This is a genomic window from Mycobacterium deserti (assembly GCF_025345615.1).
In the GTDB taxonomy this organism is placed as follows: domain Bacteria; phylum Actinomycetota; class Actinomycetes; order Mycobacteriales; family Mycobacteriaceae; genus Mycobacterium; species Mycobacterium deserti.
Map to the genome: position 1 here is coordinate 1 of NZ_JAODWD010000003.1, position 226,734 is coordinate 226,734.

The window sequence follows — 226,734 nt, forward strand, 5'->3', positions numbered from 1 at the left end:
GGCTCGACGATGTGATCATCAACGCTGATCAGGATCATGTCGTCTTTGTTCATGCCCGTTCCTCTCGGTGCTTCTCATCGACCGGCCGAAAGACCGGTACCTCGAATCCATCTTCGTCATCGGTCCGAAAGTCGAGTGCGAGTTTCTGGCCGGCGCAGGGTTGTTCGCAGTCGACGAGTAGGGTCATCAACCGAGGTCCCTCCTCGAGGTCGACCATCGCAACGGTGTAGGGCAGATGCGTGTCGAACGGCGGCGCATTCTGGTGAACGACACTCCACGTGTAGAGAGCGGCCCGCCCGGTGGCCGGCGCGAGACGAACGTCTTCGCTCCAGCAGTGGGGGCAGAATGGGCGTGCGTACAACGAGTTACGACCGCATGAGCCGCACGTGTTGATCAGCAGTTTGCGGTCCTGGACCGCCGCCCACCAGATCTCGCTGTCGGTGTCGACGGTCGGCCGGTTCGGTCCGGCGGGTGAGGCCATCACCGGCTCCCGAGGATCATCGTGGCGCTATGGGTGAAAAAGCCGCCCATGGCATGAACGCACGCCAGGCGAGCGCCATCGACCTGCCGGTCACCGCACTCGCCGCGTAATTGCCGCACGGCTTCGACCATCAGGAACATTCCCCGCATACCGGGGTGACACGAGGCAAGGCCGCCACCATCGGTGTTGGTGGGCAGTGCACCGCCAGGACGTAGCGCGCCGGAGCCGATGTAAGACCCGCCTTCACCCTTGGCGCAGAATCCGAGATCCTCCACCGTCAGGAGCACCGTGGAGGTGAATGAATCGTAGAGTTGGCAGACGTCGATGTCGGCTGGGGTGACGCCGGCCTGCGAGAATGCGCGCGGACCCGACTGTGCAGCTGGTGATGTCGTGAAATCAGCCCACTCACTCATGCTCACGTGCGAAGTGGCGTCGGCAGCGCCCAGAATCCAGACGGGGTCCTTCGCGCAGTCTTTGGCGACACGCTCACTGGCGAGCACGACCGCGCCGCCGCCGTCGGTGCGCAGGCAGACATGTTTGGACGTGAACGGATCTGCGAGCATCGGTGCAGCTGCGACGTCGTCGACCGTAATGCGTTCGCGGTCAAAGGCATCTTCGTTCATGACGGCCCATTCATGAGCCGCGACGGCAACCTCGGCCAGTTGCTCCTCGGTGGTCCCGTACTCGATCATGTGGCGCCTGGCCGCCATGGCGTACTTTGCGATCAGCGTGGCGCCGTAGGGTGCCTCATACTGCATGGCACCACCGGTGCTCATTGCCGCCGCCGACGCCCGCACGCGGCGTTTGACATCGGAGCGCGCCGTCGACCCGTAGGTGAGCAGCGCCACGTCCATCTCTCCGGCGGTGATGGCACTTGCGGCGTGCCGAGCCATGACCTCCCACGATGATCCGCCGACATTGGTGCCGTCGACCCAGGACGGCCGCAGTCCGAGATATTCGCTGACCTCGACGGGCGGCAACAATGTTCCGTGGCCGCCGAAGCCGCCGATGTCGTTCTTCGTCAGGCCGGCGTCGGCCACAGCGCGGCGCGCCGCCTGCGCCATGAGCGCGGTCGCTGTCTTGTCCGGCACGCGTCCGCAATCGGAGAGTGCGGCACCCACGATCGCCACCCGGTTTCCGGACATACATCATGGTTACCACACCGAGAATGGCGTTAACGACATAGTGGAATCATCGTTCTCAGTCGGTTACCGTGGGCGGATGCCGGCACCGTTGCGAGACGCCTTACTTGGCGACGGCCTGGTGTTGTGTCTGGCGCTCACCACTGCCCGTACCCCCGAAATCCCTGCGGTCGCGGCGGCGTGCGGCTATGACGCGGTCTACGTCGATCTCGAGCACACCACCTGCTCGCTGGAGACTGCGGGCATGCTCTGTGTGGCAGCGGTCGGCGCCAGCATCGCAGCCCTGGTTCGTGTGCCGTCGAAGGACCCGAGCACGATCGCTCGGGTGCTCGATGCCGGTGCGGTGGGAGTGATTGTGCCGCATGTGAATAACGCGAGCGAAGCCGCAGCCGTGGTCGATGCCGCGCGGTTCCCGCCGCTGGGGCACCGTTCCATCGCCGGCCCCACCGCGGTCAGTGGATACACGCCCCGACCTGCCACGGAACTGACGAGGGTTTTGGAACGGCACACGGTCGTCGCGGTCATGGTCGAGACGCCTGCTGCGGTGGCGGACTGCGACCACATTGCCGCGGTCGATGGTCTCGACATGATCCTCCTGGGTCCGCATGACCTGACGGCCGAGATGGGGATTGCCGGACAGTATGAGAATGCAGATTTCCATTGTGCAGTAGAATCGGTCGCGGCGGCCTGTCGTACCCACGGCGTGGCGCTGGGAGTGGCCGGGATTAAGTCCCTTGACCTGTTGGAACGGTTCGCAAGCCTGGGCTTGCGGTTCATTTCGGCGGGAACCGACCTCGGGATGATGACCGAAGCGGCCACCACCCGCGCGCATGCGCTGCGCCGGCTCGGCGGCCGCTCGGTGCCCGACACCGACGAACACGGGCGGTAGTCGAACCGCGCCACACCACAGGAGGACGGATGCCCACTGCGATCTACACCGAACAAGTGACCGACCCGATGGCGTGGACGGGCGCGGACTTCAGAAGCAAAGAGGACTTCGCGTTCGACCTGTCGTCACGCAATGTTGCCGCGCTGGAATCGATTCTGGCCAAGACCGCACATAAGGACCGCGACGAGATCACTCCCGAGGACGCCCGCCATCGCGACCTCGACGACGATCTCGCACGGCTCTACCAGGACCTGATGTTCGGCAAAGGACTGGCGTGCGTACGCGGTTTCCCCGTCGAAGAACATTCGATCGAGGACCTCGAACGCATCTACTGGGCCTTCTGCACCCACCTCGGCTATCTGGTGTCGAACAACTCGTTCGGACATCGGATGGTGCGAGTCCAGGAGGAAGTGTTGCCCAACGGCGTCCAGCCCGCCCGCGGCACCAAGTCACGCGCGGAGCTTGCGATGCACAACGACGCAGCAGACATCCTGTCGCTGCTCTGCGTGTACCCCGCGGCCGAGGGTGGCGAGAGCCAGTTCGCCAGCGGCCCAGCTGCGCACAACTGGATCCTGCGCGAACGCCCGGACCTGCTGCCGGTGCTGTATCAGGGATTTCCGCATCACCGGCGCAGTGAACAGCCCGACGATCAACCGGACGTGACTCCTTACGATGTACCGGTCTTCTCGCAGATCGACGGCCGGATCTGTATCAACTTCACCTACAGCAGCATCCTGCCCGCGATGCACACACTCGGCCGCGAGTTCACCCCGGAACAGAACGAGGCCGTCGAACTGCTACGTGGCATCCTGGTCGAGCAGCAGGTCGAATTCCGCCTGGAGTCCGGGGAAGCGGCCGTCGCCAACAACTTCGCCATGTGTCACTCGCGGTCGGACTTCGTCAGCAGCACCGATCCGAAGAAGGCGCGATGCTTCCTGCGTGCGTGGATGGAGGTGCCGCGCGCTGATCGCCGGCTGCCCGTCGGCCGCGAGTACTTCCACATGGAGAACAAAGACTTGCGTCTGGGCTACGACGTCGTCGAGGGACGCGACGGCTCGGTCGCTCGCAACGACTATAAGAACGTCGACGCCAAACTGGCCGACATGTTCAAGGCGGCCCAAGCGAAACCGAAGGCGAATCGGTAGTGGCCGTTAGACCTCGGCTGGTCTATGAACGGTGGACTGATCCTGTCGCCGGCGACATGCTCGAGGCAGCCGATGTCGAGGTGTTGCAGCTCGACCTGAAGGCGTCCGCGGACGTCAACTGGGCGGTTCTGCAGTCGGCACACGGCTATCAGGTCGCCACGCGCACCGACGTCGCACCGGTTGCCAACGGCGCACAGTGGTTGGTCGGCCCGGATTTGGTGCAGCGCTGCGAACTACTGCTGGCGGTGTGTTCCGCAGGCGCCGGTTACGACGTTATCGACGTCGAAGCCTGCACAGGCGCCGGGATCGCGGTGTGCAACAACTCCGGTCCCGGCGCCGAGGCCGTGGCCGAACACGCGCTCGGCTTGATGCTGGACCTGGCCAAGAAGATCACCGCGGCTGACCGGGTTATGCGCGCCGGTCCGGTCGGCGATCGGTTGGCGCTGCGGGGCAGTCAGCTGCTCGGTAAAACGCTCGGTGTCGTCGGCCTCGGCGCGATCGGGGGCCGGCTGGTGCAGCTCTGCGCACCCTTCGGGATGGAGGTGCTGGTCTTCGATCCCTATATCGACGATGCGAACGCGCGCGGCCGGGGCGTCACTCTGGTCGGGCTCGACGAGCTCGTCGAGCGGTCGGATTTCATTCAGGTCACCTGCCCGCTGACCGCTGAGACGCGAGGACTGTTCGGCCGCAGGCAGTTTGCGGCGATGAAGCCGTCGGCGTACTTCATCACCACCGCCCGCGGCCCGGTACACGATGAGGCGGCCCTGTACGACGCGTTGGTGAGCGGAGGGATCGCCGGCGCCGGCCTGGACGTGTTCCATGAAGAGCCACCACGACAGGACAATCCGCTGCTGCGGCTCGACAACGTCGTCGCCACCCCGCATGTCGCGGGCATCACCGTCGAGGCGGCCCGCGACATCGCGGTCGCCACGGCGATGCAGTGGCAGGCGATTTTCGCCGGGCAGATGCCACCCCGCCTGCTCAATCCAGAGGTGTGGCCGCGCTACTGCGACCGGTTCCACGACATTCTCGGCATCCGGCCGACCGCCCGCGACACCGCAACTGTGGAGTGAGATGACGAACTACGACACCATCGCCTTCGAGGTCTCCGGCCACACCGCTTGCGTGACCCTGAACCGGCCCGAGGTGCTCAACGCGATCAACGACGAAATGATCGCCGAGCTCGCCGAGGTGTACGCCGAAATCGAACGTTCGCAGGACATCTGGACCGTCATCATCACCGGGGCGGGTCGTGCGCTGTCCGTGGGTGCGGACGTCAACAAGGCGGCCGACCACGACATGGAGAATGCGGCCGGCATCGACAATCAGGGCGAACCCATCCTCAGTTCGATGCGTCAGTGGGACGCCCCGCAGGAGGCGACGCCGCCATGGCTGCAGATGACCAAACCCATCATCTGTGCGGTCAACGGCATCGCGTGTGGTGCAGGCATGGACCTCGTCACGACCGCCGACATCACCCTCGCGTCAGAGCGCGCGACGCTGATGGACCCGCACGTCAGCATCGGCGTGACGTCCGGGCGCGAAGGGGTCAGGTTGGCCCGCATCTTGCCGCTGCCGGTGGCCATGCGGCTGATTTTGATGGGCCGCCACGATCGACTCGACGCACAGCGCGCATACGATCTGGGCGTCTTCACCGAAGTCGTGCCCCACGACACGCTGATGGAGCGCGCATGGGAGATCGCCGAGACCGTGAATTCCAATGCGCCGCTTGCGGTGCGGGGTTCGCGGATGGCAGTGCGTAAGGGGCTGACGCTGCCCATCTACGAAGCCGAACTGCTGGCCGAGAACTACCGCATGAAGGTGGCGCTGACCAAGGACGCGATCGAAGGGCCGCGCGCGTTCCTCGAGAAGCGCAAGCCCGACTGGCAGGCCCGTTAGTTCTCTCGCGAGCAGACACAGAATCGCACTCTTTGCAATCTTTCGTGCGAGTTTGCGTCTCCTCGCGAGACGGCTACACCATTCCGAAGAAGTTCTTTGCGTTGGTGGACAGGACCTTTCGCTTCGTCTCCTCGTCGAGGCCCTCGGTGGCCCTGTTGGCCACGTCCATGCTGTTCGGCCAGTTGGTGTCGTTGTGCGGGTAGTCGGTCTCGAACATGAGCTGGTCAGGGCCGACGAGGTCGAGGATGCGGAAGGCGACCGGGTCGCCGAACGTCGAGAACCACACGCGGCCGGGCACCTGGGTGCTGGGCGGCTCGGTCAGCAGCGGGTGGATGCCGCCCCACGCCCGTCGATCCTCCCAGACCTCATCGACGCGTTGCAGGTAGTAGGGAATCCATCCGGCCTGCGCTTCGGCGAACGCGACCTTGAGTTCAGGGAATTGCTTGAGCTTCGCGGAGAACAACCAGTCGACAAGCGCGATGGTGCAGTTGACCGCCATCAACGCGCTGGTCACGACATGCGGGGCGTCGGGGGAGGACTTCGTGAGCGACGAACTCGACCCGATGTGGAGCATGATGCCGACGTTGTTGCGCTCGCACGCGGCGAAGAACGGGTCCCAGTAACCGCTGTGGATGGACGGCAGGTCGAGCCGAGCGGGCAGCTCCGAGAAGCACACCGCGGGCATGCCCTTGGCCGCGACCCGGTCGACCTCCTTCGCCGCGAGTTCGACATCCCAGAGCGGGATGATGCCGAGCGGGATCAGCCGGCCGTTCGAACCGCCGCCCCACTCGTCGATTTGGAAGTCGTTGTAGGCCTGCACGCACAGCAGGGCGAGGTCCTTGTCCTTGCCGTACAGGAAGCGCTGCCCGCAGAACCGGACCAAGGTGTTCGGGAAGCAGGCCGACGCCTCGATGCCCGCCATGTCCATGTCCGCCAGCCGGTCGGCGGGGCGGTAGCAGCCCGGCCGCATCTCGTCGTAGGTGATCGGATCGGTGGTCAGCTCGTCGATCTCGTAGCCGGCGGCCGCGCTGATGAGCGGGATCGGGATGATCGAGTCCTCATAGTGCCAGATGTCGGCGTCGCGGCCATCGACGTCGTCGACGAATGCGACATCGGACGTCACGCTGGGGTCCATGCGGCCGCGGTGACGGACGATCCGTGGTCCGATGTCGCGGTAGCGCTCGGGCAATCGGCTGGTCCACAAGTCGGCGGGTTCGACCAGGTGGTCGTCCGGCGAGACGATCAGGATGTCGGCGCTCAACGGGGCACTCCTTCGCGAACAGGCTCGGGCGCAATCGCGAAACATTTGTTTCCGCAATCGAGAATCATCGTTTCCAGAATACCGCATCGCGCGTTGCCCGCGTGGCGGGATCGCGGTCGCCGCCGCCCCGTCAAGATGCGCGTGTAGGTAGATGGCGGAAATCGACCGTAGAACGCGTATTCTCGGAGCATCATGACTGCTAAGAAACGCGGCGCGCGCGACTCGGACGCCGATTTGGAACTCGTCGAGGCCGACATCGAGATACCGGGGAGCTGGCAGGAGCGCACCATCGAGCGGCGACTCAGCCAGGCGCGGGCCCGCGCGCTCGCACGCAGCTCCCGGTTCTTGGCGACCGCGCTCGAGTTGGTCGAGGAATCCGGTCGTGCCGACTTCACGATCCAGACCCTCATCGACCGGTCGAACCTCAGTCTGCGCGCGTTTTACCAGCACTTCGCAGGCAAGGAAGAACTGCTGCTGGCGCTTTATGAGAATGCGACCAGTCAATTCATCGAAGCGATCCGCCACGAGGTGGCGGCTGCGGACGGCCCGATGGAACAGCTCGAGGCTTTCTGCCGGGGCTTCCTTTCGCGTGCCGAGTCCTCGGAGGCGATCGGTGGCCGGGTGATGACGATCTACAACCTGAGCCTGGAGATCGAGCGGCCCGCCGATTTCGCCAAGATCTGGGAGCCGCACCAGAAGCTGCTCACCAAGATTCTCACGGCGTGCTCGCGCGCCGGCACGGTCCGAAAGGATCTGACACCCGCGCAGCTGACGACCCTGCTGAATTCGACGTTGATCGCACTCGCTCAGATCGGCGTGTTCCACCTCGGCGTCAAGGGCGCCGAGCTCACCGAGGATCAGCTCTGGGCATGGTGTCTGCAGGCTCTGACGCCGCCGGCGAACGCGCCGCGCAAGGCCGTCACCGCCAAGGGGTCCTCGCGCAACCGCACCACGCGGAAGCCCAAAGACCTAACGGGGTAGGCCCAGTCCGCGCTGGGCGATGATGGTGCGCTGCACTTCGCTGGTGCCGGCGTAGATGGTGGTGCCCAGCGAGAACCTCATGAGGTGTTCGAAGCGGCCGTGCTCCGGTGCGGTGGGCTCGAAGACCGACCGCACCGCGTCCGGCCCGACGAGCTCGACGATGTCCTGGCTCGCTCGGACGAGCGCCTCGGTGGAGAACACCTTCGACATCGGGCCCTCGGCGATCGGAGCCCGGCCGTTCTCGGTCATCCACACGCATCGGCGTTGCAACAGCATGGCTACCTCGAGTTCCAGCGCCACGCGCGCGATCCGCCGTCGCACATCGGGATTCGCGATCCGCGGAGCATCACCGGTGGCTGGTGCGGCCGTGGCCCACGCTTCGGCGTGCTGCAACAGGCGGGCGATGTGTGGTCCCCAGCCGGACGCGTGCTCGTCCTGCAGCGACAGGGCCAGTACCTGCCATCCGGCGTCGACATCGCCGACCCGCCACTCGTCGCCGATGCGGACGTCGCTGTAGAAGGTGATGTTCGTTCGTTCGCCCGACAGGGTCCAGACGGCTTGCGCCTCGAACCCGGCGGAATCCGTCGGTACCAGAAACATCGTGAGACCCTTGTGCTTCGGCTTGTCCGGGCTCGTGCGGGCCAGCAAGAAGATGTAGTCGGCGATGTGACCGTTGGTCGTGAACATCTTCGAGCCGTTGACGACCCACTCGTCGCCGTCGCGCACCGCCCTGGTGGCTGCGGCGGCGACGTCCGACCCACACTCGGGCTCGGTGAAGCCGAGGGCGATCGTGATGTCGCCCGTCATGGCACCGCCGAGGATCCGGTCTTTCATCGCCGGCGTGCCGACGTCGCGGATGATGGCGGCGACCATGCGGGTGGTCTCGGACAGGTACACCGGCGCGTCTGTCCGCATGAGTTCTTCGTTGAGCGCCTGCTCCTCCCACGCATTGCGGTTCTGCCCGCCCAACTCGGCCGGCCAGCTCGGTGCGAAGTAGCCCCGGTCGACCAGACCCTTGGCGAAGTCGTCGTCATGAGCGACGCCGCTGCGGTAGATCCGTTGCTCGACATCGGGGGTCAGGACGTCGGCGAGATGCCGGCGTACGCCGTCGCGGAATGCCTCGGTGGCGGCGTCGGACTGAAAGTGCATGAGCAGGAACCAATCTGTCGGCAGGACCGAGGAACGACCTGCGCGATAATGTTACTCTCAATTTTGAGAGTAACCGTATTCGCATGTGAAGGAGTGGTGTGTGGACCTGAGCCTGTCCGGCGAACAACGACAGCTCGTCGACTCCTTCGCGGCGATGTACGCCCAGGCATCCAGCCCCGAGGAGGTTCGGGCCGCGGAGCCGTCCGGCTTCGATCCGAAGCTGTGGGCGGCCTTGACCGAGACCGGCGCTGTCGAGATGGCAGTCGATGAAGCCGACGGCGGTTGGGGAGCCTCGGTTTTGGAGCTCGCGTTGATCGCCGAGCAGCACGGCCGGGCGCTCGCGTCGGCGCCGATCATCGAGGCTCAGGTGGCCGCCCGTGCCCTGGCCGCATCCGGAGGCGGCGGACTGCTCGAAGGCGCACTTGCCGGCGACAAGATCGTCAGCTTCGCACCCAGGCCCTGCGAAGGCGATGTGTTGACACTCGTACCTGGTGGGGCGGTCGCCGACACCGTCGTGGCGTTGGTCGCCGATCGACTTGTCGCATGTCCGACGACGGCTCGCGGTTGTGTGACCAATCTGGGGTCGTTGCCGCTGGCGGACATCGAGATCGACCACGACGTCACCGTCCTGGCCGAGGGACCGGACGCTCGTCGCCTGCACTCTGCCGCGCTCGACCTGTGGCTCACGCTGACCGCAGCTGCGTTGGCCGGTGCGGCGAGAAGAGCCGTCGAGATCGGCGTCCAGTACGCCAAACAGCGGCACGCGTTCGGGAATCCGATCGGATCGTTTCAGGCGGTGTCACATCCGCTGGCGGACAGCGCCACCGCGGCCGACGGCGCGCAGCTGCTGGCGTTCAAGGCGGCGTGTGCGTTCGCCGACGAGCCGACGCGCGTCACCGAGTTGGCGGCGATGGCGTTCGCGTTCGCCTACGAGACCGCCCGCGACGCGACGAGCCGCAGCCTGCACGTCCACGGCGGCTATGGGTTCGGCATGGAAGGCGACATCCAGTTGTACTACCGACGAGTCCGAGGCTGGGCGATGGTGTACGGCGAACCCGGCGTTGCGCTCGACCGTGTCGCGGATGCGCGCTACGGCGTGGCCGCGGGCTGAACCGGTTCGCGTGCCTCCATCGTCGCGAAGCTCAGCGTGGCGCGGGCGGCCAAGCGGTCCCTGGAGACATCGACCACATCCACCGCGACGACGATGAGACGCTTACCCGCGCGCACCAACGTGGCGGTCGCGCGCGCGGGCCCCTCGAGGACCGGCGCCAGGAAGTGGATCGTCATGTCAGCGGTACCCGCGCCTGCGCCGTTGGTGTACTTGACCGCGAGTCGGCCTGCCGCCACGTCGATAAGGGTGGCGACCAAACCGCCTTGCAGCGCGCCGCGGATGTTGACCAGGTCCGGCCGGTTGTGCAGATCGACGACCACCGAATCGTCGGTATCGGCGACGTCGTAGAACGGCAACTGCCCGAAGAGGTGACCGGGAATCGTCACCTGCATCGGCTGTGGCGTGACACTCACGTGTCGGACCGTACTTTGTCCTTCACCGAGACGACGATCGGGGGAGCGGTGCGCCAATCCGGCACGCCGTTCTCCGGGCCTGCCGTCGCGCGCTTGTCCTCGCGCACACCGACCCAGTGCGAGTGGTTCAACTGGTGCAGCGTGAAGCACGACTGCAACGCGTTGTAGAAGCCCATGTTGTCGACGGACTGATTGACCGACTCCTTGATCAGCAGCGCGGCCATCGTCGGAACCGTGGCGATGCGCCGCGCCATCTCAAGGGTGCGGTCGGCCAACTCGTCGCGCTTGAAGATCTTGCTCACCATGCCGAGGCGGTAGGCCTCCTCGATGTCGATGGCGTCACCGGTCAGCATCAGCTCCTTGGTGCGGCGGGGGCCGAACTCCCACGGGTGACCGAAGTACTCCATGCCGCACATGCCCAGCCGGGTGCCGACCACGTCGGCGAAGCGCACCTCTTCGCTGCCGACGATCAGGTCGCACGCCCAGATCAGCATCAACCCCGCGGAGAACACGTCACCGTGTACCTGCGCGATCGTGATCTTGCGCAGGTTGCGCCAACGCATGTTGTTCTGGAAGAAGTAGTGCCACTCCTGGAGCATGATCTTCTCCGCACCCTCGCGGGTGCCGCCGTTGATCGCTGCCGTCGGATGCTGGCCGGGGCCGGGCGTGAACTCGGCGCGGGCCTGTTTCGAGCCGATGTCGTGACCGGAGGAGAACATCGGTCCCTCGCCCGCGAGGATGACGACGCGCACGGTGTCGTCGGCCTCGGCGGTCGCGAAGGCGTCGTCGAGTTCGACCAGCATCCCGCGGTTCTGCGCGTTGCGTTGTTCGGGACGGTTCAACGAGATCCGTACGATCTGACCGTCGTCGAACGTCTCCCACTTCAGGAATTGGTAATCGGGCACCGGACTCTCCTTCGTCGTCAATTCGGCAATGGTGTTATCAATTAGTGAGAAGGTATGTTCTCACAGGTCGGGTGGGGTCAGCTGGAAAGGGTGCACATGACGGACGGCCAACGTAACCCGAGGGTGATCCTGTGGGGCCCCGGTCAGGTGGGTGTCGGCGCGTTGCGTGCGTTGATCGCCCATCCGGGTTTGGACCTGGTGGGCGTCGTCGTGCACACCGAGGTCAAAGACGGTCGGGACGCCGGCGATCTGTGCGGGATGCCGGCGACGGGGGTCATCGCCTCGCGAGACATCGAAGCCGCGTTGGCACTCGATGCCGATGTGGTCGCCTACTTCGCCTCGGGTGACTATCGATACCGCGAGGCCGCCCAGGACATCGCCCGCTGCCTGCGCGCGGGCAAGAATGTCGTCTGCACGTCGCTGGTGCCGATGTGCTATCCGCCTGCGGCCGACCGCGAGACGGCCGAACTCATCACGTCCGCCTGCCTCGAGGGTGGCACCAGCTTCTTCAACAGCGGCGTGGATCCCGGCTGGGCCAACGATGTCCTCGCGTTGACCATGACGGGGTTCAGCAGCCGTGTCGACACCATCACGATGCTCGAGATCCTGGACTACGGACCGATCAATCAGCCCGACATCATGTTCGACTTCATGGGGTTCGGCCACCCGCCGGACCACCCGGCGCCCCTGTTCGACACCGAGCGTCTCGCCGCGCTGTGGGCACCGACGGTCCATCTGGTCGCCGACGGGGTCGGGCTGCCGTTGGACCGTGTCGTGACGACGATCGAGAAGTGGCTCGCCACCGAGCGATATGAAGTCGCGTCGGGATGGGTCGAGCCGGGCACCATGGGCGGGATGCGGTTCAAACTGGCCGGCATCGTCGACGGCGAGGAACGCGTCGTGCTCGAACACATCACCCGCATGGGCGAAGGGTCGGCGCCGGACTGGCCGCGCCATCCCTCCCCGCACGGCGGCTACCGCGTCATCGTCGACGGCCTGCCGACCTACACGGTGGACATCGAGATGCACGGTCGCGGCAACAACATGCGCGGTCTGACCTACGCGACCGTCATGCGGGAGCTCAACGCCATCCCCGCGGTGATCGCCGCCGCGCCGGGACCGCTGTCGACACTGGATCTGCCGTTGGTCACCGGTCCCGTCCGCGGCGGGACCTGGTGTGGTGTGCTTCCGCAGCGAGTATCCGTATGAGTCGCGAGCAGGTGCCGCAGGTCTCCGACGATCTGTGGACGGTCATGAGCACGGCCACCGCGGTTCGGCGGTATCGCGGCGACCCGGTGCCCGATGACGTCCTGGACAAGTGCCTACGGGCCGCGTCGTGGGCACCCTCGGGCGGCAACGGGCAGCCATGGCGGTTCATAGTCATCCGCAACAAGAAGTTGCGCGACGTCATCACCACCGCGTCTCGGCAGACGTGGGAGGTGATGAAGGACTTCTATCGGTTACCGACGGTCACCGACGGCGACGACGACCCGAAGTCGCGCGTCCTGCGGGCCATGGCCGAACACATGCATGTCGGTGGCGGCGCTCCGGAACTCGTTCTGTTCTGCGTCCAGCCGCAGCGCGGAACCTCCGAGATGCAGCAGGCCGGTTCGATTTTTCCCGCCGTGCAGAACTTTCTGCTTGCGGCGCGCGCGCAGGGACTCGGAGCGGCCATCACGTTGTGGCACGGCCACTGTGAGCCCGAATTGCGCGCGTCGATCGGCATTCCCGACGACTGGAAGATCGCGACCTTGCTGACAGTGGGTTGGCCCAAGGGCAGGCACAAGCCGGTTCGCCGCAAGCCGGTGCACGAGGCAGCGGTGGTGGACATGTGGGATCAGCCGTGGTCGACGCAGCCCTGACGTGGGCGTGGGCCAAACCCGCTGTGGTACTGCATCCCTCGGGCAGGGCCGTCACCTTCGCCGACCTCGATTCGCGCGCCAACCGCCTGGCCCACTATCTGCGCGGAGCGGGTCTGTCGATCGGTGACACGATCGCGATCCTGATGGAGAACAACGAGCACATTCACGCCGCGATGTGGGCCGCGCGACGCAGTGGGTTGTACTACACGATCCTCAACACCCATCTCTCCGCGTCGGAGATCGCGTACATCGTCGGCGACAGCGGCGCGAAGGCCGTCATCTCGTCGCGCGCCATGCGGTCGGTGTGCGAACGCCTCGCCGACACCGTGGCCGGCGGTCTGCCGACCATAGCGCTGATCGCCGACGACGACCTCGAGGGTTGGCGACGTTACCCCGACTGTTTGGCTGCCGAACCGTCGCATCGCATCGCCGATGGGCGCGACGGTCAATTGCTGCAGTACTCGGCCGGCAGCACCGGGCGACCCAAAGGCATCCGTCGACCGCTGACGGCAGCGGGCCGGCAGCGCCTGACGACGCCGGTGTTCGAGGCGCTGGGCGTGACAAGCGATTCCGTCTACCTCAGCCCGGCGCCGACGTACCACACCGCACCGGCGATGTGGACGATGGCGGCGCAGGATGTGGGCGCGACGGTCGTGATGATGGAACGGTTCGACGCGGAGCAAGCGCTCGAATGCATTCAGCGCCATGGTGTCACGCACGCGCAGTTCGTACCGACGATGTTCGTCCAGATGCTGCGCCTACCTGAGGCGACGCGGCGCCGTTTCGACCTATCGACCCTGCAGCGAGTCGTGCACGCCGCCGCGCCGTGTCCTGTTGAGATCAAGCGACAGATGATTGACTGGTGGGGGCCGCTCATCGACGAGTACTACGGATCGTCTGAAGGGGCAGGCATCTCGTTCATCCGTGCCGAAGATTGGCTTGCGCACCCGGGTTCGGTCGGTAGGCCGATCCTGGGAGTGCCGCACATTCTCGACGAGGCCGGACGCGAGCTCGGCCCTGGCGAGGTGGGCGAAATCTTCTACGAAGGCGGCTATTCCTTCGAATACCTCAACGACCCCGCCAAAACGGCAGCGTCGCGCACGCCTGAAGGGTGGGCCACCGTCGGCGACATGGGCTACGTGGATAGCGACGGCTATCTCTATCTCACGGACCGTCGCAACCACATGATCATTTCCGGTGGCGTGAACATCTACCCTCAGGAGGTCGAGAACGAGCTGGTGACTCATCCGCTCGTCGTTGATGCGGCGGTGTTCGGTGTTCCGGATGACCTGATGGGCCAGTCGGTTAAGGCGGTCGTTCAGTTGGCCGACCACAGTTCTGTAGATGAGGGTGTCGCCGAGCAGCTCATCGACTGGTTGCGGCAACGCCTGGCTCACTACAAATGCCCGCGCTCGATCTCCTTCGAGGCTCAACTACCGCGTACCGACGCGGGAAAGCTCTACAAGCAGCGCCTCATCGACAGATACGGTTAACGGGCATCGTTGATGTCGTTCTTCAGCGCCTCTGCGTCGGTCCCGAAGATCGCCTGGACGCTGTTGCCGATTTCGACGACGCCCGCGGCGCCGAGTGCCTTGAGGCGGTCCTGATCGACCTTGGTCGTGTCGGTGACATCAACGCGCAACCGCGTGATGCAGGCGTCGACATTGACCAGATTGTCCCGCCCGCCGAACGCCGCGATCACGTCTTGGGCCTTGGTGGTCGCCGGTGCGGTCACTGTCGCGGCACCGGCGCCGGGCACGGACGTGACGGTCTCGGCGCCCCCACCTGAGTTGGCCGCCTCCTCGGCCTCGTACTCGCCCTCGGGTTCCCGTCCGGGAGTGAGCAGGTTCCACCTCACGATCGCGAACCGGAACAGCAGGTAGTACACGACGAAGAACACCAGACCCATCCCGACGAGCAGTGGGATGTTCTTCGCTGCCGGCGCGGTCCCGTAGAGCAGCAGATCGATCAGCCCGGCGGAGAACGAGAACCCGAGGTGTATGTCGAGCAGGTAGGCCACCGCCAATGACAGCCCCGTCAGCACGGCGTGAATGACGTAGAGCGGGAACGCCACGAACATGAACGCGAACTCAAGGGGTTCGGTGATGCCCGTGACGAAGGCGGTGAGCGCGGCAGCGGCCAGAATGCCGATCGCGACCTTGCGCTGCTTCTTGTTCGCCACGTGGATCATCGCCAGCGCCGCGGCGGGCAGCCCGAACATCAAGATCGGGTAGAACCCGGACGTCAAGATGCCTGCGGTGGGATCGCCGGCGGCGAACCGGGTGAGCTCACCGGTGACGGCCTCCCCGCCGGGGGCCTGATAGTCGCCGTAGAGGAACCACACGTACGAGTTCGGGATGTGGTGCAGCCCAAACGGAATCAACATCCGGTTGGCGAATCCGTAGACGAATGCGCCCAGGGCGCCCGCCCCGCCGATGAACTCGCCAAGGCTCGTCAGCCCCGCATCGAAGATCGGGTAGAAGTAGCTCATCGCGAACGCCAGGAACAGGCACACCAACGACACCACGATCGGCACGAACCGCCTGCCGCCGAAGAATCCGAGGTAGCTGGGCAGCTTGATGGTGTGGTAGCGGTCGAACAGCCATGCAGTGACCAGGCCGCCGACGATCCCGGCGAAGACGCTGTAGTTGATCTGCGCCTGCTCGCCTGCCTTGTCGACCTCACCTGCCAACACGATCGGCGACATGGTCGTGAAGACCGCCTCGACCACCAGGTACCCGACGACGGCGGCCAGGGCGGTCGAACCGTCTGCCTTGCGGGCGAATCCGATCGCGACACCGACGGCGAACAGCAGGGGAAGGTTGGTAAACAGCGCATCACCTGCGGCGCTCATCGCCTTGAAGAACGCGCCGATGACCGGAGCTTCGATCCGGCCGAGCAAATCGGGTTGGCCCAGTCGCAGCAGGATGCCCGCCGCGGGCAGCACCGCGATCGGCAGCATGAGGCTCTTGCCCAGCCGTTGCAATTGCGCGAAGCCTGGAATACGTAGTCCCGTCTTGGACTGTCGCCCTGCGGATTTCGCCGTGTCACTCATTTCGTGCGCCCTCCTGTGCCGCAGCCGTCGCCGAACTCGACGCCAGCGGAAGCTTAGGCGAGAACCCCGAACCCGAGACCCTCTTTCCCAGACGCTCGTATGGTTGATCTGTGACCACGACGTCTGTGATGGCCCCGATTGGAGGGCGCGCGGTCGGCCTTCACGACGTGCCCGACCCGGTGTTCTCGCAAGGCATGGTCGGCTACGGTGCCGCAATCGACCCGCCGCGCGAGGTGATCGACGCGGTGGCACCGGTCAGCGGCACGCTCATGAGACTGATGCCGCACGCGTTCGTCGTCATGACGCCCGAGGGCGTCGGCGTCCTGGTGCACCTCGGTATCGACACGGTCAGGCTGGAAGGCGAGGGCTTCACCACCCACGCCAGTCAGGGAGATGACGTCACGGTGGGCCAAGCCGTCATCAGTTACGACGTTCCGGCGGTCGAGGCCAAGGGGCTCAGTCCGATGGTCCCCGTTGTGGTCATGGACGAACGCGACGCGGACAATATCCGCCTGTCGATCGAAGCGGGCAGCCAGATCAGCTGCGGTGCTGCTCTTTTCGTCGCGACCAAGTAGATGGAAGTCATCGTCGTCTCCGACGCAACCGAAATCGGTGGCATTGCCGCCGACGCGATCAGCGCGCTGCTCGAGCGCAAACCGGATGCGGTCCTCGGGCTGGCCACGGGGTCGTCGCCGGTAGCGGTATACGACGAATTGGCGCGACGCTGCGACGCCGGCCGCGTGTCGTTTCGGCAGGCGCGCGGTTTCATCCTCGACGAGTACGTCGGCCTGCCGGCCGAGCATCCGCAGCGGTACCGCAACGTCATCGACGCCGCGTTCGTGAATCGGGTCGACTTCGGACCCGGCGCGGTCGATGGCCCCGACGGCACAGCGGCCGACCTCCCCGCGGCCTGCGCCGCGTACGAGGACGCGATCCGCGCGGCCGGTGGTGTCAATCTGCAGATCCTGGGCATCGGCACCGACGGCCACATCGCGTTCAACGAACCGGGGTCCTCGCTGGCGTCGCGGACCCGAATCAAGACGCTGACCAGGCAGACGCGCACGGACAACGCCCGCTTCTTCGGCGACGACCTCGACGCTGTGCCCACCCATTGCCTGACCCAGGGACTGGCCACGATCCTGGACGCCCGACACGTCATCCTGTTGGCCACCGGCAGGCACAAGGCCGAGGCGGTCCACCACCTGGTCGAGGGTGCGGTGAGCGCGATGTGGCCTGCGACCATCCTTCAGCACCACCCGCACGTGACAGTGCTCCTCGACGACGCGGCCGCACGCCGGTTGCAGCTCGTCGACTACTACCGCGAGACCTACCGGGCCAAGCCGGACTGGCAGGGCATCTGAATGCTGTTGACCGCCGACACCGTGGTGACCGGGCGAGAAGTGTTGCGCCCCGGGTGGATCGAATGGGCGCACGGCGTCATCGACGCGGTCGGGTCGGGTGCCCCGCCGCGCCCGCCCGCGATGGACCTCGGCGCGGTGACGGTGGTGCCCGGTTTCGTCGATACGCACGTGCATGGTGGGGGAGGGGCGAACTTCTCCGCCGACGACGACACGCAGACCGCCGTGGCGTTGCACCGGCGCCACGGGACCACGACGCTCGTCGCCTCTGTCGTGACCGCCGAGCCGACCGAATTACTGCGCCACGTCGCGAAATTGACCGAAGACGTCCGCGCCGGGTTGATTGCCGGAATCCACCTGGAAGGTCCCTGGCTCTCGACCGTCAGATGCGGAGCTCACCAGCCGGCACTCATGCGCGACCCCGACCCCGCCGAGATCGATCGGGTGCTCGGCACGGCGGGCGGGACCATCCGCATGGTCACGCTCGCGCCGGAACGCGATGGCGCACTAGCCGCCGTGAAGCGGTTGGTCGATGCCGGAGTGGTGGCCGCGGTGGGCCACACCGAAGCGACGTATGCGCAGACGCGCTCGGCGATCGACATGGGCGCCACGGTCGGCACCCACCTGTTCAACGCGATGCGGCCGATCGATCGTCGCGAACCCGGACCGGTGATCGCACTGCTCGAGGACGATCGGGTGACCGTCGAAGTGATCGCCGATGGTGTGCACGTCGATCAGGCGCTGTACCGGCACCTGACCCGCAGCGCGGGCCCGGACCGGGTGTCGCTGATCACCGATGCGATGGCGGCGACAGGGATGTCCGACGGGCTGTATCACCTGGGACCCGTGGCCGTCGAGGTCGCGCACGGGGTGGCGCGGGTCGCGGGTACCGACACCATCGCAGGCAGTACCGCGACCATGGATCGGGTGTTCCGGTTCGCCGTCGCTCACAGCGGACTGGCTCGCGACGAGGCACTGCTGTCCGCCGTGCGCCAGTCGTCGATCAATCCCGCTCGCGCACTGGGCCTGCCTCAGGCCGGGCTCGCCACCGGATCGCCCGCCGATGTGGTGGTGCTGGATTCCGAGCTCGCGGTGACAGGCGTCCTCGCCAAGGGGGCGTGGGTCGTCGAACCGGATGCGAGCGCGCCGGTCTGACGGCTCAGGATCCGGTTGAGCGCGCGAGGCGCCAGCACATCAAGCGCGCCCGGTTCTCCGCACTGGCTCTCGGGTCTGTCGAGTCGGAAGTCAACGCGGACCGACGCGCAGACGTGACGAACTACAGGGTCGCGGCGAACGGTCCGAGTAGCTGGCAGTCGGGAGCCGGCAGGTTGCCGGACCAGCGGCCGCACCCTCGGCCCGTCGACTCGTAGACCGCGCCGGGACGATACGGCGCATAGAACACCTGCGCCGGTTGGGCGCCCCTGCCCTGCGAGCACTGACCTGCCGAATCGACGCCGAGGATCCGCACACACGCCACGCTGGAGTATGGGTCGGCAGGGAAGCCGCAGGCGCCCGGGGCCATCGTGGCCGTCACCACGGGAGCTCCGTCGACGTGGACGATCTGGGGCGGCGACAGCGTGAACGAGCAGGGTGGTGGCGGACCGGCGTGCGCGACACCCGCGCCGACGAGTCCGGTCAGAACCATGGCCGCCCCCACGGCCGCGACGACCCGCATCATGTCTGGATGGTAGACCCCGCGGGCAGCCGCCAGCAGTGAATTCGGACGGCTACGCCTGCGGGTAGGGCGCCCAGCGCTTGTTGAAGCCGGCCCTGCGCAGTTCGAGCTGCGCCGTGCGCTCGCCCGTGGTGACGAAGTAATCCGGCGCCACGAAGTCGTCCAGGTCCTCGAGCTTCACGACACGCTGACCGAGGATCCGCGGGGCGTCGTTGACGTCGGGCCCGAGGTCCTGGAACCGGATCGAGATGGTGCCCTGGTTCAGTCCACCGGTGGATACCCAATTCCTGGCGAGCGGATCGGTCTTGGAGATGACCACCGTATAGGTGCCGTCAGGATTGGGACGGGCCTGCTCGTCGTTGAGGCTGGTCGGCAGGTTCCAATAGTCGTCGGTGATCGTCCAGTCGTTGTACGTCGGAACGATGAAATAGTTCGCGCGGCCCGGATCGATGGTCAACACCAACGCTTCGTCGTCGGCGAGTTCGTAGAAGCCGTTGCTCTGCAACTGGTTCGCGAGGAACTCGGCGTTGCTCGACGGCTGTGGCAGCACGTTGGGCTCCCTGGCGGCCCCGGTGTCGGGGTCGCGGGTGGCCAGCGCCATGTACTCGGCTTGCTCGGACACCCCCCTGACGATCAGGATCAGCGCGGTGAACGTGCCGCGCAGCAGCGGAGGCATGTACGGCAACGGCGGCACCAGGGACACCAGCGTGGTCAGCAACGGGTTGTTGCTCACCACCGAACCCAAGAACGCGAACCCGCCGAGTTGGGCGAACAGGCTGTTGGGCGGGCCGCCGACCCGTTCGATCGACAGGCTCGTCGGCACTTCTTCGTTCCAGTCGCCCAACGTGTTTCGCGCAGCGATGATGGTGGAACCGGGTGTGATCTGCAGGTGGTTTGGCCGGCCGTTCGCCGGTTCGGTGCTGACCGTGATTTCGAAGTTTCCGTCGGCATCCATGACGAAGTTCTCGTCCACCGTGAGGATCGACGACGTCGTCCCGGCCAGTCCTTCGAGCACGCTGAAGCTGGTGTCGGCCGGCATCCCGTCTTCGGTCAGGTCGTGGAAACGTCCCCTGATGACGTACTCCGACGAGCCGCTGACCGCCATGAAGCGGTAGATCGTGTCCGGGTTGTCGTAGAGAATTCGAGACCCGCCGACGTACTGAGCGAACCAGTTGTGCGGTGGGGCCACCTGGGTGACAACTCGCGGAGTCAATGGGTTGAGTAGCTGCTGCTGAAACGCCGCTGCCATCGCGTACTCGTTGACGGCCCGGTCCAACTCGGCGACGTTGGCGGCGTCGGGACCGCCGGGGAACAGCTGGTTCGCGGCCGACAGGAACCCTGCTCGCAGAACGAATTTCATGATCGCCACCGGCAGCGTGTTCACGGTCGCAGTAGCGATGCGTTCAGCCTCGAGTTGTTGCGGAGTAGCGAGCGGGCTGACGGTTTCCTGGGCAGAGACAACACTTTCCGCTTCGCGCCGGGCGGATCCGACCATCGTGAAGAGCGCCGCTGCCGGTGCGGGCACGTCAGGTGTCGCCGGCGAAGACGCGACGGCTGTTGTCGGTGCGGAAAGGGCTGGCTCGACCGTCACCGTCTTGGTGCCGTCCGAGCCGGATTCGAAGAACGCGTCGTCGGCTTTGTCGTCGTCATCTTTCGACGAGTCGCTGTCGGTGTTCTCGTCAGCGGTGATCCGCTTCTGGGGTTCTTCGTCGGCGTCCTTCTCGTCGTCGTCGGCCCTTGTTGCGCCGACCGTGGTCGCGGGCTTGGAGGTGGCAGCAGAGTTCGTCGGGTCGCTGCTCGCTGAACCCGGTGTCGTCGATGACTCCGATCCCGAAGTCGTTCCTGTCGACGCGCTCGTCGACTCCGAACTCGACGACTCCGAACTCGACGACGAGTCCGCTCCCTCGTCGGCGGCAGCGATGGCCGGGGTGTTGGCGATCGCCACTCCGATTCCCAGCGCAACGGCCAGCGCGCCGACTCTGCCGATGAAACGTCCGTAGTTGTCAGGCGCCGTTGCCATGGGAAGTCCTTCCGTTGCGGTGCGGGGACCGCAAACTCCTGCGGGTACCGTAGTCATGTGACTACAGTTGGCGCAAGCACCGATTCGCGGCGGGCCGATGTCCCGCTCGGGCGGGATGAAGTCGTTGCCGCGGTGCTGAAGTCCGCGGCGCACCTGTTCGCCGAACGTGGGCCCGCAGCAACGTCGATCCGCGATATTGCGGCACACTCGAAGGTCAATCACGGACTGATTCACCGTCACTTCGGCAGCAAGGATGCGCTGGTCGGGGCGGTGCTGGACCATCTCGGCGGGCGGCTGGCCGACCTGCTGGCCGCCGATGCGGATGGTGGCGAGGTTGCGGCGGCGGTCGATTGTCAGCTGAGAGTCATCGCCCGGGCGTCGCTCGACGGATATGCGATCGGCGAACTGCAGAGCCGCTTCCCCAACATGGCGATGCTGTTGGATGCGACCCGCCAACGCCAGGCGTCCGACCTGGGTGCGCGATTGGCCGCCGCACACACGATCGCCCTGCAGTTGGGGTGGCGGATGTTCGGTGATTTCCTGCGCGCGTCGACTGGGCTGGAGGGTCTGGACGACCGCACCTTCGCCCGGTCCATCGGCCGGACGGTCGATCTGATTCTCGACGCGAAAGGACCCGACGACTCGTAGGTTCATGTACCGTCTGGTACATGATTACCGAGGGAAGTGTTCGGATCGACGCGCCGGCCGCGGTTGTCTGGAACGTGTTCAGCGACGTGGAGCGCTGGCCCGAGTGGACTGCATCGGTCACGCGGCTCGTCGCTCTCGACGGGCCGGGCCTTGCTGTCGGCAAGCGGTTCGAGATCAAGCAACCTCGAATGCCGAAACTCGTCTGGGAGGTCTCCGACGTGGTGCCCGGCGCGGCCTGGACGTGGGTGCAGCGTTCACCGGGCGGGCTGACCACGGCCCGCCACGACGTGATCCCCGAGTCCGAGGGCCGGACGACCGTGCGCCAAGTGCTCGATCAGCGTGGCCCGGTCGGCACGCTGGTCGGCCTGCTCATGCGGAGGATGACGCAGCGCTACCTCGAATTGGAGTCGGCGGGCCTCAAGGCGCGCAGCGAGCAGCGTCTCAGTGGCCCGTCCACCTGATCGGCGTCGGCGCCAGGAACTGCTCGACGCGGTGGTCGGCGACGTCGCGTCACGGGGGATCGGCGACAGGTCGCTGCGCGACATCGCCGCGGCCGCCGGCACCAGTCATCGAATGCTGCTGCACCATTTCGGGTCCCGCGACGAGCTGCTGCTGGCGATTGTCGAGGAGGTCGAACGCCGCCAGCGAGCACTGATGCATGAGCTGCCTGCGGAACCGCCCGCGGCGATGGCCGCGATGTGGGCCAATCTGCGCCGTCCTGAACTGCGCGCGTTCGAGCGACTCTTCTTCGAGTGCTACGCGCGCGGGGTTCAGGGCGAGGAGCCGTTTGCCCGGATGCTGCCGGGCGCGGTCGACGATTGGCTCGCCGAGGTAGCGCAGGGCGACCGGGCGAGGATGCGGCTCGGGCTGGCCGTGGCGCGCGGCCTGTTGCTCGACCTGGTGGCCACCGAGGACGCCGCCGGAGTCGACGCGGCCGCGCAGGCGTTCATTGCGCTGCTTTCGTGATGGCCAGCACCTCGGCATTGGGCAGGAGCGGCAACAGCCGGGTCTCGGCGAGGATCTTCGATCCGCGGATGCCGCTTCCGATGATCACCTGCTGCTGATCGAGCACCTGATCGTCGATGAGGATCGGCCAGTCCTGGGGCAGCCCGACCGGGGTGATGCCGCCGTACTCCATGCCGGTGAGCGACACCGCAGACTCCATCGGCGCGAACGAGATCTTGCGCGCGCCAACATGTTTGCGGACGACGCCGTTGACATCGGCCCGTGTGGTGGCCAATACCAGGCAGGCGACGTGCCAGCTGCGCTCCGCACGGCGAGCCTCGACGACGACGCAGTTGGCCGAGATGTCCATACCGACGTCGTAGTGTTCGCAGAACGCCGCGGTGTCGGCGAGATCAGGATCGATTTCACTGACCCATAGCCCGTCCTGCGCGTACCGCCGGACCGGTTCTGCGACCAGTTCCGGCGCGTCGGTCAGCGGCGCGAACGTGAGTCGTCCGACCTGCACCCGTCACTCCTCACTGCGGAACCGATCGCCGATGAACTCGATCAACCGTAGATCGTCGGACGTGAAGCGGTCGACTTCCTCACCACCGTCGCAACGCAGCAGCGCAACCGTCACGCTGCGATCCCTTCGGGACAGCACCTCCCACACCGCGCCGGAGTCCTGCCAGCGCTGCAGTTCGGCAACCCGATCGACGTCCATGCTCTCCACGATGGCATGTCGCTGCTGGCCTAGGCTGACCGCCGTGCACGCCGCGTCAGCCGTCGCCGTTGCCGTGATCTTCGTCTGGGTCGGCATGGTGGTCGCAATCTCGTTCCTCGAAGCGCCGCTGAAGTTCCGTGCCCCCGGTGTCACGTTGCAGATCGGACTCGGCATCGGGCGGTTGGTCTTTCGCGCCTTGAACGCCAGCGAGTCGGCGCTGGCGGCCGTGTTGATGGCCTCCTTCGCCGTCGAACCGCCGTCCACGTCGACCGGGATCGCCGCGGGCGCGGCGGTGGTGACGCTGTTGGCGCAGCTGTTCGTAGTGCGGCCGAGCCTTGCTCGTCGCTCGGAGGTGACCCTCGCGGGCGGGGAAGCGCCGCGGTCGCCGGCGCACTGGGTTTATGTCGGGCTGGAGGTCGTCAAGCTCGTCGCACTGCTCGTCACGGGGGTCCTGCTCCTCGGAACGTGAGACGATCACCGCATGCCGGTGGAAAGTCACACGTGACCGTCGTTCTCGCCCTCAAGTGCGCCGATGGTGTGGTGATGGCGTCGGACTCTCAAATCACCGATCCGGTACGTGAATTGAGCTATCCCGCGCAGAAGCTGCACCCACTAGGTAAAACCGCCGCGTGGGGCGGCAGCGGGTCTCGCGCCGTGTTGCACGATCTCGAGCAGGTATTCGGCAACGAGGCGGAGGCGATCGTGGAGGCCCCCGACGTCGGGCGCGCGTTGCAGGACCGCGTCCTGCCGCTGCTCGAGCACCACTACGCGACGTTCATCAAAGACGTTCCGGGCGGCAAGCCCGGAGCGACCCCGTCGACATATGTTCTGGCCGCCGGCTACAGCAACGGGCAGCCGTTCATCGTCGACATCGATCCGCACGGTCTGATCGGTCACCACGAGGTGACCGGCTTCCAAGCGGTGGGCAGTGGCGCGCCGATGGCGCAGCAGGCCCATGCGCTGCTGACGCACTTCCGGATGGCCGAACGCAGCGTCGACTACGGAGTGGTCGCCGCCCTGCGGGTGCTTGACGCGCTGGACGCGTCGTCGCCCAGCGTGGGCGGCCCGATGGACATCTGTCGCATCACCGCGCAGTCGGCGCAACACCTGGACGAGGAGGCGGTGGCGGAGGTGCGTCGCCGCGTCGAACGGTGGGTCGAGCTGGAACGACGGGCGCTCGACGAGCTCTTCGACTAACCGATGAGCCCCCCCGTCGGTCGCGCACAGCGCGTTGCCGATCACGGCTTTGGGCCGTCGCGACTTCGGTAGGCTCGGCGGGCGATGGGCGAGATTGACGAGGCCGCCGCTGGTGTCCTGCCTCGCGAGTTGACCGACCTGCCGCAGGCTGTGCGCGACGTGCCGGCGCCACCGACACCGATCCTGCCCGCGCCGTACAGCATTCGGCTCGCAGATGCGGATGCCGACGCCCAGCTGATCTCGGGGTGGATGAACAGCCCGCACCTGATCGAGGCCTGGCAGTACGCGTGGTCCACGCCGCGTTGGCGACGCTATCTGGGCGCCCAACTGAGCGGCGAGTACTCCCGGCCGCTCATCGGCGAATCAGACGGCACACCGTTTGTGTACGTCGAGCTTTACCGCGCCGCGAAGGATTCGATCGCGCGGTGCTACGACGCCGATCCATACGACGTGGGATTGCACGCGGCCATCGGCGACGAGCGGTTCATTCACCGCGGCATTGCGCCGATCCTGTTGCCACGCTTGATCGACAGCATTTTCACAGTCGAAAGCCGTTGTCGTCGAATCATGTTCGACCCAGACCATCGCAACGCCGATGCCCGTGCGATCTGTGAAGTCGTCGGGAGCATGTTTCTCGGCGAGCATGACATGGCCAACCGCAGGATGGCGCTCTATGCCCTGCCGCGCGACCCCGCCTCCTGACCAACTGGGGCGCGAACGTTCCTTACCGCTCGAAGAATCGCCCCAAATTCGAGCGGTAAGGAACGTTCGGCGGCGAAGTTGTCGTGGCGAGGTTCGCGGGGCTTATCCGGCCAGGTGGGCCAGCGATTGACCGGCCCATACTGCGAGAAGGCCGAGCGCCAGACTGGCGACGATGTTTGCGATGGCCAATCCCTTTCGTCGGCCTTCGCGCAGCTCCAGAGTCTGCAGCATCCACGTCGAGAACGTGGTGTAGGAGCCCAGCAGCGCCACGCCTATCAACAGCGCCGTCGTCGAGTTCGGGGCCAGGCCGTGCAGCAGACCCAGCAGCAGAGCGCCGGTGATGTTGACGACGAAGATGCCCGACGGGAACGCACCTGCCATGCGGTGCGAGATCGCGCGGTCGATGAGAAACCGCAGCACCGCCCCGAGACCGCCGAGCACCGCTATGCCCGCCCACACAGCAACACTCATCGTCGCGCCCATCTCGAGGCGCCGGCCGCAGCGATGAGGCCGACCGTGATGCTGGCCGCGGCGTACGCGGCCGCCAACAGGTAATGCCGGCGTTCGACCATCACCAGCAGTTCAACCTGCAGGGTCGAGAACGTCGTCAGCCCACCGCAGAAGCCGGTGCCCAGCAGCGGCCGCCGGTATGTCGACTCCGGCAACCGCGCAGCGACGTAACCCAGTACGAAGGCGCCGACGATGTTGACCGCGAATGTCGCCCACGGCCAGTGGCCCGGCTGGGGCGCAGCAAGCGTCTGGACTGCGGCGCGGGCAACCGTGCCGATCGCGCCCCCCATGAACACCGCGGCAAGTTCGCGACCGTCGTAGCCGAACACAGGAAGAAGTATGGCCGCTCGACTGCGCTGCGGCGTCAGGCAAGGAGCACAATCGCATCATGGCTGCGAACCAGCGCGCCGGGCAGCCGGCGCAACCTGAGGACCTCATCGATGTCGCGCAGGTCGTGACGGCCTACTACACGAGGCAACCAGACCCCGACAACGTCGACCAACAGGTCGTGTTCGGCACCTCGGGACATCGGGGTTCGAGCTTGGACGCGGCGTTCAACGAAGCCCACATTCTGGCAACCACCCAGGCCATCGCCGAGTACCGCACGAGCCAGGGGACGACCGGGCCGCTGTTCATCGGCCGCGACACGCACGCGCTGTCGGAGCCGGCGTGGGCCTCGGCGCTGGAGGTGCTGGCCGCCAACGACGTTGTGGCGATGGTGGATTCGGCCGACCGCTATACGCCCACACCCGCGGTCAGCCATGCGATCCTGACGTTCAACCGCGGCCGTGACAGCGACCTGGCCGACGGCATCGTCGTCACCCCGTCGCACAATCCGCCGCGCGACGGCGGCTTCAAGTACAACCCACCCAACGGCGGACCCGCCGATACCGACGCCACCGGCGCGATTGCCAAGCGCGCCAACGAGATCCTGCGCGACGGGCTCAAGGGGGTGAAGCGGGTGTCGCTGGCGCGGGCGTTGCAAACGGCGCAGCGCCACGACTATCTCGACGCTTACATCTCGGACCTGCCGAACGTCGTCGATCTGCACGCGATCCGCGCCGAAGGCATCCGCATCGGCGCCGATCCACTCGGCGGTGCCAGCGTGGACTACTGGGCAGCGATCGCCGAACGCCACAATCTGGAGCTGACGGTGGTCAACCCGTTGGTCGACGCCACGTGGCGGTTCATGACGCTGGACACCGACGGCAAGATCCGCATGGACTGCAGCTCACCGAATGCCATGGCTGGGCTCATCCGCAAGCTGGACGGCGCGAACGGGGAGTACCAGATCGCCACCGGCAACGATGCCGACTCCGACCGGCACGGCATCGTCACGCCCGACGGCGGACTGATGAACCCCAACCACTATCTGGCGGTGGCCATCGACTACCTGTTCGCCCACCGGGACGACTGGCCGGGTTCGACCGCGGTGGGCAAGACGGCGGTCAGTTCCTCGATCATCGACCGGGTGGTCGCCGGGCTCGACCGCAAGCTGGTCGAAGTACCGGTCGGCTTCAAGTGGTTCGTCGACGGATTGATCGGCGGCACCATCGGTTTCGGCGGCGAGGAGAGCGCGGGAGCGTCGTTCCTGCGTACCGACGGGTCGGTGTGGACGACCGACAAGGACGGCATCATCCTGGCCTTGCTGGCCTCGGAGATCCTGGCGAAGACCGGCTCGACGCCGTCGCAGCGCTATGAGGCGCTCGCCGAGAAATACGGTGCGCCGACGTATGCCCGCATCGATGCGCCCGCCGACCGCGAACAGAAGGCGCGGCTGGGCAAGCTGTCGCCCGACGAGGTGGCGGCCACCGAGCTGGCGGGCGAGCCGATCACCGCCAAGCTCACGACGGCGCCGGGCAACGGTGCGTCACTGGGCGGACTGAAGGTGACGACGGAGAACGCCTGGTTCGCCGCGCGACCGTCGGGCACCGAGGACGTCTACAAGATCTACGCGGAATCGTTCCGGGGTCCCGAGCATCTGGCCGAGGTGCAGGAAGCGGCCAAGGAAGTGGTGAATAAGGTCATTGCGTGAGCTCTGAAGCGCAGTGTCAGGCCGACACTGACAAACCGAAGCTCCCGCGCGAAGTCTGGCTGCTGGTTTCGGCCAACGTGGTAGTCGCACTGGGGTATGGCGTGGTCGCTCCGGTGCTGCCGCAGTACGCCCGCCACTTCGGGGTGAGCATCAGCGCCGCGACGTTCGTCATCACGGCGTTTGCGATCATGCGGTTGGTCGCCGCGCCGCCGGCCGGGTGGCTGGTGCAGCGGCTGGGGGAGCGCCGTGTCTACATCAGCGGCCTCATCATCGTCGCGTTGTCGACAGCGGCGTGCGCCTTCGCGCACACCTACTGGCAGCTACTGCTGTTTCGTTCTCTCGGCGGTCTCGGCTCGGCCATGTTCACGGTGTCCTCGCTGGGGCTGATGATCCGGATCTCCCCCCCGGACGCGCGCGGCCGCGTCGCCGGGCTGTTCTCGACGGGTTTTCTCGTCGGGTCCGTCGGCGGGCCGGTCCTGGGCAGTCTGACCGCGGGATTCGGCCTGGCAGCGCCGTTCGCGATCTACGGCGCCGCGCTGCTGGTCGCGGCCGCGGTCATCTTCTTCAGCCTGAAGGGCAGCGCCGTCACCGCGCCCGACGACGCGGAGCAGACCTCGGTATCGGTGCGGGAGGTGCTGCGTCACCGGGCCTACCGCGCCGCGCTGTTCTCCAATTTCGCCACGGGATGGGCGGCGTTCGGGCTGCGGATCGCGCTGGTGCCGTTGTTCGTGGTCGAAGGCCTGGGCCGAAGCGCTGGGGTCGCGGGTCTGGCGCTGGCGACGTTCGCGATCGGCAACGTCTCGGTGGTGATTCCCAGCGGCTACCTGTCCGACCGGATCGGGCGGCGCAAGCTCTTGATCGCCGGACTGACGGTCTCGGCGGTGGCGACGATCGCGGTCGGGTTCACCACCTCGCTGCCCGCCTTCCTGATCGCCGCCTACGTCACCGGTGCGGCGACCGGCGTGTTCGTCTCGCCCCAGCAGGCCTCGGTGGCCGACGTCGTCGGAAACAAGTCGCGTGGCGGGACACCAGTGGCCCTGTTCCAGATGATGGCGGACTTCGGTTCGATCTTCGGATCGATGGTCGTCGGCCAGGTGGCCCAACTCGCCTCTTACAGCGCCGCGTTCCTCGTCAGCGGTGTCGTCCTGCTGCTGGCGGCGGTGGGCTGGGCCTTCGCCCCGGAGACCCGCGGCACTGATCCCGTCGGGCACACGCCTGGACGGCCGCTTGGACCCGAAGCGGGCGGCGAAGTGCCCTGATCAGCGATTTTGAACGCCTCCCGTGGGTGGTGTAACTTCGGTGAGCACAACTTCTCGGGGCTATGGCGCAGCTGGTAGCGCACCACACTGGCAGTGTGGGGGTCAGGGGTTCGAGTCCCCTTAGCTCCACCAAGATAAGCACGCAGAACCACGATCGGCCGCTCCGCGACGTTCCATGGTGCGAGATCAGGGACCAGCGGTGGCGGATCCAGAACCCAGCACGATGGTGATCTCGTTGGTGATCGCGGTGATTCGATTGGCCGGGGGATTGGTCCCCACCACGCGGTCCTTCAGTTCCGGTGGGGACGGTAACACCGCTTGCTTGAAGCGCACGAAGCCCGCGTCCGCCAGCACCCGGACCGCCTCGGCGTAGGTCAACGACGACACGTCGGGGACTTCCAGCTGCGCTGAACCCGTTGGCACGTCGGGGCGTTCGTTTCGTGCGGGGCCCGTCGATACGTTGAGCGTGATCTCCTCGCCGGCACTGACCACCGTGTTGGCGTCGGGATCGGTGTTGATGACGAGGCCGGGGGGCACGGTGTAGTCCGCCATCTGCCGGACGCGGGGTTTGAATCCGCGATTCTGCAGAGCGCCGATCGCATCGGCGGAGGCCTGACCGTGCACATCGGGCACCGGCACGTCGCGGGGACCCCTTTCGACGACGTTGATCCCGATCATGCCCACCACGGTGAGCACCGCCAGTACAGCGACCGCGATCAGCCAGCGCCTGATCGACCGGCCTCCGTTCCGCTCGCCGGAAATCGACTGCTGTGCCGGTATCTCTTCGGTCGGTGGGGTCCGCTCGCTCGACCCGGACGCGACCCGCGTTGCGTCGGCGTCGGCGTCCACCACCGTGGAGGCGTAGGGGGTCAGTCCGCGGTGCACGCGAACGAGGTCGTCGCGCATCTCTGCGGCGGTCTGATAGCGATCGTCGGGATTCTTGGCCATCGCCTTGAGCACCACGGCGTCCAGCTCGGGCGTGATCTCGCTGTTGCGCCGTGACGGTACAACTGGCTGCTCTCGGACGTGCTGATAGGCGACCGCCACAGACGATTCACCGACGAACGGCGGTTCACCGGTGGAGATTTCGTACAACACACAGCCCAGCGAGTACACATCGGCACGCGCGTCGACGCGGTCGCCGCGGGCCTGTTCGGGCGAGAGGTACTGGGCGGTGCCGATCACCGCGCCGGTCTGGGTGACGCTCTTGTCGCCGTCGGCGATCGCCTTCGCGATCCCGAAGTCCACCACCTTCACCGAACCGGCTTTGTCGATCATGATGTTGGCCGGCTTGACGTCGCGATGAATGATCCCGCGCTGGTGGCTGAAGTTCAGCGCCTGACACGCATCAGCGACCACCTCGATGGCCCGCCGTGTCCGCATCGGTCCATGGATGCGCACGACATCGCGCAACGTCAGACCGTCGACGTACTCCATCACGATGTAAGGCAGCGGGCCGCTCGCTGTCTCCACCTCGCCAGTGTCATACACCGCCGCGATGGCAGGGTGGTTCAACGAGGCGGCGTTCTGCGCTTCTCGCTGGAACCGCAGATTCAGGCTGGGATCTCGGGCCAGGTCGGCGCGTAGCAGCTTGACCGCGACGTCACGGTGCAACCGCAGATCGCGCGCCAGATAGACGTCGGACATGCCGCCTACGCCGAGGATCTCGCCGACTTCGTACCGACCGGAGAGGCGCCGTGGGGTGGTCACGGGTTCTGCGCCGGGGGTGCAATGCCGATTGGCAACTCCGGGGCCACCTGCTGATCGTGGCACGTTTCGGGCACATCCGACTTCACAGCCGAGATGTCGACCAATTTCGGGGTTAGCCGCGATCAGACGCGCCGCTGGCAGCGAACCCCCGATCGCGGAAACGAAACGCTGACGCCGCGAAACGAACAATCACTGCCACCCCGGTCAATAAATCGGCGCGGCAGGCCCACAAGCCGAACGCCACTCTCTAATCTGCTGACATGCCGGAGCGCGAACCGGCCTGGTTGACGGCCGTCAAGCTGGCGATGTGCTGTGCGATGGCCGGCATCCTGTTGTCCGCCGCGGCCTTCCCGTTCGTCGGCGGCTTCGGCCTGTTCTCCAACCGCGCGTCCGAAATGGTGGCCAACGGGTCGGCTCAGGTGGTCGAGGGCGACGTTCCTCAGGTCTCGACGATGGTCGATGCCGCAGGCAAGCCAATCGCGTGGCTGTACTCCCAGCGCCGGTTCGAAGTGCCCGGCGACCGAATCGCCAACACCATCAAACTGGCGATCGTCTCGATCGAGGACAAGCGGTTCGCCGAGCACAGCGGTGTCGACTGGCAGGGCACGCTGACCGGCCTATCCGGTTACCTGTCGGGGAATCTGTCGACCCGCGGCGGTTCGACCATCGAACAGCAGTACGTGAAGAACTTTCAGCTGCTGGTGATGGCGCAGACGGACGCCGAGAGACGAGCCGCAGTAGAGGTGACGCCGGCCCGCAAGCTGCGGGAGATGCGTATGGCACTGACCCTCGACAAGACGTTCACCAAGGCGGAGATTCTCACTCGGTACCTCAACCTGGTGGGTTTCGGTAATGGCGCGTTCGGGGTGCAGGACGCCGCGCAGACTTATTTCGGCGTCAACGCGTCGAGGCTGAACTGGCAGCAGGCGGCACTGCTGGCCGGCATGGTGCGGTCGCCGACCTCACTGGACCCGTACGTCAATCCGCAGGGCGCGCTCGAGCGCCGAAACCTGGTGTTGAACACCATGATGCAGAACCTCCCCGAGCTCGCTGACGAGTTGCGCGCCGCCAAAGCAGCGCCCCTCGGCGTGTTACCCCAGCCCAAGCAGCTGCCGAGTGGGTGTATCGCCGCCGGCGATCGCGGTTTCTTCTGCGAATACGCGTTGGCGTTTCTGGCGCGTGCCGGAATCAGCAAGGAACAGGTGGCCCGCGGGGGTTATCTGATCCGCACCACGCTCGACCCGAAGGTTCAGAGTTCGGTCAAGCAGGCGATCGACAAGGTCGCCAGTCCCACGCTGGACGGAATCGCCAGCGTGATGAGCGTGATCAAGCCCGGCAAGGAGTCCCATCGCGTCATGGCGATGGCGAGCAACCGGAGATACGGCCTCAACGGTGACGCCGGGGAGACGGTGCAACCGCAACCGTTCTCACTGGTGGGCGACGGGGCGGGTTCCGTCTTCAAGGTCTTCACGACTGCAGCCGCGCTCGAGATGGGCATGGGGATCAACACTCAACTGGCCGTTCCGGGCTCCTTTCAGGGCCGCGGCCTGGGCAGCAGCGATACGCCGGGCTGCCCCAAAGAGACCTGGTGTGTGAAGAACGCCGGAAACTACCGGGGATCGATGAACGTCACCGATGCGTTGGCCACCTCCCCGAACACGGCATTCGCCCGGTTGATTCAGCAGGTCGGTGTCCCGCGCGCAGTCGACATGGCCGTTCGGCTGGGGCTGCGCTCATACGCGGTTCCCGCATCTGCACGGGCATACGACCCAACGAGCAACGAGAGCTTGGCCGGCTACATCAAGCGACTCAACACCGGGTCGTTCACGCTGGGCCCGTTCCAGCTCAACGCACTCGAATTGTCGAATGTTGCGGCGACTTTGGCCTCCGGCGGGGTGTGGTGTCCGCCGAGTCCGATAGACAAGATCATCGACCGCGACGGCAATGAGGTGTCGTTCACCACCGAAAGTTGCGAACAAGCGGTCCCCGAAGGACTGGCCAACACCCTGGCGAACGCCTTGAGCAAGGACGACCGGGGCAGCGGGACGGCGGCCGGGGCGGCAAGCTCCGTGGGCTGGAACCTACCGATGTCGGGAAAAACCGGCACCACAGAATCCCACCGGTCCTCCGGGTTCCTGGGATTCACCAACCACCACGCCGCGGCCGTCTACATCTTCGACGATTCCAGCGCGCCGTCGGAGATCTGTTCGTTCCCGCTGCGCAAGTGCTACAGCGGCGACCTGTTCGGTGGTAACGAGCCTGCGCGCATCTGGTTCGAGGCGATTGAGCCCATCGCCACCGACGACGGCAAGGTTCGCCTGCCGCCGACCGACCCGCGCTACGTCGATGGTGGACCAGGGGGCCAGGTACCCGATGTGACCGGCTTGAATGTCGATACGGCGCGAAAGCGGTTGCGCGAAGCCGGTTTCGAGGTTGCCGAGAAGACGACGCCGGTCAACAGTTCGGCCTCGTACGGCGCGGTCGTGGGCACGACGCCGAGCGGGCGCACGATTCCCGGGTCGGTCATCACGATCAATACGAGCAACGGGTTCACTCCGCGGCCGGCGCCGCCGATCGACGAGCCACCACCGGTCGACCAACCGGCGGAAATCCCCCCGCCGCCGCCGGTGGATCCGATGCTCCTGCAAGTCCCAGGGCTGCCGCCGTTCCCCATGCCGTTCTTCGGGCCACCACCGCCCCCGCCCGGTGCGCCACCGCCGCCGCCACCCGGCTTGCCGCCGCCACCACCTCCGCCCGGGCCACCGCCACCGGGTCTGCCGCCGCCCTAAGGACTCTGCGGCCCATCAATTCCGAGTGCTCACTTCGGGCGAGGCGGTCGGGAGGCGGGCGGCGAAACGGCCGGTGACCCGCTGTCGTAGAGGTTCAGGGCCCGGGCCGCCTCTGTGGCGATCCCGCCTCGCAGGCTCGTCAGGGGTGGGCTGCCTCGCAGATGTATGGAATTCGCAAGGACGATGACGTAGGTGTCGGAGCCCGGATCCAGCCATACCGACGTTCCGGTGAAGCCGGTATGGCCGAAGCTGCCCACGGGAAAGACCATGCCTCTCGGCTGGGACAGGGATGTATCGATATCCCAGCCGAGGCCACGCAGGTTCTGTCCTTGGATCGCCGGGTATTTCGGCGCGAGCAGCGGATCGGCCACGTTCGGTCGGGTGGCGAGGGCCTCCCGGGCCGCCTTATTGGCTGCGTCGAGTTGGCCAGGCGCATTGTCGGGCTGCTGGGGACTTGTCATCATCTGCAGCGTCGCTTGTGTCAACGGGAACTTGCTCGCTCGGCCCGCAAGCCGGTCGAGCAGCGCTTGGGCGTAGATGCTGACATCGCGTGCCGTCGAGAACACCCCGGCGTGCCCAGCCACCCCGCCCATGCGCCGTGCTGTCGTGTCGTGGACAGTGCCGCGAAGAAGGTGATCGAGATCGGGGTTCTTGTCCGGATCGCCCCTGCCCTCCTCGTCACGTGCTGTCGGGGCGATGCGCGACAAGAGATCGATGCGCCAGCCGTCGGCTGGACAACCGACCGGTGCGCGGCCTTCTGTCGCCGGAGCCCGGGCGATCGCGGCACCTCGCAGCGTGTGCGGACCACATGCCTTGTCCGGCGGCAGAAATCGAGTCTCGTCCATCCCGAGAGGCGCGAAGATCCGGCGCTGAGCATAGACGTCCTCGGGCAATCCGGTGATCGTCTCAATCATGGCACCGAGGAGCAGATAATTGATGTCTGAGTATCGGAATCGCTCGCCCGGAGCAGATTCCAACGGTGTGGTGAGCGCACGACGGATACCCTCTGCTTTGTCGGCCCGGTCCAGTCCCCACGGATCTGCGAGGTCGACATCTCCTGTTTCGCCCGACGTGTGCGTCAGCAGCATGCGAACGGTGACCTTTGCCCGCTGCGGATCACCTCCGGTGTTGAAGTCCGGCAGGTACTGCTGCACCGGGTCGTCGAACTCGACTCTGCCTTGTTCGTGCAGCGCCATGATCGCGGTCGCCGTCGCAAGGGGTTTCGTCAACGAGGCGATGTCGAAGATGGTGTCCTCGGTCATCGGTTCTGCGGGCGTCGGTGAACCGTCGAGTCCCGGCTCACCTGCCGCCTTACGCGAGCCGTAGGCCTGGTGGAAGACGAGCTTTCCCTCGTGCCCAATCATCACGACGGCACCCGGCAGCCGTTGTGCCGCAATGGCTTCGCGCACCAGCCGAGAGACGGCAGAGAAGTCAGGTGCTGGTACTTTCGGCGGCGCCGACGCCGCAGTCGGCGGTGGCGTTGCGACAGCGGGGCTTTCCGCTGGGCGGCTTGCGGGAGCAGATGAGCAAGCGGTCATCAGGAGCATTGCGGCAGTCCCGACAGCGAGGGCCTTGCGTGCAAACAAGGTCACTGGCCACCTCCTGCCGCCAGGATACGGGTCGCGAGGCGAGTCGAGACCTGCACCGCTGAAACAAGATCAGAGTTCGCACGCGGCGTCACATCGGATTTCATTCACCCACCGCGGATGTCGTTCGGGTGTTGTTACCATCGCGACGTGGCCGCCCCGTCTGCGCGATCTCGAACTGGCGGACCGCGACCCAGGTCGCGCCGCGAGGTCCTCGGATTCGCCGTCGCGACACCGCTGGCGGTCCTCGGGACAGCGGCCGCCCTGCGCGCGCAGAAGGCATCGGCCGCTCCCTCGCTGAGACTGATCGATTTCACGCACCGACTCGTTCCGCCCGATCAGATCAAGGCGGCAGGCTATGACGGAGCGCTGGTCTATGTGTCCGAACTACGGCCCGGGGCGGACTTCGACTTCAAGCCTGTGACCCGCGAGTATGCCGATGGGCTTCGCGCGGCGGGGTTGCACGTCGTCAGCTGCTACCAGTACGGCAAACCGGGTTGGCCGACGCCATCGGATTACACCCGTGGGTATGAGGGCGGCGTGGCGGACGCTCAGACCGCCATGCGGTTGCACGCTGCTGCCGGCGGTCCGCCTCGGGCGCCGATCTTCTTCAGTGTCGACGAGGACATCGACCTCGATACCTGGAACGACATCGCGGTCGAGTGGTACCGGGGGATCAACTCGGTGCTGGGCGCGAACCGCACCGGTATCTACGGGCACTCACGAGCGTGCGCGTGGGCGATCGACGACGGGGTCGTCGGACCGTCCACCAGCCCGGGGCACTGGTGGGCATGGCAGACCAAGGCCTGGTCGGCCGGTAAGCGCGAACCGCGGGCCGTGCTCTACCAGGCTGTGGTCGTGAGCGGATCCGAGCCGGGTATCGCCATGGGAGGCACACACGTGGACAGCAACGACGTGCTCGCGCCCGATTTCGGTCAGTGGGACCTCGAGAGGACCTGACCACCTGTCGATTGGGCGGCAGCCGTTTTCCCGGTTTTCAGCTACGCGTAATGGGTACGGTTGCCGTCGTGGACGGTCCCCTGGTTGACCGAGTCGCGCAGGAGGATGGGCAAGCCCAGGGGAGCAGCCGGTCCCCGCGACGCGGATGGCAGCGGGCGGCATGGGTGGTCGGCTCACTCATCGGCGTCGCGATGTGCGCGCGCTACATGGTCCAGGCCGCGACCCACCACCTGCTCGACCTATCGGTTTTTCGCGACGCCGGCTACGCGATCGTGAACCACCTGCCGTTGTATTCCGAGCAGTTTCCCAGCGCGTCGGGCTTTCGGTTCATCTACCCGCCATTCGCGGCGATCCTGTTCGGCCCGATGGTCGCCGTGCCGCAGGCTGCGCTGCAGATCGGGTGGAGTGCACTCAACCTGTTCTTGTTGTGGTGGATTCTGCGCACCATCCTCGCCCGGCTGCAGGTCCGGTCGCCCAACTTGGTCGCCATGGCCGCGCTCGGACCGGCGCTGGTGCTCGAGCCGGTCAGGTCGAACTTCGAGTTCGGTCAAGTCAACATAGTGCTGATGGCACTGGTCGTCGCCGACTGCTTGGGTGTGCTCCCGCGCAGGTTTCGGGGGATTGGCATCGGCATCGCGGCCGGCATCAAACTCACCCCGGCGGCATTCGGACTGGTGTTGCTGCTGCGGCGTGACGGCCCCGGTGTGGCACGAGCGATCGCCGCGTTCGCGACGACGGTCCTCATCGGATTCCTGGTCCGACCCCAAGCGTCGATCTACTTCTGGGCGACGGAGTTTTTCCGTACCGATCGCGCCGGCGGTCACGACTTCAGCCGCAACCAGGCACTGACCGGTCTGATCACCCGACTGGGCGCCAACGGCCGTGCCAAGGACGCGCTGTGGGTGCTCGGTGTCGCCGCGGTAATCGCGGCTGCTGTGTTCGCGGGCCGGCGATTCACGCGGTCCGGAATGCATGTCGCCGCGTTCGCCGTCGTCGCCCTGGCTGCCCTGCTCGCAGCGCCGCTGGCGGTCACGCACCACTGGACGTACGTCGTTTTCTTGATACCGCTGTTGATCGCCCGGCAGTACCGGCGCTGGAGACCGCTGCTATTGGCGGCGGCGGTTGTCTTCGTGGCCGGCCCGCATTTCGTACTCCCCAGCGGCGACATCGCAGGGGCCGAGGCGGTCGTTCGCCAGATCGTCGGTAACGCGCAAGCGCTCACCGCTATCGCGCTGTTGATCGGCGCCGTCGTGGCCGCGCGCCGCGCCACCCCTAGCGCGAGACAGCCCCCGTCAGCGCGCACGCTCGACGGGGGGCTTCGGCGGCTCGAAACGGCCGGTGACCCAGGCGACGGGCACGGCGACGGTGGCGATGACGAGACCGGTGAGGACCGCGGCGGTGGTGGTGAACGCCGAAAGCGCGATGCCACCGGCGAAGGAGCCGAACGCGATACCCAGGTTGATCGCCGAGGCGGGCAGTGATTGCGCCAGTTGACCGCCGGGACCGGCCAGCGTGACGACGCGGTACTGCAACGACGGACCCATTCCCATGGCGCAGAGTCCCAGCGCCACAAGCAGTAACGACACGAGGAACGGGTTGCTGCCGAAGAGATGAAGCGCAGCCAATGAACCGGCGGTGGCGATGGACCCGGCCATCAGTGTGCGCCCGGCATTCCGGTCGGCGAACCAGCCCCCGCCGAACGAGCCGACCGCCGCGGCTATGCCGTATGCCAGCAGGAAGGCGCTGACAAGTCCGCCCGAGACGCCGGTGACGTCACGCAAGAACGGCACGATGTAGGTCAGCGCCGCGAACGTCGACCCGAACACCAGCGCGCACAGGACCAGCACCGCGAGCACTCGTGGGGCGAAGGCGAACTTCGCCTGGTTGCCCACACCGCCGCCGGTGTTGGGCACGGACGGAACGAACGCCATCGTGGCGATGAGGGTGATCGCGATGAGCGCGACGATCGCGCAGTAGGAGCCGCGCCAGCCGAGCGACTGGCCGAGAAGGGTGCCCAGCGGCACGCCGACCGCAGCGGACACCGCCACGCCGGAGATGACGACTGCAAGGGCACGACCGGCCCGATCGGGCCGGACCACCGCGATGCCCAGCGCGAACGCTGCGGCGTCGAACAGTCCGGCGAACGCGCCTGTGAATGTCCGTGCCACCAGGGTGAGTTCGTAATTGGTGCTCAGTGCCACGACGCCGTTGCAGGCGATGGCCAACACGAGCGTGCCGCACAGCACCGTTCGCCGGTCCAACCTCATCGTCAGTGCGGTCAGGATCGGACCGCCGATCGCCAGTCCCAACGCGTAGCAGGTCACCAATGTGCCCGCCGAGGAGACCGAGACGCGCAGGTCGTCGGCGACGAGGTCCAATAACCCGACGATGAGCAGTTCGGAACTGCCCATGACGAAGGCACCGACAAAGAGCATTGCCAAGGCGCGCGTGGCGCTGCGAGGGCCGACGGCCGCTTGTTGAGTACTCACGAGATTCCCCTTCTGTTCGGTGGACTTTCTCCACCGACGAAGGCGGCCGCCCGGGATGGACACCGCGGGCGAAAGAACTTCGAGGGGCTGTCAGAGGCTGCGCAGGCGGCCGGACAAGTAGCGGCGCTCGGCGTCGGTCGGCGCGAGTCTGCGGGCTTCCTCGTATGCCGCCTTGGCCTCGGCGGTGCGGCCCGCACGACGAAGCAGATCAGCCCGGGTGGCGGGCAGCAGGTGGTACCCGTCGAGCCGGCCGGACGCCGCGATCTCGTCGACGTGGGCCAACCCGGCCGGGATCCCCTCGGCCATCGCGACCGCGACGGCGCGGTTGAGGTCCACCACCGGCGACGGCGCCAATCGGGCCAACTCGCGGTACAGGGCGGCGATCTGTGGCCAGTCGGTGCTCGCGACGTCGGGTGCGGTCGCGTGGCACGCGGCTATCGCCGCCTGCAGCTGGTACGGCCCGGCCCGGCTCACTGCCAGCGCCTGCTCGAGCGTCTGAACCCCCTCGCGGATCAGCGACTGGTCCCACCGGGAGCGGTCCTGGTGCTCCAGAGTGACGAGCACCCCGTCGTGGGTCCGCGTGGCCCGCCGGGCCTCGTGCAGCAGCATCAGGGCCAGCAGGCCGCCCGGCTCCGGCTCCTGCGGCATCAGCCGAACCAGGACCCGAGTCAGCCGGATCGCCTCGGTCGTCAGCGCCCGCCGTACATCCTGCTCGTCCTGCTCGTCGTAGCCCTCGTTGAAGATCAGGTACAGCACCGCGAGCACGGCGGCGAGTCGCTCCGGCAGGAGTTCGGCGGGCGGGACCCGGTAGGGGATGCCCGCCTCCCGGATCTTGCGCTTGGCGCGCACCAGGCGTTTGGCCATCGCGGGTTCGGCGGTCAGGAACGCACGGGCGATCTCGGCGGTGCTCAGCCCGGCCAGCGTGCGCAGGGTGAGCGCGACCCGGGCCGGGAACGGCAGCGCCGGATGGCAGCAGGTGAAGATGAGCCGCAGGCGCTCGTCCGGGATCTCTTCCACCGGCGGCTCATCCGGGTCGGCGGTCAGCACGGCCAGTTGGCGGAGCTTGGCGGCACCGGCGGTGTCCCGGCGGAGGCGGTCGGTCGCGCGGTTGCGGGCCGTCGTCGTAAGCCAGGCGCCCGGGCGGTGGGGGACGCCGTCGCGCGGCCACGTCGCCAGCGCGGCGGCGAACGCATCCTGCGCGCATTCCTCGGCCAGGTCCCAATCGCCGGTCAACCCGATCAGGGTCGCGACCACCTGGCCCCACTCTTCGCGGTACGCAGCGTCTACGGCAGTGCGGATGTCGTCGGGTTCGGTCACTCCCAGACCCAGACCGGGCGGATCTCGACGCTGCCCCTGCGGGCGTACGGATGGCCGGCGGCGATCTCGATCGCCTCGTCCAGATTCGCGCACTCCACGATCGAGATGCCACCGACGAAGTCCTTGGTCTCGGCGAACGGCCCGTCCGATACCAGGGTTTCGCCGTCGCGGACCCGGACGGTGGTGGCGTCGATCGTCGGCCGCAACCGCTCACCGGCCAATTCGGCGCCGCGTTGTGCCAGATCCGCCTCCCACGCCTGATACACCGGGTCTGCGGCCAACTCCTCGTTGGTCGGCGAATCCGTCTCGTCGTCGCAGATCAGAAGGACGTACTTCATGCGGCCGATTCTGCCTCGACGGGACGGACGGGAGGGGCTTACCGCCGGACGGGTGTCTCGGTGAACTTGACTCGACTCAGCCGCGGTTGCGGGCCAGGTCGATGGCGTACTGATTCACGAAGGTGCCCGCAGGCGGATCACCGCGGTCGCATGATCCGTCGGATTCGCCGGGACGCTTGATCCACAGATAGGCGTCGGCATGCGCGCCTGCGGTGGCCGCGGTGGGCGCAGTGCCCAGTGCTCGCCCGCCGGGGTTGCACCAGTCCAGCGGCGAGTCGGGCGCTGGTCCGGCCCCATTGCGCGACGTGTCGATCACGTAGTGCGAACCGTTTGTCAGCCCCGAAATCGCCTCGCCGTAACCGATTTCATCTTCGGTGGTGAAGAAGTTCGCGGTGTTGAGGCTGAAGCCTCTGGCGCGGTCCACACCGGCCTGGTTGAGTCTGGCAGCCATTTCCTCGGGGCTGTGCCAGCGCAAGTGACCGGCATCGATGTACACGGCCGTGCCCGGGTTTCGGGTCAGCGTGTCGACGGCGTAACGAATCAAGTCGAAACGTTCCTGCCGCTGCTCACCGGACAGGCAGTCGGCCATGGCAAGCGCATCGGGTTCGACGATGACCGCCGCCCGCCTGGGGCCAACGTCGGCGGCGATGCCGTCGATCCAGCTTCGATATTCCGTCGCCGTCGCGAATCCTCCCGCGGCGAAGCTGCCGCAGTCGCGGTGTGGAATTCCATACAGCGTCAGGACTGGGATGGCGCCGGCAGCCTGTGCGTCACCGGTGTACTTCGCGACCGTGGCTGCCGAGGAACCCGGGACGATCCAGTACGCCTGAGGCGTGTTGGCGATGGCGGTCAACTCTGGGCTCGGAGGATCGGCGCTCTGCGCGGCGCGCATGGCGGCCGAAGTGGGGTTGACGTAGAAGGGCGCTCCGGCCAACGGGTTGACCTCGTCGGCCAGGCGCACTGCCGGAGGGGGACCGAGCTGGCCCGGGTCGCCGGCGAGACTCATGCCGGCGACGGCTGCAACCGCCAGGAAGGGGACAAACCATCGAGCGATCGCATTGCCAGCTGAGGACATCACCCCGGAAAAACTAGTGTGACAACGTGGCAAGCGCCAATCACCGTCATCGGTGATGGCTTCCCCGGCCGCTCGTCGATGAGCTCAGTGCGCCCGTGCTTGACGCAGCAGGTGCACGGCCTTCGGTCCGACGCCGTGCAAGGCGAGAAGTTCGTCAAGATCCGCCGGCAGGTCTGCGCTGGCGCGGTAACCGGCGTCGAGCAACGCGCCGGTCGCGGGACGACCGATCTGGACACCGTCGAAGACTGCGCCGCGATCCTCTGCCTCGGTCATGCGCCGAGGATAGGCACCTCGCCGGCGATTGACCACGCGATTGGCGATGCTGTGACATAAGACCAGAAAACAAGCGCTGGAACATATCTCGCGGGGATCTGCGTCCTGACGTAGAGCTCGGCACTCGAACTATCAGTCATGCCTGCGAGCCGCAGAAATCGCTGCGTGTGGATTTCCCCGTAGCGGGGTACTGGGTGTACATGTGTACACTCAATACGGATCACGCACGACGGAGAGGTGGGACCACCTGTGGCTGCGACGCTGCGTGACTTGGTCCGGTGGAGCGTCAAGCCCGCCGAGAATGTCGACACCGCCAGAACCCCGAAGGTCAACGTGCTGCGAGGGTTGGCCGCGCGCGCTACCACGCCTCTGCTGCCCGACGACTACCTCAAACTGCTCAACCCGTTGTGGACCGCACGGGAACTGCGCGGAGAGATCGTCGACGTGCAGAACGAAACGGCGGACTCCGCCACGGTGACGATCAAGCCGGGCTGGGGATTTTCGGCGGACTACAAACCCGGCCAGTACGTCGGTATTGGGTTGCGGGTCGACGGCCGTTGGCATTGGCGGTCGTACTCGCTGACCTCGGTGCCGGTGCGGGATAAGAAGCTCATCACGATCACCGTGAAGGCGACGCCCGAGGGATTTCTGTCCACCCACCTGGTCGACGGCGTCACGCCTGGGACGATCGTTCGACTCGCGGCGCCCAAGGGCGATTTCGCACTGCCCGACCCGCCGCCGGAGAAGCTGTTGTTCGTCAGCGCGGGCAGCGGGATCACCCCGCTGATGGCGATGCTGCGCTCGCTGACCGCACGCGGGCAGAGCCCCGACATCATGCATCTGCACTCCGCGCCCTCAGCGGAAGAGGTCATCTTTCACGACGAGCTTCGCGCCCTGGAAGCCAGCCAGCCCGGCTACAAACTGCACCTGCAGCTCACCAAGGAGGACGGCAAGCTCGATTTCGAGCGCCTCGACGATCTGGTGCCGGACTGGCGGGAGCGGCCTACCTGGGCGTGTGGTCCGACACCCATGCTGGACGCGGTCGAGTCCGTCTGGGACGCCGAGGGATTATCCGATGACCTGCACATGGAGCGGTTCACGATCGCCCGCACGGACAAGGGCGGCGAGGGCGGCACGGTCACCTTCTCGATCTCTGACAAGACCATCGAGATCGATGGTGCGACTTCGCTTTTGGAGGCCGGCGAGAAGGTCGGAATTCAGATGCCGTTCGGCTGCCGAATGGGGATCTGTCAGACCTGCGTTCTGCCCTTGGAAGACGGTCACGTCAGGGACTTCCGGTCCGGCGACGAACACGGTGCGGGCGACCGCATCAACACCTGCGTGTCGACTGCCTCCGGCGACTGCACGCTCAAAATCTAGGGGGATCTGTGGCTATTACCGACATCAAGCGCTACGCGCACCTGACCGCCGAGGACGTCGAGGCGCTGGCGCGGGAGCTGGACGCCATCCGCACAGACATCGAAGAGTCCCGCGGAGAGCAGGACGCCCGCTACATTCGCCGCGCGATCCAATTGCAGCGCGCGCTGGCTGCGGGCGGCAGAGCGGTGCTGTTCTTCAGCGGCAACAAGGTGGCCTGGACCGTGGGCACGGCGATGCTGGGCGTCGCCAAGATCATCGAGAACATGGAACTCGGGCACAACATCATTCACGGCCAATGGGATTGGATGAACGACCCGGAGATTCACTCCACCGAATGGGAGTGGGACACCACCGCTCCCGGCACCCATTGGAAGAAGTCGCACAACTTCATTCATCACAAGTACACCAACGTCGTCGGGCTGGACGACGACATCGGCTACGGCATCATGCGGCTCACCCGTGATCAGCGCTGGGAGCGGTGGATGATCGGCAACCCGATCTACAACCTGCTGCTGGGCACACTGTTCGAGTGGGGTGTCGCGGCCCACGGTCTCGAGACGACGAAGTACCGCAAGGGAGAGAAGTCGCTGGCCGAGGTGCGCAAGGACCTGCGGATCATCGGCAAGAAGGTCGGCAAGCAGGTCGGCAAGGACTACATCGTGTTCCCGGCCTTGTCGGGGCGCAATTGGAAGCACACCCTGCGCGCCAACGCGGTCGCCAACCTGATTCGGAACTACTGGGCCTACATGGTGATCTTCTGCGGGCACTTTCCCGACGGGGCGGAGAAGTTCACGAAAGAGGAGTTCGACAACGAGACGCAGGCCGAATGGTATTTGCGACAGATGCTGGGGTCAGCGAACTTTCATGCCGGCCCGGTGATGGCCTTCATGAGCGGCAACCTGTGCTACCAGATTGAGCACCATCTGTTCCCAGACCTGCCGAGCAACCGTTACGCCGAGATCAGCGAGCGGGTGCGCGCGCTGTGCGACAAGTACGACCTGCCCTACACGACCGGATCGCTGGGCCGCCAGTACATGCAGTCGTTCTGGACGATCGCGAAGCTGGCGCTGCCCGACAAGCTGCTCAAAGCCACCTCCGACAATGCGCCGGAAACGAACTCGGAGCTCAAGTTCCGGATTCGCGACGGCATGCGGGAGAGCTTCGGCATCGATCCCGCCACCGGCAAACGGCGCGGTCTGCGCACCGCGATGCGCGAACTCGAGAACGGGGCTATCGCCACCGCGTGAGGCTGGCCCGCGATGTCATCGCGGCGCAACTGAGGTCGGCTCTGTCGCGACGTCGGTCTCGGGTTCCCTCCGGCGACGAGTCGCCAGCACGCAGCCGATCGAGATCAACACCAGCGCGCCGATATTCCACGCCGTCAGTGGTTCGTTGAGGACGATCACCCCGGCCGTCAGCGCCACTACCGGATTGAGATAGGTGAACACCAGCGCGCGGGCCGCGCCGACCTCGCGGATCAGCGCGAAGAACACGATGAACGCCAGTGCGGTGCAGATGAGCGCCAAGCCGGCTAGCGCCACAAGCACACGGGTGGACGGCAACTCGTCCGGCCATGTCGCCGCGGCCGGCCCCGCATACACCAACGCGGCGAAGGTGAGGCAGACCGCGGTCATCGGCAGCGTCGGGACGTCGGCGAGGCGACGCGCGGCGATCAACGGGGCGATCGCGTAACACAGCGCGACGAGGAGCACCTCGACTATCGGCCAGGTGCTGCCGCCGATATGGGGGCCGGCGAGTACCGCGACCCCTGCTATGCCGACGGCAAGTCCGAGCACCCTTCTCGGACCCAACGTTTCGCCGCCGGTGAGGCGGTCCAATACGGCCGCGAAGATCGGCGCCGCCGCGATGAGCAGTCCGGTCATCGAACTGGTGAGGTGGCGTTCGGCATCCGACAGCAGCCACCATGCCGCGATGATTTCGAAGAACGCGAACCCCAGCAGGGCTGGCCAATGGGTGCGCACGATCGCCCACGTTCGACGCGAGAGCGCCAGCGGAAGCAGGACCGCGGCACCGACGGCGACCCGCGCGAAGACCAGCACGGGCACCGACACACCTTCGACCGCGATCTTGATCAACAGATACGGGATGCCCCAGATGATGCTCATCGCGACGAACAGGATCCATCCGCGCGAGCTCACGTGGTCACATTAGGAGTCGGCACCGACAATTGTCGTGTGAATATCCGCAACGCCGAGGTAGCGGCCGCAGTCGCCGCTGCCGGTATCGACCCGCAGATCACGATCCTCGACGCCGAAGCCAAGACGGCCGCCGCGGCCGCCGCCCAACTCGGGTGCGAGGTCGGCGCGATCGCCAACAGCCTGGTCTTCGACTGTGACGGTGCACCGCTGCTGGTGATGGCCAGCGGCGCCCATCGCGTAGACACCGATGTGCTTGCCGGCGTGCTGGGCGCTTCGTCGATCGGCAAGGCCAGTCCCCGCGTTGTGCGCGACGCGACCGGTCAGGTCATCGGGGGAGTGGCACCGACCGGTCATCCCCGCCGGTTGCGCACCGTCGTCGATCAGACGCTGGCTCGCTATCCGGTGATCTGGACGGCGGCGGGCACTGCCGACTCGGTGATGCCGCTGACCTACGATCAGCTGCTGGCACTCACCGAAGGCGTTGCCGTTCAAGTGCGCTGACGGGTTACTGCGAATGCTTTGTCAGCTCCGCGTACCGGGTGAGGTGGTAGTCGGTGGAGCCGAACTCGTACTGAACGGCGGTCAATCGCTTGAAGTAGTGACCGATCGCCAGTTCCTCGGTCATGCCCATGCCGCCGTGCAACTGCACTGACTGCTGCCCGATGAAGCGCGCGGCCCGTCCGACGGTGGACTTGGCGGCCGATACCGCCCGCGCGCGCACAGTCGGCTCGGCGTCCAACTTCAGCACGGCGAGGTAGACCGCGGCGACCGACTGCTCCAACTCCATGTACATGTCCACCATGCGGTGCTGCAGCACCTGGAAGCTGCCGATGGGCTGGCCGAACTGGTGACGCTGTTTGGCGTATTCGACGGTGTCCGACAACACCTTGCGCATGCCGCCGACGGCCTCGCTGCAGACCGCCGTCGCGCCCTCGTCGCGGGCGCGTTCGATGGACGGCCACGCCTGGCCCTGCTCGCCCAGCAGCGCGTCATCCGCGAGGCGCAAGCCATCGAACGTCATGTCAGCCGCGCGGCGGTCGTCGACGGTGCGGTACGCGTGCATCTCGACGCCGTCGCGCTCGACATCGACAAGGAACAACGAAATTCCGTCAGCGGTGCGCGCTGTCACCAGCAGGTGGGTCGCCAACGGCGCACTGGCCGCCACGATCTTCTCGCCGCGCAGCACCCATCCCTCACCGTCGCGCTCGGCTGTCGTCGACACGTCGCGCCAGTTGTCGCCCGACGACGGCTCCGTCGCCGCCAATGCGACGATTGCGGAGCCTCCGACGATGCGCCCCAACAGTTCCGTCGCTGCGGGGCCACCCGCCCGCTGCAGCAATCCACCTGCCACCACCACAGTGTCCACGTACGGTTCCACCGCCAACGCGTACCCGAGCGCTTCGGCGATGACCATGACTTCGATTGCGCCACCGCCGATTCCGCCGATCTCCTCCGGCAATGCGGCACCGAGGATACCGAGTTCTTCGGCGAAACCGCGCCAGATCTCAGGTTGCCATCCGGGTCCGGTCTTAGCGGCCGCCCGACTCTTCTCCAAGTCGTATCGTGTCGACAGGAACTTGCCGAGCCCATCGCGCAGCAGTTCCTGTTCGTCGCTCAGTTTGAAGTCCATTACAGTCCCAACGCCGCCTTGGCCAGAATGTTGCGCTGAATCTCGTTGCTGCCTGCGTAGATCGAACCGGCTCGATCGTTGAAGTACCGCAGTGGCGCGACCGCCTGCCATGGCTCGCCGCTGACGTATCCGTCCGGTGGCGGTGCGAATTCGGCCACCGGTCCGCCGGGGAAGGTGGCATGAGGCTGGTACACCCGACCGCGCGGGCCGGCCGCCTCCATCGCCAATTCGGTGAGCGTCTGGCTCAATTCGGTCGCCAACACCTTGAGCATCGAGGCCCCCGTGCCGGGGTTCTTGCCTTCGGCGACGGTGGCCAGCACCCGGTATTCGAGAATCTCGAGAACCTCGGTGCGGATCCTGGCATCGGCGAGTCTGCGGGAGAACGCGGCGTCGTCGATCAGGCGACCACCGCTTGGTGCGGGCTGATCGGCTGCAACGGTGGCGATCTCGTCGGCCATCACCTGAAGCGCGGGCGAGGAGGCACCGCCCCCACGTTCGAATTCCAGCAGGTACTTCGCGACCGTCCAGCCGTCGTCGATCTCGCCGAGCACGTTCGACTTGGGCACCCGGACGTCGTCGAAGAACACCTGATTCTGGACTTCCTCCCCTGAGGTCATCACCAGCGGGCGGATCTCGATGCCCGGCGACGCCATGTCGACCAGGACGAACGTAATGCCCTGCTGCTTTTTCTGGGTGCGCGATGTGCGCACCAGGGCGAACATCCAGTTCGCCTCGCGCGCGTGCGTGGTCCAGATCTTGCTTCCGGTGCACACGAGGTCGTCACCGTCGGCGACCGCCGCCATCGACAGCGCCGCCAAGTCCGACCCCGCCTCGGGTTCGGAGTAGCCCTGGCAGAAGAACACCTCGCCGGTCAGGATCCGCGGGAGGAAAAAGTCCTTCTGCTCGTCAGTGCCGAACTTGACCAGCGCGTGCGCCACCATCCGGATGCCCATCGGCGACAGGGACGGGGCGCCCGCGAGCTGGGACTCCCTGCTGAAGATGTAGTGCTGGGTCAGGCTCCAGTCGCAGCCGCCGTACTTGACGGGCCAGGCCGGCGCGGCCCAGCCACGCTCGTGAAGGATCCGCTGCCATTCCATGCTCGCCTCGTGGTCGGCGTACACGCTCGTCATGAGGCGGCCCGCCTGGCGCAGTTCCGGTGTCAGCTTGGCGTCCAAGAAGGCCCGCACCTCTTCGCGGAATGCCAGGTCGGCCTCCGACCACGTGAGGTCCATCGTCGATCCCCTGTCTGCAGAGTTGCCAACAGAGTAAACCTAGTTAGTTATGTGGCGACAGTCGGGCCTGCTGATGGTGCCGATGGGGAGCCGGCGCACAACTGGTGTGTGCCGACTGCCGGCGGACCGGTAATAATCGAGGCATGGAGCGGCGGCGACGAGACAAACAGGCCGGCCAAACACCGATGGCGCTCCTGAAGGAACTGCCCGCCCTCGTCGTTCTCGAACGTTTGCCCGTCCCGGTTCTGGCGATCGCAGAGGACGGCGCGATCCTGTTCGCCAATGCCGCCTTCGCGGACATGCTCGGTTACACGGCAGAGGCGCTCAAGGCGCTGAATTTCCGGGACATCTTTCACACCATGCCGCCCGACGAGCCGGTCGTCTCAGTGGTACGCGCTCACGCCGACCTGATCGTCGAACTGCTGCATCACGACAAGTCGATCGTGCGGGCCAGGATGAGCAAGTCCGCTCTCCTGCGTGGCGATGACCCGGTAGTGCTTGCGACATTCCAAGACTTGACCGAGCGGTTGTGGGTCGAGGAGTTCTAGCCGTCAGGTCTCGGCGGAGGTCGCGGTGTGGCGCATCGTCTCTCGCGCCAGGAACTCGCGAAAATAGGACTGGGACTCCTCGGCAACGACTGCCGGCAGTAGCACATCCCACACATGGGCGATGCGGGGGAGCACGTCGGCTCCCGAAGACGTTGCGCTGGCGAGGACTTCGGCGCCGATCATCGCACTCACGATCACCGCGCTGACAGCCCGCGGATCGAGATCCGAGCGCAGGTCGCCCTCGTCGATCGCGTCCGCCACCCGCCGGGACATCTCGTCGAGCCAGCCGTTGTACGTACGGGCAGCAGCGTCATTGAACTCCGCAAACGCCCGCATGAGCTGTGTCCCACTGCGCGCGACACTGTCGGTGCCGAGCATGTCGGCGACCACGAAAACGCCGTGGATCACACACTCCAGGGCAGGCGCCGAGGACTGGCAGATGTTACGGAAGGCGTCGAACAGATTTGCGCTGCCTTCCTCGATTATTGCGGTGGCCAACGACTCTTTGGACTCGAAGTGGTAGTACAGCGCACCCTTGGTCATCTCTGCGCGCTCGATGATGTCGCCCAAACCGGTAGCGGGGTAACCCATCTCGTTGAACAGATCCACCGCTGAGGTGATGATCCGACGACGGGTGGCCTCGGATCGGGCTTGCCGCACCATTGTCCGAGTACCCTCCGGAAGCTCCTACGGCCCTACCGGGTGGTGATGGCCCTGGACGGGCATCTTAATTCATGGGGTAAGAATCCTCAGAGCGGCGTCGCCTTCTTGACGGCCACGGCCGTGCGCCGCTTGATGAACTCTTGGAGGTAGTCGACTCGGTCCCCGTCGACGAAGCCCGGAAGAATGAGGGCCCACGCCTCCTGCAGGTCGGCCAGGAACCGCTCCGGCTTGGCCAGGTCGCTGGCCTGCCGCAGACCCATGTACATCGACACCAGTAGGCGGGCCACAGCCTCGGGATCATGGCGCTGCGGAATGTCGCCTTCCTCGACCGCCTTTTGGGCGATTGCGGCCAAGGCGGCGACCCAGTCGCCCAGAATGCTCAGCTGCAACCCGTCGGTGCGGCCGATCGACTCGAGCAGGTTCAACCCGGCGCGCGCCGACTCGTCGCCGATGTCGTCGATCGCGATCAGATACGACATGTCGATGAGCGTCTCGAGGCCCGACAGGCGACGCGCCAACAAGCCCTCGACGGCTCCTCGGGCGCCCGCGGCGCACTGCTCGACGATCGCGGCCGCCAGTGCGTGCTTGGAGCGGAAATGGAAATACATGGCGCCCTTGGTGACCTCTGCGTCGGCAAGGATGTCATCGAGGCTCACCCGGCTATACGACCGGTGTGCGAACTGATGCGACGCGGCCCGGAGTATCTGTTGCCGCGTGGTGTCCGATCGTCGATCGATCTGGTCGGTCACAGCGGGACCTCGGAATCTGAAATGTGGCGCCGGACGGAAGGTAATCGTGTTTGCCGTAAATTAATCAATTCCGCGATTCTTTCATCCGCGACACGCGCACGCATAACCAAATCTGGCAGCTCACGCTTTTCCGGGGGCGACACCCTTCGTACTTTCGCGACGTCAAGCCGCGTTGACCGTTCGTAGCTCAAGACTCTAAGTCATTTCGATGGCTCCATTTCATGCGAAAAGTATGTAAGGTACCTCTTGTGATGACTCGCGGTCGGATGCTCGACGGGTGGCAGTCGCTGGCGGCCGACGTTGCTGGCCGGCCCGCGGCACCGGCGAGTCCACTATCGCTGCAGCGGGGGCGGCGATACTCTCATGCTGTTGCCATAGTCCGCGTCGGCAAACCCCCTCGAATCCCAGCGTGGACTGTGGCAACTTCACTTGAACAGCGAGAACAGCACGTTCGCGACCAGCAGTCGACCGTACAAGCAACATAGGGGTAGTTGACGGTGGAATGGGTGGAATGGGACACAGAAGTCGACTTGGTATGCATCGGCTTCGGCGCCGGCGGGTTGGCGAGCGCAATCTCGGTCGTTGATGTCGGCGGCGACGTGTTCCTCGCGCCGTCAGCCGGCGGCGCTGCGCAGCAGCAGATCGGCACGCACCCGTGGCTGGCAGACACGCCCGACGTGGAGACCCAGAATTATCTTGCGGAGCTGTCGGCCGACCTCGGCCCGCTGCGCCGGTCACGCATGGACGTCGACGTGCCCATTCGAGTGGCCCACGACCCGGCCCCGGCCGAGAACACCCGCACGGTGCCGCCGTTCGTCGGCTCCAAGCTGCGGGAGTGGACGGCACGTTGTTTGGCGTCGCCGACCGGATACCTCTATACGCGCCTGTCGAATTGGCAATCGACTCCATTGCAGACCTCAGACGGAGATCTCATCGAGGTCGCCGAACTCGGCACCATGCGAGTCGATCCGGGCAATGTCGGTGGCTCGCTTCTCGAGTGGCTCGCCGTCGAGGCGCGCAAACGCGATATCGAGGAGCGTCGCGACGCGACATTGCAACGCATCGTGTTCGAAGAAGGCATGGCGGTGGGCGCGCTATTCGACACCAATGACGGTCCGCTGGCGATTCGGGCCCGTCACGGTCTGGTTGTCGGGGCCGACTCGTCGAGCGTCCACACCAAGACGCCTCGCCACCTACCGGCGGACGGCACCATGAAGGTGTGCATGGTCGGCCGTTATGCCAGCCGGTTCGGGCGCGTCGAGCTGCTCACCTCGGAGCCCCTCGACCAAGACGTTCCCTCTGTCTGCCGGGTGCCCAATCGGCAACTGCATGCGAACATGCACGAGACGCAGGCCCACTCACACGTGTGGCGTTGCGGAAAAATGCAGGGGTATCCGCCCCTGAGCCAGTAGCGCCGCCATCTCGCCCCCTGGGACCGGGCGTGACAGGAGGAATCCCTGCGCACGATGGCATCCGTGCCGTAACAACGTCAAAGCGGCCGTCTCGGTCTCGACTCCCTCAGCGACCAGTTGCAGGTCGAACGCCTCCGCCAGCGCAATGACGGCGCGCACGATGGCGAGATCGCCCGCGTTGAAACCGAGTTCACGCACGAAGCTCTTGTCGATCTTGAGTGTGTCGACCGGCAGGGATTTCAGGTGAGACAACACGCTGTATCCGGTGCCGAAGTCGTCGATGGCGACTCGTACTCCGACGTTCCTCAGGCCCGCGAGCGTTATCCGCGTCGTCTCGATGTCTTGCACGACAACGCTTTCGGTGATCTCCAGACAGACCGAACCCCCGTCGAGCCCGAATTCCTCGATGATGTCGGCAACTGACTCCACGAAGCCGTCGGTGACCAACTGAACCGGCGAGACGTTGATTCGCAGCACCGCATCGTGTCCGACACCCTGTGCCCGCCAGCGTGCGAACTCCGCACACGCCGAGCGCATCACCCAACGCCCCAGTTCGCCTGCCAGGTTGATCGATTCGGCGACCCCGATGAACGCATCCGGAGACAGCAGACCCCGCGTGGGGTGTTGCCAGCGGACCAGCGCCTCGGCCGCGAGTATCTCACCGGTGCGCATGTCCACCTCGGGGAGGTAGTGCAGTAGCAGCGCACCGTTCTCGATCACGCTCTGCAGGTGGAGTTCGATGTCGTTGCGGAATTCGATGTCCAGCGACATCTCGTCGGAGAACACCGCGATCTTGTTGCCGCCGGAACTCTTGGCGGTGAGCACGGCCTGGTCGGCTCGCCGCAGGAGATCGGACGTGGTGTCGCGACCGGGAAAACCGAGCGCCACCCCGATGCTGACCGTACGGGTCAGCATCTCGCCGTCGATCGCCACGCGTTCGCGCAGGATCGACTGCAGTCGGTAGGCCAGCGCCTCGGCGGTATCGGACTCCATTGGGGCCGCCGGCACGACAACGAACTCGTCACCACCGAGCCGGGCGATCAGGCTCCGGCCGTCAGTGCCTTCCCGCAGGCGTTCGGCGAGAACCCTGATGAACCAGTCGCCTGCGGTGTGACCGAGGTAGTCGTTGATGGCTTTGAGTCGGTCGAGGTCGAAGAACAACGCCGACACAGGTCCGGGCATACCTGGAGCCAACCGCTCATCAAGATGGGCGAGTAGCGCGCGACGGTTGTGCAGGCCGGTCAGGTCGTCGTGCTCGGCGAGGTAACGCAGTTGATCCTCCGCCTCCACGCGCGCCTGAAGCTGGGCGAATAGTGAAGCAATTGCCTTGAGCGCGTTGAGTTCTTCTGCGCGCCAATCCCGATCGCCCCACTTGACGAAGCCCAGCACGCCCGTGGTGACATCGCCCGAGAGAAGCGGCACACACGCCATCGACGTGGGAGGAATATGGCGATTCTCCTGAATTCGGCGCTGGTAGTCCTCGGTAGCCGGTTCCGGGCGGAAGACGGCCGGTTCCTTCAGGTGCTCGGCGAGTGCGAAAACCGGGTCCGCCTCGTCGAAATAGACCACCGCAAGGGGGTCCGGATCCGGCACGTTCGGTCTCAGGGGCCAGTCAGCAACCAATTTTGTCGCGCGGATGTTGTGATCGTTGTGTCGAAGGAAACTGGCATCGACATCGAAGTGCGCGACAAGGTCGGCGAGGACCTTCCTAGCTACGTTGACCGAGGTAGCCGCATTTACCGCCATCAATTGCGTGGCGACGGCGGTGACAACCAGATCCAGGCTGTTGGACGTACTCTTCTCGGACATTGACTCCGAGAATACTGGCACACCGTGCCGCGAGGCGGACCTTGGGCAAACGCTCCGCCGGAAACGCGGGCGGGCGCGCACTGACACCGTCCGATGATCGGTTACCCGGGGGTGCTCCTCGCGCCGTGAAGGCGGCGGCGCCTACTACGCACCGACGGTGGCCCGGCGTGCGACAGCTTGAGGACCAAGACCAGCGACTCGTCGGGTTCGATTGCGCACAGTTGACGGAACCGCCGACGCAGACTGCGGAGTTCGGGCGCGAATCGTGCCGACATGCCCGACAACTCGTCATCCGATATCGCGTGGAGGAACGCCGGTGAAATCGGCTGAACGGCGAAGCCGCGTTGTTGGGCGGCGATCCATACCACCTCGACAGCCGCGCCGCCCCGGGCGAAGTCGAGTAGTGCGCTTCCTTGGACGGTGATCACGCCGATCGCGGAGGCATTGCAGATCTGTTCTCGCACATTGTTTCCGAGTGCGACGCCGGCATCCCAATCCTCGAGATGGGCCATCACCTCAGGGCGCCGAAGGATGTCGAGGACGGCCACATCGGCCGGATCCAATTCCAGGCTGTCGACGTCGATTCCGCAGTCCGCCGGTTCATCGCCCGGCCACCGCAACTCGGCGAACATCTCGCGGTGCAATGCCGGCGTGAGGTAGCGGACCCGGTCGGCCGCCGCGAAGACCTCCGCGACGTCCTGAAGGTCGCCGTCAGCGGTCAGCAGGCGCAGTCGTCCACCTTCGTCAGCTGCTGCGGCCCTCAATGACGCGTCGACTTCATAGCCGATGGCCTGTCGGACACCAGGACGTCGGTTGGTTGTGCGCTCGAGCATCGGCTTGTACAGCTGTTCCAGCGCGTCGTCGTGGCCGCCTCCGAGGCGAATGACCGCGGTCAACTGCGAGTAGGGCTCGTCGGCCAGCCAGTCCACAGAACCAACGGCACGGTGCGCGGCTGCGGCGACTCTGGCGTTGAACACCGCCGCGCCGACGGCTACTGCGCTACCGCGCCGGCCCACGTCCATCAGTGACGTGTATCCAGTGTCGATGCTGATGCGGACCTCATTGTCGGCTGTCTGAATACTCCACGGCTGCATGTTCCCGCCGGATGGGGCACGCGTCGCGGCCGCGGCCACCACTTCGACAAGCCCGCCGGGGTTCGGCGGCTCGTCGGCCACTTCGACTGGCGAACCGTTTATCTCGGTGTGACTGGGTGCAGCCGGCTCTTGCAGAGCGCTGAGGGTCGCCGCGATGTCGATCCGGGCCTGGCCGGACGGGATCGCCTCGCCGACCGCGATCCTGCGCACGGCTTCGGCCATCACGGCGGCACCCAGGACGACGTCTCCCGCCAGCTGGGGCCATGAGGAGAGCGTCTGCCCGACTTCCACGAAAGATGCGGCCAAGCGAGGTGATACACGTTCGGCGTCGAGGTGACGCAGCATGTACGGAATCTTGTCTTTGACTGCCAAACCCGCGAGCTGCGTCGACGTCACGCCGCCGAGGAGTCCATGCAGAATTGGGCGCTCGGGCTCGAGATCGAAGCGCTCGACGTCGACCAGGCCCCGATCGCTGGTACACATCAGGACGGGCAACCGGCGCTGCCGAGCGGCCTCGCGGACCATGACCTTGATGTCCATCGAGTCACATTCCTCGACCACGACGTCCAGCCCGTCGAGGAAGGCGTCCAAGGTGCCGGTGGTCACGCCGGCCGTCATGACCTCGAGGCGGATGTACGGGTCCAGCTCTGCTATCCGGCGCGCCGCCACGATCGCCTTGTTCACTCCGACTTCGAGGACCGTGGCGGGGATCCTGTTGAGATTGGAGAGTTCGAGCTGGTCGAAGTCGGCGAGTCGCAGTTCGCCGCAGAGACCCTGCTGTGCCAGCGCATGCGCGATGACATGACCGACGCTCAACCCCGCGACGCCGATGCGCAGTTCGCCCAGGCGCTCTTGCTCCCCAGGCGTGATGAGGTTTCGGTTGCGGTCCAGGCGCACGGTGCGATACGCCCTCGGCCCCAAGATTCCGACAACGGATTGCCGCCACGGGTAATAAGCCCACCGCGTCGGCTCGTCCAACAGCGATGACGCCGGGCTCGGGCGCAGTTCGCGAAGGCAACGCAACTGTTCCTCGCGACTGTCGACGAGCACGATGCGGGGATCGCCGAGGAGCTGATCCAAGACGGCGTCGTCGGCGGGATCGCCGGGAGACAACAGCACGGCTCGGAAGGGTTCCACTTCGTCGGCTTGGGTCATTGGGTCTCCGGGTGGATTGCTTGGCGCTCGTTCGGCGCGGCGTGGTGCGGCGTCAGGACCGTCGCCGAACGTGGGCGCGGATCGGACCGCCCGCGATCATGCTGAAGTGCAGGGCCACCGGAAAGTCGTCCTCGAGCGAGCGGATCTCCGCCTGACGGACGAGGGTCGCCAAGCCCAAGGTGGCCTCCATCATCGCGAAGTGATCGCCGATGCAGGATCGCGGTCCGCCGCCGAATGGCAAGTACTGCCACCGATCTCGGGTGGCGGAGTTGGCCGCACTGAACCGGTCGGGGTCGAAGGCCAACGGGTTGTCCCACAACGTGGGGTCGCGATGTACCGCCATTCGCCCGATCAACAACATCGTGCCGGCCTTGACGCGATAGCCACCGACATGCAGGTCGCGGCACGCCATGCGGGTCCCTGTCGGCGCTGGTGGACACAGCCGTAGGGCCTCGCGCACAACTTGGACCGTGTACGGCAGTTGGGGGAGGTCGTCTGGCGTCAGCTGCCGAGCCGGCAACTCACCCACTTCCGCGGCCAGCCGGTCCTGGCATTCTGGATTGCGTCCCAGCTGCCACAGTGCGTAGGCCAGGGTGGTTGCGGTGGTCTCATGTCCGGCGAACAGGAAAATGATCAGCTCATCGCAGATCTCGGCGTCGGTCAGCCTTCGGCCGTCTACTGGATCGGTCGCCGCGATCAAGGCGTGGACAAGTGGCGCCTCTCGCTCAGGATCAGCTCGGCACGCATGCAGAATCTCTTCGGTCAGCCGGTGAAGTCGGGCGCTCTCGGACCGCGCGCGTCGGCGGGCGGGTGTGGGCAGCCACCATGGCGCGCGCACCGGTCTCAGAGCGCGACTCATCGCGTACTGCAGCGCTGCCGTGAGCGGTTCGGACACCTCGTGCGCGCGATCGCGGAGATCGACACCGAGTACCGATTGACCCAACGCCCGAATGGTCAACTTGCGCGATTCGGCGTCGAGATCGACTTCGTTGTCGATCCAAGTCTCTGCTACGGATTCGGCGGCCAGTGCCATGTGGCCACCGAATTCGTGAACCCGTTGTTTGGTGAACACCGGTTGTAGAGTCCGTCGGCGCGGCTGCCACAGCTTGTGCGGGAGGTCCGCGAGATTCGACCCGAGCGCGCGACGAAGTTCGACGAAGACGGGCGTGGTCTTGTCGACCGAGTCATCTCTCGGGGACAAGACGTCGCGGATCGCGTCGGGTGACGTTACAAGCACGACCGGCGGCATCAGCCAACGCGGACCGAGGCTGAACCGGGTGACCGGTCCACCCGCCTCTCGCAACTCATCGATGCCTGTGTGAAACGTGCGCACGGCCTGTAGGCGTCGTTTGTGGGGCAGCGGGTTCTTCGGAGGCAGGGGAAGCGACGCGAGATCAGGCTGTGTCTCTTGCCGCATGTACTCCTCCGCTCTGCACCATGGGGTTTTCAGACAGCCGGTAAGCACTGGAGGCATCTGTTGATGGCCCCCGAGGTGAGCCGCTCGACCTCCACCGCGGCGGTAGTCTCGAAGGCAAATATAGTCTCTGCCGGGTGATCGGCCCGGTCGCGCGTTGGGCCTCAGAACGGCTTAGCACTGAAACCCCACCGCAGCGTTGCGGCGTCGCGGGCCGCACGACCACGCAGACGCGCGCCTTCGGTCTTTGGACCAGCACCGTCGTGGCGCGGGCCGTGCGTCCAATAGGCCTGTAGGTAAGGCACGGGTCGGGGGTGGCCACGTTGCAGGTCCGCTAATCCCGCGAGTTCAAAAGCCGACAGAAGCTCCGCCGGGGTGAAGGCCGCTGCCTCGCTCGCGATCGCGTCGTCGCGGAGGATCGCCGGGGAACCAGGATCAACGCAATCGAGCATATCTGCGGTAGTGGAAGGATTCCGTAGACGAGCAAAATCTGTGATCCACACGGCGGCAGCGTTTTTCGCGCGCACGGCAGCGATCTGACGGACCGCGGCTTCGAGGGTGCTGCCGTCCGGCAACTGGTGCAGGGTCCACATGCAGGAGACGCCCTGCCATTCGTGGTCGAGGATGCGGCCGGGCAGCGCGGTGATGTCGGCCTCAACCAGTTCGACGCGGGAGTTCAAGCCCTCGGCGACAAACAGGTCGCGCGCTTTCGCCAGCATATTCGGCGCCAGATCGACGGCTGTCACGCTGATGTCAGGCCGACGGCGCAAGATGGCGCTGATCGCTCGACCCGATCCGACGCCGAGATCGAGCAACCGCCCGTGAGGGGGGATGAGGCGATCGATAGCCCGGGCTCCGAAGTCGTAGATCGCCTGCATTCCCGGGTTCGTCGCGCCGCCCAGGTGGAAAGCGTCGACCGATTCCGGCGCGTTCATCACCATCGGTTCCGGAACGCGTTCACGACCGGCTGGGTAGCGCCGTTCTCGTAGCGCTATGCCCGGTATCCGCCACAGTGGCCTAATCAGCGGCATTCGATCGCGTCCTTTCTGCTCAGGTGCTGCACCTGACTCTCTCACTAGGCGGTCGCTGTGACGAATGCTATTGCGCTGCAACCGATACCGCATTCGATGCGCATCGGCAGTCAGCGCGTCGAGCGCGTTGAGCGCGTCGGGATGGCCGGGCTTTCGGAAGCAGTGCGCCCCGGTGAAGTCCGTGTCGATGGGTTTGCAACTCACACGGTGCTCGCTTGCCGCACTGCGCCATCGCGGAGTGGGTCGAGATGCCGGTTGAGTGCCACGATCTCGGTGAGTGTGGTCGCGGACTGTATCGGTTCAGCATAGTTGGCGAAGGTATTGCGATCCCACCACATAATCTTTGTGCGATATCGATCGTCGGGATACGGCGTTGCGGGGATCCGTGCTGCGACAACGCCGCCAGAGGAAATCCAACGCGCGATCACGTGCGATGCGGCGGTTGCCATCGCGAATTGCGCATTTAACGCCGCCGTCGAATGTAGGGGGACGCGCGCGAGCACGTCGGTCAATGACCGGTTCCGATCGATATCGTCGGTCACCCACGCGGATTTGATCTCCACCACACCGAATGGCAGCCGGTCGGTAATCATTTTGTGCACTGCCGGCAGGCCAGGTTGTCCAGCCCATTCGACCAGGGCATGGGATTCCTGGGCACTTGTCAACGGGCCTTTCGCCCGGACTCCGCCGACGACGCGCCCCGCGCTGTCGATCGCCACCCAGAACAGGCTGGTGTCGTCGCCATGGCGGATCGCCGCCACATCGAGCACCCGCTCAACGCCGTGCTTGCGATAGCTACGGGCGGCGCCCCGCAGAAACTCATACCAGAGCTCGCGGTCAATGGCGGGCTGCGACATCACCAGCGTGCATTCCGCGACCTCGTCCCACCAACTGATGCTGTGCGCCAAGCGCATTTCGTCGTATAGCGGGGCGTCGAGCTGAGGAACGGTCATAGTTTTCCCATCCTTCGGGCAACCGGCCGACAAAGGGTGCGCCGGTTCGTTGTCAGGTATCGGAATGCGTTGGTTTGCGAATACCCGACACCCAGTATCTCGCCACACATCACTCGGAATCCAGCTAGCGCCCCGATCTTGTCCTGCAAATCGATTGTGGCGCGTAAATGCCGGTTCCGGGTCAAGATCAGCGATTGTCGTTCGGCTATCACATCTCAGAACAATTAACAGAGGTAAAACATGGTGCGTACGGCCATGGGCGAACTTGGATGCCGACGGCAATACTTTCCGCCGCCGAGGTGCCCTCGGCAAGACGTATTTTTCGCTGCCGCTGTGTCGAGCCAGTTCAATTCCCGCTGTGGGCCTCTGCGGACCCGGATGACCCGTGTGACCACCGTCGACCCCCGCTATGTGACACCCTGATGCAGGTGGGGAGCCAGTACCCCGAGACGGGCAGGGGGAGTTTGCCAGCGAAGGACGTAGGAAGGCTTCTGCTGCGCTGCGACGACCGCCCCGGACTGGTCGCAGCGGTGAGTGCCTTCCTCGCCGGTGCAGGGGCGAACATCGTGTCGCTGGACCAGCATGCCACCGAGCAATCCGGTGGCACGTTCATGCAGCGAACGATCTTCCACCTGCCCGGGCTGACGGCTGCCCGCGACGAGTTGGAGCGCAGTTTCGCCCGGGAGGTGGCGTCGAAGTTCGATATGGACTTCCGGCTGACGGAAGCGGCCAAGCCGAAACGCGTCGCGATCATGGCGTCAAAAGAGGATCACTGCTTATTGGACCTCTTATGGCGTAACCGGCGCGGCGAACTCGACATGTCGGTGGTGATGGTGATTTCCAATCACGCGGACCTCGCCGATCAAGTTCGACCATTCTCGGTGCCTTTTCTTCATGTGCCCTCGACGAAAGAAATTCGTCACGAGGCCGAGCAACGACAACTCGATTTGCTGAAAGGTAATGTCGACGTCGTAGTTCTCGCGCGGTACATGCAGATTCTGACCCCGAATTTCCTCACCGAGGTCGGTTGCCCACTCATCAACATCCACCACTCTTTCCTTCCGGCATTCATCGGCGCCGCCCCGTACCGGCGCGCGAAGGAGCGCGGGGTCAAGCTCGTCGGAGCGACGGCGCACTATGTGACGGAAGATCTCGACGAAGGCCCGATCATCGAACAGGACGTGGTGCGAGTCGACCATCGCCACAATGTCGAGGACCTGGCCAGGCTCGGCTCAGACGTGGAACGCCTCGTGCTGTCGCGTGCGGTGCTGTGGCACTGTGAGGACCGCATCATCCGATTCGGCAACCAGACGGTGATCTTCTGAAGAAGGAGCGGCAGTGAGGACATTCAGCGGGCTTGACGAGTTCAGTGCGGCGCAGGGCAGCCAGCTCGGCCCCACGGAGTGGCTCGAGGTCACTCAGGAGCGCGTCAACCTGTTCGCCGAGGCCACCGACGACCACCAGTGGATTCACGTCGATCCTGAGCGGGCGGCCAGTGGGCCTTTCGGCGGGGCCATCGCGCACGGTCTGCTGACCCTGTCCCTGCTGCCGCGCTTCATGCATCAGCTTTACACCGTCGAGAACATCGCTATGGCGATCAATTACGGCTACAACAAGGTCCGCTTCATCACGCCGGTGAAGGTCGGCGCCAAGGTGCGGGCGCGCGCGGAGATCTCAAAGGTCGACAAACTCGAGGGCGGCGTGCAGGCGACCATGACTACCACGGTCGAGATCGACGGCTCGGACAAGCCCGCGGCCGTCGCCGAGTCGATTGTCCGCTTCCTGGGCTGAGTACCCCGCACTCGCCAGATCAGTACTGGGTCGAGCCCTGATCGACCGAGATCGCCTGTGCAGTCACCAATTTCGACTCGTCACTGGCCAGCCAGCAGACGGCGTCGGCGATGTCTTCCGGTTGGGCGACCCAGGTCGGCAGGAAGGGCGTCAACACGTTCAGTAGCGCGTGGTTGCCGTCGGCCTCTGCCGCCTTGGCGATCGCCTCGACCATGCCGGGGGATCCCATCGGCGTGACGACGGGACCCGGGTGCACGCTGTTGACGCGGATGGAGTGCTTTCCGAGTTCGGCGGCGAATGCTCTGGCCATCCCGGTAACGGCATGCTTGCTGGCGGTGTAGTGAATCATGAACGGCTGGAACTTCACTCCGGCGGCCGAACTGATCAGGATGATCGAGCCGCCACGTCCTCCGTCGATGATCTTCTGTGCGCCGGCCATCACGGTGTTCCAGGTGCCGGTGACGTTGATGTCCATGACGTCGCGGAATTCGTCGGCAGTGATCGCATCCCAGGCCCGGGGAGAGGTGATTCCGGCGTTGGCGATGATGATGTCCAGCCGGCCCAGGGCGGCGACACCGTCGTCGACGGCTCGACGAAGGCCGTCGTGGTCGCGGGTGTCGACGACCGAGGCGACGATGGTCCGCCCCGTCGCCTCTACCAGCCGCACGGTCTCCTTCAGGTCCTCCGGCGTCGCCGAGTCGTACGGGACGCAGGCGGGCAGTTCGCCTGCGATGTCGACCGCGATGACATCTGCGCCCTCGTTCGCCATCCGTACCGCGTGCGCTCGGCCCTGACCTCGTGCGGCCCCGGTGATGAAGGCGACCTTGCCTGCGAGCCGCCCGGTCACGCGCGGGCCTTCTGGGCAGCCTTGACGAGGTTCGACCCGATGATGAGCCGCTGGATTTCGCTCGTGCCCTCGTAGAGGCGTAGCAACCGGACGTCGCGGTAGATCCGCTCCACTGGTACTTCGCGCATGTAGCCGCTACCGCCGTGGATCTGCACCGCGAGATCGGCGACCTTACCGACCATCTCGGTGCAGAAGAGTTTTGCCGCAGACGGGGCGATCCTGCGGTCCTCGCCGGTGACCCACAGTCGCGCGGTGTCGCGCACCAACGCCCGTCCGGCCAGCACGCCGGTCTGCTGGTCGGCGATCATCGCCTGAACCAGCTGAAAGTTACCGATCGGAGTACCGCCCTGCGTTGCTGTCGCCGCGTAGGCAACCGACTCGTCGAGCGCACGCTGGGCCGTCCCCACGGCGACGGCAGCGATGTGAACCCGCCCGCGTGCCAGCGAGATCATCGCGGCCCGGTAGCCGATGTCTTCATCGCCGCCGATCAACGCGGCGCCGGGAACGCGTACGTCGTCGAAGCTAACGTCGGCCGTCCAGGCGCCTTCCTGGCCCATCTTGGCGTCCTTGGAGCCGACCACCACGCCGGGGGCGTCGGCGGGGACCAGGAATACGGCGATCCCGGCGCCCTCATCGTCCGCGGGCCGGGTCCGGGCGAAGACGATGAACAGGTTGGCCGTCGGCGCGTTGGTGATGAAGCGCTTCTGGCCGTTGATGATCCAGTCGTCTCCGTCGCGAACGGCCTTTGTGCGGAGGCCAGAAGGGTTCGACCCGGCGCCCGGTTCGGTCAGCGCGAACGCGGCCACGACGTCGCCGGTGGCAATCGGCTCGAGCCAGCGCGACTTCTGCTCGTCGGTGCCGAAGCCGACGAGGACCTGGCCGGCGATGCCGTTGTTGGTGCCGAACATCGACCGTACGGCCATGGACGTGTAGCCGAGTTCCATCGCCAGCTCGACGTCCTGGGCGAGATTCAGCCCGAGTCCGCCCCATTGCTGCGGGATCGCGTACCCGAACAGGCCCATCTTCTTGGCCTGGTCGCGCAGATCGTCGGGCACCCGGTCGTCGACCAGGATCTCCTGCTCGCGCGGGACGACGGAGGTGCGCACGAAATGCCGGGTCTGTGCCAGGATCTCGCCGAAATCCTCGTCGCTGACTTCTGCGGTGGTCATCGTTCGATGCTCCTCCTCTGCGTGCTCGCAAATCATATATGAAATATGATTCAGGCTTGACGGGGCCCTTCTCGGTCCCTGACCAGCGAAGAGAGGTGCTCGAGTGTCGTTGTTGACCGGTCAGACAGCAGTGGTCACAGGCGGGGCCCAAGGGTTGGGTTACGCGATCGCGGAGAGGTTCGTCGCCGAGGGGGCGCGGGTGGTGCTCGGCGACCTGGATCTCGGCGCGACGGAGGCTGCGGCCAAACAACTCGGCGGCGACCAGGTGGCGGTCGCCGTGCGCTGCGACGTGGTCAAGGGCGACGAGGTCGACGCGTTGACCGCGGCGGCGGTGGAGCGGTTCGGCGGTCTGGACGTCATGGTGAACAACGCGGGCATCACCCGCGACGCGACGCTGCGCAAGATGACCGAGGAACAGTTCGACCAGGTCATCGCCGTCCACCTGAAAGGCACGTGGAACGGGACGAAGGCGGCCGCGGCGATCATGCGGGAGAACAAGCGTGGCGCGATCGTCAACATGTCGTCGATCTCCGGCAAGGTGGGTCTCGTCGGCCAAACCAACTACTCGGCGGCCAAGGCCGGCATCGTCGGCATGACAAAAGCCGCCGCCAAGGAGCTCGCCCATCTCGGCGTACGGGTCAACGCGATCCAACCGGGGTTGATCCGCTCGGCGATGACCGTGGCCATGCCGCAACACATCTGGGATCAGAAGTTGGCCGAGGTGCCAATGGGCAGGGCCGGTGAACCGGCCGAGGTCGCGAAGGTGGCGCTGTTTCTGGCCAGCGATCTGTCGTCGTACATGACGGGAACGGTCCTCGAGGTCACCGGGGGACGGCACATATGAGCCGCGAAGCGGTCATCTGCGAACCGGTGCGCACGCCGATCGGTCGCTACGGCGGCATGTTCACGTCGCTGACCGCGGTGGACCTGGGAATCGCCGCGCTGACGGGGCTGCTCGATCGGACCGGGATCGCGCCAGAGAGTGTGCAGGACGTCATCCTCGGACACTGCTATCCGAGCAGCGAGGCGCCCGCGATCGGACGCGTGGTGGCGTTGGATGCCGGGCTGCCGGTGACGGTTCCGGGCATGCAGGTCGACAGGCGGTGCGGGTCGGGACTTCAGGCGGTCATCCAGGCCTGCCTGCAGGTTGTCAACGGCGACAACGACGTTGTGGTCGCCGGGGGTGCCGAGAGCATGAGCAACGTCGCGTTCTACTCCACCGACATGCGGTGGGGAGGTGCACGAACCGGCGTCAAGGTGCACGACGCTCTGGCCCGCGGCCGCTCCACCGCGGGTGGGCGGCACTACCCGGTGACCGGCGGCATGCTGGAGACCGCCGAGAATCTGCGCCGCCAGTACGGCATCTCGCGGCAGGAGCAGGACGAGCTGGCGGTCAGGTCACATCAGCGTGCCGTCGCCGCACAGAAGGACGGCGTCCTGGCCGAGGAGATCATCCCGGTCGCGGTGCGCACCCGGCAGGGGGAGGATCTCGTCGACACCGACGAGCACCCGCGGGCCGACACCTCGGTTGAGTCACTGGCGAAGCTGAAACCCGTTCTGATAAGCGATGATCCGGACGCCACCGTTACCGCGGGCAATGCCAGCGGTCAGAACGACGCCGCCTCGATGTGCATCGTGACCACCCGGCAGAAGGCGGACGAACTCGGGCTCACGCCGTTGGTCCGGCTGGTGGCATGGGGGTCGGCGGGCGTCGCGCCGAACGTCATGGGGATCGGGCCGGTTCCTGCAACCGAGGTGGCGCTCGCCAAAGCAGGCCTGCAGCTGCGCGACATCGACCTCATCGAACTGAACGAGGCATTCGCCGCACAGGCCCTGGCCGTGATGCGGGAGTGGAGGTTCACCGCAGCCGACCACGACCGGACCAACGTGCACGGTTCGGGTATCTCCCTGGGTCACCCGGTCGGCGCGACAGGCGGCCGGATGCTGGCCACGCTTGCCCGTGAGATGGGCCGGCGCGGCGTGCGCTATGGGCTGGAGACGATGTGCATCGGCGGTGGCCAGGGGTTGGCCGCCGTCTTCGAAAGGGTGGGCGCGTGACCAAGCGAGAAGCGAAGCGGGATCGCGCATGACACGACTGGCGCAGACCCTGGGGCTCTCGGAGTTTCAGACCGAAATCCTCGCCACAGTACGGCGATTCGTCGACAAGGAGATCATCCCCACCGCCCAGGAGTTGGAGCACGCCGACACCTACCCACAGGCCATCGTCGACCAGATGAAAGAGATGGGCCTGTTCGGCCTGATGATTCCGGAGGAGTACGGAGGGTTGGGCGAATCGCTGCTGACCTACGCACTCTGCGTCGAGGAACTCGCCCGCGGCTGGATGAGCGTCTCCGGGGTGATCAACACCCATTTCATCGTCGCGTACATGCTGCGCCAGCACGGCACCGACGCGCAGAAGCAGCGGTACCTGCCGCGAATGGCGATCGGCGAGACGCGCGGCGCGTTCTCGATGTCGGAACCTGAGCTCGGCTCCGACGTCGCGGCGATCCGCAGCCGGGCCGTGCGCAAAGCCGATGGCAGCTACACGCTCGACGGGCAGAAGATGTGGCTGACCAACGGCGGCAGCTCGACGCTCGTCGCGGTGTTGGTGCGCACCGACGAGGGCGCCGACAAGCCACACCGCAACCTGACCGCGTTCCTGATCGAAAAGCCGACGGGATTCGGTGAGGTCGCGCCCGGGCTGACGATTCCCGGCAAGATCGACAAGCTGGGTTACAAAGGGATCGACACCACCGAGCTGATCTTCGACGGGTATGTCGCACAGGCCGACGACGTCCTCGGCGAAGCGCCCGGGCAGGGCTTTTTTCAGATGATGGACGGCATCGAGGTGGGCCGGGTCAATGTGTCCGCGCGAGCGTGTGGCGTCGGTATCCGCGCCTTCGAGTTGGCGGTCCGCTACGCGCAGCAGCGCGAGACCTTCGGCAAGCCGATCGCCGACCATCAGGCCATCGCGTTCCAACTCGCCGAAATGGCAACCAAAGTCGAGGCTGCGCATCTGATGATGGTCAACGCCGCGCGGTTGAAGGACTCGGGCGAACGCAACGACGTCGCGGCGGGGATGGCGAAGTATCTTGCGAGCGAGTTCTGCGCCGAGGTCACGCAGCAGAGTTTCCGGATCCACGGCGGCTACGGCTATTCCAAGGAATACGAGATCGAGCGATTGATGCGCGACGCCCCCTTCCTCCTGATCGGCGAGGGCACGAGCGAGATTCAGAAGAACATCATCAGCAAGCGACTGCTCGCCGACTACCGGATCTGACTGATGACGGTGCCCGAGATCCCGCCGGTCCTCGCCCGGCCGCAGCTCGCCGAGGACGTTGCGCGCATCGTGCGCAAGCGCATCTTCGACGGCAGCTACGCGGCGGGCTCCTACGTGCGCCTTGACCAGCTCGCGGCGGACCTCGGCGTGAGCGTCACCCCGGTGCGCGAGGCGCTCTTCGAACTCAAGGCCGAGGGGTTGCTCGCCCAGCAGCCGCACCGCGGGTTCGTCGTCCTGCCGGTCACCGGCCGCGACCTCACCGACGTCTCCGACGTGCAGGCCTACATCGGGGGTCAGCTCGCGGCACGCGCCGCTGCCAACATCACCGATGAACAGTTGCGCGAACTCCAGCGCATCCAGTCCGACCTCGAGGACGCCTACGCCGTCGACGACGACGAACGGGCGGTCCGGCTCAATCACGAATTCCACCGGGCGATCAATGTGGCCGCCGACTCGCCGAAACTCGCTCAGTTGATGTCGCAGATCACCCGCTATGCGCCCGAGTCGGTGTTCCCGACCATCCCCGGGTGGCCGCAAAAGTCGTGTACACACCACCGCAGGCTGCTCGAGGCACTACAGAGGCGAGACGAAGACCTGGCCCGCACGGCGATGTCGGAGCATCTCGCCGCAGGGGCGGAGCCGCTGATCCACCACCTCACGCAACGCGGTGTGGTCACCTAACCGCGCGAGCTGGGCCCACGCGCGAGCAGACGCAAACCTGCGCATTCGCTGCGGAAATTAGGCAGTTTTACGTCTGCTCGGCCAGCAGAACCTTGAGTGCACGGGCATCGACCTTGCCGGTCGCCTTACGCGGGATCTCGCTATCGGAGTCGACGCGCAGCCACACTGTCGGAACCTTGAACGCGCTCAATCGTTTCCGGACTTCGGCGCGCACGTCGTCGACGGCGCGCTCGGAGACCACCACCGCGCCGACCGCACCCGCCACCTCGGTGACGAACGCGTTGTCGACGCCGGCGATGGTGCGCAGAGCCTGCTCGACCTCGCTGGGGTAGACGGTCGCGCCGCTCACCTTGAACATGTCGTCGGAGCGGCCGTGATAGAACATGAAGCCGTCGGCATCGAGATGGCCGAGGTCGCCGGTGGGGTAATAGCCGTCGGCGGTGAAGAGGTCATAGCGGCCGCGCCGGCATATGCCACGCATGACATGTGGCCCACGGATCTGGATCACGCCGACCTCGCCAGCAGGCAGCGGCGCTCCGCTGTCCTGGTCGACAATCCGGACGTCCATGCCCGCGAACGGTTTACCGCAGCTGCCCCATGCTGAGCGCGGCATGTCGGTGTCGGCGGGATAGCCGCAGTACGGGCCGAACGACTCGGTCATCCCGAACAACTTCGCCCGCGCACCCGGTTGCGCGCGTTGGTCCGGCGGCAGCAGGGCCTCGAGGCTTCCGGGCCGCAACGACGACAGATCCGCTGCGACCGAATCGGTTTGCCGTGCCAACGCCTCGGCCTGATCCGGCCAACCGCGAAACAGCGTGACCCGCTCACGTTCGAGCAGTCGTAGCGTGGACTCGGGCCTGGGGATCTCCTCGGTCACCAACGTCGCGCCGGCCACCAGGGCTGAGAGCACGCCGCTGCCGAAGCCGCCGACCCAGAAGAAGGGCATTGGCAGATACAGCCTTGTGTCGGCACCGATACAACGCGCCGTCAGCCCCGACCGCACCGCGCCCAGCGCGTTGCCGTGGGAGTGAATGACGCCCTTCGGTGGGCCGCTGCTGCCGGAGGTGAACATGATCGCGAGCGTGTCGCTGGGGGTGACCGACGTGGTGATGGCATCGACGTCCACCTCGTTGTCCGGTCGCGGTAGGTGCCGCGAATCCCAGACACCCCGCAGCGCAGGAAGATTCGCACGCTCAGGGGCAACGTCGTCGAGGTAACGGTGACCGCGGAACTCGTCCACCGCGACGAGGTACTGCACTGACGCCACGCGCAGCTGGTCGACGAGCTCGGGGGGTTGCAGCAGCGTGCTCATCGGCACCAGCACGGCGCCGATGCGGGTCAGCGCCACCGAAACCTGCACCCATTGCGCCCGGTTGGGCATGATCAGCCCGACACGGGTGCCCTTGCCCACGCCCGCCGCGACGAAGGCGCCGGCCATCTCCCGGGTCGTGACGTCGAGTTCGCCGTAGGTGATCCGGTGGTCGGGGTCGATTACCATCGGCTTGTCCGGGTCGTTCGCGGCGTGCAGGCGCACGAGTTGGTCGACGGTGTCAGTCATCGAAACACTCCGCCAACCGGGGCAGGTCGATTTTGCCGCTGGACATCACGGGAATCCGGGCAGCCGGGACACGGGCGAAACGCCGCGGAATCTTGTATGACGACAGCTCTTCGGACAGTCGCGTCCGCAACGCCGTCTCGTCGAACGTGCTGCCCTCGTCGAGTTCGAGGACCGCGGCGACCACCTGGCCGCGCTGCGGGTCCGGCAGTCCGATGACGTGGGCGACCATTCCGCCGGTCACCTTCGCGATCGCCTTCTCGACTTCGGCCGGAGCCACGTTGGCGCCCGCGGTCTTGATCATCGCGCCGCGCCGGCCGACGAAGTAGACGAAGCCTTCATTGTCGACGCGCACGAGATCGCCGGTGTGAAACCAATCGTCGGCGTCGAAGCACTCCTCGCGGCTGCGCTTGTAGTAGCGCTCCATCAGGAACGGTCCGCGGACGTACAGCTCGCCGATGCTGCCGACCTCGGCGCGCTCACCGGTGTCGGGATCGACGACCGTGGTGTCGAATCCCGGCGCCGGCTTGCCGAACGAGCCGCGCCGGTGCTCCGGCTGGTCGGTCTCATCCTCGCTGATCGTGATGACGCTGCCGGTCTCCGTCATCCCGAGCATCGTGTGCCGCAACTCCGGGTCGGCGGGCCGCACATCGGGCGCCATGATCGGGTACAGGTTGCCTCGCCGCATAGAGGACAGATCGCGCTGGGGGAGACTGGGATGGTTCGCCAGCGCGGCGATTCCGGCCACGAACCCATTGGTGATCGTCGGCTTCTCGGCCTCGAGCAGGTCGAGCGTCTCGGCGGGGTCCTCGGCGTTGGAACACACCAGGGTGGCGCCGGCGAGCATGGTGGCCAGTATCGAGAACGCGATTCCGCCGATCCAGAAGAACGGTGAGTTGCAGAACAGGCGATCGTCGGGTCCCAGTCCACGAATCACGTTGAGTACCTTCTGGTGCTCGAGCAGTGACGCGTGGGTGTGCAGTACCCCTTTGGGCGCGCTCGTCGAACCGGACGTGTACACGATCGCCAGCGCATCGGAAGCGTCGACGTCGGCCTGTAGCGCGGGCAACACATCGGGGTCGACTGCGTCGCCGGGTTCAGAGTCGAGCAGTACGTGTCGCAGCAGTGGCACCGCCGCGTCGTCGATGCCGGTCAGGCGCAGCGCATAGTCGTGGCCACGGTACGACGCCGTGCCGAGCAGTATTTCGACGTCGGCGTGGGCGAGCTGGGTGGCCATCTCGGGTGCGGTGGCGAACGTCGAGAACGGAATGACGACGGCGCCGATGCGCGCCGCGGCGAGCATCGCGACGATGAACGTCGAACCGTTCGGGTACAGCAGCCCGACGTGTGTGCCTTTACCCGCGCCGAGGGCGACGAGGCCACGAGCGAGATCAGTGGAGCGCCGCTCGGCCTCGACATAGGTGAGACGGTCGGCGTCGCAGATCAACAGGGGATGTGCTCCGCGGCGCCGTGCTTGCTCGCGCAGCACCTGGCCAACCGTTGTCTCACGCATGTTCGACGGCAGCACTGAAGTGACGTCGAACCGCGGCGAGGTCGGCCTTCCCGGACGGTGTCCGCGGAATCTGCTCGACGACCACGATGTCGGTGGGAATCTCGTAGCGCGCCAGGCGCGCCCGCAGGAAGTCGAGCAGGGCGGCCACATCCACGCGCTCCCGGAGTTCGACCATCGCGACGGGTGTCTCGCCGAGTCGCTCGTCGGGCCGGCCGACCACGGCCGCACCCTGCACCGCCGGATGCGCCTCCAGCGTGGTGCGCACATCGTCGGGCATCACCTTGAAGCCGCCGCGGATGATGGCCTGATCTGCCCTGCCGAGGATCCACACGAAGCCATCGGGGTCGATGCGGGCCATGTCGGTGGTGCGGATCCAGTCGCCGGACGGGCCGAGTTGGCCCGGTTTGACTTCGAGCAATCCGGGCTCGTTTGGGCCACGTGGCGACCCGTCGTCGCCGACGACCCGCAGTTGAGCGCCGAGACTGGCCCTACCCACGCTGCCGCGCTTGGCGTGCCAGTACTTCTGATAGTCAGGCAAAGTCCAGCCCGCCACGCCGCCACCGAATTCCGTTGCGGCGTAGGACGTCAAAACCGGGATGCCGAATTTGTCGGTGAATGCGTCCGCGTCGTCGGCAGACAACGGTGCGGTGCCAGACGTCACGGCGCGGATGCTCGCCAGGTCGTCCCGTGTCAGGTGCGAGTGCAGCACGGTGCGCAGCGCGGCGGGCACCAGCGACACCGCCTTCGGCCGATGCCTGCGCACCGCATTGGCCCAGTTGTCCAGTTCGAAGCGGTCCAGCAGCGCGAACGACCGGCCTTCGCAGACACACTGAAGGACACGGAAGACGCCGCCGATGTGCACCAGTGGCGCGTTGACGATCGCAACGCCGCGCCGCAGCTCGGAAGGCGGTGCCGCTGCGCCGAAATCGGTGCCCACCACGCTGCGTGCCAACATGTCGTAACTGAGGTCGACGCGCTTGGGCGGTCCGGTGGTCCCGCTGGTCAGCATGCGCACCGCAACGCCTGGCCGTCCGGTGCCTGCGGGTACCTGTGCGCAGACACGAGGCGGGTCTGCCAGGTTCGAGATCACCGCCGTGGCCGTATCTGGGTCTGGTGTCACCAGACGCATGTCATCGGCGACCCCGATCACCAACGGCAGGCAAAGCGATTCGATGTCTTCCGTGGTCCGGTCGTCCCCGCGCGACGGGTTGATGACGACGACCGTTCCGCCGCCCATCAGCACGCCGAGGACCGTGGCGATGTGAACCGGGGTGTTGCGCAACAGGATGCCGACCTGGCGCTGCGCGGTGATCGCCTCGATACGGTGTGCGGCCTCGGCGAGTTCGCCCCAGGTCGACCACTCCTCGTCGAACTCGACGGCGGGCGCCTCCGGTTGCAGGTCGAGCACGGCGGCGATGCGAAGGCCGAGCGCATGCCCGGTCATCAGCGAATCCTCGGGTCTGCTCTGCCGAGGTCGCCGCCTGCGGCGAGTTCGGCCTGGCCGAGCGGATTTCCCAGCCGCGTGTAGATCAGATTCTGCTCCATGGCGGCGCGGTAGGGCTTGTCCAGCGATTCCCAGATAGCCTTGACCGTGCCTTGTGTCGCGGACGGCGGCTTCGCCGCAATCGCCGTTGCGATCTCATGTGCGCGCGCCCAGAGTCTTTCGGCGGGCACCACTTCGGTCACCAGGCCGATCCGCAGCGCGGTGTCGGCGCCCACGCGTTCGTCATTGCCCATCAATGCGATCCGCAGAGTCTCGCCGAGGCCGATGCGGCGCATCATCCCGATCGGTTCCAGTGCGCAGACCAGTCCGGCGCTGACGTGGGAGTCGAAGAACGTGGCGTCGTCGGAGCAGATGACCACGTCGGATTCGTTGACGAAGTAGAACGCGCCCGCGGTGCACATACCTTGAACGGCGCACACCACGGGCTTCCACATCTTCTGCCACTTCGGGCTGAGATATTCGCCGGGATCCTCGTGATTCCAGACGTTTTCCGGCTGCCCATAGGGCGTCTTGACATCGAGGCCGGCCGAGAACGCCCGCGCGCCGGCGGCGCGCACCACGACCGCGTTGACCGAGTCATCGAGTTTCACCAGCCGCCAGGCCTCGGCCACTTCCTCACACATCGTGCGGTTGAACGCGTTCAGCGACTCCGGCCGGTTCAAGGTGATGGCCGCGACACGGTCGACGGGGTCCACGTCGAGCTGGATGGTGTCGAACGGTCGAGCGCTCATTTGCACTGCCAATTCGGTGCTCGTTTTTCCATGAACGCTTTCGGCCCTTCTTGCGCGTCATCGGTGCGGACCACCCGTTCGCGGAAGGTCTCGGCCAGAATCTCGGCGTCGTGCAGGGGCAGGTCGATGGTCTTGTGGATGGCCAATCGTGTGCCGCGAACCGCCAGGGGGGCATTGGAGTTCACGATGTCAGCGATCTCGTTGGCACGTTCGAGAAGCTTGTCGTGTTCGACGACCTCGCTGATCATGCCGAGCTCGTAGGCACGCTGTGCGCTCATCCGCTCGTGCTTGCCCATCAGTGCCATGCGCAATGCGACGTTGCGGGGCAGCACTCGGGCGAGGCGAACCATCTCGCGAGCCGCGACGAGTCCGATGCTGACATGCGGGTCGAAGAACGTCGCCTTGTCCGAGGCGATGGCGATGTCGCCGGTCGTGACCCAGTCCAGACCTGCGCCGCAACACAATCCGTTGACCGCCGTGAGGACCGGTTTGGCCATCTGCCGAAACGGCGGTGTGCCTTCCTGTGGGGCCTCCCACTGGTCGTACGTCGACAGATAGGGCCGCTCATAGATCACCCTGCCGTCCTCGGGGATCTGGCCGACGTCAGCACCGGTACAGAAGGCGCGTCCGACGCCCGTCACGATCAGGATCCAGATGTTGTCGTCGTTCTCCGCCTCGGTGTAGGCGGCGCGCAGTTCGGTGATCATGGGTGGACTCAGCGCATTGAGCGCCTGCGGCCGATTCAGCGTGATGGTGGCCTTGTGCCCGTCGACCTCGTAGGTGATGTCGTCAAAAGCCATCGGCGGTTCCCTTCGTCATCGACCACCGAATTCCGGTGCGCGTTTCTCGCGGAACGCCGCGAGTCCTTCCTTGAAGTCCCCGGTGCGACACGACAATTCAAGATCAAAGAGTTCCTGTGTCATCGCCTGGGGGAGCGTCGCGTGCTGCCCGTAGTGAATAGCCTGCTTGGCCAGCCCAATGGCCACAGTCGGTCCAGAGGCCAGCCTGGTGACGAGCTCCTCGACGACGTCGTCGAGTTCACTGCCGTCTACACAGCGGTGGATCAATCCCCAGTCCGCCGCGTCGGTACCGGTGACCTTCTCACCCAGCAGCAGCATGCTCTTGGCCCGTGCCAGTCCGACCAACCGGGGCAGCAGCCACGTCGCTCCCGAGTCGGGGCTGAAACCTCGGTCCAGGAACGGCTCCCAGAAGACGGCGTCATCGGCGGCCACCGTGAAGTCGGCGGCGAGGCTGATATTGCAGCCCAGCCCGGCGGCCCAGCCCCGCACGCTGCAGACCACAGGCAAGTGGATGGTGTGAATCAGTTCGATGATGCGGTGAGCGCCGAGGGGGATGCGTCGCACGAGATCGCCCGTGCGGGGACGTTGCGCGGCGTTCGTCGCGATCCAGTCGACACCCGCGCAGAAGTCGGCCTCGGCGCCGCGCAGGTGGATGGCGCGAAGCGAGTCGTCGGTGGCGGCGTCGGTGAGTGCTCCGACGAGTGCCGCGACCATGGGCTGGCTCAGCGAATTGCGCCGTGCCGGGCGGTCCAGCGTGATGCGAAGTACGCCGTCCTTGCGGGACGTCGACACCCTGCCGTCCTCAGTCACCGTTGATTCCGCCATTCCATCACTTTACGGTTAGGCATACAGTATTGCTATCTTGTACAAGTTAGCAAGGAAAGAATCGGGAGAAGTTCGATGGGTAGCGAGGTCCCCCAGTACGGTGAACGACCGCTCCCGCAGACGGTCGCCGCGGCCGGTGCGCTGCGCCGGCTGACAGGACTGCTCCTCTCGCTCGAGCACGAACACCCGACCGTTGACGCGATGGTCAGGCAGATCGCCGCGTGGGAAGAGGAATTGGGCACTGCGGTCGCGGCCGACCTCTCGCCGCGCATCGGACCGGACAGTACCCAGACGCAGCGGGTGTACCTCGATCACGCTTTCGACGTCGGCGCGTACAACCCCTGCTTTCCCGAGTACACCTTCGACCACCTCGACGCCGAGACCGCATCCGGTCGCGTCACGTTTCCGCTCGTGCACGAAGGTCCACCGGGTCTGGTCAACGGTGGCTTCCTTGCGGTGTTCTTCGACTGCGTCACACAACATCAGAGCTGCGCGTCGGGCCGCACCGGCAAAACCCGTTCTCTGACAATCACTTTCCGCAGGCCCACGCCGATTCTGACCGAGCTGGAATTCGACGTCGTGCGGGCGGAGGACGACGGGCGGGTGACGTCGACGGCCAGGTTGCTGCTCGGCGACGAGGTGTTGTGCACGGGCGAATTCAGCACCGCAGCGTCGTCGCCGGACAAGCTCAGTGTCTTTCAGTTCGGCCGGCGTCGGGTCGAGAGCCCGTGACGAGCGTACAGCGCATACGTCAGCCCCGGGTGGCTGAGCTAGTGGCCGCCCAATTACGCGACGACATCCTCTCCGGCCGCATCAAGGAAGGCGATGTGCTGCCGTCTCAAGACACGCTGCTCGCCGAATTCGGAGTCAGCCCACCGGCGTTGCGCGAGGCGATTCACCTGCTGGAGACCGATGGGCTGATCTCTGTTCGCCGCGGGAACATGGGCGGAGCCGTTGTCCACCTGCCGTCGGCCGACCGGACCGCCCACATCATCAGCATGGTGCTGCAGAGTCGCTCGGCGACGCCGGCCGATGTCAGCGGCGCGCTGATGCACCTCGAGCCGATCTGCGCAGGCATGTGCGCGGCTCGCGACGACCGCATGACCGAAGTCGTACCCTACCTGCAGGCTGAGATCACACAGCAGACAGCGCAATTCGACAACACATCGCGGTATGTACCCAACGCGCGACGCTTCCACGAGGCCATCGTCTCGCGATGCGGCAACGAGCCGATGATCCTGCTGATCGGTTCGCTGGAGCTGATCTGGTCAGCTCACGAGTCGTCAGTATGGAGCGACGACGGTGACCCGATGCACGACAAGACCATGCGGGCGGCCCTTCGCGATCACCAGAAGATCGTCGACGCCATCCGAGACGGCAACGAGGCGCGTGCGGTGCGGCTGGCCAAGGACCACCTGTCCGCCGCTCGGCACAACACGCTCGCTGTCGGCGCGGACAAAACCATCGAGGCCAAACTCATATCCAACGCTCAGTGAGGATCCGCCATGACCACCGACGACCGTGTGCTGTTCGACGTCGATCGCGACAGCAGAATCGCCACAATCACTTTGAACAACCCGTCGCAGCGCAACTCCTACGACGCGTCCATGCGCGAGGCCATGGGTCGGCACCTCGATCAGGTGGCCGAGGACGACGACCTGACAGTTGTTCTGTTACGCGGCGCGGAGGGCGTCTTCAGCACCGGGGCGAACATGAACAACGCCTACGGCTGGTATGGCGAGCCCGAGAAAAGTGATGACGCCCCAAGACAGAGCCGACCCAGTCAACGCCGCCGCCTGACCGTCGACCGCAAGTCGTTCGGCTTCTATCACAACTTCATGGGCTTCCCGAAGGTCACGGTGGGGGAGATCAGCGGCTACGCGCTCGGCGGTGGCTTCGAGATGGCGTTGATGACCGACATCTCAGTGATCGGGCGCAACACCAAGATCGGCATGCCCGCGACACGGTTCCTCGGGCCGGCGCTGGGCAGCTTGCACATGTTCTTCCACCGACTCGGCCCCGTGCTGGCGCGGCGGCTGCTGTTGACCGGCGACATCATCGAGGCCGGGGAGGTCGAACACCTCGGTGTCTTCACCGACACCTGCGAGCCGGAGGCGGTGACCGCACGGGCGCGGTACTGGGCAGAGAAGGCCGCGAAGATGCCTGCCGACGGTGTCGTGATCGCCAAAGAGGCGTTCCGTCTCGTCGAACAGAGTCAGGCCTACCAGGGTGAGGAAGTGGCGAGCTACCTGTTCCACGCGTACGGCACGAACCTGCAGTTCGCCCCGGGTGAATTCAACTTCGTCAAGACGCGAGCGCAGCACGGCACCAAAGAGGCGTTCCGGCTGCGCGACGAGCACTTCCACGTCCCGGAGCCGACGTGACCGGGGTCACCTACGCGTGGCGATACAGTGCCTGCTATTTTTGTAACGTCGTTAATGTCGAAAGCCGAGGTCGTAAGCCATGCCAACACCCGTCATCGTCGGTGCCACCAGAACTGCGATCGGTCGCTCGTTCAAGGGCACGCTGGTCAACACCCCGCCCGAGACGCTGATCACCACCGTGCTGCCCGAGGTGGTCCGCAGGTCGGGCCTCGCCCCGGACGCCATCGACGACATCATCTTCGCCGAATCCCATTACGGCGGCGGTGATCTCGCTCGGTACGCGGCGGACGCGACCGGTATGTCTCAGGTGCCCGGCCAGTCGGTGAACCGGCATTGCGCAGGCAGTCTCACTGCGATCGGTAACGCGGCTGCGCAGATCGGCTCTGGCATGGAACGCGCGCTCATCGCAGGCGGTGTGCAGTCGCTGTCGATGACACCGCTGGTCAACTGGCGGATCCCCGGCCCGGAATTGAAGTTCGAAGAGCGGTGGATGCCCCCCACCCACGTCGAGACGCCGGACGCGCCGACCAAGGACATGTCGATCACCGTGGGCTGGAACACCGCGCAGGCCGTCGGCATCACCCGTGAGGAGATGGATGCCTGGGCGGCGCGCTCACATCAGCGGGCGATCGCGGCCATCGATGCGGGCAAGTTCGTCGACGAGATCGTGCCGTTGAAGGTTGAGCAATTCGACGGATCGGTGACCGATTTCAGCGTCGACGAGCACCCACGCCGCGACACCACGGTCGAGAAACTGGCCGGGCTTAAGGTGCTGCATCCGGAGATCGAAGGATTCTCGATCACCGCCGGCAACAGCAGCGGCACCAACGACGCTTGCGCAGCGGTGGCACTGGTCGACAGTGACTACGCTGTGGCAGAGAAGCTGACAAGGCTGGCCACCGTGAGGGCATGGGGCGCCGCAGGTGTCGCGCCGAAGGACACCGGCCTTGGCGCGGTGAAGGTGATCGGCAAGGTGCTCGACCGCGCCGGGCTCAAGCCGTCCGACGTCGCACTGTGGGAGATCAACGAGGCGTTTGCGTCGGTGCCGATCGCGGCCTGCCGCGAGTACGGCATCGACGAGGAACTGGTGAACTTCTCCGGGAGTGGTTGCAGTCTGGGTCATCCCATCGCCGCGTCGGGTGCGCGCATGGTCACGACGCTGATCTACGAGCTGCAGCGGCGCGGCGGCGGCATCGGGGTGGCGGCGATGTGTGCCGGCGGCGGCCAGGGCGGCGCCGTCGTCATCGAGGTCTAGTCGGGGGTGATTTCGGCGCGCTGACGTTCGCTCAGCGACTTTTAGCGCACCGAAATCGCTATTTTTTGCGCGTGGCGGTCGACTTCTTCGCCGGCTTGGCGTCGATGAGTCGACTCGCGTGGTCGAGGATGCACTCGAGGCCGAACTCGAAATTGTTGTCGTCGGCCGCGCCGATGTGATGACCCTTCTCCGTCACCAACGCCAGCAGCGGAGTGCTGTCGGCGTCGATGGTCATGGTCTCCTCGATATCGCTGGGCCCCTCGTTGGTGGCGCGGTTCTTTTCCCGGAGTCGGTGCAGCACCACCGATCCGCGCACATGCACCGAGACCGCGGAGTAGGTGTCGAACGCGTCGTCCGCCGACAGGCCCGCCTCGACCAGGCTGGCGATCGCCTTCTCGACCTCCTGCACACCGATTTTCGCCGTCTTCGGGCTCAACGCTGAACGGATCAAAATGAGGTCGCACAGAATCGGATTGCCCATGAACGTCTTTCGCATGGTGCGCGCGTGGTTGCGCAACGTCTCACGCCAGTCCTTGGCCTCGATGTAGGGCGTGGCGAAGGCATATTGGCGCAGCGCGCGGTCGGTCATCGCGTTGAGCAGGTCGTCCTTCTTGCGGAAGTACCAGTAGATGCTGGTCACGCCGACGCCGAGATGCTTGCCCAGCAGCGGCATCGACAGGTTGTCGATGCCCACCTGCTCGGCGAGTTCGAATGCGCCCTTGATGATGTCCTCGGGATTGATCGAACCGCGCTCGCGTCGCTGACGCTTCTCGGCGGTCGCCTGCCTTGCCACGAAGGGCACCTCCATCACAATCAGCCGCGCACGGGCCGCCCGCGGACGGGCGGACTCGAATGTTCGCCGCGGCTGCATCTGCACCGTTTGCAGGTCGCCGCGCAGTTCGGTTCCGACGAACTTACCGTGAGCCTCAATGTGTCGCCCACGTCATCTCGCTCTTCTACTGTAAGTCCTATAGTAAGCTTCTCCAGGGCTTGGGGTGCGGCGAAGGGGCCGAGAGTGTCGTGACGACAATATGGATCTGGGGCTGAAAGACGCCGCCGCCGTCGTCGTGGGCGGCGGCAGCGGAATGGGATTCGCGACGGCCAGGTGCCTTGCCGAGGACGGGGCCCGGGTTGCTGTCGTGGGCCGCAGGCCGGCTGTCGTCGACGAGGCCGCCACCGCGCTGACCGAATGCGGAAGCCCCGACGTGCTGGGGCTGGTCGCCGACATCACCGACACTCAGCAGGTCCAGCGGGTCTTCGGCGAGGTGGCCGCGAGGTGGAATGGCGAACTCAACATCCTCATCAACGCCGTCGGTCCCGACGCGGTGGGCACATTCGACGACCTGACCGACGAGCAGTGGCGCTCAGCGTTCGACAGCGGCGTGATGGGCATGGTGCACTGCGTGCGGTCGGCACTTCCCTTGCTGCGCAACGCGAAGTGGGGCCGAATCGTCAACTTCTCCGCACACTCCACGCAGCGCCAGAGCGTCATCCTGCCCGCCTACACCGCGGCCAAGGCGGCGCTGACGAGCATTTCGAAGAACCTGTCCCTACTTCTGGCCAGGGACGAAATCATGGTCAACGTGGTCTCGCCGGGCAGTATCGCCTCAGACGCGTTGCTCGGATGGGCCGAGTCGGTGGGTGTCGACGGCACCGACCCGTATGTATTGATGGCCGCGATCGACGAGCACTTCGGCCACCCCGCACACCTGCCGCGCGCGGGGCTGCCCACCGAAATCGGTCCCGTCGTCGCGTTTCTCGCGTCGCGGCGGAACTCTTACATGACCGGTGCCAACGTCAACGTCGACGGTGGCAGCGACTTCACCTGAGTCTTCAGAGGAGGACGCGAGTGGCGACGGCGAACGACGCGCGCGACTGGGCCCGTAACCACTTGCGCGGCATCGGTGATTCCCTCTACTCGCCGTTCTGCGGTGAGGACGGCGACGACATCGACTGGGAGGCCTATCGGAGGCTGGTGCGCTACTGCGTCGGGGATCTGAACCATCCGCTGCTGTGGTGCACCAGCGGCATCGCCGAGTTCTGGTCACTGACGATGGAGGAGCGGAAACGCTTGCTGGAAGTCGCGATAGAAGAAGGCCGCGCCGCCAACCCTGACGTCGTCGTGCAGGCCTGCACCGCCGCGATGTCGGCGAAGGACTGTCTCGAGCTGACCCGACACGCGCAGCAGGCCGGCGCCGATGTCGTCTACATCCAGACACCGATGATGGAGGCGCACGGAGGTGAGGGCGTGTTGAACTTCTTCCGCTACATCGCCGACCGCACCGACATCGCGTTGGGCATGTTCAACTCGCCGTCGTCGGGCTACGTGCTGACTCCCGCCGAAAGCGCCCGTATCTACCACGAAATTCCCGCGGTCTGCGCGACGAAAGAGGGCGCGTTCCGGCCGATGGCCAGCCGGCTGCTGCACGAACTGGCGCCCGGCCTCGCGGTTTGGGAGTGCGACAAGACGGTGTACCGCGCAGGCTGGCTGCGCGACGGCATCGTGTGCCCGGCCCAACTCGGCACGGCCGGATACCTATTCGAAACCCCGCAGCGCCGGTTGTTCTCCGAATACTGGGACCTGGTCGTCAACGACAAGCTGCTCGAAGCCATGGACTTCGCGCGCGAGTCCGGGCTCGACCAATTCGACATCGACATGGGCTCGTGGTTCACCTGCTATCCCGGCCGACCGGACTACTTCACGCACTGGGGTGGCGCGTTCAAGCACGCCGCATCGGTGCTGGGCCTGCCGATCGGCGACTATCCCCATTCGCGGCCACCGCAGACGAAGCTGCCTGCGGGGGCAAAAGCGCAGATCGAGACGGCCTACCGACGCCTCGGGTTGGTCGGCTCATGAGGTGACGACCTGCTGCCGAAGGTGCTACCGATAGGTGTACAGTAAGTCCATCCGGCTGGCGTGGAGCGTGCAAGGAGGTCCGCCGCAGTGAGTGTCGATGACCGCGTCGTTGCCGACCCGGTCCGCTACGAAGTGCGCGACACGGGCGTCGCTGTTCTGACCCTCAACCGTCCCGAGCGGATGAACGGCTGGGGCGGCGGCCTGGCCACCACTTTCTATGCCCGCCTCGACGATGCCGAGGCCGATCCCGGCGTGCGGGCCGTCGTCGTCACCGGCAGCGGACGGGCATTCTGCGCGGGCGCGGACATGGGTGACCTCACCACGATCAGCGCCGCCACCACCGATGCCGCAGCCGGCACCGACGTCGGAAAGCTCGTCGGCGCGCGTCATCCGCATTTTCTGATGACCATGCGCAAGCCGGTCATCGCCGCGATCAATGGCGCATGCGCCGGCATGGGCCTGACACTGGCTTTGGTATGCGACGTCCGCTTCGCCGCTGCGGGGGCGAAGTTCACCACGTCATTCGCTCGGCGGGGGCTGATCGCGGAGTACGGGATCTCGTGGATTCTGCCGCGGATCGTCGGTGCCGGTGTCGCTTTGGATCTGTTGCTGTCGGCCCGGGTGTTCCTCGCCGACGAAGCGGCGCGACTCGGTCTCGTCAACGACGTCCTGCCGCCCGAGCAGTTGCTCCCGCGAGCGATCGCCTACGCCGAGGACATCGCCGCCAACTGTGCGCCCAGTTCTCTCGCGGTGATCAAGCAACAGGTGTACGCAGACACCATGAGGGATGTGTTCGCCGCAAGCGACCACGCGGAGAAGCTGATGCACGAGTCGATGACGCGACCCGACTTCATCGAGGGCATCACGAGCTTTTTCGAAAAGCGCCCACCCAACTTTCCGCCCCTGAAGGAGGACACGTAGTGACAGCCGAGCGAGTAGCGGAGCAGATTCCAACACTGGACTACAGGGCGATCGACGTCGACAACCACTACTACGAACCGTTGGATTCCTTCACCCGGCACCTGCCCAAGGAGTTCAAACGCCGTGGCGTGCAGATGCTTCAGGACGGCAAGCGCACCTTCGCGGTGATCGGCGACCGGGTCAACCACTTCATCCCGAACCCGACGTTCGACCCGATCATCGAGCCGGGCTGCCTGGATCTGTTGTTCCGCGGCGAGATTCCCGACGGTGTCGACCCGGCGTCGCTGATGAAGGTCGACCGGTTGGCGGATCACCCTGAGTACCAGAACCGCGATGCTCGGGCGAAAATCCTCGACAAGCAGAACCTGGAGACGGTGTTCATGCTGCCGACGTTCGCGTGCGGCGTCGAGGAAGCGCTGAAACACGACATCGAGGCGACGATGGTCTCGGTGCACGCCTTCAACCTCTGGCTCGATGAGGATTGGGGCTTCGATCGGCCCGATCACCGGTTCCTCTCCGCGCCGATCATCTCGCTGGCCGATCCCGACAAAGCCGTCGAAGAGGTCGAGTTCGTGCTCGGCCGGGGCGCCAAGATCGTCTGCGTGCGCCCGGCGCCGGTGCCCGGCGTGGTCAAACCCCGTTCGCTGGGCGACCCGATACATGATCCGGTCTGGGCGCGGCTCGCCGAAGCCGGTGTGCCGGTGGTCTTTCACCTGTCTGACAGCGGCTATCTGGCGATCGCGGCGCTGTGGGGTGGCAAAGGGACGTTCGAGGGATTCGGCAAGAAGGATCCTCTGGACCAGGTGCTCCTCGACGACCGCGCGATCCACGACTCGATGGCCTCGATGATCGTGCACCAGGTGTTCACCCGCCATCCGACGCTGAAGGTCGCCAGCATCGAGAACGGCTCCTACTTCGTCTACCGCCTGATCAAGCGGCTGAAGAAGGCCGCCAACACCGCGCCGTACCACTTCAAAGAGGATCCGGTCGAGCAGTTGCGCAACAACGTCTGGATCGCCCCGTACTACGAGGACGACGTGAAGTCGCTCGCCGAGACCATTGGCGTGAACAAGATCCTGTTCGGCTCGGACTGGCCGCACGGAGAGGGTCTCGCCGACCCGATGGCGTTCACCGCAGACATTCCGCAGTTTCCGGAGTTCAGCGCCGAAGACACCCGAAAGGTCATGCGCGACAACGCTCTCGACCTGCTCGGTGTCCATGTTCCGGTCGCCTGAACATGCGGGGAACGCGAGGAGCATAAGCCATGGCCGAGTGGACGATCGGGGCGGTTCTCGACGCCATCGCCGACAAGGCGCCCGATCGGTTGATGACGGTCTGCGGGGCGCGCCGCAGCACCTTCGGTGAGTCGGCCGACCGCACCCGCCGGCTTGCGAACTACCTCGCCGACCAGGGGTTCGGCGCGCATCGCGAACGCGTCGATCTGAAGAACTGGGAGTGCGGGCAGGATCGCGTAGCGCTGATCATGCACAACGACCTGTATCCCGACATGGTGATCGGCTGCCTCAAGGCGCGCACCGTTCCGGTGAACGTCAACTACAACTACACGCCACGTGAGGTCGCCGAGGTCCTCGACTATCTGAAGCCTCGCGCGGTCATCTACCACCGGTCGTTCGGGGCGAAGTTCGCCGACGTGTTGCCGCCCGCCACCGCGGACCTGATGATCTCGGTCGACGACGACGACGACGGCTCAGACTCCCTGCCCGGATCGATCGACCTCGAAGAGGTTCTGGTGCAGGGTGATACGGATCGCGGGATCGCGGCGAACCCCGACGACGTGATGATGGTGTGCACCGGCGGGACCACCGGACGTCCCAAGGGCGTGATGTGGCGGCAGTCTGACACCTACGTGGTGTCGATGAACGGCGCCGACCACGCGTCCGTTGAGGAGATCCACGCCAAGCTGGGTCCGGTCGGGGCTGCGTGGTTCGCGGTGTCACCGCTGATGCACGCGGCGGGTATGTGGACCGCGTTCGCCGGTCTGCTCAACGGTCTGCCGGTTGTGCTGTACGACCGGACGAGATTCGACCCTCGCGCAGTGCTCGAGACCGCCGAGCGTGAGAAGGTCGGCATGATGACGATGGTCGGCGACGCCTACGCCGCGCCGCTGGTCGAAGAACTGCGACGGGGTTCCTACGATCTGTCGTCGATGTTCGCCATCGGCACCGGGGGAGCGGCCACCAACCCGAAACACCAACGGGCGCTTCTGGACCTGTTGCCGCAGATCATCCTGATCAACGGCTACGGGTCGTCCGAAACGGGCAATGTCGGCTTCGGCCGCAGCCAGCGCGGCGACGAGAAGGACACATTCGAACTGCGCGAGGGCGCGTTGGTGCTGTCCGAGGACTACAGCAGGTTTTTGCGTCCCGGTGAGGACGAGGTGGGCTTCGTCGCGCGGTCCGGCCGCATTCCGCTCGGCTACTTCGACGACGAAGCCGCCACGCGCACGACGTTTCCGGTCGTCGGGGGCCAGCGCGTCGTGATCTCGGGTGACCGAGGTTCGCTGGCGCAGGACGGCACGCTTCGACTGTTCGGACGCGATTCGCTGGTCGTGAACACCGGGGGCGAGAAGGTGTTCGTCGAGGAGGTCGAGGAAGTACTGCGCGCCCACCCGGCCGTCGCCGACGCGCTGGTGGTGGGACGGCCCAGCGAACGGTGGGGGGAGGAACTCGTCGCGCTGGTCGCCGTTCACGACGGTGCCCAAGCCGCGCACGATCCCCTGCACGCCCACTGCACGTCGCAATTGGCGCGGTTCAAGGCGCCGAAGGAGTTCATCTTCGTCGAGGCGGTGCGGCGCCTGGGCAACGGAAAACCCGACTACCGCTGGGCGAAAAGTGCCGCGGCACAGGAGGCGTCGCTGACATGACGGTGAAGGCCATTGACTGCCTGGTCAACGTCCACTTCGGGGAGACCGAACAGCAACCGTCGTGGATGGTCAAGGTCCGCGACGATTACTTCAAAGGCCCGGAGTCGATGTTCGCGCCGGTCGATCTGTCCGAGTTGATCGACGAGATGGACGAGCAGGGCGTCGCCAAGGCGATCCTGATGGACAACCTCACCAAGCCTTCGACAACCGCCCGCAAGTTCGTCGAGACCAAACCCGAGCGGTTCGCACTGGCGATGGGAGGCGTCAATCTGCTGCGGCCGATGCCGTCGCTGCGCGAGTTGACCGCCGTCGTCACCGACCTCCCGGTCGCCTATGCCGTTGTGGGGCCGAGCTTCTGGGGTGACGGGCAGTATCCGCCGAGCGACGCGGTCTACTACCCGCTCTACACCAAGTGCGCAGAACTGGGACTGCCGCTGTGCGTCAACACAGGTATGCCCGGCCCGCCCATCCCGGGTGAGGTGCAGAACCCGATGTACCTCGACCGGGTGTGCGTGCGCTTTCCCGAACTGAAGCTGTGCATGATTCACGGCGCGGATCCGTGGTGGGATATCGCGATCCGGATGTTGATCAAGTACCGCAACCTGCGCCTGATGACGTCGGCGTGGTCGCCGAAGCGGTTGCCGGAAGCCCTGCTGCACTACATGCGGACCCGCGGATCGGACAGAGTGATCTACGCGTCGGACTGGCCGGTGCTCAAGATGCGCCGCGTCGTACCCGAAGCCACGGCGCTTGACTTGCCGGTCGAGGTTCTGGACAACTATCTCTACAACAACGCCCAGGAATTCTTCTTCGGGTCTCAAGGGGAGCGCTGATGGACCGATACGAACTGCGCAGGCTCGACTACAGCCTGTCCGACGATCATCAGGCGCTGCAGGCAGCGTACCGGGACTTCTTCAAGACGCACTGCGCGATCGAGACTGTGCGCGCCGCAGAGGCATCCGGTTTCGACAAGAGTCTCTGGGAACGGCTGTGCGCGATGGGCGCGACGACAATGGCGCTGCCGGAGACGGCGGGCGGTGACGGTGCGACGCTGGTGGATCTGACGCTGGTGGCGGAGGAGATCGGTCGCTCACTGGCTCCCGTGCCGTGGATCGACCACGTCTGCGCCGCGCGTCTGCTGGCCCGGGTGGGTGCGCTCGAACCGGAGATCGTCGGGGGCCAGCAGATCGCGGGGCTGGATCCCCAGCACGACAGTACGTCTGGTGTGCGACTCGTGCCCAGCGGATCGGTCGCCGACCACATCGTCGTGCGCGACGGTGAGGAGATCGTGCGTCTGACCTTCGCGACGCGGCCGGCCAGGGTCGACAACATCGGCAGGCTTCCGATGGCTTGGGTCGACCCGGCCGCCGCGGACAACCGCACGGTGCTGGCCAACGGTCCGGATGCGCTGTCGGAATACCAACGGGCGCTCGATGAGTGGCGGGTACTGATGGGCGCTGCATTGGTCGGCCTCGTCGAGGCGACGATGACGATCGCGGCGGAGTTCGCCAAGTCGCGTTACACCCTCGGCGTGCCGATCTCGACACTTCAGGCCATCTCGCATCCGCTCGCCAACATCGCGATCACGGTGCAGGGCGGCCGCAACCTGGCCCGGCGCGCCGCGTGGTACCTCGACAACGAACCCCACGAGCGGCCGGAACTGGCACCGTCGGCGTTCGTGTTCATGGCCGAGGAGGCCAGCAAGGCCGCGACCATGGCCGTCCACGTGCAAGGCGGACTGGGGGTTTCGGCCGAGGCCGCGGCAACCGCATACCTGGTTCGAGCACGCGGATGGTCCTTGGCCGGAGGCGATCCCGGCGCCAGCGCCAAGTACATCGCCGAGATCGTCGCCGCGCGCGAAAGCGGGGAGGGCAAGTAGATGGATTTCTCACGCGTCGAACTGTCGGACGACGACCAGAGATTCTTGGAGGAGTCGCGCGCCTTCCTGAGCGACCTCGTGACCGAGGATGTGCTGCGTCGCGACCGCGAGACCGGCGACAATTTCGACGAGGGCGTCCACCTCGCGCTCGGGGCAGCGGGTTACTTGGAGCGCGAATGGAGGCCCGAGTCCGACGGTGGCTTCAACCGCGTGCGGCGCCGGATCTGGGAATTGGAGAAGCGGCGGGCCCACGTGCCGTGGGTGACATCCGGAACGACGGCGATGATCGCGCGATCGGTGGAGAAGTTCGGATCGCCGGAATTGAAAGCCGAAGTGATGCCCAAGGTCTACAGCGGGCATGTGCGGTTGTGCCTGGGCTATACCGAGCCCGAAGGCGGCTCCGACGTCGCGACCTGCAAGACCCGCGCTGTGCGCGACGGCGACAGCTGGGTGATCAACGGCTCGAAGATGTTCACCACCGGCGCGCACAACTGCCAGTACGTCTTCCTCATCACCAACACCGACCCGGATGCGCCGAAACACAAGAGCCTTACCATGTTTCTGGTGCCGCTCGACTCACCGGGGATTGAAATCCAGGGCATCAGAACCATCGACGGCGATCGCACGAACATCGTGTACTACAGCGACGTCCGCGTCGACGACAAGTACCGCCTCGGCGGAGTCAACGACGGCTGGACCGTGGTGCGCGAACCGCTCAACGCCGAGCACGGTGCCGTGGAGGCCGCTGTCGACGGGCTTCAGGATGTGGCCATCATGATGCACCAGGCGCTGTTCATGGCCGACGCGGCTGACAAGGCCGCTGCCAAAGTGACACAGGCGGATCCCAACGGCCGACGTCTGATCGACGACGGAGCGGTGGCATATCGCTTGGGCCGCAGTGTCGCTCGGATGGAAGCGTCGTTCTCCACACCGAACATCTTCGGACGCGTCGCGCTGGCACAGACGATGCGCGACATCTCGCCCGATCTGATGGACCTGCTCGGTACGGCGTCGTCGCTACCGCTGGGCACCGACGGTGCCGCCGACGACGGCGCGGCCGAGTACGTCTTCCGGTTCGCGCCGTTGGTCGGCATCTACGGTGGCACCCTCGAGGTGTTCCGCAACATGATCGCGCAGTACGTCCTGGGGCTCGGCAAACCCGCATACGCGGCGCCCGCGAAGAAGGCGTCGTAGGACGTCAGGACCGGATGAACTCAAGCAGGTCGGGATTGATGACGTCGGCGTGCGTGGTGAACGCACCGTGCGGATAGCCGGAATACGTCTTCAAAGTGCCGTTGGGAAGTAGTTTCGCCGACAGCGGCCCTGAGTCGGCGTAGGGCACGATCTGGTCGTCGTCGCCGTGCATCACCAGCACGGGCACCGTGATCTTCTTCAGGTCTTCGGTGAAGTCGGTCTGCGAGAACGCCACGATGCCGTCGTAGTGCGCCTTGGCGCCGCCCATCATGCCCTGGCGCCACCAGTTCTCGATGATGGCCTCAGAGGATTCGACGCCGGGTCGGTTGAATCCGTAGAACGGACCGGAGGGCAGCGCGCGGTAGAACTCCGACCGGCTGGCCGCGAGCTGCGCCTGCAAATCGTCGAATACCTCCTTGGGCAGCCCACCCGGGTTGGCCTCGGTCTTGACCATCAGCGGGGGCACCGCACTGATGAGCACCGCCTTGGCGGCTCGGCCCTCGCCGTGACGGGCCAGGTAGCGCGCCACCTCGCCGCCGCCGGTGGAATGCCCGATGTGCACGGCGTCGTGCAGGTCGAGGTGCTCGACCACCGCTGCCAGGTCATCGGCGTAGTGGTCCATGTCGTGGCCGTCGGCGACTTGCGCGGATCTGCCGTGCCCGCGCCGGTCGTGGGCGACGACGCGGTATCCGTGCTGCAGGAAGAACAGCATTTGGGTGTCCCAGTCGTCGGCCGACAGGGGCCACCCGTGACTGAAAACGATCGGCTGCCCCGTTCCCCAGTCCTTGAAGAAGATGTCGACGCCGTCGCTAGTGGTGATCGTGGGCATGCTGGTCCTTCCGTGCACAAAGCGAGTCCTGCGCACTCTGCCATGTCCATCGTGCGCCTGCCGGGTCGAAAAGTTCACGGTTTCCAGTCGGGCGCGTTAACGCGGCTCTTCGAAAGAGAAAAGTCGCGTCAAATCCGCGGTGAAGGGCGGCGGCGTAGCGGCGCGCGTCAATTCGAGGTCCAGTCCGTAATCGTCGTCACTGTCCGGTTCGAGTAAGTAGCCCGTGATCGTGAGCCGGTACCAGCCGGGTGGAACGGTAACCGCCCGATGCTGGTCGTGGCGCTGATTCCACTCGGTCAGGTAACCTGCGCCGGTCACCAGCAGTTCACCAGTCTGCGTACCTACTACCCAACCGTGCGACGAGCACACTGGATTTCTCCACCGGGGCCGGGACCGGCTGTCGCGCAACACAATCGTGTAATAGCCGATGGACACACCGAGGATTGGGACAGCAATACCCGCGGAGGTGACGCGGTCACCGACCGCTCCCGCGCCGAACATCGCGAACAGATCGCTACCTTCTGCGCCGGGGAGTTCTGCCTCGAGCCGCTGTAGGTCGAGCACGACGAATCCGCCGAGTTCGGGGAAGCATCCGTTCAGCTCCGACCCGGGGTCCGCCACCTGCAGCAGAGTACCGCCGACTCACGGCTGGTCGGTCACCTCGTCAGGATCGTCGCGGCGGCGGTGCCGGGTGCGCCGTAGAGCTGGGCGAACCCGACCTTCGGCTCGCCGGGAACCTGACGGTCGCCGGCCTCGCCGCGTAGTTGTCGCACCAACTCGTGGATCTGCCGCAATCCGGACGCGCCGATGGGTTCACCGTTTGCGATGAGTCCGCCGTCGGTGTTGACCGGCATGGTGCCGGTGATCTCGGTGGCGCCGTCGGCGAGAAGCTTCTCCTGATCGCCGTCGGCGCAGAATCCGCACTCGGCCATGTGAATGACCTCGGCACCGGCGTCGGTGTCCTGCAACTGGATGACGTCGACGTCTTTCGGTGCCACACCGGCCTTTTCGAACGCGGCGCGCGCCGCGTACACCGTCGGTGCGACGTCCTCCTCGACAGGGGCGAAGGTGGTGTTGACCTCGTAGGCGCCGTAGCGGCGCGTACGGACCTCGACCGCCCTCAAGTACACCGGCTTCGACGTGTAGCGATCGGCGATATCGGCACGGCACATCACCACCGCCGCCGCGCCCTCGTCCGGTGCGCAGAACATGTACTGCGTCAGCGGGTAATTGAGCATCGTCGAATTGAGGATCTGGTCTTCTGGAATCGGCTTGCGCCGAAAGGCATTCGGGTTCAGCGCGCCGTTGCGGAAGTTCTTCGCGGCGACCTTGGCCAACGTCTCGTGCGAGATGCCGTGGTCGTGCAGATACTTGTTGGCCTTCATCCCGAAGAACTGTGTGGTCAGATACTGACCGTTCTCGGCGTACCAGCTGGGCATCCCCACCAGGGCAGGGTCCTCGGTGAACGCGCCTCGCGGATGTTTGTCCAGACCGATCGCGATACCGATGTCGTAGTCGCCGAGGCGAATGCCGTCGGCGCACGCCTTTGCGGCGCTGGCCGCCGTCGCGCAGGCGTTGAAGACGTTGGTGAACGGAATGCCCGACAGTCCCACCATTCCCACGATCGCGTCGGGGTTGGCGACCGTCCAGCTGCCACCGGTGGCTGCTTTGATCTCTCGCCACTCGACACCCGCGTCGTCGACGGCGGCGAAGATCGCGTCGACGCCCATCTCCATGGCGGACTTGCCCTCGAACCGGCCGAACGGATGCAATCCAACGCCGATGATGGCGACGTCGTTGGTCATGCGGTGTCCTCCCTCGACACTGGCCGTCGCCCGCAATAGGCTAACTGTAATTATTACAGTATCACCGGTGGTGGCTCCGGCGAGGGGTCAGTGCAGTGTGAATCCCGCATCGAGCGGCCAGGCGGTGCCCGTGATGAAGTGCGCGGCGTCGGATACCAGCCACGCCACGGCGCCGGCGATGTCGGCGGGTTCGAGCAGGGCGATCGGCAGCGCGTTTCTCTGGGCTACGAGCCAGGGGTCCTGCGCGGCGGCCAACGCCATGGTCGTCTCGTTGATGATCATGTCGGTCGCGACGCCGCTCGGGTGGATCGTGTTCACCCGGATCGAATGCGGCGCCAACTGTGCGGCCCAGCCCTGCATCAGCGCGACGAGTCCCCGCTTGGACGCGGCGTATGCCTGCACACCGGCGCGATCGCTGGCCGTCGCCGTGATGCCCTGGGTCGAACTCACAAGCACGATCGACCCGCCCCGGCCGCCTTGCACCAGCGCCGGGATCGCGGCGTCGACGGTGTTCCAGGTGCCGATCAGGTTCACATCGACCACATCGCGAAAGGTCTGACGCGGGTCGTCGCAGTCGGATACGCGAATGATGCCGGCGTTGGCGATCACGATGTCGAGACGCCCGAACTCCTCGAGGCCGTCGGCCACTACCGCGTCTACCGCTGCGGGGTCGCGGACATCGGCCTGCCCGGCGACGATCCGACGGCCCAGACCCTGCACCTGTTTCACCGTGTCCGCGAGATCGTCGGGTGTGGACCCCGGGTAGTCGGTGTTCGCGAAGTCCCTGCAGATGTCGAGGGCCACGATGTCGGCGCCTCCCCTGGCCAGCGTGACGGCGTGCGCTCGTCCCATCCCGCGAGCGGCGCCGGTGACGAAGGCCACCTTGCCCTCCAGTGCGCCCACCGTCACGACTCCGGAAAGTTCACGTCTTTGGTCACCGTTTTCCACTCCTCGATCGACGCCGACATCGCAGACAGCTTGTCGCGCACGGCTTTCAACACATCACGGCCGAGGAGCAGTCGCAGCGGGGGATCGTCGAGCGTCGTGATCATCAGTACCGCTTCGGCCACCTTGCGCGGGTCACCGGGCAGATGGTCGGCGAAGTCCTTGATCAGCGTCTTGCGGGTGCCGACGTTCTCCTCGTAGTCGCCGATCGGTGCCGACGACTCCTTCATCGAGCGCCGTGCCCAGTCGGTGCGGAACGCGCCGGGCTCGATCGCGGTGACCTTGATGCCCAGCGGCTTGACCTCCTGAGCCAACGCCTCGGTGAGTGCTTCCAGCGCGAACTTGGTCGACGAGTAGTACGCGTTAGGCGGATTCGCGACCAGCCCGGTCATCGAGGAGATGTTGATGATGTGGCCCGATTTGCGCGCCCGCATCGACGGCAGCACGGCCTTGATCGTGTCGACGACGCCGAAGTAGTTCGTGTCGAACAGTTTTCGCACTTCGGCGTCGTCGCCCTCTTCCACCGCCGACATGTATCCGTAGCCGGCGTTGTTGACCAGCACGTCGATACCGCCGAAGACGTCGTCGGCGGCTTGGACCGCCGCCGCGATCTGGTCCTTGTCCGTCACGTCCAGTGTCTTGGCGATGGCGCGCTCGCCGAACTCGTCTGCGAGGTCCTGCACGCTCTCGGGGCGCCGAGCCGTCACCACGACACTGTGCCCGGCTTGCAGTGCGGCGTGGGCGATATCGCGTCCGATACCCGTGGAGCAACCGGTGATCAACCAGCGCGCCATGTCAGAAGGTCCCTTCGGGAAGGCGGCGCAGGTAGGCGGTGCGGCGGGCGGCGAGTTCGGCCCTGCGCTCGTCGTCGCTCACACGTTTCAACATGGGCACTTCGGCGTCCAGGTCGGCCAGCTTGACCACCCGGCCACGCGCACCGAGGTCCTCTTTCGGTCCGTCGCCACCGAATTCGGCCATGCGCAGCGTGAGGATGCCCTCGTTGAGGCCATCGGAGTCGATCCAGTTCTGTCGTCCGGGGTCCGTGGCCGAGATGACGTAGGTGTAGGTACCGTCCTCGTTGGCCACCGACTGCGCCTTGTTCAAGCTGCCGATGCGGTCGACGAGTTCCAGTGTCGTGCCCCAGATGTTGCTCAGCGGCACCGTGAAGTACTCGGCGCCACCGTCACTGACCTCGACGACGAATGCCTCGTCGGGTTGCAGGTCGAACCGGCCCATCACGTACACCTGATTGCGCATGGCCCCGACCTTGTCGGCCGACCAGGCGAGATTGAAGTGGTTGGGCGGCATCTTGTAGATACCGTGGCTGAGCTTGCCGGTGAAGTTGGCGAAGTAGGCCATCATGTCTGCGGTGGCGTCGGCCTGCTCGTCAAGTGTGCGCGCCCGCGTGCCCGGTGCGCCGCCGATGCGTTCGACCTCGAGGTTATTGGGGTCGTCGCGGTCCCAGTTCAGCAGCACGTCGCGGATGTAGAACTCGTGCGCCTCGGCGGTGGACTGCACATGGTTGCGCCGGCTACCCGCCGGTTCGGAGTCGACGGTGATGGTGAAGGATCCGTCGGTGTCGACGTCCATGGTCCGCCCGTTCAGCACGCCGACCGTGCCCATGTTCGCATCCCACAGCGTGAAATAGTTCTCGGTCATCCGGTTGGGGCCCACTTTGCCGCGAATCTCGTAGCGCTCGTCGCCGGAGATCGGGATGACGCGGTAGACACTGTCGGGATTGTCTATGCCCCAACGGGACCCGGGAATCCGCCGTCCGCCCACTGGGTGCGCCAACCGGGTGATGCACGTGACCTTCGGGCGTAGTTTGTCCTGATTCGATGACCACACAGCGGCCGAGAACATCACCTCGGCGAACGCGGCGTCGAAGCGCTCCAGCATCGCGTCGGACGGCTTCGCCCGCGACAGCCAGTTCTCGGCGACGGTTCGGTAGGTCGCTTTCACCGTCGGGTGTTCGGTCAGTTCCAGCGCGGCGAGTTCGTGTTCGTGCTGCACCGCGGTGGCCACGGGGTGTTCGGTGTGCTCAGTCACCTGTTCGTCCTTCGTTCGGTGCGACCCGGAACCGGGCGTTGTAGGCGGCGAAGCGGTCGTCGATCTGAGCGCCGCTCAGGCCGTAGGTCTCCAGAGCGTAAGCGGGACGCTGCAATTCGCGGGGTCGCTCGACGAGCCACCGCCGCATCGAGGCCTCCGCGTCGTCTGTCAGGTCCACACCGATCGCGTCGTACACCCTGGCGACCTGACCGATCGGATCGGCGACCGCGGCGGCGAAATCGATGTCGGTCACTCGCTGGGCCTCGTCGGTCCAAGAGTCTCTAATCGCCATCGCCCGGTCGTTGGTCCATCCCATCCGCTGCAGCCACTCGCCACCGACCCGGCGCACATCGACGGTGTCGGCGTGCATGGCGTGCAGAGTGGCATTCAGGCTCGCGCCGGAAGCGATGGTGTCGCGCGGATCACGATGCATGTGGACGATGTGCAGGTCGGGAAATTGCGCCCGCAGCAAGTCGAGATAACCCAGGTGCGCGGGCGACTTCAGCACCCACCGGCTCACGTGCGGGGTCCGCCTTCGCCGGCTCTTCTGCCATTGCAGGAACTTCAGCATGCGATGCAGGTACTGGTAGGCCGGAGTGAAATCTTGTTCGTCGATCCACGACCGGTACTTCGGTAGGTGCGCCCCGGCTTCGGGCACGTGCGACAAGAAGGCGTCGGACAGAAAGACGATCTCTTCCTCGGGTTCGCGCGCATACATCGGATGGATAGCGAACAGGTCCGGCGCCAGCTCACGAGACTTCTGCTCGCGGGCCTCGGCGATGGCGATCCGCGAATCTTCCCCGCAGAATTCATGATCGAGGTGCGGCGCGACCTCGACGACTTCCCACCCGTAGGCACAGTAAAACCGCGGATCGGCCGCCAGCAGGCGCTGCAGAAGAGTGGTTCCGCTGCGCATCATGCCGACGACGACAATCGGCGCCGCGATTCGTTCCTCGGCGATCTCTGGATGGCGCCGGAACCATTCTTGCGCCCGGAGCCGCATGCGCAGGCTGTGCAGGATGCCCGAGCGAAGGATGTAGGTGCCGATGTCGTTCAGCTCGGCGGCGGCGTAGCTGTCCAGCAGGACCGCGAGTGGCTCCTCGAAGGGGACAGGCCCCCAGTCGGTCAGCCCTTCCTTCTCGGCGGCGGCCGACATGAGTCGGGCCATGTCGAAGGCGGGAGTCATGGCGCTTCAGAACTTCAGGTGGTGGCTCACGTCGCCCATCTGGTCGACGAACATCGTGCGGCTGTCGAACCACCACACGCCATCGAGGCGCTGGAAGGTGTCGTGATAGTGACCGGTCACGATCACCTGCAACGGCAGGTCCGGTGTTGCCTGAGTGACGCAGTAGTAGGAGCGACCCCGCGCGGTACCGCCCTCCTCGTCGACAACGAGTTGCACATTGCTGGTGTTGTGCTTGGTCTTCGGGGTGCCGTCCTCGTAGAGGCGAGTGGCCATCTCGTACATCTGCCGCACCCGCGCGGTGCCTTCGAATATCGTCTCCGGTGGGCCGTTCTCGACACCGCAGATGCGTCCGTGGGTGAACAGAGCGGCGACACCGTCGAGGTCGCCGGCGTCCAGGCGCTCGGCGTAGGTGCAGATGAGGTTCTGGATCTCTCGGTCGCTGTCAGTCATCGGCAGTGATCCGAACCGTCACCAGCGACTCCGCCCTTGTCAGAAAGCCCAGCTCATCGGCTTGCATCGCTAACTAACCAGCTGGGTGATGCGGTGTCAACGGGGCCCGGCCGTTTCGAGCACGCAACTGTAATCCTTTCAGTATCGTGGGCGGCGTGGCACCGCTGATCGAGCACAAGCCGACGTTCTGCCGGATATGCGAGCCGCTGTGCGGCATGATCGCGACCGTCGAAGACGGCAACCTCGTCGCGCTGCGACCCGATAAGGACCATCCGCTGTCGTCGGGCTTCGCGTGCCAGAAGGGCATCGCGTTCACCGAAGTGCACAACGACCCGGACCGAGTCACCACGCCGATGCGCCGCGGGCCGAACGGATTCGAACCCGTGAGTTGGGATGCGGCGTTGGCCGACATCGCGGGGCGGCTCACCGCGATTCTGAAGCGCCACGGCTCCGGCGCCATCGGCTGGTACATGGGCAACCCCGGCGCATTCAGTTACGCGCACACGTTCGCGGCGCTGATGTTCATCAAAGGGCTGGGCCGTCACGGCCATTACTTCACCGCGTCCTCGCAGGACACCAACAGCAGGTTGATCGCGAGCCAACTGTTGTACGGGGTGCCGACGTCGGTTCCGATACCGGACCTGACCCGCACCGACCTCCTAGTGATGATGGGCGCCAATCCGATTGTGTCGCACGGCAGTTTCCTGACGGCCCCGCGCATCAAGGATCGGATGCACGACATCGTGAAGCGCGGCGGTCGGGTGGTGGTCGTCGATCCTCGCCGGACTGAAACCGCCACGGCATTCGAATGGTTGGGCATCGTCCCCGACGCGGATTCCTATTTGCTTTTGTCGTTGTTGCAGGTGATGTTCGGCGACGGCTTGGTCGACGCGGCTCAGGTGGACAAGCTCGCCGACGGAATCGATTGGCTGCGGCAGCTGTGTGAACCGTTCACACCGGAGATGACCGCCGCCAAGACCGGCATCGATCCACACAGCGTGCGGACCCTTGCGCATGACCTAGTTCGCACGCCGCGCGCGGCCGTGTACGGCAGGCTGGGCACCTGCGTCGGCCGAAACGGCACGCTCACCACATATCTGATCGACGCCGTCAACCTGGTTGCGGGCAACCTCGACAAGCCTGGCGGCTCAGTCTTCAGCTCGATGCACACCGTCGGCCAGAAGTGGCAGAACACGATGATGGGCGTCGTGATGCGCCGGTCCTATCGGCGGAACCGGTCGCGAATCGGCGGAGTTCGCAGCGCGATCGGTTCTGAGCCCGCCGCGTTCATGGCCAAGGAGATCACCACCCCGGGCGATCGTCAGATCAGGGCGATGTTCGTGTCGGCGGGCAATCCGGTGCTGTCGGTACCCAACGGGGACGAACTCGAGGCCGCGATCGACACCCTCGAGTTGTCGGTGGGCCTCGACTTCTACATCACCGAGACCACCGCGCGGTGCGATTACATCCTTCCGGTCACGACGATGTACGAGCGCGATGACTTCCCGTACACCTTCCAGGCGTTCCAGGCCACGCCGTTTCGTCAGGCCACCGCGGCTGTCGTCGCGCCCGCAGGTGAGGCGCGGGGGGAATGGGACATCGTCGAGGACCTCGCCCGGCGCCTGGCCCCTGCGGTACCGGCATTCGCGGCGTTCACGGCGGTGGGCAGGGCGTTGAGTGTCGTGGGAATCCGCCTCGCGCCGCAATTGATGATGGATGCGCTCATCCGAATGTCGGAGGGCGGCAACCGGTTCGGTATCCGCCGCGACGGACTCACGTTGCGGCGGCTGGCCGAACGGCACCCACACGGCGTCGTGCTGGCCCCTCACATCCGCACCGGCGTGGTGCGTTCGGCGGTCGGATACCTGAACCGGCGCATCCGGCTTGTTCACGCCGACATCGCCGCCGAGGTCGAGATGCTCGGTCGGCGCGAGCATCCTGAGGAGTTCCCGCTGCGGATGATCGGCATGCGTGAGCCGCGCTCGGAGAACTCCTGGATGCACAACTCGCCGCTGCTGATGCGCGGCGAGCGTGGGCACCACGCGCTCATGCACGTCGACGACGCCGCCGAGCGACAGATCGCCGACGGCGACGTGGTGCAGATCAGCTCACCGTACGGCCAGATCATGGTGCCGGTCACGGCGACGAAGGACCTCGTCGCCGGGGTGATCGCCATACCGCACGGGTGGGGCCACAAGGGCACCGGAGAATGGCGGCTGGCCAACCGCGCCGGCGGCGCGAACGTCAACCAACTGACGTCGAGCGCAGTCGGAGACGTCGAGTCACTGTCCGGAATGGCCTGGCTGACAGGCGTGCCGGTCCGCGTGGACAAAACCTGAGCGCCGTTGACCTTTGCGCTCGCGGTGCAACAGGACTAGGCGATGGCGCCGGAATTCTTGAACGCTTCGATGCGGTCCCAGTCCATACCGAGTTCCATCAGCACGATCTCGGTGTGCTCCGACGCCTGCGGGGCGCGCGTCGTCTCCAGCGGTTCGTGATTGAACTGCACTGGTCCGCGAACGACCCGGAACGGCTTACCGCCGTCGGTGGCGTCCACCTCGACGATCATGTCGTTGGCGATCGCCTGATCGTCGGAGCCCAACTCGACCAGGCTCTGGAACGGCGCCCATTGGCCCTTCATGGTCTTGAGGTGCTCTCGCCAGTAGTCGAAGGGCTTGCTGTGAATGGCGTCACGGATGAATTCGACTGCCGCTTGGGCGTTCTCGATCAGCGGCATCACGTCGGAGAACCGCGGGTCGTCGGCGAGATCCGGCAGTCCCAGGTGTTCGAACGCGTCGCGGATGTAGCCGGTCGGGCTGACGATGCACAGGTTGATGGTGCCCCCGTCGGAGGTCAGGTAGTTGCCGAGGAACGGGTTGACCGTCGGACCGACGTTGTCGGGCATCAGCGAGCGCATGGTCTCACCGGTCTCCATGCCTTGGGTGACGCTGGCACCCGCGGCCCACCATGCGGTGCTCAGCAATGACACGTCGAGTTCGACGGCCTCGCCGGTGCGCTCGCGGTGAAACAGCGCCGCCGAAATCCCGCCCGCGATGTTCATCCCGCCGATGGAGTCGCCGAACGCCGGAATGCCCTGCGACAGCGCGCCACCGATTTCCTCGGGTGTAAGGGCGTGGCCGACGCCGCTGCGCGTCCAGAACGCGGTGCCGTCGAACCCGCCGACGTCGCGCTCCGGTCCCTTGTCGCCGTAGGCACTCCCGCGCGCATAGATGATGTTCGGATTGACGGCGCGAATGTGCTCGACGTCGAACTTGTTCTTCTGCCGTTGTGCAGGCATGTAATTCGTCAAAAAGACGTCGGCGGTCCTGGCGATCTCGTAGAGCACCTCCTGGCCGTCGGCTTTCGACACGTCGATGCCGACGCTACGCTTGCCGCGATTGGGATGCTCGATGAGCGGATGCCGATTCGGGTCGAGTTGAAAGCCGCCCATGTTGATGAAGCCGCGTTGGGTGTCGCCGCGCACCGGGTGCTCCACCTTGATCACGTCAGCGCCCCAGTCGGCCAGGATCGCTCCGGCTGCAGGTACGAACGTGAACTGTGCGACTTCGAGGACGCGCACGCCCTCCATCACCTTGATCAAGTGAGTCCTCTCCGTGTCCGCGGCCGTTTGTTGTACTTGTCTACTGTAATAGTTACAGTTGATCGTCCCGCAGAACCCGATTGTACGAGGTGCAGGTGAGCGACGTCGAAGAACGGGCCGAGACCAGTCTCGATGTCGGGAGGCGAGCAGCCGAGCGCGCCGAGTCACGCATGCTGATCGACGGTGAGCTGGTGCCTGCGGCCTCCGGGGCGACGTTCGACAACGTCAGTCCTGCGACCGGTGTGCGCCTGGGCAGCACCGCCGCCGCCGGACTCGACGACATGGACCGCGCCATTGCTGCGGCCCGCCGCGCATTCGAGGAGTCCGATTGGACGACCAACCGCCTGCTGCGTGCGCGGTGTCTCGATGAGCTGCAGGAGGCGATCGAAGCCGAGCAGGACGAGCTGCGCGAGGAGTTGATCGCCGAGGTGGGTTGCCCGGCGATGACCACGCAGTCCGCGCAACTCGATTGGCCGCTCGCCGATGCGCTGCGTTATCCCGCCCGGCTCATGCTCGACTTCGATTGGCGGCGAACACTCGAAGGTGGTGGTCTGTTCGGTGATCGCAATGTGCGCACCGTCGTCAAAGAACCCGTCGGGGTGGTCGCCGCCATCACGCCGTCGAACTTCCCGATCGAGGTCATCCTCAACAAGCTGGGTCCCGCGCTGGCGACGGGCAACACCGTCGTGCTCAAACCCGACCCGAACACGCCGTGGAACGCGACGCGACTGGGCAGGTTGATCGCCGAGCACACCGACATCCCGCCTGGAGTGGTCAATGTCGTCGCCACGCCGTCCAACGACGTCGCGAACATGCTCGGCGTCGACCCGCGTGTCGACATGATCTCCTTCACCGGCTCCACCGCGGTCGGCAAGCATCTGATGCGTCAAGGCGCGGACACCATGAAACGGATGCTCCTCGAATTGGGCGGCAAGTCGGTGTCGATCGTGCTCGACGACGCGAACCCGGCCGCGGTCGTCGGGTCGGCCGTTGGAGTGTGTGTGCATGCCGGGCAAGCGTGCGCGGCCACCACCCGCATGCTCGTTCATCGCTCGCTGTTCGACGAGGCCGTCGCGAACATCACCGCGGCGTATCAGGCCGTGCCCGTTGGTGATCCGGTGAACGCCGACACCTTGGTCGGGCCGGTGATCAGCGCGGCGCAGAAGTCGCGGGTGCTCGACGCGATCGAGCAGGCACGCCGCGACGGCGCCGAGATCACCACCGGTGGCGGGCCGGTCGAGGGACTGCCCGAACATCTGGCCGCCGGGCACTACATCGCCCCCACCGTGATCGTCGGGGTGAGCAACAGCGCCGCGATCGCTGCACAGGAGGTCTTCGGGCCGGTGCTGATCGTGATGCCGTTCGACGACGACGATGAGGCGGTGCGGATCGCCAACGACAGCGCCTACGGGCTGGCGGGCGCGGTCGTGTCGCGGTCGACGGAGCGCGGGATGAGCATCGCGCGCCGCGTGCGTACCGGATCCTTCGGCGTCAACGGCGGAATGTACTACGGCGCGGACGCACCGTTCGGCGGTTACAAGAGCAGCGGCGTCGGCCGACAGTGCGGCGTCGAGGGATTCGAGCAGTATCTGGAGACCAAGTCGATCGCCTATCGGGCGCCTCGGCAAAAGTAGACCGGGCGCCTCACGTCACCGCGTCGAATGTCACCGGGATGGCCGTCGGTGACCGGAACGGTTGACCCCAGATGTGCGGGTCATCGTCGGTGACGAGCTCGAGGTTGACGAGCCGATCCAACAGGCATTCCACCGCGACGCGGGTTTCCATCCGGGCGAGATGCAGGCCCATGCAGGTGTGTTCGCCTGCGGCGAAGGATATGTGCGGCATGCGCTTGCGGAAGATGTCGAACGCCTCGGAACGGTCCCAACGCTTCTCGTCGCGGTTGGCCGACCCGATGCACACGTCGATGACCGAGCCCGCCGGCAGGGTCACGCCTTCAAGTTCGGTCTCCTCGCTCGCGAACCGCTGCACGGTGGTCAGCGGCGTCTCGTAGCGCAGGCCCTCTTCGATCGCGGGCGCGATCAGGTCACGATCGGCTTGGACCGCCGCGAATTGGTCGGGGTGGGTGAGCAAGAGATACAGCAGGTTCCCCGACGACCGATAGGTCGTCTCCAGACCCGCGGGCAGCAGCAGTCGCAGAAAAGAGAAGATCGCTTCGTCGCTGAGCCTCTCGCCGTCGATCTCCGCCGCGACCAGGTCACCGATGATGTCCTCGGTCGGTGCGGACCTGCGCTGCTCGATCTGTTGCAGGAAGTAGTCTTTGAGCGCCGTCGACGCTTCGAAGGCCCGCTTGTACTTCACGTGGTAACTGATCAATTCCACCGCGCGCTTGCGGAACCACGGCAGATCATCGTCGGGCAACCCCAACAATTTCGAGATGACACGGGTCGGGAACTCGAGAGTGAAGTCACGAACCAGATCGGCTTCACCGGCCGTGATGATCTCGTCGATCAGACCGTTGACGACCGGCCGGACGACCTCGGGCTCCCACCGCAGCAGCGACCTCGACTTGAAGGCGGCGGACACCAGATTGCGGTGCTCCCAGTGCTTTTTGCCTTCCATGGCGAGAATGGTCGGGCCGATGAACAATCCGATCGTGCTGTCGTAGATTTGTGAGTTGAACACCTTGCCATCCCGGAACACCCTGTTGACAGCGTCGAATGACACTGCGGCGTAGAGGTGTTCGGGCCGCATGGAGTCCGGCGTCTTGGACCAGTCCATGACGCTGCCGCGAAACACCCCGCCGGTCGCCTCGCGCCGCCGTGCGAACAGGGGATAGGGGTCGCGAAGGAGGTCGGCCGCCTCATCGGTCGTGACGTCCTGAACGGGACTTTCCACCGGTGTCCTCAGCATCCTGCGATGTGTACTGTAAACTTTACAGTAGAGTACACCAGCTGACCGGTTGCGGTGGCCACTTGCGAATGGTGAGGCGATGCGCGAGATCCTCGAGCGGCAACGGCAGGCCTTCCTTGAAGACGGGCCGCCGAGTGTCGCCGATCGCCGCCATCGAATCGATCGACTTCTCGCTCTCGTTCTGGACAATGCCGACGCGTTCGTCGACGCCATGGCCGCCGACTACGGCACGCGACCCAGGGCGGGCTCACGGTTCACTGAGATCCTGGGAATGATTTCGGTCATCGAGCACACCAGAGCGCATGTGCCGCAGTGGATGCGGGCAACCACGCCGATGCGAGCGGCCCGCATATTCGGTCTGCGCGCAGAAGTACAACCGTTCCCGCTCGGAGTGGTCGGCATCATCGGCCCGTGGAACTTCCCGCTGAACCTGGTGGTCCTGCCTGCCTCGGCGGCGTTCGCCGCGGGCAACCGGGTGATGATCAAGATGTCCGAGATCACGCCGCGCACAGCTGAACTGCTGCAGGCGACCGCATCCGAGTACTTCGACGCCACCGAACTGGACGTCGTGACCGGCGGGCCGGAGGTGGCCGCGGCGTTCTCGGCGCTGCCGTTCGATCACCTCTTCTTCACGGGGTCGCCGTCGATCGGGGCGCGCGTGCAGCGCGCGGCCGCGGAGAACTTGGTCCCCGTGACGCTGGAACTCGGTGGCAAGAACCCGGTCGTGGTGGCCCCCGACGCAGACCTGCGGCGGGCGGCGGCCAGAATCGCCCAGGCGCGCATGATCAACGGCGGGCAGGTCTGCGTGTGCCCCGACTACGTATTCGTGCCCGACGGCCGCGTCGACGCGTTCGTCGACACCGCGAAAGGCGTCTGGCACGCCATGTTCCCGTCGATCGTCGCCAACGACGACTACTGCTCGTCAGTGAACGAGGCCAACTTCGACAGGGTCGTCGGACTCGTCGACGATGCGCGTGCCCGCGGTGCCCGCGTCGACTCCGTCGTCCCGGACGGGGAGGCGTGGGCCGACCGCGGTTCGCGCAAGATCGCGCCGACCATCGTGCGCGACGTCGACGAGCGAATGACCATTGCCGCGGAGGAGATCTTCGGTCCCGTTCTGGTCGTGCGGCCGTACAAGGAGCTGACTGAGGCCATCGACTACATCAACGAGCGGCCGGCTCCGCTGGTGGCGTACTGGTACGGTCCAGACGACAAGGACTTCCGGCACTTCGTCCGGCGCACCCGCAGCGGCGGTGTGGCGCGCAACGATTTTGCCGCGCAGATGATTCCATCGGCCGCTCCGTTCGGCGGAGTCGGCCGCAGCGGCATGGGCGCCTACCACGGCAAGGCCGGATTCGACGCGTTCAGCCACCACCGCACGATCGTCGGCACCGATCTGCCGTTTACCATCACCGGCCGCGCGGCACCGCCCTTCACCGCGTCCACGCGCGCGGTGACAGAGCTGGGGCTGCGGATGGCGGCCCGCCGCACACGCCGCAGGCTCAAGCGCCGCTGATGGCCTGTTCCCTGGCCCACCGGTAGTCGGCCTTGCCCGCCGGGCTGCGTTCGATCACCGGGCGGAACACGACCGCCTTCGGAAGTTTGTAACGGGCAATGGAGTTGGCGGCGTGGTCGATGATCTCCTGGGCGTCGGCGCTGGCGCCGTCGGCCAGAGCGACCACTGCGACCACCTCTTGACCCCATCGTTCGCTGGGTCTGCCGGACACCACCACGTCGGCGACCGCGGGATGCGATGCGACCGCCATCTCGACCTCCTCGGCGAAGATCTTCTCCCCACCGGAGTTGATCGTGACCGAGTCGCGGCCGAGGAGTTCGACGGACCCGTCGGCGAGGTGGCGCGCCCGGTCGCCGGGCACCGAGTACCGCACGCCGTCGATCACCGGGAACGTCGCCGCGGTCTTCGTCGCATCACCCTTGTAACCCAGTGGCACATAACCCCGTTGGGCCAGCCAGCCCATACCCTCGTGGCCGGGCTCGAGTAGTGTGCTCAGGTCCTCGGCTGCGACATAGGTGTCCGGGCCCGCGTTGAACTTCCCAGTGGCCACCGCGCCCGACGCCGACATGTGCGTCATCTGCGCGCCGGTCTCCGACGAGCCGACTCCGTCGACGACGATCAAGCCCGGCTTGACATCGATGAGGCGCTGTTTGGCCGTGGGTGTCAGCAGCGCGCCGCCGTTCGCGACCACTGCAAGGGATGAGAGATCGGCGTCGGTGCGTTCGATGGCATCGGCAAGCGGCCGCGCCATCGCGTCACCGACGACCGTCACCGCCATCACCTTCTCGCGTTCGATGGTCTGCACCACGTCGTCGGCGTCGAACCGGCTGGTGACAGCGGAGAACACCACCGACTGACCGGTTGTCATCGCGGTCATCACCGCCCACTGCGCGGCGCCGTGCATCAGTGGCGGAAGGATCATCAACCGCGATTCCGGGGCCTCGGCCACCCGCTTGGCGATGTCTTCGTAGGAGTTGGCGAGTTCACCGGTGTACAGGCTGCGGCCACCGAACGATGTCATGAAGATGTCGTGCTGGCGCCACAGCACCCCCTTCGGCATTCCCGTCGTGCCGCCGGTGTAGAGCACATACAGGTCGTCGGGCGATGGTTCGATCGGCGGCAGCACCGCGGTGCCGGAACCGACGATCGACTCGTAGTCCACGGCGCCGGGCAAGAGGTCGTTACCGGAGTCGTCGGCGATCTGGATGAGGACCGTCAGGTTCGGCAGATCTGCCAGAACCTCGGCGACGCGGGGCGCGAACGCCGCGTGGTAAACGAGTGCGGTGGCGCCGGAATCAGCCAGCAGATACTGCAATTCGGCCTTGACATATCGGTAGTTGACGTTGAACGGCGCGACCCGGGCACGCCACGCGCCCAGCATCGCCTCGACGTACTCGGGACCGTTGTGCGCGTAGATGCCGAGCAGGTCCTGCCCCACCTCGTGGCCGGCAAGTTCAGTGCGCTCGATGTGACAGCCCAGCCCGCGGCTGTGCAGGAACGCCGCGAGTCGGTCGGCGCGCTCGATGATCTGCGCATAAGTGAAGCGTCGCTCACCCTGAATGATGAAGTCACGATCGCCGATCACCCCGGCGACGATGTCGGCGGCGGCTGGGACGGTGAACTGTGTGGTTCCAGACATCGTGCCTCTCAAGGCTGGTGCGGGAGCAACTTGATCATCAGACCGTTGGCCTCGGATAGTACGTTGCCGTCCATGTCGGTCATCGTCGCCCTCACGAACAGCTTGCGGCCCTCGACCGAGTCGATCCACGCCCGAGACGACAACGGCTCGTCGGTGGGCGTGATCCTGCGGTAGTCGACATGCAGGTAGGCCGTACGACTGTCGGGACGGCCGGCAGCCGACACGACCATCCCGAAGTGCCAGTCGTAGAACAGCGGAAGCACTCCGCCGTGCACCGCGCCGTTGCCTCCGACGTGAAAACGGCTGAAGTGCCCACGCATGGTGACCTCGTCGGCGCGGGTCTCGGCCACCTGCCACGGCGGCATGAGCGGATGTCCGTTGCCGGGTAGCTCGAGGACGCGGCCGGCCGGTGCCACACCCGCGCTCGCCCGGTGCTCCTCGAGACGTGTGCACACGTCCTCGATCGCCGCGGCGGCGTCGTTCCACAGCGTCACGCCGGGGTCGGTCGACACGGCGATGTCCTGCAGCCGTCGCATCGCCGACATGAAGCGGCCCATCTCCGGCGGCGCCGATGTCGGCTGGACCCGGGCGAACTCGCGGATGTCGTCGTCGGTGTCGGTCACGGTCGGTTCCAAATCCTGATCAGCTCGTCGGTGGTGGTGATCGTCGCCAGCAGCGACAGCGTGTTGTCGATGATCGCGTCCGCGTAGTCGGCGGGAATGCCCGCCACCGCGTCGCGGGGGACGACGACGCGGTAAGCGGCGTTGACGGCGTCCATCACGAGGTTGGTTATCGCGACGTTGACCGATACGCCAACGGCCACGATCGTCGACACCCCGAGGTTGCGCAGCACGGCGTCGAGGTCGGTGCCGCCCATCGGCCCGATCCCGTGCCACCGTCGCAAGACCACGTCGGAGGGTTCGGGTCCGAGCTCCGGCAGCAGCTCGGCGCCGGGCGTCCCTGGGGCGATCACGACGTTGCCACCGATCGCGAAGATCTTGGCGTTGTGGTTGGCGCCGAGGCCGTCGGGTCGCTTCTGCACCAGGCAGTGCACAACGGTCACACCGGCGCTGCGGGCGAAGGGAAGCAGCCGCCCGATGTTCGGGACGGCTTCCCGCCGTGCCTCTTCGGCCAGCACGGCCAGTCCTGCGTTCGGGCCGACGACGGCGCCCTGACACTCCTGCGTGACGATCGCGGTGTGGCCGGGTGCCGCGATCTCGCTGAGGTCGGGAGTCATACCGATGTGGGCACCTCGTAGAATTGCGTCGCCCACTTACGCATGGCCATATACGGTTTCGCGTCCACCTTCGACAGCGCCGGGTTCTCGATGTACTCCTGATAGCGCCAGATGTTGAGATCCTCCCAGACGGTGCCGAGGTACTGCCGCTCGACCTGATCGCGCACTTCTTGCGGCGGAACGTCGGAGGTGTCGCCGGGCAGTCGGGGCCACCAGATCGAGTAGAACATGTCGGAGTAGCCGTCTTCGACCGGCGTGCAGGCGAAGATCAGCCGGTGGTTCGAGGATCCCTCGAATGCGCTGATCGCGAAGCCGAGGCCGGAGAAATGGCTGTGAATCCGCAGCGCCATCTTATTCGGGTCGTCACTGCGCGCGTCGGGCCAACCCGTCAGGAAGCGCCATTCCTCGTCGACGGCCGCCCAGTCCAGGCACACCGGGGTGACGGTCGCGCCATGGACGTAGTGGAAATGCGCGCTGTCGGGACCGTTTTCGGCGACGATCTGCGGATGCACCGGCTCGTGTTCGGCGCGGCTCGAGAACTCGGGGTACGGCCGGTAGTAGGCGTCCGGCTCGGTGGGGAACTGCGGAAACTTGTCGAACAGGTCCGGCATCTCCCACTGCGGCTCCCTGCCGTCGGGCTGATGCCAGGCGAACACACATCCGTGCTGTTCGACCACCGGGTACACGCGCAGTCGCAACGCCTTGTTGGGCCGCTCCGGTTGATAGGGGATGTAGCGATTGGTCCCGTCGGGTCCCCACCGCCAGCCGTGAAACGGGCACTCGACGCAGTCGCCGACGACCTTGCCGCCATGGCCGATGTGCGCGCCGAGATGGCGGCAATGGCCGGAGAGCAGATGCAGCTCACCCGCCTCATCGCGATAGGCGACCAGGTCCTCGCCGAAGTACCGCAGCGGCCGGACCTCGCCATCGGCGAATTCGGCCGACCAGCCGATCATGAACCACCCGGTGACCTTCCAGGTGAACGGGACCTTCACTCGGCTGCCTCCCTGACGCGTTCGCCGAATGTGACGTCTTGGCGGCTTTTTCGCCGATCTGCCGCCCTGGCGTTACAACGGACAATACTGTAATGGCTACAGTAGCAGCCTATACGTGAGCCGCTCCTGCGCCGGAGAAAGAGTGACGACGTGACCACAGCAGCCTCAGAGCGCTTCGATGCGATTGTCGTCGGGGCGGGCTTTTCCGGCCTCTACGCACTGCACCGGCTCCGCGAGCTCGGCGTGCGCACAGTGGTGTTGGAGAAGGCCGAGAACGTCGGCGGTACTTGGCTGTTCAACAGATACCCGGGTGCGCGCTGTGACATCGAGAGCATCGAATACTCCTACAGCTTCTCTGACGAGATCCAGCAGGATTGGGTGTGGACCGAGACCATGCCCGCTCAGCCCGAGATCGAGGCGTATCTCAACTTCGTCGCCGACCGGCTTGACCTTCGCCGCGACATCCGCTTCGACACGAACGTCGTGTCGATGACGTTCGACGAGGGCGCCGCCGAATGGGTCGTCACAACGGAGGCGGGGGAGTCACTGGTCGCCTCGTACGTGGTCGCCGCGTCCGGAATCCTGTCGGTGCCGCTCGAGCCGGACATCGCCGGCATGGACACCTTCACCGGCACGTCGTTGTTCACCAGTCGCTGGCCGAAAGAGGGCATCGATTTGGCGGACAAGTGCGTCGGCGTGATCGGCACCGGATCGACCGGTGTGCAGCTGATCCCGGTGGTGGCGCGACAGGCAGGCCACCTCACGGTGTTCCAACGATCACCGGCTTACACGCTGCCGTGGAAGGTCCGCGCCTTCGAAGCGGGCGAGCTCGACGAGCTGAAGGCCAACTACGCCGAAATCCGGGCGGCGCAACGTGCGCACGCAGTCGGGGCGGCGAGGCTGAGCGCATTCTCGGTGATGTTCGAGATGATCACGAAGCCGCCGTTGAAATCCGCGTCGCGCGAAGACCAGTTGCGCGCGATCGAGGCAGAGGGTGTCATGGGCGCGCTGAGTTGGGGCGACGTCTTCTTCGATATCGAGGCCAATCGGATGGCGGCCAAACTGTACGGCGAGGCGGTGGCCCGCATCGTGAAAGACCCCGAGACGGCCGCCTCGTTGACGCCGAGCCATCCCTTCGGTTGCAAGCGTCCGATCATCGACCAGGGCTATTACGAGACGTTCAACCGCGACAACGTAACGCTGGTCGATCTGCGCAAGGATCCGATCGTCGGGGTCACCCCGACAGGAATTCAGACGTCGCAGAAACAGCACGAACTCGACGTCATCGTCTACGCCACCGGATTCGACGCAATGACCGGCGCGTTGACCCGCATCGACATCCGTGGCCGCGACAACGCATCACTGGCAGACTTCTGGGCCTCGCAGGGGCCGTACACCTACCTCGGGATCGCTGTCGCGGGGTTTCCCAACCTGTTCATCGTGCAGGCACCCGGAAGCCCGTCGGCCGCAACGAATTTCGTGGCAGCACTGGAGCAGCACGTGGAGTGGATCAGCGACTGTGTCACGTATCTGCGTGACCACGGGTACCGCACTATCGAGGCGTTGCCCGACGCACAGGATGAGTGGATCGAGCACACGACCGCACTCGTCGAGCCCACCGTGCTGGTCCATCCGACGTGTAAGTCCTGGTACAACGGTGGCAATGTCCCCGGCAAGAAACGGATGTACATGGGATACACGGCGGGCATTCCCGAGTACCGGCGACGCTGTGACGAGGTCGCGGCCACCGGCTACCGCGGGTTCAAGCTCGCATGAGACTGGCAGAACGTGCATGGCGCATCGGTAGCGACTTCGCCGGGGTGGTGCCGCGGGCGCACGCGGCGGTCTCGGAGTCCGATGACTGGTCGTTGTCGCTCCGCGGAGCGCGCCAGCTCGGGGAGGTCGTGCTCGACGAGTTGGCCTTGACCGGCTTCACGTTGACGTCGGCGCCACCGAAGCTGGAGCGCTCGGCGGCCTCGTGCGCCGCGGCGGCCGAGGAACTGTCGCGGCTCGGGGTGGCGGGTGCCAATCTCGAGCCGGATCCGTTGCGGGTCAAGTCTGTTCGGCACCGTCGATTCCAACGCCTGCGCTACGAGCAGCTGACCTTCGAGCACGATCCGCACCTCCCGCAGACGCTGGCCGCCGAGGGGTTCGGCGGTTCAGCGACCGCCGTGGTGCACCTGTGCAGGCACGGCGACGAGCGGCGCCCCTGGCTGGTGTGGGTACACGGAGCGGGTCAAGGGCAACCGATCGATCTCTTGTTCTCCCGCGCGCGGCGCCTGCAGGAGGAACTCGGATACAACATCGCGCTGCCGGTGCAGCCGGGCAGTGGGGTCCGGCGCGCGGCGTGGCCGACATATCCGGACATGGACCCCTTGAACAACGCCGCGGGCATGCTGCGCGTCGTCTCCGAGGCTCGGGCGCTGGTGCGGTGGCTGCGCCCGCAGGCGACGGCGCTGGCGGTGTCCGGGGTTTCGATGGGCAGCCCTGTCGCAGGGCTTGTTTCGCATCTGGAAGATGTCGACGCCGTTTCGGTGTACACCCCGATCTTCGGGCTCAACGCCATGATCGCCGCGCACCTGGACCGCTGGGGCCCGTCGGTGCGCGACACCATCGCGCTGTTGCGGTCAGAGGCGGTGGAACAGGTGATGTCGGCCGTCGACTACCAGTCCGTGGTACCGACGCCGCCGCTGCAGCGACGGTTGATCGTCGGCGCATGGCACGACCGGATGGCGATGCGCGAACCCGCCCAGGTGCTCCATGACCGTTGGGGTGGTCAGTTGTACTGGCACCGGGGCAGTCATGTGGGGCATCTGTTCGCCCGCGGTGTGCAGGCGGAATCGGAACGGTTTCTGCGCGCCGTGAGCCGACAGGCGAGCCAACGGTGAGCGCCGGCACGGCGGCGGTGCCAGGCGGCGTTGACGAACTCGACCCGCACTGGCTCACCGAAGCGCTTCGCAGCGAGGCGGGCATCGACACCGCGACAGTGACCCGGATCCACTGTGAGCAGATCGCGATGGACAGCGGCTTCTCGTCGCTGCTGTACCGGCTGCACCTCAGCGGCGACGATGTGCCGTCGACGGTGATCGCGAAGCTGCCAGCGCAGTCCGAGGCCCGCGGTGCCATGGACCTGCTCGGCGGCTACCGGCGTGAGGTGGCCTTCTACCGTGACATCGCCGGGCATGCGCCGATGGACACCCCGCGGGTGTACACCGCCAGGATTGCCGACAACGGCGTCGACTTCGTGCTGCTGCTCGAGGATCTGGCCCAGTGGGACAACGCCGATCATCTGGCCGGACTGTCGATGAACCGGGCGCGGACCTGCATCGAGCAGCTGGCCGGACTGCACGCGTGGTCCGAGAATCGCGCCAGTTCGGTTGCACTCGAACCATTTCCGAGCATCGATACACCGATCGCCCGTGACCTCTTGTTGCCGGCATTCGAGCCCGGATGGCAGATCTACCGCGAGCACACCTCGGCGACGGTGCCCGATGCGATCTCGGCGTTCGCCGAGCGCTTCGCCGAGCGCGCCGTCGAAGCACTGCCCGTCCTGACCGAACGCGACATGTTGCTGCACGGCGACATCAGGGCAGACAACCTGTTCTTCGTGGGCGACCGCATGAAGGTGGTGGACTTCCAGTTCGCCGCGCGCGGTGCAGGCGCCGCCGACGTGGCCTACCTCGTCACCCAGGGCCTGCCCGTCGACGCGCGTGAAGGCCACGACGAGGCGCTGGTCCGCGAATACCTCGACCACGTGGCCAGACACGGCGTCGACGACTACGGATTCGACGACGCGTGGCGGCACTACCGGTTCGCGGCCGTCTACCTCATGGTGCTGCCTGTCATCACACTCAACGGATGGGATGCGCTGCCGGAGCGGTCGAAACGCCTGTGTCTGACACTCACCGACCGGGCGGTCGCCGCGATCGACGCCACCGGCGCCCTGGAGGTGTTCTCATGACGCGGTCCGCGCGCGAGGTGGTCGAGCTGTACAACCTGGTCGTGTGGAACGAGCGCGATTTCGCGCTGGCCGATGAGCTGCTGGGCGAGACGGTCATCCGTCACGAGGTGGGGGAGGCCACGGTGCTCACCCACGAGCAGGCGGTGAATCGAGTCGTCGACCACTGGAACATGTTCGAGTCGATTCGCTTCGACCTGCAAGTGGTGGTCGCGGGTGACGACGGCGAACACGTCGCGATCGTGTACCAGTCACCGATGACGCTGACGGATGGAACCGAAACCACCATCGGCAGCATGGAGATCTTTCGCGTCGTAGATGGCAGGATCACCGAGGTCTGGAATTGCGGCTACAAGCAAGGGGTTTGGCGATGACCACGCGGGTGCTCAACGAGCTCGGCTATTACCTGTTGGCCGGTGCCGGTGGTGAGGGGCCGGCGACCCTGATGGACGAGGCCCGCCGCGGCGAGGAACTCGGTTTCGGCACCGCGTTCATCTCCGAACGGTGGAACGTCAAGGAGGCGTCCTCGCTCGTCGGCGCCGCATGCGCGGTGACCAGTCGGATGCAGATCGCTACCGCGGCAACCAATCACAACACTCGCCATCCCCTGATCACCGGCTCTTGGGCCACCACCATGCACCGATTGTCGGGTGGGCGGTTCACACTGGGCATCGGACGCGGCATCGGCGCGATCTACGGCGCCTTCGGGATCCCTCCGGTGACCACCGCCCAGATGGAGGATTTCGCCGGTGTCATGCGGCGCCTCTGGCAGGGCGAATTGATCTTCAACCACGACGGGCCGATCGGCAAGTACCAGGTCTTGTTCCTCGACCCGGACTTCAAGGAGCACATCCGGCTGGCCATTGTCGCGTTCGGCCCGCAGACACTGGCGCTAGGCGGGCGCGCGTTCGACGACGTCATCCTGCACACGTACTTCACCCCTGAGACGCTCGGGCGAGCGGTCAAGACCGTCAAGGACGCCGCCGAACAGGCCGGCCGCGACCCGGCCAGCGTGCGGGTCTGGTCCTGCTTCGCCACGGTCGGCGACCACTTGCCCGAAGAGCTACGGCTCAAGAAGACCGTCGCCCGGCTGGCGACGTATCTGCAGGGTTACGGAGATCTGTTGGTCAGTACGAACGGGTGGGATCCCGCTGTGCTGCAGCAGTTCCGCGACGACGCAGTGGTGCAGTCGATCGGTGGCGGCATCGACCACAAGGCGACAGCGGAGCAGATCGAACACATTGCCACCCTGATACCGCACGAGTGGCTGGCGCCGGCGGCCACCGGGTCACCGCAGCAGTGCGCCGAGCGGGTGCGCAAGGAGTTCGAGTACGGCGCGGACGCGGTGATCATGCACGGCGCGACGCCCGACGAACTGGAACCGGTCGTCGCCGCCTACCGCGCCACCGAGTGATTTCGGCGCGCAAACGGTCGCTGAGCGAATGTTTGCGCGCCGAAATCGCGGGGGGTTAGGGCGTGATGACGGTGCGAGATACGGGTTCTGCGACGGCCTGACGACTGTAGACGGCCCGCTGTAGCGCCGAGAGCAGCGCATTGCGGGTCTCTTGCGGATGGATGAGGTCGTCGAATCCGAGGTGGCCGGCCGACCGGAACGATGCCTCGACCTCGGCCTTGCGCAGCTTGGCCTCCAGATCCTCGGCGGCGTGCGACGCCTTGCTGAGCGCGGCGGCGCTCATCGCGCCCATGGTCGCGCCCGGATAGGCGAACGTCGCGCTCTGATCGTCGAATCCCAACAGCGACATGACCATCGAGCCGAATCCGTAGGCCTTGCGCAGCGTCACGTGCAGCTTGATCGTCGTCGCGGCGGTCTGGGCGGCGAACATCCGTGCGCCGCTGCGCAGCACGCCACTCTTCTCCGAGCGGCTTCCGGGCAGCATGCCGGGGTTGTCGGCGAGGAACACGATCGGCAGGTGGAACGAGTCGGCCACCGTGATGAAATGCGCTGCCTTGTCGGCGGCGTCGGCGTCGATCGATCCGGCGATCACCTGTGGTTGGTTGGCGACGACCGCTACGGGATACCCGCCCAGATGTGCCAGCGCGCAGATGATCGCGGGTCCGAACTTCGGTTGCACCTCGAACCAGTCCGTGTCGTCGAAGACCACATCGAGCACCCGCCGGATGTCGTAGACGCGCCGGTTGCCGCGCGGGACGATGTCGAGCAATTCGGGCGTCGACCGTGGCTCACTTGCCTGGCCAGCGGGCCGCGACGCCGGGTACGACCAGGCGCTGGCGGGAAAGTACGACAGGTATCGACGGATGTCGTCGAGCACCGACTCGTCGTCGTCGGCGACGTTGTGGATCACGCCGCTGGCGAGCGCGACACCGGGCCCCCCGAGGTCCTCCTTCGAGATGTCCTCGCCTGTGGACTCTTTCACCACCGGCGGGCCTGCGGTGAAGATCGCGCCCTGGCGGCTCATGATCGTCCAGTCGCACACCGGGGCGACAAGCGCGCCATGGCCGGCCGACGGTCCCAGCAGACCCGCGATCGTCGGGATCTTGCCCGAACACCGTGCCTGCGCGAGCAAGTCGGTCGGGGTGCGGCCGTAGTGCTCACCGCTGGGCCGGAATCCGGCACCCTCGAGCAGCATGACGAGCGGGACTTTGTCGCGTAACGCCAACTCCGCCAGCCGGTACCGTTTGGCGTTGCCGCCGGGCCCGATGCTACCGGCCAGGGTGGTGAAGTCTTCGGCGCCGACCATGACGGGCTTGCCGTCGATCTGACCCGAACCTGCGACGATTCCGTCGGCCGCGATGTCACCGCCGACCAGCGTGCCGAATTCCCGGAAGCTGCCTGTGTCGAGGAGGTGTTCGAGACGGGCGCGGGCGTCCAGCTTGCCTTTGCCGTGGTGCTTGGCGAGTCGCTCAGGACCGCCCATCGCCTGCGTGTGCCGGCGTCGACGGGTCAGCTCGTCGAGCGTGTCCGACCAATCCTCGGCTTTGGTCATGCGCACCCTCCTGCCATCCGACGGCATCGTCGCACCCGGCGTGCGTCGTTGACCATACTGAATTGCTTACTGTAGCGTCTACGACCATGGTGAGCGGCGGCGGCCTCAAGGTCGACGGGGCCGTTTCGAGCCGTCTCGCCGACGTTGCCGGCGCCGCGATTTCGCTGGAGCGCCGGGGTTATGACTGCTGCTGGACCGCTGAGGTCAACCACGATCCGTTCCTGCCGCTGGCCCTGGCCGCCGAGCACACGACGCGGATCGAGATCGGGACCAGCATCGCCGTCGCCTTCGCGCGCAACCCGATGACGGTCGCCAATGTCGGGTGGGATCTGCAGGATTACTCGAAGGGCCGGTTCCTCCTGGGGCTCGGATCGCAGGTGCAGGCGCATGTCGAGAAGCGGTTCAGCATGCCCTGGGGGCGCCCAGTGGCTCGGATGCGCGAATTCGTGGTCGCGGTGCGCGAGATCTGGGGCTGCTGGCAGAACGGCACGACGCTGAGTTTCGAGGGCGACTTCTACACCCACCGGCTGATGACGCCGATGTTCACCCCCGAACCCCATCCGTACGGCATGCCCAAGGTGTTCATCGCCGCGGTTGGCGACGCGATGACCGAACTGTGCGGTGAGGTCGCCGACGGAATGTTGGCGCACGCATTCACCACCAAGCGGTACTTCGAGCAAGTCACCATTCCGGCGCTGGCCCGCGGCATGGCAAAATCCGGCCGGGCGCGCAGCGAATTAGCCTTGTCAGCACCGATTTTCGTGGTGACCGGCGACGACGAATCCGCGCTGTCCGCCGCTGCCGCCGGTACCCGCAAGCAGATAGCGTTCTACGGCTCGACTCCCGCGTATCGCAGAGTTCTCGAACTGCACGGCTGGGGCGAACTGCACACCGAACTGCACCGGCTCAGCCGACTGGGGGAGTGGGACACCATGGGCTCGCTGATCGACGACGATGTTCTGGGCGAGTTCGCCGTCGTCGCGCCACTTTCCGAGATCGCCGAGAAGATCAGGGACCGATGCGACGGCGTGATCGACCGCGTGCTGGTGGGCTTTCCACCGTCGGTCACCGAGGAGGCCGTCATCAAGGTGCTTGAACAACTGCGTGAGGAGTGGAGATGAGCACTCGAATCATCGACCAGGCGGCAAACGTGTTCGCCGATCCTTCGGCCTATGCCGACGAGGCGAAGCTACACGCCGCGTTGGCCCATCTGCGCGCCAACGCACCGGTGTCGTGGGTCGACGTACCCGGCTACCGGCCGTTCTGGGCGATCACCAAGCACGCCGACGTCATGGAGATCGAACGCGCCAACACATTGTTCACCAATTCGCCCCGGCCGGTGCTGGCGACGATGGAGGGCGACGATCAGCAGGCCGCCATTGGTGTCAAGACTCTGATCCACATGGACGATCCGGAGCATCGCGCAGTGCGGGCGATCGGGGCCGACTGGTTCCGCCCGAAGGCCATGCGCGCACTGAAGATTCGCATTGATGAGCTGGCAAGGCGCTACGTCGACCAGATGGTGGCGGCCGGACCCGAATGCGACTTCGTTCAAGAGGTTGCGGTGAACTACCCCCTCTACGTCATCATGTCGATGCTGGGCATGCCCGAATCGGACTTCCCGCTGATGCTGAAGTACACGCAGGAACTGTTCGGCAGTGACGATGCCGAAATGCAGCGCAGCGCTTCCCTGGAGGAGTCGATGGCTGTCCTTCTGGAGATGTTCGCCTACTTCAACGACATGACGGCGTCGCGGCGCGCCACCCCTACCGAAGACCTGGCTTCCGCCATCGCGAACGCCACTATCGACGGCGAGCCGCTGTCCGACATCGATACCGTGTCGTACTACCTGATCATTGCGACCGCCGGTCACGACACGACCAGTGCAGTGATCTCCGGCGGCCTGCATGCGCTGATCGAGAACCCCGATCAGCGGGAGCGGTTGCGCGCCAACATGGATCTGATGTCGTTGGCCACCGAGGAGATGATCCGGTGGGTGACACCGGTGAAGGAGTTCATGCGTACGGCACGTGCCGACACCACGATTCGCGGCGTCCCGATCGCCGAAGGCGAGTCGGTGCTGCTGTCATACGCGTCGTCGAATCGTGACGAAGACGTCTTCGGCGATCCGTTCCGCTTCGACGTCGGTCGTAGCCCCAACAAGCACAACGCCTTCGGCTACGGCGTGCACTTCTGTCTCGGTGCGGCGCTGGCGCGGATGGAGGTCAACAGCTTCTTCTCAGAGCTCGTGCCGCGGCTGGAGTCGATCGAGTTGACCGGCGACCCCGAACACATCGCCACCATCTTCGTCGGCGGGCTCAAGCACCTACCGATCCGCTACTCGCTGACGGGTTAGCAGCAGCGCGGATTCGGGCCGGACTCCGTCGTGCTGTGGCGCATCCTCCAGTATTCGCGTTCAGAGATCACCGGCTCATCGGGATGGGTGAGCCGTCGATGCTCGGCGTAACGCCGGTAATGGTTGTCACCCATCAATGTGCCCCAGTACCAACCGATCTGTGCGGCGGTTTGGCGTGCCCTGACGATAAAGCGTCCCATTGCTTCTCCACCTCCCGTTCCACCTTGGTCGGGATGAGTCCGGACGGGGCGAAGATCCGCGACGGCAGTTCCTCGTCCTCGGTCGATGGGGGAGCGGTGCCGCGCAGTGCTCGGATCGCCATGACAACCCCGGCGGCGAACACGATGACCACCAGCACCGCGAACAGAATCGACAGCGAGCCTTGGATGAAGGTGTTGCGCACGATCTTGTCGACGTCGTCGGGCGTCTTGGCCGTCAGGCAGAGCTTGCCGGCTGCCTGCGCGGACTCACAGAGGCTGTGCTGCGTCCAGTAGCCGACCTTCGAGTCGGCGGAGAAGATCTTCTGCCACGACGCGGTCAGCGTCACGACCAGGTCCCACATCAGCGGAATCCCCGGTACCCAGGCCCATTTCAGGTAGCCCTTCTTGATCACGACGACCGTGACGACGGTCAGCGCGATCGCGGCCAGCAACTGATTGGCGATGCCGAACAGCGGGAACAGCGTGTTGATGCCGCCCAACGGATCGGTGACGCCCATGATCAGGATGGAGCCCCAAGCTGCGACGACGAGTACGCTGCAGATCCACGCGCCCACACGCCAACTCGGGTCCTTCAGCTTGCGCAGTGGACCGCCGAGATTGCTCAACCCGTCCGACAACATGAAGCGGGCGACCCGCGTGCCCGCGTCGACAGTCGTCAAGATGAACAACGCCTCGAACATGATCGCGAAGTGGTACCAGAAGGCCTTCAGGGCATCCCCGCCGAAGACGTCGGAGAGCACCTCTGACATTCCGAACGCCAGCGTCGGCGCGCCACCGGTACGGGAGACGATCGAGTCTTCACCCACACTCTCCGCCGCGCCGCTGATCTCCTCCGCGGTGATCGGTGGCCCCGACAGCCCCAGGCCGTTGACGTAGTCCGCGGCGGTCTGCGCCGTGCCTCCCGTCGAACCGGTCGGCGCGTTCATCGCAAAGTACAGATGCTGGTTGAGGATCGCGGCGGTGATGAGCGCCATGATCGCGACGAACGACTCGGTGAGCATGCCGCCGTAGCCGATCAGCCGCATCTGGCTTTCCTTCTCCAGCAGCTTCGGCGTGGTGCCCGACGAGATCAGTGCGTGGAACCCTGACAGCGCGCCGCACGCGATCGTGATGAACAGGAACGGGAACAGCGAACCGGCGAACACGGGTCCGGTGCCGCTGGCGGCGAAGTTCGAAATCGCGGGCGCCTCCATGATGGGTCGGGCGAGCAGGATTCCGAGCGCGAGCAACGCGATGGTGCCGACCTTCATGAACGTCGACAAATAGTCTCGCGGCGCCAGCAGCAACCAGACCGGCAGCACGGAAGCGGCCAGCCCGTAGATGATTATGCACCAGGACAGGGTCACCTTCGACAGCGTGAACCAGTTGGTGCCCCAATCGGTTTCGGCGACCCAGCCGCCCGCGGCGACCGCGAACAGCAGTAGTACGACGCCGATGAGCGAAACCTCGGAGACGCGCCCCGGCCGCAGGAACTGCAGGTAAAGCCCCATGAAGATGGCGATCGGGATGGTCATCGCGATCGAGAACACACCCCAGGGGCTCTCGGCCAGGGCGCCCACCACCACCAGCGCGAGCACCGCCAGCAGGATGACCATGATGGCGAGGACGCCGACGATCGCGGCGGCACCGCCGACCGCGCCGAGTTCGTCGCGCGCCATCTGGCCCAGCGAACGGCCGCGCCGCCGCGTCGAGATCGACAGCACCAAGAAGTCCTGAACGCAGCCGGCGAACACCGCGCCGATGATGATCCAGATGGTGCCGGGCAAAAAGCCCATTTGCATGGCCAGCACCGGGCCGACGAGCGGGCCCGCGCCGGCGATCGCCGCGAAGTGGTGCCCGAACAACACCCGCCGGTCCGTCGGCATGTAGTCCGTGCCGTTCTCGAAAATCTCCGCGGGCGTGGCGTTGTCGTCGCGCGGTTTGACGATGTTCATCTCGATAAGCCGCGCGTAGAACCGGAAGCCGATCACGTATGTGCAAATGGCGGCGATGACGAACCACACTGCGTTGACGGTCTCACCGCGGAAGAACGCGATGACGGCCCAGGCAGTCGCCCCCAGCAGCGCGATGATCGCGAAGACGATCTTGTGTCTGGTGGTGATCGGGGAGCGGTCGATGACCGCTACCGGCGGCAAGTCCTTGTCGGTGCGTATGTACGTGACGTCGCCGTTGACTTCCTCGATCCGGTCGGACGCGGCGGTAGGAGTGGCCATGCTCAGATCCTTCCATCGGCCACTTGGGCCACGTGCCGAAACGGCGGCTTTAGCCGCCGCGCTCGTAGATTGCGCGGACCGTATCGATGGTGTCCGCTTCGGCCGGGCTCTTGTCGTCGCGGTAGCGCACGACTCGGGCGAATCGCAGAGCCATCCCGCCCGGATAGCGCGACGAAGTTTGCACGCCGTCGATCGCGATCTCCACGACCTGCTCGGGCCGGACCTTGATGGCGTAGCCATCGGTGGGGCCGCTGCCCGATGTCGCCGCCGGTGGTTCGTCGGCGAGCTCCATGAATCGCGCTGTCTGCCATTCGAGCATCGCGTCCGTCATGCCCTTGAACGTCTTGCCGAGCATGACGAAGCCGCCCGTCTGCGGATCGCGGGCGCCGAGATGGATATTCGACAGCTTGCCGGTGCGCCGGCCCGAGCCCCACTCGACGCCGAGCACCACGAGGTCCAACGTATGGACGGGCTTGACCTTCAGCCAGCCCGCGCCGCGGCGGCCGGCTTCGTACGTCGCGCTCAGCGACTTCGCCATCACGCCCTCGTGACCGGCGTCGAGCGTGGCGTCCAGGAAGCGTTGTGCCGCTTCGGCATCGTCGGTGATGAGCCGGTCGACGCGGTGAACCTTCGGCACGATGGCGTCGAGCGCCGCGAGCCGCTCGGCAGTGGGCTGGTCGAGCAGGTCGGTGCCGTCAAGATGGAGAAGGTCGAACACGAACACCGACAGCGGATGCGAGGCCCTGGCCGCGGGGATGTCGACGGAGCGGCCGAACCGCGATCCGGTGACCTGGAATCGGTGCGGTCTGCCGTCGGGGCGCAGCGCGATGGCCTCGGCGTCGGCGATCAGTTCGGTGACGGGTAACGCCAACGTTGCCTCGACCACCTCGGGCAGCCGTCCGGTGACGTCGTCGAGGCTGCGCGTGTACACCGATACGGTGTCGCCCGCACGGTGAATCTGTACCCGCGCACCATCGAGCTTGGCTTCGAACGCTGCTGTGCCACTGAGTCGTTCGAGCGCCTCGGCGACACCGGTTGCGGTCTGAGCGAGCATGGGCCCGACGGGCCGGCCGACGGTCAGGGTGAACTCTTCGAGCGCAGCCTGCCCGCCGGTCAACGCCGCGGCCGCGACGGCGGGCAGTGCGCCGCCGAGCATGGCCGCGCGTCGTACGACGGTGGCGGGCACCCCTGCGGCCTTGGCGACCGCGTCGGCCATCACGCCGACGAGCGCGCCCTGCCGCAGCTCACCGCCGAGCAGCCGACGCAAGAAGGTCTGCTCGGATTCGGTGGCCGCGGCGAAGAGCGCCGCGACGAGTTCGGCCCGTCGCGCCTGCGACCCCTTGCCCGCGACGGCGCCGATCTCGCTGAAGCGGGCGTCGACCTCCAGGACGGTCAGCGACGGTTCGGCGGCGGGGCCGGGCAGCGACCGCAACGCCGCCCAGCCGACACCGATCTGGCGCTGCGGGAGCTCACCGGAAAGCCACGACACGACAACCGCCGCCAACGTCGGGTTGTCACCCGCGCGGCGCAGCAGATCAGCGATTCTGGCGATCTTGGCCAGCCGCGCGGACGTCGCACCGACGTCAGCCGATGCCGTAGCAACGTCGATGAGCTGCACCGCCTCAGCCTTGCATGCCGGTCAGACATCTCCGAGGAGGTCGGTGAGCACGGTCGCCTCTGCCCGCAGCGCGGCGGCGCGTTCGGGGTGCCCGGCTGCGGTGAACTGTTCGGCGGCGCTGAGCCGCTCGTCGACCTCGGTTCGCAGCAGGGTTCGAATCTGCTCGTCGGAGAGTTCGCGACGGGCCACTTCGGCGGCGCCCAGACCGACGACGCCGCCCGCGATGGCCTCGCTCGACGGTGCGTCGACGCCGACGCCGTCGGGCGTTTCGGCGTTGTCGATGGCGCTCAGCGCCGACCGCAACGCCGCGACTCGAGTGGTGTCGCGGTCCTTGCGCGCGGTCAGCAGCGCGCCGCGCAGTGTCGTTCGCCAGTTCTGTGCAGCAGTCACGGCACGCCAACCTAGGCGCGAACGTGCGCGTTTTCCGACGCGTCGGCGTCACGTCAGGTCACCGAGAATGACACGCTGTGCCAGCCGGTGGCGCCGTCGGGGACGGGGTCGGCCAACTCCGAGGTCTGCACCGCGCCGGTGTTGTCGGTGGCCCGAACGGTGATCGTGTGCGGCCCTGTGCTTGCGGCCCGCCACGGGAAGCTCCACAGCCGCCAGGTGTCGTTGGAGTAGCTCGCGCCGAGGTCGGCGCGCTGCCAGTCGCCCTGCGAGTCCGGGCTGTCGATGCGCACCTCGACCGAGCGCACGCCGCGGTTCTGCGCCCACGCCACACCGCCGAACGTCACCTGGCCAGACGTCACATCCTGACCGCTGCGCGGTACGTCGACGCGGGACTGGGTCTTGATGGGTCCACGCGGCGACCAGCCCAGCCGAGTCCAGTACGCCTCGGCGCGATCAAAGCGAGTCACTTCGAGGTCGACGACCCACTTGGTGGCCGACACGTAGCCGTACAGCCCGGGCACCACGAGCCGGGCGGGATAGCCGTGCTCGGTGGGCAGCGGCTGGCCGTTCATGCCGACCGCGAGCAGGGAATCGCGGTCATCGGACAGTGCGTCGACCGGCGTGCCCGCGGTGAATCCGTCGATCGACTTCGACAGCACCATGTCGGCATCGGCCTGGATTCCCGCCTCGGCCAGCAGATCCCGTACCCGGTAGCCGGTCCAGGTGGCGTTACCGATGAGGTCACCGCCGACGGGATTGGATACGCAGGCCAGCGTCACGACCTTCTCGACGACGTCGAACCGCTCGAGATCTGCGAAGCGGTAGGTGATCTCGCGGTCGACCATGCCGTGAATCCGCAGTTGCCACTGCTCGCGACTCAGTTGCGGCACCGACAAAGCGGTGTCGATGCGATAGAAGTCGGCGTTGCTCGTCACGAACGACGGCAGCGCAACGCCTTGAGGTTGCACCGTTGCAGGCACCGGTGGCGCGGCGACGTCGGCCCTCGGCAGCGCGAACGCGCTCCGGTCGCCCGACACCGAGGACCGCGCCCGCGACAGCACACCGCCGCCTACTCCGAGGATCGCGCCGCCGGCGAGGAATCCCAGCGTCACCAACGACAGCCGTCTACCGCGGTCGGGGCCGTCGTCTGACACCGGCGTGGCGTCGGTCCACCGTCCCGATGTGAGCAAGCGGAGCACCGCGACGCCGCAAACGGTCCCTACCACCACCGGCACGATGTCGAGCACGTTCGCACCGGACCGGGACAGCACGGCGGCGCATCCCGCGACTCCGGCGACGACAATCGCGATGCTGCCGATCGGAAAGCGCCGAGTCTCGAAGGCCGCGGTGGCTGCGGCGACGAGGGCGATCACCACCAGCACGAGAATCGACAACACCAGCTTGTCGGCCATCGCGAAGGTCTGAATCGCCCACTCTTTGACCGGGCCGGGCGTCAGATCGATAACCGCCGATCCGGCCGCAGTGCGGGCATCGGAGCGAGGTCCGACGAAGACAGCGAGCAGTTGCGTGACCCCGACGGCGACGGCCGCAGCCGCGACGCCACCCATCGCTCTCGTGCCACGCGCGATCATGCCGCCAAAGTACTCACGTACCGACCCGAAAGCCTTACCGAACGATGACGTCAGCTAAGTTGCTTTACGATTCGACCACTTTTTGGAAAGGCAGCTGAATGGAGATCGACGGCAAGAAGGCCATCATCGTCGGCGGCGCATCGGGCTTCGGGAAGGCGACGGCCGAACTGTTGGCCACGCGCGGCGCGAGCGTGACGATCCTGGACCGCCCGCAGTCGAAGGGCAAGGATGTGGCCGACGCGGTCGGCGGTTCCTTCCTCGAGGTGGACGTCACCGACTTCGACGGCACCGAGAAGGTGCTGCAGCAGGCGATCGACGGCCTGGGCGGACTGCACATCATCGTGACGACCGCGGGCGGCGGCGTCGCCGAGCGCACAGTCAAGAAGGACGGCCCACACAGCCTGGAGTCGTTCCGCAAGTGCATCGATCTCAATCTCATTGCCACCTTCAACATCAGCAGGCTGGCCGGTTGGCAGATGAGCAAGCAGGACCTCGTCGATGACGAGCAGGAAGAGCGTGGCGTCATCATCAACACGGCGTCCATCGCCGCGTTCGAGGGCCAAATCGGGCAGGTCGCCTACACCGCGTCCAAGGCCGCGATCGCAGGAATGTGCCTGACGATGGCACGCGATATGGGCAGCCTCGGCATCCGCGCGCTGGCGATCGCGCCGAGCCTGTTCGCCACCGGCCTGACCGAAGGTATTCCTGACGAATTCGCTGCGGCGCTGACCAAGGATGCGGCGTTCCCGAAGCGGCTGGGCAAGCCGGAGGAGTACGCCAAGCTGGTCGCTGCGATCGTCGAGAACCCGATGCTCAACGGTCAGTGCCTGCGGCTAGACGCCGGCCAGCGCTTCGCCCCCAAGTAGTCGCGATTCAGGCGCGCCAACGATCGCCAAGCGACCGTTGGCGCGCCGAGGTCGCAAGTTCACGCCGGCCGCGGCACCGCCGCGAGGCTTGATTGACCGATCCAGGTGGGCAATGCGTGACGTACGTCGCGAGAGGCGTCGATGGCGACCGACCCGTCCAACACTGCCCGCTGCCAGGACTGGTCTCCTCGCCAGATTTGGCTCAGCGTTCGCAAGCTGGTCGAAACCGTCGCAGCCACTTCGTATCCGGGATCGAAGTCGCAAACCTGTGCGTCACCGTCGGCGACCATCAGCCACCACGACGACGCCTTCGGCGGCGCACCCGACAACCGGAACGCCACGACGGTGCGCGCCCGTGGCCACTGCTCGAGCGGAATCGTGCGGCGGATATCCCACATCAACACGCTGGGGTCGAGATCTTTCTCGACGAGATCGCTCATCCAGCGAACACTCCACGTTCCGAGCGCTTCGACCACGCTGACAAGTTCCCGCCCGCAGTCGGTCAACGTGTAGATGGTGCGGCCGTCGACTTTGGATCGCTCGACCACCCCGGCGCGGGTCAAGGTTTGCAGCCGTTTGGACAGCAGCGTCGGCGACATCTTCGGGACGCCGCGGCGTAGGTCGTTGAAGTGCGTGCTTCCCGCCAGCAACTCGCGGACCACCAGCACGGTCCACCGCTCATCAAGCAATTCCATGGCCTTGGCCACTGGACAAAACTGACCGTATCCAGACATCTGCACCCGCCTCCCCAAGGCCAGCAAACAGTATGGCCAGTACACCCCATGATCATGAAGCTGACTAGTACAGATTCAGGATCGGTATCGCTACAGATCCGTGACTAGAGCGCCGATGTCCACTCAGCCGAGCATTGCCCTCAAGCAAAAGCTCACGAAGGAGATGGACATGACCACCAGAACACCGACGGTCATCCGCTTGGCCCGCTACCTCGCAGGCCCCGCGCTTGCACTGGGCCTGGCGATCGGATCAGCCGCCGCCGCCGACGCCGTATGGGACATCGGCGGTTACGACCGTTGCATGTCCCAGGAGCCCCGTAATGGAACCAGTGAGGAGACATTGGAGTGGTGGCGGCTGTGCTGCGTCAACTCCGGTGGTGTCTGGAAGCCCGGGCCAGGAAGCGCCGGGTGTTACGCGCCGGGAGTCGATTCGCAGGGCCGCAACCCGCTGACTGGGGCGCCGACTCACGTCATGCAACCGTCGCCGCTACCGGGCCCGCCCGGAGACATCGGGCAGGCACCGGGAGGGGTCGTGACCTCGTCGCCGTAACGGAGCAGCACGGCCACGACTGAAGAACCTGCCCCCAGCACCTCACGACCACTAAACGATCACGAAGGAGCCAAACATCATGACCAACAACAACATCGACGCTCTCTCGGCGGGGCAGACTCGCCACCCAGCGCCCGACGGCGCTAAGCCTCGGAGGCTCGCGCGGCTAGCGGCCGGGGCAGTCTTAGCCGGCGCCATCGGACTCGGCGCGGGAGCCCTGACCCCAGCCGGAATCGCGAACGCCTACACGGGATCCTGCGCGGGCCCGGTCGGGGCCGGCCGGGGCCGGCAACATTTTGCAGGTGCGCGAATTCTCGCTGCAGGACGTCGGCAACGGCAGTTCGCTGGCCATCGTCGAGGCTTATGCGGCCATGTCAGAAAGTGACGCGAGGTCCTACATCGACCGTCCCGGCAAGGAGGAGGCATCTTTGCGCCTGTGGGGCGACGACGCCGAATCCGACCAGCTTCTGGCGAATTTCAATCCGGAGCGGTACTGGGCCTCGCCGTCCGGCCTAGGAATGCGTGGTTCAGTGCAGCGCGAAAATTCCGCGCTGGACGAGGACCCCGGATTCTCCACCGAAGGTCGCGGTAGCACCAGCATCACGCCGCAAGCCGACGAGTTCTACGCGACAATCCGCCTGCCCGACTTCCGCAACGGATCGACGCATCACGTCGAAACCTGCCGCCTCGCCCTCGCTTCCTGAGTGGCGGCGGCCCTTCCGACTGACGACAGTGAAAATTCCGCTACTAGATAACCGCCACCAGCAAGCGCACGATGTCAGGTATCACGCTCACCGAGGAGACGACAATGACAAACCCATCACCAACCGTCGACGTCCAGGCGGTGGCGACCAAGCACCGCGCCATGTGGGCCACGGGTGACTATCCGAGACTTGCGGCGGAACTGGTTTCTCCGCTGGGCCCCGTGCTGGTAAACGCCACCGGCATCGCAAAGGGCGATCGAGTGCTGGACGTGGCGGCCGGCACCGGCAACGCGGCGATCCCCGCCGCGGAGACCGGAGCCAGCGTCGTCGCCAGCGACCTGTGCCCGGATCTGTTGGCGGCCGGCGCTCGATTGGCCGCCGATCGCGGCGTCGATCTCGAATGGCGCGAGGCCAACGCCCATGAATTGCCCTTCGGGGACAATGAATTCGATGTGGTGATGTCGTCTATCGGCGTGATGTTCGCGCCTTTTCACCAGCTCGCTGCCGACGAGCTGGTGCGAGTCTGTAAGGCGGGCGGCAGGATCGGGCTGATCAGCTGGACACCGGAGGGTCACATCGGGAAGCTGTGGGCGGCGATGAAGCCGTACGCTCCGCCACCTCCTGCCGGCGCGCAGCCCCCGCCGCTGTGGGGTCAAGAGGATCACGTCCGCTCACTGCTGGGCGACCGCGTCACCGACGTCGTCACCGAGCGAAGGATGCTGACGGTTGACCATTTCGCCGACGGCGCAGAGTTCCGGGACTACTTCAAGGCCACCTACGGGCCGACGATCGCCGTGTACCGCAACATCGAGGGCGATCCGGACCGCGTAGCAGCGCTCGACGCGGAGATCGCCCGAGTGGGCGACAGCGTGCTGAGCGCGTCGTCGAGCATGGATTGGGAGTACCTGCTGCTGACCGCAGTCAAGGCCTGACACGATGGCTGCATGCCCGACGCCGTGCATCAGCTCCCGACCCTGTCCCCAGACGATCAGGCCGCGGTGCAGCGCTGGCTGCAGCGAGAGGGCCTGGGATCGACCGTCACCGACGTCGAGCCGCTGACCGGGGGCACTCAGAACATCGTGGTGCGGCTGCGGGTCGACGGACGCCCGATGGTGTTGCGGCGGCCGCCCGTTCACCCGCGGGCGACGAGCGACAAGACGATGCTGCGCGAGATCGCGGCCCTGCGCACCCTCGCGGGCTCTTCGGTGCCGCACCCCGGGTTCATCGCCGGCTGCGACGACCTCAGCGTGCTGGGCGTGGTGTTCTACCTGATGGAGGAGGTCGACGGCTTCAACCCCGGTGACTCGATGTCGCAGGCCTACGTGCGCGATCCGAACATGCGCCACCAGGTCGGCCTGTCGTACGCGGCGAGCCTGGCGCAGTTGGGCAACGCCGCGTGGGAGGGCAGTCCGCTCGCCGAACTCAAACGGCCGGGTTCCTTTCTCGAACGCCAGGTGCCGCAGTTCCTGCGGCTGCTCGAGAGCTACCGGCACGACAGATACGACCCGGAGTCGCTCGCCGTCACCGAACTCGCCGAGTGGCTGCAGACCAATAGGCCCCCGGACAGCGAACCCGGAATCCTGCACGGCGACCCGCATTTGAGCAATGTTCTGCTTCGCCGGGATAAGCCCGAACTTGCGGCGTTCGTCGACTGGGAGATGTGCACCATCGGCGACCCGCTGCTGGACCTCGGTTGGATGCTGATCTGCTGGCCGCTGGAGACCAACACGATCACCGCGGGTGCGGAACTGGCCGCGCTAGGTGGGCTGGCAACCCGCCGTGAATTGCTCGACGCTTACCTCGCGGCCGGCGGCCGGAATACGTCGAGCCTCGACTGGTACGTCGCGATGGCGTGCTTCAAGTTGGGTATCGTCATCGAGGGCACCTGGTCGCGGTTCCTGATCGGTCAGGCCAGTCGAGACGCCGGCGAACGCCTACATGCCAACGCGCAGAACCTGATCGACCTCGGTAGGCGGGTTGCCAAGGGCGACAGTCCTTTCGCTCTCGGTTAACCGTAGGCGTCGAGTGCGAGCTTGATGGCCAGCAGCAAGCCGCCTGCGCCGATCAGGACTTTCAGCGGGCCTGCGGGCGCGTGCCGCACGACGACGGGCCCCAGTCGCGACCCGATCAGGCATCCGAGGCCCAGCGGAATCACGGCCAGCCACTGCACCGGGGCAACGAACACGAAGATCAAGGCGGCAACACTGTTCGAGACGCCGAGCAGGACGTTCTTGCCGGCGTTGGCCCGCGGCAGGGTGGCGCCACCCGCGCGCAGAAGCAGCGCGATCAGCAGGACGCCCGCCGCCGCGCCGAAATAGCCGCCGTAGATGGAGATCGTGAAGATCGCCGCCGACTCCAGCAGCACGGTGGCGGTGTGCCGTCGGTGGCTGGCGACTCGCGCGTCGCGGTTGGGCCGTCTCGGCAGCAGGATCGCGATCGAGGCGAACCCGATCAACATCGGCACGAGCTTCTCGAAACCCTCGGCGGGCGTGGACAACAGCAACAGGGCGCCCGCCGCACCGCCAAGCGCCGCGACCGGCACGATGCGTTTGAGCCAGCGGCCCTGGCCCTTTAGTTCGGGGCGCGACCCCCATACTGACCCGATTCCGTTGAACACCACGGCGACGGTGTTGGTCACGTTGGCTGTCACAGGCGGAAGGCCGACCATCAACAGGGCGGGATACGTGGCGACCGACGCGAGCCCGGCGATGCTGCCCGCGAGTCCGCCCGCCACCCCCGCAACGGCGAGAAAGGCCGCGTCCCACCACGTCATCGACGGGCACGTTACTGCGTGAAGGGTCGCGGCGCCTCGGCAGGCGTCGCCCGGAAGGGTAAACCCTTTGCGCGTCCCGCCGTCGCACGATTAGCATCGACCCCGTGCCGAGACGACTCGTAGTAGCAACCCGCAGCGGGGTCTGATCCTGACCGACCCCTCGCTGTGGGTCGTGCTATCTCGTCGGTCGATTCTCCAAGACGTCAGAAGACCGGCACATGACCATCTCGTTCGCACCAGAATCCGCTACCAGCGCAGCTCCGCTGTCGTTCGCGGCTCACATCGACGCAGCGATGCCTCGCGGTCTGCGCAAGGAGGCCGACGCGATGTCTTTCGAAACGTTTCTTGCCGAGTACGCCCCCAGTTCGGGTCCGCTGCGGCTCGGTAACTGGACCTGCACCGACGGCGACCGCCCCGCGAGTCGGTTGGGGCCGCAGGCCCGCAACTACCAGGCCACGATCGCCGTTGGCGACCGCATCAGCACGTCGAATGCCGCGGCGGCGGGACCGATCGCGGCGTTGACGGCCATGCTCCACGAGCGCGGGATCGCCGTCGAGACAACCGCCTTCCATCAACTTCCTGCGGGCGAGGAGACGGCGACCTTCGTCCGCGGCTCGGATGGTCTGCGGTCGGAGTGGGCGGTGGGTCTTTCCAGCGACCCGACGCAGTCGGCGCTGCGCGCCGTGATCGCCTGCGCGAATCGTCTACTCGCCGCCGCCTGACATTCGCCGAAATGGATTCCGGGCGGCCAAAGCCGCCGCTTGATAGCAGGGAATTCCGTTTCGGCGGCGACAAAGCTCAGTGCAGCGGTCGCAGCACGATGCGCATGCCGTCCTTGGGCACCGGCATGCCGCCGTAGTCCCACTCGGTCGTGTAGCCGGCGTGGGGGAGTTCGAGCCGGTACTTGCGCAGCAACCGATGCAGGATCGTCTTGACCTCGAGCTGGCCGAATGTCATGCCGATGCACTTGTGCGCGCCGCCGCCGAACGGGCTGAACGCATAGCGGTGCTTCTTGTGTTCGTTGCGCGGCTCGGTGAACCGAAGCGGATCGAACTTCATCGGTTCGGGGTAGAACTCCTCGAGCCGGTGGTTCATGCCCGGATAGGCGATGACGTTGGTGCCCTTCGGCAGGTAGTAACCGAGCAGTTCGGTATCGCGCACCGTCTGGCGCATGGCCCACTGCACCGGCGTCACGAGGCGGATCGACTCGTTCATCACCAGGTCGAGCGACTCCAACTTCTCTAGCGACTCGATGTCGACGGGACCGTCACCGAGGCGGTCGGACTCGTCGCGGCACCGCTCCTGCCACTCGGGGTGTTTGGCCAGGTTGTAGATCATCGTGGTCGCGGTCGACGTCGAGGTGTCGTGCGCCGCCATCATCAGGAAGATCATGTGGTTGACGATGTCTTCGTCGGAGAACTTGTTGCCGTCCTCGTCCTCGGTCTGGCACAGCACGGTGAGCAGATCGGAGCCGTCTTTGCCGCGACGCTCCCTCACGCGTTCCTCGAAGTAGTTCTCCAACAGCTTGCGGGCCTGCATTCCGCGCCACCAGGTGAAGGGTGGAACGGGCGTGCGGATGATCGCGTTTCCAGCCCGCGTGGTGGTGGTGAACGCCTTGTTGACCTTGGTGACGAGCTCCTTGTCCGAGCCCGGCTCGTGACCCATGAACACCATCGAGGCGATGTCGAGCGTGAGCTCTTTCATCGCCGGATACATCAGAAAGCGCGAGTCGTTGGGCACCCAGTCCTCGGCGATGACCTTCGACACGACCTTGTCGACCTGCTCGGTATAGCCGACGAGGCGGGTCCGGACGAACGCCTCCTGCATGATCCGTCGGTGGAACATGTGCTCCTCGAAGTCGAGAAGCATCAGCCCGCGGTGGAAGAACGGTCCGATCACCGGCACCCAACCCTGCTGTGAGAAGTCCTTGTTGCGGTTCGAGTACACCGCCTGCGCGGCGTCGGGGCCGAGCGCGGCGACGGCGGGCAGGGCGGGGGAGTCCGCGTAGTACAGCGGACCGAACTTGCGATAGACGTGCAGCAGGTAATCGGGCCCGCCCCGGAACATCTCGATCATGTGGCCCAGCACCGGCAGGCCGGCGTCGCCGACGACCGGCTTGAGGTCGCTACCCGCGGGCGGCGTCGCCATCGGCCGCTGCGGGAATTCGGTGTTCAGCAGTTTGCGCTCGACAATGCTCACACCAGGGAAGTTGTTCAGCGACGGCGTGAACCGTCGTTTCGCCCGGTCGAGCAGGTAGTCGGTGGTGCTGATCGTCGCGGTCATAGACGCACTCCTGAAGCAGAAAGACTGTGGCCGTTGTCACTCCTATCCCCATCCTGAATGGCAGACTTGACGCATGTCAAGTTTTGACGTGACGAGTCGTGGTGCGAAGGTCTAAAGCCATGAGTGCCGAATCTGCGCCTTCGGAGGGCATTCGCCGTACGCGGGGCGACCGCCAACGCGACGCGATCGTCGCCGCGGTTCGCGATCTTCTTCAGGAGAGGTCCTTCGCCGACCTGTCGGTGAGCACCATCAGTGAGCGTGCCGGCGTTGCCCGGTCAGGCTTCTACTTCTACTTCGATTCGAAGTACGCCGTGCTGGCCGTCATCCTCGCCGATGCCAGCCACCTGCTCGACGACCTCACCCACCACTTCGCGCCGCGTGAACCCGGTGAGACCCCGGAGGCTTTCGCCAAGCGCATGGTGGGCAGCGCCGCGACGGTCTACGCCAACGACGATCCGGTGTTGTCGGCGTGCGCCGTAGCGCGAAACACCGACGCGCAGATCCGCGAGATGATGGACGACTTCTACGACGGCATCATCGACAAGCTGGTCGCGCTGCTCGAGCAGGATGCCGACGCGCGCCCGATCTCCGACGACTTACCCGCGTTGGTGCGCACGTTGGCGGCGACCACAACCATGACCCTGACGCACGACAGCGCTTTCGTCGGCCGAGGAATCGATCCGGGTCGTGCCGTCGACGCGCTCGAGCGGTTGTGGGTCTCGGCGATATGGGGTCGCGCCGACCGGCGCAGCGGCTAGGGCAGTAAGGTCACCGGCATGGCTGGCGTGTCCGGGGGCAGCGGTTTCGCTGGTAAGCGTTGTCTTCTCACCGGAGCCGCCAGCGGCATAGGCCGCGCGACCGCGCTGAAACTGGCCGCCGAGGGCGCCGAACTGTATCTGACCGATCGCGACGCCGAAGGTCTCGAGACGACTGTGGCCGACGCGTTGGCGCTGGGCGCCAAGGTGCCCGAGCATCGGGCTTTTGATATCACCGACTACGACGCCGTGGCCGCCTTTGCGGCCGACATTCACGACCGCCATCCCGCGATGGACATCGTGATGAACATCGCGGGTGTGTCGGCATGGGGAACCGTCTCCACGCTGACCCACCAGCACTGGAAGTCGATGGTGGACATCAACCTGATGGGGCCGATCCACGTCATCGAGTCGTTCGTCCCGCCCATGGTCGCCGCGCGCAACGGTGGTCACCTGGTCAATGTGTCGTCGGCGGCCGGCCTGGTGGCGTTGCCGTGGCACGCGGCATACAGCGCGAGCAAGTACGGGCTGCGCGGGCTGTCCGAAGTTCTGCGATTCGATCTGGCACGGCACCGCATCGGGGTGTCGGTGGTGGTGCCGGGTGCTGTGAAAACCCCTCTGGTGCAGTCGGTTCAGATCGCCGGCGTGGACCGCGAGGACCCGCAGGTTCAGCGGTGGACGAACCGGTTCAGCGGTCACGCGGTGTCACCGGAGCACGTCGCGGACCGGATCCTGCGGGGCGTGCGGCGCAACCGCTACCTGATCTACACCTCGCCCGACATCAGGGCGCTGTATCTGTTCAAGCGCACCATGTGGTGGCCGTACAGCGTCGCGATGCGTCAGGTGAACGTCCTCTTCACGCGCGCGCTGCGGCCGGCCAAGTCGAATTAGCGCTTGCCCCAGTCCCACGGGGGCGTGGTGAGCATGCCGAGGCCCTCGACTCGGGTCTCACCGAGATCCTTGTACAGCGCGATCTGCACCGCATCGCCGTCGCCGTCGTCATCGAGGAGCGTGGCATCGAGGTATTCGAGCATCGCCTTCGAATGGGTAACGACCACGACCTGCGTCGTGTCGGCGGCGGCTCGGATCAGCGACGCGAGTGGGCGCAGGAGGTCCGGGTGCAGGGACGTCTCGGGTTCGTTGAGCACCATTAGCGACGGTGGTTGCGGACTCAGCAGCGCGGCGGCCCACAGCAGGAATCGCAGTGTGCCGTCCGATAATTCGGCTGCCCGCAGCGGCCGCAGCATGCCGGGCTGGCTCAGTTCGAGATCGAACAGCCCGTCGTGGACCGCGACGGAGACTTCGGCCCCGTCGAAGGCATCGCCCACCGCGCGCTGGAGGTCGTCGAAGCCCGCCTCGATGATGGTCTGGATCGCGGCCGCCAGGTCGCTGCCGTCGTCGGCGAGCACACGGGTTCGGGTGCCCACTTTGCGCTGTCGCGACGGCGCACCGGCGTCGACCCGGAACCCGTCGTAGAACCGCCAGTCACGCAACCGATCCCGGACCGCTGCCAGTTCGGGGTGCGCCCCCGGGTGGGCAAACTCGGCGAGGACGCTGCGGTAGGGCGGCAGCGCCTGCGACAGTTTGTCGAAGCCACGCCCCGACTCCGAACTCGCCTCGGCGTAGTCGCGGGTGCGCCGCACCAGCGTCGTGGCGGTCCGCATCACCGGGCCGACGAAGACCGCCTCGCGCTTGATCTCGGGATCCCGACCGAACAGCGATTGAATACCTGCCATCTGAGGAAGTCCGAGGTCGACGAGATAGCCGAAATCGTCGGAGGCGAAGCCCATTTCGAGTGACACCGGCCCCGTGCGCGTGGTGCCCTCGACGCGTCCGGTGCGCCGGGCTCCCTCGAGCCGTTCCGGCCCGGCCCATAGGACCGACTCCAGTCCGCCCTCGCGTGCCAGCGAGCCAATCACCTCCCCGCGCCCGCAGTCGGCGAGCAGCCGCAATGCCCGGTACAGCGAGGACTTCCCGGTGCCGTTGGCGCCGGTGACGACGGTGAGCCGGCGTAGCGGCAGTACGACGTCGCGCAGCGAGCGGTAGCCGCGGATGGCGATGGTCTGCAGCATTCTCAGTACCCGTCCGCCGGTGGCGCGAGTTCCAGTCGCACACCGAGCAACCGGATCGGGCGGTCGAGTTCGAAGAGGTGCAGCAGGTCCAGTGCGGTTGCCGTGATGGTGTCCGCGTCGGTGCATGCCGCCGGGAGCTTGCGGATTTTGGTGCGGGTGTAGAACGTCTTGGTGCGCACTGTGACCGCCACCCGGGTCGCGACGCGGCCTTGCTGCACGATCTCAGTCAACGTCTGGCGGGCCAAATCGACGACGGCTGTATCGATTTCGGCCCGGTCGGTGAGGTCCTCGGCGAACGTGACGACGTGGCTTCGGGAACGCGGCACCCACGGCTCCGCACTGACGTTGGTATCGCCGCCGCCCTTGGCCAGTAGCAGGATCCAGAGACCGGTGGTGGGGCCGAACGTCGACGTCAGCCGTGTGGCATCGGTCGCGGCGAGATCGGCCACGGTGGTGATGCCCATCGTCGCAAGCTTTTTCGCGGTCTTGGGGCCAACGCCCCAGAGCGCATCGACCTCCCTGTCGCCCATCACCGCCATCCAGTTCGCGTCGGTGAGCACAAAGACGCCGGGCGCCTCTTCAGCTCCTCGCGTGCGGGTGGGCTTGCCGAACCCGGTGGCCACCTTGGCCCGCTGCTTGTTGTCGCTGATGCCGACCGAACACGACAGTTGAGTTTCGCCGGCGATGACCTCTCGGATCTGCTGGGCCAGTGTGATCGGATCGTCGGTGTCGTCAAGGTCGGCGCCGACATAGGCCTCGTCCCATCCCCACACTTCGACAGGATGTCCGAGGTCGCGCAGCAGGCCCATCACCTGCGCGGATGCTTCGTCATACGCGGCGGTGTCCAGTGGCAGAAACGTCGCATCCGGGCACTTGCGCGCCGCGGTGCGCAGCGGCATTCCCGCGCGTACGCCGAACTCGCGCGCCGGGTACGACGCGCACGTGACGACCTTGCGAGGCTCGTTGGGCTCACCGTTGCCGCCGACGATGATCGGTAGCCCGGCCAATTCGGGACGCCGACGCACTTCGACCGCAGCCTGAAACTGGTCGAGGTCGACGTGCAGGACCCACCGCGTCATTGCCCGCAGAGTTTGCGCGCGACGCTTTCCCAGGCGTCGCCGAGATCGTCGAGCGTGCGGCCGGCGTCGGTCAGTTGGTGGTGGATGTAGTCGGCGTCCAGGAGTGCGAGCAGCGCGGTGGCCTGTGCATCGAGGTCACCCGTCGTGTCCGCGTCCCGCAGCAATACGTAGACGTGGCGGTGGTGGACCCTGGCCGGGGCGTTGAACCGAACACGCGGGTCGCGGTTGGCGTGTGACAACAGTTCGTGGTGAAGGTGGACGAACCTCAGCCGGTTCCGGCCGTAAGCCACCAGGCGATCGAGTGCAGGCGCGCCCGGTCCCAGCGGGGGCGGGCCGAACAGGAAGGCCGCCTGCTGGGCCTTTTCGTCCTCGTCGAGCAGGACCACCATCAAGCCCGCCCGGCTGCCGAACCTGCGGAACAGGGTGCCCTTGCCGACGCCGGCGGCCGCGGCGATGTCGTCGGTGGTGACGGAGTCTGCGCCGCGCTCCGCGATCAGCTGGCGTGCAGCGTCGAGCAGGAGCGTGCGATTGCGCGCGGCGTCGCCTCGTTCGGCAGCCGGCTGTCCCGTCACGGGAAGCAGGGGCGGAGAGGCTGGCATATCACCACTTTAGTTCAGCGGGATGAAATCGGACCGTAGTCCGGTTAAACCAGGTGAAGATCACCACCGATCGATCGAAAGGGAACCTGACATGTCCGACATCAAGGTGCTGGTGCTGGTAGGCAGCCTGCGCGCGGGGTCAATCAACCGCCAGCTGGCCGAGCTCGCCGTCGAGTCGGCTCCAGAGGGCGTCACGCTGGAGCTGTTCGACCGGCTGGGCGAGCTGCCCTTCTACAACGAGGACATCGACAACGACCAGGTCGTCGAACCCGTGGTGGCGTTGCGTGAGGCGGCCGCTGCTGCAGACGCGGCGCTCGTGGTCACCCCCGAGTACAACGGCAGCATTCCGGGGGTGCTGAAGAACGCAATAGATTGGCTGTCGCGGCCGTACGGGAACAGCGCCCTGCAGGGCAAGCCGACGGCAGTGATCGGCGCGGCGCTGGGCCAGTACGGCGGCGTGTGGGCGCACGACGAGACGCGCAAGTCGTTCGGCATCGCCGGGCCGCGTGTGGTCGAGGACCTCAAGTTGTCGGTGCAGACCACGGCCTTCGACGGCAAGCACCCGCGGGAGAATGCCGAGGTGGCCGCGAACCTGCAGGACATCGTCGGCAAGCTGGCCGCCGAGGTCGGCTGACACGTCATCCTGCGAAGCCGCCGGCCGAGTCGATAAGGCTCGCCGGCGGCTTTGCTGTTCCGTCACTGTGACAGCTGAGCGATGCTCGCCTGTCGGTGCCCGCTGGTAGATATGGGACGCGACGCGCGACACGGCCGCGCTGTGACGTGCGACACGCCGAGGTTGGGGGGCGCGATGGGCTTACGACCTGGGAATTCCAAAAATGTTATTCAGAACATCTTGTATCTCTTCGTGTTGTCGGACACTAGGTGTAGTGTTTCGAACACCGACAGACCCCCATGGTTCTGAACACCTCGAAGGGTCGGCCGGAGTTCCAAATCCCGGCGTGGTCGGTACTTCCGACCCGCCGAACGGACCTCCGGACGACAGGAATTTTGTGGGCCTGCGGGTCGCTGAATTACAGCGGCGTGCAGTACCCGAGCAGTTGCCAGTCCCAGTTCGCGACAGGAGCCGTACCAGATGACCCAGCCGATGATCACCGTGTACACCAAGCCCGCGTGCGTCCAGTGCAACGCCACGTATAAGGCGCTGGACAAGCAGGGCGTCGCCTATGAGACGGTCGACATCAGCCTGGACAGTGAGGCCCGTGATTACGTCATGGCGCTGGGTTACCTGCAGGCCCCCGTGGTGGTGGCCGGCAACGATCACTGGTCCGGCTTCCGTCCCGACCGCATCAAGGCGCTGGGAGCGGTCGCAGCGACGGCCTGACGGGTATTCGGCAGGCATGAGCATCGTCTACTTCTCCAGCGTGTCGGAGAACACCCATCGGTTCGTCGAGAAGCTGAGCCTGCCTGCCGTCCGGATTCCGCTGCACGGCCGCATCGAGGTCGAGGAGCCGTACGTGTTGGTGTTGCCCACCTATGGCGGTGGGCGCGCCACTCCGGACATCAACGACGGTGGTTATGTCCCCAAACAGGTCATTGCATTTCTGAACAACGAACACAACCGGTCGCTGATCCGCGGCGTCATCGCGGCAGGCAATAACAACTTCGGCGCTGAATTCGCCTACGCGGGCAATGTGGTGGCCGGCAAGTGCGGCGTGCCGTACCTGTATCGCTTCGAACTCATGGGAACGCCCGACGACGTGGAAGCCGTCCGTGCGGGACTGAAAGACTTTTGGAAGGACCAGACGTGTCACCAACCGTCACAGCTACAGAGCCTGTAACCGTCACTTCGCCAGGCGCGCTCCCCGGGGAGACGGACTACCACGCGCTCAACGCGATGCTGAATCTGTACGACGCCGACGGCAAGATTCAGTTCGAGAAGGACCGCGAGGCGGCGCACCAGTACTTCCGCGAGCACGTCAATCAGAACACGGTCTTCTTCCACAACTATGACGAGAAGCTCGACTATCTGATCAAAGAGAACTACTACGAGCGTGAGGTTCTCGACCAGTACTCGCGCAACTTCGTCAAGACGTTGATCGATCGCGCATACGCCAAGAAGTTCCGGTTCCCGACATTCTTGGGGGCGTTCAAGTACTACACCTCCTACACGCTGAAGACCTTCGACGGGAAGCGCTATCTGGAGCGGTTCGAGGACCGCGTCGTGATGGTGGCGCTGACCCTGGCCGCGGGTGACACCACGCTGGCCGAGAAGCTCGTCGACGAGATCATCGACGGCCGATTCCAGCCGGCCACCCCGACGTTCCTCAACTCGGGCAAGAAGCAGCGCGGTGAGCCGGTGAGCTGCTTCCTGCTGCGCATCGAGGACAACATGGAGTCCATCGGGCGGTCGATCAACTCGGCGCTGCAGCTGTCCAAGCGCGGCGGCGGAGTTGCGCTGCTGCTGAGCAACATTCGCGAGCACGGCGCCCCGATCAAGAACATCGAGAACCAGAGCTCGGGCGTCATCCCGATCATGAAGCTGCTGGAGGATTCGTTCTCCTACGCCAACCAGCTGGGGGCCCGTCAGGGCGCAGGTGCGGTATATCTACAGGCGCACCATCCGGACATCTACCGGTTCCTCGACACCAAGCGCGAGAACGCCGACGAGAAGATCCGCATCAAGACGTTGAGCCTCGGAGTGGTGATTCCGGATATCACCTTCGAACTGGCCAAGAAGAACGAGGACATGTACCTGTTCTCGCCGTACGACGTAGAGCGGGTCTACGGGGTGCCGTTCGCCGACATCTCGATCACCGAGAAGTACTACGAGATGGTCGACGATGCGCGCATCCGCAAGACGAAGATCAAGGCGCGCGAGTTCTTTCAGACGCTGGCCGAGCTGCAGTTCGAGTCGGGCTACCCGTACATCATGTACGAGGACACCGTGAACCGGTCGAACCCGATCGAGGGCAAGATCACGCATTCGAACCTGTGCTCGGAGATCCTGCAGGTCTCGACGCCGTCGGAGTTCAACGACGACCTGTCCTACAAGAAGGTCGGCAAGGACATCTCCTGCAACCTCGGGTCGCTGAACATCGCCAAAGCGATGGATTCACCGGACTTCGCGCAGACCGTTGAGGTGGCGATCCGAGGGTTGACGGCGGTGTCCGATCAGACGTCGATCACGTCGGTGCCGTCGATCGAGCAGGGCAACAACGACTCTCACGCGATCGGGCTGGGGCAGATGAACCTGCACGGATACCTGGCTCGCGAGCGGATCTTCTACGGTTCCGAAGAGGGCATCGACTTCACGAACATCTACTTCTATTGCGTGCTGTATCACGCGCTGCGCGCAAGCAACCGCATCGCGATCGAGCGCGGCGCGCGCTTCAAGGGCTTCGAGAAGTCGAAGTACGCGTCGGGGGAGTTCTTCGACAAGTACACCGAGCAGGTGTGGGAACCCAAGACCGACCGCGTCAAGGAACTGTTCGCCGATGCCGGCATTCGCATTCCGAACCAGGAGGATTGGTTGCGGCTCAAGGAGTCGGTGCAGACGCACGGCATCTACAACCAGAACCTGCAGGCGGTGCCGCCGACAGGGTCGATCAGCTACATCAACCACTCGACCAGTTCGATCCACCCGATCGCGAGCAAGGTCGAGATCCGCAAGGAAGGCAAGATCGGCCGCGTCTACTACCCGGCGCCGTACATGACCAACGAGAACCTGGAGTACTTCCAGGACGCCTACGAGATCGGCTACGAGAAGGTCATCGACACCTACGCCGCGGCGACGCAGCACGTCGACCAGGGACTGAGCCTGACCTTGTTCTTCAAGGACACCGCCACCACGCGCGACGTCAACAAGGCGCAGATCTACGCGTGGCGCAAGGGCATCAAGACGCTCTACTACATCCGACTGCGCCAAATGGCCTTGGAGGGAACCGAAGTCGAGGGCTGCGTCTCCTGCATGCTGTAGGCACGCCACACTGCCGGGGATTCGACTTACAACCGCTTACGATAGGTTGAATGGTTACGCCGTGGCAGGACGGTCACTTCGTCGGAGGCCATCCGATTCTGGATCTGACCAACACGGTCTTCAATCGGGCCCATCCGGCGACTGACAACGAGCTGCTTGCCGCGCCGGCAGATGTGCTGTCCTGGTGTGAGTCGGCGGGGCTGCTCAAGAAGGCGCTGCGGATGACGGACGCTGCCGGGCGCAGACTGGTGACCGACGTCCGAGAGGTCCGCGAGCACGCGTGGGCGGTGTTCGAGGCGATGTCGCGAGGCGACGCGGTCCCTGCCGAGAACATCGGCTGGCTGCTCGAGCGGGCAGGGGTGGGCGCGCGTATGGGGCACCTCGCGCGTCTCGACGCGCGCGGTGTCGACGGCAAACCCGATACGGCAGAGGCAATCCCGTCGGTGTTGTCGGCGCATGCCGTCCACGCTTATTTCACGCTGCCATCCGAGCGGATCCGGTCATGCGACCGCTGCGGCTGGTTGTTCCTCGACTCGTCGCGAAGCGGGCGCCGGCGCTGGTGCAGCATGAGCACGTGTGGCAACCGCGAGAAGGCGAGCCGCCACCGCCGGGTCGTCAGCGAAGGACCCGACGCATGATCGGGCGATCCTTCCGCGGGCGGGCGACTTCTTCGAATCCGGCCTCCACGAACGCGCTCGCGATACCCGTCATCGCGGTGTCGGCCCCGGCGCGGCGGCCGGCGCGGGGTTCGATCGGATACCCTTCGGCCACTTCGTAGCGGCGCGCAGAAGCGTAGTCGCAGACCGCCTCGAGAATCGATGGCAGAAGCCCGGCGCCGCGGTACTGCCGGTGCACGAAGATGCAGGCGATGGCGCAGACAGGCTCGCTGTCGATGCCTTTGAGCAGCGGTGAACGTTCGAGCCTGGGGAAGGCCTCTCGCGGGCCGAGCGAGCACCAGGCCACCGGCGTCGAGTCCCGGTAGATCACGACGCCGGGCGCCGGCTTCTTCCCGGCGAGTTTCTTCATCGCCTTCTTGTTTCCCTCGCCCTTGCCGTCCATCCATTCGGCGATGGACAGCCGCCAATGCATGCACCAGCACCCGCGGGCGCCGCCGTTTGTGCCGAGCACACGCTCGAAATCGCTCCATGTGTCGCGCGTCAGATCGCGGACGGTCAACATCGCTAGACCTCCGATCGGTAGTAACCGTCTAACCCTTATTCAAAGGTTACTACCGATCGCAATCAACGCACGCCGAGTGGCCAGTTATCGCGTCAGAACATGAGGATGCCGCCGAGTAAGTGGCCACTCGGCGCGCACCTACTTGGGCGTGTGCTGCGGCCCTTGCGCCTTCTTGTACAGCGCCTTGAGCATCCGATCGCGGAAGGCGGCGTTGTCGATCAGCTTGATGCCAGCATTGGCCAGCTTCGGCTGCCCCAGCAGTTTGTGGAAGTAGCGGCCGCGCTTGTACTCCCGGCCCCACGCGGCTTCCATGCGAAGCGCGTAATTCGTGAAGTCGTCGGGCCCGCCGTTCTGCAGGGCCGCGATCGCACACTCGCCTGCGGCCAGCCCGGACTCCAGTGCTTTGGAGATGCCCGCGCCCGACGCCGGCTTGCCCGCGCCCAGTGAGTCGCCGGTGAACAGCACGCCGGGCCGCCACGGGGGCCACGCCGTGAAGCCCATCGGCAGACGCCACGCCCGAACGCTCTTGTTCTTTTTGAGCTCCTCGATCGGCGGCAGCTCCCAGTCCGCAGGCAACGTGCGCAGGAATTCGCCCAAGAACTGGGTCGCGTTGATGGACTGCCAGTTCTTGTAGCTGTTGACGTATCCGAGCCCGATGTTGAAGACGCCCCCGCCCATGGGGAACACCCAGCCGTAGCCGGGCAGCTGGTCATTCTGGAACTGCAGCTTCAAATAGATGTCGAGGCTGTCGGAGTCGGGCCGGTTGGCATGCATCTCGGAGCGGATCGCGATCGCTGAGTATCCGTTGTATTCCGAGTCGATCTTCAGCGCGCGCTTGATCGGCGAGTAGGCGCCGTCGGCCGCGATGACCGCGTCGCCGTAGACCTTTTCGCCACCCTTGAGCGTCACACCGACCACCCGGCCGTTGGCGTCGAACTCCGGTCCGGTGACCTCGGCGCCCTGGCGCACCTCGGCGCCCGCGGACTCGGCGTGCTTGAGCAGGGTGGTGTCGAGGTGCTCACGGCTCACGGTGTGGCCGTGGTCGGGCATGCCGGGCCGCTTGGGGAATGACAGCTCCCACTCGCTCGGGCTGAATACCGTCACCCGGTTCACCCGGTGATAGGTGGCGACCTCGTCGGCCAGCCCCATCTTCTGCAGATAGCTCACGGCGCGGGCGGTGAGCCCGTCCCCGCAGGGCTTGGCCCGCGGGAACTCGGCCTTGTCCAGGACCACTACCCTCGCGCCGGTCTGCGCGGCCTGCCACGCGGCGGCTGAGCCCGAGGGCCCGCCTCCGGCAACGACCAGGTCGTATCGCTGCGTCATGAATCTCGTCTCGTCGATCGGCTGTCGCAGAAATAGTACCCGCGTTGACACCACCCCTCTCGGCGGCCGAGATGACGGACCGGTGACCATGATTTTTCTGCCACGGCACGTCTGAGCAGGTCAGCGACCCTCGGACGGTAGAGTGATCGAGTGCGACGAGGGTCCAGGCCACGGTCCAGTGGCGAGCCGGGCGTGAAGGTGGACGCCCGCAGCGAGCGCTGGCGCGAACACCGCAAGAAGGTGCGCGCGGAAATCGTCGATGCCGCGTTCCGCGCAATAGACCGCCTCGGCCCCAATGTGAGCGTGCGAGAGATCGCTGAAGAAGCCGGCACAGCGAAGCCGAAGATCTACCGGCACTTCGCCGACAAGTCCGACATGTTCGCCGAAATCGGGGAACGTATGCGAGACATGTTGTGGGCGGCCATCATTCCGTCGATCGACGTGGACACCGACTCCGCTCGCGACATCGTCGGCCGCGGCGTCGAGCATTACGTCGAGTTGGTCGAACAGCACCCGAACGTCGTGCGCTTCCTGCTGCAGGGCCGCTTCGCCGATCAGTCTGCGGCCGCGATGACGACCGTCAACAAGGGCAGCGAGATCACCCTGGCGATCGCGGACATGATCAGCACCGAACTCAAGGACCTGGCACCGGAACCGGCGGCCTTCGAGCTGGCGGCCTTCGCCATCTTCGGCACTGCGGCCTCGGCGACCGACTGGTGGCTGGGCGGCGATGACGACAGTCCGCGCCGCATGCCGGCCGATCAGTTCATCGCCCACATGACGACGATCATGATGGGCGCCATCAACGGCACGGCCGACCTGCTCGGCATCGAGATCCAGGCCGACCAGCCGATCAACACCGCAGTGCGCCGGCAGCAACCCGTCGCCTGAACCCACGTTGACACCTGGCGCCACCGTCCGGAGACTGGCGTAAGTACCCGGTACCGGCGTTCCCAGGTTGGGCCCACGGCGGAGGTAGGAAAGAGTCGAACATGACCGCGGCAGAGCAGACGGCCGAGACGACGGCAGGCAAAGTCGTGCACACCCGCGCGCTGATCATCGGATCGGGCTTCAGCGGCCTGGGCATGGCCATCGAACTGCAGAAGCGCAACGTCGAGTTCTTGATCCTCGAGAAGGCCGACGAGATCGGTGGAACCTGGCGCGACAACACGTATCCGGGCTGCGCGTGTGACATCCCTTCGCACATGTACTCGTTCTCGTTCGAGCCCAAAGCCGACTGGCGGCACATGTGGTCGTTCCAGCCCGAGATCTTCGACTACCTCAAAGGTGTGACCGAGAAGTACGGGCTACGCCGCTACATCCGGTTCGGTTCGCACGTCGACCGCGCGCACTGGGACGACGACGAGATGCGCTGGCACGTCTTCACTCAGGACGGCCGCGAGTTCGTCGCGCAATTCGTGATTTCCGGCGCGGGCGGGCTGCACATCCCGTTGATCCCCGAGATTGCCGGGTTCGACGAATTCACCGGCGCCACCTTTCATTCCGCGCAGTGGGATCACAGTGTCGACATCACCGGCAAGCGCGTCGCGGTGATCGGCACCGGGGCCAGCGCTATCCAGATCGTTCCTGAGATCGTCGAAGATGTTGCGGCACTTCAGCTCTACCAGCGCACTCCGGCCTGGGTGATGCCGCGGCCCAACAATCCGATCCCGGAGCGCGCGCAGCGCCTGTTCGCCAACGTCCCCGGCACTCGGGCGGCGATGCGCGCCGGTATCTACTGGATTCACGAGACCGTCGGCTTCGCGATGACCAAGCAGCCGCGGCTGCTGAAAATCGGTGAGCTGCTCGGTAAGTGGAACATCCGCCGGTCGATCAAGGACCGGGAGCTTCGTCGCAAGCTCACCCCGGATTACCGCGCCGGCTGCAAGCGGATCCTGAACTCTGACACCTACTACGTCGGTATCGCCAATCCGAAGACCGAGGTCATCACCGACCCAATCGCACGGTTCACGCCGCGTGGCATCGTCACCGGTGACGGCACGGAACGTGAGGTCGACGTAGTGGTTTTCGCGACGGGCTTCCATGTCACCGACTCCTACACCTACGTCAACATCAAGGGCCCGAACGGCGAGGACCTGGTGGACCGGTGGAACCGCGAAGGCATCGCCGCGCTGCGCGGGATCACGGTGGCCGACATGCCGAATCTCTTCTTCCTGCTCGGCCCCAACACCGCGCTCGGGCACAACTCCGTGGTGTTCATGATCGAGTCGCAGATCCGTTATGCGGCGCAGGCGATCGCCGCCGTCGACCGGCACGGCGCGCAGGCGCTGGCGCCGACCCGCGAGGCGCAGGACCGCTACAACGCCGAACTCCAGGGCGACCTGTCCGGCACGGTGTGGAGCACCGGCGGCTGTCAAAGCTGGTACCTCGACGAGCACGGGGTCAACCGCACGCTGTGGAGCGGCATGACCTGGCAGTACTGGTTGGCGACCCGCAGGTTCAAGGCCTCGGAGTACACGTTCCTGCGGAGCCGCAGCCGCGTTGCTGCCTAGCGGTGCGCACAGATTGTGGAAGCGGCCGAGTCTGGAGGTTCACGCGATCTGGTTGCCCGCCGACGGGCCTGACGCCGCGACACGCCCAAACACAACATCTCGTACAGCGCCGGTTCGTCGGACCCCAGTTGTAGTGTTGAGGGCACTGCAGCAGTCCTGTAGCTCAGACTTAAAAGACCAGGTGAATGGGGTTCGAAGTGAGTGATGGCGTGAAGCTGATCGACCGTGTTTCGGCCATTAACTGGAACCGCCTGCAGGACGAGAAGGACGCCGAGGTCTGGGACCGCCTGACGGGCAACTTCTGGCTGCCCGAGAAGGTGCCGGTGTCCAACGACATCCCGTCATGGGGCACGCTGAACGACCACGAGAAGCAGCTGACGATGCGGGTCTTCACCGGCCTCACGCTGCTCGACACGATCCAGGGCACCGTCGGGGCGGTCAGTCTGATCCCTGACGCGCTGACACCGCACGAGGAAGCGGTCTACACCAACATCGCGTTCATGGAGTCGGTGCATGCCCGCAGTTACAGCAACATCTTCTCCACGCTGTGCTCCACGGCCGATATCGACGACGCGTTCCGCTGGTCGGAGGAGAACCCGAACCTGCAGCGCAAGGCCGAGATCGTCATGCAGTACTACAAGGGCGACGAGCCGCTCAAGCGCAAGGTGGCCTCCACGCTGCTGGAGAGTTTCTTGTTCTACTCCGGCTTCTACCTGCCGATGTACTGGTCCAGCCGGGCCAAGCTGACCAACACGGCCGACATGATCCGGCTGATCATCCGCGACGAGGCCGTGCACGGCTATTACATCGGCTACAAGTATCAGCGCGGCCTGGCGATGGAGGACGCGGTCAAGCAGCAGGAGCTCAAGGACTACACCTACGAGCTGTTGTTCGAGTTGTACGACAACGAGGTTGAGTACACCCAGGACCTCTACGACGGAGTCGGGCTGACCGAGGACGTCAAGAAGTTCTTGCGCTACAACGCCAACAAGGCGTTGATGAACCTCGGCTACGAAGCGCTGTTCCCGCGCGACGAGACCGACGTCAACCCGGCGATCCTGTCGGCGTTGTCGCCCAACGCCGATGAGAACCACGACTTCTTCTCCGGCTCGGGCTCCTCGTACGTGATTGGCAAGGCCGTCAACACCGAAGACGAGGACTGGGACTTCTGATTTTCCCTACTCAACCGTCACATACAACTGCGACGAGTCGCCGTCAGTAACTGCCGAAGCGACTATTTAAAAGTCGATAGCTGAGGTGGTTTGCCCACATACTGCCCACACTCGCACTCCAAAGGTCATTCAGACGCCACTACCCACTCGCGATTCGGTCACCGATGAGCGCGCCCGCTGCACTTCGGACCGGCGGCCGCGTCGGGTGACCTCTTAGGAGCAGGCCATGTCCTGCGCGTTGATGAAGAGTCCGTTGCCGGCCTGGCCTTCGCTTATCCCGAGGTCTTCGGCCAGGAATTGGACGACGAAATTTGGGGATGTCCCTCCCGCTAGCGACTGGCAAATCCCACGTGCAATTTGGAGCAGCCGATCCCTGTCGGTTGGGATGCCTGCGATGTCGTAGCTGAGCGTCTTGTTGATGAACGCCACCTCGCCTAGGCGCGCTAGGCTAACGTCAGACCAGCAATTCCAGGGGCTGGTATGAGCGCCGCAATAGCCAGGGTCACCGGGGCCGGGGGGTACCGCGGGCGGTGCGGCGGCGGCGACCCCGCCTGCCGCCAATGCGACAGCTGCGAAGGAACTGGTCAACAGTACTTTGAGCAGATGTCTTGGCATGATCTGGTCCCCTTGGCGCACGTCTCCCCAACCGATGCCCTTCTCGGCAATATAGGCAGTCTCGCATGCTCCGTCCAACATCACTATCGATAAGCACTGCAATTGGCATACTGGGCCTATAAGCGCTGGCAACGGTCGAGCTGCCTTGTCGCCGGTGCGGTCAGCAAACGAGTTATAGGGAAACACCGGATTCCTCTGCGACCGTCGGCGCCATATCGTCATCAAAAACGCAGTGCGCGCTCCGCAAGAGAGGAACGGACTTATGAGAAGAATGATTAGCGGCGGCCTCATGGCCCTCGTGGTCGGCGGCGGGGTGGCTATGGTTCCTCCGGCGTCTGCCAACCCAGAGCAGGAATACGAATTTCTTCAAGCTCTCGGTTCGCTGGGCAGCGACTACGCGAGCTGGCCAGAGTTTCTGAGCGGCATCGAGCCGGTGCCCGTGGGCTACCAGGTCTGCTCGGCCCTCGACCGTGGCGGCGAACCACTCGCACCGGTTCTCCAGGCGGCCGGAAATTCCCCATATCCCGATTACTACGCCGCCATCTTCGCTGGGTATGCCGTTGGCCACCTGTGTCCTGAACACACCGGCAAAGTCGGACCGGTGTAGCCCATGATCACCCAACCATCATCACTTTGCTCAGAAGCCTGACGTCGGCTGTGCTCAGTGCGAGATAGTCGCTGAAGAGACCGACAGAACTAAAGTTTCTGACCCTTAGGTTGGCGAAACTTTGGTGCCCCGCACCGGCTGCCGGTTCCGCAGGCCGCATAGCAAAGCCCGTCGAAGGTAGGACACCTATGACGTATCTGAGAGTTCTGAGTATTGCCGCCGCGCTCACGAGTTTTATCCTGTTTGCCCTTGTGCCGACCGCTTACGCGCAGACACCGGGAGAGGCGTTCTGCGCGGAGAACCAGCGCCACCTCGACTCGTCCAACGGGGAGATGCCGTTCGAGGTGAACGAGGCTGTCGCATGGTTGGCGCAGCAGTTCAACATGTCTGAAACCGAAGCTGTCCGTCTCATCGACAACGTCGGGGAGACGTACTGGTCAGGCATGAACGGAAGATGGCAGGTCAAATGTCATGATCAGTAAAGTCGCTCGGCCAGAACGTGTTCTGTCATCGTCGCCATGCTGGGTCTGGTGCCGGGTGTCGCGACGCCGGTCGCCTGATCAAGATCGCCTTACTGGCACACCCAGGCCCAAACGCAACCTCGTCCAAATTTGACGCTGCCTGCGGGAGTCGCCCGGAAAGTCATGGGCTGCCCGAGTTCCGACATGAGCATGTCGACAGTCCGTCCTCGGTGTCCTGGGGTGGTAATTGCGAAATCCCAGAACACGGCAGTTGCGGGGGAGCTCGTACTCCTCCACAGTCATCCGACCCACATTCCCGGCAACACATCCACTCCAACTTCTAGGTGGGCAGTCGGATTATCGCGGGCTCGAACCTAGTGCGCGGCTCAGCGAATGCGGGTGACGCACCGAGAGGGTTCAGGAGCGTGAGTAACAGCAAACAGTACACCGTCCTGATGAGCCGCCGCGCGACCGCGTGAGGTGGTGACGACACACCGCTAAGTGTGCTCATAAGATCTCGTTACCCTGTGTCGCAGCCAGAGCACCCTCTCGGACTTCCGGCCAGGTAGTTGTGCAGAACCACGACTTCTTCTCCGGCTCGGGCTCCTCGTACGTGATTGGCAAGGCCGTCAACACCGAAGACGAGGACTGGGACTTCTAACGCTGCAGCAGGTGCAGCCAACTTGTGACGCCAAGAGCCGACGAACCGATCAGTCGAGTCTCTAGGGTGCACGTATGGCGGAAGACGAAGTAGACCCCGAGTTGCTCGACGACCTGAATGAGCGGGCGGACGAGCAAGACGCGGAATTGCCCGAAGAGATCGACGTGCCTATCGGTGTCAGCGAGGACGACGCGATAAAGGCCGTCAAGCAGCAGTTCAAAGATGCCGGCACCGAGTGCACAGACGACGAAGCCCGCAAGCTGGTGCAGGCCGCCTGGGATAAACGGGACAAAAAGTCGGGCAAGGAATCGGATTCCGACGACGATTCGGAGAAGAAAGACAAGAAAGGCAAGAAGGACAAGAAGGACGAGAAGTCGGATGACGATTCCGACGATGAGTCCGACGACGATTCGGACAAGAAAGAGAAGAAGGACAAGAAGGACGAGAAGTCGGATGACGATTCCGACGATGAGTCCGACGACGATTCGGACAAGAAAGAGAAGAAGGACAAGAAGGACGAGAAGTCGGATGACGATTCCGACGATGAGTCCGACGACGATTCGGACAAGAAAGAGAAGAAGGACAAGAAGGACGAGAAGTCGGATGACGATTCCGACGATGAGTCCGACGACGATTCGGACAAGTAGCAGACAGCTAGCCGAAGCGAACCACGGGCGTTCGTCATAGGTGATCGGTAAGGCCGTCAAGTGGTGACGGGGACCGGCATTTTGACCCCTGCGCGCCTTCGGCGTGAGAGCATCCGGGCATGGTTCGGCAGGCGATCGCCGCTTCGTGGGCGTTGATGATGTTGGTCGCGTTGGCCTTGGCTCCGCAGGCGGGCGCCGACGCGGACCAGACGGTGCTCATCGAGTCGGGCAAGGTCAGATGCCAGGTCAGCGCAAATGATGTGGCCCGCGGCGGCGGCCCGGTCGTGGTCTGCCAACAGGTCAATGGGCAGGCATGGGCACAGGCGCCGTGGTCGGCGGAGAAATACAGCGAGCACCTCAACCTCGCGGTGGTGCGGGCTGGGGGCGAGTTCTACTGGGACGGTGGCAACGTCCGCAGCATCGCGGGGCGGTCGATCGAGCCCATCGGACAAGACATCGTGCTTGGGGTCGGGCAGACCTACAAGGCCAATGGCTGGACGTTTGAAGTCCAGGAGAACCGCACGCGCATCTCCAATGACAAATCCGGTCACGGCATGTTCGTGGCCGTTGGAGAAGTCGGCCTGTTCTAGCCGCGCAGTGACTCCGTGCGCTTGGTCGTCACCTCAGTGACTTCGTGCGCTCGGTCGTCACCGCAGTGACTCCGTGTCGATCACGAAGCGGTACCGCACATCACTGGCGAGCACGCGGTCGTATGCCTCGTTGATGTAATCCGGTGTGATGACCTCGATTTCGGGCCGCACGTCGTGCTCGGCGCAGAAGTCGAGCATCTCTTGGGTCTCGGCGATGCCGCCGATCAGCGATCCGGCGAGGCGGCGCCGCCTGAAGACCAGAGCACCGGCCGGAACCGTCATCGGGTTCTCCGGCATGCCGAGTTCGACCAGCGTGCCATCGAGCTTGAGCAGCCCAAGGTAGTCGTTGAGGTTCAGATTGGCCGACACGGTGTTGAGGATCAGGTCGAACCTGCCGGCCAGCGTCTCGAACGTCGCGGGGTCGGAGGTGGCGTAGTACTCGTCGGCGCCCAATCGCAGGCCGTCCTCCATCTTCTTCAGCGACTGGCTCAGCACGGTCACGTGCGCACCCATCGCGTGCGCGAGCTTGACGCCCATATGGCCCAGTCCGCCGAGCCCGATGACGGCGACGCGCGTGCCTGGCCCGGCATTCCAGTGGCGCAGAGGCGAATACAGCGTGATGCCGGCGCACAGCAGGGGAGCGGCGGCGTCGAGCGGAAGGGTGTCGGGGATGCGCAACACGTAGTTCTCGTCGACGACGATCGCGCCGCTGTAGCCACCCTGTGTCCGTTGACCGTCGCGGCCGACACCGTTGTACGTGCCCACCATGCCGGGGTTGTCGCAGTACTGCTCTTCGCCCGCGAGGCACTGCGCGCACTCACGACAGGAGTCGACGAAACATCCGACGCCGACACGATCGCCGACCTGGTACTTGGTGACCTCGGCGCCCACTTCGGTGACGATGCCCGCGATCTCGTGGCCGGGCACCATCGGATACTCGACCTTGCCCCACTCGCCCTTGACGGTGTGAATGTCGGAGTGACAGATGCCTGCGAAATGGATGTCGAAGGCCACATCGTGCGGTCCGACCTCGCGGCGGGTGATCGTCGTCTCGGTCAGCGGTGCGGTCGCCGAATGTGCGGCGTAGGCGGTAACAGTGCTCATGGGCGGCCTTCAATGTCGATGGTGGCTGCGGAAATGTGCCGCGACATTGCGGACTCACCGAAAACAACCAGCCTTCGGCGCCCAGTCATTCCCCGGCCGGGGTGTGACGTAAGCCCTAAAGGCCGGGCGCGCGGAACGCGCCGTTGAACGGCACCCGCTCGTAGCGTGCGACCCCGGCCGCGGTGTACGGGTCACGATCGACGATGTCTTTGGCGCTCTCGGCGCTCATGTCGCCGGTGATGAGCACCGCACCGGACTCATCCTCCTGGCGGCCGGCGAGCAGGATGCGCCCGGCAGCGACCTCGCCCTTGAGCCACTCCAGGTGCGCGGGCCGGGTTTGGTTGACCACGTCGGGCGCTTGCAGATAGGTGGACTTCAACACGTGGAACACCCGGCCGAGGTTAGTTGATGGGGGCGTTGATCCACTGCAGGTCGTTCAGCACGCCGCGGGCCGCCACGATGCCCCCGCCGGTCTGCCATACCTCGTTGTTGACGGCGAAGACGCGGTTGTCGCGCATGGCGGATAGAGCGCGCCAGGCGTCGCTGTCCAGCACCTCGGTGGCGCGGTCCTTGGCGGCGGGCGAGTCGAACGACAGGTAGACGATATCGCCGTCGGCGGCGGAGAAGTCGGCGTCGGCGAGGTCGGTGGTGCCGATCTCGACGTAGGGCTTGTCGGTGAAGCGTTGCGCCGCAGGGCGTTCCACGCCGACGTCGGCGAGCACGCTGCCCGGGAACGTGTCCGCGCCGTAGACACGGAGGGTGGTGTCGGTCAGCTGCACGACTGAGGCCTGAAAGTGCACGGCGTCGTTGTCGGTGCCGATCTTGTCGGCGGCACGGGTGAAGCCGTCGATCAGTGCGTTGGCCGAATCGAAGCGGCCCGTCGCGGCGCCGACCGTGCGCAGATTGTCCTGCCACGCCGGGCCCGGCGGGCCGGTGAACACCGTCGGCGCAATCGCCGACAGCGCGTCGAAGGCCTCCGGTGTCGCGGACTCGGAGCCCAGGATCAAGTCGGGATCGGCCGCCTCGATGGCCGCGATGTCGGGCGCGCTGCGGGTGCCCGCCCCGGGAACATCGTGAATGACGCTGCCCAGGTAGGAGGGCTGGTCGGTTGATCCGTCGGGAAGTGCCGCGGCCACGATGCGCGACTGCAGGCCCAGCGCGCACAGCGCGTCGAGTTGGTCTCCGGCGAGCACGACGATCCGTTGCGGGTCGGCGCGTACTTCGGTCTCACCCGCGGCGTGGCGCACGGGGCGCTCCGGCGGCCCGGGGTCGACCGGCGTCGGTTCGGCCGCGCACGATTCGTCGGGTCGACGTTGATTTCCCAGCACGCCGGCGCCGGCGATCCGGGTCGTACTGGTGATGACCGATTGCGTTGCCTCCGTAACGGGGCCGTCGCCACCGAGAGATCCGCAGCCGCTGATCCCGGTGATGACCAGTGCCGCGATCACGGCCGCCGACGAGGCCGCCAGTCCGGCCCGCCGTCCGCTGATCAGCACGTCGCCGACGTTAACATCCGGGCTGTTCGCGGCTGGTCGCCCAGCGTCGCGATTCATTTACGACCGTTTGTAGGACCACCCCGACTTCCGGGTATTCCGGAGGCTAGGATTGCCGACAAGACTGCGGGATCGCCCCGACCGGATATTTGGAGGACCAGTTGGTAGCCGAAGCGCCCCCAATCGGAGAACTCGAGGCTCGCCGCCCGTTCCCGGCCCGGCTCGGTCCGAAGGGCAACCTGGTCTACAAGCTGGTGACCACGACCGATCACAAGATGATCGGCATCATGTACTGCGTCGCGTGCTTCATCTTCTTCTTCATCGGCGGGCTGATGGCGCTGTTCATGCGCACCGAACTCGCCCTGCCCGGACTGCAGTTCCTGTCCAACGAGCAGTACAACCAGCTGTTCACCATGCACGGCACAGTGATGCTGCTGTTCTACGCCACCCCGATCGTGTTCGGATTCGCCAATCTGGTGCTGCCGCTGCAGATCGGCGCTCCCGACGTGGCGTTCCCGCGGCTCAACGCCTTCTCGTTCTGGCTGTTCTTGTTCGGCGCGATGATTGCGATCGCCGGCTTCATCACCCCGGGTGGTGCCGCCGACTTCGGCTGGACGGCCTACTCGCCGCTGACTGACGCCATCCACTCACCCGGCGCGGGTGGTGACCTCTGGATCATGGGCCTGGCCGTCGGTGGTCTCGGCACCATCCTCGGCGGCGTCAACATGATCACCACCTGCGTGTGCATGCGCGCTCCGGGCATGACGATGTTCCGGATGCCGATCTTCACCTGGAACATCCTGGTGACGTCGATCCTGGTGCTGCTGGCCTTCCCGCTGCTGACCGCCGCCCTGTTCGGCCTGGCCGCCGACCGCCACCTGGGCGCACACATCTACGACCCGGCCAACGGCGGTGTGCTGCTGTGGCAGCACTTGTTCTGGTTCTTCGGCCACCCCGAGGTCTACATCATCGCGCTGCCGTTCTTCGGCATCGTGACCGAGATCTTCCCGGTGTTCTCCCGTAAGCCGATATTCGGCTACACCACGCTGATCTACGCGACGTTGGCCATTGCGGCGCTGTCGGTCGCGGTGTGGGCGCACCACATGTACGCGACCGGCGCCGTGCTGCTGCCGTTCTTCTCGTTCATGACGTTCCTGATCGCGGTGCCGACGGGTATCAAATTCTTCAACTGGATCGGCACGATGTGGAAGGGGCAGCTGACGTTCGAGTCGCCGATGCTGTTCTCGGTGGGCTTCCTGGTGACGTTCCTGCTCGGCGGCCTTTCGGGCGTGCTCCTGGCCAGCCCGCCGCTGGACTTCCACGTCACGGACTCGTACTTCGTGGTGGCGCACTTCCACTACGTGCTGTTCGGCACCATCGTGTTCGCCACCTATGCGGGCATCTACTTCTGGTTCCCGAAGATGACGGGCCGCCTGCTCGACGAGCGGCTCGGCAAGCTGCACTTCTGGCTGACGTTCATCGGGTTCCACGTCACGTTCCTGGTTCAGCACTGGGTCGGCGACGAGGGCATGCCCCGCCGCTACGCCGACTACCTGCCAACCGACGGCTTCACCCCGCTCAACATCGTCTCGACGATCGGCGCGTTCATCCTCGGCATCTCGATGCTGCCGTTCGTGTGGAACGTGTTCAAGAGCTGGCGCTACGGAGAGCCGGTGACGGTCGACGACCCGTGGGGCTACGGCAACTCCCTGGAGTGGGCCACCAGTTGCCCGCCGCCTCGGCACAACTTCACCGAGCTGCCCCGGATCCGTTCGGAGCGACCGGCATTCGAGCTGCACTACCCCCACATGGTGGATCGGATGCGGGCGGAAGCGCACATCGGGCGCAGTCACGGACCCGACGACGGCGACGTGACCCGGATCGAGGGCGAGCACGTCCGCACCTGACGGGCCGCGCTTCTCGGGGGTGAATATGCCGAAGGTGTCGGTTCTGATCACCGTCACCGGACACGATCAACCAGGTGTCACGTCGGCCCTGTTCGAGGTGCTGTCGCGGCACAAGGTGGAACTGCTCAACGTCGAACAGGTCGTCATTCGCGGTCGCTTGACCCTGGGTGTGCTCGTGGCCGGCCCGGTGGAGGTGGCGGGCGGGCCAAAGCTGCGCGACGAGGTGACCGCTGCCATCCACGGGGTGGGCCTCGACGTCACGATCGAGGGCAGCGACAGCATGCCCGTGATGCGCGACCCGTCGACGCACTCGATCGTCGTGCTTGGGCGCCCGATCACCGCGGAGGCATTCGGGGTGGTGGCCCGCGAAGCGGCCGCGCTGGGGGTCAACATCGACTTCATTCGCGGCGTATCCGATTATCCGGTAACGGGATTGGAGCTTCGGGTGTCGGTGCCGCCCGGTGCCGCCTACGGCCAGCTGCAGTCCGCGCTCGCGCGGGTCGCGGTCGAGGAGAACGTCGACATCGCGCTCGAGGATTACAGCCTGTCGCGACGGGCGAAGCGGCTCATCGTGTTCGACGTCGACTCCACCCTGATCCAGGGCGAGGTGATCGAGATGCTCGCCGACCGGGTGGGTGCGCACGCCGCCGTCGCCGAGATCACCGAGGCGGCCATGCGCGGCGAGCTGGATTTCACCGAGTCGCTGAACCGCCGGGTCGCGACATTGGCGGGGCTGCCCGCCGAGGTGCTCGAAGAGGTCGGCGAGCAGATCGAACTGACGCCCGGCGCGCGCACCACGATTCGTACTCTGCGCCGCCTCGGATACCACTGCGGCATCGTGTCCGGGGGTTTCCGGCAGGTCATCGAGCCGCTGGCGCACGAGCTGGCGATGGATTTCGTCGCCGCCAACGTGCTCGAGATCAAGGACGGCAAACTGACCGGGCGCGTCACGGGCCCGATCATCGATCGGCCCGGAAAAGCCAAGGCGCTCAGGGATTTCGCTCAGCAGGCCGGCGTTCCGATGGATCAGACGGTGGCCGTCGGTGACGGCGCCAACGACATCGACATGCTCGCCGCCGCCGGACTCGGAGTGGCGTTCAACGCCAAACCCGCACTGCGTGAGGTCGCCGACGCGTCACTGAGTCACCCGTACCTGGACACGGTGCTGTTCATCCTCGGCATCACTCGCGGCGAGATCGAGGCGGCCGACGCGGTCGACGGGATGGTCCGCCGCGTCGAGATCCCCGATTGATCGGCGCCGGAAAACTAGACCACCACGGTCGTCGGTTCCGGCGCGGAGAGCCCGGTGACGCTGTGCCAGGCGCGGGCCAGCAGTTCGACGGCGTCACTCAACTGATCCTCGGGCAGCGCATAAGGCACGCGGACGAACCGCTCGAGTGTGCCGTCCACGCCGAAGCGCGGGCCTGCGGGCAGGTCGAGACCCAGTCGTGAGGCGGCGGCCGACAGCGCGGTGCTCATCGGAGCGGGCAGTCGCACCCACAGCGACATGCCGCCGACACCTGGTCCGGGCTGCCAATCGGGGAGGTGCCGGCGCAGCAGCGACTGCAGGAACTCGCGGCGGCTCCGCAGAATTTCTCGGCGTTCCGGTAGAAGCTCCTCCCTGCGCGCGAGAAGCCGTGCCGCAGCGAACTGTTCGAGCACTGCCGTGCCCATGTCGATGGATGGCCGCAGCGCGGATATGGTGGCGATGGTGGCGCGTTCAGCCCGGATCCAGCCCACACGCAGCCCGCCCCAGAACGACTTCGACATCGAGCCGACCGTCAGGACGAGGTCGCGTCGCGCAGTCATCTCGGCCGCCATGGGGCCGGGCATCGGTTCATCGAGCCACATGTCGAGGATGGTCTCGTCGATGACGGTGCGGGTGCGCGTCTCGGCGATGATGCGCCCCAGACGTTGTCGATCCGACACCGGCATCGTCATTCCCGTCGGGTTCTGGTTGTCCGGGATCAGGTAGGCCAGGGCGGGCGACACCTGATGAATCGCGGCCTGCCATGCGTCGAGGTCCCATCCGTCATCGGTCAGTGCCACCGGGACCGGCCGTGCTCCCGCGGTGGTGATGGCCGACAACGCGCCGTGATACGTCGGTTGTTCGACGAGGACGCGATCGCCGGGCTGAACATACGTCGTCAAGATGAGGCCGATCGCGTGCAGCGCGCCGGTAGTCACCATGATCTCGTCGGGCTCGGTCGGAAGACCGCGCTCGCAATACCTTTCGGCGATGGCCTGCCGCAACGCGCTCACCCCGACGAGTTCGTGTCCCGGCGCGTGCAGGTACGGCGTCACGTCGTGTGCCGCTTCGGCGAACGCCTCCATCACCGCGGCCGCCGGCGCGGACAGTGCCGCCGCGGCCAGACTGACCGACGGCGGTGTGGGGTCGGGCCGAACCGCGGGCGCCACCGGCAGGGCGGTGGTGCTGCGGGCGCCGCGGCGGGCGTTCAGGTACCCGTCGTCGCGCAGTTGGGTGTAGGCGGCGGTGACTGTGGTGCGCGATACCCGCAGCACGTCGGCCAGCGCCCGTTCGCTCGGTAGGCGCGCTCCGACCGGTAAGCGTCCGTCGACGATCAGCAGCCGGATCGCGTCGGCCAGCCCCTGATAGGCGGGTCCGCTGCGACTGGACGTGCGCCAGTTGCCCAATTCGCGCGCTAAGAGGTCCACATTGAGGGCCCGCGCGGGCATTTCAATCGTCATTTGCAGCCAGTATGCGCTAACTGGCTATTGAAGGGCAAGCCAGTCGGCGCAATTATCGGTCTCATGACGACGAAGTGGATACCTCGGTTGGGTAAGCGGCTCGCGCGGACGCTCAGTTGGCAGGCACCGGTGGCCTACATCGATCACGTCGACCGCGACGCCGAGCGCATGGCGCAGGAGCTCGAGCTGATACGGATCCGCTTCCCGCACCATGCGTAGCGGCGCGACCCGCGCTGCGGCGCTGCTGATCGGCTTGGCCGGCTACGGCTTCTCAATGGCGATGATGGTCCGGGCCGGCCTGGGATTGGACCCATGGGACGTCTTTCATCAGGGACTGGCCCTGCGTACGGGCATGACGATCGGTGTGGCGTCGGCCGTGGTCGGCGTGGCGGTGTTGCTGGCCTGGATCCCACTGCGGAACCGTCCGGGCATCGGAACCGTGGCCAACGTGATCGTCATCGCGGTCACCGTCGATGCCGGCCTGCTGGTGTTGGCCCCGCCGACGTCGTTGCCCGCGCGGATCGCGATGATGGTCGGCGCCGTGGTGCTCAACGCGTTCAGCACGGTGCTCTACGTCGGGGCCGGGCTCGGCCCCGGGCCACGCGACGGGTTGATGACCGGCCTGGTCGTGCGTACGGGCTGGTCGGTGCGGGTGGTCCGCACATCGATCGAGGCGGCGGCGCTGCTGACCGGGTGGCTGCTCGGAGGCACCGTCGGCGTCGGCACCGTGCTCTACGCCTTCGGCATCGGCCCGCTGGTGCAACTGTTCCTGCGGCTCACGCCCAACCGCGTCCTGGCGGTCAGCGGGTGGGCATCCGTCGCGCACGCCAGCGACTTGCGCACGAAAACGAGCGGTGGGCGCAACGGATCGCACACAAAACGCCTGACTACGATGGGCGAGTGGCCCCCGCCGAAGGAGATGCAGCCGACCCCGACCTGCTGATCGATTTCGCCAAGGTGTCGCTGCGGCGCGCCGGCCAGACTCTCGTTGGCCCGATCACCTGGTCGGTGGAACTCGACGAGCGGTGGGTGGTCATCGGCCCCAACGGCGCGGGCAAGACATCGTTGCTGCGCATCGCGGCCGCCATGGAACATCCCTCGTCCGGGACGGCCTATGTGCTCGGCTCGCGACTCGGGCGCGTCGACATGTCCGAACTGCGCGCGCGCGTGGGCCTCAGCAGTTCCGCACTGTCGCAGCGGGTGCCCGACGGCGAACTGGTACGCGACCTCGTGGTGTCGGCCGGCTACGCCGTGCTGGGACGCTGGCGTGAGAAGTACGACGAGGTCGACTACAACCAGGCCATCGACATGCTGGAAAGCGTTGGCGCCGAACATCTTGCCGATCGCACCTACGGCACCCTGTCCGAGGGGGAACGCAAGCGGGTGCTCATCGCGCGCTCGATGATGACCGACCCCGAACTGTTGCTGCTCGACGAACCCGCCGCCGGTCTGGACCTCGGCGGGCGCGAAGAACTGCTGGCGCGGCTGGAGGATCTGGCCAACGACGCCGACGCGCCGGCGATGGTGTTGGTCACCCACCACGTCGAGGAGATCCCGCGCGGGTTCTCGCACGGCCTGATCCTGTCCGAGGGCAAGGTCGTCGACTCCGGTCTGCTCTCGGATGTGCTGACGTCGGAGAACCTGTCGAAGGCGTTCGGCCAGTCGATCGCGCTCGAGGTCACCGACGGGCGCTATTTCGCGCGTCGGGCCAGGACCCGGGCGGCGCACAGGAGGCGGGCATGAGCGCAGAAGCGGCCGAAGAGCCCTTGACACCGCGGCCCGCGGCGACGGTGATGTTGATCCGCGACACCGATGCCGGCATCAAAGTGTTCCTGATGCGGCGGCACTCGGCGATGGATTTCGTCGCCGGGGTGATGGTGTTTCCCGGCGGCGGCGTGGACGACCGCGACCGCAACGCCGACATCGCCTGGTTCGGTCCGGACCCCGCATGGTGGGCCCACCGGTTCGGCGTCGAGCCCGACCTGGCCGAGGCGCTGGTGTGCGCCGCGGCGCGCGAGACGTTCGAGGAGTCCGGGGTGTTGTTCGCCGGGCCCGCCGATGATCCCGACGTACTGGTCGACGATGCGTCGGTCTACAGCGAGGCCCGGGCCGCGCTGGCCAACCATTCGCTGTCGTTCGCCGACTTCCTGCGTCGCGAGAACTTGGTGTTGCGCGCAGATCTACTTCGGCCGTGGGCCAATTGGGTGACTCCGAAAGAGGAGCGCACCCGGCGTTACGACACGTTCTTCTTCGTCGGTGCGCTACCCGAGGGCCAACGGGCCGACGGCGAGAACACCGAAACCGACAGGGCCGACTGGATTACGCCGCAGGAGGCGCTCGACGACTTCGCCAACGGCCGCACGTTTCTGCTGCCACCGACGTGGACGCAGCTCGACGCGCTCAACGGCCGCACTGTCGCCGAAGTGCTCGCGGTGGAGCGGAAAATCGTCGCGGTGGAGCCGCATCTGGCCGCGAACAAGGACACCGGCAACTGGGAGATCGAGTTCTTCAACAGCGACAGGTACAACGCGGCCCGCAACCGCCGCGCGCCCCAGGGCTACGGGTCGTCGTCGGCATGACCGAGTTCGTCTCCGTGCACACCAGCGATGACCGGCCGGGCATCGCCACGCTGCTGTTGTCGCGACCGCCGACGAACACGTTGACCCGTCAGATGTACCGGGAGATCGTCAACGCCGCAGCCGACCTCGGCGGCCGCGACGACGTTCGCGCTGTGGTGGTCTTCGGCGGACACGAGATCTTCTCCGCCGGCGACGACGTGCCGGAACGGCGAACCCTGACCCCCGACGAGGACGACATCGCCAAGCGCGTGTGCCGGGCGGCGGTCGATGCGGTGGCCGCGATCCCGAAGCCGACGGTTGCGGCCCTCACCGGCTATGTGCTCGGCGGTGGTCTGACGCTCGCGCTGGCCGCCGACTGGCGGGTGAGCGGTGACAACGTCAAGTTCGGGGCGACGGAGATACTCGCCGGCCTTACTCCTGCGGGTGGGACGTCACGGCTGGTAGGTGCAGTCGGCATCGGCAAGGCCAAGGACATGGTCTTCTCCGGCCGGTTCCTCGACGCCAGAGAGGCGCTTGCGCTGCGGCTCATCGACGAGATGGTCGCGCCGGACCACGTCTACGACGCGGCGCTTGCGTGGGCGCAACGGTTCGTCGACTACCCGCCGCGGGCACTGGCTGCCGCCAAGGCCGCGTTCGACGTTTAGGCTGCCCTGTTATGAGCTTCGAGGACATCGACACCATGCCCGATGTCGCCGACCAGGCGGCTCCGGTCCCGAACCCGCACGCCACCGAGGAGCAGGTAGAGGCCGCTCGCCACGACTCGAAGCTGGCCCAGGTGCTCTACCACGACTGGGAAGCCGAGACCTACGACGAGAAGTGGTCGATCTCCTACGACAAGCGGTGCGTCGACTACGCGCGTGACCTGTTCGACGCGACGGTGCCCTTCGCCGAGCAGCGCAAGCTGCCGTATGACCGCGCGCTGGAGCTGGGCTGCGGCAGCGGATTCTTCCTGCTCAACTTGATCCAGGCCGGGGTCGCGCGGCGCGGCTCGGTGACTGACCTGTCGCCGGGCATGGTCAAGGTGGCCGTACGCAACGGCGAGAACCTGGGCCTCGAGATCGACGGCCGGGTCGCCGACGCCGAAGGCATCCCGTATGACGACAACTCCTTCGACCTCGTCGTGGGGCACGCGGTGCTGCACCACATTCCCGACGTCGAGCTGTCGCTGCGCGAGGTGGTCAGGGTGCTCAAGCCCGGCGGCCGGTTCATCTTCGCCGGTGAGCCGACGAACGCGGGAGAGAACTACGCCCGCCCGTTGTCGACACTGACGTGGCGCGCGGTGACGAACGTGACCCGCCTGCCGGGACTGTCCGGTTGGCGACGGCCGCAGGCCGAACTCGACGAATCGTCGCGTGCCGCGGCACTGGAGGCGATCGTCGACCTGCACACGTTCGCCCCCAGCGACCTGGAGCGCATGGCGCGCAATGCCGGGGCCGTCGAGATTTCCACCGCCACAACGGAGTTCACCGCAGCCATGCTGGGATGGCCGCTGCGCACGCTGGAGGCCGCGGTGCCGCCGGGCCGGCTGGGCTGGAACTACGCCAAATTCGCGTTCAACAGTTGGATCACGCTGAGCTGGGTAGACAACAACATCTGGCGGCGGGTCGTCCCGAAATCCTGGTACTACAACGTGATGATCACCGGGGTCAAGCCGTCGTAGCGTTCGGCGTCGACGACGTCGCCTACCTGCGTTCGGAAGCCGGCACGCAGGCGCTGCACGAGGTCGCTGCGCTCCGGCTGAGCGACGCCACCCTGGTCGCCGACATCGAGTCGGCGCGTAGGCATTTCGGTGAACGCGCCGCGGTGCTGGTCGAGACGACGGTGTTGCGAAGGCGCGCGGCCGCGAAACTGAGCCACCCCGACGACTGGTTGTTCACCGACGAGGCGCTACAGCAGGCCACCGCCGAACCCGTCGCGGTGCATCGCGCGCGGCGGCTGGCCGGCATGCGCGTGCACGACGCGACGTGTTCGGTCGGCAGCGAACTTGCGGCGCTTCGGGATTCGGCAGCTCTCGCCGTCGGCAGCGACGTCGACCCAGTCCGGTTGGCGATGGCGCGACATAACGTCGCCGACGTCACTCTGTGTCGAGCCGACGCCCTGCTGCCGGTGAGCCGCGGCACAGTCGTGCTGCTTGATCCCGCACGGCGCCGCGGCGGCCGGCGTCGCTTCGATCCGCGCGACTACACGCCGCCATTGGATGAGCTACTGCAGGTGTACGGCGGACGTGATCACGTCGTGAAGTGCGCTCCGGGAATCGATTTCGACGCGGTGTCGCGATTGGGGTTCATCGGCGAGATCGCCGTGACCTCACTGGCAGGCAGTGTGCGTGAGGCGTGCCTGTGGTCCCCGGGACTCGCCACCTCCGGTGTCACGCGGCGCGCCACCATGCTCGACACGGGCGAGGAGATCACCGACGCCGACCCCGACTCGACCGTCGTCGCGCCGGCGGGACGGTGGCTCGTCGACCCCGACGGCGCCGTGGTGCGGGCGGGCCTGGTCCGCCATTACGCGGCACGACACGGGCTGTGGCAGCTGGACCCGGACATCGCCTATCTCTCTGGGGACCGGTTGCCCGACGGGGTGCGCGGGTTCGAGGTGCTCGACGAGCTCGGCTACAGCGAACGTCGACTGCGGCAGGCACTTTCGGCCCGCGACGTCAAAGCCGTCGAGATTCTGGTCCGCGGTGTCGACATCGACCCCGACGCGCTGCGGGCACGGTTGCGGCTGCGCGGATCACAGCACGCCTCGGTCGTCATCGCCCGCATTGGATCGGGAGCCGCGAGCCGGGCAACGGCATATATCTGTCGTCCGTCGCGCTAGTCGTGCGTTGGGTTTTTCGTCCGTGCTGTAACGACACGTACGCTGGCATCGATGAGCTGGTATCGACGCCGGCGCCGGCAGCAAGGACGTCCGACAATGCACAGTGTGAGGTGGGCTGGTCTGTTGGCAGCCGCTGTCATTGCCTGCGCGACGGGCACCGGCACGGCGGCGGCCCATACGGGTTGCGTCGATCTGCAGGGCGCCGTCGGCCCTGACGGGATGTGCCGGGTGCACGTGCAGAAGCCGTCGTACACCCTCGACTTGAGCTTTCCCAACGACTACCCGGACCAGCAGCCGTTGGTCGCCTATCTGACCCAGGCCCGCGACGGGTTCGTCAACGTGTCCGAGGATCCCGACGCGTACAACCTGCCGTACGAACTCGACGCCGAAGGGGCGGGCTACCGTTCGGGCCCGCCGATCGGCGGCACCCGCAGCGTGGTGTTCACGGTGTGGCAGAACGTCGGCGGCGCTCATCCGCAGACCTACTACCAGGCCTTCAACTGGGACGTCGCCAAGAATGCGCCGATCACCTTCAACACGTTGTTCAAACCCGGCAGCCGGCCGCTCGACGTCATATATCCGGAGGTCAACCGATACCTGGAGAGGCAGCAGGGTCTCACCGACCCGGTGGCGCCCGGCGAGGGGCGCGACCCGACCAACTACCAGAACTTCGCTTTGACCGATGACTCGCTGATCTTCTTCTTCAGCCAGGGCGAGATGTTCCCCGAGTCGGCCGGCCCGGTCCAGGCGACGGTGCCGCGCGCCGCCGTCGCGCCGATGCTGGCTCTCTAGGGCCGACTCACGTTCGCGTCGGTTCGCGGTCCTTGGTGGCGATCGGGTCGTAGTTCTCCCAGAACGTCGCCCCGGTGATGTTCAGAGCATGCGGGTCGAATACGGGGTCGAGTCCAGCCCTCTTCTGCTTCTCGTAGTCCCACAGGGCGCGGTACGCGGGTTGTTGAAGGATGACGATTCCGATGATGTTGAGCCACGCCATCAGTCCGACGCCGATGTCGCCGAGAACCCACGCTTCGGTCGCTGTCGATACGGCGCCAAGGACCACAGATACCAGGATCAGCGCCTGCAGCATCATGGTCGCGCCGGCGCCCACTCTGCCCCCGATCACCGGGATCGGCACCGTGGAGAATCGGCCGAGCATGAACCGCAGGTTGGTTTCGGCCATGTAGTAGTACGCGATGATCGTGGTGAAGCAGAAGAACGCCAGTGACACCGCGATGAAACTCGATCCCGCGCCGCTCCACAGGGTGTCGAAACCCGCCTGCGCGAACGCCGGTCCGACCTCGGTGTCGGAAGGAAGAATGCCGCCCTCGGCGATCAAGTCGCCGCTGTCGGACTCGCCCTCGAAGACGCGGTAGGCCCCGGTCGAGAGGATGAGGAAGCCGGTGGCAGAACAGATGAACAAAGTGTCGACATAAACCGCGAACGCCTGCACGAGTCCTTGCTTCGCCGGATGGGAGACTTCCGCTGCGGCCGCGGCGTGCGGGCCTGTGCCCTGGCCGGCCTCGTTGGAGTAGATCCCGCGCTTGACGCCCCACATCACTGCCGAGCCGATGATCGCCCCGAACGCGGAGTCAAGCCCGAACGCGCTGGCGAAGATCATCTCCAGCACTCCGGGGATCCGCTCGGCGTTGAACAGCACGACCACCAACGCCAGCGCGATGTAGACCACCGCCATGAAGGGCACCACGATTGATGCGAAGGCCGCGATCCGCTTGACCCCGCCGATGATGACGAAGGCCAGCACGATCACGGTGCCGACGGCTACCCACCACTTCGAGAAGCCCCACGCCGAGCTCATCGCCGAGGCCATCGAGTTGGACTGAACACTCGGAAGCAGGAGCCCGCAGGCCAGCACGGTCACTGCCGCGAAGACGAAGCCGTACACCTTGAACGCTCCCGCAGCGCGGGTGTGCGCCAGCGCTCGGCTGAGGTAATACGCGGGACCGCCGCGATATTCGCCCGTCAATCGGTCGCGCGTTTTGTAGATCTGGCCGAGGGTGCATTCGACGAAAGAAGTGGATGCGCCGAGAAACGCCACAGCCCACATCCAGAAGAGGGCACCGGGGCCGCCGAAGGCGATCGCGGTCGCGACACCGGCGATGTTTCCGGTGCCGACACGGCCGGCAAGTGACATCGTCAAAGCCTGGAACGAGGACACCCCCGACGGCGACTTCTCGCCCTTGAGCATCAACCGGATCATCTCCGGAATCTGCCGTACTTGGACGAAGCGCGACCGGATGGAGAAGTACACGCCCGCTGCCAGGCACAGGTACACCAGCGCGTTGCTCCACACATAACTGTTGACTGCGTCGAGGAATTCGGACAAATCTGCCACCTTGGTATCGATGCGGATGCCGGCCCCGCAGAACGAGGCATCCCGGATGCTCGCATGCGAACGCACGTCCGTTGTTACGAATCAGTCACACTGCGGTTAGACGGCGTTAGGCGGTTGTTGCACCGCGACGAACGGCGTCACTTGGCAGGCGCGAAGCCGTAGACAAGGCCGTCGCTGGTGGCCGTCACGACCCGGCGATCGTGGCCGATCGAGACGCCGACGGGATAACCCGTCGCATTCGGCAGCGGGTAAGACTTGAGGGTCCGACCGTCGGCCGGATCGAACACGAGCAGCGCCTGGCCGCGCTCGCCGTCGCGCACCACGCTGTAAGCCGTGTCCGTGCCGGACTGGCTGGACGTCGACAGCGGCATGACGTCGTCACGCGTCCAAGCCACCTCGCCGCGGTCTCCGGCGTCCTTGACCGCGACCAGCTTCGCCTCCGGCCCGCCGCCGGCGACAATCAGGCCGTCCGGAGAGACCGACGGCGGCGTCTGCGCCAAAAAGTCCAGCGGCACCGACCATTTCGGCGCGCCGTCGGCCGTGTCGATCGCCCACAGCCGCCGGTCGCGGCCGTTGACGTACACCGTCGACCCGTCGGCCGACATCACGGGACTGGCCAGCGGCCCCTCACCGACGGCGTCGCTGGTCCACTCGCGGGTGAGCAGCGGAGTCTGACCTTCCTGATAGCGCAGGCCGACCAGCATTGGCGCCCGGGCGTCGGGTTCCCACAGTGTGAGGACGACGATGCCCGTTGCCGCCGCGAACGCCGGGGCTGCGGCGACCGGGCACCGCGCACGCGCAGGCCGACAGTCGGCGAGGCCCCGCTCAGAGTCCCTCGGGTCGACGCCCGCGACCAGATCCAGCGGTGAACCGACGACGACGCCCTTGTGCGCGTCGAACACCAGCACTTGGCCGAGATGGGTGACGACCAGCAGGCGGCCGGGCGACAGGAGTCGCGGTGTCGTCGGCATCCCGATCACCGGCTGACGCCAGCGGATCCACTGCGTCGGCGGGAACGACAGCATGGCGCCGGGCTGGCCGATGTAGAGGTTGTCGAACCCGTCGAAGAGAGGACTGGACGTGCCACCACCCTGCACCAGCCGCGTGCACCAGCGCTGCCGGGCGTTGTTGTCGGCCTCCCACACCATCAGCGAGCAGCCGCCGGGGGTCTGCGCATTGACGGCCAGGTAGCTGCCGGAACCCAAGGCCGCGGCGGCGTCCAGATCGCCTTTGACCGACCGCGTCCACTCCAGCCGGAGCTCACCGGCGCCGGCAGTGGCTTCAAAACTGCTGTTGCTCGCGTCGCCGTACTGCGCGGGCCAGCCCGACGCGGGGTGCGCCTCCACCCATGAATCGGTGTCTCCGCATCCCGCCAAAGTGGCCGTGATCAGCGCTGTTGACGCCAGCACGATCGTTCGCCGGAACACTCGACCTCTTCCCGTTCCTCGTTCTCAGTCCACGTGAGGGTAACCGTTGGCAGGCTCACGGCTCGCGTAGGCTTTCCGGCCATGACGACGATGTGGGGCGCGCCGCTGCACAAGCGCTGGCGGGGTTCACGGCTGCGTGACCCGCGTCAAGCGAAGTTTCTGACCGTCGCGTCGCTGAAGTGGGTGCTGACCAACCGCGCCTACACACCGTGGTATCTGGTGCGCTACTGGCGGCTGCTGAAGTTCAAGCTGCGCAACCCGCACATCATCACGCGCGGCATGGTGTTCCTGGGCAAGGGCGTGGAGATCGAGGCGACTCCGGAGCTGTCGACAATGGAGATCGGCCGGTGGGTGCACATCGGCGACAAGAACACGATCCGCTGCCACGAAGGCTCACTGCGGTTCGGCGACAAGGTGGTGCTGGGCCGCGACAACGTCATCAACACCTACCTCGACATCGAGCTCGGCGACTCGGTACTGATGGCGGACTGGTGCTACATCTGCGATTTCGACCATCGCATGGACGACATCGATGTACCGATCAAGGACCAGGGCATCGTCAAGGGTCCGGTGCGGATCGGTCCCGACACGTGGGTCGGGGTGAAGGTCACAGTGTTGCGCAACACCACGATCGGGCGCGGGTGTGTGCTGGGTTCGCACGCGGTCGTGCGCGGGGACGTCCCGGACTTCTCGATCGCGGTCGGCGCGCCGGCCAAGGTGGTCAAGAACCGGCAGCTGGCGTGGGAGACGTCGGCCGCGCAACGCGCCGAGCTGGCCGCCGCGCTGGCCGACATCGAGCGCAAAAAAGCGTCACGCTGAACCGCACGTACGCATCGGGCCGGCCACAACTGCGTTGGCCGCAGCGGGCACGACCTCCGAGGCATCGTAGAAGTCGACCTGGGTGACGCGACGCCGTCGAATGTGAGCCAGCCTTCTACGAGGGCGGGGTCAGTCTCGTTGCGCCGCGCTGGAATAGCTCCGCGGGCGCCCATGCAGGAAGATTGGTTCGGCGCGCAACTGGCAGCCGCGCAGGCTGACGCCACCGCGGCGGCGCCCACCGATGCGATGCCTGCCATCCCCACACCGAGAACCGTGCGCCTCGGGGTCCGGGACTCGTGTTTCGCGCGTTGTCGATCAAACCATACCGTACAGTATGATCGAAGCGGAGTGGAGGGTTCATGAACCGGAACAACACGCGAGACAAGTGGCTCGACGCCGGGCTTCGGGCGTTGGCCTCCGACGGCGCGGGTGCGGTGCGGATCGATCGAATCGCCGCCAAGCTCAAGCTCTCGAAGGGGTCTTTCCACCACCATTTCGACGGCGCGGAGGGGTACAAGAGGGAACTTCTCGCGCACTTTGAGGCCATGTCGGTCGATGCACTCGAGCAAGCGATCGACGGGGTGCAGACCTCGGGGGACGCCCGCGCTGTGCTTGGCCGGCTCACCGAACTCGTCGCTGCAGGTAGACCCGAACTGTACTGGCCTGAGCTCGAGGTGGCGGTGCGCGCCTGGGCCACCTGGGATGCCGAAGTCCGACGAGTGCAGGGGCGCATCGACAAGGCGCGGCTGACGGCGCTGCAGCGAGTGTGGCGGCCCCACGTCGCCAACGATGCCGAGGCGCGGGTGGCCGCCCTGCTGCCGTACCTGATTGCCATCGGGGCGGCTGTGGCGGTCCCGCCCGTCGGCGCCGACGAGTTGGGACGGGTGTACGAGAAGCTGCTCCCGTTGGTGCCCCGGTGAACTGACGGGCTTAAAACAATACGGTACGGTATGTTTTGAATAGCGTCGAAGGAGGTGGATCAGTGTGACATCGTTACCCGATCCGCAGTGGCCGGTGATTGTGTTGGCTGTGATCCAGTTCGGCGATGCACTGATGTGTCTCAAGCCGCTCCGGTTCATCGAGGAGTGCTTCACGGCCGTGAACTGGCCACGCAGGTTCTGGTGGATGATGGCGCCGATCAAATTCGCCGCGGCACTGGGCCTCATCGCGGGACTGTGGATTCCCTACCTGGGCGCGCTGACCTGCGCAGCGCTCGTTGCGTACTTCGTCTGCGCCATTGCGGCTCACATCCTCGCGCGCGACTTCGGCCGCAATCTGTTCCTCAATGCGACAGGCATGCTCGTCATCTGCATTGCCGTCGGGCTTTACTGCTTCCTCATTTGATGTGTGAGAAAGGACGACAACATGAGCGATGTAACTGCCGCCGAAAAGCTGTATCGGCGTTGGATTCACGAGGTCTGGGCTGGTCAGCCGATCGCCGCCGACCTCGTCGCCGATGACTTCGTCGGCCATTGGCCGGGCCGCGACGTGCACGGACCCGCGGAGCTTGCCGCAATCATCGGCGAAACCCTGAACATGTTCCGCGAACTCACGTTCGAGATCGAACTCGGTCCGCTCACCGACGGCGATCTGATGGCAGGCCGCTGGATCGGGGTGGGCCAGCACGCTTCCGGTGAGGCACGCTTCTTCGGCAACGACATCCTGCGCATCGCGGACGGGCGCATCGCGGAGTACTGGCCCGGGACGTCGGCCGGCTGACCCGGCTACCGTTGGGGCAGTGCGTGTTCGGTGATCGGGCGGCGCCGGTGGGGTTCGCGCTCCCGTCGTTTCGCGGCGAGGTACACCTGCGCGGTCTCACCGGCGATGGTGTGCCATTCGAAGTCGGAGTTGAGACGTTCCCGCGCGGCGATCGCGCGCCGCTGAGCCGCGTCGGGATCGTCGAGCACGGTCCGGACAGCCGCCGCGAGACCCGCGACGTCTCGCGGCGGGAATGAGACGCCGGTCCGCCCGTCGATCACCGCCTCGCCGAGACCGCCGACGTTTGCGACGACCAGAGGTGTTCCCGTCGCGGCGGCCTCGAGCGCGACGATGCCGAACGGCTCGTAATGGCTTGGCAGCACGGCGGCGTCGGCGGTGTGCAGTGTGTCGACCAACGCGTCGTGGTCCAGGTGGCCTGCGAAGCGTACGGCCTTGAGTACTCTGTGCTTTCGCGCCTGCTCGACGAGCCACTGCTGCTGTGTGCCCTCACCGGCGATGGTGAGCGTCGTGCCGGGGTGCGATCGGCGGATCCGAGGCAGCGCGGCGATCGCGTCGTGAATGCCCTTCTCGTACTCGAGCCGCCCCAGATACAGCAGCTGCGCAGGTCCCGAGCGCGGTCGTCGCATGGCGAAAGGCCAACGCGCGGCTTCGATCCCGTTCCGAATCACCCGGGTCTCGGCGAGGCCGGGCCCGAATAGTTCGGTGATCTCGTCGCACATCGACGCCGAACAGGTGATGAGCGAATCGGACTCGTGAACGAGCCATGACTCGAGGGCGTGGACCTGCCGGCTGATCCGACCCGACACCCAACCCGAGTGCCGTCCGGCTTCGGTGGCGTGAATGGTGGAAACCAGGGGGGCGTCGAAGTATTCGGCGAGGGCGATGGCCGGATGCGCGACGAGCCAGTCGTGGGCGTGCACCACGTCGGGGCGCCACGGCCTGTTGCGACACTTGATCGAGAGGCCGGCGCGCACCATCGAATGGCCCATCGCCAGCGTCCACGCCATCATGTCGGTGCCGAAGTCGAATTCGTGCGGATCCTGTGCGGCGGCGACGACGCGCACGCCCTCGGTGATCTCGTCGGTCGACGGGTGCGTGCTCGGGTCGGTGTTCGCGGGGCGACGGCTGAGCAGCACCACCTCGTGTCCGGCCTCGGCGAGCGCCGTTGCCAGGTGATGCACGTGGCGGCCCAACCCGCCGATCACCACCGGTGGGTATTCCCACGAGACCATCAGAATCTTCATCGCACGTCGGTTACCTGCGCGTGGGCGCGGACGAGGGGGTGAGTCACTTGGGGAGACGCCTTGCGTCGAGCGCGCCGAACAGACCGTCGGCGCGGTTCCAGCCGTCGGCCAGTCGCTGCGCGTGCTCGCGGCGGCCCGACGCCAGCGCGTCGGCGATCTCCCGCGTGGCGTGGGCGTGCAGATGTGCGCGGTAGCGCGCGTATTCGGCGGCCGAGTCCTTGCTCACCATGAAGGGCCAGTCGCTCGACACGGTGAGCAACGTCTCGCGCAGGATCTGGTCGGCTACCGAATTGCGTGCCGGCGGACCGTCGATCTCACCCAGCGCCTTGTCGACCGTCGTCAGCGCGGTGTCGACGACTTCGCTGTTCAGTTGCACCATGTCGGCGACCTGCTCGCCGGCCCACACCTGCCAGTCCTTGCCGGAACCCCATGAGCTGGGCGGCAATTCGACGGGCGAGCCCACAAAGCCGTCGGCGATCGCGTCGGCCAGCGTGCCAATCCGCACGCCCGCCTGCGGCAGCGCACGCAACACCCGTTCCAGCCACACGGGACCCTCGTGCCACCAGTGGCCGAACAACTCGGTGTCGAACGCGGCGATGACATGCGCGGGCCGGCCGAGGCGGTCGCTCTCTGAGACGAGCCGGCGCCGGACGACATCGACGAAGTCGGCGACGTGCCCGTCGATCGCGTGGTCGGCGCGCTGCGGCTCATAGGGCGCCTTCGCCTCCGATGGCACGTTGCGGCCCGTCACGCGCGACGGCTTCAGACCGGTGGTGTGGTCGTAGGTGTGGAAGTCGCGATAGGCGGCGTGGCCGGGATAACCGGACTTCGGCGACCACACCCGATAGCTCACCTGCAGATCGCGGCCGAAGGCCACGACGTTCGACGACGCGACCGGCCTGCCCAGCGCCGTGTCGCCGTGCAGCGACGGGCCGTCGACCATGAAGTGGCCGACACCGGCTGCGGCATAGTCGTTCTCCATACCAGGCGCGTAGGCGCACTCGGGAGCCCAGATGCCCGAGGGGGTATGCGCGAATCGCAGTGTCGCGTCGGCCAGACCCTCGCGCAGAGCGAATTCCCGCAGGCGCGGATTGAGCAGCGGCTGGAAGGGGTGTGACAGCGGGCCGCCCAGCAGTTCGATGGTGTCGCCATCGATCAACTCGCGCAGCAGCGGGCTTGCGCCGTGCGCCCACAGCGTGGAGAAGTCGTCGAGCGCCTGTTCGGCCTCGGCTTGCTCGCGAAGACCGAACGCGCGCAACGGCTCCGGCAGCGTGGTGGCCTCCAGCGCACGTAGCCGCCAGTTCGCCAGCCAATGGTGCATTCCGGCAAGGCAGTACGGATCGTCGAGCTGAGCCGTGACCACCGGCGTCATGCCGAGGGTCAGCAGATGACGCCGGTTCTCGGCCGCGAGTGTGCGCAGCACCCGCACCAGCGGGAGGTATGCCGCCGACCACGACTGGTACAGCCATTCCTCGCCGACGGGCCAGCGGCCGTGGTGGGCCAGCCACGGCAGATGGGTGTGCAGCACAAGTGTGAACAGCCCCGGAACCGGCGCCCCGGCGACATCGGAGCGGCGTACAGGTTCGTTGGTCGTCACGGCCGCACCGCGATGGCGACCAGGTCGAGGCTGTCGTCGATGTCGCGGTCGGCGGTCAGGTCGAAGTCGTCGGTCGTGACGGAAGCGACGTCGGCGAGCAGATCGGCCGGCCACGGCGCATCGGCGACCGCCCGGGCAACCTGGGCGTCGATGATCGAGCCGCCGTGCCGCGCGTCGAGCTCAATGAGCCGCGCACCGTGGTACACCCCGAGCATCGATTCGACCGAGAATCCTCCCGTGACAAGCAACTCCGTCAGCTCAGCCGCGTTCAGCTCGCGGGTGTGGAACGGGTTGAGCGGAGTGGCTGAACCGGGGGAGAAGGTGATCCGGTTCGGAGTCGACATCAAGAGCACACCGCCGGGCCGCAGCACCCGGTGGCATTCCGCGACGAATTGCCCTTGATCCCACAGGTGTTCAATCACCTGAAAGTTGACCACCACGTCGACCTCACCGTCGGCCAGCGGCAGCGACGCCAGGTTCCCGTGCCGCATCTGCACCCGCGGGTACCGGGCGCGCACGTGCGCGACCGTCGACTCGTCGTAGTCCAGCCCGATCACGCGACGCGCGACCTCGGCGATCAGGTCAGCGCCGTAGCCCTCGCCGCAGCCCGCCTCGAGCACGTCGCGATGCGCGCATCGCTCGGCCAGCCGCTCATAGACGACTTCGTGGCGGCGGAACCAGTAGTTCTCCTCCGCCAGGCCGGGAACTGTGCGCTCCCCGGTGAGGGGCAGGTCCGGACCGTCGGTGACGAATGCGCTCATTGCAAGGCAGGCTAACGCGGATCGGCCCGTCGGCGAACGGTTCACCGCCTACGGGCTGCTAGAACGCAAACTTCGACCAGCTATGGTGTTCCTGCGAACCACTAAAAGTTACCGACGAGTAACATAGTGGTTGTTGCTTCAAACGTGGTAAAGCAGGCCGGTTCGCCCGGCCTTCCGAGGAGGACGAACCGAACTCATGACGAACATCGTGGTCCTGATCAAACAGGTCCCTGACACGTGGTCGGAGCGCAAGCTCACCGACGGCGATTACACCCTCGACCGTGAGGCCGCCGACGCCGTGCTCGACGAGATCAACGAGCGCGCCGTCGAGGAGGCCCTGCTGATCAAGGAGCGCGAGGGGGGCGAAAGCACTGTGACAGTGCTCACAGCCGGACCCGAGCGCGCGACCGAGGCCATCCGCAAGGCGCTGTCCATGGGCGCCGACAAGGCGGTGCACCTGGTCGACGAGGGCATGCACGGCTCAGACATGATCCAGACGGGTTGGGCGCTGGCCCGCGCGCTGGGCACCATCGAGGGCACCGAGCTGGTCATCGCCGGCAACGAGGCCACCGACGGCACCGGCGGCGCGGTTCCCGCCATCATCGCCGAGTACCTGGGACTGCCTCAGCTGACCCATCTTCGCAAGGTGACCGTCGAAGACGGCAAGGTCACCGGCGAGCGCGAGACCGACGACGGCGTGTTCTTCGTCGAGGCGCCACTGCCCGCCGTGGTGAGCGTCAACGAGAAGATCAACGAGCCGCGCTTCCCGTCCTTCAAGGGCATCATGGCCGCCAAGAAGAAGGAAGTCACCAAGCTCACGCTCGCCGAGATCGGCGTGGAGGCCGACGAGGTCGGTGGCGCCAACGCCGGGTCCAAGGTGCTGTCGTCGACCCCGAAGCCGCCCAAGACCGCGGGCGAGAAGGTGACCGACGAAGGCGAAGGCGGCACCAAGGTCGCCGAGTACCTGGTTGCCCAGAAAATCATCTAGGGCCCAAGAGACTGCGAAAGATAGGACGAGAGAGAACTCATGGCTGAAGTACTCGTGCTCGTGGAGCACGCCGAAGGTGCACTGAAGAAGGTCACCTCGGAATTGATCACAGCGGCTCGCAAGCTGGGCGAACCGGCCGCGGTCGTGGTAGGCGCATCAGGCACCGCCGAGCCGCTCGTCGACGGACTGAAGGCGGCGGGGGCCGCCAAGATCTACGTCGCCGAATCGGAGGACGCGGAGAACTACCTGATCACGCCGCAGGTCGATGTGCTGGCCTCGCTGGTCGAGTCGGCTTCTCCGGCAGGCGTTCTGCTGTCCTCCAACGCCGACGGCAAGGAGATCGCCGGACGATTGGCGGCCAGGATCGGTTCGGGTGTGCTGACCGACGTCGTCGAGGTCAAGGAGGGCGGCACCGCCATCCACTCGATCTTCGGTGGGGCGTTCACCGTCGAGGCGCAGTCCACCGGTGAGGTGCCGGTGATCACGCTGCGCGCCGGCTCGATCGACGCTGAACCCTCCGACGGGGCAGGCGAGGTCGTCAACGTCGAGGTGCCCGCTCAGGCCGAGACTGCGACGAAGATCACAAAGCGTGAGCCTGCGGTCGCAGGTGACCGTCCGGAGCTGACCGAGGCTTCGGTCGTCGTCTCCGGCGGTCGCGGTGTCGGCAGCGCCGAGAACTTCAGCGTTGTCGAGGAATTGGCGGATTCGCTGGGTGCTGCTGTCGGCGCGTCGCGTGCCGCCGTGGACTCCGGCTACTACCCGGGCCAGTTCCAGGTGGGTCAGACCGGCAAGACCGTGTCGCCGCAGCTGTACATCGCACTCGGCATCTCCGGCGCCATCCAGCACCGGGCAGGCATGCAGACGTCGAAGACGATCATCGCGGTGAACAAGGACGAAGAGGCGCCGATCTTCGAGATCGCCGACCTCGGCGTCGTCGGCGACCTGTTCAAGGTCACACCGCAGCTGACCGAGGCGGTCAAGTCCCGCAAGGGCTGACGAACAACCGTTTTCAGTGGAACCCCGGTGCCCGGCGCACCGGGGTTTCGCCTGTCCGGACAGACAAGGTCGCGCCGGACCGATCGTTACTGCCAGAGTTGCTGTGACAGCGACTGGTCGTCACTTTCCTGGGCTGACGGCTCTCAAGCGCCATAAGACGTCACCTAGCGCTCACGAACACGTCATACGCCCGATGCCGTTTGGAGACCCGGTTTCGAGACCGTGCAGCCATGAGCACCGCCTCTGTACTCATACCGGCAGACCACACCGATACCTCGTCAGCGCCCCGGTACACGCTTCTGCTGTCGGCCGACGCCTTATTGATCGAAGCCGCGCAACGGCTGCGCCATCAGGTGTTCTCCACCGAGCCCGGCTTCACGTTGAGCGCGACCACGGACGCCGACCAATTCGACGAGTACTGCGATCACCTGCTGGTCCGCGACGACGACACCGGCGAACTCGTCGGTTGCTACCGCATGCTGCCGCCGGCAGGGGCCATCGCCGCCGGAGGCCTGTACACCGCAACGGAATTCGACGTCCGCGGCCTTGATCCGCTGCGACCCTCGTTGGTCGAGATGGGCCGCGCCGTGGTGCGCGAGGACCACCGCAACGGCGGCGTGGTGCTGCTGATGTGGGCGGGCATCCTGGCCTACCTGGACCGCTGCGGCTACGACTACGTCACCGGCTGCGTGTCGGTGCCCGTGCACAGTTCGCCCGGCGAGGTGCCGGGCAGCCAGATCCGCGGTGTGCGGGACTTCGTCTGCCGCCGCCACGCAGCGCCTGCGGAATACACCGTGCACCCCTATCAGCCGGTGACAGTCGACGGCAGGGGTCTTGACGACATCGCGCCGCCTGCGCGGGTGTCGGTTCCGCCGCTGATGCGCGGTTATCTGCGCCTCGGCGCCCAGGTGTGCGGCGAGCCAGCACACGACCCGGAGTTCGGGGTCGGCGATTTCCCCGCCCTGCTCGACAAACGCCGAGCAGACACGCGCTATCTGCGCAGGCTGAGATCGGTCGGAGCAGCAGCCGCCATGGCCGACGGGATGGCCCAGTGACCAGCCCGGTCGAGTACGAGAATGCGTGGCTGCCGCGTGCTTCCTGCGACGCCGACTGCCTGCGCAGCGGGGACGCGGCCGTCGGCCACTCGCTGATCGTCGCCGTGCGTATCGCGATGCGCGCCACCCTCGCGGTGCTGCTGCTGGCCGCGACGCCGGTGCTGGCGATCCCGATGCCGGGCCGATCGCACCTGCAGCGCGGCTACTGCCGAATGATGCTGCGCTCCCTGGGAGTACGAATCCGGGTGTCGGGTGGGCCGATTCGCAATCTCTCCGGTGTTCTCGTGGTCAGTGGGCACGTGTCGTGGGTCGACGTCTTCTCCGTCGGTGCCGTCATGCCCGGTTCGTTCGTGGCCAAAGCCGAGATGGTCGGCTGGCCGGGGCTTGGCCTGCTGGCCCGGTTGATGAAGGTCATCCCGATCGAGCGCGCGAATCTGCGCCGGCTACCCCATGTGGTCGGCGCCGTCGCCGAGCGGCTGCGCGCGGGCCACACCGTCGTCGCGTTCCCGGAAGGCACCACCTGGTGCGGCCTCGCCTACGGACCGTTCCGACCGGCCATGTTCCAGGCTGCCGTCGACGCGGGCAGGCCCGTTCAGCCGCTGCGGCTGAGCTATCACCACCGCGACGGCAGCCCTTCCACGCTCGCCGCCTACATCGGCGACGACACCCTGATGTCCTCTATCCGTCGCCTCGTCACGGCCCGCCGCACGTTTGTGCACGTCCACGTCGAATCGCTGCAGCTACCCGGGGCGGACCGGCGTGACCTCGCCGCACGCTGCGAACAGGCGGTGCGCGGCGACGCGTCGCGGCGCGCGCACGGGCACGCGCTCGTGGCCTGAGCGAATCGTAGGCGGCCGGGTCAGGCCGGTATCCTTGAACGGTTATGACCCCGTCCGAGCCGGTCTACCTCGATCACGCCGCCACCACCCCGATGCACCCCGCTGCCATCGAGGCGATGACGGGCGTGCTCGCCACCGTCGGCAACGCATCCTCGTTGCACGGCACCGGCCGGACCGCGCGGCGCCGCATGGAGGAGGCGCGCGAGACGCTGGCCAAGCTGCTGGGCGCGCGCCCGTCGGAGGTGATCTTCACCGCAGGCGGCACCGAGAGCGACAACCTCGCGGTCAAGGGCATCTACTGGGCTCGCCGCGACGAGCAACCGCGTCGCCGCCGCATCGTCACCACACCCGTCGAACACCACGCGGTACTCGACTCTGTCGAGTGGCTCGTCGAACACGAGGGTGCCGACGTGACGTGGCTGCCCGTCGAAGCCGACGGGTCGGTTACGCCCGCCGCGCTACGCGAGGTGTTGCAGAGCCACGACGACGTCGCCCTGGTGTCGGTCATGTGGGCCAACAACGAGGTCGGCACCATCATGCCGATCGCCGAACTTGCCGCGGTCGCAGCGGAATTCGATGTACCGATGCACAGTGACGCAGTGCAGGCGGTGGGGCAGGTGCAGGTCGACTTCACCGCGAGTGGGCTGTCGGCGATGAGCGTCACGGCCCACAAGTTCGGCGGGCCGACCGGAGTTGGCGCGTTGGTCCTGCGTCGCGACACCGCGTGCGTGCCGTTGCTGCACGGTGGCGGCCAGGAGCGCGACGTGCGTTCGGGCACACCGGATGTCGCTGGTGCGGTGGCGATGGCTGCCGCGGCAAAGGCCGCCGTCGAGAACCTCGAGGCCAACACCGCTCGGGTGGCCAACCTGCGCGACCGCTTGGTCGAGGGCGTGCTGTCGAGCATCGAGGACGTCGCACTCAACGGCGCCACCGGTGCCCGGCGGCTTGCGGGCAACTCACACTTCACGTTCCGCGGTTGCGAGGGCGACTCACTGCTGATGTTGCTCGACGCCAGAGGCATCGAGTGTTCGACCGGATCGGCCTGCACCGCCGGTGTGGCGCAGCCGTCGCACGTGTTGATCGCGATGGGCGCAGACCCCGCCAGTGCCCGCGGCTCGCTGCGGCTGTCGTTGGGGCACACCAGCACCGAGACCGACATCGACGCCGCGCTCGCGGTGCTACCCGCCGCCGTCGAGCGCGCCCGGCAGGCAGCGCTGGCCAGTTCGGGAGTCGCTGACTAGTGCGCGTGCTCGTGGCCATGAGCGGTGGGGTGGACTCGTCAGTCGCCGCCGCACGGATGGTCGACGCCGGTCATGACGTCGTCGGGGTGCATCTGGCTCTGTCGTCGGCTCCCGGGACGCTGCGCACCGGTTCGCGGGGTTGCTGCTCCAAAGAAGACGCCGGTGACGCCCGTCGAGTCGCCGATGTGCTCGACATCCCGTTCTACGTGTGGGACTTCGCCGACCGGTTCAAAGAAGACGTGATCGACGACTTCGTGTCGTCCTACGCCCGCGGCGAGACCCCTAATCCGTGTGTTCGGTGCAACGAGCGAATTAAGTTCTCCGCGTTGGCCGCTCGCGCACTGGCGCTCGGCTTCGACGCGCTGGCGACCGGGCACTATGCGCGGTTGTCCGACGGGCGGCTGCGCCGCGCCGTGGACCACGACAAGGACCAGTCGTACGTGCTCGCGGTGCTGACCGCAGAGCAGTTGCGCCACGCTGTGTTCCCGATCGGAGACACGCCCAAGGCGCAGATTCGCGAGGAAGCCGCCCGCCGTGGGCTGGCTGTGGCCGACAAGCCTGACAGCCACGACATCTGCTTCATTCCGTCGGGCGACACGCGCGCGTTCCTCGGTGCCCGTATCGGTGTGCGCCGGGGCGCGGTCGTCGACGCGGGTGGCGCGGTGCTGGCCGAACACGACGGCGTACACGGATTCACGGTCGGACAGCGAAAAGGTCTTGGCATCGCCGGGCCGGGGCCAGACGGGCGGCCGCGCTACGTGACCGGGATCGACGCGCTCACCGGCACGGTGCATGTCGGCGACGCCGCTGACCTCGATGTGTGGACGCTGACCGGCGAACGGCCGGTGTTCACCTCCGGAGCCGTTCCCGAGGGGCCCGTCGAATGCGCGGTGCAGGTCCGCGCCCACGGCGGCATCGGTGACGGCATCGCCGAAGTGCGCGACGGGCGGCTGGTCATGACTCTGCGCACCCCGCTGCGCGGCGTCGCGCCGGGCCAGACCATGGTGCTTTACCGACCCGACCCGGACGGCGACGAAGTGCTCGCCAGCGCCACCATCACCCGCTGATTTGCGCCGAAATGGAATTCCCGGCGCTCAAACCGACGACTTGGTAGCCCGGAATTCCATTTCGGCGCTAGTTGGGGACGTTCGCCAGGATGTTCGTCATCACGATGCCTGGCACCGAATCCGGGAACGCGCACGCCGTCACTTCGACCAGCACCACGTTCTTGACGCGGTAGTCACGACCGCAGCCACCGGCGGGCCGCGTCTGCAGGGAGTCGCCCGTCGCGGCCCAGTCGCCGACGAACATGGCGCCGAGACTCGTTGAGTCGCAACCGTCGACAAGCGCGACCAGGCCGTCGAAGGCGCGCCTCGCGGTGACGGGATCGCGGTAGGCCGCCGCACCCTGGGAGATCAGGCCGCCGTCGGGCGGATATTGAAACGTGGTCTTGTGGAACTCCTCGACCTCCGAACCGAATGTCTGGGTCTCGGCGAACACCCACTCGCACCTCGGGGGAGCGCTTTCGGTGAGTGGTTCGATGTCGACGGGAATCTTGCTGTCCATGGTCGGCACGATGGTCAGATGGTCGCCGGCTCCGGTGATGGCGCGCATCTGTGACTGCTCGAGCATGATCGTCTCGACATCGACAGGCGAGCGGGAATCGTCGTCGAGACCGGGCGCGGACCGAACCGCGTGGCCACCGACCGCCTGCGAGCACCCCGCCGCCAGCAGTCCCACCGCGCACCAGACCGGCAGCCGCATGGGGTCGACCCCTTCCGTTGCCATGAGGCTAATACTGTTGGCCGCGTGAGTGTCTTCGCCGCCGCAACCGGCATCGGTTCATGGCCCAGTACGTCGGCGCGCCAGGCCGCCGAAATAGTCATCGGCGAATTGCACACTCTGCCGCATCTGGTCGAGTTGCCCGCTCGTGGCGTCGGCGCCGACATGATCGGCCGCGCCGGTGCGCTGCTGGTCGATATCGGCATCGACACGGTTCCGCGTGGCTATCGGATCGCCAACGGACGCAGTTCAGTGGTGCGCCGCGCCGCCAGCCTGCTCGACGAGGACATCGACGCATTCGAGGAGGCGTGGGAGAAGGCGGGCCTGCGGGGTGGGGCGCGCACCGTGAAGGTCCAGGCACCGGGACCCATCACGCTGGCCGCGCAGCTCGAGCTGCCGAACGGCCACCGCGCCCTCACCGACGCCGGTGCGGTACGCGATCTCGCCGGGTCACTCGCCGAGGGCGTGGCCGCACATGCGGCGCAAGTGGCCAGGCGGCTGGACGCCGCGGTGGTGGTGCAGTTCGACGAACCGCTGATAGGCGCTGCGCTGGAAGGACGGCTGACCGGGGTCACCAGCTTCACACCCGTGCATCCAGTCGACGAATCGGTGGCCATCGGACTGCTCGACGACTGCGTCGCCACCGTCGGTGTCGAAGTCGCGCTGCACAGCTGCGCGTCGAATCTGCCTTGGAACCTGTTGCAGCGCACGAGCATTCACGCAGTCTGCGTCGACACCTCAACACTCGCTCCCGCCGACCTCGACGGCATCGGCGAGTTCGTCGAGTCGGGGCGCACGGTGATGCTCGGGGTGGTCCCCACGGCGGAGCCCAATCCGCGCCCCGCGGCCGAAGAGGTCGCCAAGGCGGCCGTGGCCGTCACCGACCGCCTCGGCTTCGCGCGGTCGGTGCTGCGCGAGCGCATCGGCATCACCCCCACCTGTGGGCTCGCGGGAGCTACTGCGGAGTGGGCTCGCACCGCGATCGAACTGGCGCAGAAAGCGGCTCAGGCGTTCGCCGAGGATCCCGACGCGATCTAGGCCCGCGATCGATAAGCAACCTGGGGGTTGCGCTTGTGTGCTCATCCGGGCTACGGTGACAAGCAACCAGGAGGTTGCACATGAGCTCGGATCGAATCGAGAAAGAAGTTCTGTTGAAGGCGCCGTTGGAGCGGGTGTGGCGCGCCATCAGCGACAGCGAAGAGTTCGGCCAGTGGTTCGGCGTGCGGTTCGACGGCCCATTCGTGGCAGGCACATCGGTCACCGGAGTGATCACCCCGACGGCCGTCGACGAGGACGTCGCCAGGGCCCAGCAGCCCTACGCAGGCATGGCGGACAGCTGGCAGATCGTGGCCGTCGAACCCCAGCGACGGCTGGCATACCGCTGGCATCCGTACCCGTCCGACGACGGCGACGCGGACGTCCCGACCACGCTGGTGGAATTCACGCTCGACGAGACCGCCGACGGCGTGCTGCTACGCATCGTCGAGTCGGGGTTCGACGCCGTCCCCGCCGAACGTCGCGCATCGGCCTTCGAGGACAACAGCGAAGGGTGGGCGGCGCAGACGCAACTCGTGCGCAAATATCTCGCTCTCAGCGAGAAGGTGTGATGCCGTCGGCGGTCGCCGGCAAGGCGCCGCTGTTCGACGCCCTCGGCGACCCGAACCGTCTGCGCATCGTCACCCGGCTGTGCGAGGGCGGGCCGTGCTCGACGACCGACGTCAGTGCCGTCGTCCCAGTCAGTCGCCAGGCCGCGACCAAGCATCTGTTGTTGCTCGAGACGGTCGGGCTGGTGAGCAGCCAACGTCACGGTCGGGAGCGCATCTGGCGGTTGCGGCCGGAGCCACTGGCCGAGGCCAGCGACTATCTGACCGCGCTGTCGCAGCGTTGGGACCGCGCGATCGACAGGTTGCGCGCATATGTCGAAGACAGTTAGGCACGAAGTAGCGCGCTCGTCATTATTTGCGTGAATTGCCCGCGTAGCTCCCCTGGCACGCCCGCTTCGTGCAACACTGCTCCTGAGTCGACCCCTACTTGTCTTTGCCCTCGCAGGAGCGCAACAGTGGCACCACTGAACCCACGCCTGGCGGCAGGTGCTGGTGTCCTGGCGGCTCTCCTCGTCCTCGGTGGCCCGGGGGCGGCCGTCGCGGTCGGCCATCCCGCAGACCGCGGCGACAGTCGCGGGGACCGCGGCAGCAGCTCCGATCGAGGCGGATGGGGCCGAGGCGGATCGGACCGCGACGACCGCGGATCCGGCAACGGGAACCGTCGCGGCGACGGAGACCACCCGGGCTATGGCAACGGCAACAAACCCGGCTACGGAAACGGCAGCCGGCCCGGCAACGGCGACGGCGGGTCTCGCATCGACGACGACAGCGCCCAGCAGGACGCCGAAGACCTGGCACCGCTCGAGCCGGGCACGGCACGCGTCGGGGCGCAGCGACTTGCGCCGAGCGACGACTCAAACCAGAGAGCCGGCTCCGACGACGAGGATCAGGGCGCCGATTCGGGCTCGGACTCCGCAGGCAGCCCCGGTTCGAGCGGTGGCTCGGACCGCTCCAGTGGGCCTCCCGCAGGATTCACACCTCCGCGGGTGACCGTCGGCAATGGGCGGTCGCCGGTGGTGCAGCGCCGCGAGAGCAAATCGAGCGGTGGGTTCTCTGCCAACGATCCGGCACCCGCGCCCGCGCCCGCGCAGGCCCCGCCACCGTCGCCACCGCCGTCCGATCCGGTTCAGGCATGGACGGATCTGATTCGCACTCCGCCAGTGGTGTCGCAGCAGCTGATCGTCGCACCGGCCGTCAAGACGGCCGATCCGCTGTGGGGTATCGCCGGTCTGCTCTTGATCCCCGCAGCGGGCGCCGCGCTCGGCTACCGGCAGGCGAGGGCCGCCCAGGCCGCCGAACGGCGGAATCGAACTTAGGTGCCGCGCAGATCCTTTCGCAGGATCTTGCCCGACGCCGACTTCGGAATCGCATCGATGAACTGCACCTGGCGCACCTTCTTGTAGGGCGCGACCTGCCCGGCGACGAACTCGATCACCTCGTCCTCGGTCAACGGACTGTCAGACTGCTTGACCACGAACGCTTTCGGCACCTCTTCGCCTTCGTCGTCGTTGACGCCGATCACCGCTGCGTCGGCGATCGACGGATGACTCAACAACACGGCCTCGAGTTCAGCGGGCGGGACCTGGTAGCCCTTGTACTTGATCAATTCCTTGAGCCGGTCGACGATGTAAACGCAGCCGTTGGCGTCGACCTGCGCGAGGTCGCCGGTGTGCAGCCAGCCGTCGTCGTCAATAGTTTCCTTGGTGGCCTCGTCATTGCCGAGGTAACCGGCCATCACATTGGGCCCCTTGAACCACAACTCGCCAGTCTCACTGAGACCTTCTGCCGGAAGGCCGATTTCGTCACCGGTCTCAGGGTTGATCAATTTCGACGCGGCGTTGGACACCGTCCATCCGACCGAACTCAACGGCGCGATCATCGCCATCTGCCGCTGGCCCCCGTCGAACGGCGTGATGTGGCTGACCGGACTCAACTCGCTCATTCCGTAGCCCTGAACCACGCGGCAGCCCAACCGCTTGGAAACGGCGTGGCCCAGGTCCGCGTCCAGCGGTGCGGCGCCCGACATCACGGTGTTGAGCGTTGACAGGTCGTATTCGTCGATCAGCGGATGCTTGGCGAGCGCCACGGCGACCGGTGGTGCGATGAACGCGATGGTGCACTTGTGTTCGGCGATGTTGCCGAGGAAGTCGCCGAGGTCGAAGCTCGGCATGATCACCAGGCGGGCGCGCGCGTGCAGTGCGGCGTTGAGCAGCACCGTCATTCCGTAGATATGGAAGAACGGCAACACGGCCAGAATGACATCGTTGGCGACCATGCCGTGAAGCGGCCGGATCTGCGCCACATTGGCGACCAGGTTGCGGTGGGTGAGCATCACCCCCTTCGGGTTGCCGGTGGTGCCCGAGCTGTACGGCAGCACCGCAAGGTGTGTCGACGGCGCGAAATCCACGTCGGCAGGCGGCAATCCGGGTCCCATCAGGTCGGCGGCGTTGGGATGTCCGCTGGCCTCGAGGCCGTCACCGTCGAGCACCACGATGTCCGTGTCGGCGATCCCGACGGCGGCAGCGGCCTCCTTCGCCGGCGCCAGCAGAGGTGTGACGGTGACCAACATCTTGGCCGTCGAATCCGTCAGTTGCTTGGCGATGTCCTTGGCGGTGAACAGGGCGTTGATCGTGGTGGCCGTGGCGCCGGAGCGCAGGATGCCGTGGAAGGCCACGGCGAAACCGGAGCTGTTCGGCGACAGCAGGCCGACGACGTCGCCGACACCGATGCCGCGGCCGGCCAGCGCGCCCGCGAACGCGTCGATGCGGCCGATCATCTCGCGATAAGTGGTCTGACGGCCGGACTTGGCGTCGATCAGGGCGACGCGCTCGGCGTCGGCATCCGAGATGTCGCCGAACAGATAGTCGTAGACGCTCTGGGAAGGAATGTCGACTTCGGGGAACGGACTCGCGAAGCTCATGGCTGTAGATCCAACCATGACGCGCCGGATCGCCGGTCAGGCTTGGTCGAGCTGTCTGATCACTTTTTTCGGCGCGACCAACCGGAACGACGCATCGATCAGTTCAGCGACCTCGTCCCAGTCGACTTTCCTCGTCGCCAGGTCCAAGCCCAGCCAGCCCGCCGCGCCGAGGTAGGCCGGAGAAAAGATCCGCCCGTCCTGTTCGAGCGCCCGACGCTCCGTTTCGTCGACCTTGACCATGATCGACTGCGGGTACTGGATGTGGTCGCCCTTCGTCGCGGGCTTCACACTGCCGCCGTACATCACGAACATCTTGGTGACGAAGAAGGCCGGCCGACCGTGCGACACCTTCTCGAAGGCGCCGGGGAAAGCCAGCGCGATCTCGCGCACCCTCGCCAGCACCGGATCGTCGTCGCGGAACATGATCGGATGCGCCATGAGCCCAGCGTAACGGCCGTGTCGGGACGCTGGGCTAGCCTGCGGGGGTGAGCTCGAAGGCAACCTCGAAGGCCGAAACGTCGCTGGCCCAACAGGCCGACGACGCCCCGGACGCCGATCTGCGGCGCCGATGGCAGGAACTCGCTGACGAGGTGCGCGAGCACCAGTTCCGCTACTACGTCCGCGACGCGCCGATCATCACCGATGCCGACTTCGACAAGTTGTTGCGCGAACTGCAGGCGCTGGAGACCGAGCATCCCGAATTGAGGGTTCCCGACTCGCCGACGCAGTTGGTGGGCGGTGCCGGCTTCGCCACCGATTTCACCCCGGCCGACCATCTCGAGCGGATGTTGTCGCTCGACAACGTCTTCACCCCGGATGAGCTCGCGGCGTGGGCGGCCCGCATCAAGGGTGAGATAGGAGACGACGCGCACTACCTGTGCGAGCTGAAGATCGACGGGATCGCCCTGGCGCTGGTGTATCGCGACGGCCGGCTGGAGCGGGCCGCCACCCGCGGCGACGGGCGCACCGGCGAGGACGTCACGCTCAACGCGCGCACCCTCGACGACATCCCCGAAAAGCTCAGTGGCAGCAAGGAATTCCCGATACCGAAGGTCCTCGAGGTGCGCGGGGAGGTGTTCTTCCGCATCGCGGACTTCGAGGACCTCAACGCCGGCCTGGTGGCCGAAGGCAAGCCGCCCTTCGCCAACCCGCGCAACAGCGCGGCGGGTTCGCTGCGGCAGAAGAACCCGGCCGTCACCGCGCGGCGCAAGCTGCGAATGATCTGCCACGGTCTAGGACGCGCCGAAGGTTTCAGCCCCGCATCGCTGCACGACGCCTACCGCGCGCTGGAGTCGTGGGGGCTGCCGGTGTCCGATCACACCAAACGGGTTCAGGGCATCGAGGCGGTAACCCAGCACATCGCCTATTGGGGCGAACACCGCCACGACGTCGAGCACGAAATCGACGGCGTCGTCGTCAAAGTCGATGAACGTGCGCTCCAACGGCGGCTCGGATCGACGTCGCGAGCGCCACGGTGGGCCATCGCTTACAAGTACCCGCCCGAGGAGGCGCAGACCAAGCTGCTCGACGTCCGAGTCAACGTCGGCCGGACCGGGCGCGTGACGCCGTTCGCGTGGATGGAGCCGGTCAAAGTCGCCGGCTCGACGGTGAGCCAGGCGACGCTGCACAACGCCTCGGAGGTCAAGCGCAAGGGCGTCCTCATCGGCGACACCGTCGTGATCCGCAAGGCCGGCGACGTGATCCCCGAGGTGCTCGGTCCCGTCGTCGACCTTCGTGACGGCACCGAACGCGAATTCGAAATGCCGACAACGTGTCCCGAGTGTGGCACGACGCTGGCCCCCGCCAAGGAGGGCGACGCCGACATCCGCTGCCCCAACAACCGGTCGTGTCCGGCGCAACTGCGCGAACGCGTCTTCCACGTCGCAAGTCGCGGGGCGTTCGACATCGAGGGCCTCGGCTATGAGGCCGGCATCGCTCTGCTGAAGGCCGGTGTCATCGCCGACGAGGGCGACTTGTTCACCCTCGGCAGCGACGACCTGCTTCGCACCGACCTGTTCAGGACCAAGGACGGCAACCTGTCGGCCAACGGCAAGCGGCTCCTGGTGAACCTGCACGAGACCAAGGCCCAACCGCTATGGCGGGTACTCGTGGCGCTGTCGATCCGGCATGTCGGGCCCACCGCAGCGCGCGCGCTCGCCACCGAGTACGGCAGCCTGGACGCCATCATGGCGGCCTCCGAGGAAGAGCTGGCGGTGGTCGAGGGCGTCGGGCCCACCATCGCCGCAGCCGTCACCGAATGGTTCACAGTCGACTGGCACCGCGCGATCGTCGACAAATGGCGCGCCGCCGGGGTGCGGATGGCCGACGAACGCGACACCAGCATCGAGCGCACCCTTGAGGGACGCTCGATTGTGGTCACCGGCTCGTTGACCGACTTCTCCCGCGACGATGCCAAGGAGGCCATCGTCGCGCGCGGCGGCAAGGCTGCCAGTTCGGTGTCGAAGAAGACCGCCTACGTGGTGGCGGGAGATTCGCCCGGCTCCAAGTACGACAAGGCTGTGGAGCTCGGCGTGCCGATCCTCGACGAAGCCGGGTTCAAACGATTGCTCGACAACGGACCCGACGGGGTCTAGGCCACCGCATTGCGCAGCGCGTCACGCGCCCGGTCCAGCACCGAGGCGAACGGCCCGACGGCGAAGTTGGCGAAAGCCGACTCGACACCGGGGTGCGGATGCGTCGGTGCGATCCGCTCTGCGGCCTGCACGGCGACCGCGAGCTGTTGCAGTTCATGCGCGTCGAGCTGTTCCTTCAGCAGTGGGAACTCCTCGGCCTCCTCCTTCTCGGCGTGCTCGAGCACCGCACTCTGCAGGTGGATCAGCGCCTTCGCGAAGTCAGCGGTGTTGAACTCGATGTTCTCGAGCTCCGACAGCGCCTGCTTGGCGCGGTGTTCTTCCTCGAGCCGCGCATCGACCACCTGGTCACCACCGTCGATCTTCCGACGGACCCGCGGGTGCACCATCATCTCCTCGGCGGTCTCGTGCACCGCGAGCAGCGTTCGCAGCCGGGTGAACGACTCCTTCTGGGTTTCGGCGTCGGGTGCGTCGAGCGTCTCGACGAACAGCTGCCGGATGGTCTCGTGCTGAGCCACGAGGAAGTCGACGACGTCCTGGCCGGACGAAATGGACTGAGTCACGCGAAATACCTCCGCATGTAGGGGGAATCATGATCGGGCGCAGTGGGCTGAGCGCCGGTCGTCCGATACCCGCCGCCGTCCCGATCAAAACGGCGAAGAGTTTGTGCCGCCGGGTGACCGGGAACACGACACGCGACACGACCAAGGAGTTCTGATGATCTGCGATACCTGTGGCAACCACTACGACAAGGCGTTCACCGTGACGTGGCCCGATGGCCGCAGCGCGACGTTCGACAGCGTGGAGTGCGCCGCGGTCCAGCTTGCGCCGGAGTGCGCGCACTGCGGCTGCCGGATTCTGGGCCACGGCATCGAGACACCGGAGGGAATGTTCTGCTGCGCCCACTGTGCGCGCAAGGACACCAATGCCGACGTCAATGACCGCTATCCGGTCCCCGCGGGCGGCTGACCGCGCACGTGAGGACCTGACGGGTCAGCGGTAGCCCGCTCGCATGTCGTCGACGATGCGGGGATGATCCAGGGTCGACGGTTCCAGGGACTGCGGCCGGTTGTCTCCGGCGAACACGGTCGCGGCGTCGAGTACCCGCTGGTCGAGGAACCGCAGCGGCGGGGCATCTGCCGGAACCCGAGGTGTCGGTGCGGTCGGACCGCGACGAGCCAGCACGAAACCCCAGTCGCCGAATGTTGGCACGTGCACGTGGTACGGCGTCGTCGCGTACCCCGCCGCCCGGATCGTCGACACGGTGCGCCAGTACGCGGTTGGCGTGGAGAAGGGGCTCCCGGACTGCACGGCCATCAACCCGTCGACCGCGAGCACGCGTGTGACCAGCGCGTAGAACTCCAGTGAGTAGAGCCGGCCCAGGACGGGTGTGTCCGGGTCCGGCAGGTCGACGATGACGGCGTCGAATCCGCCCCGCGGGACCACATCGGGCGGTGCATCGCGCAACCACGTCATCGCGTCGGCGATTACGACGTCGACCCGAGGGTCGTCGAGCGCACCGGCGTTCGCGTCGCGCAGCGTGGTGCGCCCCACCTCCACGACAGCGGGATCGAGCTCGACTTGCACGATGGTGTCGATACCGTTGTAGCGCAGCAACTCTCGGGCCGCTAACCCGTCTCCACCGCCGAGGACGAGGGCCGTGCGCGCGCCGTCGGCAAGTGCCGGGTACACGAGACTTTCGGTGTAGCGGTACTCGTCTCGAGTCGAGAATTGAAGTCCGCCATCGAGATACAGCCGGGTGTCGTTGCCGCGCCGCGTGACGACGATCTCCTGGTAGGCCGAGCGCTCGAACGCGACGATCGGATCGGCATACAACCGCTGGCGCGTCGACGTCTGGATCCCGTCGGCACGCACCAGCAGAGTGACGAGCAGCGCCAGCGCGGCTATGAGAACGCCTACCGCCGTAGCGAGTTGGCGACTGCTGATCGCGGGACGCAGGAGGAACACGGCCACCACCGCCGCGGCGGCGAGGTTGATGATGCCCGTCGCCGCCGCCCCGCGGATCATCCCCAGTTGGGGCAGCAGAATGAACGGCCACACCAGACCGCCGACGAGCGCGCCGAGATAGTCAGCGGCGTTCAAGTTGGCCAGCACGCGGCCGGTATCGGTGGCCGCGGTCAGGCGGCCGCGCTGCAGCAGCGTCATCAGCAGTGGTACCTCCGCGCCCACCAGAGCGCCGATGACCGCGGTGCCCAGCGCGAGCACCCACAGTGAGCCGCCGAGGAACGCGAACGCGACGTACAGCGCCGCCGCTGACAACCCACCCGTGACGGCGAGTGCCGTCTCCACGGCGATGAACGTGATTGCGGCGCGGTGCAGCAGCGGCTTGACCAGGAGCGCGCCGGCCCCGAGCGCGGCGACGTATCCTGCGACGATCAACGACATCGCGACGATGCCGCCGCCGTGCAGGCTCGTCGACAGCGTCAGCAGCGCGAGTTCGTAGACGATGCCGCAGGCCGCGCACGCCGCGACGGCAGCCAGAAGTACCGCACGCCAACGGTTCGTGGTCCCCGCCGGTCGCGGGCCGGGAAGTGTCTGCTCGCTGGCCGTCATGACAGCGCGGCGGCGTTCACTCCTCCCACGGCCAGCAGCACAACGGCGGTGGCGATCGCGGCGGGGTGCAGTCGCTCGTCGGCGATCAGGTCCCGGAACCGGCCGGGCACAGCCACTTCGAGCACGACAAGCGCCAGGCCCTGCAGCGCCACCCCCACGGCTCCGTAAACGGCCGCGTCGACGAGCCCCTGCCCGAGTTGGTCCGAGCTCGCCACGATCGCGGAGATGACCACGATCGCCAGCGCGGCGTACATTCCGGACGCCACGGCAACGGCGTTGGGCCGCCGCTCGATGAACACCATGTTGCGCAGGTTGCCCGGCGTGAGCACGTCGACCATCACAAAGCCCACCGACAGCACGACGACGCCGATGACGAAGTACAGGATCGCGGCAACGAGATTCTGCGTGAGGCTTTCGCCGCTGATGGTGCCGAACTCGACGGCGGCCGGGTGCATGTGTGAGTACATGGAGATCTCCTTAACTCGCTGGCCTGGTTGTGGGAGTCACTTCGACCCGTCCGGCCCGCCGGGGCTGCCGCCCGATCCGCCTGACGGTGAGCCCGGCGTGAAACCGGGGCCGAGAAAGATGAATCCGCCGCCGCTGTACCGGGCGTCGGTGTCCTCGACGCGGATGCTGCATGGGCGCCCCGCGTCCGGCCCGACGATCACGATGTCGTCGTTGTAGCGCAGATACTCGCTGCCGCGGTCGGTGGCCTGTGCTTCCGGCGCCTTCGCCTGCGCGATTTCTGAGGCGACCTGCTGCGGCCTGCCGGTGCAGGCGTACTTCGCGCCGTCGGAGTCGCGGCCATACTCCTGATAGTTGGCGGCCAGGTGGGAGCGAATATCGTTGTTCATCAACGAGATTCCCCAGATCAGGAACACCACACCGGCTACCGCGAGGCCGCCTGCGAGCCAGAACAGGTTGTTGCGGGTCACGGGCGCCACCGACTACTCGTGTACACCACGGTGCCACCGGCGGCGGCCGGATACAGATGCCATGTCTGCCAACGCCACCCGGCACCGTCGGGTTCGGCGGCCAGTGCTGTCAGCGCTGCGTCGTCGCCGGGAAAGGCCCCGCCGAGCCACCCCGGCTCGCGGGCGCAGCGGTGCCGTAAACGGCCTGCGAGTTCCCGGAAGCCGGTTTCGTCGTAGGTCGCGGTGTGACATTCCAGGCGGTATCCGGGAGCATCGGCGTGGCCGGGCAACTCGCCCTGTACGTGCGCAGCACAGGAAATCTCTTCGGAGAAGGTGCTATTCGGGTGTTCGACGGTGACGACGTGTGAGGCGCCCAGCACGCCGAGCATCAGCGCGCTGCCGTCGGGGTGCACCAGCCGGCAAGCCGCGAGCGGCATCGGCGCCGCGGCGTTGAGGGCAAGCCCCAGTCCGGCTCCGGACACATCGGCGGGCTGTACGGCCAGTTGGTGCAAAGGCAACGACGTGGCCTATGCGCTCGGCGGGGGCGCTGGGTACACCGTGAGTTCACCGGGTACCACCGGCTTTCCGACGGACACCTCCCACGGCATGTCCGGTGCCCACCGCTCGAAACCGAGCAGATTGGACTCCGAGGCGTCGCCGTAGTCGACGAAATCCATATCGCCGCCCGCGGGCAGACCGGTTGTGCCCTCGGTGGTGTAGGAGGCGCGGCCCTGCTCGACCTCTTGATAGGTGATGCCGTCGACCACGACGGCGCCCCCGGGCTGCAGCCCGAGGTCGTTGCGCCGCGTCCACATCACCAGCTCCAGGCGGCCCTCGTCCTCCTCGACGCTGAACCACACCGGCTCAGACCCGCCTTCGAGCAGGTGTTCCCACCACACGAACGGGCCCTGCCGCAGGGTGACCGAGCCGCGCACCACGTAGTCGATACCGCCGTGGGAGACGATCGCGCCCGGACCGAGCTGGCGCGGGCCGAACTGCGGCATGGACGCGGCGAACTTGAGGGGATCCTCGCGGTCGGTCGGAGTCTGGGGTTTCTTTGGCCTACGCAGTGCCACGACGACGACGACGGCCGCCGCTGCGAGCAAGATGATGGCGAGCAGGATCAGCAGCGTATCCACGCGAGCCCTTCCTTGAGGCGTCCGAGCGGTGCGGTCGACGAGATCTGTAGCCAACGGTAACAGTCGGCGAACCCGCGACTCAGCGCAAAATCGTCGCGACGATCCCGGCCAGGTAACCGAGCCGGGCGACCTCCGACGGCCGGAACACCGGTCCGCCCGGTCGGCCCAGCACCACAGCGGTGTCGACGTCGCCAAGGGGAGCGGCCGCCAAGGTGGTGTCCATGTCGCGCCATACCTGCGGTACCCACCCGGCCGAGCCGTCGAGCGCTTCGGCGTGCGTCAGTGGCAGCCAGGGTGTGTCGGCGGCCTGGGTCTCGGGAGCGCCATGGCTGCCGACGACGCGATGCGGTCCGGAGTCGGTGCGCCGAACGACGGTGCACCAGCCGACGCGCAGCACCTTCGGGGCCTCGTCGACGAGCACTTGCAGCTGGTTCGACTTCGGACCCGCCGCGGCGATGTGGTCGATGAGCTCGAGTTCGCGGTGCGCCTCGAGAAGACCGGTGTGCGGGCGCACCGAATCGACGTAGACGCCGTCGACCTTTTCGGCGGCGGTGATCAGCGCGTCGGGCATCGCGCCCCTGGGGAGATCGACCACCAGATCATCGACCGCAAGCCCCGCGGCGCGTTCCACTACGTCGAGGGACAGGATGTCGGCCCCCGCCGAGCCGAGCGCCACCGCGAGCGCGCCGAGGCTGCCCGGTCGGTCCTCGAGCTCGACCCGCAGCAGATAGGAAGGCACGCGCACACTGTCGCACAGCCGCCGTCGGCCAGCATTCCGGCGATGAGCGCGGGGGCGAACCCCGATCAGTACGTGCGCGGAGGCCGGCGCGGCGGCGGTGACTAGGCTTGCCAGTCGTGTCACAGATCTCCCGAGACGAGGTAGCCCACCTCGCCCGCCTGGCCCGTCTCGCGTTGACCGACGAGGAGTTGGACAGCTACGCCGGCCAGCTGGACGCCATCCTCGGCCACGTCAGCCAGATCCAGGCCGTCGATGTCGCCGGGGTCAAGCCCACCGGCAATCCGCTCAAAGACGTCAATGTGTTTCGCCCGGACACGGTCGAGCCGTGCCTGACTCAGGAAGAAGCGCTCGATCAGGCGCCCAAGGCGGTCGACGGCCGGTTCGCCGTGCCGCGGATTCTGGGAGAGGCCGAATGAGCACCCGAGGCATGGACAGCGACGTGACCCGGCTCGACGCGGTGACGCTGGGCGCCAAGATCGCCGCCAAGGAGGTGTCGTCCACCGAAGTCACCCAGGCGCACCTGGATCAGATCGCGGCCACCGACGGCGAGTTCCACGCGTTCCTGCACGTGGCCGCCGACGAGGCGTTGGCTGCCGCTGCCGCGGTCGACGCCGCGGTGGCGGCAGGCGAGTCGCTGCCCTCGCCGCTGGCAGGCGTTCCGCTGGCGCTCAAAGACGTGTTCACCACGTCCGACATGCCGACCACCTGCGGGTCGAGAATTCTCGAAGGCTGGATGTCGCCTTACGACGCCACCGTCACGGTGCGGCTGCGCGCGGCGGGTATCCCGATTCTCGGCAAAACGAACATGGACGAGTTCGCGATGGGTTCGTCCACCGAGAACTCGGCGTATGGCCCCACGCGCAATCCGTGGAACGTCGACCGCGTGCCCGGCGGCTCAGGAGGTGGCAGCGCGGCAGCGCTGGCCGCGTTCCAGGCGCCGCTCGCGATCGGCACCGATACCGGCGGGTCGATCCGCCAGCCCGCCGCTTTGACCGCGACTGTCGGAGTGAAACCCACCTACGGCACGGTGTCGCGCTACGGCCTGATCGCGTGCGCGTCGTCGCTGGATCAGGGCGGGCCGTGCGCGCGTACGGTGCTCGACACCGCGCTGCTGCACCAGGTGATCGCGGGCCACGACCCCAAGGACTCGACGTCGGTGGACGCCGCGGTTCCCGACGTCGTCGCAGCCGCTCGGACCGGCGCGTCCGGCGACCTGAAGGGCGTGCGGATCGGTGTAGTGAAGCAATTGCGCGGCGACGGTTACCAGGCGGGTGTGCTGACGTCGTTCAACGCGGCCGTCGAGCAGCTCACCGCGCTGGGCGCCGAGGTCAGCGAGGTCGATTGCCCGCACTTCGACCACTCGCTGTCCGCGTACTACCTGATCCTGCCGTCGGAGGTGTCGTCGAACCTCGCGCGCTTCGACGCCATGCGCTACGGCCTGCGCGTCGGCGATGACGGCACGCACAGCGCCGAAGAAGTGATGGCGCTGACCCGCGCCGCCGGATTCGGCCCAGAAGTCAAGCGGCGCATCATGATCGGCGCATATGCATTGTCGGCGGGCTACTACGACGCCTATTACAACCAGGCGCAGAAGGTACGCACGCTGATCGCCCGCGATCTCGACGAGGCCTACGAACGCGTCGACGTGCTGATCTCGCCGGCCACACCGACGACCGCATTCCCGTTGGGGGAGAAGGTCGACGATCCGCTGGCGATGTACCTGTTCGATTTGTGCACGCTGCCGCTGAACCTGGCCGGACACTGCGGTATGTCGGTGCCCTCGGGCCTGTCGCCGGACGACAACCTGCCGGTCGGATTGCAGATCATGGCGCCCGCGCTTGCCGACGACCGGCTCTACCGCGTCGGCGCCGCCTACGAAGCGGCGCGGGGTCCGCTACCCACCGCGCTGTAACCCCGGCGCGGGTTCGAGTCAGCGGGCAGTATGGACATATGCGTATCGGAGTACTCACCGGCGGGGGTGACTGTCCAGGGCTGAACGCCGTGATCCGGGCGGTGGTTCGCACGTGCGGCGTGCGCTACGGCTCCTCGGTCGTCGGGTTCCAGGACGGTTGGCGCGGGCTGCTGGAAAACCGGCGTATCCAGCTCGCCAACGACGACCGCAACGACCGGCTGCTGGCCAAGGGCGGCACGATGCTCGGCACAGCCCGGGTGCATCCGGAGAAGTTGCGCGCCGGGCTCGATCAGATCAAGCAGACGCTCGACGACAACGGCATCGATGTCCTGATCCCGATCGGCGGGGAGGGCACGCTGACCGCGGCGCACTGGTTGTCCGAAGAAGAGGTCCCCGTCGTCGGGGTGCCCAAAACCATCGACAACGACATCGACTGCACGGACGTGACTTTCGGTCACGACACCGCGCTGGGTGTCGCCAGTGAGGCCATCGACCGGTTGCACAGCACCGCCGAGTCGCATCAGCGTGTGATGCTGGTGGAGGTCATGGGCAGGCACGCCGGATGGATCGCGCTCAACGCGGGCCTGGCATCCGGGGCGCATATGACCTTGATTCCCGAGCAGCCGTTCGACATCGAGGAAGTGTGCCGGCTGATCAAAGGGCGGTTCGTGCGCGGGGATTCGCATTTCATCTGCGTCGTCGCCGAAGGCGCAAAGCCCGCCGAGGGCACAATGCAGTTGCGCCAAGGCGGAATTGACGAGTTCGGGCACGAGCGGTTCACGGGCGTGGCCCAGCAGCTGGCCGTGGAGGTCGAAAAGCGGATCAACAAGGAAGTGCGGGTGACGGTGCTCGGCCACGTGCAGCGCGGCGGGACGCCGACGCCGTACGACCGCGTGCTCGCGACGCGGTTCGGCGTCAATGCGGCCGACGCCGCACATGCAGGCGAGTTCGGGATGATGGTGTCGCTGCGGGGCCAGGAGATCGGTCGTGTCCCGCTCGCAGACGCCGTGCGCCAGTTGAAGCTGGTGCCGCAGAGCCGCTACGACGACGCCGCCGAGTTCTTCGGCTGATCATTATCCGGCGAGCAGACGGAAAGTGTCCCGTTGCGTCGGTGTGTCGGGGCACTCTGCGTCTGCTCGCGACGCAAATCGCGCCCCCACTAGACTCGGATCATGACCACTACCGCCGCCGAGCTACTCGACTACGACGACGTGGTGGCGCGCTTCGAGCCCGTCATGGGACTGGAAGTGCATGTCGAACTGTCCACCGCGACCAAGATGTTCTGCGGCTGCGCGAACAGGTTCGGGGGCGAGCCCAATACGCAGGTGTGCCCGGTGTGTCTGGGTCTGCCGGGATCCTTGCCCGTGCTCAACCAGTCCGCGGTGGAGTCGGCCATTCGGATCGGCCTCGCGCTCAACTGTGACATCGCACCGTGGGGCCGGTTCGCCAGAAAGAACTACTTTTACCCTGACCAGCCGAAGAACTACCAGATCAGCCAGTACGACGAGCCGATCGCCGTGAATGGTTACCTCGACGTGCCACTGGACGACGGCACGACGTGGCGTGTGGAGATCGAGCGCGCGCACATGGAGGAGGACACCGGAAAGCTCACCCATCTCGGCAGCGACACCGGCCGAATCGAAGGTGCGACCACCTCGCTGCTCGACTACAACCGGGCCGGTGTGCCACTGATCGAGATCGTCACCAGGCCCATCGAGAACACCGGCGACCGGGCACCGGAGATCGCCCGAGCCTACGTCACTGCACTTCGGGATCTGTTGCGTGCGTTGGGAGTCTCGGACGTCCGCATGGATCAGGGTTCGATGCGCTGCGACTCCAACCTGTCCCTCATGCGCAAGGGTGCGACCGAGTTCGGCACGCGCACCGAGACCAAGAACGTCAACTCGCTCAAGAGCGTCGAAGTCGCTGTGCGCTACGAGATGCGGCGCCAGGCAGCGATTCTGGAGGCCGGCGGGACGATCACTCAGGAGACTCGGCACTTCCACGAGGACGGCTACACCACGGCGGGTCGGAGCAAGGAGACCGCGCAGGACTATCGGTATTTCCCTGAGCCCGACCTCGAACCGGTCGCGCCGAGTGTGGAACTCATCGAGCGGCTACGCGGAACCATTCCCGAGCTACCGTGGTTGACCCGCAAGCGGACTCAACAAGACTGGGGCATCTCCGACGAGGTGATGCGCGACCTGGTCAACATCGGAGCCCTGGATTTGATCGCCGCCACTGTCGAACATGGCGTCTCCAGCGATTCGGCCCGGGCATGGTGGGGAAACTTTCTGGTGCAGAAGGCAAATGAGGCCGGTGTCGAGCTCGCCGCCCTGCCGATTACGCCAGCCCAGGTCGCCGCGGTGGTCAAGCTCGTCGACGACGGCAAGTTGTCGAACAAGCTGGCCCGCCAGGTCGTCGAAGGTGTCCTGGCCGGGGAGGGTGAGCCCGAGCAGGTCATGAAAGACCGTGGGCTGGAAGTGGTTCGCGACGACTCGGCGCTGCAGAAGGCTGTCGACGAGGCGCTGGCCGCCAACCCCGACGTCGTCGAGAAGATCCGAGGCGGCAAGGTGCAGGCCGCGGGGGCCATCGTCGGCGCGGTGATGAAGGCGACCAAGGGCCAGGCCGACGCCGCGCGGGTCCGCGAACTCGTACTGGCCGCCTGTAGCTAGCGGCACTGCCCGACGAGCCCGTCCCACGCCGAGATCGCCGCCTCGGCGATCGCCGACAGCTTCGCCCGGTCGGCTCCATCGCGGGCCTGGATCGCCATCCCGTGGTTGACGGTGTTGTAGAACGCGGCGACCGCGGTCGCGTCCACGCCGGTCGGCACATCGCCCTCGGCGATTCCGCGCTCGATCCGCGCCTGGAAGTCGTCTTCGACGGCGTGGCGCCACTTCGCGAGGTACTCGTGCACCGAACGGGTGTTCTCGCTGAACGTCGTCGCGACGAGCACGATCATGCACCCGCGCGGATGGTCGGGGTCGCAGAACACGACCGCGTGGTGCCGCAGCACCGCCGCGATCGCCTCGCGCGCGGTCGGCCGGTCGCGTAGTTCGGCGTATGCCGTGGCGCCCAACGTCTCGTTGTAGTGGGCGATCGTCTCGCGGAACAGCTGCTCTTTGCAGCCGAATGCCGCGTACAGACTCGGTGAGTTGATGCCCATTGCCGCGGTGAGGTCGCTTATCGAAGTGCCCTCGTAGCCGCGTTCCCAGAAGACCTCCATCGCCTTGCGCAGCGCTTCGGCGCGGTCGAAGGTGCGGGGTCTACCGCGAGTCGCCACCGCACCTGCCCTTTCTGTATCGAACGACATGAATTTCATTGACAAGTCTAACCTGGCGCGATAATTATGTAGTGACCGACACAAAAAGGAGACTCGAATGTCAGATCTGACCGGAAAGACGGCCCTGGTAACCGGCGCCAGTCGCGGGATCGGCGCGGCCATCGCGGCACGCCTTGCCGAACTCGGCGCCGACGTCGCCATCACCTACGCCCAGTCCAAGGAGCGCGCAGACGACGTCGTCCAGCGGATCGCGGCACACGGGCGCCGTGGCCTTGCGGTCAGGGCGGACAGCGCGGCTGCCGATGAGGTGGTCAGCGCCGTCGACCAGGTGGGTGGCGAATTCGGCCGGCTCGACATCCTGGTCAACAACGCCGGCATCTTCCCGTACGGGCCCATCGGCGAGGTGCCCGTCACCGAAGTCGACAGGACCCTCAACATTCACGTCCGGGCGGTGTACCTGGCCAGTCAGGCCGCCATCCGGCACATGTCCGGAGGCGGACGAATCATCAGCATCGGAAGCAACCTCGCGGAGCGCGTGCCGTTCCCGGGTGTGACGCTGTACGCGATGAGCAAGGCCGCGCTGCTCGGCTTCACCAGAGGGCTCGCGCGCGACCTCGGCGGTCGCGACATCACCGTCAATCTCGTGCAGCCCGGTTCCACCGACACCGACATGAATCCCGCGCGTGCCGACGGCGCCGACGAGCAGCGCGCGCTCACTGCGCTCGGCCGGTACGCCGACACCGGTGAAATCGCCGACGCCGTGGCATTTCTGGCGGGAAGGGCGGCGTCGAACATCACCGGTTCCGTGCTGACCGTCGACGGTGGCACCAATGCGTGAGCAGACCGCGTGGTTGATCCTCGTCGCCGCCGGTCTGCTCGAAATCGTCTGGGCCACCGCACTCAAGCAGTCCGACGGTTTTTCGCGCTTATGGCCCAGCGTCGTCGGAATCGTCTGCGCCATCGTCAGTTTCGTGCTGCTGACGGTGGCGCTGCGGCAGCTACCCGCCGGGACTGGCTACGCGGTCTGGGTCGGCGTCGGAGCCGTTGGCGTCGCCATCGCGGGCATGATCCTGTTCGGGGAGGCGGTCACCGCGGCGCGGGTGCTGTTCCTGTCCACCATCGTCGTCGGCATCGTGGGCCTGCGCCTCGTGGAGGGGTGAGGCCGCGTCACAACGGATTACGTGTTGTCTGCGTTGCTGCGCGGGAAGCCGCCGCCCTGCGGGAACAGCGGGAAGACGACGTCGTCGAGTCGCTCGGCGTCGCCCTCGGTCTTGTTGATCGTGGCGCCCCAGACGTTGCCGTCCGGCGACAGTTGCAGCGCCCAGGCGTGCCCGTGCTGGTCCTGCCGCAGCACCTCGGGGTCGCCGGTGACCGCGCCGGTGTCCGGGGCGAGGCGAACGGCCACCGTCTGTTTGGTGTTGACGAGATTCACCAGCACAGTGCCGTCGAGCGCCGCGCAGCCCGCCACACCGGGGCGGTCCGGCCAACTCCACACGGTCGCGGTCTTGGAGTCCTTGGTGGTGCGCTGCAGGCGGTCACCGGTCGGGGTGCGATCGGTGATGTAGAGCGAGCCGTCCGAGGGATCGATGCACATCCCGCCGCCGGCGCCCATACCCGACATCGCAGTCGTCGTCGGAGCCGGGTTGACGGTCGTGGGTTGTTCGATGCGCAGCACCTTGCCCGCTAGTGATCCGGGGTTGGCGGCGTCGGCCGGATTGCCCGCGTCGCCGGTCTGCACGAGCAAGGTCGTCGGGCTGGTGAAGATCAGCGCGCCCGCGTTGCCGGTGCCCCCCTTGGGGATGCCGGTGAGAATCGGTTTGGGAATGTCGCCGTCGGCGATCCGGACGACCCGGTTGTCGGTCGGAGTGCTGACATAGGCGTACATCAGCCGATCCTGCGAATACGTCGGCGACAACACGATGTCCATCAGCCCGCCGTCGCCGGAGCCGTCCACCGGCAGCGTCAGCTTGATCTTGGGCTCGGCGCGGACCGACACCTCTTTCACGGCGCCGGTGGTGCGCTCGGCCACGAGCGCCGACTGGCTGTCGGGGAGCATGATCAAACCGCTGGTGCTCTCGAGGCAGCCCTGCATGACGCCGGGTGCCGGGCACTCTTTCGGGAAGGGCGTGGGCGGCAGCGGCGGCGGTGGTGGGGGCGTGGACGACGGCGGCGGCGCGAGTTCGGGCTCCGTGGTGAACGGCTGCGACTGGGTGTCGTCGAATCGCGCGCAGCCCGACCCGACGAGCAACGCCACGCACACCACGGCGAACACACCCCGCAACGGCCGGCGCAGTTCCATGCGAGCCAGGTTACGGATCATTCCGCGGTGGGCGCACGCTCACCTGCTCCACCACCTGTCGGAACACGGCGAAATCGGGTGCCCAAAGCGCCGCGCCAATCCTCGATACACAGGTCACTAGCACTTACGCTGGCAATGTGACCAGTCATCCTCATGACCCACGCGCCTGGCAGCGGCCCGACGACGGGGCTGGCCGGCCCGCGTCGGCGAGCCTGGTCGATCCCGAGGACGACCTTCCGTCCGCGAACTACGGCGGTGATTTCGAAACGACGGCGATCCCGTCCTACGACTCCACCGCAACGCCGCAGAGCGCGCAGGGGTTCGGTCTGCTCAATGACCCCGAACCGCTGCCATATGTGCAGCCCAGCGGTCGTCACGCGATGACCAATTACCCGATTGAACCGACCGAGATCGAGCCCGAGGCGGCGGCCCGCGCCGACCGGCGGGGCACCCAGGACCTCGGTCTGCTGGTGCTGCGCCTGGCCATCGGTGCGATGCTCATCGCCCACGGTCTGCAGAAGGCGTTCGGTCTGTGGGGCGGTCCCGGCCTCAACGGCTTCGAGGAGTCGCTGACCGATATGGGCTTCCGGTACGCCGACATCCTGACCTATGTCGCGACGGGCGGCCAGATCGCAGCCGGCGTGCTGCTGGTGCTCGGATTGTTCACGCCGGTGGCTGCCGCGGGCGCGCTGGCGTACCTGGTGACCGGCGTGCTGGCCGAGGCGATGATGGCTCATGAGGAAGCCAGGCTGTCGGCGTTTCTCACCGATGGCCACGAGTACAAGGTGTTCCTGGTGTGCGCGGTGGCCGCGCTCGTCCTGACCGGCCCCGGCCGCTACGGCTTCGACGCAGGCCGAGGTTGGGCGCGGCGGCCGTTCGTGGGTTCGTTCGTCGCACTGCTGGTCGGGGTCGGCGCCGGCGTCGCGGTCTGGGTGCTCTTCAACGGCGGCAACCCGCTGGCCTAGCCGTACGGGTTGGGCACCCGGCCGCCGCTGGCCTCGGTCAGAAGCGGCAGCGTCGCAAACGTCACCGCCGGAAGTCGCAGTTCGTCCCCACCCTTGCGCTGGGCCCTCGCCCATGAGCCTTTGCTGAATCGCAGACCCTCGATGTCGCCCCAGGCGACGGTCTGCTGGCCCAACAGCGACCGCGCGGTCACGGTGTTCCGGTCGGCCACCGTCCGGTACCGGGCGACCGCCACCGAGAGCAGGACCGGAACGACGAGCAGCACCGCTGCCCATGACGGGCCCGCGAGCACCACGGCAAACAGACCCAGCGCGAAGAAACCGACCGCGAAATGCGCCATCGGCGAGATGCGGATCACGACGGGGGCCGGGACGGAGTCGGAAGGGGCGCTCACGCCGCCATCCTCCCACCGATGACGGCCGACCGGAATTTGACCTGTGACCAGTGCGGAGGCTACCGTCGACGCTTATGCAGAAGCTGGACTTGCTCGTAGTAATTGGGTTGCGCGTTGATGTCGCGCTAGCCCTGGTTCGGGCATAGCCTCCAGCATCAACGCGCAACCCTCGTCCAGCGGCCTCGCTGACGGGGGTTTTTTCTTGCCCGAACACCGATTTGAGATCCTGAACACGACCGAGGACAGATAGAGGACACCGTGAGCGCACCAACCACGCGACCGCTGGAGCAGGCGGCCGCGACCGTGCCCGATGACGGACAAGGCGCACGACAGACCACCAAGCCGATGCCCGCACAGCCCAAACGCACTGCGCCGCAACAGATGACCGGCGCGCAGGCGGTGATCCGGTCGCTAGAAGAGCTCGACGTCGACACGATCTTCGGGATACCGGGCGGTGCGGTGCTGCCGGTCTACGACCCACTGTTCGACAGCCAGAAACTGCGCCACGTGCTGGTCCGCCACGAGCAGGGCGCAGGCCACGCCGCCAGCGGTTACGCCCACGCCACAGGCAGGGTCGGCGTCATGATGGCCACCTCCGGTCCAGGCGCCACCAACCTGGTCACACCGCTGGCCGACGCGCATATGGACTCGATCCCGGTGGTGGCGATCACCGGGCAGGTCGGCCGCGGCCTGATCGGCACCGATGCGTTCCAGGAAGCCGACATCTCCGGCATCACCATGCCGATCACCAAACACAACTTCCTGGTGCGCGACGGAAACGACATCGCGCGGGTGATGGCCGAGGCGTTCCACCTCGCGTCGTCCGGTCGACCGGGGCCGGTGCTGGTCGACATCCCCAAGGACATCCTGCAGGCGCAGTGCACGTTCAGTTGGCCGCCGCAGATCGACCTACCCGGCTATAAACCCAACACCAAGCCGCACAGCCGTCAGATCCGCGAGGCGGCCAAGCTGATCGCCGCGGCCCGCAAGCCGGTGCTCTACGTCGGCGGCGGCGTGATCCGTGGCGAGGCGACCGACGAACTGCTGACCCTGGCCGAGCAGACCGGTATCCCCGTCGTCACCACGCTGATGGCCCGCGGCGCGTTCCCCGACAGCCATCCGCAGAACATGGGCATGCCGGGTATGCACGGCACCGTGGCGGCGGTGGCCGCACTGCAGCGCAGCGATCTGCTGATCGCGCTGGGCACCCGGTTCGACGACCGGGTCACCGGCAAGCTGGACTCGTTTGCGCCGGACGCCAAGGTGATCCACGCCGACATCGATCCGGCCGAGATCGGCAAGAACCGCAACGCCGACGTGCCGATCGTGGGTGACGTCAAGGCCGTGATCACCGATCTGATCGAGGCGTTGCGCCGCGACGGCACGATCGCATCGATCGCGATCGGCAACTGGATGGAGTACCTGCGCGGCGTGCAGGAAACGTATCCGCTGAGCTACGGGCCGCAGAGCGACGGCAGCCTGTCGCCCGAGTACGTCATCGAGACGCTGGGCAAGATGGCGGGTCCCGACGCGGTGTATGTCGCCGGCGTGGGCCAGCACCAGATGTGGGCGGCGCAGTTCATCTCCTACGAGAAGCCCAAGACCTGGCTGAACTCCGGTGGGCTGGGCACCATGGGGTACGCCGTTCCGGCGGCGATGGGCGCCAAGTTCGGCCGTCCTGAGGCCGAGGTGTGGGCCATCGACGGCGACGGGTGCTTCCAGATGACCAACCAGGAGCTGGCGACCTGCGCCGTGGAGGGCGCGCCGATCAAGGTCGCGCTGATCAACAACGGCAACCTCGGCATGGTGCGGCAATGGCAGACGCTGTTCTACGGGGAGCGGTACAGCCAAACCGATCTCGCGACGCACTCGCGCCGCATCCCGGACTTCGTCAAGCTGGCCGAAGCCCTGGGTTGTGTCGGATTGCGTTGTGAGCGTGCCGAAGACGTCGAGGCCGTCATCGCCCAGGCGCGCGAGATCAACGATCGCCCCGTGGTGATCGACTTCATCGTCGGTGCGGACGCCCAGGTGTGGCCGATGGTGGCCGCTGGCACCGGCAACGACGAAATCCAGGCCGCCCGCGGCATCCGCCCGCTGTTCGACGATCCGGAAGAGGGGCACGCCTGATGCCGACCAGCACGCACACGCTGTCGGTGCTCGTCGAGGACAAGCCGGGTGTCCTGGCCCGTGTCGCATCGTTGTTCTCGCGGCGCGGCTTCAACATCCAGTCGCTGGCGGTCGGCGCGACCGAGCAGAAGAACATGTCGCGAATGACCATCGTCGTCAGCGTCGAGGACGCGCCGCTGGAGCAGATCACCAAACAGCTCAACAAGCTGGTCAATGTGATCAAGATCGTCGAGCAGGACGAGGACAACTCGGTCGCGCGCGAGTTGGCGCTGATCAAGGTGCGCACCGATGCAACCACCCGCGGCCAGGTCATCGAGGCGGTGAACCTGTTCCGCGCCAAGGTGGTGGACGTGTCGACGGAGTCCCTGACCATCGAGGCCACCGGCACGCAGGGCAAGATCGAGGCGCTGCTGCGCGTGCTCGAGCCCTACGGAATCAGGGAACTCGTGCAGTCCGGAGTGGTGTCGCTGTCGCGCGGTCCGCGTGGCATCGGCACGGTCAAATAGAGCCGAATCAAGAAGAGAGAGAAGAGAAGCACTGTGGCAGTTGAGATGTTCTACGACGACGACGCGGACCTGGCGATCATTCAGGGGCGCAAAGTCGGCGTCATCGGCTACGGCAGCCAGGGTCACGCGCACTCGCTGAGCCTGCGCGACTCCGGTGTGCAGGTGAAGGTGGGCCTCAAGGAGGGCTCGAAGTCCCGCGAGAAGGTCACCGAGCAGGGACTCGACGTGGACACGCCCGCAGAGGTCGCCAAGTGGGCCGACGTCATCATGGTGCTGGCACCCGACACCGCCCAGGCCGACATCTTCAAAAACGACATCGAGCCGAACTTGAACGACGGCGACGCGCTGTTCTTCGGTCATGGCCTCAACATCCACTTCGATCTGATCAAGCCGCCCGCCAACGTCACCATCGGCATGGTGGCCCCGAAGGGCCCGGGCCACCTGGTGCGCCGTCAGTTCGTCGACGGCAAGGGCGTGCCGTGTCTGGTTGCGGTCGAACAGGATCCGACCGGTGAGGGCGAAGCGCTCGTGCTGTCCTACGCCAAGGGCATCGGCGGCACCCGCGCGGGCGTCATCAAGACCACGTTCAAGGATGAGACCGAAACCGACCTGTTCGGCGAGCAGGCCGTACTGTGCGGCGGCACCGAAGAACTCGTCAAGACGGGATTCGACGTGATGGTCGAGGCCGGCTACGCGCCGGAGCTGGCGTACTTCGAGGTGCTGCACGAGCTCAAGCTGATCGTGGACCTGATGTACGAGGGCGGCATCGCGCGGATGAATTATTCGGTGTCCGACACCGCGGAGTTCGGCGGGTATCTGTCCGGCCCGCGGGTCATCGACGCCGACACGAAGAAGCGGATGCAGCAGATTCTGACCGAGATCCAGGACGGCAGCTTCGTCAAGAAGCTCGTCGCCAACGTCGAGGGCGGCAACAAGGAACTCGAGCGGCTGCGCAAGGAGAACGCCGAGCACCCGATCGAGGTCACCGGCAAGAAGCTGCGCGACCTGATGAGCTGGGTCGACCGCCCGCTGACCGACACCGCCTAGCGATTTCGGCGCGCTGACAGTCGCTCAGCGAACGTTGGCGCGCCGAAATCGCACGCTACGGCGAGAGCGTCGGCATCTTCTTGATGCCGAATTCGCGACGCAACACCGAACGGGCGGCGTAGTAACCGGACATTCCGTGTACTCCGCCGCCCGGCGGCGTCGCCGACGAGCACAGGTACACCTTTGGGATCGGCGTACTCCACGGGTCGAGGCGCGGCGTCGGACCGGCCAGGGCATGCATCAGCGTGTTACCGCCGACGCCGATGTCGCCGCCGACCAGGTTGGCGTTGTGGTCGGCGAGTCGCGCGGCGGGCACCGACCGCGCCGCGACCACGATGTCGCGGAATCCGGGTGCGAAGCGCTCGAATATCGCTGTGATTCTCTCGGTCTGGTCGACCGTCGAGCCCGACGGCACATGGGCATACGTCCACAGCGGGCGGCGACCCTGCGCGTCGACGCGGCCCGGGTCGGCCAGGTGGGGGAGAGCGGCCAGCACCATCGGCCAGTCCGGATGTCTGCCTGCGGCCGCCTCACGTTCGGCGTGCGCCATATGTTCGCGGGTGCCGCCCATGTGCAGCGTCGGTGCGGCGCCCAACCGCGAATCGGTCCACGGGATCTCGTCGGACAACACGAAATCGACCTTCGCCACACCGGGGCCGAAGCGGTAGCGTCGCAACGCTTTTGCGTATCGCTGAGGCACCGCGTCTTGGTAGATGGACAGTAGCGAGGTGGGCGCGGTGTCGAAAAGCGCGACGCCGCTGGTCGGGTCGGTGACCTCCTCGCCCGATGTGATGACGCCGCCGTGTGCGCGCAGGTCGTCGATCAGCGCGTCGGAGATGGCCTGGCTGCCGCCGACGGGAATGGGCCAGCCGACCGTGTGGGCCAGTGTGGCCAGCATCGTTCCGCCGCCGGCCGACACCAACGAGGGCATCTGCGAAATCACATGGGCGGCAACGCCGGTGAACAACGCACGCGCGTCAGCGCCCTTCAGCGCTCGCCACGCCGGGGTGCCTTGCTCGAGCAGTCGTAATCCGACCTGGACCGCGGCGACAGGATCCGTGGGCACCGAGCGCTTGTCTCCGAGAAGGATCTCCAAAACGGAGTCGTCGCGTTCGAGCAGCGGGCCGAAGAACCGTCGCCACGAATCGCCCTCGGTCAGTTCGGCGCAGGTGCGCTCGAGGTCGTGGTAACCGATCGCGGCGGGTCCCGCGGGCATGGGGTTGCCATAGGACACCTCGGGCACCGTCAGCGTGACGCCGCGCGCGGGCAGGTCGAACTCGGTCAGGAACGGCGAGGCCAACGCCAGCGGGTGCACCGCGGAGCAGACGTCGTGCGACACCCCGTCGAATTCAGGGTCCGGCAGCGTTCGCGCGCCACCACCGAGCGTCGGTTGCGCCTCCACGACATGCACGGAAAGTCCGGCTCGTGCGCAGATGACCGCGGCCGCCAATCCGTTGGGTCCGCTGCCGACGACAGTGACGTCCACGCTCGCGTTTCTCCCGCCCACCACCCCGTCATTACAGCCCATTAGGCTGACCGCGTGAATCTGCCCGTTGTATTGATCGCCGACAAACTGGCTGAATCGACCGTCGCCGCACTCGGCGACCAGGTAGAGGTCCGCTGGGTCGATGGCCCCGACCGCGAAAAGCTGCTGGCTGCGGTGCCCGAGGCCGACGCGCTGCTGGTTCGCTCCGCGACCACGGTCGACGCCGAGGTGCTCACCGCCGGAACCAAGCTGAAGATCGTCGCCCGCGCCGGTGTGGGTCTCGACAACGTCGATGTCGACGCCGCCACGGCGCGCGGGGTGCTGGTGGTCAACGCGCCCACGTCGAACATCCACAGCGCCGCCGAGCATGCGTTGGCGCTGCTGCTGGCCGCCGCGCGCGAGATCCCGGCGGCCGACGCGTCGCTGCGCGAGCGCACCTGGAAGCGGTCGTCGTTCTCCGGCACCGAGATCTTCGGCAAGACCGTCGGGGTCGTCGGTCTGGGCCGCATCGGCCAACTGGTCGCCGCCCGGATCGCCGCCTTCGGCACTCACGTCGTGGCCTATGACCCGTATGTGTCGGCCGCGCGCGCCGCGCAACTCGGTATCGAGCTGTTGACGCTCGACGAGCTGCTCGGGCGTGCCGACTTCATCTCGGTACACCTGCCGAAGACCCCAGAGACGGCAGGCTTGATCGGCAAGGAGGCGTTGGCGAAGACGAAGCCGGGCGTGATCATCGTCAACGCCGCGCGCGGCGGACTCATCGACGAGGACGCGCTGGCCGAGGCCGTGCGCTCCGGACACGTGCGGGCCGCAGGCATCGACGTCTTCGGCAAAGAACCCACCACCGAGAGCCCGCTGTTCGATCTGCCGCAGGTGGTCGTCACGCCGCATCTGGGTGCGTCGACGGCCGAGGCACAGGACCGCGCGGGCACCGACGTCGCCGCGAGCGTCAAGCTCGCGCTGGCAGGCGAATTCGTGCCGGACGCGGTCAACGTGGGCGGCGGCGTGGTCGGCGAAGAAGTCGCGCCGTGGCTGGATCTGGTCCGCAAGCTCGGACTACTGGTCGGCGCGCTGTGCAGCGAGCTGCCGGTTTCGCTGTCGGTTCAGGTCCGCGGCGAGTTGGCTGCCGAAGACGTAGAGGTGCTTCGGCTTTCGGCGCTGCGCGGGTTGTTCAGTGCGGTCATCGAGGACCCTGTCACGTTCGTCAACGCTCCGGCACTTGCTGCGGAGCGCGGCGTCGAGGCCGACATCAGCACCGCGACCGAGAGCCCGAACCACCGCAGCGTCGTCGACGTCCGGGCCGTGTACGCCGACGGGACGACCCTCAACGTGGCCGGCACCCTTTCGGGCCCTCAGCTGGTCGAGAAGATCGTCCAGATCAACAGCCGCAACTTCGATTTGCGCGCCGAGGGCGTCTATCTGATCGCCAGCTACATCGACCAGCCGGGCACGCTGGGCAAGATCGGCACGCTGCTCGGCGGCGCGAACATCAACATCCACGCCGCTCAGCTCAGCGAGGACGCCGAAGGTCCCGGCGCGACGATCCTGCTGCGCATCGACCGCGACGTGCCGCCCGAGGTGCGGGCCGCGATCGCCGAGGCGGTCGACGCGACACTGCTGGAAGTGGTGGATCTGGCATGAGACTGGCGATCATTGCCGGCGACGGCATAGGTCCCGAGGTCGTCGGCGAGGCCGTCAGAGTCCTCGATGCGGTACATCCCGGTGTCGAGAAGACGTCCTACGATCTGGGCGCCAAGCGTTTCCACGCCACCGGCGAGGTGCTGCCCGATTCCGTGCTCGACGAACTGCGCACCCACGACGCGATCCTGCTCGGCGCGATCGGCGACCCGTCGGTGCCCAGCGGCGTGCTGGAACGCGGTCTGCTGCTGCGCATCCGGTTCGAGCTGGACCACCACATCAACTTGCGACCCGGCCGGCTGTATCCGGGTGTCAGCAGTCCGCTCGCCGGTGACCCCGAGATCGACTTCGTCGTCGTCCGCGAGGGAACGGAGGGCCCCTACACGGGCACCGGCGGTGCGATTCGAGTGGGCACACCCAACGAGATCGCCACCGAAGTCAGTGTGAACACCGCCTTCGGCGTGCGCCGCGTCGTGCGCGACGCGTTCACGCGAGCCCAGCAGCGGCGCAAACATCTGACGTTGGTCCACAAGAACAATGTGCTGACCTATGCCGGTGCGCTCTGGTGGCGCACGGTCCAGGAGCTGGCGACGGAGTTCCCGGACGTCGAGGTTGCCTACCAGCATGTCGATGCTGCCACGATCCACCTGGTCACCGACCCGGGCAGGTTCGACGTCATCGTCACCGACAACCTGTTCGGCGACATCGTCACCGATTTGGCCGCTGCCGTCTGCGGGGGGATCGGCCTCGCGGCGAGCGGCAATATCGATGCCACACGCACCAATCCGTCGATGTTCGAACCCGTGCACGGCAGCGCGCCGGACATCGCGGGCCAGGGCATCGCCGACCCCACCGCGGCGATCATGTCGGTGGCACTGCTGCTGTCGCATGTCGGCGAGGACGGCGCCGCGGCCCGCGTCGACAAAGCGGTCGAACAGCATCTGGCGACGCGCGGGAACGACACGCTGTCCACCACGGAGATCGGCGATCGGATCCTCGCCGGCCTGTAGCTCGGCCTACCGGTCAGCGTCGTCGACGGGCACCAGCGGAATCGCGATGAGCGGCAACACCGCAGCGACGGCGAAGGCGCAGGCGTAGCCGGTCACGCCGATGAGACCGCCGAAGAGCGGAGCGGACAGGGCCGACGCCAGATGCTGGCTGGTGTTCTGCGTGCCCAGTGCGCGCCCGCTCCAGAACGGCCCCGCGATCTCGGCGATCGAGGTGAACGCCAATCCGTTGTCCGACACCGTGATCACCGAGGCGATCACCATCAACGCGACACTGAGCGGGGAGCTGAGCCAATCGGTCAGTGCCAGCAGGCCCATGGACAACGCGGCGCCGAGGGCGATGGTGCGGATCGGCCGCAGCCGCGACCCGACAACGTCGGACCACCGGCCCGCAGCGATGCGACCACCAGCACCGAGCACCTGTGCCGCAGTGACTATCGCGCCTGCCGACGCGGCCGACCATCCGCGGTCGGTCATCAGCCACACCAACGCGAACGTCCACAACACCGCCTGGGGCACCACCAACAGCACCGAAACACCGTGGATGCGCCACAGCACATTCGAGCCTCGATACGGATTGGCCAACATCTGTTCGCCGGCTTCGGCGCGCGGCGGTCGCGGTGGGTCGAGCACGCCGACGGCGCAGATCACCGCGGCGGCCGCGCACAGGATCGCGGGGAACAACAGCGCCGCGGCGATGCCCTGGTTCTCCGCGACGCGCGGAATCACCAACGCGCCCAGTCCCACTCCAAGCGGCGTGGCGGTCTGCCGGATCCCCATCACCAGTCCGCGTTGATCAGGCGGAAACCAACCGACCACCAGGCGGCCGCTCGCGGAGTTGCTACTGGCTGCCGCCACCCCGCCGAGGAACAGGAAGGCGCCGATCGCGAACAGCGAATCGGACGCGGCAGCGGCGAAGGCTGCCGCGGCGATGAGCGTCGATCCGAGGGACAACACGATGCGCTCGCCGATCCGGTCCACCACGTAGCCCCACGGGATCAACGCGATCACCAGACCGAAACCGGCCATCGACGACAGCAGGCCGGCTTCGGCGAGGTCCAGGCCGCGGTCGGTGTGCAGGACGGGAATGAGAAACGCCGCGCCGTTGATGAAAACCTGCGCGCATGTCGTCGCCGTCAACGCGATCACCAGCATCGACCAGCGCCGCGCAATGCCGATCGATTCGACGGACATCGCGTCATCGTCGCATAGGTGTCTCAGGATGCTGAACTGATGTTTCACATGCTGAGAGCTACGACGGCGGGGAGCGGCCGTTCGAGCGAGATCGACGGCCACTAGGCTGAACTCATGCGCCTAGGCCGAATCGCCAGTCCCGACGGGGTCGCCTTCGTCAGCATCGAGGGTCCGATCGAGGACCCGCAGCAGACCGTCGCCCGCGAAATCGCAGAGCATCCGTTCGGCACACCCAACTTCACCGGTCGGCAGTGGCCGTTGCAGGACGTCCGACTGCTGGCGCCCATCCTGGCCAGCAAGGTGGTCTGCATCGGCAAGAACTACGCCGCCCACATCGAGGAGATGGGCGGGGGCGACTTCCCCGATCCGATCATCTTCATGAAACCCAACACCGCGATCGTCGGACCGAACGTGCCGATCCAACTGCCCGCCGACGCCAATCCCGTGCATTTCGAAGGTGAATTGGCCGCGGTCATCGGCCGTCCCTGCAAGGACGTCCCGGCGTCGCGCGCCGCGGAGAACATTCTGGGCTACACCATCGGAAACGATGTGTCGGCGCGGGACCAGCAGAAGAAGGACGGCCAGTGGACACGCGCCAAGGGCCATGACACGTTCTGTCCGATCGGACCGTGGATCGTCACCGATCTCGACCCCGCCGACCTCGAACTGCGCACCGAGGTCAACGGACATCTCAAACAGAACAGCCGGACGTCGCTGATGGTGCACGACATCGGTGAGGTCATCGAGTGGATCTCACGGGTGATGACGCTGCTGCCCGGCGACGTGATCATGACCGGGACGCCGGAAGGTGTCGGCCCAATCGAAGACGGGGACACAGTCAGTATCACCGTCGAGGGAATCGGCACATTGACTAATCCCGTTGTGCGCAAAGGAAAGTCGTGACGACCGCTGACACCGTTCGAGTACGGTTCTGTCCGTCGCCGACTGGCACACCGCACGTCGGGCTGATCAGGACCGCTCTCTTCAACTGGGCCTACGCCCGCCATACCGGCGGCACGTTCGTGTTCCGGCTGGAGGACACCGACGCCGAGCGCGACAGCGAGGAGAGCTATCTCGCTCTGCTCGACGCACTGAACTGGCTGGGACTCACCTACGACGAGGGGCCCGATATCGGCGGCCCATATGCGCCGTACCGGCAGTCACTGCGTGGCGGGATCTACCGCGATGTGTTGGCGCGGCTGCTGGAGGCGGGGGAGGTGTACGAGGCGTTCTCGACGGCAGGGGAAGTGGAGGCGCGCCATATCGAGGCGGGCCGCAATCCGAAGCTGGGCTACGACAATTTCGACCGCGACCTGACCGACGCGCAGCGCGAAGCGTTCCTCTCCGAGGGCCGCAGGCCCGTGTTGCGACTGAGGATGCCCGATGAGGACATCACGTGGACCGACCTGGTGCGCGGCGAGACGACGTTCGCGGCGGGGTCGGTGCCGGACTTCGCGCTGACGCGCGCGAGCGGAGATCCCCTCTACACGTTGGTCAATCCGGTCGACGACGCGTTGATGAAGATCACTCACGTGCTGCGCGGCGAGGACCTGCTGCCCTCGACCCCACGCCAGATCGCCCTGTATCGCGCCTTGATGCGCATCGGGGTGGCCGAGCGAGAACCGGAGTTCGCGCACCTGCCAAGCGTTCTGGGCGACGGCAACAAGAAGCTGTCCAAGCGCGATCCGCAGTCGAACCTGTTCCTCCACCGCGAACGCGGATTCATCCCCGAGGGGCTGCTGAACTATCTGGCCTTGCTCGGCTGGGGGATCGCCGACGATCGCGATGTGTTCGATCTCGAGGAGATGGTCGCGGCGTTCGACGTCATTGACGTCAACTCGAACCCCGCACGGTTCGACCAGAAGAAGGCCGACGCCCTCAACGCCGAACACATCCGGCTGCTCAGCGAGGACGAGTTCACCCGACGACTGCGCACGTACTTCGACGCCCATGGTCATGACACCGGGCTCGACGACGCGCAGTTCGCCGAGGCCGCGCGGCTGGTGCAGACCCGCATCGTCGTTCTGGGCGATGCATGGGATCTGCTGAAGTTTCTCAACGAGAGCGATTTCGTGCTCGACGAGAAGTCCGTCGCCAAGGAGCTCAAGGCCGAGGCGGCACCGGTTCTCGACGCCTCGGTCGCCGCGCTGGAGGAGGTCGGCGAGTGGTCCACCGACAACATCGAGACGGCGCTGAAGGTGTCGCTGTTGGAGAACATGGCGCTCAAGCCGCGCAAGGCCTTCGGGCCACTGCGGGTCGCCGCCACCGGCGCGTCGATCAGTCCGCCGCTGTTCGAATCGCTGGAGTTGTTGGGCCGCGACCGCAGCCTGCGCCGGCTCCGTGCGGGCCTCGAGATCGCCACGACGGTGGCGACGGAGGCGTGAAAAGGCACCCGCGAATCTTTGGTAGTCTGCACGTCGGCCCGACAGAACACCCAGCGGGGGCGCCCGCGGTGTCTCAGGGCCGCGCACAGGCCTGTGACCAGCGGTTACGGGCAGCCAGTGGGGTATGGTGTAATTGGCAACACAGCGGTTTCTGGTACCGCCATTCTAGGTTCGAGTCCTGGTACCCCAGCCAATCCCGGTGATTAGGTCGGCCTTCGGCGCTGAGCTATGCTGTCTCTCCGGACAATGTTCCTAGCCCCCGTCGTCTAGCGGCCTAGGACGCCGCCCTCTCACGGCGGTAGCGTGGGTTCGAATCCCATCGGGGGTACACATCTTGTCGAAACTGTCCCCGGCTCCGCGTGGTCCCACACAGGTCGCGATCTGGGAAGCGACGGCGATCTCAGCGCAGTCTCGGCGGAAATCCGAATTCAGAGCCGTCGCGCCAGCGCGTCCGCTGCGGCCAGCAGATCCGCCGCCCAGCGAGCACCGGGCCGCCTGCCCATCCGGTCGATGGGTCCGGACACCGACACCGCCGCGATGACTGCACCGCGGCCGTCGCGCACCGGCGCGGAGACGCTCGCCACACCTGCTTCCCGTTCACCCGCGCTCTGCGCCCACCCGCGCTTGCGAACCTCGGCCAGTGTGCGGTCGGTGAACTTCGCCGCGGGCAGGATCGCCTGCTGCGTCGCGGCGTCCGCGTAGGCCAGCAGCACCTTCGCACCGGAGCCGGCGGTCATCGACAGCCTCGTGCCGACCGGCACCGTATCGCGCAGCCCGGCAGGCGGTTCCAATGCCGCGACGCAGATTCGCACCGTTCCTTCGCGACGGTAGAGCTGCACGCTTTCGCCCGTGATTTCACGCAGGCGAGGCAGCACGACGGCGCCCGCGGCCAGGAGCGGGTCGTTGACCTGGCCGGCCAGTTCGGTCAGCGCGGGGCCCAGCCGCCAGCGGCCGTCGCCTCGCGTCAGCAGCCGGTGCACCTCGAGACCCGCGGCCAGCCGATGCGCGGTTGCCCGCGGTAACCCGGTGCGCTCGCACAGTTCGTTGAGCCCGCACGGCGATTCGGCCACCGCGTGCAATACGCCCACGGCTTTGTCCAGAACGCCGATGCCGCTATCCTGTCTCACAGGGAGATACTAGCGTCCCAGATTGTGAGATAGCCAATGGACAGCCCAGATACGCCACGCACACTCGCCGAGAAAGTGTGGGACGACCACGTCGTCGCCCTCGGTCCCGGTGAAGGCGCCGCGCGCGAGCCCGACCTGATCTACATCGATCTGCACCTGGTGCACGAAGTCACCAGTCCGCAGGCATTCGACGGCCTGCGTCTCAACGATCGACCGGTCAGACGGCCGGACCTGACGATCGCCACCGAGGACCACAACGTGCCGACCATCGACATCGACAAGCCGATCGCCGACCCGGTTTCGCGCACGCAGGTGGAGACGCTGCGCCGCAACTGTGAAGAGTTCGGCATCCGGCTGCACCCGATGGGCGACGTCGAACAAGGCATCGTCCACATCATCGGACCGCAACTCGGACTGACCCAGCCCGGTATGACGATCGTCTGTGGCGACAGCCATACCTCGACCCACGGCGCATTCGGCGCACTGGCGATGGGCATCGGCACATCGGAAGTCGAGCACGTGCTCGCCACGCAGACCTTGCCGCTGCGTCCGTTCAAGACCATGGCGGTCAATGTCGACGGTCAGCTGCCGCCGGGCGTGAGCGCGAAGGACATCATCTTGGCGGTGATCGCCAAGATCGGCACCGGCGGCGGACAGGGATACGTCATCGAATACCGCGGCAGCGCCATCGAATCGCTGTCGATGGAGGGTCGGATGACGATCTGCAACATGAGCATCGAGGCGGGCGCACGCGCGGGCATGGTCGCGCCCGACGAGACCACATTCGAATACCTGCGCGGCCGCCCGCACGCGCCGCAGGGTGCGCAGTGGGATGCGGCCATCGACGCGTGGAGACAACTGCGCACCGACGAGGGCGCCGAATTCGACACCGAGGTCTACCTCGACGCGGCGTCGCTGAGCCCGTTCGTCACGTGGGGCACCAACCCGGGACAGGGCGTTCCGCTGTCGGAAGCGGTGCCGGACCCGGAGCTGATCTTCGACGAGGGCGAGCGGCAGTCTGCTGAAAAGGCGTTGACGTACATGGACCTTCGGCCCGGTACGGCGATGCGCGATATCGCGGTCGACACGGTGTTCGTCGGCTCGTGCACCAACGGCCGGATAGAAGATCTGAGGGTCGTGGCCGAGGTACTGCGCGGACGCAAGGTGGCCGACGACGTCCGGATGCTGATCGTGCCCGGGTCGATGCGGGTGCGGGCGCAAGCCGAAAGCGAGGGGCTCGGTGAGGTCTTCACCGCCGCGGGTGCGGAGTGGCGACAGGCGGGCTGTTCGATGTGCCTTGGTATGAACCCCGACCAATTGTCGCCGGGCCAACGCTGCGCGTCGACGTCCAATCGCAACTTCGAAGGCAGGCAGGGCAAAGGCGGCCGGACCCATCTGGTCTCGCCGGCCGTCGCCGCCGCCACCGCCGTCCGGGGAACGCTGGCGTCCCCCGCCGATCTGACGTCGTAGAGAAGGAATACCCATGGATGCTTTTCGCACACATACCGGAATCGGTGTACCGCTACGCCGGTCCAATGTCGACACCGACCAGATCATTCCGGCGGTCTACTTGAAGCGGGTCACCCGAACAGGTTTCGAGGACGGTCTGTTCGCGGCGTGGCGCAACGACCCGTCGTTCGTGCTGAACCTCCCGCCGTTCGACAAGGGTTCGGTTCTGGTCGCCGGCCCCGATTTCGGCACGGGTTCGTCACGCGAGCACGCCGTGTGGGCGCTCATGGATTTCGGATTCCGGGTCGTCATCTCATCCCGATTCGCCGACATCTTTCGGGGCAATGCGGGCAAGGCGGGCCTCCTCGCGGCCGAAGTGGCCCAAGATGATGTCGAATTGTTGTGGAAGCTCATCGAGGAGCATCCCGGCATGGAAGTCACTGTGAACCTTCAAGATCGGAACGTGGTCGCCGGAACGGTCATGGTGCCGTTCAAGATTGACGACTACACCGCGTGGAGATTGCTCGAGGGACTGGACGATATAGGCCTTACGCTGCGAAAACTCGACAAGATCGAGTCGTATGAATCGGCTCGGCCGAGTTGGAAGCCACGTACTCTGCCGGCTTGATTCGCGGCCCTCGGCCGTCGAAATCGCCGCCTCTGAACCCTTTCTCGGACCCTCCATTAGGAGGTCAAGGGAGGCAAGCGGATTCCTGAAAAGTTAGCCAGATTCGCCTGAAATTGCGCGTGGCTCTTGGAAATCAGTGGGCTTTGGGTTTACCGTGTCCACTAGTCGGTTCAAAGTGGACCACTGGTTTCGGAGGTTTTGCATGAACAAAGCGGAGCTCATCGACGTACTCACGGAGAAACTGGGCTCGGATCGTCGGCAAGCAACTGCCGCGGTGGAGAACGTTGTCGACACCATCGTGCGCGCGGTTCACAAGGGTGACAGCGTCACCATCACCGGCTTCGGTGTATTCGAACAGCGCCGTCGCGCCGCACGTGTGGCGCGCAATCCGCGCACCGGCGAGACGGTCAGAGTAAAGCCCACCTCCGTGCCGGCATTCCGGCCCGGTGCTCAATTCAAGGCGGTTGTTTCTGGGGCACAGCGCCTCCCGGCGGAAGGACCAGCAGTGAAACGAGGCTCAACGGGCGGTAGCACCGCCAGAAAGGCCGCGAAGAAGTCGCCCGCCAAGAAGGCGGCCAAGAAGACGGCGGCCAAGAAGGCGACGACGAAGAGGGCAGCTACCAAGGCTCCGGCCAAGAAGACTGCTGCCAAGAAGACCACGAAGCGCGCGGCCACGAAGGCTCCGGCCAAGAAGACCGCGGCCAAGAAGACCGCGGCCAAGAAGGCTCCGGCCAAGAAGGCTCCGGCCAAGAAGGCCGCCGCCAAGAAGACCGCCGCAAAGAAGACGGCCAAGAAGGCCCCGGCCCGCAAGGCTCCGGCCAAGAAGGGTCGCAGGTAACTTTCGAACAAGAGCGCGCCGCTGGGTCAACGACCCGCGGCGCGTTTTTGTGTGTGAGCACTGCGGTGCCGAGCGCCGCCCAGCCCCACACCCTTTGGATTCAAGTCGAGTCGGTGTGCTGACGACGCAGTGTCACTTCTTGCCCGCGAGCGGGCTGCCTATGTGATCGGCGGCGATCAGACGGCCGTCGGCGAGCGACAGCACCCACACACTGCCCTTGCGGTTGCGCGACTTGTCCGGGCGCACGTCTTCGCGTTCGCACCACCACGAGATGAGGTCCGGAATCACCTTGCCCTGAGAGCAGATCACCGGGGTGCCGCCGGCGGACGCGATCTCCAGCACCCGGTGGCGGGCGGTCTTGCGGTCGTCCGCATAGGCCTCCTCGGTCAGCGCAGGCTCGTCGCGGATCGCGGTACCCAGCTCGTCGGCCAGCGGCTCGATCGTCTGATGACAGCGCACCCGGTCTGCGGCGTAGAGATCGGTCGCGCCGAAGGCGAGCAGCACGCCGACGAGTGACTCGGCCTGCGCGCGGCCATGTTTGTCCAGCGGGCGCTTGCGGTCGTCGCCCTTGTAACGTGACTTGCTACCGGCCGTGCCGTGCCGCACGATCAGGACCGACTGCGTGTCAGCAGGTTGTTTAGCGAAGCGACGCAACACTTTTCGGTCGTGCGGGTAATCCAGTTGATTCATCGCCTCGTCAGCGGGAAGCCACTTGAGCACGTCGACCTCGGAGTTGGGAACAAACTGTCCGCCGACCGCGCGGGCGGACCAGTACCGCACCTTCTTGATGCCTTGCTCGACCGGATAGCTCACCGAGGCGAGGCGGCGCCCGAGGTGTGATGCATAACCCGTCTCCTCGGCGACCTCGCGCACGGCCGTGACAGGTTCGGTCTCACCGGGGTCGACCTTGCCTTTGGGCAGCGACCAGTCGTCATAGCGTGGGCGGTGGATGACCGCGACCTCCGGGGTCGCCAGATCACTGTTGGTCCGCCACAGCACCGCACCTGCAGCAAGGACTGCCTTGCTCGAGGGAACGGCTTTCGACGACTTCTCCTTCGGCACCTCAACTCCTGCAGATCATTCGGGGCCCCGTCGGCTTGACAGGTGTATTCAAGGATGCCGGTGGCGTTCCATGAGCGACACCTGATGATCGCGCACTGACTCGCCCTCCTGCGGCGACGCCGTCCACTTTCCGTCCATGCCCAACTCCCAGCACCGCGTGCTCGGGTCCATGGCGGATTCGAAGACGTCGTTCATCTGGGCAGTCAGCCTGGGATCCTTGACTTGAGCCATCACTTCGACCCGGCGGTCGAGATTACGATGCATCATGTCGGCGCTACCGATCCAGAACTCGTCGATGGCGCGGAAGTGAATAATGCGTGAGTGTTCTAGGAACCGGCCCAGTATCGAGCGCACCGTGATGTTGTCCGAATAGCCGGTGGCGCCTGGGCGCAGGGCGCAAATGCCGCGTACCACCACCTCGACCCGCACCCCGGCCTGTGAGGCTCGGTAGAGCGCGTCGATGACCTGCTCGTCGACCAGTGCGTTGGCCTTCACCCGGATGCGGCCGTCGGCGCCGTCGCGGTGTGCGGCGATCTCGCGTTCGATGCGCTCGATGATCCCCCTACGCACCCCTTGTGGCGCCACCAACAAATTGCGGTAGGAATCCTTGCGCGAGTAGCCCGTCAGCGAGTTGAACAAATCGGTCAGGTCGGCGCCGATGTCCGGGGCCGCGGTGAGCAGACCGATGTCTTCGTAGAGTCGGGCGGTCTTCGGGTTGTAGTTGCCGGTGCCGATGTGGCAGTAGCGCCGGATGACCGACCCTTCGCGACGCACGACGAGGCAGGTCTTGCAGTGTGTCTTCAACCCGATGAGGCCGTAGACGACGTGCACGCCCGCTCGCTCCAGTGCCCGGGCCCACTTGATGTTGGCCTGCTCGTCGAATCGCGCTTTGATCTCGACCAGTGCGACCACCTGCTTACCGGCCGCCGCGGCGTCGATGAGCGCGTTGACGATCGGTGAGTCACCCGACGTGCGGTACAGCGTCTGTTTGATCGCCAGCACGTTCGGGTCGGCAGCGGCCTGTTCGATGAACCGCTGCACGGTGGTGGAGAACGAGTCGTAGGGGTGATGCACCAACACATCGCCGTCGCGCAACGTCGAGAAGATGCTCTTGGGTGTCTCGCGCTCGCCGAAAGCCGGTGGCGTGGCGGGCACGAACGGCCGGTCCTTCAGTGCCGGGCGATCCTGATTGTAGATCTGCCACAACGACGACAGGTCGAGCAGACCGGGCACTTCGATGACATCGCCGGGGTCGACGTCGAGTTCGCGCAGCAGCAATTCGAGCATGCTTTCGGTCATGTCGTCGGAGACCTCGAGGCGCACCGGTGAGCCGAATCGTCGCCGCGCCAGCTCTCGCTCGAGTGCCTGCAGCAGATCTTCGTCACGGTCCTCTTCGACCTCGAAATCCGCGTTTCGAGTGATGCGGAAGGCGTGATGTTCGACGATCTCCAAGCCGGGGAACAACACCGGGAGGAACGCGGCGATCAGCTCCTCCATGGGCAGGAAGCGCACGACGGCCGAATTGTCTTCGCGCCGCGCCAGCTCGACGAAGCGCTCCACATTGTCGGGCACCTTGATTCGGGCGAAGTGCTGGCCGCCGTCGTCGGGGTGTTTGACCGTGATCGCGAGATTCAGGCTCAGCCCGCTGACGAATGGGAACGGGTGCGCCGGGTCGACCGCCAACGGCGTCAACACCGGAAACACCTGCTCGTGGAAGTAGGAGGACAACTGCGCGCGTTCGGCTTCGTCGAGTTCGGTCCAGTTGACGATCAGGATGCCTTCGTCGGCCAGCGCCGGGCGCACGGAGTTGAAGAAGACGTGTGCGTGCCTGCTGGCGATCTGCTGGGTGCGTTCACTGATCCGGCGCAACTGTTCGCGCGGCGACAACCCGTCGGCCGAACGCACCGAAAGGCCCATCTCGTCGCGGCGCTTCAGGCCGGCGACTCGGACCATGTAGAACTCGTCGAGATTTGACGCGAAGATCGCGAGAAACTTCGCCCGCTCCAGCAACGGTAGAGAGGTGTCGGCCGCCAGCGCCAGTACCCGCGCGTTGAAGTCGAGCCAACTCAATTCGCGGTTGAGGTAGCGGTCCTCGGGCAGTGCGTTGTCCACGGCGGGCGACGTCGCGGCGGGAGGCGCTTCCGGTGCCGAGTCGCCTGCATCCGGTCTGGTCGCGCGGACGGCGACCGACGCGGCGTCATCCGTGCGGATCTGGGCTTCGGCTTCCGTCATGCTTCTGATGATTCCCTATCGGCCGCGGGTCCTGCCACCGGTGCGCCTGACCAGCGTCATGTCGACGCGTCGATGGCCGCAGCGGTCGCCGCACCCACGCCGAGACGGCGTGCGACCAGGAGATCGTCGGGAGTGTCGATGTCGCAGCGCAGGCCGGGCCAGGCTCCGGTGAGTTCGACGGCCCCCGAACGGCGATGGCGCTGAGCCGAACCTGGGCCGAAGCGGGGATCGAGGGCAACATCGAAGGCCAACAGCGCCGACGTGCCCGTACCGTGCCGGTCGCCCACGAAGCTACGGGGGTGTGCGCGCCCGGCCGCGACCGCCTCGCCGAGTTCCTGCGGCTGCAACGCGGGCAGATCACCCTGCAACACAATGATATTCGGTGTCTCATCGCGGATTGCCGATGCCGCGGCTGAGATTGCGTTGTTGAGCGGGTCGAAATGCCCTTCCGGCGTCGGGTCGGCGAGTACTCGCGCGCCGAGACTGCGGGCGGCATCGGCGGCCACGTGGTCGGGTGTGACGACGGTGACCGTGCGCACGGCCGGAACGGCCGAGGCGGCGGTGATGGTGTCGATCAGCATCGCGAGCACCACCTTCTCCCGGGTCGCCGCCGAGAACACGGGCGCAAGTCTTGTCTTGGCGGCCGCCAGCCGCTTGACGGCGATCACCAGTCCGATGTCGGCGCTGGATGACCCGCTCATGAGCGTCATCCTGTCATTTCGCCGGATGCCTGCCCATCGGGCGGGTTGCCGCCACGCGTGCACAGGCTCGCGGTCAGCGGCACCGCGTTAGGGTGATGGCGTGGTCGAGGCAGCAGTACTGGGGGCCGGTGCATGGGGTACGGCGCTGGCGAAGGTGCTGGCGGATGCGGGCAGCGACGTCAGGCTGTGGGCCCGTCGCGGTGAACTGGCCGACGAGATCAACGACACCCATCGCAATACTTCTTATCTCGGTGACACCGAACTGCCGAAAACGATTCGCGCGACCACCGACGCGGCCGAAGCGCTCGACGGTGCCTGCACCGTGCTGCTGGCGGTTCCGGCGCAGACTTTGCGCGCGAACCTGCAGCAGTGGGCCACGCTGATCGCCGGGGACGCCACTATGGTCAGCCTCGCCAAGGGCATCGAACTCGACACGCTGATGCGGATGAGCCAGGTGGTCGTGCAGGTCACCGGTGCCGATCCGGCCCGCGTAGCGGTGCTGACGGGGCCCAACCTGGCCAGCGAGATCGCCGAGGAGCAGCCCGCCGCCACCGTTGTCGCCTGCAACGACTCGGGTCGCGCGGTGGCGCTGCAACGCGCGCTGTCGACGGGATACTTCCGCCCGTACACGAACTCCGACGTCATCGGCGCCGAGGTGGGAGGTGCATGCAAGAACGTCATCGCACTGGCGTGCGGCATGGCGTCGGGGGTCGGTCTGGGTGAGAACACCGCGGCCGCAATCATCACTCGCGGACTGGCCGAGATCATGCGGCTCGGAATCGCGTTGGGCGCCAAGCCCGCAACACTGGCCGGCCTGGCCGGGGTGGGGGATCTGGTCGCCACATGCACATCGCCGTATTCGCGCAACCGCTCCTTCGGTGAGCGACTCGGCAAGGGCGGCACGATGGATTCGGCCTTGCAGGCCGCGGGCGGCCATGTCGCCGAAGGCGTCGCGTCGTGCCAATCGGTGCTTGCGTTGGCCGCCAGCTATGACGTCGAGATGCCGCTCACCGACGCCGTTGCGCGGGTGTGCCACAAGGGACTGTCGGTCGACGAGGCGGTCGCGCTGCTGCTCGGTCGCAGCACCAAACCGGAGTAACGCAATGGACGGCCGCTACGGCGATTCCACTCGCAGTGTCAAAGCCGTTGGCTCGGAACCGGTTCCGGGCAACCCGGTCGCGGCTGCACCGGTGCCCGCTTCGACCTATCACCTGTCGCCCGACGAGGCCGAGCCGCTGGACAGCTACGGCCGAAGCTCCAATCCGACGTGGCGGCGGCTTGAGTCGGCGTTGGCCGAACTCGAAGGGGCCGCAACGGCATTGACGTTCGGGTCCGGGATGGCCGCCATCACCTCGGTGCTGCGGGTACTGGTCGAGCCGGGAATGAAACTCGTGGTGCCGGCCGACGGTTACTACCAGGTGCGCCGCTACGCCGCGGAATACTTCGCGCCGCGAGGTGTCGAGGTCGTGACGGCGTCCGCCGCCGACATGTGCGCCGCGTCGTCGGACGCCGACGTGGTCTTCGCCGAGACCCCGGTGAATCCCGGCTTGGACGTTGTGGATCTGCACCACCTGGCGATGCAGTGCCGCGGCAGGGGAGCCGTACTCGTCGTCGACAACACCACCGCGACGCCGCTGGGTCAGCAGCCGCTGTCGTTGGGAGCCGACCTCGTGGTGGCCAGCGCCACCAAGGCGCTGTCGGGACACAGCGATCTGATCGCCGGCTACGTCGCGGGCAGCCACGCCGAGTTGATGGCGGCGGTGGAGCGCGAACGCGTGCTGGCGGGCCCCATTCTCGGCGCGTTCGAGGCGTGGCTGGTGCTGCGCAGTCTCGGCAGCGCGGGTCTGCGCTTCGAACGGCAGTGCCTCAACGCCCAGGCGCTGGCGGTGATGCTGCGGGCCCATCCGGCCGTGCGGTCGGTGCGCTATCCCGGTCTGCCCGACGACCCGTCGCATCGTGTCGCGACGTCCCAGATGAAGCGGTTCGGGGGTGTGCTCGCGGTCGAACTGCAGGACGCGGCGGCGGTGCACGAATTGGTCGCGCGCAGCGAGTTGCTGATCGCGTCGACCAGTTTCGGCGGCATGCACTCGTCGGTCGACCGCCGCGCACGCTGGGGGGATCCTGTGAGCGACGGGTTCGCGCGCATCTCTGCCGGCATCGAGGACACCGACGATCTGGTCGCCGACGTCGAGCAGGCGCTGGGCTAAAGGTCCAGGTCGCAATAAGACGTCGTGCGCCGTCGTGGCTGGACGGTAGCCTCTCTAGGTTGTGACTGCCCGTGTCCGTGTCGCCGTCGTCTACGGCGGACGCAGCTCCGAACATGCGATTTCGTGTGTTTCCGCCGGCAGCATCCTGCGCAACCTCGATCCGGAGCGTTTCGAGGTGGTCCCGGTCGGTATCACTCCACAGGGGTCGTGGGTGCTCACCGACGCCCAACCGGACACCCTGGCGATCACCGATGGCCGGCTGCCCGAGGTCACCGAGGGGTCGGGCGCCGAGCTCGCCCTGGCCGCCGATCCGGTACGCGGCGGGCAGCTACTGTCGCTCGGGCAGGGCGCCGGTGAGCTGCTGGCGGCGGTCGACGTGGTATTCCCGGTGCTGCACGGACCGTACGGCGAGGACGGCACCATCCAGGGTCTGCTGGAGCTGGCCGGGGTGCCGTATGTCGGGGCGGGAGTGCTGGCCAGCGCGACCGGGATGGACAAGGAGTTCACCAAGAAGCTGCTGGCCGCCGAGGGACTGCCGATCGGCGACCACGTCGTGCTGCGGCCCGGCCGCGAGACCCTCGACCTCGAAGAGCGCGAACGGCTCGGATTGCCGGTCTTCGTCAAGCCCGCCCGCGGTGGATCCTCCATCGGTGTGAGCCGCGTGGCGCATTGGGACCAACTGTCGGCGGCCATCGCGGCGGCCCGCCGCCATGATCCGAAAATCATCGTCGAGGCCGCGATCACCGGTCGCGAATTGGAATGCGGCGTACTGGAATTCCCCGACGGCCGCGTCGAGGCCAGCGCGCTCGGTGAGATCCGGGTCGCCGGGGTGCGCGGTCGAGAGGACGGCTTCTACGACTTCGCGACGAAATACCTCGAGGACGCCGCGGAACTCGACGTGCCTGCGAAGGTCGACGACGACGTCGCAGACACTGTCCGGCAGTTGGCAATTCGCGCGTTCCACGCGATCGGCTGCCAGGGCCTGGCCCGTGTCGACTTCTTCCTCACCGACGACGGGCCGGTGGTCAATGAGATCAACACGATGCCCGGCTTCACGACCATCTCGATGTATCCGAGGATGTGGGCGGCCAGCGGCGTCGACTACCCGACGCTGTTGACCACCATGGTCGACACCGCGGTCAAACGCGGAACCGGCCTGCGCTGACCTAGCCGACCGGTGCCGGGTCAACCGCCTTGACCGGCAAGGTTTTCGCGACGACAGCGGATACAGCCTGAATGGGCGTCGGTCCGGTTCCCTGCGGCAGGGTCAGCGCGACATACACCGGACGGTCGACCGCGAACCAGGTACTGCGATCGACGTCGCGCACCTCGAACCACTGGACCGCGTCGACGCCCTGCAACGGGGTGCCGACGACGAACTCCGCCGGACGGTCGAGCCCGCAGCGCAGAATGATCGGCTCGCCGCCCCCATCGGACCGCCACGCCGCCGCTCCGGCGGGCGCAGGCTCGGCCACGGGCGCACGACGGTAGTCACCGAGTTGTTCGGGCAGTGCGCCCGCCAAAGCGCGGCACTGCGCGCTCTCGGCCTGCGGCGCCGGTATCGACACGATCGCGACGGCCTGCTGCGCCGACGGCTGCACCCGCAGCGCGGCGATGACCAGGATCGCGATCAACGTCCCGGCCGCGACCACCAGTGCGGCGATCAGCACCGTCCGCGGCGGGCCGTCACGGGTCTCGGGTTCCACCCGCAAAACTCTAGGGGCGTGCCGCGGCGGCGATCGGGCAGGTCAGGGTGCGAGTGATGCCGGCGACACCCGCGACGCTCGGCGCGACCATGACACGAAGGTCCTCGAGGGTGCCGGCTTCGACGCGCACGACGACGTCGTACGGGCCGGTGACGTACTCCGCCGAGCGCACACCGGGAAGCGTCGCCAGTTGCTTGGCGACGACTTCGGCGCGGCCCACCTCGGTCTGGATCAGCATGTACGCCTCGACCACCCGCTGTTCCTCCCGAATTCCTGTCTGCTCGTGGCGTGCGCGGGATCGGTTCGGGCTCCTCGCATGCGCCGGCTGCCGCCTAGACTCCGGCAGGGACCAAACGTACCGCAGGTAGGGGCAGGCGACATGGGGAGCGACGACGGCGCCGAGACGCTCGCCGGCGTCGGCGAGTTCGAGGTGATCGACCGGCTGGTGGCCGGGCGCGACCAGCCTTCCGTCGTCGCCCTGGGTCCCGGTGACGACGCGGCCGTCGTGTTGGCTGCCGACGGCAGGACGGTGGTCTCGACCGACATGCTCGTCGCCGAACGGCATTTTCGCCTCGACTGGTCGACACCGCACGACGTCGGCCGCAAGGCGATCGCGCAGAACGCCGCGGATATCGAAGCCATGGGAGCGCGGGCGACGGCATTCGTCGTGGCCTTCGGCGCGCCGGCGGACACACCCGCCGAGGATGCGCTCGCGCTGGCGGACGGGATGTGGCACGAGGCCCGGCTCATGGGCGCCGGGATCGTCGGCGGCGACCTCGTCAGCGCCCCACAATGGGTGATCTCGGTGACGGCGCTGGGCGACCTAGACGGTCGGAAAGCCGTGCGGCGCGGCGGCGCCGGCCCCGGCGACACGGTGGCGGTGGCAGGGCAGCTGGGCCGCTCTGCTGCTGGATACGAACTGTGGCGCACCGGGATTGAGAACTTCGAGGAGCTTCGCCAGCGGCATCTGGTACCCGCCCCGCCGTACGGGCAGGGCCGGGTGGCCGCCGACAACGGCGCGACGGCGATGACCGACGTCTCCGACGGACTGCTCGCCGACCTGGGCCATGTCGCGCAGGCCTCCGGCGTCGGCATCGATGTGTCGACCCACGCGCTGGGCACCGACCGCGACGCTGTCGCCGACGCAGCGGCCGCGGTCGGCATCGACGCGTGGGAGTGGGTGCTCGGGGGTGGAGAGGACCATGCCCTGGTCGCGACGTTTTGCGGCGCCCCGCCCGATGGCTGGCGCGAGATCGGCCGGGTGCTCGACGGGCCGGCGCACGTGCTGGTGGACGGCGCGGCGTGGAGGGGCAATCCGGGATGGCAGTCGTTCGACTAGTTAGGGTGGCCAATCGTGACCGTGTATGCCATCGCTCAACTCAGGTTCACGGACCGTGCGGCATACGACCGCTATCAAGCCCGCTTCATGGAAGTGTTCGTCCGCTTCAACGGGACGCTGCTGGCGGCTGACGAGTCGCCGCAGGTGCTCGAAGGCGAGTCTGATCGTCAAAAGGTGGTTCTGATGTCCTTTCCTGACGAGGCACAGTTTCGCTCATGGGCGGAATCCGCCGAGTACCAAGAGATTTCGCGGGATCGTCGGGCGGGTGCCGACACTGTGGTGATGCTCATCAAAGGGTTGACATGACCGCACGACCACTGGGCGAACTCGTCGACGAGGGTTGGGCGCGCGCGCTGGCACCGGTGGAACCTCACGTGGCGCAGATGGGGGAGTTCCTGCGCGAGGAGATCGCGGCGGGTCACCGGTACCTGCCTGCGGGGGAGAATGTGCTGCGCGCCTTCACCTTTCCCTTCGATCGTGTGCGCGTGCTGATCGTCGGGCAGGACCCGTATCCGACGCCCGGTCATGCGGTGGGGCTGAGCTTTTCGGTGGCGGCCGACGTGCGGCCGCTGCCGCGCAGCCTCGACAACATCTTCACCGAGTACGGAAAAGACCTCGGTTATCCGCCACCGGCCAACGGCGACCTGACGCCCTGGTGCGAGCGCGGGGTGATGTTGTTGAACAGGGTGCTGACCGTGCGGCCCGGCACCCCGGCGTCCCATCGCGGCAAGGGCTGGGAAGCCGTGACCGAGTGCGCGATCAGAGCTCTCGTGGCACGCAAGCAGCCCCTGGTCGCGGTGCTGTGGGGACGTGACGCCTCGACGTTGAAACCGATGCTGGACGGCAGCGACTGTGTGGCGATCGAATCGCCCCATCCCTCGCCGCTGTCTGCCACCCGTGGTTTCTTCGGCTCCCGGCCGTTCAGTAGGGCCAACGAGTTGCTGGAGAAGATGGGCGCCGAGCCCATCGACTGGCGCCTTCCGTCGACCGCTGATTAACCGATGCCGGGGATCGGCGGCGGCGACGGGATCGGCGGCGGCGCGGGGATGGCGGGTGGCGCCGGGACGGCAGGCGGCGGGGGGACGTCGGGCACTGGTACCTCGACGGTGCCGTCGCCGTCGGTGGTGGCCGCGGGCAGTTCCGGAGCCGGAGTGGTGGTGACGGGCACGGTCGTCACCGTGGTCTGCGTCGTCGTCGTGGTAGTGCTGGTCGTCGTCGACTCGTCGCCCCCGGAGTCGTCACCGCCGCACGCCGTCAACAACGTGGCCAGTGCGATTCCGGCGCCGAGCGCGAAGAACGAGGACCTCGATGAGGCGCGTGTGGTCATGCAGACTGGACTAGCCCCAGCCGGGTGCGGTTAAACCGCGCGGTGTCAGCCGCGTACGACTTTGCCGGCCTTGATGCACGACGTGCAGGCGTTGATGCGCTTCTTGTTGCCGCCAGGACGGGTCACGGCGCGCACCGGCTGAATGTTCGGATCCCAGCGACGGCTGGTCCGGCGATGGGAGTGCGACACCGACTTGCCGAAGCCGGGGCCCTTCCCGCAGATATCGCAGACGGCAGCCATATGTTGAACTCCTCGGATCAGTACGTGGGGGTCAGGGTGTTTCGCCGCGCGACCGGCGCGGCTCGACCCGACAACCCGACCAGAATACCGGGCCCGGGGAGTATCGCCAAAACCGGCGGAACGCTGCGACGGCATTGTCGGGTCCAATGATTAGGCTCATCGCCACGGCGGCTTGACGGGCGGAGGTGGGCATGTCGGTTCGACGGCTCGATGCCTCGGCGTTGCGGGACTGGTCGCACGCCGCCGTCGGCGACCTCATCACCCACACCGACGAGATCAACCGGCTCAACGTCTTCCCCGTCGCCGACGCCGATACGGGCACGAACATGCTGTTTACGATGCGTTCGGCGTGGGCGCAGGCCGATCAGCACGCGGGCGCCGACAACGTCGTCACGGTCACCGCCGCGCTGGCCCGCGGTGCGCTGCACGGCGCGCGCGGCAACTCCGGGGTGATCCTGTCGCAGATTTTGCGCGGGTTCGCCGACGTCACCGCCGCCGCGGCCGAGGACCGGCGTGCCGAGGTGGCCGACATCGATGGCGGGCTGTTCGGCGCAGCGCTTCGCCATGCGGTCAGCCTGGTCGTCATCTCGATGGGCCGGCCGGTGCCCGGCACCATCGTCTCCGTGCTGCAGGAGGCCGCCGGAGCGGCCGAACACGCTGCGGATTCGGGCGCCGAGCTCGCCGGGGTGGTGGCCGCGGCCGCCGACGCCGCGGCGGTGGCACTCGACAAGACCACCGGTCAGCTCGACGTGCTGGCCGAGGCCGGCGTGGTGGACGCGGGCGGGCGGGGCCTGCTGGTACTGCTGGACGCGATGAGCACCACGTTGACGGGCCACGCGCCGCGCAGGCAGGAGTACGTGCCGTCGCCGCCCGCCCAGCTCGTCGCGCCCACCGCTTCGAGCGCCCCCCAGTTCGAGGTGATGTACCTGCTGAGCGAATGCGACTCCGCCGGCGTCGAGCAGCTGCGCCGCAGCCTGGACCGGCTGGGCGAGTCGGTGGCCATCGCCGCGTCCGCAGAAGGCGCCGGGCACTACTCGGTACACGTCCACGCCGACGACGCAGGAGCTGCGGTCGAGGCGGCGCTCGCGGTCGGCACTCCCAGCCGGATACAGATCACCTCCCTTACCGGCGCCACCGGTGCGCGGCCGGCGGGCGGGTGGGCCACGGAACGGGCGGTGCTCGCGATCGTGGACGGCCTCGGCGCCGAGCAGTTGTTCGCCGGGGAAGGCGCCCACGTACTGCGCCCGGAAGCCGACGAGCCGGTCAGCGCCAAGCAGTTGCTGCACGCCCTGGTCAACACCGGCTCGGCGCAGGTCATGGTGTTGCCCAATGGCTACGTCGCCGCCGAGGAGCTGGTCGCCGGCTGCACCGCGGCCATCGGCTGGGGCATCGACGTGGTGCCGGTGCCCGCGGCTTCGATGGTGCAGGGCCTGGCGGCGCTGGCCGTGCATGACGCCGAACGGCAGGCGGTCGACGACGGTTACACCATGGCGCGCGCGGCCGCCGCGGCCCGACACGGATCGGTACGGGTCGCCACCGAGGAGGCCCTGACGTGGGCGGGGATGTGCAAACCCGGCGACGGGTTGGGCATCGCCGGGGACGAGGTCCTCATCGTGGGCGACGACGTCGCCGCGGCAGGCGCAGGCCTGATCGACCTGCTCCTGGTCGCGGGTGGGGAACTGATCACCGTGCTCACCGGCGTCGGCGTCGACCCCGGGGTGAGCGCCGCGTTGCAGGAGCATGTGCACCGCGAGCACCTCGGCACCGAGTTGGTGACGTATCACACCGACCACAGCGGCGACGTCCTGCTGATCGGGGTCGAGTAGCCGTGGCCGTGCTCTCCGACCGACTCGACTACATCCTCGGGAAAAAGGCCGCGGGTCCGCTCGAGGAATTCTTCGGCATGCGTACCGTCAACGATCTGCTGCGCCACTACCCGCGCAAATACAACGACGAGATGACGGT

At 66.3% G+C, this 226,734-nt stretch carries 226 protein-coding genes, 3 tRNA genes and 2 pseudogenes (1 of these 231 only partly in view); 131 read left to right on the plus strand and 100 right to left on the minus strand.

The features are described from left to right. Positions 1–49: 49 nt before the first annotated feature. Both N4S67_RS11280 and N4S67_RS11285 read right to left on the minus strand, forming a co-directional pair. Entirely contained in the window at positions 50–481 is a 432-nt protein-coding gene (locus tag N4S67_RS11280) for a Zn-ribbon domain-containing OB-fold protein (RefSeq protein ID WP_260993086.1), read from the minus strand. Next, the gene (locus N4S67_RS11285) at positions 481–1,626 is read right to left on the minus strand and encodes an acetyl-CoA acetyltransferase (protein ID WP_260993087.1); all 1,146 of its coding nucleotides are present in this window, start codon (positions 1,624–1,626) and stop codon (positions 481–483) included. The genes N4S67_RS11280 and N4S67_RS11285 overlap by 1 nt, the downstream gene beginning before the upstream one ends. 76 nt (positions 1,627–1,702) lie before the next feature. On the opposite strand from N4S67_RS11285, the gene N4S67_RS11290 reads away from it, so the two are divergent. The 4 genes from N4S67_RS11290 to N4S67_RS11305 are packed head-to-tail and all read left to right on the plus strand — an operon-like array spanning position 1,703 to position 5,556. After that, positions 1,703–2,512, plus strand: coding sequence for an HpcH/HpaI aldolase family protein (locus N4S67_RS11290; RefSeq protein WP_260993088.1), 810 nt, complete (start codon positions 1,703–1,705; stop codon positions 2,510–2,512). Positions 2,513–2,541: 29 nt separating this feature from the next. After that, positions 2,542–3,657, plus strand: a complete 1,116-nt coding sequence (locus tag N4S67_RS11295) for a TauD/TfdA family dioxygenase (RefSeq protein ID WP_260993089.1) — start codon at positions 2,542–2,544, stop codon at positions 3,655–3,657. 56 nt (positions 3,658–3,713) lie between these two features. Further along, positions 3,714–4,730 carry a hydroxyacid dehydrogenase gene (locus N4S67_RS11300; RefSeq protein ID WP_260993993.1) on the plus strand — a complete coding sequence of 339 codons (1,017 nt, stop codon included), beginning with the start codon at positions 3,714–3,716 and terminating at the stop codon, positions 4,728–4,730. A 1-nt stretch (position 4,731) separates the two neighbouring features. Next, positions 4,732–5,556, plus strand: coding sequence for an enoyl-CoA hydratase/isomerase family protein (locus tag N4S67_RS11305; RefSeq protein ID WP_260993090.1), 825 nt, complete (start codon positions 4,732–4,734; stop codon positions 5,554–5,556). Positions 5,557–5,629: 73 nt separating this feature from the next. Here N4S67_RS11305 and N4S67_RS11310 read toward each other — a convergent pair whose 3' ends face one another. After that, complete coding sequence (locus N4S67_RS11310; RefSeq protein ID WP_260993091.1) at positions 5,630–6,817, minus strand: amidohydrolase family protein; 1,188 nt, start codon at positions 6,815–6,817, stop codon at positions 5,630–5,632. Positions 6,818–7,009: 192 nt separating this feature from the next. On the opposite strand from N4S67_RS11310, the gene N4S67_RS11315 reads away from it, so the two are divergent. Next, on the plus strand, positions 7,010–7,798 hold the full coding sequence (locus N4S67_RS11315; RefSeq protein ID WP_260993092.1) for a TetR/AcrR family transcriptional regulator: 789 nt from the start codon (positions 7,010–7,012) through the stop codon (positions 7,796–7,798). Here the strand turns inward: N4S67_RS11315 and N4S67_RS11320 are convergent. After that, positions 7,787–8,947, minus strand: a complete 1,161-nt coding sequence (locus N4S67_RS11320; protein WP_260993093.1) for an acyl-CoA dehydrogenase family protein — start codon at positions 8,945–8,947, stop codon at positions 7,787–7,789. The genes N4S67_RS11315 and N4S67_RS11320 overlap by 12 nt on opposite strands. 100 nt (positions 8,948–9,047) lie before the next feature. Here N4S67_RS11320 and N4S67_RS11325 point away from each other — a divergent pair, with 100 nt between their 5' ends. After that, positions 9,048–10,058 carry an acyl-CoA dehydrogenase gene (locus tag N4S67_RS11325; RefSeq protein WP_260993094.1) on the plus strand — a complete coding sequence of 337 codons (1,011 nt, stop codon included), beginning with the start codon at positions 9,048–9,050 and terminating at the stop codon, positions 10,056–10,058. Here the strand turns inward: N4S67_RS11325 and N4S67_RS11330 are convergent. Both N4S67_RS11330 and N4S67_RS11335 read right to left on the minus strand, forming a co-directional pair. Further along, positions 10,037–10,450 carry a PaaI family thioesterase gene (locus N4S67_RS11330; protein ID WP_260993994.1) on the minus strand — a complete coding sequence of 138 codons (414 nt, stop codon included), beginning with the start codon at positions 10,448–10,450 and terminating at the stop codon, positions 10,037–10,039. The genes N4S67_RS11325 and N4S67_RS11330 overlap by 22 nt on opposite strands. Before the next feature lie 17 nt (positions 10,451–10,467). Further along, positions 10,468–11,376 carry an enoyl-CoA hydratase gene (locus N4S67_RS11335; protein WP_260993095.1) on the minus strand — a complete coding sequence of 303 codons (909 nt, stop codon included), beginning with the start codon at positions 11,374–11,376 and terminating at the stop codon, positions 10,468–10,470. A gap of 123 nt (positions 11,377–11,499) precedes the next feature. Here N4S67_RS11335 and N4S67_RS11340 point away from each other — a divergent pair, with 123 nt between their 5' ends. The 3 genes from N4S67_RS11340 to fadD4 are packed head-to-tail and all read left to right on the plus strand — an operon-like array spanning position 11,500 to position 14,731. Continuing rightward, positions 11,500–12,585 (plus strand): NAD(P)H-dependent amine dehydrogenase family protein, encoded by a 1,086-nt coding sequence (locus N4S67_RS11340; RefSeq protein WP_260993995.1) that lies wholly within the window; start codon positions 11,500–11,502, stop codon positions 12,583–12,585. Next, positions 12,582–13,238 (plus strand): nitroreductase family protein, encoded by a 657-nt coding sequence (locus N4S67_RS11345; protein WP_260993096.1) that lies wholly within the window; start codon positions 12,582–12,584, stop codon positions 13,236–13,238. The genes N4S67_RS11340 and N4S67_RS11345 overlap by 4 nt, the downstream gene beginning before the upstream one ends. Continuing rightward, complete coding sequence (fadD4, locus tag N4S67_RS11350) at positions 13,220–14,731, plus strand: fatty-acid--CoA ligase FadD4 (protein ID WP_260993097.1); 1,512 nt, start codon at positions 13,220–13,222, stop codon at positions 14,729–14,731. Before N4S67_RS11345 ends, fadD4 begins: the two co-directional genes overlap by 19 nt. Here the strand turns inward: fadD4 and N4S67_RS11355 are convergent. Next, entirely contained in the window at positions 14,728–16,293 is a 1,566-nt protein-coding gene (locus N4S67_RS11355; protein WP_260993098.1) for a PTS transporter subunit EIIC, read from the minus strand. The genes fadD4 and N4S67_RS11355 overlap by 4 nt on opposite strands. Positions 16,294–16,403: 110 nt before the next feature. On the opposite strand from N4S67_RS11355, the gene N4S67_RS11360 reads away from it, so the two are divergent. From N4S67_RS11360 to nagA, 3 genes are read left to right on the plus strand one after another with little or no spacing between them, the layout of a single operon-like run. Next, positions 16,404–16,868, plus strand: a complete 465-nt coding sequence (locus N4S67_RS11360; RefSeq protein WP_260993099.1) for a PTS sugar transporter subunit IIA — start codon at positions 16,404–16,406, stop codon at positions 16,866–16,868. Further along, positions 16,869–17,654 (plus strand): glucosamine-6-phosphate deaminase, encoded by a 786-nt coding sequence (gene nagB, locus N4S67_RS11365; RefSeq protein WP_260993100.1) that lies wholly within the window; start codon positions 16,869–16,871, stop codon positions 17,652–17,654. Beyond that, positions 17,655–18,806 (plus strand): N-acetylglucosamine-6-phosphate deacetylase, encoded by a 1,152-nt coding sequence (gene nagA / locus N4S67_RS11370; RefSeq protein WP_260993101.1) that lies wholly within the window; start codon positions 17,655–17,657, stop codon positions 18,804–18,806. Positions 18,807–18,927: 121 nt separating this feature from the next. Here nagA and N4S67_RS11375 read toward each other — a convergent pair whose 3' ends face one another. Together N4S67_RS11375 and N4S67_RS11380 are read right to left on the minus strand one after the other, a co-directional pair. Further along, positions 18,928–19,329 (minus strand): hypothetical protein, encoded by a 402-nt coding sequence (locus N4S67_RS11375; RefSeq protein WP_260993102.1) that lies wholly within the window; start codon positions 19,327–19,329, stop codon positions 18,928–18,930. 49 nt (positions 19,330–19,378) lie between these two features. Then, positions 19,379–21,346, minus strand: coding sequence for a hypothetical protein (locus N4S67_RS11380; RefSeq protein WP_260993103.1), 1,968 nt, complete (start codon positions 21,344–21,346; stop codon positions 19,379–19,381). A 57-nt stretch (positions 21,347–21,403) separates the two neighbouring features. Here N4S67_RS11380 and N4S67_RS11385 point away from each other — a divergent pair, with 57 nt between their 5' ends. Genes N4S67_RS11385 through N4S67_RS11395 form a run of 3 tightly spaced genes read left to right on the plus strand, consistent with a single transcriptional unit; the run spans position 21,404 to position 22,960 of the window. Then, positions 21,404–21,994, plus strand: coding sequence for a TetR/AcrR family transcriptional regulator (locus N4S67_RS11385; protein WP_260993104.1), 591 nt, complete (start codon positions 21,404–21,406; stop codon positions 21,992–21,994). Positions 21,995–22,014: 20 nt separating this feature from the next. Further along, positions 22,015–22,455, plus strand: a complete 441-nt coding sequence (locus N4S67_RS11390; RefSeq protein WP_260993105.1) for an SRPBCC family protein — start codon at positions 22,015–22,017, stop codon at positions 22,453–22,455. Further along, entirely contained in the window at positions 22,439–22,960 is a 522-nt protein-coding gene (locus N4S67_RS11395; protein ID WP_260993106.1) for a TetR/AcrR family transcriptional regulator, read from the plus strand. The genes N4S67_RS11390 and N4S67_RS11395 overlap by 17 nt, the downstream gene beginning before the upstream one ends. Here N4S67_RS11395 and N4S67_RS11400 read toward each other — a convergent pair. Further along, on the minus strand, positions 22,941–23,465 hold the full coding sequence (locus tag N4S67_RS11400) for a YbaK/EbsC family protein (protein WP_260993107.1): 525 nt from the start codon (positions 23,463–23,465) through the stop codon (positions 22,941–22,943). The two genes, N4S67_RS11395 and N4S67_RS11400, sit on opposite strands and share 20 nt — an antisense overlap. 3 nt (positions 23,466–23,468) lie before the next feature. After that, entirely contained in the window at positions 23,469–23,663 is a 195-nt protein-coding gene (locus tag N4S67_RS11405; protein ID WP_260993108.1) for a hypothetical protein, read from the minus strand. Between the two features lie 10 nt (positions 23,664–23,673). Between N4S67_RS11405 and N4S67_RS11410 the strand changes: the two genes are divergently transcribed. The 3 genes from N4S67_RS11410 (at position 23,674) to N4S67_RS11420 (ending at position 25,562) form a co-directional block, all read left to right on the plus strand. Continuing rightward, a complete protein-coding gene (locus tag N4S67_RS11410; protein ID WP_390893334.1) occupies positions 23,674–24,132 on the plus strand; it encodes a hypothetical protein in 459 nt (152 codons plus the stop codon). A gap of 32 nt (positions 24,133–24,164) precedes the next feature. Next, positions 24,165–24,860, plus strand: a complete 696-nt coding sequence (locus N4S67_RS11415; RefSeq protein WP_260993110.1) for a proteasome protein — start codon at positions 24,165–24,167, stop codon at positions 24,858–24,860. A gap of 84 nt (positions 24,861–24,944) precedes the next feature. After that, positions 24,945–25,562, plus strand: coding sequence for a GNAT family N-acetyltransferase (locus N4S67_RS11420; RefSeq protein ID WP_260993111.1), 618 nt, complete (start codon positions 24,945–24,947; stop codon positions 25,560–25,562). 102 nt (positions 25,563–25,664) lie between these two features. Here the strand turns inward: N4S67_RS11420 and crcB (N4S67_RS11425) are convergent, their stop codons facing one another. Continuing rightward, a complete protein-coding gene (gene crcB / locus N4S67_RS11425; RefSeq protein ID WP_260993112.1) occupies positions 25,665–26,033 on the minus strand; it encodes a fluoride efflux transporter CrcB in 369 nt (122 codons plus the stop codon). Beyond that, the gene (gene crcB / locus N4S67_RS11430; protein WP_260993113.1) at positions 26,030–26,401 is read right to left on the minus strand and encodes a fluoride efflux transporter CrcB; all 372 of its coding nucleotides are present in this window, start codon (positions 26,399–26,401) and stop codon (positions 26,030–26,032) included. Before crcB (N4S67_RS11430) ends, crcB (N4S67_RS11425) begins: the two co-directional genes overlap by 4 nt. A gap of 59 nt (positions 26,402–26,460) precedes the next feature. On the opposite strand from crcB (N4S67_RS11430), the gene pgm reads away from it, so the two are divergent. The 3 genes from pgm (at position 26,461) to N4S67_RS11445 (ending at position 29,498) form a co-directional block, all read left to right on the plus strand. Next, on the plus strand, positions 26,461–28,107 hold the full coding sequence (gene pgm / locus N4S67_RS11435) for a phosphoglucomutase (alpha-D-glucose-1,6-bisphosphate-dependent) (protein WP_260993114.1): 1,647 nt from the start codon (positions 26,461–26,463) through the stop codon (positions 28,105–28,107). Beyond that, positions 28,104–29,366: an MFS transporter gene (locus N4S67_RS11440; protein WP_260993115.1), complete on the plus strand. Its 1,263-nt coding sequence runs from the start codon at positions 28,104–28,106 to the stop codon at positions 29,364–29,366. The genes pgm and N4S67_RS11440 overlap by 4 nt, the downstream gene beginning before the upstream one ends. A 56-nt stretch (positions 29,367–29,422) precedes the next feature. Continuing rightward, a tRNA-Ala gene (locus tag N4S67_RS11445) sits at positions 29,423–29,498 on the plus strand. A gap of 54 nt (positions 29,499–29,552) precedes the next feature. On the opposite strand, the gene pknB is transcribed toward N4S67_RS11445, so the two are convergent. Continuing rightward, the gene (pknB, locus tag N4S67_RS11450) at positions 29,553–31,076 is read right to left on the minus strand and encodes a Stk1 family PASTA domain-containing Ser/Thr kinase (protein ID WP_390893335.1); all 1,524 of its coding nucleotides are present in this window, start codon (positions 31,074–31,076) and stop codon (positions 29,553–29,555) included. A 260-nt stretch (positions 31,077–31,336) separates the two neighbouring features. Here pknB and ponA2 point away from each other — a divergent pair, with 260 nt between their 5' ends. Then, positions 31,337–33,865, plus strand: coding sequence for a transglycosylase/D,D-transpeptidase PonA2 (gene ponA2 / locus N4S67_RS11455; protein WP_260993116.1), 2,529 nt, complete (start codon positions 31,337–31,339; stop codon positions 33,863–33,865). A 29-nt stretch (positions 33,866–33,894) separates the two neighbouring features. On the opposite strand, the gene N4S67_RS11460 is transcribed toward ponA2, so the two are convergent. Then, on the minus strand, positions 33,895–35,412 hold the full coding sequence (locus N4S67_RS11460) for a serine hydrolase domain-containing protein (RefSeq protein ID WP_260993996.1): 1,518 nt from the start codon (positions 35,410–35,412) through the stop codon (positions 33,895–33,897). 159 nt (positions 35,413–35,571) lie between these two features. On the opposite strand from N4S67_RS11460, the gene N4S67_RS11465 reads away from it, so the two are divergent. Then, positions 35,572–36,411: a DUF1906 domain-containing protein gene (locus N4S67_RS11465; protein ID WP_260993117.1), complete on the plus strand. Its 840-nt coding sequence runs from the start codon at positions 35,572–35,574 to the stop codon at positions 36,409–36,411. A 68-nt stretch (positions 36,412–36,479) separates the two neighbouring features. Beyond that, positions 36,480–37,892 (plus strand): glycosyltransferase family 87 protein, encoded by a 1,413-nt coding sequence (locus N4S67_RS11470; RefSeq protein ID WP_260993118.1) that lies wholly within the window; start codon positions 36,480–36,482, stop codon positions 37,890–37,892. Here the strand turns inward: N4S67_RS11470 and N4S67_RS11475 are convergent. The 5 genes and pseudogenes from N4S67_RS11475 to N4S67_RS11495 form a co-directional block, all read right to left on the minus strand. Beyond that, a pseudogene (locus N4S67_RS11475) lies at positions 37,782–38,846 on the minus strand (MFS transporter); the annotation flags it as partial. The gene N4S67_RS11470 and the pseudogene N4S67_RS11475 overlap by 111 nt on opposite strands. Before the next feature lie 144 nt (positions 38,847–38,990). After that, positions 38,991–40,217: an RNA polymerase sigma factor gene (locus tag N4S67_RS11480; RefSeq protein ID WP_260993119.1), complete on the minus strand. Its 1,227-nt coding sequence runs from the start codon at positions 40,215–40,217 to the stop codon at positions 38,991–38,993. Continuing rightward, complete coding sequence (locus N4S67_RS11485; RefSeq protein WP_260993120.1) at positions 40,214–40,555, minus strand: YciI family protein; 342 nt, start codon at positions 40,553–40,555, stop codon at positions 40,214–40,216. Before N4S67_RS11485 ends, N4S67_RS11480 begins: the two co-directional genes overlap by 4 nt. 76 nt (positions 40,556–40,631) lie before the next feature. Then, the gene (locus tag N4S67_RS11490; RefSeq protein WP_390893381.1) at positions 40,632–41,630 is read right to left on the minus strand and encodes a glycoside hydrolase family 6 protein; all 999 of its coding nucleotides are present in this window, start codon (positions 41,628–41,630) and stop codon (positions 40,632–40,634) included. Positions 41,631–41,714: 84 nt separating this feature from the next. Further along, positions 41,715–41,903: a helix-hairpin-helix domain-containing protein gene (locus N4S67_RS11495; protein ID WP_260993122.1), complete on the minus strand. Its 189-nt coding sequence runs from the start codon at positions 41,901–41,903 to the stop codon at positions 41,715–41,717. Positions 41,904–42,140: 237 nt separating this feature from the next. On the opposite strand from N4S67_RS11495, the gene N4S67_RS11500 reads away from it, so the two are divergent. Beyond that, positions 42,141–43,283 carry a ferredoxin reductase gene (locus tag N4S67_RS11500; protein ID WP_313959941.1) on the plus strand — a complete coding sequence of 381 codons (1,143 nt, stop codon included), beginning with the start codon at positions 42,141–42,143 and terminating at the stop codon, positions 43,281–43,283. Positions 43,284–43,291: 8 nt separating this feature from the next. Further along, complete coding sequence (locus N4S67_RS11505) at positions 43,292–44,530, plus strand: fatty acid desaturase family protein (protein ID WP_260993123.1); 1,239 nt, start codon at positions 43,292–43,294, stop codon at positions 44,528–44,530. 15 nt (positions 44,531–44,545) lie between these two features. On the opposite strand, the gene N4S67_RS11510 is transcribed toward N4S67_RS11505, so the two are convergent. After that, a complete protein-coding gene (locus N4S67_RS11510; RefSeq protein ID WP_260993124.1) occupies positions 44,546–45,442 on the minus strand; it encodes a DMT family transporter in 897 nt (298 codons plus the stop codon). Between the two features lie 36 nt (positions 45,443–45,478). Between N4S67_RS11510 and N4S67_RS11515 the strand changes: the two genes are divergently transcribed. Next, positions 45,479–45,943, plus strand: a complete 465-nt coding sequence (locus N4S67_RS11515; RefSeq protein ID WP_260993125.1) for a YbaK/EbsC family protein — start codon at positions 45,479–45,481, stop codon at positions 45,941–45,943. Positions 45,944–45,947: 4 nt separating this feature from the next. Here the strand turns inward: N4S67_RS11515 and N4S67_RS11520 are convergent, their stop codons facing one another. Together N4S67_RS11520 and N4S67_RS11525 are read right to left on the minus strand one after the other, a co-directional pair. Next, positions 45,948–47,072: an acyl-CoA dehydrogenase family protein gene (locus N4S67_RS11520; protein WP_260993126.1), complete on the minus strand. Its 1,125-nt coding sequence runs from the start codon at positions 47,070–47,072 to the stop codon at positions 45,948–45,950. Further along, the gene (locus N4S67_RS11525) at positions 47,072–48,304 is read right to left on the minus strand and encodes an acyl-CoA dehydrogenase family protein (RefSeq protein WP_260993127.1); all 1,233 of its coding nucleotides are present in this window, start codon (positions 48,302–48,304) and stop codon (positions 47,072–47,074) included. Before N4S67_RS11525 ends, N4S67_RS11520 begins: the two co-directional genes overlap by 1 nt. Positions 48,305–48,489: 185 nt before the next feature. On the opposite strand from N4S67_RS11525, the gene N4S67_RS11530 reads away from it, so the two are divergent. Continuing rightward, positions 48,490–48,852 (plus strand): PAS domain-containing protein, encoded by a 363-nt coding sequence (locus N4S67_RS11530; protein WP_260993998.1) that lies wholly within the window; start codon positions 48,490–48,492, stop codon positions 48,850–48,852. Positions 48,853–48,855: 3 nt separating this feature from the next. On the opposite strand, the gene N4S67_RS11535 is transcribed toward N4S67_RS11530, so the two are convergent. Continuing rightward, a complete protein-coding gene (locus tag N4S67_RS11535; RefSeq protein WP_260993128.1) occupies positions 48,856–49,515 on the minus strand; it encodes a ScbR family autoregulator-binding transcription factor in 660 nt (219 codons plus the stop codon). A gap of 86 nt (positions 49,516–49,601) precedes the next feature. Beyond that, positions 49,602–50,264: a TetR/AcrR family transcriptional regulator gene (locus N4S67_RS11540; RefSeq protein WP_260993129.1), complete on the minus strand. Its 663-nt coding sequence runs from the start codon at positions 50,262–50,264 to the stop codon at positions 49,602–49,604. Between the two features lie 506 nt (positions 50,265–50,770). Between N4S67_RS11540 and N4S67_RS11545 the strand changes: the two genes are divergently transcribed. After that, positions 50,771–51,676 carry a hypothetical protein gene (locus N4S67_RS11545; RefSeq protein ID WP_260993130.1) on the plus strand — a complete coding sequence of 302 codons (906 nt, stop codon included), beginning with the start codon at positions 50,771–50,773 and terminating at the stop codon, positions 51,674–51,676. Here the strand turns inward: N4S67_RS11545 and N4S67_RS11550 are convergent. The 5 genes from N4S67_RS11550 to N4S67_RS11570 form a co-directional block, all read right to left on the minus strand. Beyond that, positions 51,623–53,485, minus strand: a complete 1,863-nt coding sequence (locus tag N4S67_RS11550) for a putative bifunctional diguanylate cyclase/phosphodiesterase (RefSeq protein WP_260993131.1) — start codon at positions 53,483–53,485, stop codon at positions 51,623–51,625. The two genes, N4S67_RS11545 and N4S67_RS11550, sit on opposite strands and share 54 nt — an antisense overlap. Positions 53,486–53,586: 101 nt before the next feature. Then, a complete protein-coding gene (locus tag N4S67_RS11555; protein WP_260993132.1) occupies positions 53,587–55,734 on the minus strand; it encodes an Rv1355c family protein in 2,148 nt (715 codons plus the stop codon). Positions 55,735–55,786: 52 nt separating this feature from the next. Next, entirely contained in the window at positions 55,787–57,151 is a 1,365-nt protein-coding gene (locus tag N4S67_RS11560; protein WP_260993133.1) for a cytochrome P450, read from the minus strand. 161 nt (positions 57,152–57,312) lie between these two features. Beyond that, complete coding sequence (locus tag N4S67_RS11565; protein WP_260993134.1) at positions 57,313–58,383, minus strand: class I SAM-dependent methyltransferase; 1,071 nt, start codon at positions 58,381–58,383, stop codon at positions 57,313–57,315. Then, positions 58,380–59,132 carry a hypothetical protein gene (locus N4S67_RS11570; protein ID WP_260993135.1) on the minus strand — a complete coding sequence of 251 codons (753 nt, stop codon included), beginning with the start codon at positions 59,130–59,132 and terminating at the stop codon, positions 58,380–58,382. The genes N4S67_RS11565 and N4S67_RS11570 overlap by 4 nt, the downstream gene beginning before the upstream one ends. A gap of 422 nt (positions 59,133–59,554) precedes the next feature. On the opposite strand from N4S67_RS11570, the gene purU reads away from it, so the two are divergent. Continuing rightward, positions 59,555–60,457 carry a formyltetrahydrofolate deformylase gene (gene purU / locus N4S67_RS11575; protein WP_390893336.1) on the plus strand — a complete coding sequence of 301 codons (903 nt, stop codon included), beginning with the start codon at positions 59,555–59,557 and terminating at the stop codon, positions 60,455–60,457. Between the two features lie 13 nt (positions 60,458–60,470). Then, positions 60,471–60,923, plus strand: a complete 453-nt coding sequence (locus tag N4S67_RS11580; protein ID WP_260993136.1) for a MaoC family dehydratase — start codon at positions 60,471–60,473, stop codon at positions 60,921–60,923. A 19-nt stretch (positions 60,924–60,942) separates the two neighbouring features. Here the strand turns inward: N4S67_RS11580 and N4S67_RS11585 are convergent, their stop codons facing one another. Both N4S67_RS11585 and N4S67_RS11590 read right to left on the minus strand, forming a co-directional pair. Beyond that, on the minus strand, positions 60,943–61,770 hold the full coding sequence (locus tag N4S67_RS11585) for a mycofactocin-coupled SDR family oxidoreductase (protein ID WP_260993137.1): 828 nt from the start codon (positions 61,768–61,770) through the stop codon (positions 60,943–60,945). Further along, entirely contained in the window at positions 61,767–62,939 is a 1,173-nt protein-coding gene (locus N4S67_RS11590) for an acyl-CoA dehydrogenase family protein (RefSeq protein WP_260993138.1), read from the minus strand. The genes N4S67_RS11585 and N4S67_RS11590 overlap by 4 nt, the downstream gene beginning before the upstream one ends. Before the next feature lie 103 nt (positions 62,940–63,042). On the opposite strand from N4S67_RS11590, the gene fabG reads away from it, so the two are divergent. From fabG to N4S67_RS11610, 4 genes are read left to right on the plus strand one after another with little or no spacing between them, the layout of a single operon-like run. Continuing rightward, positions 63,043–63,783, plus strand: a complete 741-nt coding sequence (gene fabG / locus N4S67_RS11595) for a 3-oxoacyl-ACP reductase FabG (RefSeq protein ID WP_260993139.1) — start codon at positions 63,043–63,045, stop codon at positions 63,781–63,783. Further along, positions 63,780–64,997: an acetyl-CoA C-acetyltransferase gene (locus N4S67_RS11600; protein ID WP_260993140.1), complete on the plus strand. Its 1,218-nt coding sequence runs from the start codon at positions 63,780–63,782 to the stop codon at positions 64,995–64,997. Before fabG ends, N4S67_RS11600 begins: the two co-directional genes overlap by 4 nt. Before the next feature lie 28 nt (positions 64,998–65,025). After that, positions 65,026–66,219, plus strand: coding sequence for an acyl-CoA dehydrogenase family protein (locus N4S67_RS11605; RefSeq protein WP_260993141.1), 1,194 nt, complete (start codon positions 65,026–65,028; stop codon positions 66,217–66,219). A 3-nt stretch (positions 66,220–66,222) separates the two neighbouring features. Next, positions 66,223–66,900 (plus strand): GntR family transcriptional regulator, encoded by a 678-nt coding sequence (locus N4S67_RS11610; protein WP_260993142.1) that lies wholly within the window; start codon positions 66,223–66,225, stop codon positions 66,898–66,900. A gap of 67 nt (positions 66,901–66,967) precedes the next feature. Here N4S67_RS11610 and N4S67_RS11615 read toward each other — a convergent pair whose 3' ends face one another. From N4S67_RS11615 to N4S67_RS11640, 6 genes are read right to left on the minus strand one after another with little or no spacing between them, the layout of a single operon-like run. Beyond that, the gene (locus N4S67_RS11615; RefSeq protein ID WP_260993143.1) at positions 66,968–68,458 is read right to left on the minus strand and encodes a class I adenylate-forming enzyme family protein; all 1,491 of its coding nucleotides are present in this window, start codon (positions 68,456–68,458) and stop codon (positions 66,968–66,970) included. Then, positions 68,451–69,968 carry a class I adenylate-forming enzyme family protein gene (locus N4S67_RS11620; RefSeq protein ID WP_260993144.1) on the minus strand — a complete coding sequence of 506 codons (1,518 nt, stop codon included), beginning with the start codon at positions 69,966–69,968 and terminating at the stop codon, positions 68,451–68,453. The genes N4S67_RS11615 and N4S67_RS11620 overlap by 8 nt, the downstream gene beginning before the upstream one ends. Next, the gene (locus N4S67_RS11625) at positions 69,961–71,412 is read right to left on the minus strand and encodes a class I adenylate-forming enzyme family protein (RefSeq protein ID WP_260993145.1); all 1,452 of its coding nucleotides are present in this window, start codon (positions 71,410–71,412) and stop codon (positions 69,961–69,963) included. Before N4S67_RS11625 ends, N4S67_RS11620 begins: the two co-directional genes overlap by 8 nt. Beyond that, positions 71,412–72,203, minus strand: coding sequence for an enoyl-CoA hydratase/isomerase family protein (locus N4S67_RS11630; protein ID WP_260993146.1), 792 nt, complete (start codon positions 72,201–72,203; stop codon positions 71,412–71,414). Before N4S67_RS11630 ends, N4S67_RS11625 begins: the two co-directional genes overlap by 1 nt. Beyond that, complete coding sequence (locus N4S67_RS11635) at positions 72,200–73,003, minus strand: enoyl-CoA hydratase/isomerase family protein (protein WP_260993147.1); 804 nt, start codon at positions 73,001–73,003, stop codon at positions 72,200–72,202. The genes N4S67_RS11630 and N4S67_RS11635 overlap by 4 nt, the downstream gene beginning before the upstream one ends. A 15-nt stretch (positions 73,004–73,018) precedes the next feature. Beyond that, entirely contained in the window at positions 73,019–73,828 is an 810-nt protein-coding gene (locus tag N4S67_RS11640; RefSeq protein ID WP_260993148.1) for an enoyl-CoA hydratase/isomerase family protein, read from the minus strand. 75 nt (positions 73,829–73,903) lie between these two features. Here N4S67_RS11640 and N4S67_RS11645 point away from each other — a divergent pair, with 75 nt between their 5' ends. From N4S67_RS11645 to N4S67_RS11660, 4 genes are all read left to right on the plus strand, one after another. Next, complete coding sequence (locus N4S67_RS11645) at positions 73,904–74,560, plus strand: hypothetical protein (protein ID WP_260993149.1); 657 nt, start codon at positions 73,904–73,906, stop codon at positions 74,558–74,560. 29 nt (positions 74,561–74,589) lie between these two features. Further along, positions 74,590–75,324, plus strand: a complete 735-nt coding sequence (locus tag N4S67_RS11650) for a FadR/GntR family transcriptional regulator (protein ID WP_260993150.1) — start codon at positions 74,590–74,592, stop codon at positions 75,322–75,324. Positions 75,325–75,333: 9 nt separating this feature from the next. After that, positions 75,334–76,212 (plus strand): enoyl-CoA hydratase/isomerase family protein, encoded by an 879-nt coding sequence (locus N4S67_RS11655; protein WP_260993151.1) that lies wholly within the window; start codon positions 75,334–75,336, stop codon positions 76,210–76,212. Positions 76,213–76,291: 79 nt separating this feature from the next. Then, positions 76,292–77,467 (plus strand): thiolase family protein, encoded by a 1,176-nt coding sequence (locus N4S67_RS11660; RefSeq protein ID WP_260993152.1) that lies wholly within the window; start codon positions 76,292–76,294, stop codon positions 77,465–77,467. A 58-nt stretch (positions 77,468–77,525) separates the two neighbouring features. Here the strand turns inward: N4S67_RS11660 and N4S67_RS11665 are convergent, their stop codons facing one another. After that, a complete protein-coding gene (locus tag N4S67_RS11665) occupies positions 77,526–78,275 on the minus strand; it encodes a TetR/AcrR family transcriptional regulator (protein ID WP_390893382.1) in 750 nt (249 codons plus the stop codon). A gap of 223 nt (positions 78,276–78,498) precedes the next feature. Between N4S67_RS11665 and N4S67_RS11670 the strand changes: the two genes are divergently transcribed. From N4S67_RS11670 to N4S67_RS11705, 8 genes are all read left to right on the plus strand, one after another. Next, positions 78,499–79,296: an SDR family NAD(P)-dependent oxidoreductase gene (locus tag N4S67_RS11670; protein WP_260993154.1), complete on the plus strand. Its 798-nt coding sequence runs from the start codon at positions 78,499–78,501 to the stop codon at positions 79,294–79,296. Between the two features lie 20 nt (positions 79,297–79,316). Next, a complete protein-coding gene (locus tag N4S67_RS11675; protein WP_260993155.1) occupies positions 79,317–80,324 on the plus strand; it encodes a dihydrodipicolinate synthase family protein in 1,008 nt (335 codons plus the stop codon). A gap of 87 nt (positions 80,325–80,411) precedes the next feature. Continuing rightward, positions 80,412–81,245: an enoyl-CoA hydratase gene (locus N4S67_RS11680; protein ID WP_260993156.1), complete on the plus strand. Its 834-nt coding sequence runs from the start codon at positions 80,412–80,414 to the stop codon at positions 81,243–81,245. Next, entirely contained in the window at positions 81,245–82,480 is a 1,236-nt protein-coding gene (locus N4S67_RS11685) for an amidohydrolase family protein (protein WP_260993157.1), read from the plus strand. The genes N4S67_RS11680 and N4S67_RS11685 overlap by 1 nt, the downstream gene beginning before the upstream one ends. 29 nt (positions 82,481–82,509) lie before the next feature. Next, positions 82,510–84,129 (plus strand): acyl-CoA synthetase, encoded by a 1,620-nt coding sequence (locus N4S67_RS11690; protein ID WP_260993158.1) that lies wholly within the window; start codon positions 82,510–82,512, stop codon positions 84,127–84,129. 2 nt (positions 84,130–84,131) lie between these two features. Continuing rightward, positions 84,132–84,962: an amidohydrolase family protein gene (locus N4S67_RS11695; RefSeq protein WP_260994000.1), complete on the plus strand. Its 831-nt coding sequence runs from the start codon at positions 84,132–84,134 to the stop codon at positions 84,960–84,962. Then, on the plus strand, positions 84,962–86,008 hold the full coding sequence (locus N4S67_RS11700; RefSeq protein ID WP_260993159.1) for an acyl-CoA dehydrogenase family protein: 1,047 nt from the start codon (positions 84,962–84,964) through the stop codon (positions 86,006–86,008). The genes N4S67_RS11695 and N4S67_RS11700 overlap by 1 nt, the downstream gene beginning before the upstream one ends. Continuing rightward, complete coding sequence (locus N4S67_RS11705; protein WP_260993160.1) at positions 86,009–87,202, plus strand: acyl-CoA dehydrogenase family protein; 1,194 nt, start codon at positions 86,009–86,011, stop codon at positions 87,200–87,202. It abuts the gene before it with no gap. A 4-nt stretch (positions 87,203–87,206) separates the two neighbouring features. On the opposite strand, the gene N4S67_RS11710 is transcribed toward N4S67_RS11705, so the two are convergent. The 8 genes from N4S67_RS11710 to N4S67_RS11745 all read right to left on the minus strand — a co-directional run bounded on the left by N4S67_RS11710 (position 87,207) and on the right by N4S67_RS11745 (position 94,466). Further along, entirely contained in the window at positions 87,207–88,031 is an 825-nt protein-coding gene (locus tag N4S67_RS11710) for an alpha/beta fold hydrolase (RefSeq protein WP_260993161.1), read from the minus strand. A 96-nt stretch (positions 88,032–88,127) separates the two neighbouring features. Further along, positions 88,128–88,652 carry a hypothetical protein gene (locus N4S67_RS11715; protein ID WP_260993162.1) on the minus strand — a complete coding sequence of 175 codons (525 nt, stop codon included), beginning with the start codon at positions 88,650–88,652 and terminating at the stop codon, positions 88,128–88,130. A 35-nt stretch (positions 88,653–88,687) separates the two neighbouring features. Then, positions 88,688–89,836, minus strand: a complete 1,149-nt coding sequence (locus tag N4S67_RS11720; protein ID WP_260993163.1) for a thiolase family protein — start codon at positions 89,834–89,836, stop codon at positions 88,688–88,690. Between the two features lie 87 nt (positions 89,837–89,923). Then, positions 89,924–90,739, minus strand: a complete 816-nt coding sequence (locus N4S67_RS11725; protein WP_260994001.1) for a mycofactocin-coupled SDR family oxidoreductase — start codon at positions 90,737–90,739, stop codon at positions 89,924–89,926. 2 nt (positions 90,740–90,741) lie between these two features. Then, a complete protein-coding gene (locus tag N4S67_RS11730; RefSeq protein WP_260993164.1) occupies positions 90,742–91,575 on the minus strand; it encodes an oxidoreductase in 834 nt (277 codons plus the stop codon). 1 nt (position 91,576) lies between these two features. After that, a complete protein-coding gene (locus N4S67_RS11735) occupies positions 91,577–92,830 on the minus strand; it encodes a hypothetical protein (protein WP_260993165.1) in 1,254 nt (417 codons plus the stop codon). Then, positions 92,823–94,016, minus strand: coding sequence for a sulfotransferase family protein (locus N4S67_RS11740; protein WP_260993166.1), 1,194 nt, complete (start codon positions 94,014–94,016; stop codon positions 92,823–92,825). Before N4S67_RS11740 ends, N4S67_RS11735 begins: the two co-directional genes overlap by 8 nt. A gap of 6 nt (positions 94,017–94,022) precedes the next feature. Further along, on the minus strand, positions 94,023–94,466 hold the full coding sequence (locus N4S67_RS11745) for a nuclear transport factor 2 family protein (protein WP_260993167.1): 444 nt from the start codon (positions 94,464–94,466) through the stop codon (positions 94,023–94,025). Positions 94,467–94,681: 215 nt separating this feature from the next. Between N4S67_RS11745 and N4S67_RS11750 the strand changes: the two genes are divergently transcribed. Continuing rightward, positions 94,682–96,805 (plus strand): molybdopterin-containing oxidoreductase family protein, encoded by a 2,124-nt coding sequence (locus N4S67_RS11750; protein ID WP_390893384.1) that lies wholly within the window; start codon positions 94,682–94,684, stop codon positions 96,803–96,805. A gap of 35 nt (positions 96,806–96,840) precedes the next feature. Here N4S67_RS11750 and N4S67_RS11755 read toward each other — a convergent pair whose 3' ends face one another. Further along, positions 96,841–98,055: a CaiB/BaiF CoA transferase family protein gene (locus tag N4S67_RS11755; protein WP_260994002.1), complete on the minus strand. Its 1,215-nt coding sequence runs from the start codon at positions 98,053–98,055 to the stop codon at positions 96,841–96,843. A gap of 182 nt (positions 98,056–98,237) precedes the next feature. Between N4S67_RS11755 and N4S67_RS11760 the strand changes: the two genes are divergently transcribed. Continuing rightward, positions 98,238–99,701: an aldehyde dehydrogenase family protein gene (locus N4S67_RS11760; protein WP_390893386.1), complete on the plus strand. Its 1,464-nt coding sequence runs from the start codon at positions 98,238–98,240 to the stop codon at positions 99,699–99,701. 10 nt (positions 99,702–99,711) lie between these two features. On the opposite strand, the gene N4S67_RS11765 is transcribed toward N4S67_RS11760, so the two are convergent. Further along, the gene (locus N4S67_RS11765; RefSeq protein WP_390893337.1) at positions 99,712–100,938 is read right to left on the minus strand and encodes a cytochrome P450; all 1,227 of its coding nucleotides are present in this window, start codon (positions 100,936–100,938) and stop codon (positions 99,712–99,714) included. A 49-nt stretch (positions 100,939–100,987) separates the two neighbouring features. On the opposite strand from N4S67_RS11765, the gene N4S67_RS11770 reads away from it, so the two are divergent. Next, complete coding sequence (locus N4S67_RS11770) at positions 100,988–102,454, plus strand: coniferyl aldehyde dehydrogenase (RefSeq protein WP_260993170.1); 1,467 nt, start codon at positions 100,988–100,990, stop codon at positions 102,452–102,454. On the opposite strand, the gene N4S67_RS11775 is transcribed toward N4S67_RS11770, so the two are convergent. The 4 genes from N4S67_RS11775 to N4S67_RS11790 are packed head-to-tail and all read right to left on the minus strand — an operon-like array spanning position 102,441 to position 106,325. Further along, positions 102,441–104,093 carry an acyl-CoA synthetase gene (locus tag N4S67_RS11775; protein WP_260993171.1) on the minus strand — a complete coding sequence of 551 codons (1,653 nt, stop codon included), beginning with the start codon at positions 104,091–104,093 and terminating at the stop codon, positions 102,441–102,443. The genes N4S67_RS11770 and N4S67_RS11775 overlap by 14 nt on opposite strands. An 8-nt stretch (positions 104,094–104,101) precedes the next feature. Next, the gene (locus N4S67_RS11780; RefSeq protein WP_260993172.1) at positions 104,102–104,716 is read right to left on the minus strand and encodes a PaaI family thioesterase; all 615 of its coding nucleotides are present in this window, start codon (positions 104,714–104,716) and stop codon (positions 104,102–104,104) included. Further along, positions 104,713–105,330, minus strand: a complete 618-nt coding sequence (locus N4S67_RS11785) for a cysteine hydrolase (protein ID WP_260993173.1) — start codon at positions 105,328–105,330, stop codon at positions 104,713–104,715. Before N4S67_RS11785 ends, N4S67_RS11780 begins: the two co-directional genes overlap by 4 nt. Then, on the minus strand, positions 105,327–106,325 hold the full coding sequence (locus N4S67_RS11790) for an aromatic ring-hydroxylating oxygenase subunit alpha (RefSeq protein WP_260993174.1): 999 nt from the start codon (positions 106,323–106,325) through the stop codon (positions 105,327–105,329). The genes N4S67_RS11785 and N4S67_RS11790 overlap by 4 nt, the downstream gene beginning before the upstream one ends. A 150-nt stretch (positions 106,326–106,475) precedes the next feature. Between N4S67_RS11790 and N4S67_RS11795 the strand changes: the two genes are divergently transcribed. Genes N4S67_RS11795 through N4S67_RS11815 form a run of 5 tightly spaced genes read left to right on the plus strand, consistent with a single transcriptional unit; the run spans position 106,476 to position 111,697 of the window. Then, positions 106,476–108,101 (plus strand): flavin-containing monooxygenase, encoded by a 1,626-nt coding sequence (locus N4S67_RS11795; RefSeq protein ID WP_260993175.1) that lies wholly within the window; start codon positions 106,476–106,478, stop codon positions 108,099–108,101. Beyond that, positions 108,098–109,213, plus strand: coding sequence for an alpha/beta hydrolase (locus tag N4S67_RS11800; RefSeq protein WP_260993176.1), 1,116 nt, complete (start codon positions 108,098–108,100; stop codon positions 109,211–109,213). Before N4S67_RS11795 ends, N4S67_RS11800 begins: the two co-directional genes overlap by 4 nt. After that, a complete protein-coding gene (locus tag N4S67_RS11805; protein WP_260993177.1) occupies positions 109,210–110,286 on the plus strand; it encodes an ecdysteroid 22-kinase family protein in 1,077 nt (358 codons plus the stop codon). Before N4S67_RS11800 ends, N4S67_RS11805 begins: the two co-directional genes overlap by 4 nt. Next, positions 110,283–110,657: an ester cyclase gene (locus N4S67_RS11810; RefSeq protein WP_260993178.1), complete on the plus strand. Its 375-nt coding sequence runs from the start codon at positions 110,283–110,285 to the stop codon at positions 110,655–110,657. The genes N4S67_RS11805 and N4S67_RS11810 overlap by 4 nt, the downstream gene beginning before the upstream one ends. Then, the gene (locus N4S67_RS11815) at positions 110,654–111,697 is read left to right on the plus strand and encodes a TIGR03857 family LLM class F420-dependent oxidoreductase (protein ID WP_260993179.1); all 1,044 of its coding nucleotides are present in this window, start codon (positions 110,654–110,656) and stop codon (positions 111,695–111,697) included. The genes N4S67_RS11810 and N4S67_RS11815 overlap by 4 nt, the downstream gene beginning before the upstream one ends. 55 nt (positions 111,698–111,752) lie before the next feature. Here N4S67_RS11815 and N4S67_RS11820 read toward each other — a convergent pair whose 3' ends face one another. Further along, positions 111,753–113,249 (minus strand): acyl-CoA carboxylase subunit beta, encoded by a 1,497-nt coding sequence (locus tag N4S67_RS11820; RefSeq protein ID WP_260993180.1) that lies wholly within the window; start codon positions 113,247–113,249, stop codon positions 111,753–111,755. 86 nt (positions 113,250–113,335) lie between these two features. On the opposite strand from N4S67_RS11820, the gene N4S67_RS11825 reads away from it, so the two are divergent. Together N4S67_RS11825 and N4S67_RS11830 are read left to right on the plus strand one after the other, a co-directional pair. Next, complete coding sequence (locus tag N4S67_RS11825) at positions 113,336–114,370, plus strand: LLM class F420-dependent oxidoreductase (protein WP_260993181.1); 1,035 nt, start codon at positions 113,336–113,338, stop codon at positions 114,368–114,370. Beyond that, complete coding sequence (locus N4S67_RS11830; protein ID WP_260993182.1) at positions 114,367–115,605, plus strand: cytochrome P450; 1,239 nt, start codon at positions 114,367–114,369, stop codon at positions 115,603–115,605. The genes N4S67_RS11825 and N4S67_RS11830 overlap by 4 nt, the downstream gene beginning before the upstream one ends. On the opposite strand, the gene N4S67_RS11835 is transcribed toward N4S67_RS11830, so the two are convergent. Genes N4S67_RS11835 through N4S67_RS11855 form a run of 5 tightly spaced genes read right to left on the minus strand, consistent with a single transcriptional unit; the run spans position 115,602 to position 121,639 of the window. Continuing rightward, a complete protein-coding gene (locus N4S67_RS11835; RefSeq protein WP_260993183.1) occupies positions 115,602–115,805 on the minus strand; it encodes a YbdD/YjiX family protein in 204 nt (67 codons plus the stop codon). The genes N4S67_RS11830 and N4S67_RS11835 overlap by 4 nt on opposite strands. Continuing rightward, the gene (locus N4S67_RS11840; RefSeq protein WP_260993184.1) at positions 115,739–118,039 is read right to left on the minus strand and encodes a carbon starvation CstA family protein; all 2,301 of its coding nucleotides are present in this window, start codon (positions 118,037–118,039) and stop codon (positions 115,739–115,741) included. Before N4S67_RS11840 ends, N4S67_RS11835 begins: the two co-directional genes overlap by 67 nt. Before the next feature lie 49 nt (positions 118,040–118,088). After that, positions 118,089–119,657: an ATP-dependent DNA ligase gene (locus N4S67_RS11845; RefSeq protein ID WP_260993185.1), complete on the minus strand. Its 1,569-nt coding sequence runs from the start codon at positions 119,655–119,657 to the stop codon at positions 118,089–118,091. A gap of 21 nt (positions 119,658–119,678) precedes the next feature. Beyond that, positions 119,679–120,047 (minus strand): GatB/YqeY domain-containing protein, encoded by a 369-nt coding sequence (locus N4S67_RS11850; protein ID WP_260993186.1) that lies wholly within the window; start codon positions 120,045–120,047, stop codon positions 119,679–119,681. 53 nt (positions 120,048–120,100) lie between these two features. After that, positions 120,101–121,639, minus strand: coding sequence for a molybdopterin-dependent oxidoreductase (locus N4S67_RS11855; protein ID WP_260993187.1), 1,539 nt, complete (start codon positions 121,637–121,639; stop codon positions 120,101–120,103). A gap of 98 nt (positions 121,640–121,737) precedes the next feature. Between N4S67_RS11855 and N4S67_RS11860 the strand changes: the two genes are divergently transcribed. Then, positions 121,738–122,505: an SDR family NAD(P)-dependent oxidoreductase gene (locus N4S67_RS11860; protein WP_260993188.1), complete on the plus strand. Its 768-nt coding sequence runs from the start codon at positions 121,738–121,740 to the stop codon at positions 122,503–122,505. A gap of 59 nt (positions 122,506–122,564) precedes the next feature. Here the strand turns inward: N4S67_RS11860 and N4S67_RS11865 are convergent, their stop codons facing one another. Continuing rightward, positions 122,565–123,239, minus strand: a complete 675-nt coding sequence (locus N4S67_RS11865) for a winged helix-turn-helix transcriptional regulator (protein ID WP_260993189.1) — start codon at positions 123,237–123,239, stop codon at positions 122,565–122,567. 169 nt (positions 123,240–123,408) lie between these two features. On the opposite strand from N4S67_RS11865, the gene N4S67_RS11870 reads away from it, so the two are divergent. From N4S67_RS11870 to N4S67_RS11885, 4 genes are all read left to right on the plus strand, one after another. Beyond that, positions 123,409–123,789 (plus strand): hypothetical protein, encoded by a 381-nt coding sequence (locus tag N4S67_RS11870; protein WP_260993190.1) that lies wholly within the window; start codon positions 123,409–123,411, stop codon positions 123,787–123,789. 302 nt (positions 123,790–124,091) lie between these two features. Continuing rightward, the gene (locus N4S67_RS11875; protein ID WP_260993191.1) at positions 124,092–124,493 is read left to right on the plus strand and encodes a hypothetical protein; all 402 of its coding nucleotides are present in this window, start codon (positions 124,092–124,094) and stop codon (positions 124,491–124,493) included. A gap of 104 nt (positions 124,494–124,597) precedes the next feature. Then, entirely contained in the window at positions 124,598–125,425 is an 828-nt protein-coding gene (locus tag N4S67_RS11880) for a class I SAM-dependent methyltransferase (RefSeq protein ID WP_260993192.1), read from the plus strand. A 12-nt stretch (positions 125,426–125,437) separates the two neighbouring features. Then, positions 125,438–126,505, plus strand: a complete 1,068-nt coding sequence (locus N4S67_RS11885) for a phosphotransferase family protein (protein WP_260993193.1) — start codon at positions 125,438–125,440, stop codon at positions 126,503–126,505. Here N4S67_RS11885 and N4S67_RS11890 read toward each other — a convergent pair. After that, the gene (locus N4S67_RS11890; protein WP_260993194.1) at positions 126,502–127,266 is read right to left on the minus strand and encodes a sulfite exporter TauE/SafE family protein; all 765 of its coding nucleotides are present in this window, start codon (positions 127,264–127,266) and stop codon (positions 126,502–126,504) included. The two genes, N4S67_RS11885 and N4S67_RS11890, sit on opposite strands and share 4 nt — an antisense overlap. A gap of 293 nt (positions 127,267–127,559) precedes the next feature. Here N4S67_RS11890 and N4S67_RS11895 point away from each other — a divergent pair, with 293 nt between their 5' ends. Further along, entirely contained in the window at positions 127,560–127,988 is a 429-nt protein-coding gene (locus tag N4S67_RS11895; RefSeq protein ID WP_390893387.1) for a homocitrate synthase, read from the plus strand. 76 nt (positions 127,989–128,064) lie between these two features. Here the strand turns inward: N4S67_RS11895 and N4S67_RS11900 are convergent, their stop codons facing one another. Beyond that, positions 128,065–129,549, minus strand: a complete 1,485-nt coding sequence (locus N4S67_RS11900; protein WP_260993196.1) for a cytochrome P450 — start codon at positions 129,547–129,549, stop codon at positions 128,065–128,067. 119 nt (positions 129,550–129,668) lie between these two features. Between N4S67_RS11900 and N4S67_RS11905 the strand changes: the two genes are divergently transcribed. Both N4S67_RS11905 and N4S67_RS11910 read left to right on the plus strand, forming a co-directional pair. Continuing rightward, a complete protein-coding gene (locus tag N4S67_RS11905; protein WP_260993197.1) occupies positions 129,669–130,307 on the plus strand; it encodes a TetR/AcrR family transcriptional regulator in 639 nt (212 codons plus the stop codon). An 18-nt stretch (positions 130,308–130,325) separates the two neighbouring features. Continuing rightward, positions 130,326–131,195: an SDR family oxidoreductase gene (locus N4S67_RS11910; protein ID WP_260993198.1), complete on the plus strand. Its 870-nt coding sequence runs from the start codon at positions 130,326–130,328 to the stop codon at positions 131,193–131,195. Here N4S67_RS11910 and N4S67_RS11915 read toward each other — a convergent pair. Genes N4S67_RS11915 through N4S67_RS11925 form a run of 3 tightly spaced genes read right to left on the minus strand, consistent with a single transcriptional unit; the run spans position 131,192 to position 134,054 of the window. Beyond that, a complete protein-coding gene (locus N4S67_RS11915; protein ID WP_260993199.1) occupies positions 131,192–132,376 on the minus strand; it encodes an AAA family ATPase in 1,185 nt (394 codons plus the stop codon). The genes N4S67_RS11910 and N4S67_RS11915 overlap by 4 nt on opposite strands. Before the next feature lie 2 nt (positions 132,377–132,378). Further along, positions 132,379–133,455 (minus strand): DNA polymerase IV, encoded by a 1,077-nt coding sequence (locus N4S67_RS11920; RefSeq protein ID WP_260993200.1) that lies wholly within the window; start codon positions 133,453–133,455, stop codon positions 132,379–132,381. Next, on the minus strand, positions 133,452–134,054 hold the full coding sequence (locus N4S67_RS11925) for a TetR/AcrR family transcriptional regulator (RefSeq protein ID WP_260993201.1): 603 nt from the start codon (positions 134,052–134,054) through the stop codon (positions 133,452–133,454). The genes N4S67_RS11920 and N4S67_RS11925 overlap by 4 nt, the downstream gene beginning before the upstream one ends. 91 nt (positions 134,055–134,145) lie before the next feature. On the opposite strand from N4S67_RS11925, the gene N4S67_RS11930 reads away from it, so the two are divergent. The 5 genes from N4S67_RS11930 (at position 134,146) to N4S67_RS11950 (ending at position 138,629) form a co-directional block, all read left to right on the plus strand. Then, entirely contained in the window at positions 134,146–134,688 is a 543-nt protein-coding gene (locus tag N4S67_RS11930) for an NAD(P)H-dependent oxidoreductase (protein ID WP_260993202.1), read from the plus strand. 471 nt (positions 134,689–135,159) lie between these two features. Continuing rightward, on the plus strand, positions 135,160–135,396 hold the full coding sequence (locus N4S67_RS11935; RefSeq protein WP_260994004.1) for a redoxin NrdH: 237 nt from the start codon (positions 135,160–135,162) through the stop codon (positions 135,394–135,396). A gap of 16 nt (positions 135,397–135,412) precedes the next feature. After that, complete coding sequence (gene nrdI / locus N4S67_RS11940) at positions 135,413–135,853, plus strand: class Ib ribonucleoside-diphosphate reductase assembly flavoprotein NrdI (protein WP_260993203.1); 441 nt, start codon at positions 135,413–135,415, stop codon at positions 135,851–135,853. Continuing rightward, positions 135,820–137,991: a class 1b ribonucleoside-diphosphate reductase subunit alpha gene (gene nrdE, locus N4S67_RS11945; RefSeq protein WP_260993204.1), complete on the plus strand. Its 2,172-nt coding sequence runs from the start codon at positions 135,820–135,822 to the stop codon at positions 137,989–137,991. Before nrdI ends, nrdE begins: the two co-directional genes overlap by 34 nt. A gap of 50 nt (positions 137,992–138,041) precedes the next feature. Further along, complete coding sequence (locus N4S67_RS11950) at positions 138,042–138,629, plus strand: CGNR zinc finger domain-containing protein (protein WP_260993205.1); 588 nt, start codon at positions 138,042–138,044, stop codon at positions 138,627–138,629. On the opposite strand, the gene N4S67_RS11955 is transcribed toward N4S67_RS11950, so the two are convergent. After that, on the minus strand, positions 138,607–139,167 hold the full coding sequence (locus N4S67_RS11955; RefSeq protein WP_260993206.1) for a GNAT family N-acetyltransferase: 561 nt from the start codon (positions 139,165–139,167) through the stop codon (positions 138,607–138,609). The genes N4S67_RS11950 and N4S67_RS11955 overlap by 23 nt on opposite strands. 141 nt (positions 139,168–139,308) lie before the next feature. Beyond that, entirely contained in the window at positions 139,309–140,493 is a 1,185-nt protein-coding gene (locus tag N4S67_RS11960) for an NAD(P)/FAD-dependent oxidoreductase (protein ID WP_260993207.1), read from the minus strand. 150 nt (positions 140,494–140,643) lie between these two features. On the opposite strand from N4S67_RS11960, the gene N4S67_RS11965 reads away from it, so the two are divergent. From N4S67_RS11965 to nrdF, 3 genes are all read left to right on the plus strand, one after another. Continuing rightward, positions 140,644–141,384: a TetR/AcrR family transcriptional regulator gene (locus tag N4S67_RS11965; protein ID WP_260993208.1), complete on the plus strand. Its 741-nt coding sequence runs from the start codon at positions 140,644–140,646 to the stop codon at positions 141,382–141,384. Positions 141,385–141,485: 101 nt separating this feature from the next. Beyond that, entirely contained in the window at positions 141,486–143,006 is a 1,521-nt protein-coding gene (locus tag N4S67_RS11970) for a flavin-containing monooxygenase (protein WP_260993209.1), read from the plus strand. Between the two features lie 185 nt (positions 143,007–143,191). Continuing rightward, the gene (gene nrdF / locus N4S67_RS11975; protein WP_390893338.1) at positions 143,192–144,178 is read left to right on the plus strand and encodes a class 1b ribonucleoside-diphosphate reductase subunit beta; all 987 of its coding nucleotides are present in this window, start codon (positions 143,192–143,194) and stop codon (positions 144,176–144,178) included. 213 nt (positions 144,179–144,391) lie between these two features. Here the strand turns inward: nrdF and N4S67_RS11980 are convergent, their stop codons facing one another. Further along, a complete protein-coding gene (locus N4S67_RS11980; RefSeq protein WP_260993211.1) occupies positions 144,392–144,607 on the minus strand; it encodes a DUF732 domain-containing protein in 216 nt (71 codons plus the stop codon). Positions 144,608–145,082: 475 nt separating this feature from the next. Between N4S67_RS11980 and N4S67_RS11985 the strand changes: the two genes are divergently transcribed. The 5 genes and pseudogenes from N4S67_RS11985 (at position 145,083) to N4S67_RS12000 (ending at position 147,759) form a co-directional block, all read left to right on the plus strand. After that, positions 145,083–145,400, plus strand: coding sequence for a DUF732 domain-containing protein (locus tag N4S67_RS11985; RefSeq protein ID WP_260993212.1), 318 nt, complete (start codon positions 145,083–145,085; stop codon positions 145,398–145,400). 188 nt (positions 145,401–145,588) lie between these two features. Further along, the gene (locus N4S67_RS11990; RefSeq protein ID WP_260993213.1) at positions 145,589–145,882 is read left to right on the plus strand and encodes a hypothetical protein; all 294 of its coding nucleotides are present in this window, start codon (positions 145,589–145,591) and stop codon (positions 145,880–145,882) included. A 553-nt stretch (positions 145,883–146,435) separates the two neighbouring features. Beyond that, a pseudogene (locus tag N4S67_RS28045) lies at positions 146,436–146,522 on the plus strand (hypothetical protein); the annotation flags it as partial. Between the two features lie 74 nt (positions 146,523–146,596). Next, positions 146,597–147,169 carry a hypothetical protein gene (locus N4S67_RS11995; RefSeq protein ID WP_260993214.1) on the plus strand — a complete coding sequence of 191 codons (573 nt, stop codon included), beginning with the start codon at positions 146,597–146,599 and terminating at the stop codon, positions 147,167–147,169. A 119-nt stretch (positions 147,170–147,288) separates the two neighbouring features. Next, on the plus strand, positions 147,289–147,759 hold the full coding sequence (locus tag N4S67_RS12000; RefSeq protein WP_260993215.1) for a hypothetical protein: 471 nt from the start codon (positions 147,289–147,291) through the stop codon (positions 147,757–147,759). A 57-nt stretch (positions 147,760–147,816) separates the two neighbouring features. Here the strand turns inward: N4S67_RS12000 and N4S67_RS12005 are convergent, their stop codons facing one another. The 3 genes from N4S67_RS12005 to N4S67_RS12015 all read right to left on the minus strand — a co-directional run bounded on the left by N4S67_RS12005 (position 147,817) and on the right by N4S67_RS12015 (position 150,359). Beyond that, positions 147,817–148,863 (minus strand): NAD(P)-dependent alcohol dehydrogenase, encoded by a 1,047-nt coding sequence (locus N4S67_RS12005; RefSeq protein WP_260993216.1) that lies wholly within the window; start codon positions 148,861–148,863, stop codon positions 147,817–147,819. Positions 148,864–148,978: 115 nt separating this feature from the next. Further along, entirely contained in the window at positions 148,979–149,254 is a 276-nt protein-coding gene (locus N4S67_RS12010; protein ID WP_260993217.1) for a YciI family protein, read from the minus strand. A 10-nt stretch (positions 149,255–149,264) separates the two neighbouring features. Beyond that, positions 149,265–150,359, minus strand: coding sequence for an iron-siderophore ABC transporter substrate-binding protein (locus N4S67_RS12015; protein ID WP_260993218.1), 1,095 nt, complete (start codon positions 150,357–150,359; stop codon positions 149,265–149,267). Between the two features lie 158 nt (positions 150,360–150,517). Here N4S67_RS12015 and ctaD point away from each other — a divergent pair, with 158 nt between their 5' ends. After that, complete coding sequence (gene ctaD, locus N4S67_RS12020; RefSeq protein WP_260993219.1) at positions 150,518–152,263, plus strand: aa3-type cytochrome oxidase subunit I; 1,746 nt, start codon at positions 150,518–150,520, stop codon at positions 152,261–152,263. Positions 152,264–152,288: 25 nt separating this feature from the next. Beyond that, positions 152,289–153,515, plus strand: a complete 1,227-nt coding sequence (serB, locus tag N4S67_RS12025) for a phosphoserine phosphatase SerB (RefSeq protein WP_260993220.1) — start codon at positions 152,289–152,291, stop codon at positions 153,513–153,515. A 14-nt stretch (positions 153,516–153,529) separates the two neighbouring features. Here serB and yczR read toward each other — a convergent pair whose 3' ends face one another. Next, complete coding sequence (gene yczR / locus N4S67_RS12030) at positions 153,530–154,972, minus strand: MocR-like transcription factor YczR (protein WP_260993221.1); 1,443 nt, start codon at positions 154,970–154,972, stop codon at positions 153,530–153,532. Positions 154,973–155,035: 63 nt separating this feature from the next. Between yczR and N4S67_RS12035 the strand changes: the two genes are divergently transcribed. From N4S67_RS12035 to N4S67_RS12070, 8 genes are all read left to right on the plus strand, one after another. Next, entirely contained in the window at positions 155,036–155,191 is a 156-nt protein-coding gene (locus N4S67_RS12035) for a hypothetical protein (RefSeq protein WP_260993222.1), read from the plus strand. After that, on the plus strand, positions 155,184–155,915 hold the full coding sequence (gene yczE, locus N4S67_RS12040) for a membrane protein YczE (protein WP_260993223.1): 732 nt from the start codon (positions 155,184–155,186) through the stop codon (positions 155,913–155,915). Before N4S67_RS12035 ends, yczE begins: the two co-directional genes overlap by 8 nt. Beyond that, positions 155,840–156,715: an ABC transporter ATP-binding protein gene (locus N4S67_RS12045; protein ID WP_390893388.1), complete on the plus strand. Its 876-nt coding sequence runs from the start codon at positions 155,840–155,842 to the stop codon at positions 156,713–156,715. Before yczE ends, N4S67_RS12045 begins: the two co-directional genes overlap by 76 nt. Then, positions 156,712–157,551, plus strand: coding sequence for an NUDIX hydrolase (locus N4S67_RS12050; RefSeq protein WP_260993225.1), 840 nt, complete (start codon positions 156,712–156,714; stop codon positions 157,549–157,551). The genes N4S67_RS12045 and N4S67_RS12050 overlap by 4 nt, the downstream gene beginning before the upstream one ends. Beyond that, complete coding sequence (locus tag N4S67_RS12055) at positions 157,548–158,195, plus strand: enoyl-CoA hydratase (protein ID WP_260993226.1); 648 nt, start codon at positions 157,548–157,550, stop codon at positions 158,193–158,195. Before N4S67_RS12050 ends, N4S67_RS12055 begins: the two co-directional genes overlap by 4 nt. Positions 158,196–158,230: 35 nt before the next feature. Next, a complete protein-coding gene (locus tag N4S67_RS12060; RefSeq protein WP_260994005.1) occupies positions 158,231–159,211 on the plus strand; it encodes a class I SAM-dependent methyltransferase in 981 nt (326 codons plus the stop codon). After that, a complete protein-coding gene (locus N4S67_RS12065) occupies positions 159,169–160,371 on the plus strand; it encodes a THUMP-like domain-containing protein (protein WP_449288833.1) in 1,203 nt (400 codons plus the stop codon). Before N4S67_RS12060 ends, N4S67_RS12065 begins: the two co-directional genes overlap by 43 nt. A 96-nt stretch (positions 160,372–160,467) precedes the next feature. Next, complete coding sequence (locus tag N4S67_RS12070; RefSeq protein WP_260993227.1) at positions 160,468–161,163, plus strand: esterase; 696 nt, start codon at positions 160,468–160,470, stop codon at positions 161,161–161,163. A gap of 7 nt (positions 161,164–161,170) precedes the next feature. Here the strand turns inward: N4S67_RS12070 and N4S67_RS12075 are convergent, their stop codons facing one another. Continuing rightward, positions 161,171–162,715 (minus strand): alanine/glycine:cation symporter family protein, encoded by a 1,545-nt coding sequence (locus tag N4S67_RS12075; RefSeq protein WP_260993228.1) that lies wholly within the window; start codon positions 162,713–162,715, stop codon positions 161,171–161,173. A gap of 146 nt (positions 162,716–162,861) precedes the next feature. Beyond that, positions 162,862–164,151, minus strand: coding sequence for a PQQ-binding-like beta-propeller repeat protein (locus N4S67_RS12080; protein WP_260993229.1), 1,290 nt, complete (start codon positions 164,149–164,151; stop codon positions 162,862–162,864). A gap of 81 nt (positions 164,152–164,232) precedes the next feature. Between N4S67_RS12080 and N4S67_RS12085 the strand changes: the two genes are divergently transcribed. The 4 genes from N4S67_RS12085 to N4S67_RS12100 all read left to right on the plus strand — a co-directional run bounded on the left by N4S67_RS12085 (position 164,233) and on the right by N4S67_RS12100 (position 166,689). Beyond that, positions 164,233–164,970, plus strand: coding sequence for an acyltransferase (locus N4S67_RS12085; protein WP_260993230.1), 738 nt, complete (start codon positions 164,233–164,235; stop codon positions 164,968–164,970). Between the two features lie 359 nt (positions 164,971–165,329). Further along, complete coding sequence (locus tag N4S67_RS12090; protein WP_260993231.1) at positions 165,330–165,890, plus strand: TetR/AcrR family transcriptional regulator; 561 nt, start codon at positions 165,330–165,332, stop codon at positions 165,888–165,890. 64 nt (positions 165,891–165,954) lie between these two features. Further along, positions 165,955–166,314 carry a DoxX family protein gene (locus tag N4S67_RS12095; RefSeq protein ID WP_260993232.1) on the plus strand — a complete coding sequence of 120 codons (360 nt, stop codon included), beginning with the start codon at positions 165,955–165,957 and terminating at the stop codon, positions 166,312–166,314. Positions 166,315–166,335: 21 nt separating this feature from the next. Next, on the plus strand, positions 166,336–166,689 hold the full coding sequence (locus tag N4S67_RS12100; protein ID WP_260993233.1) for an ester cyclase: 354 nt from the start codon (positions 166,336–166,338) through the stop codon (positions 166,687–166,689). Between the two features lie 5 nt (positions 166,690–166,694). Here N4S67_RS12100 and N4S67_RS12105 read toward each other — a convergent pair whose 3' ends face one another. Genes N4S67_RS12105 through N4S67_RS12115 form a run of 3 tightly spaced genes read right to left on the minus strand, consistent with a single transcriptional unit; the run spans position 166,695 to position 170,291 of the window. Further along, on the minus strand, positions 166,695–167,933 hold the full coding sequence (locus tag N4S67_RS12105; protein ID WP_260993234.1) for a glycosyltransferase family 4 protein: 1,239 nt from the start codon (positions 167,931–167,933) through the stop codon (positions 166,695–166,697). A 43-nt stretch (positions 167,934–167,976) separates the two neighbouring features. After that, complete coding sequence (locus N4S67_RS12110) at positions 167,977–169,530, minus strand: glycoside hydrolase family 57 protein (protein WP_260993235.1); 1,554 nt, start codon at positions 169,528–169,530, stop codon at positions 167,977–167,979. Then, positions 169,527–170,291 carry a class I SAM-dependent methyltransferase gene (locus N4S67_RS12115; protein ID WP_260993236.1) on the minus strand — a complete coding sequence of 255 codons (765 nt, stop codon included), beginning with the start codon at positions 170,289–170,291 and terminating at the stop codon, positions 169,527–169,529. The genes N4S67_RS12110 and N4S67_RS12115 overlap by 4 nt, the downstream gene beginning before the upstream one ends. A 196-nt stretch (positions 170,292–170,487) precedes the next feature. Between N4S67_RS12115 and N4S67_RS12120 the strand changes: the two genes are divergently transcribed. The 6 genes from N4S67_RS12120 to mnmA all read left to right on the plus strand — a co-directional run bounded on the left by N4S67_RS12120 (position 170,488) and on the right by mnmA (position 176,477). Beyond that, the gene (locus N4S67_RS12120) at positions 170,488–171,279 is read left to right on the plus strand and encodes an electron transfer flavoprotein subunit beta/FixA family protein (protein WP_260993237.1); all 792 of its coding nucleotides are present in this window, start codon (positions 170,488–170,490) and stop codon (positions 171,277–171,279) included. Positions 171,280–171,318: 39 nt separating this feature from the next. Next, complete coding sequence (locus N4S67_RS12125) at positions 171,319–172,275, plus strand: electron transfer flavoprotein subunit alpha/FixB family protein (RefSeq protein ID WP_260993238.1); 957 nt, start codon at positions 171,319–171,321, stop codon at positions 172,273–172,275. A 230-nt stretch (positions 172,276–172,505) separates the two neighbouring features. Then, positions 172,506–173,330, plus strand: coding sequence for a GNAT family N-acetyltransferase (locus N4S67_RS12130; protein ID WP_260993239.1), 825 nt, complete (start codon positions 172,506–172,508; stop codon positions 173,328–173,330). Next, a complete protein-coding gene (locus tag N4S67_RS12135) occupies positions 173,327–174,169 on the plus strand; it encodes a lysophospholipid acyltransferase family protein (RefSeq protein WP_260993240.1) in 843 nt (280 codons plus the stop codon). Before N4S67_RS12130 ends, N4S67_RS12135 begins: the two co-directional genes overlap by 4 nt. A 44-nt stretch (positions 174,170–174,213) precedes the next feature. Continuing rightward, complete coding sequence (locus tag N4S67_RS12140) at positions 174,214–175,410, plus strand: cysteine desulfurase family protein (RefSeq protein WP_260993241.1); 1,197 nt, start codon at positions 174,214–174,216, stop codon at positions 175,408–175,410. Then, complete coding sequence (mnmA, locus tag N4S67_RS12145) at positions 175,410–176,477, plus strand: tRNA 2-thiouridine(34) synthase MnmA (RefSeq protein WP_260993242.1); 1,068 nt, start codon at positions 175,410–175,412, stop codon at positions 176,475–176,477. The genes N4S67_RS12140 and mnmA overlap by 1 nt, the downstream gene beginning before the upstream one ends. 67 nt (positions 176,478–176,544) lie before the next feature. On the opposite strand, the gene N4S67_RS12150 is transcribed toward mnmA, so the two are convergent. After that, complete coding sequence (locus tag N4S67_RS12150) at positions 176,545–177,198, minus strand: sensor domain-containing protein (RefSeq protein ID WP_260993243.1); 654 nt, start codon at positions 177,196–177,198, stop codon at positions 176,545–176,547. Positions 177,199–177,219: 21 nt separating this feature from the next. On the opposite strand from N4S67_RS12150, the gene N4S67_RS12155 reads away from it, so the two are divergent. The 4 genes from N4S67_RS12155 (at position 177,220) to N4S67_RS12170 (ending at position 180,112) form a co-directional block, all read left to right on the plus strand. Beyond that, positions 177,220–178,230 (plus strand): methionine synthase, encoded by a 1,011-nt coding sequence (locus N4S67_RS12155; protein WP_260993244.1) that lies wholly within the window; start codon positions 177,220–177,222, stop codon positions 178,228–178,230. A gap of 80 nt (positions 178,231–178,310) precedes the next feature. Continuing rightward, positions 178,311–178,799 carry an SRPBCC family protein gene (locus N4S67_RS12160; RefSeq protein ID WP_260993245.1) on the plus strand — a complete coding sequence of 163 codons (489 nt, stop codon included), beginning with the start codon at positions 178,311–178,313 and terminating at the stop codon, positions 178,797–178,799. Next, complete coding sequence (locus N4S67_RS12165) at positions 178,799–179,125, plus strand: ArsR/SmtB family transcription factor (RefSeq protein WP_260993246.1); 327 nt, start codon at positions 178,799–178,801, stop codon at positions 179,123–179,125. Before N4S67_RS12160 ends, N4S67_RS12165 begins: the two co-directional genes overlap by 1 nt. Positions 179,126–179,251: 126 nt before the next feature. Further along, a complete protein-coding gene (locus tag N4S67_RS12170; protein ID WP_260993247.1) occupies positions 179,252–180,112 on the plus strand; it encodes a hypothetical protein in 861 nt (286 codons plus the stop codon). On the opposite strand, the gene N4S67_RS12175 is transcribed toward N4S67_RS12170, so the two are convergent. Both N4S67_RS12175 and N4S67_RS12180 read right to left on the minus strand, forming a co-directional pair. Beyond that, complete coding sequence (locus N4S67_RS12175) at positions 180,109–181,716, minus strand: 4-coumarate--CoA ligase family protein (protein WP_260993248.1); 1,608 nt, start codon at positions 181,714–181,716, stop codon at positions 180,109–180,111. The two genes, N4S67_RS12170 and N4S67_RS12175, sit on opposite strands and share 4 nt — an antisense overlap. Positions 181,717–181,752: 36 nt before the next feature. Further along, positions 181,753–182,154 (minus strand): MmcQ/YjbR family DNA-binding protein, encoded by a 402-nt coding sequence (locus N4S67_RS12180; RefSeq protein WP_260993249.1) that lies wholly within the window; start codon positions 182,152–182,154, stop codon positions 181,753–181,755. 83 nt (positions 182,155–182,237) lie between these two features. Between N4S67_RS12180 and ligA the strand changes: the two genes are divergently transcribed. After that, entirely contained in the window at positions 182,238–184,310 is a 2,073-nt protein-coding gene (ligA, locus tag N4S67_RS12185) for an NAD-dependent DNA ligase LigA (protein WP_260994007.1), read from the plus strand. Here the strand turns inward: ligA and N4S67_RS12190 are convergent. Beyond that, positions 184,307–184,870: a hemerythrin domain-containing protein gene (locus N4S67_RS12190; protein WP_260993250.1), complete on the minus strand. Its 564-nt coding sequence runs from the start codon at positions 184,868–184,870 to the stop codon at positions 184,307–184,309. The two genes, ligA and N4S67_RS12190, sit on opposite strands and share 4 nt — an antisense overlap. 151 nt (positions 184,871–185,021) lie before the next feature. Here N4S67_RS12190 and N4S67_RS12195 point away from each other — a divergent pair, with 151 nt between their 5' ends. After that, on the plus strand, positions 185,022–185,276 hold the full coding sequence (locus N4S67_RS12195) for a hypothetical protein (protein ID WP_260994008.1): 255 nt from the start codon (positions 185,022–185,024) through the stop codon (positions 185,274–185,276). A 24-nt stretch (positions 185,277–185,300) separates the two neighbouring features. On the opposite strand, the gene N4S67_RS12200 is transcribed toward N4S67_RS12195, so the two are convergent. The 6 genes from N4S67_RS12200 to N4S67_RS12225 all read right to left on the minus strand — a co-directional run bounded on the left by N4S67_RS12200 (position 185,301) and on the right by N4S67_RS12225 (position 189,673). Beyond that, positions 185,301–186,881, minus strand: coding sequence for a polyamine aminopropyltransferase (locus N4S67_RS12200; protein ID WP_260993251.1), 1,581 nt, complete (start codon positions 186,879–186,881; stop codon positions 185,301–185,303). Next, the gene (locus N4S67_RS12205; protein WP_260994009.1) at positions 186,878–187,336 is read right to left on the minus strand and encodes a DUF350 domain-containing protein; all 459 of its coding nucleotides are present in this window, start codon (positions 187,334–187,336) and stop codon (positions 186,878–186,880) included. Before N4S67_RS12205 ends, N4S67_RS12200 begins: the two co-directional genes overlap by 4 nt. 48 nt (positions 187,337–187,384) lie before the next feature. Next, on the minus strand, positions 187,385–187,816 hold the full coding sequence (locus N4S67_RS12210) for a DUF4247 domain-containing protein (RefSeq protein WP_260993252.1): 432 nt from the start codon (positions 187,814–187,816) through the stop codon (positions 187,385–187,387). Further along, positions 187,813–188,313 carry a DUF2617 family protein gene (locus N4S67_RS12215; protein ID WP_260993253.1) on the minus strand — a complete coding sequence of 167 codons (501 nt, stop codon included), beginning with the start codon at positions 188,311–188,313 and terminating at the stop codon, positions 187,813–187,815. Before N4S67_RS12215 ends, N4S67_RS12210 begins: the two co-directional genes overlap by 4 nt. 9 nt (positions 188,314–188,322) lie before the next feature. Next, positions 188,323–188,934: a DUF4178 domain-containing protein gene (locus N4S67_RS12220; RefSeq protein WP_260993254.1), complete on the minus strand. Its 612-nt coding sequence runs from the start codon at positions 188,932–188,934 to the stop codon at positions 188,323–188,325. Positions 188,935–189,013: 79 nt separating this feature from the next. Continuing rightward, a complete protein-coding gene (locus N4S67_RS12225; RefSeq protein ID WP_260993255.1) occupies positions 189,014–189,673 on the minus strand; it encodes an amino acid-binding protein in 660 nt (219 codons plus the stop codon). A 116-nt stretch (positions 189,674–189,789) separates the two neighbouring features. Here N4S67_RS12225 and gatC point away from each other — a divergent pair, with 116 nt between their 5' ends. The 4 genes from gatC to gatB all read left to right on the plus strand — a co-directional run bounded on the left by gatC (position 189,790) and on the right by gatB (position 194,260). Continuing rightward, a complete protein-coding gene (gatC, locus tag N4S67_RS12230) occupies positions 189,790–190,089 on the plus strand; it encodes an Asp-tRNA(Asn)/Glu-tRNA(Gln) amidotransferase subunit GatC (RefSeq protein ID WP_260993256.1) in 300 nt (99 codons plus the stop codon). Between the two features lie 11 nt (positions 190,090–190,100). Beyond that, positions 190,101–191,585, plus strand: a complete 1,485-nt coding sequence (gene gatA, locus N4S67_RS12235; protein ID WP_260994010.1) for an Asp-tRNA(Asn)/Glu-tRNA(Gln) amidotransferase subunit GatA — start codon at positions 190,101–190,103, stop codon at positions 191,583–191,585. Between the two features lie 38 nt (positions 191,586–191,623). After that, on the plus strand, positions 191,624–192,655 hold the full coding sequence (locus tag N4S67_RS12240; protein WP_260993257.1) for an ATP-dependent 6-phosphofructokinase: 1,032 nt from the start codon (positions 191,624–191,626) through the stop codon (positions 192,653–192,655). A gap of 102 nt (positions 192,656–192,757) precedes the next feature. After that, positions 192,758–194,260: an Asp-tRNA(Asn)/Glu-tRNA(Gln) amidotransferase subunit GatB gene (gene gatB / locus N4S67_RS12245; RefSeq protein WP_260993258.1), complete on the plus strand. Its 1,503-nt coding sequence runs from the start codon at positions 192,758–192,760 to the stop codon at positions 194,258–194,260. Here the strand turns inward: gatB and N4S67_RS12250 are convergent. Continuing rightward, positions 194,257–194,898, minus strand: coding sequence for a TetR/AcrR family transcriptional regulator (locus tag N4S67_RS12250; protein WP_260993259.1), 642 nt, complete (start codon positions 194,896–194,898; stop codon positions 194,257–194,259). The genes gatB and N4S67_RS12250 overlap by 4 nt on opposite strands. A gap of 67 nt (positions 194,899–194,965) precedes the next feature. Here N4S67_RS12250 and N4S67_RS12255 point away from each other — a divergent pair, with 67 nt between their 5' ends. Beyond that, positions 194,966–195,706, plus strand: coding sequence for an SDR family NAD(P)-dependent oxidoreductase (locus N4S67_RS12255; RefSeq protein ID WP_260993260.1), 741 nt, complete (start codon positions 194,966–194,968; stop codon positions 195,704–195,706). Beyond that, positions 195,699–196,028, plus strand: a complete 330-nt coding sequence (locus tag N4S67_RS12260) for a DMT family transporter (protein ID WP_260993261.1) — start codon at positions 195,699–195,701, stop codon at positions 196,026–196,028. The genes N4S67_RS12255 and N4S67_RS12260 overlap by 8 nt, the downstream gene beginning before the upstream one ends. A 17-nt stretch (positions 196,029–196,045) precedes the next feature. Here N4S67_RS12260 and N4S67_RS12265 read toward each other — a convergent pair whose 3' ends face one another. Then, positions 196,046–197,167: a PQQ-dependent sugar dehydrogenase gene (locus tag N4S67_RS12265; RefSeq protein WP_260993262.1), complete on the minus strand. Its 1,122-nt coding sequence runs from the start codon at positions 197,165–197,167 to the stop codon at positions 196,046–196,048. A gap of 137 nt (positions 197,168–197,304) precedes the next feature. Here N4S67_RS12265 and N4S67_RS12270 point away from each other — a divergent pair, with 137 nt between their 5' ends. Beyond that, positions 197,305–198,132 (plus strand): DoxX family protein, encoded by an 828-nt coding sequence (locus N4S67_RS12270; RefSeq protein WP_260993263.1) that lies wholly within the window; start codon positions 197,305–197,307, stop codon positions 198,130–198,132. Here N4S67_RS12270 and N4S67_RS12275 read toward each other — a convergent pair. Next, on the minus strand, positions 198,129–198,470 hold the full coding sequence (locus tag N4S67_RS12275; RefSeq protein ID WP_260994011.1) for a PH domain-containing protein: 342 nt from the start codon (positions 198,468–198,470) through the stop codon (positions 198,129–198,131). The two genes, N4S67_RS12270 and N4S67_RS12275, sit on opposite strands and share 4 nt — an antisense overlap. Before the next feature lie 312 nt (positions 198,471–198,782). On the opposite strand from N4S67_RS12275, the gene N4S67_RS12280 reads away from it, so the two are divergent. The 3 genes from N4S67_RS12280 to ilvC are packed head-to-tail and all read left to right on the plus strand — an operon-like array spanning position 198,783 to position 202,204. Further along, positions 198,783–200,651 (plus strand): acetolactate synthase large subunit, encoded by a 1,869-nt coding sequence (locus N4S67_RS12280; protein ID WP_390893341.1) that lies wholly within the window; start codon positions 198,783–198,785, stop codon positions 200,649–200,651. Then, positions 200,651–201,157: an acetolactate synthase small subunit gene (gene ilvN, locus N4S67_RS12285; RefSeq protein ID WP_260993264.1), complete on the plus strand. Its 507-nt coding sequence runs from the start codon at positions 200,651–200,653 to the stop codon at positions 201,155–201,157. Before N4S67_RS12280 ends, ilvN begins: the two co-directional genes overlap by 1 nt. A gap of 45 nt (positions 201,158–201,202) precedes the next feature. Beyond that, entirely contained in the window at positions 201,203–202,204 is a 1,002-nt protein-coding gene (gene ilvC, locus N4S67_RS12290) for a ketol-acid reductoisomerase (protein ID WP_260994013.1), read from the plus strand. A gap of 55 nt (positions 202,205–202,259) precedes the next feature. On the opposite strand, the gene N4S67_RS12295 is transcribed toward ilvC, so the two are convergent. After that, positions 202,260–203,690, minus strand: coding sequence for a phytoene desaturase family protein (locus N4S67_RS12295; RefSeq protein ID WP_260993265.1), 1,431 nt, complete (start codon positions 203,688–203,690; stop codon positions 202,260–202,262). 54 nt (positions 203,691–203,744) lie between these two features. On the opposite strand from N4S67_RS12295, the gene serA reads away from it, so the two are divergent. Together serA and N4S67_RS12305 are read left to right on the plus strand one after the other, a co-directional pair. After that, on the plus strand, positions 203,745–205,331 hold the full coding sequence (gene serA / locus N4S67_RS12300; protein ID WP_260993266.1) for a phosphoglycerate dehydrogenase: 1,587 nt from the start codon (positions 203,745–203,747) through the stop codon (positions 205,329–205,331). Further along, a complete protein-coding gene (locus tag N4S67_RS12305; RefSeq protein WP_260993267.1) occupies positions 205,328–206,338 on the plus strand; it encodes a 3-isopropylmalate dehydrogenase in 1,011 nt (336 codons plus the stop codon). The genes serA and N4S67_RS12305 overlap by 4 nt, the downstream gene beginning before the upstream one ends. Positions 206,339–206,344: 6 nt before the next feature. On the opposite strand, the gene N4S67_RS12310 is transcribed toward N4S67_RS12305, so the two are convergent. Continuing rightward, positions 206,345–207,529: an MFS transporter gene (locus N4S67_RS12310; RefSeq protein WP_260993268.1), complete on the minus strand. Its 1,185-nt coding sequence runs from the start codon at positions 207,527–207,529 to the stop codon at positions 206,345–206,347. A 114-nt stretch (positions 207,530–207,643) separates the two neighbouring features. Here N4S67_RS12310 and N4S67_RS12315 point away from each other — a divergent pair, with 114 nt between their 5' ends. The 4 genes from N4S67_RS12315 to N4S67_RS12330 all read left to right on the plus strand — a co-directional run bounded on the left by N4S67_RS12315 (position 207,644) and on the right by N4S67_RS12330 (position 210,241). Next, a complete protein-coding gene (locus N4S67_RS12315; protein ID WP_260993269.1) occupies positions 207,644–208,432 on the plus strand; it encodes a fumarylacetoacetate hydrolase family protein in 789 nt (262 codons plus the stop codon). Then, positions 208,429–209,913: a glutamate--tRNA ligase gene (gltX, locus tag N4S67_RS12320; RefSeq protein WP_260993270.1), complete on the plus strand. Its 1,485-nt coding sequence runs from the start codon at positions 208,429–208,431 to the stop codon at positions 209,911–209,913. Before N4S67_RS12315 ends, gltX begins: the two co-directional genes overlap by 4 nt. Before the next feature lie 118 nt (positions 209,914–210,031). Beyond that, positions 210,032–210,106: transfer RNA gene (locus N4S67_RS12325), tRNA-Gln, on the plus strand. Between the two features lie 62 nt (positions 210,107–210,168). Then, a tRNA-Glu gene (locus tag N4S67_RS12330) sits at positions 210,169–210,241 on the plus strand. Positions 210,242–210,341: 100 nt separating this feature from the next. Here the strand turns inward: N4S67_RS12330 and N4S67_RS12335 are convergent. Next, the gene (locus N4S67_RS12335) at positions 210,342–211,040 is read right to left on the minus strand and encodes an IclR family transcriptional regulator (RefSeq protein ID WP_260993271.1); all 699 of its coding nucleotides are present in this window, start codon (positions 211,038–211,040) and stop codon (positions 210,342–210,344) included. Positions 211,041–211,076: 36 nt separating this feature from the next. Here N4S67_RS12335 and leuC point away from each other — a divergent pair, with 36 nt between their 5' ends. The 3 genes from leuC to N4S67_RS12350 all read left to right on the plus strand — a co-directional run bounded on the left by leuC (position 211,077) and on the right by N4S67_RS12350 (position 213,955). Continuing rightward, positions 211,077–212,510 (plus strand): 3-isopropylmalate dehydratase large subunit, encoded by a 1,434-nt coding sequence (leuC, locus tag N4S67_RS12340; protein WP_260993272.1) that lies wholly within the window; start codon positions 211,077–211,079, stop codon positions 212,508–212,510. 13 nt (positions 212,511–212,523) lie between these two features. Further along, positions 212,524–213,117: a 3-isopropylmalate dehydratase small subunit gene (leuD, locus tag N4S67_RS12345; RefSeq protein WP_260993273.1), complete on the plus strand. Its 594-nt coding sequence runs from the start codon at positions 212,524–212,526 to the stop codon at positions 213,115–213,117. A gap of 202 nt (positions 213,118–213,319) precedes the next feature. After that, entirely contained in the window at positions 213,320–213,955 is a 636-nt protein-coding gene (locus tag N4S67_RS12350; RefSeq protein WP_260993274.1) for an HU family DNA-binding protein, read from the plus strand. 132 nt (positions 213,956–214,087) lie between these two features. Here the strand turns inward: N4S67_RS12350 and N4S67_RS12355 are convergent, their stop codons facing one another. From N4S67_RS12355 to cofC, 3 genes are read right to left on the minus strand one after another with little or no spacing between them, the layout of a single operon-like run. Then, the gene (locus tag N4S67_RS12355) at positions 214,088–215,017 is read right to left on the minus strand and encodes an 8-oxo-(d)GTP phosphatase MutT1 (protein ID WP_313959942.1); all 930 of its coding nucleotides are present in this window, start codon (positions 215,015–215,017) and stop codon (positions 214,088–214,090) included. 48 nt (positions 215,018–215,065) lie between these two features. Continuing rightward, positions 215,066–217,249 carry an RNA degradosome polyphosphate kinase gene (locus N4S67_RS12360; protein WP_260993275.1) on the minus strand — a complete coding sequence of 728 codons (2,184 nt, stop codon included), beginning with the start codon at positions 217,247–217,249 and terminating at the stop codon, positions 215,066–215,068. Between the two features lie 56 nt (positions 217,250–217,305). Beyond that, entirely contained in the window at positions 217,306–217,950 is a 645-nt protein-coding gene (cofC, locus tag N4S67_RS12365; protein ID WP_260993276.1) for a 2-phospho-L-lactate guanylyltransferase, read from the minus strand. A gap of 100 nt (positions 217,951–218,050) precedes the next feature. Here cofC and N4S67_RS12370 point away from each other — a divergent pair, with 100 nt between their 5' ends. From N4S67_RS12370 to N4S67_RS12380, 3 genes are all read left to right on the plus strand, one after another. Next, the gene (locus N4S67_RS12370; protein WP_260993277.1) at positions 218,051–219,049 is read left to right on the plus strand and encodes an NAD(P)H-dependent glycerol-3-phosphate dehydrogenase; all 999 of its coding nucleotides are present in this window, start codon (positions 218,051–218,053) and stop codon (positions 219,047–219,049) included. 4 nt (positions 219,050–219,053) lie between these two features. Further along, complete coding sequence (locus N4S67_RS12375; protein ID WP_260993278.1) at positions 219,054–220,157, plus strand: cystathionine gamma-lyase; 1,104 nt, start codon at positions 219,054–219,056, stop codon at positions 220,155–220,157. A 61-nt stretch (positions 220,158–220,218) separates the two neighbouring features. Next, complete coding sequence (locus N4S67_RS12380) at positions 220,219–221,322, plus strand: D-alanine--D-alanine ligase family protein (protein WP_260993279.1); 1,104 nt, start codon at positions 220,219–220,221, stop codon at positions 221,320–221,322. A gap of 1 nt (position 221,323) precedes the next feature. Here N4S67_RS12380 and N4S67_RS12385 read toward each other — a convergent pair whose 3' ends face one another. Both N4S67_RS12385 and N4S67_RS12390 read right to left on the minus strand, forming a co-directional pair. Next, positions 221,324–221,863 carry a DUF3515 domain-containing protein gene (locus N4S67_RS12385; RefSeq protein ID WP_260993280.1) on the minus strand — a complete coding sequence of 180 codons (540 nt, stop codon included), beginning with the start codon at positions 221,861–221,863 and terminating at the stop codon, positions 221,324–221,326. Between the two features lie 10 nt (positions 221,864–221,873). Further along, positions 221,874–222,116: an Lrp/AsnC ligand binding domain-containing protein gene (locus N4S67_RS12390; protein WP_260993281.1), complete on the minus strand. Its 243-nt coding sequence runs from the start codon at positions 222,114–222,116 to the stop codon at positions 221,874–221,876. 126 nt (positions 222,117–222,242) lie between these two features. On the opposite strand from N4S67_RS12390, the gene N4S67_RS12395 reads away from it, so the two are divergent. The 3 genes from N4S67_RS12395 to N4S67_RS12405 are packed head-to-tail and all read left to right on the plus strand — an operon-like array spanning position 222,243 to position 224,200. Next, positions 222,243–223,202 carry a thiamine-phosphate kinase gene (locus N4S67_RS12395; RefSeq protein WP_260993282.1) on the plus strand — a complete coding sequence of 320 codons (960 nt, stop codon included), beginning with the start codon at positions 222,243–222,245 and terminating at the stop codon, positions 223,200–223,202. A 15-nt stretch (positions 223,203–223,217) separates the two neighbouring features. Beyond that, positions 223,218–223,508: a DUF1330 domain-containing protein gene (locus N4S67_RS12400; protein WP_260993283.1), complete on the plus strand. Its 291-nt coding sequence runs from the start codon at positions 223,218–223,220 to the stop codon at positions 223,506–223,508. After that, the gene (locus N4S67_RS12405; RefSeq protein ID WP_260993284.1) at positions 223,505–224,200 is read left to right on the plus strand and encodes a uracil-DNA glycosylase; all 696 of its coding nucleotides are present in this window, start codon (positions 223,505–223,507) and stop codon (positions 224,198–224,200) included. The genes N4S67_RS12400 and N4S67_RS12405 overlap by 4 nt, the downstream gene beginning before the upstream one ends. Here N4S67_RS12405 and N4S67_RS12410 read toward each other — a convergent pair. Both N4S67_RS12410 and rpmB read right to left on the minus strand, forming a co-directional pair. Then, entirely contained in the window at positions 224,197–224,529 is a 333-nt protein-coding gene (locus N4S67_RS12410; protein ID WP_260993285.1) for a hypothetical protein, read from the minus strand. The genes N4S67_RS12405 and N4S67_RS12410 overlap by 4 nt on opposite strands. A 45-nt stretch (positions 224,530–224,574) precedes the next feature. Then, complete coding sequence (gene rpmB / locus N4S67_RS12415; protein ID WP_260993286.1) at positions 224,575–224,769, minus strand: 50S ribosomal protein L28; 195 nt, start codon at positions 224,767–224,769, stop codon at positions 224,575–224,577. Positions 224,770–224,960: 191 nt separating this feature from the next. On the opposite strand from rpmB, the gene N4S67_RS12420 reads away from it, so the two are divergent. Together N4S67_RS12420 and recG are read left to right on the plus strand one after the other, a co-directional pair. Next, complete coding sequence (locus N4S67_RS12420; protein ID WP_260993287.1) at positions 224,961–226,595, plus strand: DAK2 domain-containing protein; 1,635 nt, start codon at positions 224,961–224,963, stop codon at positions 226,593–226,595. Between the two features lie 2 nt (positions 226,596–226,597). Next, on the plus strand, positions 226,598–226,734 hold the beginning of the coding sequence (recG, locus tag N4S67_RS12425; RefSeq protein WP_260993288.1) for an ATP-dependent DNA helicase RecG. The gene runs 2,077 nt beyond the window's last position; 137 of the gene's 2,214 nt are visible here — the first part of the coding sequence; its start codon is at positions 226,598–226,600; its stop codon lies off the right edge, out of view.

What these genes read in the sequence shown, in the direction of transcription:
- N4S67_RS11390 (WP_260993105.1), top strand. Translation starts at nt 22,015, where the DNA reads ATGATTACCGAGGGAAGTGTTCGGATCGACGCGCCGGCCGCGGTTGTC.
- ilvC (WP_260994013.1), top strand. Translation starts at nt 201,203, where the DNA reads ATGTTCTACGACGACGACGCGGACCTGGCGATCATTCAGGGGCGCAAA.
- gatA (WP_260994010.1), top strand. Translation starts at nt 190,101, where the DNA reads ATGGACAGCGACGTGACCCGGCTCGACGCGGTGACGCTGGGCGCCAAG.
- N4S67_RS11835 (WP_260993183.1), bottom strand. Translation starts at nt 115,805, where the DNA reads ATGGGACGCTTTATCGTCAGGGCACGCCAAACCGCCGCACAGATCGGT.
- N4S67_RS11630 (WP_260993146.1), bottom strand. Translation starts at nt 72,203, where the DNA reads ATGAGCGCTCGACCGTTCGACACCATCCAGCTCGACGTGGACCCCGTC.
- N4S67_RS12305 (WP_260993267.1), top strand. Translation starts at nt 205,328, where the DNA reads ATGAGACTGGCGATCATTGCCGGCGACGGCATAGGTCCCGAGGTCGTC.
- N4S67_RS11890 (WP_260993194.1), bottom strand. Translation starts at nt 127,266, where the DNA reads ATGACGTGGTGGGACGCGGCCTTTCTCGCCGTTGCGGGGGTGGCGGGC.
- rpmB (WP_260993286.1), bottom strand. Translation starts at nt 224,769, where the DNA reads ATGGCTGCCGTCTGCGATATCTGCGGGAAGGGCCCCGGCTTCGGCAAG.
- N4S67_RS11375 (WP_260993102.1), bottom strand. Translation starts at nt 19,329, where the DNA reads ATGATGCGGGTCGTCGCGGCCGTGGGGGCGGCCATGGTTCTGACCGGA.
- N4S67_RS11280 (WP_260993086.1), bottom strand. Translation starts at nt 481, where the DNA reads ATGGCCTCACCCGCCGGACCGAACCGGCCGACCGTCGACACCGACAGC.
- N4S67_RS11295 (WP_260993089.1), top strand. Translation starts at nt 2,542, where the DNA reads ATGCCCACTGCGATCTACACCGAACAAGTGACCGACCCGATGGCGTGG.
- N4S67_RS11550 (WP_260993131.1), bottom strand. Translation starts at nt 53,485, where the DNA reads ATGTCCGAGAAGAGTACGTCCAACAGCCTGGATCTGGTTGTCACCGCC.
- N4S67_RS11800 (WP_260993176.1), top strand. Translation starts at nt 108,098, where the DNA reads ATGAGACTGGCAGAACGTGCATGGCGCATCGGTAGCGACTTCGCCGGG.
- N4S67_RS11410 (WP_390893334.1), top strand. Translation starts at nt 23,674, where the DNA reads ATGGCATGTCGCTGCTGGCCTAGGCTGACCGCCGTGCACGCCGCGTCA.
- N4S67_RS11960 (WP_260993207.1), bottom strand. Translation starts at nt 140,493, where the DNA reads ATGACGCAGCGATACGACCTGGTCGTTGCCGGAGGCGGGCCCTCGGGC.
- N4S67_RS12250 (WP_260993259.1), bottom strand. Translation starts at nt 194,898, where the DNA reads ATGTCGTTCGATACAGAAAGGGCAGGTGCGGTGGCGACTCGCGGTAGA.
- N4S67_RS11660 (WP_260993152.1), top strand. Translation starts at nt 76,292, where the DNA reads ATGCCAACACCCGTCATCGTCGGTGCCACCAGAACTGCGATCGGTCGC.
- N4S67_RS12085 (WP_260993230.1), top strand. Translation starts at nt 164,233, where the DNA reads ATGACGACGATGTGGGGCGCGCCGCTGCACAAGCGCTGGCGGGGTTCA.
- N4S67_RS11590 (WP_260993138.1), bottom strand. Translation starts at nt 62,939, where the DNA reads ATGACCACCGCAGAAGTCAGCGACGAGGATTTCGGCGAGATCCTGGCA.
- N4S67_RS11345 (WP_260993096.1), top strand. Translation starts at nt 12,582, where the DNA reads ATGAGTCGCGAGCAGGTGCCGCAGGTCTCCGACGATCTGTGGACGGTC.
- N4S67_RS12255 (WP_260993260.1), top strand. Translation starts at nt 194,966, where the DNA reads ATGTCAGATCTGACCGGAAAGACGGCCCTGGTAACCGGCGCCAGTCGC.
- N4S67_RS11880 (WP_260993192.1), top strand. Translation starts at nt 124,598, where the DNA reads ATGACAAACCCATCACCAACCGTCGACGTCCAGGCGGTGGCGACCAAG.
- N4S67_RS11605 (WP_260993141.1), top strand. Translation starts at nt 65,026, where the DNA reads ATGACACGACTGGCGCAGACCCTGGGGCTCTCGGAGTTTCAGACCGAA.
- nagA (WP_260993101.1), top strand. Translation starts at nt 17,655, where the DNA reads ATGCTGTTGACCGCCGACACCGTGGTGACCGGGCGAGAAGTGTTGCGC.
- N4S67_RS11690 (WP_260993158.1), top strand. Translation starts at nt 82,510, where the DNA reads ATGGCCGAGTGGACGATCGGGGCGGTTCTCGACGCCATCGCCGACAAG.
- N4S67_RS12150 (WP_260993243.1), bottom strand. Translation starts at nt 177,198, where the DNA reads ATGGCAACGGAAGGGGTCGACCCCATGCGGCTGCCGGTCTGGTGCGCG.
- nrdI (WP_260993203.1), top strand. Translation starts at nt 135,413, where the DNA reads ATGAGCATCGTCTACTTCTCCAGCGTGTCGGAGAACACCCATCGGTTC.
- leuC (WP_260993272.1), top strand. Translation starts at nt 211,077, where the DNA reads ATGGACAGCCCAGATACGCCACGCACACTCGCCGAGAAAGTGTGGGAC.
- N4S67_RS11935 (WP_260994004.1), top strand. Translation starts at nt 135,160, where the DNA reads ATGATCACCGTGTACACCAAGCCCGCGTGCGTCCAGTGCAACGCCACG.
- N4S67_RS11300 (WP_260993993.1), top strand. Translation starts at nt 3,714, where the DNA reads ATGCTCGAGGCAGCCGATGTCGAGGTGTTGCAGCTCGACCTGAAGGCG.
- N4S67_RS11920 (WP_260993200.1), bottom strand. Translation starts at nt 133,455, where the DNA reads ATGACGCGGTGGGTCCTGCACGTCGACCTCGACCAGTTTCAGGCTGCG.
- N4S67_RS11625 (WP_260993145.1), bottom strand. Translation starts at nt 71,412, where the DNA reads ATGACCGGGCATGCGCTCGGCCTTCGCATCGCCGCCGTGCTCGACCTG.
- N4S67_RS12175 (WP_260993248.1), bottom strand. Translation starts at nt 181,716, where the DNA reads ATGAGCTTCGCGAGTCCGTTCCCCGAAGTCGACATTCCTTCCCAGAGC.
- N4S67_RS11460 (WP_260993996.1), bottom strand. Translation starts at nt 35,412, where the DNA reads ATGCTCCTGATGACCGCTTGCTCATCTGCTCCCGCAAGCCGCCCAGCG.
- N4S67_RS11380 (WP_260993103.1), bottom strand. Translation starts at nt 21,346, where the DNA reads ATGGCAACGGCGCCTGACAACTACGGACGTTTCATCGGCAGAGTCGGC.
- N4S67_RS11785 (WP_260993173.1), bottom strand. Translation starts at nt 105,330, where the DNA reads ATGACTCCCGACCTCAGCGAGATCGCGGCACCCGGCCACACCGCGATC.
- N4S67_RS12105 (WP_260993234.1), bottom strand. Translation starts at nt 167,933, where the DNA reads ATGAAGATTCTGATGGTCTCGTGGGAATACCCACCGGTGGTGATCGGC.
- N4S67_RS11830 (WP_260993182.1), top strand. Translation starts at nt 114,367, where the DNA reads ATGAGCACTCGAATCATCGACCAGGCGGCAAACGTGTTCGCCGATCCT.
- N4S67_RS12310 (WP_260993268.1), bottom strand. Translation starts at nt 207,529, where the DNA reads ATGTCCGTCGAATCGATCGGCATTGCGCGGCGCTGGTCGATGCTGGTG.
- N4S67_RS11915 (WP_260993199.1), bottom strand. Translation starts at nt 132,376, where the DNA reads ATGCTGCAGACCATCGCCATCCGCGGCTACCGCTCGCTGCGCGACGTC.
- N4S67_RS11760 (WP_390893386.1), top strand. Translation starts at nt 98,238, where the DNA reads ATGCTGATCGACGGTGAGCTGGTGCCTGCGGCCTCCGGGGCGACGTTC.
- N4S67_RS11720 (WP_260993163.1), bottom strand. Translation starts at nt 89,836, where the DNA reads ATGACCAACGACGTCGCCATCATCGGCGTTGGATTGCATCCGTTCGGC.
- N4S67_RS11665 (WP_390893382.1), bottom strand. Translation starts at nt 78,275, where the DNA reads ATGGAGGTGCCCTTCGTGGCAAGGCAGGCGACCGCCGAGAAGCGTCAG.
- cofC (WP_260993276.1), bottom strand. Translation starts at nt 217,950, where the DNA reads ATGAGCGGGTCATCCAGCGCCGACATCGGACTGGTGATCGCCGTCAAG.
- N4S67_RS11950 (WP_260993205.1), top strand. Translation starts at nt 138,042, where the DNA reads ATGGTTACGCCGTGGCAGGACGGTCACTTCGTCGGAGGCCATCCGATT.
- N4S67_RS11290 (WP_260993088.1), top strand. Translation starts at nt 1,703, where the DNA reads ATGCCGGCACCGTTGCGAGACGCCTTACTTGGCGACGGCCTGGTGTTG.
- N4S67_RS11740 (WP_260993166.1), bottom strand. Translation starts at nt 94,016, where the DNA reads ATGACTCCCGCCTTCGACATGGCCCGACTCATGTCGGCCGCCGCCGAG.
- nrdF (WP_390893338.1), top strand. Translation starts at nt 143,192, where the DNA reads ATGGGGTTCGAAGTGAGTGATGGCGTGAAGCTGATCGACCGTGTTTCG.
- N4S67_RS11635 (WP_260993147.1), bottom strand. Translation starts at nt 73,003, where the DNA reads ATGGCTTTTGACGACATCACCTACGAGGTCGACGGGCACAAGGCCACC.
- N4S67_RS12205 (WP_260994009.1), bottom strand. Translation starts at nt 187,336, where the DNA reads ATGCACCCGGCCGCCGTCGAGTTCGGCACCATCAGCGGCGAAAGCCTC.
- N4S67_RS12395 (WP_260993282.1), top strand. Translation starts at nt 222,243, where the DNA reads ATGGGGAGCGACGACGGCGCCGAGACGCTCGCCGGCGTCGGCGAGTTC.
- N4S67_RS11520 (WP_260993126.1), bottom strand. Translation starts at nt 47,072, where the DNA reads ATGGACTTCAAACTGAGCGACGAACAGGAACTGCTGCGCGATGGGCTC.
- N4S67_RS11600 (WP_260993140.1), top strand. Translation starts at nt 63,780, where the DNA reads ATGAGCCGCGAAGCGGTCATCTGCGAACCGGTGCGCACGCCGATCGGT.
- N4S67_RS11930 (WP_260993202.1), top strand. Translation starts at nt 134,146, where the DNA reads ATGTCCGACATCAAGGTGCTGGTGCTGGTAGGCAGCCTGCGCGCGGGG.
- N4S67_RS12125 (WP_260993238.1), top strand. Translation starts at nt 171,319, where the DNA reads ATGGCTGAAGTACTCGTGCTCGTGGAGCACGCCGAAGGTGCACTGAAG.
- N4S67_RS11820 (WP_260993180.1), bottom strand. Translation starts at nt 113,249, where the DNA reads ATGACCAAAGCCGAGGATTGGTCGGACACGCTCGACGAGCTGACCCGT.
- yczR (WP_260993221.1), bottom strand. Translation starts at nt 154,972, where the DNA reads ATGACGATTGAAATGCCCGCGCGGGCCCTCAATGTGGACCTCTTAGCG.
- N4S67_RS11705 (WP_260993160.1), top strand. Translation starts at nt 86,009, where the DNA reads ATGGATTTCTCACGCGTCGAACTGTCGGACGACGACCAGAGATTCTTG.
- N4S67_RS11620 (WP_260993144.1), bottom strand. Translation starts at nt 69,968, where the DNA reads ATGCGTGAGACAACGGTTGGCCAGGTGCTGCGCGAGCAAGCACGGCGC.
- N4S67_RS11535 (WP_260993128.1), bottom strand. Translation starts at nt 49,515, where the DNA reads ATGGTGCGGCAAGCCCGATCCGAGGCCACCCGTCGTCGGATCATCACC.
- gatB (WP_260993258.1), top strand. Translation starts at nt 192,758, where the DNA reads ATGACCACTACCGCCGCCGAGCTACTCGACTACGACGACGTGGTGGCG.
- N4S67_RS11905 (WP_260993197.1), top strand. Translation starts at nt 129,669, where the DNA reads ATGAGTGCCGAATCTGCGCCTTCGGAGGGCATTCGCCGTACGCGGGGC.
- N4S67_RS12050 (WP_260993225.1), top strand. Translation starts at nt 156,712, where the DNA reads ATGAGCGCAGAAGCGGCCGAAGAGCCCTTGACACCGCGGCCCGCGGCG.
- N4S67_RS11745 (WP_260993167.1), bottom strand. Translation starts at nt 94,466, where the DNA reads ATGACTGACAGCGACCGAGAGATCCAGAACCTCATCTGCACCTACGCC.
- serB (WP_260993220.1), top strand. Translation starts at nt 152,289, where the DNA reads ATGCCGAAGGTGTCGGTTCTGATCACCGTCACCGGACACGATCAACCA.
- N4S67_RS11640 (WP_260993148.1), bottom strand. Translation starts at nt 73,828, where the DNA reads ATGGCGGAATCAACGGTGACTGAGGACGGCAGGGTGTCGACGTCCCGC.
- N4S67_RS12160 (WP_260993245.1), top strand. Translation starts at nt 178,311, where the DNA reads ATGAGCTCGGATCGAATCGAGAAAGAAGTTCTGTTGAAGGCGCCGTTG.
- N4S67_RS12005 (WP_260993216.1), bottom strand. Translation starts at nt 148,863, where the DNA reads ATGAGCACTGTTACCGCCTACGCCGCACATTCGGCGACCGCACCGCTG.
- N4S67_RS11860 (WP_260993188.1), top strand. Translation starts at nt 121,738, where the DNA reads ATGGAGATCGACGGCAAGAAGGCCATCATCGTCGGCGGCGCATCGGGC.
- N4S67_RS12100 (WP_260993233.1), top strand. Translation starts at nt 166,336, where the DNA reads ATGAGCGATGTAACTGCCGCCGAAAAGCTGTATCGGCGTTGGATTCAC.
- N4S67_RS12165 (WP_260993246.1), top strand. Translation starts at nt 178,799, where the DNA reads ATGCCGTCGGCGGTCGCCGGCAAGGCGCCGCTGTTCGACGCCCTCGGC.
- N4S67_RS11765 (WP_390893337.1), bottom strand. Translation starts at nt 100,938, where the DNA reads ATGCTGAGGACACCGGTGGAAAGTCCCGTTCAGGACGTCACGACCGAT.
- N4S67_RS12115 (WP_260993236.1), bottom strand. Translation starts at nt 170,291, where the DNA reads ATGAGCGCATTCGTCACCGACGGTCCGGACCTGCCCCTCACCGGGGAG.
- nagB (WP_260993100.1), top strand. Translation starts at nt 16,869, where the DNA reads ATGGAAGTCATCGTCGTCTCCGACGCAACCGAAATCGGTGGCATTGCC.
- N4S67_RS12130 (WP_260993239.1), top strand. Translation starts at nt 172,506, where the DNA reads ATGAGCACCGCCTCTGTACTCATACCGGCAGACCACACCGATACCTCG.
- N4S67_RS11970 (WP_260993209.1), top strand. Translation starts at nt 141,486, where the DNA reads ATGACCGCGGCAGAGCAGACGGCCGAGACGACGGCAGGCAAAGTCGTG.
- N4S67_RS12260 (WP_260993261.1), top strand. Translation starts at nt 195,699, where the DNA reads ATGCGTGAGCAGACCGCGTGGTTGATCCTCGTCGCCGCCGGTCTGCTC.
- N4S67_RS11775 (WP_260993171.1), bottom strand. Translation starts at nt 104,093, where the DNA reads ATGTCTGGAACCACACAGTTCACCGTCCCAGCCGCCGCCGACATCGTC.
- N4S67_RS12070 (WP_260993227.1), top strand. Translation starts at nt 160,468, where the DNA reads ATGCACAGTGTGAGGTGGGCTGGTCTGTTGGCAGCCGCTGTCATTGCC.
- N4S67_RS12060 (WP_260994005.1), top strand. Translation starts at nt 158,231, where the DNA reads ATGCCCGATGTCGCCGACCAGGCGGCTCCGGTCCCGAACCCGCACGCC.
- N4S67_RS11420 (WP_260993111.1), top strand. Translation starts at nt 24,945, where the DNA reads ATGGGCGAGATTGACGAGGCCGCCGCTGGTGTCCTGCCTCGCGAGTTG.
- N4S67_RS11305 (WP_260993090.1), top strand. Translation starts at nt 4,732, where the DNA reads ATGACGAACTACGACACCATCGCCTTCGAGGTCTCCGGCCACACCGCT.
- N4S67_RS12140 (WP_260993241.1), top strand. Translation starts at nt 174,214, where the DNA reads ATGACCCCGTCCGAGCCGGTCTACCTCGATCACGCCGCCACCACCCCG.
- ponA2 (WP_260993116.1), top strand. Translation starts at nt 31,337, where the DNA reads ATGCCGGAGCGCGAACCGGCCTGGTTGACGGCCGTCAAGCTGGCGATG.
- N4S67_RS11900 (WP_260993196.1), bottom strand. Translation starts at nt 129,549, where the DNA reads ATGACCGCGACGATCAGCACCACCGACTACCTGCTCGACCGGGCGAAA.
- N4S67_RS11615 (WP_260993143.1), bottom strand. Translation starts at nt 68,458, where the DNA reads ATGACTGACACCGTCGACCAACTCGTGCGCCTGCACGCCGCGAACGAC.
- N4S67_RS11750 (WP_390893384.1), top strand. Translation starts at nt 94,682, where the DNA reads ATGATCGCGACCGTCGAAGACGGCAACCTCGTCGCGCTGCGACCCGAT.
- N4S67_RS11855 (WP_260993187.1), bottom strand. Translation starts at nt 121,639, where the DNA reads ATGATCGCGCGTGGCACGAGAGCGATGGGTGGCGTCGCGGCTGCGGCC.
- N4S67_RS12180 (WP_260993249.1), bottom strand. Translation starts at nt 182,154, where the DNA reads ATGGCGCATCCGATCATGTTCCGCGACGACGATCCGGTGCTGGCGAGG.
- N4S67_RS11865 (WP_260993189.1), bottom strand. Translation starts at nt 123,239, where the DNA reads ATGTCTGGATACGGTCAGTTTTGTCCAGTGGCCAAGGCCATGGAATTG.
- leuD (WP_260993273.1), top strand. Translation starts at nt 212,524, where the DNA reads ATGGATGCTTTTCGCACACATACCGGAATCGGTGTACCGCTACGCCGG.
- N4S67_RS12090 (WP_260993231.1), top strand. Translation starts at nt 165,330, where the DNA reads ATGAACCGGAACAACACGCGAGACAAGTGGCTCGACGCCGGGCTTCGG.
- N4S67_RS12360 (WP_260993275.1), bottom strand. Translation starts at nt 217,249, where the DNA reads ATGACGGAAGCCGAAGCCCAGATCCGCACGGATGACGCCGCGTCGGTC.
- N4S67_RS11530 (WP_260993998.1), top strand. Translation starts at nt 48,490, where the DNA reads ATGGCGCTCCTGAAGGAACTGCCCGCCCTCGTCGTTCTCGAACGTTTG.
- N4S67_RS11525 (WP_260993127.1), bottom strand. Translation starts at nt 48,304, where the DNA reads ATGGACCTCACGTGGTCGGAGGCCGACCTGGCATTCCGCGAAGAGGTG.
- N4S67_RS12120 (WP_260993237.1), top strand. Translation starts at nt 170,488, where the DNA reads ATGACGAACATCGTGGTCCTGATCAAACAGGTCCCTGACACGTGGTCG.
- N4S67_RS11925 (WP_260993201.1), bottom strand. Translation starts at nt 134,054, where the DNA reads ATGCCAGCCTCTCCGCCCCTGCTTCCCGTGACGGGACAGCCGGCTGCC.
- N4S67_RS11730 (WP_260993164.1), bottom strand. Translation starts at nt 91,575, where the DNA reads ATGGCGCGCTGGTTGATCACCGGTTGCTCCACGGGTATCGGACGCGAT.
- N4S67_RS11315 (WP_260993092.1), top strand. Translation starts at nt 7,010, where the DNA reads ATGACTGCTAAGAAACGCGGCGCGCGCGACTCGGACGCCGATTTGGAA.
- N4S67_RS11670 (WP_260993154.1), top strand. Translation starts at nt 78,499, where the DNA reads ATGGATCTGGGGCTGAAAGACGCCGCCGCCGTCGTCGTGGGCGGCGGC.
- N4S67_RS12410 (WP_260993285.1), bottom strand. Translation starts at nt 224,529, where the DNA reads ATGACCACACGCGCCTCATCGAGGTCCTCGTTCTTCGCGCTCGGCGCC.
- N4S67_RS11990 (WP_260993213.1), top strand. Translation starts at nt 145,589, where the DNA reads ATGACGTATCTGAGAGTTCTGAGTATTGCCGCCGCGCTCACGAGTTTT.
- N4S67_RS11895 (WP_390893387.1), top strand. Translation starts at nt 127,560, where the DNA reads ATGCCTCGCGGTCTGCGCAAGGAGGCCGACGCGATGTCTTTCGAAACG.
- purU (WP_390893336.1), top strand. Translation starts at nt 59,555, where the DNA reads ATGCAGGTGGGGAGCCAGTACCCCGAGACGGGCAGGGGGAGTTTGCCA.
- N4S67_RS11320 (WP_260993093.1), bottom strand. Translation starts at nt 8,947, where the DNA reads ATGCACTTTCAGTCCGACGCCGCCACCGAGGCATTCCGCGACGGCGTA.
- N4S67_RS12315 (WP_260993269.1), top strand. Translation starts at nt 207,644, where the DNA reads ATGCGCCTAGGCCGAATCGCCAGTCCCGACGGGGTCGCCTTCGTCAGC.
- N4S67_RS11285 (WP_260993087.1), bottom strand. Translation starts at nt 1,626, where the DNA reads ATGTCCGGAAACCGGGTGGCGATCGTGGGTGCCGCACTCTCCGATTGC.
- N4S67_RS11840 (WP_260993184.1), bottom strand. Translation starts at nt 118,039, where the DNA reads ATGGCCACTCCTACCGCCGCGTCCGACCGGATCGAGGAAGTCAACGGC.
- N4S67_RS11910 (WP_260993198.1), top strand. Translation starts at nt 130,326, where the DNA reads ATGGCTGGCGTGTCCGGGGGCAGCGGTTTCGCTGGTAAGCGTTGTCTT.
- crcB (WP_260993112.1), bottom strand. Translation starts at nt 26,033, where the DNA reads ATGAGTGTTGCTGTGTGGGCGGGCATAGCGGTGCTCGGCGGTCTCGGG.
- N4S67_RS11700 (WP_260993159.1), top strand. Translation starts at nt 84,962, where the DNA reads ATGGACCGATACGAACTGCGCAGGCTCGACTACAGCCTGTCCGACGAT.
- N4S67_RS11885 (WP_260993193.1), top strand. Translation starts at nt 125,438, where the DNA reads ATGCCCGACGCCGTGCATCAGCTCCCGACCCTGTCCCCAGACGATCAG.
- N4S67_RS12035 (WP_260993222.1), top strand. Translation starts at nt 155,036, where the DNA reads ATGACGACGAAGTGGATACCTCGGTTGGGTAAGCGGCTCGCGCGGACG.
- N4S67_RS11405 (WP_260993108.1), bottom strand. Translation starts at nt 23,663, where the DNA reads ATGGACGTCGATCGGGTTGCCGAACTGCAGCGCTGGCAGGACTCCGGC.
- N4S67_RS11815 (WP_260993179.1), top strand. Translation starts at nt 110,654, where the DNA reads ATGACCACGCGGGTGCTCAACGAGCTCGGCTATTACCTGTTGGCCGGT.
- N4S67_RS11495 (WP_260993122.1), bottom strand. Translation starts at nt 41,903, where the DNA reads ATGACCGAGGCAGAGGATCGCGGCGCAGTCTTCGACGGTGTCCAGATC.
- pgm (WP_260993114.1), top strand. Translation starts at nt 26,461, where the DNA reads ATGGCTGCGAACCAGCGCGCCGGGCAGCCGGCGCAACCTGAGGACCTC.
- N4S67_RS11610 (WP_260993142.1), top strand. Translation starts at nt 66,223, where the DNA reads ATGACGGTGCCCGAGATCCCGCCGGTCCTCGCCCGGCCGCAGCTCGCC.
- N4S67_RS11555 (WP_260993132.1), bottom strand. Translation starts at nt 55,734, where the DNA reads ATGACCCAAGCCGACGAAGTGGAACCCTTCCGAGCCGTGCTGTTGTCT.
- N4S67_RS11465 (WP_260993117.1), top strand. Translation starts at nt 35,572, where the DNA reads ATGTCGTTCGGGTGTTGTTACCATCGCGACGTGGCCGCCCCGTCTGCG.
- N4S67_RS12350 (WP_260993274.1), top strand. Translation starts at nt 213,320, where the DNA reads ATGAACAAAGCGGAGCTCATCGACGTACTCACGGAGAAACTGGGCTCG.
- N4S67_RS11485 (WP_260993120.1), bottom strand. Translation starts at nt 40,555, where the DNA reads ATGAAGTACGTCCTTCTGATCTGCGACGACGAGACGGATTCGCCGACC.
- N4S67_RS11355 (WP_260993098.1), bottom strand. Translation starts at nt 16,293, where the DNA reads ATGAGTGACACGGCGAAATCCGCAGGGCGACAGTCCAAGACGGGACTA.
- N4S67_RS11985 (WP_260993212.1), top strand. Translation starts at nt 145,083, where the DNA reads ATGGCCCTCGTGGTCGGCGGCGGGGTGGCTATGGTTCCTCCGGCGTCT.
- N4S67_RS12375 (WP_260993278.1), top strand. Translation starts at nt 219,054, where the DNA reads ATGGACGGCCGCTACGGCGATTCCACTCGCAGTGTCAAAGCCGTTGGC.
- yczE (WP_260993223.1), top strand. Translation starts at nt 155,184, where the DNA reads ATGCGTAGCGGCGCGACCCGCGCTGCGGCGCTGCTGATCGGCTTGGCC.
- N4S67_RS11490 (WP_390893381.1), bottom strand. Translation starts at nt 41,630, where the DNA reads ATGTCCTCAGCTGGCAATGCGATCGCTCGATGGTTTGTCCCCTTCCTG.
- N4S67_RS12420 (WP_260993287.1), top strand. Translation starts at nt 224,961, where the DNA reads ATGTCGGTTCGACGGCTCGATGCCTCGGCGTTGCGGGACTGGTCGCAC.
- N4S67_RS12265 (WP_260993262.1), bottom strand. Translation starts at nt 197,167, where the DNA reads ATGGAACTGCGCCGGCCGTTGCGGGGTGTGTTCGCCGTGGTGTGCGTG.
- N4S67_RS11560 (WP_260993133.1), bottom strand. Translation starts at nt 57,151, where the DNA reads ATGCGGCAAGAGACACAGCCTGATCTCGCGTCGCTTCCCCTGCCTCCG.
- N4S67_RS11330 (WP_260993994.1), bottom strand. Translation starts at nt 10,450, where the DNA reads ATGCAGGTGACGATTCCCGGTCACCTCTTCGGGCAGTTGCCGTTCTAC.
- N4S67_RS11755 (WP_260994002.1), bottom strand. Translation starts at nt 98,055, where the DNA reads ATGGAGGGCGTGCGCGTCCTCGAAGTCGCACAGTTCACGTTCGTACCT.
- N4S67_RS11570 (WP_260993135.1), bottom strand. Translation starts at nt 59,132, where the DNA reads ATGACCGTTCCTCAGCTCGACGCCCCGCTATACGACGAAATGCGCTTG.
- N4S67_RS11810 (WP_260993178.1), top strand. Translation starts at nt 110,283, where the DNA reads ATGACGCGGTCCGCGCGCGAGGTGGTCGAGCTGTACAACCTGGTCGTG.
- N4S67_RS12200 (WP_260993251.1), bottom strand. Translation starts at nt 186,881, where the DNA reads ATGACGGCCAGCGAGCAGACACTTCCCGGCCCGCGACCGGCGGGGACC.
- N4S67_RS12405 (WP_260993284.1), top strand. Translation starts at nt 223,505, where the DNA reads ATGACCGCACGACCACTGGGCGAACTCGTCGACGAGGGTTGGGCGCGC.
- N4S67_RS11645 (WP_260993149.1), top strand. Translation starts at nt 73,904, where the DNA reads ATGGGTAGCGAGGTCCCCCAGTACGGTGAACGACCGCTCCCGCAGACG.
- N4S67_RS12000 (WP_260993215.1), top strand. Translation starts at nt 147,289, where the DNA reads ATGGTTCGGCAGGCGATCGCCGCTTCGTGGGCGTTGATGATGTTGGTC.
- N4S67_RS11995 (WP_260993214.1), top strand. Translation starts at nt 146,597, where the DNA reads ATGGCGGAAGACGAAGTAGACCCCGAGTTGCTCGACGACCTGAATGAG.
- N4S67_RS12240 (WP_260993257.1), top strand. Translation starts at nt 191,624, where the DNA reads ATGCGTATCGGAGTACTCACCGGCGGGGGTGACTGTCCAGGGCTGAAC.
- N4S67_RS11710 (WP_260993161.1), bottom strand. Translation starts at nt 88,031, where the DNA reads ATGCCCACGATCACCACTAGCGACGGCGTCGACATCTTCTTCAAGGAC.
- N4S67_RS11825 (WP_260993181.1), top strand. Translation starts at nt 113,336, where the DNA reads ATGGTGAGCGGCGGCGGCCTCAAGGTCGACGGGGCCGTTTCGAGCCGT.
- ilvN (WP_260993264.1), top strand. Translation starts at nt 200,651, where the DNA reads ATGCCGACCAGCACGCACACGCTGTCGGTGCTCGTCGAGGACAAGCCG.
- N4S67_RS11655 (WP_260993151.1), top strand. Translation starts at nt 75,334, where the DNA reads ATGACCACCGACGACCGTGTGCTGTTCGACGTCGATCGCGACAGCAGA.
- N4S67_RS11870 (WP_260993190.1), top strand. Translation starts at nt 123,409, where the DNA reads ATGACCACCAGAACACCGACGGTCATCCGCTTGGCCCGCTACCTCGCA.
- N4S67_RS12055 (WP_260993226.1), top strand. Translation starts at nt 157,548, where the DNA reads ATGACCGAGTTCGTCTCCGTGCACACCAGCGATGACCGGCCGGGCATC.
- N4S67_RS12275 (WP_260994011.1), bottom strand. Translation starts at nt 198,470, where the DNA reads ATGGCGCATTTCGCGGTCGGTTTCTTCGCGCTGGGTCTGTTTGCCGTG.